General features: G+C 69.3%; 180 protein-coding genes, 1 tRNA gene, 1 other RNA gene and 2 pseudogenes. 129 read left to right on the forward strand and 55 right to left on the reverse strand.

Annotated elements, in window-relative coordinates; translation table 11 throughout:
- The first annotated feature begins 65 nt into the window (after positions 1-65).
- Positions 66-1064 (forward strand): biotin synthase BioB, encoded by a 999-nt coding sequence (gene bioB, locus ACT3S3_RS02235; RefSeq protein ID WP_301443965.1) that lies wholly within the window; start codon positions 66-68, stop codon positions 1062-1064.
- On the forward strand, positions 1057-1332 hold the full coding sequence (bsaP, locus tag ACT3S3_RS02240; protein WP_301443964.1) for a biotin synthase auxiliary protein BsaP: 276 nt from the start codon (positions 1057-1059) through the stop codon (positions 1330-1332). Before bioB ends, bsaP begins: the two co-directional genes overlap by 8 nt.
- A 26-nt stretch (positions 1333-1358) precedes the next feature.
- Here bsaP and ACT3S3_RS02245 read toward each other — a convergent pair whose 3' ends face one another.
- The gene (locus ACT3S3_RS02245; RefSeq protein WP_441579746.1) at positions 1359-2546 is read right to left on the reverse strand and encodes an arsenate reductase/protein-tyrosine-phosphatase family protein; all 1188 of its coding nucleotides are present in this window, start codon (positions 2544-2546) and stop codon (positions 1359-1361) included.
- Between the two features lie 94 nt (positions 2547-2640).
- Between ACT3S3_RS02245 and ACT3S3_RS02250 the strand changes: the two genes are divergently transcribed.
- From ACT3S3_RS02250 to ACT3S3_RS02280, 7 genes are all read left to right on the forward strand, one after another.
- A complete protein-coding gene (locus tag ACT3S3_RS02250; RefSeq protein WP_441579747.1) occupies positions 2641-3906 on the forward strand; it encodes a Nif3-like dinuclear metal center hexameric protein in 1266 nt (421 codons plus the stop codon).
- Positions 3899-4735, forward strand: a complete 837-nt coding sequence (locus ACT3S3_RS02255) for a C4-type zinc ribbon domain-containing protein (protein ID WP_441579748.1) — start codon at positions 3899-3901, stop codon at positions 4733-4735. The genes ACT3S3_RS02250 and ACT3S3_RS02255 overlap by 8 nt, the downstream gene beginning before the upstream one ends.
- Positions 4732-5403, forward strand: coding sequence for a histidine phosphatase family protein (locus ACT3S3_RS02260; RefSeq protein ID WP_301443385.1), 672 nt, complete (start codon positions 4732-4734; stop codon positions 5401-5403). Before ACT3S3_RS02255 ends, ACT3S3_RS02260 begins: the two co-directional genes overlap by 4 nt.
- A 57-nt stretch (positions 5404-5460) precedes the next feature.
- An RNA gene (rnpB, locus tag ACT3S3_RS02265) (RNase P RNA component class A) lies at positions 5461-5916 on the forward strand.
- A 163-nt stretch (positions 5917-6079) separates the two neighbouring features.
- Positions 6080-6427 (forward strand): YidH family protein, encoded by a 348-nt coding sequence (locus ACT3S3_RS02270; RefSeq protein ID WP_301443392.1) that lies wholly within the window; start codon positions 6080-6082, stop codon positions 6425-6427.
- Positions 6424-6771, forward strand: coding sequence for a DUF202 domain-containing protein (locus ACT3S3_RS02275; protein ID WP_301443386.1), 348 nt, complete (start codon positions 6424-6426; stop codon positions 6769-6771). Before ACT3S3_RS02270 ends, ACT3S3_RS02275 begins: the two co-directional genes overlap by 4 nt.
- Positions 6772-6792: 21 nt before the next feature.
- Positions 6793-6966: an SPOR domain-containing protein gene (locus tag ACT3S3_RS02280; RefSeq protein ID WP_441579750.1), complete on the forward strand. Its 174-nt coding sequence runs from the start codon at positions 6793-6795 to the stop codon at positions 6964-6966.
- A gap of 22 nt (positions 6967-6988) precedes the next feature.
- Here ACT3S3_RS02280 and ACT3S3_RS02285 read toward each other — a convergent pair whose 3' ends face one another.
- From ACT3S3_RS02285 to panB, 3 genes are read right to left on the reverse strand one after another with little or no spacing between them, the layout of a single operon-like run.
- Complete coding sequence (locus tag ACT3S3_RS02285) at positions 6989-7594, reverse strand: methylated-DNA--[protein]-cysteine S-methyltransferase (RefSeq protein WP_301443388.1); 606 nt, start codon at positions 7592-7594, stop codon at positions 6989-6991.
- Complete coding sequence (locus ACT3S3_RS02290) at positions 7591-8100, reverse strand: RNA polymerase sigma factor (protein WP_301443389.1); 510 nt, start codon at positions 8098-8100, stop codon at positions 7591-7593. The genes ACT3S3_RS02285 and ACT3S3_RS02290 overlap by 4 nt, the downstream gene beginning before the upstream one ends.
- Before the next feature lie 48 nt (positions 8101-8148).
- Positions 8149-8985 (reverse strand): 3-methyl-2-oxobutanoate hydroxymethyltransferase, encoded by an 837-nt coding sequence (panB, locus tag ACT3S3_RS02295; RefSeq protein WP_301443390.1) that lies wholly within the window; start codon positions 8983-8985, stop codon positions 8149-8151.
- 111 nt (positions 8986-9096) lie between these two features.
- On the opposite strand from panB, the gene glnA (ACT3S3_RS02300) reads away from it, so the two are divergent.
- From glnA (ACT3S3_RS02300) to ACT3S3_RS02345, 10 genes and pseudogenes are all read left to right on the forward strand, one after another.
- Positions 9097-10443 carry a type I glutamate--ammonia ligase gene (glnA, locus tag ACT3S3_RS02300; protein WP_301443391.1) on the forward strand — a complete coding sequence of 449 codons (1347 nt, stop codon included), beginning with the start codon at positions 9097-9099 and terminating at the stop codon, positions 10441-10443.
- 269 nt (positions 10444-10712) lie between these two features.
- A complete protein-coding gene (locus tag ACT3S3_RS02305) occupies positions 10713-13877 on the forward strand; it encodes a bifunctional [glutamine synthetase] adenylyltransferase/[glutamine synthetase]-adenylyl-L-tyrosine phosphorylase (RefSeq protein WP_441579302.1) in 3165 nt (1054 codons plus the stop codon).
- A 16-nt stretch (positions 13878-13893) separates the two neighbouring features.
- Complete coding sequence (locus ACT3S3_RS02310) at positions 13894-14958, forward strand: FecCD family ABC transporter permease (RefSeq protein ID WP_301443034.1); 1065 nt, start codon at positions 13894-13896, stop codon at positions 14956-14958.
- Positions 14955-15770 carry a heme ABC transporter ATP-binding protein gene (locus tag ACT3S3_RS02315; protein WP_441579301.1) on the forward strand — a complete coding sequence of 272 codons (816 nt, stop codon included), beginning with the start codon at positions 14955-14957 and terminating at the stop codon, positions 15768-15770. Before ACT3S3_RS02310 ends, ACT3S3_RS02315 begins: the two co-directional genes overlap by 4 nt.
- A 91-nt stretch (positions 15771-15861) precedes the next feature.
- A complete protein-coding gene (locus ACT3S3_RS02320) occupies positions 15862-16524 on the forward strand; it encodes a heme oxygenase (biliverdin-producing) (protein ID WP_441579300.1) in 663 nt (220 codons plus the stop codon).
- Positions 16525-16581: 57 nt separating this feature from the next.
- Positions 16582-17286 (forward strand): hypothetical protein, encoded by a 705-nt coding sequence (locus tag ACT3S3_RS02325; RefSeq protein ID WP_301443031.1) that lies wholly within the window; start codon positions 16582-16584, stop codon positions 17284-17286.
- Positions 17283-17666 (forward strand): annotated as a pseudogene (locus ACT3S3_RS02330) (NUDIX hydrolase); the annotation flags it as partial. The gene ACT3S3_RS02325 and the pseudogene ACT3S3_RS02330, both read left to right, overlap by 4 nt.
- Positions 17667-17708: 42 nt before the next feature.
- Positions 17709-18497, forward strand: a complete 789-nt coding sequence (locus tag ACT3S3_RS02335) for a fructosamine kinase family protein (protein WP_301443037.1) — start codon at positions 17709-17711, stop codon at positions 18495-18497.
- Between the two features lie 75 nt (positions 18498-18572).
- Positions 18573-19034 carry a PH domain-containing protein gene (locus tag ACT3S3_RS02340; RefSeq protein WP_301443036.1) on the forward strand — a complete coding sequence of 154 codons (462 nt, stop codon included), beginning with the start codon at positions 18573-18575 and terminating at the stop codon, positions 19032-19034.
- Positions 19031-20587 carry a PH domain-containing protein gene (locus tag ACT3S3_RS02345; RefSeq protein ID WP_301443030.1) on the forward strand — a complete coding sequence of 519 codons (1557 nt, stop codon included), beginning with the start codon at positions 19031-19033 and terminating at the stop codon, positions 20585-20587. Before ACT3S3_RS02340 ends, ACT3S3_RS02345 begins: the two co-directional genes overlap by 4 nt.
- On the opposite strand, the gene ACT3S3_RS02350 is transcribed toward ACT3S3_RS02345, so the two are convergent.
- Positions 20514-21854, reverse strand: a complete 1341-nt coding sequence (locus ACT3S3_RS02350; RefSeq protein WP_301443029.1) for a hypothetical protein — start codon at positions 21852-21854, stop codon at positions 20514-20516. The genes ACT3S3_RS02345 and ACT3S3_RS02350 overlap by 74 nt on opposite strands.
- A 96-nt stretch (positions 21855-21950) precedes the next feature.
- Here ACT3S3_RS02350 and ACT3S3_RS02355 point away from each other — a divergent pair, with 96 nt between their 5' ends.
- Positions 21951-22694: a sulfite exporter TauE/SafE family protein gene (locus tag ACT3S3_RS02355; protein ID WP_301444324.1), complete on the forward strand. Its 744-nt coding sequence runs from the start codon at positions 21951-21953 to the stop codon at positions 22692-22694.
- A 48-nt stretch (positions 22695-22742) separates the two neighbouring features.
- Positions 22743-24107, forward strand: a complete 1365-nt coding sequence (locus ACT3S3_RS02360) for an MFS transporter (protein ID WP_444614819.1) — start codon at positions 22743-22745, stop codon at positions 24105-24107.
- On the opposite strand, the gene moeB is transcribed toward ACT3S3_RS02360, so the two are convergent.
- The 4 genes from moeB to thiO are packed head-to-tail and all read right to left on the reverse strand — an operon-like array spanning position 24101 to position 27504.
- Positions 24101-25273: a molybdopterin-synthase adenylyltransferase MoeB gene (gene moeB / locus ACT3S3_RS02365; RefSeq protein WP_301444214.1), complete on the reverse strand. Its 1173-nt coding sequence runs from the start codon at positions 25271-25273 to the stop codon at positions 24101-24103. The genes ACT3S3_RS02360 and moeB overlap by 7 nt on opposite strands.
- An 8-nt stretch (positions 25274-25281) precedes the next feature.
- Entirely contained in the window at positions 25282-26076 is a 795-nt protein-coding gene (locus tag ACT3S3_RS02370) for a thiazole synthase (protein WP_441579296.1), read from the reverse strand.
- Between the two features lie 7 nt (positions 26077-26083).
- Complete coding sequence (gene thiS, locus ACT3S3_RS02375) at positions 26084-26302, reverse strand: sulfur carrier protein ThiS (RefSeq protein WP_301444213.1); 219 nt, start codon at positions 26300-26302, stop codon at positions 26084-26086.
- Positions 26299-27504, reverse strand: coding sequence for a glycine oxidase ThiO (gene thiO / locus ACT3S3_RS02380; RefSeq protein ID WP_441579295.1), 1206 nt, complete (start codon positions 27502-27504; stop codon positions 26299-26301). Before thiO ends, thiS begins: the two co-directional genes overlap by 4 nt.
- Before the next feature lie 125 nt (positions 27505-27629).
- Between thiO and thiE the strand changes: the two genes are divergently transcribed.
- The gene (gene thiE, locus ACT3S3_RS02385) at positions 27630-28325 is read left to right on the forward strand and encodes a thiamine phosphate synthase (RefSeq protein ID WP_301443241.1); all 696 of its coding nucleotides are present in this window, start codon (positions 27630-27632) and stop codon (positions 28323-28325) included.
- A gap of 16 nt (positions 28326-28341) precedes the next feature.
- On the opposite strand, the gene ACT3S3_RS02390 is transcribed toward thiE, so the two are convergent.
- Complete coding sequence (locus ACT3S3_RS02390) at positions 28342-29013, reverse strand: NAD(P)H-binding protein (RefSeq protein ID WP_301443240.1); 672 nt, start codon at positions 29011-29013, stop codon at positions 28342-28344.
- Positions 29014-29199: 186 nt separating this feature from the next.
- Between ACT3S3_RS02390 and ACT3S3_RS02395 the strand changes: the two genes are divergently transcribed.
- Both ACT3S3_RS02395 and ACT3S3_RS02400 read left to right on the forward strand, forming a co-directional pair.
- On the forward strand, positions 29200-30360 hold the full coding sequence (locus tag ACT3S3_RS02395; protein WP_441579294.1) for an acyl-CoA dehydrogenase family protein: 1161 nt from the start codon (positions 29200-29202) through the stop codon (positions 30358-30360).
- Between the two features lie 13 nt (positions 30361-30373).
- Complete coding sequence (locus tag ACT3S3_RS02400) at positions 30374-31564, forward strand: acyl-CoA dehydrogenase family protein (RefSeq protein WP_301443238.1); 1191 nt, start codon at positions 30374-30376, stop codon at positions 31562-31564.
- A gap of 195 nt (positions 31565-31759) precedes the next feature.
- Here ACT3S3_RS02400 and glnA (ACT3S3_RS02405) read toward each other — a convergent pair whose 3' ends face one another.
- Positions 31760-33196: a type I glutamate--ammonia ligase gene (glnA, locus tag ACT3S3_RS02405; protein ID WP_301443237.1), complete on the reverse strand. Its 1437-nt coding sequence runs from the start codon at positions 33194-33196 to the stop codon at positions 31760-31762.
- 371 nt (positions 33197-33567) lie between these two features.
- Here glnA (ACT3S3_RS02405) and ACT3S3_RS02410 point away from each other — a divergent pair, with 371 nt between their 5' ends.
- Positions 33568-34056 (forward strand): RDD family protein, encoded by a 489-nt coding sequence (locus ACT3S3_RS02410; protein ID WP_301443243.1) that lies wholly within the window; start codon positions 33568-33570, stop codon positions 34054-34056.
- Positions 34057-34224: 168 nt separating this feature from the next.
- Here ACT3S3_RS02410 and ACT3S3_RS02415 read toward each other — a convergent pair whose 3' ends face one another.
- The 4 genes from ACT3S3_RS02415 to sucB form a co-directional block, all read right to left on the reverse strand.
- The gene (locus ACT3S3_RS02415) at positions 34225-35001 is read right to left on the reverse strand and encodes a DUF4191 domain-containing protein (RefSeq protein ID WP_441583026.1); all 777 of its coding nucleotides are present in this window, start codon (positions 34999-35001) and stop codon (positions 34225-34227) included.
- Between the two features lie 66 nt (positions 35002-35067).
- Positions 35068-36114 carry a lipoyl synthase gene (gene lipA / locus ACT3S3_RS02420; RefSeq protein ID WP_301442526.1) on the reverse strand — a complete coding sequence of 349 codons (1047 nt, stop codon included), beginning with the start codon at positions 36112-36114 and terminating at the stop codon, positions 35068-35070.
- A gap of 74 nt (positions 36115-36188) precedes the next feature.
- The gene (gene lipB, locus ACT3S3_RS02425; protein WP_301442525.1) at positions 36189-36926 is read right to left on the reverse strand and encodes a lipoyl(octanoyl) transferase LipB; all 738 of its coding nucleotides are present in this window, start codon (positions 36924-36926) and stop codon (positions 36189-36191) included.
- 54 nt (positions 36927-36980) lie between these two features.
- On the reverse strand, positions 36981-38693 hold the full coding sequence (sucB, locus tag ACT3S3_RS02430) for a 2-oxoglutarate dehydrogenase, E2 component, dihydrolipoamide succinyltransferase (RefSeq protein ID WP_301442524.1): 1713 nt from the start codon (positions 38691-38693) through the stop codon (positions 36981-36983).
- Between the two features lie 254 nt (positions 38694-38947).
- Between sucB and ACT3S3_RS02435 the strand changes: the two genes are divergently transcribed.
- Positions 38948-39340, forward strand: coding sequence for an oxidoreductase (locus ACT3S3_RS02435; RefSeq protein ID WP_301442523.1), 393 nt, complete (start codon positions 38948-38950; stop codon positions 39338-39340).
- A gap of 1 nt (position 39341) precedes the next feature.
- On the opposite strand, the gene ACT3S3_RS02440 is transcribed toward ACT3S3_RS02435, so the two are convergent.
- Positions 39342-40976, reverse strand: coding sequence for a leucyl aminopeptidase (locus tag ACT3S3_RS02440; protein ID WP_301442522.1), 1635 nt, complete (start codon positions 40974-40976; stop codon positions 39342-39344).
- A 103-nt stretch (positions 40977-41079) separates the two neighbouring features.
- Here ACT3S3_RS02440 and ACT3S3_RS02445 point away from each other — a divergent pair, with 103 nt between their 5' ends.
- Entirely contained in the window at positions 41080-42216 is a 1137-nt protein-coding gene (locus ACT3S3_RS02445) for a branched-chain amino acid aminotransferase (RefSeq protein WP_301442521.1), read from the forward strand.
- Positions 42217-42306: 90 nt separating this feature from the next.
- On the opposite strand, the gene ACT3S3_RS02450 is transcribed toward ACT3S3_RS02445, so the two are convergent.
- Together ACT3S3_RS02450 and ACT3S3_RS02455 are read right to left on the reverse strand one after the other, a co-directional pair.
- A complete protein-coding gene (locus ACT3S3_RS02450; RefSeq protein WP_301442520.1) occupies positions 42307-43236 on the reverse strand; it encodes a nicotinate-nucleotide--dimethylbenzimidazole phosphoribosyltransferase in 930 nt (309 codons plus the stop codon).
- Positions 43236-43940 carry a DUF3043 domain-containing protein gene (locus ACT3S3_RS02455; RefSeq protein ID WP_301442519.1) on the reverse strand — a complete coding sequence of 235 codons (705 nt, stop codon included), beginning with the start codon at positions 43938-43940 and terminating at the stop codon, positions 43236-43238. Before ACT3S3_RS02455 ends, ACT3S3_RS02450 begins: the two co-directional genes overlap by 1 nt.
- 161 nt (positions 43941-44101) lie before the next feature.
- On the opposite strand from ACT3S3_RS02455, the gene ACT3S3_RS02460 reads away from it, so the two are divergent.
- Positions 44102-44458 (forward strand): HesB/IscA family protein, encoded by a 357-nt coding sequence (locus ACT3S3_RS02460; protein ID WP_301442518.1) that lies wholly within the window; start codon positions 44102-44104, stop codon positions 44456-44458.
- A gap of 106 nt (positions 44459-44564) precedes the next feature.
- Here ACT3S3_RS02460 and asnB read toward each other — a convergent pair whose 3' ends face one another.
- Positions 44565-46502: an asparagine synthase (glutamine-hydrolyzing) gene (gene asnB / locus ACT3S3_RS02465; RefSeq protein ID WP_301442517.1), complete on the reverse strand. Its 1938-nt coding sequence runs from the start codon at positions 46500-46502 to the stop codon at positions 44565-44567.
- 375 nt (positions 46503-46877) lie between these two features.
- Between asnB and ctaC the strand changes: the two genes are divergently transcribed.
- The gene (ctaC, locus tag ACT3S3_RS02470; protein ID WP_441579574.1) at positions 46878-47990 is read left to right on the forward strand and encodes an aa3-type cytochrome oxidase subunit II; all 1113 of its coding nucleotides are present in this window, start codon (positions 46878-46880) and stop codon (positions 47988-47990) included.
- A 27-nt stretch (positions 47991-48017) separates the two neighbouring features.
- The gene (ctaF, locus tag ACT3S3_RS02475) at positions 48018-48449 is read left to right on the forward strand and encodes an aa3-type cytochrome oxidase subunit IV (RefSeq protein WP_444626179.1); all 432 of its coding nucleotides are present in this window, start codon (positions 48018-48020) and stop codon (positions 48447-48449) included.
- 107 nt (positions 48450-48556) lie between these two features.
- Here the strand turns inward: ctaF and trpD are convergent, their stop codons facing one another.
- Positions 48557-49645: an anthranilate phosphoribosyltransferase gene (trpD, locus tag ACT3S3_RS02480; RefSeq protein WP_301442527.1), complete on the reverse strand. Its 1089-nt coding sequence runs from the start codon at positions 49643-49645 to the stop codon at positions 48557-48559.
- A gap of 520 nt (positions 49646-50165) precedes the next feature.
- On the opposite strand from trpD, the gene ctaE reads away from it, so the two are divergent.
- The 4 genes from ctaE (at position 50166) to qcrB (ending at position 54603) form a co-directional block, all read left to right on the forward strand.
- Positions 50166-50777 (forward strand): aa3-type cytochrome oxidase subunit III, encoded by a 612-nt coding sequence (ctaE, locus tag ACT3S3_RS02485; RefSeq protein WP_441588138.1) that lies wholly within the window; start codon positions 50166-50168, stop codon positions 50775-50777.
- Between the two features lie 72 nt (positions 50778-50849).
- Positions 50850-51758, forward strand: coding sequence for a cytochrome bc1 complex diheme cytochrome c subunit (gene qcrC / locus ACT3S3_RS02490; protein WP_301442100.1), 909 nt, complete (start codon positions 50850-50852; stop codon positions 51756-51758).
- Positions 51755-52960 carry a cytochrome bc1 complex Rieske iron-sulfur subunit gene (qcrA, locus tag ACT3S3_RS02495; RefSeq protein WP_301442099.1) on the forward strand — a complete coding sequence of 402 codons (1206 nt, stop codon included), beginning with the start codon at positions 51755-51757 and terminating at the stop codon, positions 52958-52960. The genes qcrC and qcrA overlap by 4 nt, the downstream gene beginning before the upstream one ends.
- Entirely contained in the window at positions 52957-54603 is a 1647-nt protein-coding gene (qcrB, locus tag ACT3S3_RS02500; protein WP_301442098.1) for a cytochrome bc1 complex cytochrome b subunit, read from the forward strand. Before qcrA ends, qcrB begins: the two co-directional genes overlap by 4 nt.
- A 123-nt stretch (positions 54604-54726) precedes the next feature.
- Here qcrB and ACT3S3_RS02505 read toward each other — a convergent pair whose 3' ends face one another.
- The gene (locus tag ACT3S3_RS02505; protein ID WP_301442097.1) at positions 54727-55290 is read right to left on the reverse strand and encodes a 3'-5' exonuclease; all 564 of its coding nucleotides are present in this window, start codon (positions 55288-55290) and stop codon (positions 54727-54729) included.
- A 434-nt stretch (positions 55291-55724) separates the two neighbouring features.
- On the opposite strand from ACT3S3_RS02505, the gene ACT3S3_RS02510 reads away from it, so the two are divergent.
- From ACT3S3_RS02510 to ACT3S3_RS02530, 5 genes are all read left to right on the forward strand, one after another.
- On the forward strand, positions 55725-56336 hold the full coding sequence (locus tag ACT3S3_RS02510) for an NlpC/P60 family protein (protein ID WP_301442096.1): 612 nt from the start codon (positions 55725-55727) through the stop codon (positions 56334-56336).
- A gap of 159 nt (positions 56337-56495) precedes the next feature.
- Complete coding sequence (locus ACT3S3_RS02515) at positions 56496-57671, forward strand: NlpC/P60 family protein (RefSeq protein ID WP_301442095.1); 1176 nt, start codon at positions 56496-56498, stop codon at positions 57669-57671.
- Between the two features lie 20 nt (positions 57672-57691).
- Positions 57692-58876, forward strand: coding sequence for a glycosyltransferase family 4 protein (locus tag ACT3S3_RS02520; RefSeq protein WP_301442094.1), 1185 nt, complete (start codon positions 57692-57694; stop codon positions 58874-58876).
- A gap of 56 nt (positions 58877-58932) precedes the next feature.
- Positions 58933-59913 (forward strand): ROK family protein, encoded by a 981-nt coding sequence (locus ACT3S3_RS02525; RefSeq protein WP_301442093.1) that lies wholly within the window; start codon positions 58933-58935, stop codon positions 59911-59913.
- A gap of 4 nt (positions 59914-59917) precedes the next feature.
- Entirely contained in the window at positions 59918-60697 is a 780-nt protein-coding gene (locus ACT3S3_RS02530) for a lysophospholipid acyltransferase family protein (RefSeq protein WP_301442092.1), read from the forward strand.
- Here the strand turns inward: ACT3S3_RS02530 and ACT3S3_RS02535 are convergent.
- Positions 60588-62006 (reverse strand): glycosyltransferase 87 family protein, encoded by a 1419-nt coding sequence (locus ACT3S3_RS02535; RefSeq protein WP_301442091.1) that lies wholly within the window; start codon positions 62004-62006, stop codon positions 60588-60590. The genes ACT3S3_RS02530 and ACT3S3_RS02535 overlap by 110 nt on opposite strands.
- 68 nt (positions 62007-62074) lie before the next feature.
- Between ACT3S3_RS02535 and ACT3S3_RS02540 the strand changes: the two genes are divergently transcribed.
- From ACT3S3_RS02540 to ACT3S3_RS02550, 3 genes are read left to right on the forward strand one after another with little or no spacing between them, the layout of a single operon-like run.
- The gene (locus ACT3S3_RS02540; protein ID WP_441579213.1) at positions 62075-63235 is read left to right on the forward strand and encodes an acyltransferase family protein; all 1161 of its coding nucleotides are present in this window, start codon (positions 62075-62077) and stop codon (positions 63233-63235) included.
- Between the two features lie 11 nt (positions 63236-63246).
- Positions 63247-63744 (forward strand): polyadenylate-specific 3'-exoribonuclease AS, encoded by a 498-nt coding sequence (locus tag ACT3S3_RS02545; RefSeq protein WP_301442089.1) that lies wholly within the window; start codon positions 63247-63249, stop codon positions 63742-63744.
- Positions 63745-63787: 43 nt separating this feature from the next.
- Positions 63788-65176: a class II 3-deoxy-7-phosphoheptulonate synthase gene (locus ACT3S3_RS02550; RefSeq protein ID WP_301442088.1), complete on the forward strand. Its 1389-nt coding sequence runs from the start codon at positions 63788-63790 to the stop codon at positions 65174-65176.
- A 17-nt stretch (positions 65177-65193) separates the two neighbouring features.
- Here ACT3S3_RS02550 and pknB read toward each other — a convergent pair whose 3' ends face one another.
- A complete protein-coding gene (pknB, locus tag ACT3S3_RS02555; protein WP_301442087.1) occupies positions 65194-67401 on the reverse strand; it encodes a Stk1 family PASTA domain-containing Ser/Thr kinase in 2208 nt (735 codons plus the stop codon).
- A gap of 148 nt (positions 67402-67549) precedes the next feature.
- Here pknB and ACT3S3_RS02560 point away from each other — a divergent pair, with 148 nt between their 5' ends.
- On the forward strand, positions 67550-67942 hold the full coding sequence (locus tag ACT3S3_RS02560; protein ID WP_441579217.1) for an Rv2175c family DNA-binding protein: 393 nt from the start codon (positions 67550-67552) through the stop codon (positions 67940-67942).
- On the opposite strand, the gene ACT3S3_RS02565 is transcribed toward ACT3S3_RS02560, so the two are convergent.
- Positions 67856-69472: an alpha-(1->6)-mannopyranosyltransferase A gene (locus tag ACT3S3_RS02565; protein ID WP_301442086.1), complete on the reverse strand. Its 1617-nt coding sequence runs from the start codon at positions 69470-69472 to the stop codon at positions 67856-67858. The genes ACT3S3_RS02560 and ACT3S3_RS02565 overlap by 87 nt on opposite strands.
- Positions 69473-69474: 2 nt before the next feature.
- Positions 69475-70599: a polyprenyl synthetase family protein gene (locus tag ACT3S3_RS02570; protein ID WP_301442085.1), complete on the reverse strand. Its 1125-nt coding sequence runs from the start codon at positions 70597-70599 to the stop codon at positions 69475-69477.
- A gap of 127 nt (positions 70600-70726) precedes the next feature.
- Between ACT3S3_RS02570 and ACT3S3_RS02575 the strand changes: the two genes are divergently transcribed.
- A complete protein-coding gene (locus ACT3S3_RS02575; protein WP_301442084.1) occupies positions 70727-71728 on the forward strand; it encodes a methylenetetrahydrofolate reductase in 1002 nt (333 codons plus the stop codon).
- Between the two features lie 19 nt (positions 71729-71747).
- Here ACT3S3_RS02575 and ACT3S3_RS02580 read toward each other — a convergent pair whose 3' ends face one another.
- A complete protein-coding gene (locus ACT3S3_RS02580; RefSeq protein ID WP_301442083.1) occupies positions 71748-72347 on the reverse strand; it encodes a GNAT family N-acetyltransferase in 600 nt (199 codons plus the stop codon).
- 156 nt (positions 72348-72503) lie between these two features.
- Between ACT3S3_RS02580 and ACT3S3_RS02585 the strand changes: the two genes are divergently transcribed.
- The 23 genes from ACT3S3_RS02585 to ACT3S3_RS02695 all read left to right on the forward strand — a co-directional run bounded on the left by ACT3S3_RS02585 (position 72504) and on the right by ACT3S3_RS02695 (position 100003).
- Entirely contained in the window at positions 72504-72941 is a 438-nt protein-coding gene (locus ACT3S3_RS02585) for an SAV_6107 family HEPN domain-containing protein (RefSeq protein ID WP_301442082.1), read from the forward strand.
- A gap of 130 nt (positions 72942-73071) precedes the next feature.
- On the forward strand, positions 73072-73464 hold the full coding sequence (locus ACT3S3_RS02590; protein ID WP_301442081.1) for a DUF3040 domain-containing protein: 393 nt from the start codon (positions 73072-73074) through the stop codon (positions 73462-73464).
- Between the two features lie 515 nt (positions 73465-73979).
- A complete protein-coding gene (gene mraZ, locus ACT3S3_RS02595) occupies positions 73980-74411 on the forward strand; it encodes a division/cell wall cluster transcriptional repressor MraZ (RefSeq protein ID WP_301441989.1) in 432 nt (143 codons plus the stop codon).
- Positions 74412-74622: 211 nt separating this feature from the next.
- Positions 74623-75699: a 16S rRNA (cytosine(1402)-N(4))-methyltransferase RsmH gene (gene rsmH / locus ACT3S3_RS02600; RefSeq protein WP_301441988.1), complete on the forward strand. Its 1077-nt coding sequence runs from the start codon at positions 74623-74625 to the stop codon at positions 75697-75699.
- Positions 75696-76430 carry a hypothetical protein gene (locus ACT3S3_RS02605; protein WP_301441987.1) on the forward strand — a complete coding sequence of 245 codons (735 nt, stop codon included), beginning with the start codon at positions 75696-75698 and terminating at the stop codon, positions 76428-76430. Before rsmH ends, ACT3S3_RS02605 begins: the two co-directional genes overlap by 4 nt.
- A 236-nt stretch (positions 76431-76666) precedes the next feature.
- The gene (locus ACT3S3_RS02610) at positions 76667-78562 is read left to right on the forward strand and encodes a peptidoglycan D,D-transpeptidase FtsI family protein (RefSeq protein ID WP_301441986.1); all 1896 of its coding nucleotides are present in this window, start codon (positions 76667-76669) and stop codon (positions 78560-78562) included.
- Complete coding sequence (locus ACT3S3_RS02615) at positions 78559-80193, forward strand: UDP-N-acetylmuramoyl-L-alanyl-D-glutamate--2,6-diaminopimelate ligase (protein WP_441588135.1); 1635 nt, start codon at positions 78559-78561, stop codon at positions 80191-80193. Before ACT3S3_RS02610 ends, ACT3S3_RS02615 begins: the two co-directional genes overlap by 4 nt.
- Positions 80190-81695 (forward strand): UDP-N-acetylmuramoyl-tripeptide--D-alanyl-D-alanine ligase, encoded by a 1506-nt coding sequence (locus tag ACT3S3_RS02620; RefSeq protein WP_301441984.1) that lies wholly within the window; start codon positions 80190-80192, stop codon positions 81693-81695. Before ACT3S3_RS02615 ends, ACT3S3_RS02620 begins: the two co-directional genes overlap by 4 nt.
- Before the next feature lie 8 nt (positions 81696-81703).
- Positions 81704-82804, forward strand: coding sequence for a phospho-N-acetylmuramoyl-pentapeptide-transferase (mraY, locus tag ACT3S3_RS02625; protein ID WP_301441983.1), 1101 nt, complete (start codon positions 81704-81706; stop codon positions 82802-82804).
- Between the two features lie 30 nt (positions 82805-82834).
- Positions 82835-84295, forward strand: a complete 1461-nt coding sequence (gene murD / locus ACT3S3_RS02630; RefSeq protein ID WP_301441982.1) for a UDP-N-acetylmuramoyl-L-alanine--D-glutamate ligase — start codon at positions 82835-82837, stop codon at positions 84293-84295.
- Positions 84292-85785 (forward strand): peptidoglycan glycosyltransferase FtsW, encoded by a 1494-nt coding sequence (locus ACT3S3_RS02635; protein ID WP_301441981.1) that lies wholly within the window; start codon positions 84292-84294, stop codon positions 85783-85785. The genes murD and ACT3S3_RS02635 overlap by 4 nt, the downstream gene beginning before the upstream one ends.
- Before the next feature lie 3 nt (positions 85786-85788).
- Positions 85789-86907 (forward strand): undecaprenyldiphospho-muramoylpentapeptide beta-N-acetylglucosaminyltransferase, encoded by a 1119-nt coding sequence (murG, locus tag ACT3S3_RS02640; RefSeq protein WP_301441980.1) that lies wholly within the window; start codon positions 85789-85791, stop codon positions 86905-86907.
- A 38-nt stretch (positions 86908-86945) separates the two neighbouring features.
- Positions 86946-88400: a UDP-N-acetylmuramate--L-alanine ligase gene (murC, locus tag ACT3S3_RS02645; RefSeq protein ID WP_301441990.1), complete on the forward strand. Its 1455-nt coding sequence runs from the start codon at positions 86946-86948 to the stop codon at positions 88398-88400.
- Between the two features lie 6 nt (positions 88401-88406).
- Complete coding sequence (locus tag ACT3S3_RS02650) at positions 88407-89120, forward strand: cell division protein FtsQ/DivIB (protein WP_301441979.1); 714 nt, start codon at positions 88407-88409, stop codon at positions 89118-89120.
- Between the two features lie 148 nt (positions 89121-89268).
- Positions 89269-90555, forward strand: coding sequence for a cell division protein FtsZ (gene ftsZ / locus ACT3S3_RS02655; protein WP_301441978.1), 1287 nt, complete (start codon positions 89269-89271; stop codon positions 90553-90555).
- Positions 90536-91288, forward strand: a complete 753-nt coding sequence (gene pgeF / locus ACT3S3_RS02660; RefSeq protein WP_301441977.1) for a peptidoglycan editing factor PgeF — start codon at positions 90536-90538, stop codon at positions 91286-91288. The genes ftsZ and pgeF overlap by 20 nt, the downstream gene beginning before the upstream one ends.
- A 70-nt stretch (positions 91289-91358) precedes the next feature.
- A complete protein-coding gene (locus ACT3S3_RS02665) occupies positions 91359-91943 on the forward strand; it encodes a cell division protein SepF (protein WP_301441976.1) in 585 nt (194 codons plus the stop codon).
- A gap of 6 nt (positions 91944-91949) precedes the next feature.
- Positions 91950-92246 carry a YggT family protein gene (locus ACT3S3_RS02670; protein ID WP_301441975.1) on the forward strand — a complete coding sequence of 99 codons (297 nt, stop codon included), beginning with the start codon at positions 91950-91952 and terminating at the stop codon, positions 92244-92246.
- Positions 92247-92423: 177 nt separating this feature from the next.
- Positions 92424-93467 carry a DivIVA domain-containing protein gene (locus tag ACT3S3_RS02675; RefSeq protein ID WP_441579161.1) on the forward strand — a complete coding sequence of 348 codons (1044 nt, stop codon included), beginning with the start codon at positions 92424-92426 and terminating at the stop codon, positions 93465-93467.
- Between the two features lie 49 nt (positions 93468-93516).
- On the forward strand, positions 93517-93675 hold the full coding sequence (locus tag ACT3S3_RS02680) for a hypothetical protein (RefSeq protein ID WP_301441973.1): 159 nt from the start codon (positions 93517-93519) through the stop codon (positions 93673-93675).
- Positions 93676-93968: 293 nt separating this feature from the next.
- Positions 93969-97175 carry an isoleucine--tRNA ligase gene (gene ileS / locus ACT3S3_RS02685; protein WP_444614821.1) on the forward strand — a complete coding sequence of 1069 codons (3207 nt, stop codon included), beginning with the start codon at positions 93969-93971 and terminating at the stop codon, positions 97173-97175.
- Positions 97176-97316: 141 nt separating this feature from the next.
- Positions 97317-98633 carry an HNH endonuclease signature motif containing protein gene (locus tag ACT3S3_RS02690; RefSeq protein ID WP_301441971.1) on the forward strand — a complete coding sequence of 439 codons (1317 nt, stop codon included), beginning with the start codon at positions 97317-97319 and terminating at the stop codon, positions 98631-98633.
- A gap of 35 nt (positions 98634-98668) precedes the next feature.
- Positions 98669-100003: a DNA polymerase IV gene (locus ACT3S3_RS02695; protein ID WP_301441970.1), complete on the forward strand. Its 1335-nt coding sequence runs from the start codon at positions 98669-98671 to the stop codon at positions 100001-100003.
- On the opposite strand, the gene ACT3S3_RS02700 is transcribed toward ACT3S3_RS02695, so the two are convergent.
- Complete coding sequence (locus tag ACT3S3_RS02700; protein WP_441582049.1) at positions 100004-100909, reverse strand: asparaginase; 906 nt, start codon at positions 100907-100909, stop codon at positions 100004-100006. It abuts the gene before it with no gap.
- Positions 100910-100989: 80 nt separating this feature from the next.
- Here ACT3S3_RS02700 and ACT3S3_RS02705 point away from each other — a divergent pair, with 80 nt between their 5' ends.
- Positions 100990-101586, forward strand: coding sequence for a hypothetical protein (locus ACT3S3_RS02705; protein WP_441579163.1), 597 nt, complete (start codon positions 100990-100992; stop codon positions 101584-101586).
- On the opposite strand, the gene ACT3S3_RS02710 is transcribed toward ACT3S3_RS02705, so the two are convergent.
- A complete protein-coding gene (locus tag ACT3S3_RS02710) occupies positions 101583-102512 on the reverse strand; it encodes a hypothetical protein (RefSeq protein ID WP_441579164.1) in 930 nt (309 codons plus the stop codon). The two genes, ACT3S3_RS02705 and ACT3S3_RS02710, sit on opposite strands and share 4 nt — an antisense overlap.
- Before the next feature lie 80 nt (positions 102513-102592).
- Here ACT3S3_RS02710 and lspA point away from each other — a divergent pair, with 80 nt between their 5' ends.
- Genes lspA through rarD form a run of 4 tightly spaced genes read left to right on the forward strand, consistent with a single transcriptional unit; the run spans position 102593 to position 105601 of the window.
- Positions 102593-103114, forward strand: coding sequence for a signal peptidase II (lspA, locus tag ACT3S3_RS02715; RefSeq protein ID WP_301443403.1), 522 nt, complete (start codon positions 102593-102595; stop codon positions 103112-103114).
- Positions 103115-103137: 23 nt separating this feature from the next.
- Positions 103138-104049 carry an RluA family pseudouridine synthase gene (locus ACT3S3_RS02720; protein WP_301443410.1) on the forward strand — a complete coding sequence of 304 codons (912 nt, stop codon included), beginning with the start codon at positions 103138-103140 and terminating at the stop codon, positions 104047-104049.
- Positions 104049-104729 carry a hypothetical protein gene (locus tag ACT3S3_RS02725; protein ID WP_301443404.1) on the forward strand — a complete coding sequence of 227 codons (681 nt, stop codon included), beginning with the start codon at positions 104049-104051 and terminating at the stop codon, positions 104727-104729. The genes ACT3S3_RS02720 and ACT3S3_RS02725 overlap by 1 nt, the downstream gene beginning before the upstream one ends.
- The gene (gene rarD / locus ACT3S3_RS02730) at positions 104726-105601 is read left to right on the forward strand and encodes an EamA family transporter RarD (RefSeq protein WP_301443405.1); all 876 of its coding nucleotides are present in this window, start codon (positions 104726-104728) and stop codon (positions 105599-105601) included. The genes ACT3S3_RS02725 and rarD overlap by 4 nt, the downstream gene beginning before the upstream one ends.
- On the opposite strand, the gene ACT3S3_RS02735 is transcribed toward rarD, so the two are convergent.
- Together ACT3S3_RS02735 and ACT3S3_RS02740 are read right to left on the reverse strand one after the other, a co-directional pair.
- Positions 105598-106905 carry a D-arabinono-1,4-lactone oxidase gene (locus tag ACT3S3_RS02735; protein ID WP_441588134.1) on the reverse strand — a complete coding sequence of 436 codons (1308 nt, stop codon included), beginning with the start codon at positions 106903-106905 and terminating at the stop codon, positions 105598-105600. The genes rarD and ACT3S3_RS02735 overlap by 4 nt on opposite strands.
- Positions 106902-108074, reverse strand: a complete 1173-nt coding sequence (locus ACT3S3_RS02740; RefSeq protein WP_301443407.1) for an amino acid deaminase/aldolase — start codon at positions 108072-108074, stop codon at positions 106902-106904. Before ACT3S3_RS02740 ends, ACT3S3_RS02735 begins: the two co-directional genes overlap by 4 nt.
- 62 nt (positions 108075-108136) lie before the next feature.
- Between ACT3S3_RS02740 and nadA the strand changes: the two genes are divergently transcribed.
- The 7 genes from nadA to ACT3S3_RS02775 all read left to right on the forward strand — a co-directional run bounded on the left by nadA (position 108137) and on the right by ACT3S3_RS02775 (position 116062).
- A complete protein-coding gene (gene nadA, locus ACT3S3_RS02745; protein ID WP_441579927.1) occupies positions 108137-109219 on the forward strand; it encodes a quinolinate synthase NadA in 1083 nt (360 codons plus the stop codon).
- Complete coding sequence (gene nadC / locus ACT3S3_RS02750; protein WP_301444063.1) at positions 109216-110130, forward strand: carboxylating nicotinate-nucleotide diphosphorylase; 915 nt, start codon at positions 109216-109218, stop codon at positions 110128-110130. Before nadA ends, nadC begins: the two co-directional genes overlap by 4 nt.
- A gap of 171 nt (positions 110131-110301) precedes the next feature.
- On the forward strand, positions 110302-111078 hold the full coding sequence (locus tag ACT3S3_RS02755; protein WP_301444062.1) for a hypothetical protein: 777 nt from the start codon (positions 110302-110304) through the stop codon (positions 111076-111078).
- A gap of 166 nt (positions 111079-111244) precedes the next feature.
- Positions 111245-114808: a DNA polymerase III subunit alpha gene (gene dnaE, locus ACT3S3_RS02760; RefSeq protein WP_441582051.1), complete on the forward strand. Its 3564-nt coding sequence runs from the start codon at positions 111245-111247 to the stop codon at positions 114806-114808.
- On the forward strand, positions 114805-115452 hold the full coding sequence (locus ACT3S3_RS02765) for an IMPACT family protein (protein ID WP_301443708.1): 648 nt from the start codon (positions 114805-114807) through the stop codon (positions 115450-115452). The genes dnaE and ACT3S3_RS02765 overlap by 4 nt, the downstream gene beginning before the upstream one ends.
- 19 nt (positions 115453-115471) lie before the next feature.
- Positions 115472-115702 (forward strand): hypothetical protein, encoded by a 231-nt coding sequence (locus tag ACT3S3_RS02770; protein WP_301443707.1) that lies wholly within the window; start codon positions 115472-115474, stop codon positions 115700-115702.
- 3 nt (positions 115703-115705) lie between these two features.
- Positions 115706-116062, forward strand: a complete 357-nt coding sequence (locus ACT3S3_RS02775; protein ID WP_301443706.1) for an RNA-binding S4 domain-containing protein — start codon at positions 115706-115708, stop codon at positions 116060-116062.
- Here ACT3S3_RS02775 and ACT3S3_RS02780 read toward each other — a convergent pair.
- The 4 genes from ACT3S3_RS02780 to ACT3S3_RS02795 are packed head-to-tail and all read right to left on the reverse strand — an operon-like array spanning position 116044 to position 118970.
- On the reverse strand, positions 116044-117045 hold the full coding sequence (locus ACT3S3_RS02780; RefSeq protein WP_301443705.1) for a GTP pyrophosphokinase: 1002 nt from the start codon (positions 117043-117045) through the stop codon (positions 116044-116046). The genes ACT3S3_RS02775 and ACT3S3_RS02780 overlap by 19 nt on opposite strands.
- On the reverse strand, positions 117042-117563 hold the full coding sequence (locus ACT3S3_RS02785; protein WP_441579810.1) for a hypothetical protein: 522 nt from the start codon (positions 117561-117563) through the stop codon (positions 117042-117044). The genes ACT3S3_RS02780 and ACT3S3_RS02785 overlap by 4 nt, the downstream gene beginning before the upstream one ends.
- A gap of 16 nt (positions 117564-117579) precedes the next feature.
- On the reverse strand, positions 117580-118422 hold the full coding sequence (locus ACT3S3_RS02790) for a BRCT domain-containing protein (protein ID WP_441579809.1): 843 nt from the start codon (positions 118420-118422) through the stop codon (positions 117580-117582).
- Between the two features lie 11 nt (positions 118423-118433).
- Positions 118434-118970, reverse strand: a complete 537-nt coding sequence (locus ACT3S3_RS02795) for a TetR/AcrR family transcriptional regulator (protein WP_301441715.1) — start codon at positions 118968-118970, stop codon at positions 118434-118436.
- A 114-nt stretch (positions 118971-119084) separates the two neighbouring features.
- Here ACT3S3_RS02795 and ACT3S3_RS02800 point away from each other — a divergent pair, with 114 nt between their 5' ends.
- Together ACT3S3_RS02800 and ACT3S3_RS02805 are read left to right on the forward strand one after the other, a co-directional pair.
- Positions 119085-119801: an Rv0361 family membrane protein gene (locus ACT3S3_RS02800; RefSeq protein ID WP_301441714.1), complete on the forward strand. Its 717-nt coding sequence runs from the start codon at positions 119085-119087 to the stop codon at positions 119799-119801.
- A complete protein-coding gene (locus ACT3S3_RS02805) occupies positions 119798-120319 on the forward strand; it encodes a hypothetical protein (protein WP_444626183.1) in 522 nt (173 codons plus the stop codon). The genes ACT3S3_RS02800 and ACT3S3_RS02805 overlap by 4 nt, the downstream gene beginning before the upstream one ends.
- A gap of 16 nt (positions 120320-120335) precedes the next feature.
- On the opposite strand, the gene ACT3S3_RS02810 is transcribed toward ACT3S3_RS02805, so the two are convergent.
- Positions 120336-122042, reverse strand: coding sequence for a hypothetical protein (locus ACT3S3_RS02810; RefSeq protein WP_301441712.1), 1707 nt, complete (start codon positions 122040-122042; stop codon positions 120336-120338).
- 92 nt (positions 122043-122134) lie between these two features.
- Between ACT3S3_RS02810 and hisD the strand changes: the two genes are divergently transcribed.
- The 17 genes from hisD (at position 122135) to ACT3S3_RS02895 (ending at position 138738) form a co-directional block, all read left to right on the forward strand.
- Positions 122135-123454 carry a histidinol dehydrogenase gene (hisD, locus tag ACT3S3_RS02815; RefSeq protein ID WP_301441711.1) on the forward strand — a complete coding sequence of 440 codons (1320 nt, stop codon included), beginning with the start codon at positions 122135-122137 and terminating at the stop codon, positions 123452-123454.
- Positions 123455-124591, forward strand: a complete 1137-nt coding sequence (locus tag ACT3S3_RS02820) for a histidinol-phosphate transaminase (protein ID WP_301441710.1) — start codon at positions 123455-123457, stop codon at positions 124589-124591.
- A complete protein-coding gene (gene hisB / locus ACT3S3_RS02825; protein ID WP_441579362.1) occupies positions 124588-125184 on the forward strand; it encodes an imidazoleglycerol-phosphate dehydratase HisB in 597 nt (198 codons plus the stop codon). Before ACT3S3_RS02820 ends, hisB begins: the two co-directional genes overlap by 4 nt.
- A gap of 29 nt (positions 125185-125213) precedes the next feature.
- Positions 125214-126467, forward strand: a complete 1254-nt coding sequence (locus ACT3S3_RS02830) for an MFS transporter (RefSeq protein ID WP_441579366.1) — start codon at positions 125214-125216, stop codon at positions 126465-126467.
- Positions 126468-126495: 28 nt separating this feature from the next.
- Positions 126496-127155: an imidazole glycerol phosphate synthase subunit HisH gene (gene hisH / locus ACT3S3_RS02835; protein WP_301441707.1), complete on the forward strand. Its 660-nt coding sequence runs from the start codon at positions 126496-126498 to the stop codon at positions 127153-127155.
- A gap of 52 nt (positions 127156-127207) precedes the next feature.
- The gene (gene priA / locus ACT3S3_RS02840) at positions 127208-127966 is read left to right on the forward strand and encodes a bifunctional 1-(5-phosphoribosyl)-5-((5-phosphoribosylamino)methylideneamino)imidazole-4-carboxamide isomerase/phosphoribosylanthranilate isomerase PriA (protein WP_301441706.1); all 759 of its coding nucleotides are present in this window, start codon (positions 127208-127210) and stop codon (positions 127964-127966) included.
- Positions 127959-128993 carry an inositol monophosphatase family protein gene (locus ACT3S3_RS02845; protein ID WP_441579363.1) on the forward strand — a complete coding sequence of 345 codons (1035 nt, stop codon included), beginning with the start codon at positions 127959-127961 and terminating at the stop codon, positions 128991-128993. The genes priA and ACT3S3_RS02845 overlap by 8 nt, the downstream gene beginning before the upstream one ends.
- Before the next feature lie 7 nt (positions 128994-129000).
- Positions 129001-129777 carry an imidazole glycerol phosphate synthase subunit HisF gene (hisF, locus tag ACT3S3_RS02850; RefSeq protein ID WP_301441704.1) on the forward strand — a complete coding sequence of 259 codons (777 nt, stop codon included), beginning with the start codon at positions 129001-129003 and terminating at the stop codon, positions 129775-129777.
- 5 nt (positions 129778-129782) lie between these two features.
- Positions 129783-130169 carry a phosphoribosyl-AMP cyclohydrolase gene (gene hisI / locus ACT3S3_RS02855; RefSeq protein ID WP_301441717.1) on the forward strand — a complete coding sequence of 129 codons (387 nt, stop codon included), beginning with the start codon at positions 129783-129785 and terminating at the stop codon, positions 130167-130169.
- Entirely contained in the window at positions 130162-131703 is a 1542-nt protein-coding gene (locus ACT3S3_RS02860) for an anthranilate synthase component I (protein ID WP_301441703.1), read from the forward strand. Before hisI ends, ACT3S3_RS02860 begins: the two co-directional genes overlap by 8 nt.
- A complete protein-coding gene (locus tag ACT3S3_RS02865) occupies positions 131700-132377 on the forward strand; it encodes a TIGR02234 family membrane protein (RefSeq protein WP_301441702.1) in 678 nt (225 codons plus the stop codon). The genes ACT3S3_RS02860 and ACT3S3_RS02865 overlap by 4 nt, the downstream gene beginning before the upstream one ends.
- 107 nt (positions 132378-132484) lie before the next feature.
- The gene (gene trpC / locus ACT3S3_RS02870) at positions 132485-133297 is read left to right on the forward strand and encodes an indole-3-glycerol phosphate synthase TrpC (RefSeq protein WP_301441701.1); all 813 of its coding nucleotides are present in this window, start codon (positions 132485-132487) and stop codon (positions 133295-133297) included.
- Positions 133298-133327: 30 nt separating this feature from the next.
- Positions 133328-134665, forward strand: a complete 1338-nt coding sequence (gene trpB / locus ACT3S3_RS02875; protein ID WP_301441700.1) for a tryptophan synthase subunit beta — start codon at positions 133328-133330, stop codon at positions 134663-134665.
- On the forward strand, positions 134665-135438 hold the full coding sequence (trpA, locus tag ACT3S3_RS02880; RefSeq protein ID WP_301441699.1) for a tryptophan synthase subunit alpha: 774 nt from the start codon (positions 134665-134667) through the stop codon (positions 135436-135438). The genes trpB and trpA overlap by 1 nt, the downstream gene beginning before the upstream one ends.
- The gene (gene lgt, locus ACT3S3_RS02885) at positions 135435-136412 is read left to right on the forward strand and encodes a prolipoprotein diacylglyceryl transferase (RefSeq protein WP_301441698.1); all 978 of its coding nucleotides are present in this window, start codon (positions 135435-135437) and stop codon (positions 136410-136412) included. The genes trpA and lgt overlap by 4 nt, the downstream gene beginning before the upstream one ends.
- A complete protein-coding gene (gene pyk / locus ACT3S3_RS02890; protein ID WP_301441697.1) occupies positions 136409-137824 on the forward strand; it encodes a pyruvate kinase in 1416 nt (471 codons plus the stop codon). Before lgt ends, pyk begins: the two co-directional genes overlap by 4 nt.
- A 17-nt stretch (positions 137825-137841) precedes the next feature.
- Entirely contained in the window at positions 137842-138738 is an 897-nt protein-coding gene (locus ACT3S3_RS02895) for a patatin-like phospholipase family protein (protein ID WP_301441696.1), read from the forward strand.
- Positions 138739-138774: 36 nt separating this feature from the next.
- Here ACT3S3_RS02895 and ACT3S3_RS02900 read toward each other — a convergent pair whose 3' ends face one another.
- The 4 genes from ACT3S3_RS02900 to ACT3S3_RS02915 all read right to left on the reverse strand — a co-directional run bounded on the left by ACT3S3_RS02900 (position 138775) and on the right by ACT3S3_RS02915 (position 144004).
- Positions 138775-140007, reverse strand: a complete 1233-nt coding sequence (locus ACT3S3_RS02900) for an amidohydrolase (RefSeq protein WP_301441695.1) — start codon at positions 140005-140007, stop codon at positions 138775-138777.
- A 33-nt stretch (positions 140008-140040) separates the two neighbouring features.
- Positions 140041-140823 (reverse strand): hypothetical protein, encoded by a 783-nt coding sequence (locus tag ACT3S3_RS02905; protein WP_301441694.1) that lies wholly within the window; start codon positions 140821-140823, stop codon positions 140041-140043.
- A 112-nt stretch (positions 140824-140935) separates the two neighbouring features.
- On the reverse strand, positions 140936-142249 hold the full coding sequence (locus ACT3S3_RS02910; protein WP_444626191.1) for an ISL3 family transposase: 1314 nt from the start codon (positions 142247-142249) through the stop codon (positions 140936-140938).
- A gap of 387 nt (positions 142250-142636) precedes the next feature.
- Positions 142637-144004, reverse strand: coding sequence for a DUF4921 family protein (locus ACT3S3_RS02915; RefSeq protein ID WP_301441693.1), 1368 nt, complete (start codon positions 144002-144004; stop codon positions 142637-142639).
- Positions 144005-144068: 64 nt separating this feature from the next.
- On the opposite strand from ACT3S3_RS02915, the gene ACT3S3_RS02920 reads away from it, so the two are divergent.
- The gene (locus ACT3S3_RS02920) at positions 144069-144446 is read left to right on the forward strand and encodes a hypothetical protein (RefSeq protein WP_301441692.1); all 378 of its coding nucleotides are present in this window, start codon (positions 144069-144071) and stop codon (positions 144444-144446) included.
- 26 nt (positions 144447-144472) lie between these two features.
- Here ACT3S3_RS02920 and ehuA read toward each other — a convergent pair whose 3' ends face one another.
- Genes ehuA through ACT3S3_RS02935 form a run of 3 tightly spaced genes read right to left on the reverse strand, consistent with a single transcriptional unit; the run spans position 144473 to position 147182 of the window.
- Positions 144473-145246, reverse strand: a complete 774-nt coding sequence (ehuA, locus tag ACT3S3_RS02925; protein ID WP_301441691.1) for an ectoine/hydroxyectoine ABC transporter ATP-binding protein EhuA — start codon at positions 145244-145246, stop codon at positions 144473-144475.
- Positions 145243-146223, reverse strand: coding sequence for an amino acid ABC transporter permease (locus tag ACT3S3_RS02930; protein WP_301441690.1), 981 nt, complete (start codon positions 146221-146223; stop codon positions 145243-145245). The genes ehuA and ACT3S3_RS02930 overlap by 4 nt, the downstream gene beginning before the upstream one ends.
- Entirely contained in the window at positions 146223-147182 is a 960-nt protein-coding gene (locus ACT3S3_RS02935; protein WP_301441689.1) for an ABC transporter substrate-binding protein, read from the reverse strand. The genes ACT3S3_RS02930 and ACT3S3_RS02935 overlap by 1 nt, the downstream gene beginning before the upstream one ends.
- A gap of 44 nt (positions 147183-147226) precedes the next feature.
- Between ACT3S3_RS02935 and ACT3S3_RS02940 the strand changes: the two genes are divergently transcribed.
- Entirely contained in the window at positions 147227-148495 is a 1269-nt protein-coding gene (locus tag ACT3S3_RS02940; RefSeq protein WP_301441688.1) for a glutaminase, read from the forward strand.
- On the opposite strand, the gene ACT3S3_RS02945 is transcribed toward ACT3S3_RS02940, so the two are convergent.
- The 4 genes from ACT3S3_RS02945 to ACT3S3_RS02960 form a co-directional block, all read right to left on the reverse strand.
- Positions 148492-148632 (reverse strand): hypothetical protein, encoded by a 141-nt coding sequence (locus ACT3S3_RS02945; protein WP_301441687.1) that lies wholly within the window; start codon positions 148630-148632, stop codon positions 148492-148494. The genes ACT3S3_RS02940 and ACT3S3_RS02945 overlap by 4 nt on opposite strands.
- Before the next feature lie 125 nt (positions 148633-148757).
- A complete protein-coding gene (locus tag ACT3S3_RS02950) occupies positions 148758-149039 on the reverse strand; it encodes a hypothetical protein (RefSeq protein ID WP_444626185.1) in 282 nt (93 codons plus the stop codon).
- 2 nt (positions 149040-149041) lie between these two features.
- Positions 149042-149126 (reverse strand) — tRNA-Leu (locus tag ACT3S3_RS02955).
- A 70-nt stretch (positions 149127-149196) separates the two neighbouring features.
- Positions 149197-149847, reverse strand: a complete 651-nt coding sequence (locus ACT3S3_RS02960; RefSeq protein ID WP_301441685.1) for a TetR/AcrR family transcriptional regulator — start codon at positions 149845-149847, stop codon at positions 149197-149199.
- A gap of 103 nt (positions 149848-149950) precedes the next feature.
- Between ACT3S3_RS02960 and polA the strand changes: the two genes are divergently transcribed.
- Positions 149951-152659 (forward strand): DNA polymerase I, encoded by a 2709-nt coding sequence (gene polA / locus ACT3S3_RS02965; protein WP_444626187.1) that lies wholly within the window; start codon positions 149951-149953, stop codon positions 152657-152659.
- Between the two features lie 7 nt (positions 152660-152666).
- Here polA and ACT3S3_RS02970 read toward each other — a convergent pair whose 3' ends face one another.
- Positions 152667-153683 (reverse strand): DUF368 domain-containing protein, encoded by a 1017-nt coding sequence (locus ACT3S3_RS02970; protein ID WP_301441683.1) that lies wholly within the window; start codon positions 153681-153683, stop codon positions 152667-152669.
- Positions 153684-153791: 108 nt separating this feature from the next.
- Between ACT3S3_RS02970 and ACT3S3_RS02975 the strand changes: the two genes are divergently transcribed.
- The 3 genes from ACT3S3_RS02975 (at position 153792) to ACT3S3_RS02985 (ending at position 158687) form a co-directional block, all read left to right on the forward strand.
- Positions 153792-154901 (forward strand): isocitrate/isopropylmalate family dehydrogenase, encoded by a 1110-nt coding sequence (locus tag ACT3S3_RS02975; protein ID WP_444615002.1) that lies wholly within the window; start codon positions 153792-153794, stop codon positions 154899-154901.
- Positions 154902-155019: 118 nt separating this feature from the next.
- Positions 155020-156489 (forward strand): 30S ribosomal protein S1, encoded by a 1470-nt coding sequence (gene rpsA / locus ACT3S3_RS02980; protein ID WP_444615001.1) that lies wholly within the window; start codon positions 155020-155022, stop codon positions 156487-156489.
- Between the two features lie 173 nt (positions 156490-156662).
- Positions 156663-158687 carry a glucose PTS transporter subunit IIA gene (locus ACT3S3_RS02985; protein WP_441588336.1) on the forward strand — a complete coding sequence of 675 codons (2025 nt, stop codon included), beginning with the start codon at positions 156663-156665 and terminating at the stop codon, positions 158685-158687.
- On the opposite strand, the gene ACT3S3_RS02990 is transcribed toward ACT3S3_RS02985, so the two are convergent.
- From ACT3S3_RS02990 to ACT3S3_RS03005, 4 genes are all read right to left on the reverse strand, one after another.
- A complete protein-coding gene (locus ACT3S3_RS02990; protein ID WP_441579913.1) occupies positions 158647-160689 on the reverse strand; it encodes a heavy metal translocating P-type ATPase in 2043 nt (680 codons plus the stop codon). The genes ACT3S3_RS02985 and ACT3S3_RS02990 overlap by 41 nt on opposite strands.
- Positions 160690-160748: 59 nt before the next feature.
- Positions 160749-161327, reverse strand: a complete 579-nt coding sequence (locus ACT3S3_RS02995) for a YdhK family protein (protein WP_301442953.1) — start codon at positions 161325-161327, stop codon at positions 160749-160751.
- Positions 161328-161624: 297 nt separating this feature from the next.
- Complete coding sequence (locus tag ACT3S3_RS03000) at positions 161625-162551, reverse strand: MaoC family dehydratase (protein ID WP_301442954.1); 927 nt, start codon at positions 162549-162551, stop codon at positions 161625-161627.
- A gap of 13 nt (positions 162552-162564) precedes the next feature.
- On the reverse strand, positions 162565-163902 hold the full coding sequence (locus tag ACT3S3_RS03005) for a 3-oxoacyl-ACP reductase (protein ID WP_301442955.1): 1338 nt from the start codon (positions 163900-163902) through the stop codon (positions 162565-162567).
- Positions 163903-164083: 181 nt separating this feature from the next.
- Between ACT3S3_RS03005 and ACT3S3_RS03010 the strand changes: the two genes are divergently transcribed.
- Positions 164084-165451 carry an acetyl-CoA C-acetyltransferase gene (locus tag ACT3S3_RS03010; protein ID WP_441579894.1) on the forward strand — a complete coding sequence of 456 codons (1368 nt, stop codon included), beginning with the start codon at positions 164084-164086 and terminating at the stop codon, positions 165449-165451.
- Positions 165452-165558: 107 nt separating this feature from the next.
- Here ACT3S3_RS03010 and ACT3S3_RS03015 read toward each other — a convergent pair whose 3' ends face one another.
- Positions 165559-166839 carry a DUF4185 domain-containing protein gene (locus ACT3S3_RS03015; RefSeq protein WP_444614999.1) on the reverse strand — a complete coding sequence of 427 codons (1281 nt, stop codon included), beginning with the start codon at positions 166837-166839 and terminating at the stop codon, positions 165559-165561.
- A 66-nt stretch (positions 166840-166905) separates the two neighbouring features.
- On the opposite strand from ACT3S3_RS03015, the gene ACT3S3_RS03020 reads away from it, so the two are divergent.
- From ACT3S3_RS03020 to ACT3S3_RS03035, 4 genes are read left to right on the forward strand one after another with little or no spacing between them, the layout of a single operon-like run.
- The gene (locus ACT3S3_RS03020; RefSeq protein ID WP_301442958.1) at positions 166906-167373 is read left to right on the forward strand and encodes a hypothetical protein; all 468 of its coding nucleotides are present in this window, start codon (positions 166906-166908) and stop codon (positions 167371-167373) included.
- A 54-nt stretch (positions 167374-167427) separates the two neighbouring features.
- Positions 167428-168009 carry a dephospho-CoA kinase gene (coaE, locus tag ACT3S3_RS03025; protein WP_301442959.1) on the forward strand — a complete coding sequence of 194 codons (582 nt, stop codon included), beginning with the start codon at positions 167428-167430 and terminating at the stop codon, positions 168007-168009.
- 4 nt (positions 168010-168013) lie between these two features.
- A complete protein-coding gene (gene uvrB / locus ACT3S3_RS03030; protein WP_441579225.1) occupies positions 168014-170146 on the forward strand; it encodes an excinuclease ABC subunit UvrB in 2133 nt (710 codons plus the stop codon).
- 49 nt (positions 170147-170195) lie between these two features.
- Complete coding sequence (locus ACT3S3_RS03035) at positions 170196-170642, forward strand: universal stress protein (RefSeq protein ID WP_301444262.1); 447 nt, start codon at positions 170196-170198, stop codon at positions 170640-170642.
- A gap of 37 nt (positions 170643-170679) precedes the next feature.
- Here ACT3S3_RS03035 and ACT3S3_RS03040 read toward each other — a convergent pair whose 3' ends face one another.
- Positions 170680-172983, reverse strand: a complete 2304-nt coding sequence (locus ACT3S3_RS03040; protein ID WP_441579224.1) for a HelD family protein — start codon at positions 172981-172983, stop codon at positions 170680-170682.
- A gap of 178 nt (positions 172984-173161) precedes the next feature.
- Between ACT3S3_RS03040 and ACT3S3_RS03045 the strand changes: the two genes are divergently transcribed.
- Together ACT3S3_RS03045 and ACT3S3_RS03050 are read left to right on the forward strand one after the other, a co-directional pair.
- The gene (locus ACT3S3_RS03045; protein WP_301441938.1) at positions 173162-174619 is read left to right on the forward strand and encodes an NCS1 family transporter; all 1458 of its coding nucleotides are present in this window, start codon (positions 173162-173164) and stop codon (positions 174617-174619) included.
- Positions 174616-175338 (forward strand): aspartate/glutamate racemase family protein, encoded by a 723-nt coding sequence (locus ACT3S3_RS03050; RefSeq protein WP_441579222.1) that lies wholly within the window; start codon positions 174616-174618, stop codon positions 175336-175338. The genes ACT3S3_RS03045 and ACT3S3_RS03050 overlap by 4 nt, the downstream gene beginning before the upstream one ends.
- 4 nt (positions 175339-175342) lie before the next feature.
- Here the strand turns inward: ACT3S3_RS03050 and ACT3S3_RS03055 are convergent, their stop codons facing one another.
- Positions 175343-175984: an MBL fold metallo-hydrolase gene (locus ACT3S3_RS03055; RefSeq protein ID WP_441579221.1), complete on the reverse strand. Its 642-nt coding sequence runs from the start codon at positions 175982-175984 to the stop codon at positions 175343-175345.
- Positions 175985-176109: 125 nt separating this feature from the next.
- Between ACT3S3_RS03055 and uvrA the strand changes: the two genes are divergently transcribed.
- Positions 176110-178956 (forward strand): excinuclease ABC subunit UvrA, encoded by a 2847-nt coding sequence (uvrA, locus tag ACT3S3_RS03060; RefSeq protein ID WP_301441935.1) that lies wholly within the window; start codon positions 176110-176112, stop codon positions 178954-178956.
- A 22-nt stretch (positions 178957-178978) separates the two neighbouring features.
- On the opposite strand, the gene ACT3S3_RS03065 is transcribed toward uvrA, so the two are convergent.
- Positions 178979-180541 carry a hypothetical protein gene (locus ACT3S3_RS03065; RefSeq protein WP_441588248.1) on the reverse strand — a complete coding sequence of 521 codons (1563 nt, stop codon included), beginning with the start codon at positions 180539-180541 and terminating at the stop codon, positions 178979-178981.
- 681 nt (positions 180542-181222) lie between these two features.
- On the opposite strand from ACT3S3_RS03065, the gene infC reads away from it, so the two are divergent.
- The 17 genes and pseudogenes from infC to tyrS all read left to right on the forward strand — a co-directional run bounded on the left by infC (position 181223) and on the right by tyrS (position 198654).
- A complete protein-coding gene (infC, locus tag ACT3S3_RS03070) occupies positions 181223-181744 on the forward strand; it encodes a translation initiation factor IF-3 (protein ID WP_301441943.1) in 522 nt (173 codons plus the stop codon).
- Between the two features lie 50 nt (positions 181745-181794).
- Positions 181795-181989 carry a 50S ribosomal protein L35 gene (gene rpmI, locus ACT3S3_RS03075; RefSeq protein WP_075815429.1) on the forward strand — a complete coding sequence of 65 codons (195 nt, stop codon included), beginning with the start codon at positions 181795-181797 and terminating at the stop codon, positions 181987-181989.
- Between the two features lie 103 nt (positions 181990-182092).
- Positions 182093-182476 (forward strand): 50S ribosomal protein L20, encoded by a 384-nt coding sequence (gene rplT / locus ACT3S3_RS03080; protein ID WP_301441933.1) that lies wholly within the window; start codon positions 182093-182095, stop codon positions 182474-182476.
- A gap of 146 nt (positions 182477-182622) precedes the next feature.
- The gene (locus ACT3S3_RS03085) at positions 182623-183567 is read left to right on the forward strand and encodes a TrmH family RNA methyltransferase (RefSeq protein WP_441579219.1); all 945 of its coding nucleotides are present in this window, start codon (positions 182623-182625) and stop codon (positions 183565-183567) included.
- Positions 183568-183698: 131 nt separating this feature from the next.
- Positions 183699-184721, forward strand: coding sequence for a phenylalanine--tRNA ligase subunit alpha (gene pheS / locus ACT3S3_RS03090; RefSeq protein ID WP_301441941.1), 1023 nt, complete (start codon positions 183699-183701; stop codon positions 184719-184721).
- 57 nt (positions 184722-184778) lie between these two features.
- Complete coding sequence (gene pheT, locus ACT3S3_RS03095; RefSeq protein ID WP_301441932.1) at positions 184779-187364, forward strand: phenylalanine--tRNA ligase subunit beta; 2586 nt, start codon at positions 184779-184781, stop codon at positions 187362-187364.
- An 86-nt stretch (positions 187365-187450) separates the two neighbouring features.
- Positions 187451-188479, forward strand: coding sequence for an N-acetyl-gamma-glutamyl-phosphate reductase (argC, locus tag ACT3S3_RS03100; RefSeq protein ID WP_444626189.1), 1029 nt, complete (start codon positions 187451-187453; stop codon positions 188477-188479).
- A 13-nt stretch (positions 188480-188492) separates the two neighbouring features.
- The gene (gene argJ, locus ACT3S3_RS03105; protein ID WP_301441930.1) at positions 188493-189761 is read left to right on the forward strand and encodes a bifunctional glutamate N-acetyltransferase/amino-acid acetyltransferase ArgJ; all 1269 of its coding nucleotides are present in this window, start codon (positions 188493-188495) and stop codon (positions 189759-189761) included.
- A gap of 17 nt (positions 189762-189778) precedes the next feature.
- Positions 189779-190714: an acetylglutamate kinase gene (argB, locus tag ACT3S3_RS03110; protein ID WP_301441929.1), complete on the forward strand. Its 936-nt coding sequence runs from the start codon at positions 189779-189781 to the stop codon at positions 190712-190714.
- Positions 190707-191897 carry an acetylornithine transaminase gene (locus ACT3S3_RS03115; protein ID WP_301441928.1) on the forward strand — a complete coding sequence of 397 codons (1191 nt, stop codon included), beginning with the start codon at positions 190707-190709 and terminating at the stop codon, positions 191895-191897. Before argB ends, ACT3S3_RS03115 begins: the two co-directional genes overlap by 8 nt.
- Positions 191894-192793: an ornithine carbamoyltransferase gene (gene argF, locus ACT3S3_RS03120; RefSeq protein WP_301441927.1), complete on the forward strand. Its 900-nt coding sequence runs from the start codon at positions 191894-191896 to the stop codon at positions 192791-192793. Before ACT3S3_RS03115 ends, argF begins: the two co-directional genes overlap by 4 nt.
- Positions 192778-193266 (forward strand): annotated as a pseudogene (locus ACT3S3_RS03125) (arginine repressor); the annotation flags it as partial. The gene argF and the pseudogene ACT3S3_RS03125, both read left to right, overlap by 16 nt.
- A gap of 115 nt (positions 193267-193381) precedes the next feature.
- Positions 193382-194581: an argininosuccinate synthase gene (locus ACT3S3_RS03130; protein WP_301441925.1), complete on the forward strand. Its 1200-nt coding sequence runs from the start codon at positions 193382-193384 to the stop codon at positions 194579-194581.
- A gap of 33 nt (positions 194582-194614) precedes the next feature.
- Positions 194615-196045, forward strand: coding sequence for an argininosuccinate lyase (gene argH / locus ACT3S3_RS03135; protein WP_301441940.1), 1431 nt, complete (start codon positions 194615-194617; stop codon positions 196043-196045).
- A 258-nt stretch (positions 196046-196303) separates the two neighbouring features.
- Positions 196304-197176, forward strand: a complete 873-nt coding sequence (gene erm / locus ACT3S3_RS03140; RefSeq protein WP_301441924.1) for a 23S ribosomal RNA methyltransferase Erm — start codon at positions 196304-196306, stop codon at positions 197174-197176.
- A gap of 4 nt (positions 197177-197180) precedes the next feature.
- Complete coding sequence (locus tag ACT3S3_RS03145; protein WP_301441923.1) at positions 197181-197354, forward strand: Trm112 family protein; 174 nt, start codon at positions 197181-197183, stop codon at positions 197352-197354.
- A gap of 34 nt (positions 197355-197388) precedes the next feature.
- Complete coding sequence (tyrS, locus tag ACT3S3_RS03150; RefSeq protein WP_301441922.1) at positions 197389-198654, forward strand: tyrosine--tRNA ligase; 1266 nt, start codon at positions 197389-197391, stop codon at positions 198652-198654.
- Positions 198655-198897: the final 243 nt, after the last annotated feature.

A 198897-nucleotide genomic window follows, 5' to 3' on the forward strand; every position in this document is an offset into this window, starting at 1 on the left:
GTGGCGGGGAACCCGAGAATACTTTTTCGGTAGAACTTGTACGGTGTTCAAGTTAGGGTGTGTCCATGGACAACATCCTCACGACTGCACGTACCCGCGTCCTCGACGATGGCCGCGGGCTCGACTACGACGACCTCATCCGAATCCTCCAGCTCCCCGACGAGAGCATCCCCGACCTGCTCGCCCTGGCCCACGAGGTCCGGGTGAAGTGGTGCGGCGAAGAAGTGGAGATGGAGGGCATCGTCAGCCTGAAGACCGGCGGCTGCCCCGAGGACTGCCACTTCTGCTCCCAGTCCGGCCTCTTCGACTCCCCGGTGCGTTCCACCCGGCTCGACATCGCCGAACTCATCGAGCAGGCACGGCAGACCGCCAAGACCGGCGCCACCGAATTCTGCATCGTCGCCGCCGTGCGTGGCCCCGACGAGAACCTCATGAGCCAGCTGGAGGTCGCCGTCGAGGAGATCTACGCCAACGTCGACGGCATCGACGTCTCGGTGTCGGTGGGCATGCTGACGCAGAAGGACGTCGACCGGCTCAAGGCGGTCGGGGTGCACCGCTACAACCACAACCTGGAGACCGCCCGCAGCTACTTCCCGAAGGTGGTGACCACGCACACCTGGGAGGAACGGCGGGCGACGATGGACCTGATCAAGGACGCCGGCATCGAGGTGTGCTGCGGCGGCATCGTCGGCATGGGCGAGTCGATGGAGCAGCGCGCCGAGTTCGCCGTGCAGCTCGCCGAGCTCGACCCCGACGAGGTGCCGCTGAACTTCCTCGACCCGCGCCCCGGCACACCCTTCGCGGACATGCCGGTGATGGACGGTAAGGACGCACTGCGCGCCGTGGGCATGTTCCGCCTGGCGATGCCGGCGACCACCCTGCGTTTCGCCGGCGGACGCGAACTCACCCTCGGCGACCTGGGCGTGGAACAGGGCCTCACCGGCGGTATCAACGGCGTAATCGTCGGCAACTACCTCACCACCCTCGGCCGCCCGGCCGAGGAGGACATGGACATGGTGGGCCGCATGAACCTGCCGATCAAGGTGCTGAGCCGCAGTGTCTAGTGCAGAATCCGGTACGGAATCAGGTGCAGGCTCGCGGACCCGTTCGCGGCGTCGACGCGGCACCGGCCCCTTCGACCCCTACACCGGCGCGGACCTGGGGGAGGGGGAGTCGCTGGAGTACTCACCCTCGCAGAAGGCCGGTCTGGACGTCCCCCGGTACTGCGTGACCTGCGGGCGGCGCACCGTCGCCCAGGTCACCCCGCACGGGTGGACGGCCACCTGCTCGCGCCACGGCACGACCGACTCCGTGGACTTCGAGCTACGCTGAACTGCGCTCGACTGCGCTGATCCCCCTCAGCCGCGGGCGTCGACCTGGGCACGCGCCCAGTCGACGACGCCGGGGATGGCCTCGGCGAGCTGGCGGGAGACCTCGGCGAAACCGTCACGGTCGCCGTAGTAGGGGTCCTCGACCTCCTTGTCACCGGCCGGTCCGAAGCTGCGGAACAGGGCGATACGGTCCTCGTCGACTCCCCGCTTGACCAGTGCCTTGCGGTGGGCGGCGGTCATGACCAGGAACAGGTCGGCGTCGCGGTGCTCGGGACCGAACTGGGCGGCGCGGTGACCGGAACCGTTGTAGCCGTCCTGCTTCAGCCGGGCGACGGCCCGCGGGTCGGCGGCCTCGCCGACGTGCCAGCCGTCGGTGCCGCAGGAGTTCAGCCGCACGTCGTCGTCCAGCCCGGCCTCCTCGAGTGCGCTGCGCACCATGATCTCACCCATCGGGGAGCGGCAGATGTTGCCGGTGCACACCACGCAGATGTGCGGCCGGTCGTCGGACCACTCGTCGACGAGGCGGCGCAGCTCGGAGGCGTCGGCCACCGAGTAGTCGGCCTTGCGGTGCTCGTCGCGGACACCGTAGCCCCAGTCGACCAGCACGCTGCGCACACCGTAGGCGCGCGCACCCTCCACGTCGTGGATGCGGTCGCCGATCATCAGCAGACCGCGGCGGTGGGCCGGGCCCCCCTCGGCGACGGGCGTGATCGGCCCGCCGGGGGCGCCGAGCTGCTCCAGGGCGTAGGCGACCACCGCGTCCTTGGCCCGCCGGCTGCCGTCGTCGGAGGCGGTGGCGATGACGTCGAAGTAGTCGTAGAGGTCGAAGTGCTTGAGCAGCCGCGTCGCCGAGCTCAACGACTTCGAGGTGGCCGTCGCCAGCGTGTAGCCCTGCGACTTCCACAGACGCAGCAGTTCGGCCACCCCGTCGAAGGGACGGGCCTCCAGCCAGCCGCCACCGTCGTAGTGCTCGCGGTAGCTGGCCACCGTCGCGTCGAGCTGCTCGCCCTCGAGTCCGAGGCCGCGCAGGCTGTCGACCATCGGGGGACCCGCGATCAGCTGCAGCAGATCCTCGCCGGGGGCGGGGACGTCGTTGTCCTCCAGGGCGCGCAGGAAGCTCGAGCGGATACCCGGATAGGAGTCGACGAGGGTCCCGTCGACGTCGACAAGTAGGGTCCTGTTCCTGGTGCCTGATGGCTCATGTGCGTCCGTCACGCAACCCAGGGTGCCAGAATCCCGGCGGCCCGGCCACGGCAGGGTCGCCAAAGTGCCGTGAGGGACAGGCAACTCGGGCGGTATCGTGGGCGGGGTGAACGGGACACAGAGTGAACAGAACCCAGCAGACACGACCGGCCCTGCCGACACCACGACAGCGACGGTGGCCTCGGTGGTGTCGGTGATCGAGGACGCCTACCCGCCGCAGCTCGCCGAGTCGTGGGACGCCTGCGGCCTGGTCTGCGGCGACCCGGCGGCCCCGGTGCACTCGGTCATGGTGGCCCTGGACTGCACCGACGAGGTGGTCGAGCAGGCTGTCACCGGTGGCGCCGACCTGCTGCTGGTGCACCACCCGCTGCTGATGCGCGGGGCGACCGGGGTGCCGGCCGATCACCCGAAGGGCAGGATCGTGCACCGGCTCATCCGCGCCGGGGTGGCCCTGTACTCCGCGCACACCAGCGCCGACTCGGCACGCCCCGGGGTCAACGACCGCCTCGCCGAGATCCTGGGCGTCAGCGCGGGAGCACCGTTGGCACCGTCGTCGGCCTCGGCGACGGCGGCGGTGCGCGCCGCCCGCGGCGAGACCATCGCTCCGGTGCTCGACAGCTGGGGCTTCACGGTGCCCGTGCAGCACGCGGAGGTCGTGAAGGAGGCGGTGTTCGCCTCAGGTGGTGGCACCGTAAGCGGTTACACGTGCTGCTCCCACGAGTTCGCGGTGACCGGGCAGTTCCTCCCCGGGGCGTCCGCCGACCCGCACACCGGCACACCCGGGCACCTGGAGCACGTCGAGGAGCTGCGCGTGGAGTTCGTCGCCGCCCGGTCGCGCCGCGCGGCGGTGCTGGGGGCCCTGCTGGCCGCGCACCCCTACGAGGAGCCGGCCTACGACGTCACCGAGCTCGCCGGGGTGCCCGCCGACCCGGCGACCGCCTTCGGCATCGGACGCGTCGGCGAGCTCGACACGGCGATGACGCTGCGCGAGTTCACCGAGCGGGTGGCGCAGCGTCTGCCCGCCACCGCCTGGGGCGTGCGCGCCGCCGGCGACCCGGACGCCGTGATCCGTCGTGTCGCCGTGTCCTCCGGGGCGGGCGACAGTTTCCTGGGTACGGTGGCGGGACTGGACGTCGACTGCTTCGTCACCTCCGACCTGCGCCACCACCCGGTGGACGAGCACCTGCGCGCCGGTGGCTGCACGGTCATCGACACCGCCCACTGGGCCAGCGAGTTCCCCTGGTGCGAGCAGGCCGCCGAGATCATCGCCGCCGCCGACCCGCGGGTCGACACGGCCGTGGTCGACGTCCGCACCGACCCGTGGACCCTCCACGCCCCGTCACCTTGTTCCGGAGGACAGCACCGTGCCTGACGCACCCGACGCACCGACCAGTTTCCGCCCCTCGTCCCCCTCGTCGCGACGCCCCGCCCACGTGGTCCTGTGGGACCTGGTCAACGTCGACGGCCGACGCAGCGCGCTCGCCGGCGAGGCCGGTGCGTCCGGTGCCTCCGGCGCAGAGGCGACGTCCGAGGAGATCGCCCGCCTGGAGAAGGACGTCGTCGCCGCGCGTCAGGCGAAGGCCGCCGCCGGGCGCGAGACACAGGACGCGACGCTGCGGTTGCAGCGCATGCAGCAGGACGCCGCGAAGTTGCGCGCCCGTCGCCGCGACGACGTCAACGCCCTGGGCGCGGCCGTCGACACCGAGGCGCGCCGGGACCTCAAGCACGACCTCGCCGTCGCCGAACGCCGCCTCGCTGAGGTGGAGGAGGCCATCGCCGCCGAAGGCACGTCCTCGCCGGGAGTGGACGCCGCGGGTGGCAACGACACAGAAGCTGCGCTCGACGCCGCCCTCGCCGCCCTGGAGGCAGCCCGCGAGGCCCACGCCTCCCGGCACCGCGAGATAACCGGGCAGCTGGAGTCGCTTCAGGAGCACTCCGACTCCCTGCGCGCCGAACTGGAGTCCGGCTCGCCGCAGCTGCTGCGCCGCTACGAACGAGGCGAGCGCGAGAACGGCGTCGGCGCGGCCGCCCTGGCCGGGTCGTCCTGCCGTGGCTGCTTCATGACCCTGGACCGGGCGTCGCTGGCGGAGATCCTCGCCGCGCCGAAGGACGACCCGGCGTCCTGCCCCGAGTGCGGGGTGATGCTCCTGCCGCAGGCCAGCGCCTACGAGGCAGAGGGCGACAGGGGCGCCACCTCGTGAGTGGCGCGCCGGGGTGGATGGGTGAGCGCGGCGCGCCGGTGCGGGTGCTGCTGCTGCGCCACGGGCAGACGGAAATGTCGGCGGCCGGGGTGTTCTCCGGACGCAGCGACCCGGACCTCACCGACCTCGGCGTCGAGCAGGCGCGGCGGGCGGCGTCCTTCCTGGCAGCACGTCAGGACGCCGGCCAGGGGATCGACCGGATCATCTCCTCACCGCTGGCCAGGACCAGGCAGACCGCCGCCGCGGCGGCGGACAGGCTGGGCCTGGAGGTGGAGGTCGACGACAACCTCATCGAGACCGACTTCGGCGAGTGGGAGGGCCTGACCTTCGACGAGGTGCACCGGCGCTGGCCGGACGAGCACGCCGCGTGGGTCGGCGACACCACCGTGCCCACCGTCGGCGGGGAGAGCATGGCCGCCGTGGAGCGGCGGTGCGGCGACCTGGTCCAGGGGCTGGCGGGAGCGCCGGAGCAGGGCCTGACGGGTGCCCGCACCGTCCTGCTGGTCAGCCACGTGTCGCCGATCAAGGCGATCCTGCGCCGGGCACTGCAGGTGCCGGCCACGATGTACTCCACCCTGCACCTGGACCTGGCGGGGCTGTCGAACGTGGAGTTCTACCCCGACCATTCGGTGGTCCGCGGGGTCAACGACACCCACCACCTGCTTTAACCGGCACTGACCGGCACTGAATGGGGAGGCGCCGGCAGGTGCTAGAGTTATCCGGGTCGAGAGGGCCGGGTGATCGCGGCGCCGGGGACCGCGTCCGCACGTGTGCGGGCGTGGGCCCGGTGTCGAGGAAAGTCCGGACTCCTCAGAGCACGGTGGTTGTTAACGGCAACCCGGGGTGACCCGCGGGCTAGTGCCACAGAAAACAGACCGCCTCGACCGTCCCCGGCCAGTTCCGGGGTCGGGCCGGGGTAAGGGTGAAACGGTGCGGTAAGAGCGCACCAGTGCGCCGGGTGACCGGCGTAGCTAGGTAAACCCCACCGGGAGCAAGGTCAAGTGGCCGCGACCGTTTTTTACGGTGCGGCCGTGCCCCGTCGACTGCTCGTCGGTGAAGGGGCAGGTAGACCGCTTGAGGCAGCCGGTGACGGCTGACCCAGATGGATGATCGCCGCCGCACATGCCCGGGCCCGCGTGCCCGGGGCGGGACAGAATCCGGCTCACAGGCCCTCTCGACGCAAAACTTCTTCTCGTGTTCACCGGCGCCCGGCCGCGATCGTTAGAATGATTCACCGTGAATGACGGCACCGCAGGACAGCGCGACGACACGGCACCGGACGCAGCGCAGGCCTCAGAGCAGGCCTCAGAGCAGGCCTCAGCGCAGGAGCGTAGGCGTCCGGCGTTGGCGCGCGTGCTGTTCCCGGGCGGTGAGGAGCCGGACCCGCGGTTCACCCTGGCCAATGAACGGACGTTCCTGGCGTGGATGCGTACCGCGCTGGCGTTCATCGCCGGTGGTGTGGCGCTGGAGGCGTTGCCCGTCGACGACCTGCCCGCTCACCTGCGTTCGGCCGGTGCGCTGGTGGCCATCGCCATCGGCATCCTGTTGGCGGGTGGGGCGGCGGTGCGATGGCTGCGCGTGGAGCGGGCGATGCGTGAGGACCGGCCGTTGCCGGCACCGGCGATCGTGCCGGCCCTGTCGGTGGGCGCGGTGCTCGCCGCGGTGGTGGTCACGGTCATGGTGTTCTCGTGAGCCTGCCGACGGACCCGGGGTTGCAGCCGGAGCGCACGAGCATGTCCTGGGGCAGGACCTCGTTGGCCTACCTGGTGGCCGCGGCGGTGATGCTGCGCTGGGCGCCGCACTACGGTGCGGTGGTCGTGGCGGTCTCCGGCGGGTTGATGCTGGTGGCGGGGGTGATCTACGCGACGCAGCGGCGTCGCTACGACCGCTACCGGCGCGCGGTGGCAGGTGCGCAGGACGCGGCGCCGGGGGTCTCGTCCGGCGCGGTGGTGGCACTGACGGCCGGCACGGTGGTGCTGGGGCTGGCGGGCATGGTGTTCGTGCTGGCCGACGCGCGTGGTGCGTTCGGTGGTTAGACGCGGTTAGACTCGAACGGTATGAGCGACAACGAGTGGTACTTCGACACCTCCAGTGGTGAGGTGACCCAGGGCAAGACCTCGGGCTGGGACAACCGCATGGGCCCGTACACCTCGAAGCAGGAGGCAGAGCAGGCCCTGGAGACGGCGCGGGCGCGCACGAAGGCGGCCGACGACTGGGACGAGGACGACTAGCGTCCGTCTGGCGTCCCGATGCTCACACAGCGTGCTCCAGCGTGAGCAGCGTGGTCTTGGCCTCCAGGCCGCCGAGGTAGCCGCCGAGACCCCCGTCGGAGCGAAGCACCCGGTGGCAGGGCACCACGACCGGCAGCGGGTTGGTCGCGCAGGCGGTACCCACGGCGCGGACCGCCTTCGGGTTGCCGACCAGTTCGGCGACCTCCTTGTAGGTCTGCGTGTGCCCGTAGCCGATGTGCGGCAGGTGGCGCTGCACCTGCTGCCGGAATCCCGAGGACATGGCGTAGTCCAGGGGCACGTCGAAGGCGTGCCTGCCGCCGGTGAAGTACTCGTCCAGCTCGGTGGCTACGGTGTCCAGGCGCCGCGGCGCTTCCAACACCCGCGGGCTGACCTTCGTCGCCAGGGACTCCAGCACCGTGTCGAAGCCCTCGCGTTCGAAGGCGACGCGCACCAGGCCCGTGGCGGTCGCGGCCACCAGCAACGTGCCCACCGGGGAGTCGACCGTGCGGTAGGCGACGTCCACCAGGTCGTGTTCGGCGGCCTTCGCCGCAAGGCTCGCGCGCAGCCCGTCCAACCCGTCCAACGTGGCAGGGTCGACGGGGAAGAGGTCGGAGAGTTCGTCGGTCATCGCGACCGTCCTTTCGTGTGCGCCTCGGCGCGGTAGGTCCTGCGCAGACTCCTGATGCCGTCGGACGCGGCGCGTCGCACCGCCTCCGGGGTCCCGCCGATGATCCCGGCGGTCTCGGTGTGCGGCAGTCCGCCGAGGTAGTGGTAGGCGATCGCGAGGCGCTGGCGCTCCGGGAGCGCCGTCACCGCGGCCCACACCCCGTGTCCGTCCTGGCCGGCGGAGTCCTCGGGATTGCCCAGTGCGGAAGCCTGTTCGGGCAGGTCGTCGCTGGGGACGGCGTGCCGGGCACGGGCCCGGGTGACGTCCACGGCCTTGCGGTGGGCGACGCGCACCAGCCACGCCTCCACGTTCGTGTCGTCGGCCAGCTCGGGCCAGGAGCGTAGTGCGGCCAGGAAGGACTCGGACCACGCGTCGTCGGCGTCCGGGCCGGGGCCGAGTACGGCGCGGCAGACCCGCAGCACGGTGGCTCCGTGCCGTCTCACGGCCTCATCGAATGGTTGCTGCATCGTCACACAGGGTAGACGCGCCGGCGACCGGGAACGTGAGGTCCGTTTCTAGAAGCAGTGCTCCTCGGCCGGGAAGGTGCCCTCGGCGACCTCGCGCTTGTAGGACGCCGCGGCGTTCGTGAGGTCCTCACCGACCTGCGCCCACTGCTTGGCGAACTTCGGCCGGTGGCCGTCGGCGGGGTGTGCGGCGATGTCGTGCCACACCAGCACCTGGGCGTCCGTCCCCGGGCCGGCGCCGATGCCGACGGTGGGGATGTCGACGGCCTCGGTCGCCCGCGCGGCGACGTCCGCCGGCACCATCTCCAGCACCACGAAGTCCGCGCCGGCCTCGGCCACGGCGCGCACGTCGTCGAGCAGCTGGTCCGCGGCGTCCCCACGGCCCTGGACCTTGAATCCCGACAGGGCGTTGACCGACTGCGGGGTGAAGCCGATGTGCGCGCACACCGGGATACCCGCGGCGACCAGCGCGCGGATCCGCGGGGCGATGCGCACCCCGCCTTCGATCTTGACCATCGCCGCGCCGGAACGCCGCATCATCTCCGCGGCCGAGCGCACCGCCTGCTCGTCGGAGGCCTCGTAGGTGCCGAACGGGAGGTCGGCGACGACCAGGGCGTTGCCCGCACCGCGCACCACGGCGGCGGCGATGTAGATCATCTCGTCGAGACTGATCTGCTGGGTCTGGGAGTAGCCGAACACCACGTTGGCGGCGGAGTCGCCGACCAGCAGGCACTCGATCCCGCCGGCGGACAACGCCCGCGCACTGGAGTAGTCGTAGGCCGTGAGCATGGCCCATTTCTCGCCCGAGTCCTTGCGCTTGCGCAGGTCGCCGATGCGGACCTGACGGGTGGGTGCGAGGTATCCGGTGGTCTCGTTCTTGTCAGCCATGTCACGATATTGTGCCACGTCAGGCAGGCAGGTGTTAACGATGTGTAACAACCCGTGCAACCGGCCGGAAAAAAGGGGCTGACCGCCGGGGCGGGCGTTACGATGGGGGCCATGAGTCGCCAACAGGAATACGTCCTCCGCACGCTCGAGGAACGGGACATCCGCTTCGTCCGTCTGTGGTTCACGGACATTCAGGGGTACCTGAAGTCCGTCGCCGTCGCTCCCGCGGAGCTCGAGGGCGCATTCGCCGAGGGCATCGGGTTCGACGGGTCCTCGATCGAGGGGTTCTCGCGTGTGGTCGAGTCCGACACGATCGCCAAGCCGGACCCGTCGACGTTCCAGATCCTGCCCCTGGACACTGCCGGCGGCGACAACCAGGTGCTCACCGCGCGCATGTTCTGCGACATCGCCATGCCGGACGGTGAGCCGAGCTGGGCGGACCCGCGTCAGGTGCTGCGCCGCCAGCTCAACCGCGCCGCGGACGAGGGCTTCTCCTGCTACGTGCACCCGGAGATAGAGTTCTTCCTGCTCAAGAACCAGGACGGTCCGGACGGGCGTCCGCGGCCCGCCGACACCGGCGGCTACTTCGACCAGGCCGTCACCGACGCCGCTCCGCTGTTCCGGCAGGACGCGATCTCCGCGTTGGAGTCGATGGGCATCTCCGTGGAGTTCTCCCACCACGAGGCCGGCCCCGGCCAACAGGAGATCGACCTGCGTTTCGCCGACGCCCTGTCGATGGCCGACAACGTGATGAGCTTCCGCTACATGGTCAAGCAGGTCGCCTCACGTAACGACGTGCGCGCCACGTTCATGCCGAAGCCCTTCCACGAGTACCCCGGTTCGGCGATGCACACGCACATGTCCCTGTTCGAGGGCGAGAACAACGCCTTCCACGACCCGGACGACCAGTTCTACCTCTCGGGCACGGCGAAGTCCTTCATCGCCGGCATCCTGGAGCACGCCCCGGAGATCTCCGCGGTGACCAACCAGTGGGTCAACTCCTACAAGCGTCTGACCAGTGGCGCGGAGGCCCCGACCGCGGCGACGTGGGGTGCGTCCAACCGGTCGGCGATGATCCGCGTGCCGATGTACACGGTGCACAAGCCGTCCTCGCGTCGCGTGGAGATCCGCACGCCGGACTCCGGCGCGAACCCGTACCTGACCTACGCCGTGCTGCTGGCCGCCGGGCTGAAGGGCATCCGGGAAGGCTACGAGCTGCACCCGCCGGTCGAGGAGGACGTGGCGGGCATGACCCGTCGCGAGCGCATGGCGATGGGCTACAAGGACCTGCCCACCGACCTGGACCTGGCCCTGCGCGAGATGGAGAAGTCCGAGCTCGTGGCGGACGCCCTGGGCGAGCACGTCTTCGAGTACTTCCTGCGCAACAAGTGGGAGGAGTGGAAGTCCTACCAGTCCCAGGTGACTCCGTGGGAGCTGGCGCACAACCTGGAGTTCTAGGGTCCGGCGGTCTGGAACCGCCGCTTAGTCGCGGTCGCCGGGTTGCTCCGTCGGTCCCTGAAACCCCGCGCCGTCGTTGGTCTACGGGAGGTAGACCAACGACGGCGCGGGGTTTCAGTCCGTCCGGGGTAGTGGCGGGATCGGCACAGTGCCCACCTACCGGGACGGGCATCTATTACGATGGGGCGGAGTCCAGCGCTCGCGTACACGCCACAGCCCGGCCGTGACGGATCCCCGTCGAAGGCCGCATCCCAGGAGTTGAACACCCGGTGAATCAACCGCGTACCACCCGTCGTCGAGTTCCTTCCCCGGTGTCCCTGGGGCTGACCAGGCAGTCGGCTGCGGAGGACCTGACCAGGCTGGGGTGGGACGACGAGGACCACCGTGCGGTGTTGAGCGTCCTGTCGTCCACGGGGGATCCGGACCGGGCGTTGAACGCGGTGGTCCGGCTCGTCGAGACCCTCGACGAACAGGCGGATGCCCAGCACCCCTCGGCGGAACTGCTGTCGAAGATCGACACCGACCCGGACTTCCGTGTCCGGCTGCTTGCCCTGCTCGGCGGGTCGACGCTGCTCGGCGACCATGTGGTGGCCAACCCGGACATCTGGCCGGAGCTCGCCGGTGACCTGCCGGAGCGCGAGGAGATCATGGCCGCGCTCACCGATTCGGTGGGGGCCGAGCCGGTGGAGGGCCACGAGGGTGACTCCCTGCTGTTCCGCGCCACGGTGACCGGGGTGGACGCTGACCGTGCGATGCGCACGGCCTACCGCACCGTCCTCGCCCGGATCGCCGCGATCGACCTGGCGGACACCTTCAGTGGCACCGCGACCGGCCGCGAGTTCGGCCCCGAGCGCAAGAACACGGCGAAGAACGCGGCGAAGAAGAAGGCCTCGTCGGACGGCCTGTCGTTCGAGGTCCTCACCGAGCGCCTGGCGGACGCCGCGGACGCCGCACTGACCGCGGCATTGGCCGTCGCCACGGCCACGGTGTACCCCGAGGGGCCGGTGCCGGCGAAGTTGTCGGTGGTGGCGATGGGCAAGTGCGGTGCCCGGGAGCTGAACTACATCTCGGACGTGGACGTCATCTTCGTCGCCGAGCCGGCGGACGCGCAGACCACGCGCCTGGCCGGCGAGTTCATCAACATCGGTTGCCGGGTCTTCTTCGAGGTCGATGCGGCGCTGCGCCCCGAGGGCCGGCACGGTGCGTTGGTGCGCACCCTGGAGTCGCACGTGACGTACTACCGCCGGTGGGCGTCCACGTGGGAGTTCCAGGCGTTGCTGAAGGCCCGTCCGATGACCGGTGACCTGGACCTGGGCCGCGACTACGTGGAACAGTTGGCGCCGATGGTGTGGAGTGCCGCCGAGCGCGAGGACTTTGTGGCCGACGTGCAGGCGATGCGTCGTCGGGTGATCGACAACGTGCCGGACAACCTGCTTCCCCTGGAGCTCAAGCTCGGCCCCGGCGGGCTGCGGGACGTGGAGTTCGCCATCCAGCTGCTGCAGATGGTGCACGGGCGGGTGGACGAGTCGCTGCGCGTGCGCTCCACCGTCAAGGCACTCGGCGCGCTGGTGGACGGCGGGTACGTGGGCCGGGAGGACGGGCAGATCCTCATCAACTGCTACGAGTACATGCGTCTGCTGGAGCACCGGCTGCAGCTGCAACACCTGCGCCGCACGCACGCCCTGCCGGAACTCGACGACGAGGCCGGACGTCTGCGCCTGGCGCGCACGGCAGGGGTGCGCGGCGAGGGCCAGGAGAGTGCGGACGCGGCGTTGTCGGCGAAGGTGCGCAAGGTCAGCGGGCAGATCCGCCAGCTGCACAACAAGCTGTTCTACCGTCCGCTGCTGTCCTCGGTGGTGGCGATGCCGGTGGACGCGCTGCGTCTGACCCCGGAGGCCGCGCAGCGCCAGCTCGGCGCGCTGGGCTACCTGCACCCGTCGCGGGCGATGGACCACCTGTCGGCCCTGGCGTCGGGCACCACGCGCAAGGACCGGATCCAGGCGATGATCCTGCCGTCGTTGATGGAGTGGCTGTCGGACACCGTCGACCCGGACGCCGGCCTGCTGGCCTACCGTAAGCTCTCCGAGGCAGCGTTCGACCGGTCGTGGTTCCTGCGGCTGCTGCGTGACGAGAACGTGGTGGGCAAACGCCTGATGCGCATCCTCGGCACCTCCCCGTACATCGCGAACCTGTTCATCGCCTCCCCGGAGGCGGTGCGCATGCTCTCCGACGGGGCCAACGGCCCCAAACTGCTCGAGCAGGACGCCTCGATCATCAGCCACTCGCTCGTCGCCGCCGCCGGACGCCACCGCGACCCGGACGCGGCGATCGCCGTCGCCCGCTCGCTGCGTCGGGCGGAACTCGCCCGCATCGCCTCGGCGGACCTGCTCGGGCTGATCGACACCCCGGAGGTGTGCCGGTCGCTGTCGTTGATCTGGGACGCGGTGCTGGAGGCGGCGTTGCGCGCGGAGATCCGCGCGTGGGAGGACGAGAACCACGCCAACGCCCCGGCGCTGATCAGCGTGATCGGGATGGGACGTCTCGGCGGCGCGGAGCTGAGTTACGGCTCGGACGCCGACGTGATGTTCGTCTGCGAACCGGTCGAGGGGGAGAACGACCTCGATGCGGACGGCGACGGCGAGGCAGGCACCGATCAGGACGCGGTGACCTGGGCGAGCGGCATCGCCAAGCGGCTGCGCACCCGGCTGTCGCGTCCCTCCCAGGACCCGCCTCTGGAGGTCGACCTGAACCTGCGTCCGGAGGGACGCAGCGGGCCGACGGTGCGCACGCTGGAGTCCTACCGCGCCTACTACGAGCGCTGGGGTGAGACCTGGGAGTTCCAGGCGTTGCTGCGGGCCACGTGGATCGCCGGGGACAAGGACCTCGGCATCCGTTTCCTGCGTACCATCGACACCTTCCGCTACCCGGAGGGCGGAGCCGACCGCACCACGGTGCAGCAGGTGCGCCGGATGAAGGCCCGTGTGGACGGGGAGCGGCTGCCGCGCGGTGCGGACCGCTACACCCACACCAAGCTGGGCCGCGGCGGGCTGACGGACATCGAGTGGACCGTCCAGCTGCTCACCATGCAGAACTGCCACAAGATCGACAACCTGCACAACACCTCCACGTTGCAGGTCATCGAGGAGATCCGCATCGCCGGACTGCTCTCGGAGGCCGACGTCGACATCCTGCGCGACGCCTGGATCGTGGCGACCCGGGCACGGAACGCGATCATCCTCGCCGACGCCAAACGTCGTGACCAGTTGCCGGCCCCGGGCCCGCAGCTCGTCAACATCGCCGCGGCGGCGAACTGGGACCCGGAGGACTCCCAGGGCTTCCTCGACGACTACCTCAAGACCACGCGTCGGGCGCGCCGGGTGGTGGACCGGGTGTTCTGGGGCGAAGAGGTCACCGACGCCGAGTTCGGGGACTAGGGGAGACCGAGACAAGATGACAGACACTCTCGCCCGCCGCCGGGCGACGAGGTGGACCACGTTCAGTGTGCTCGTGGCCGCCCTCCTCGTCGTCGTGGTGGCAAACCTGGTGCTCGGGCAGTTCACGTTGACTCCCGGGCAGGTCTGGTCGGCGCTGGTGCACGGCCCCGGCGGGGCGTCCGGTGCGTCCGGCTCGTCGGTGGAGGACTCCCGGGCGGCCAGCGTGCTGTGGCAGATCCGTCTGCCGCGCATCGTGCTGTGCCTGTTCGTCGGCGCGGCGCTGGCGGTGGCGGGCACGTTGCTGCAGGGCCTGTTCGGCAACCCGCTGGCAGAACCCAGCGTGATCGGCGTGACCTCGGGCGCCGGGGTCGGCGCGGCCGCGGCGATCGTGCTGGACATCGCGGTGCTGGGGACGGCGACGGTGCCGCTGCTCGCCTTCGTCGCCGGTGTGCTCACCACCGTCGCGATCTACCGCCTGGCCTCGATCGACGGTGAGGTCAAGGTCCTGACCCTGATCCTCACCGGCATCGCGGTCAACGCCGTCGCCGGCGCGGCGATCTCCTTCCTGATCTTCCTGGCGCCGACGTCCTCGCGCGAGCAGGTGATCTTCTGGCAGATGGGCTCGCTCAACGGGGCCCAGTGGAACCAGGTCGCCTACGTGGCGCTGCCGGTGACGCTGTGCATCGTCGCCGCCGTACTCATCGCCGGACGCCTCGACGTGCTCAGCCTCGGCGAGCGCGCCGCCGGTCACGCCGGCGTGAACGTGCCGCTGATGCGGGTGGCGGTCATCGGGTTGTCGACGGCGCTGGCGGCGCTGGCGGTCAGCTTCGCCGGCATCATCGGCTTCGTCGGGCTCATCGTGCCGCACATCCTGCGGCAGGTGACCGGCCCGGCGAACCGGTGGCTGGTGCCGTTGTCGGCGTTGGGTGGCGCGGTGCTGCTGTTGCTGGCGGACCTGGCGTCGCGCACACTGATCGCCTTCGCCGACCTGCCCATCGGCATCTTCACTGCCCTGGTCGGCGGGCCGACGTTCTTCATCCTGCTGCGCAGGATGCTCAAGCGGGGAGGTGTGGTCGGATGAGTGGCGAGGTGCTCCTGTCCGCGCAGGACGTGGTGGTGTCGCTGGGTGGCCGCGACGCCACCGAGATCCTCCACGGGGTGGACCTGGAGGTGCACGCCGGCGAGGTCCTGGGACTGATCGGTCCGAACGGCGCCGGCAAGTCGACGCTGCTGGGGGTGCTGTCCGGTGACACCACACCGGTGTCCGGTGAGGTCCTGCTGGCCGGACGTCCCTACGCCGACTACCGCGGCCGGGAGGCCGCCCGGGTGCGTTCGGTGATGCTGCAGGACTCCCGGGTGTCCTTCGCCCACCTGGTGCGCGACGTGGTGGAGATGGGGCGCTCGGCCTGGTCAGGTGCGGCTGAGCCGGCGGAGGAGACCGCGCTGGTGGACGCGTGCCTGCAGGAGGTCGGCATGTTCGGCATGCAGGACCGGGACGTGACCACCCTGTCCGGTGGGGAGCGTGCCCGGGTGGCCTTCGCCCGCGTGATGGCGCAGCAGGCCCGGTGCATGATGCTGGACGAACCGACGGCGGCGATGGACATCGGCCACCAGGAGCGCACGATGCGTTCGGTGCGCCGGGTCGCCGCTGAAGGCGCTGCTGCAGGCGATCCCGGGGGAGTGGGTGTGATCGTGGTGCTGCACGACCTGAATCTCGCCGCCCGCTACTGCGACCGGCTGGCGTTGCTCAGCGACGGGCGGGTGGACGCCGTCGGCGCGCCGGGCGAGGTGTGCACCTCCGAGCGCTTGTCGCGGGTGTACGACTGGCCGGTCAGCGTGGACCGCGCGGGTGCGGAGCTGTGGATTAGGCCGACGGTTCCAACTTTCGGATGATCCGCGGTAAGGGTCTCCATTGTTAGCATTGCCTGTACACGTTGTTCATCGAATGCGAACGACCGAGGACAGGGACTGAACGGACACCATCATGACGACCAGCACCACCACGCTCTCCGAGCTGCTTCGCGAGGAGACCCGGCAGGCCCACGAGAACGCGGAGCACTCCGTGTTCATGGAGCGCCTGCTGGACGGGAGTCTGGGTGTCGGGGCGTTCGTGTCGTTCCAGGAGCAGGCGTACCTGTTCTACTCGGCCCTGGAGGACGCGGTGGAGGCCTGCTCGGGTGACTCCCGGCTCGGCGCCGTCGCGGACCGTCTGCTCGACCGCCGTGCGGTCCTGCAGGAGGACCTCCGTGCACTCGGAGGCACCGTGGACGCCGTCGCCCTGGAGGAGACGGCTGGGTATGTCGCCGAACTGCAGCGCATCGGCCGGGAGCGTGACGTCCCGGCACTCGTCGCCCACCACTACACCCGTTACCTGGGTGACCTGGCGGGCGGCCAGGTGATCGGCCGGCTCATGCAGCGCCACTACGGCGTGGATGGGTCGGCCCTCTCCTTCTACAGCTTCCCGCACATCGACAAGCCGAAGCGCTACCGCGACGCCTACCGCGAGGCGTTGGACGGCATGGAGCTGACCGACGCCGAGCGTGGTCACCTCCTCACTGCGGCGGGGGAGGCCTTCGCCTACAACTCGGGTGTCTTCGAGGGGCTGCGCAGGACGTTGTCCCCGCACTGGCCCGAGCACCTGGTTTAGGGTAGGCTCACGAAATATCGTTGTGATTGACCCGTCGGCCCCAGGAAGGTGAAGGACATGCAGCAGACTTCAAGTGCACGAATCGACGACCACGCGCTCGTCGGCTCGTCGGCCGCCGTCCACGCCTCCGAGGTGGCCGACCTGCTGGACGCCGCCGGTGACTCCGCGCTGGACTGCGTGGGACGTTCCTCGGTCTTCAGCCGCATGTCGGACGGCACCCTGCCGTTCGCCGGGCGCGCCGCCTACCTCGAGCAGCACTGGGAGGGTCTGCGGATCCTGCGTGCCGCACTGGGCGCCCCGGGTCTCGCCGTCGACCCGCTCGCCCTGGCTCCGATGCGTACCGCGCTGGCCGCTGTCACGGACAGTTTCGCCGTCGCCCTCGACCGCGCGCACGCCACGGCCCGCTGGCGCGACCGGCACGTGACCATGCCGTCGATGCTGCAGTTCCGCCGCCACATCGGTGAGCTGCAGGACGCCGGCGACACCCTCGGCCTGGTGGCGCACACCTACCTGCGGCTCACCCTGGCACGGGCGTGCCCCGGCCCGGCGGTCGACGAGTCCGCCGACCCCACCTCCCTGCAGGGCGTCTTCGACTCCCTGGTCGTCGACGAGGAATCGCTGGAGCTGCTGTCCGAGGAGCTCAGCGCGGCCCTGCTGCTGCTGATGCAGCACGGCTCCGACGTCTGCCGTGGCTACCACGAGCGGGACGCGGACAGCAGCTGCGCTGTCACGGTGTCCACGATCCGCCGCGCCCTGCAGTGAGCTCAGGCGGGACCACGAACGGGGACATCCGGGTCAGCGCCGTCGCCTTCGTCCGCCGCGCACCCGGTGCACCCGGTGGTCAAGAGGTCCTGACCGTCCGTAAGCAGGGCACCGACCTCCACCAGTACCCGGGCGGCAAACCCGAGCCGGGGGAGGACGCCGTCAGCGCCGCGGTCCGCGAGGTCGCCGAGGAGACCGGCATCGCCGTCGCGGCGTCCTGCCTGACACCGGTGGGCACCTTCACCGCCGAGGCGGCGAACGAGCGGGGACACTCGGTCACCGCGGACCTCTTCCTGCATGAGGGCGCACCGGGCGAGGTGGTCGACCCGGTCGTCGCCGCCGAGATCGCCGACGCCCGCTGGCTCCCGCTCGGCACCACCACGAACACACCGGACGACCCGGCCCACCGCCTCGCCCCGTTGATGTTCACCACCTTCCCGCAGCTCGCCGACACGCTGACCTTTACCAAACACAACCCGGGCCGCCCCGGTGAGTGGGAGCACGCCTGCCTGGACTGGCTCGGCGACGCCGCCGACCGCGGGGGAGTACCCGTGGCCGGGGTCGTGGGCACCGGTGGCGCGTCCGGCGAGGACCTGCTGCTGCAGCGGGTCGGGCAGGTCGCGCCGACGCCGGCGCACGCCGAGGAGTTCGGCCGCCGCCTGGCCGTGACCCACGCCTGCGGTGCGCCGTCCTTCGGCTCGGGGCCGGCCGGCTGGGACGGCCCCGGCTACCAGGGGCCCAACGACAACCTGCTCGAGCTGCCCCTGACCCCGCACGACCGGTGGGGCGCCTTCTACGCCGAGGTGGTGCTCGGGCCGCTGGAGCGTCGTGTGCCCGGCGGGATCCCCGGCACCGCGCGGCTGCTCGACCGGCTCACCGCCGGCGACTTCGACGATGATCGCCCGCCGGCCCGGCTGCACGGCGACCTGTGGTCGGGCAACGTGCTGTGGGGACGCGACGGGGCGGTGCTCATCGACCCGTCCGCCCACGGCGGCCACCCGCTGACCGACCTGGGGTTCCTCACCATGTTCGGCGCCCCGCACCTGGAGCGCGTCCTCGGCGCCTACGCGGAGGCCGCCGAGCTGGACGCCGGCTGGCGTGACCTCCTTGAGCTGCACCGCCTGCAGGCGCTCTACCTGCACGCCGCGGTCTTCGGCGGCGGCTACGTGTCGGAGGCCGCTGCAGGCGTACACCGTGCGCTGACCCTGTGACCTTGTGGGAGAATGAGGGCCATGACCACAGCCACTTCCTCCGGTGACATCACGCCGTTCTCCCCGCCCGACTCGATGAACCGGGTGGCCCCACGCTACGTGCCGGCCCGCTACGTCTGCGACCTCCCGTGGACGGTCATCCCGCTGGTCGCGGTCGTCGTCGGCGCGGTGCTCGCCTCCGACGGACTCGCCCTGACCCTGTGGATCATCGCCGCGGTCCTGGTGGCCGTCCTCTGCTGGCAGGTGTGGTTCATCCCCACCCAGGCCAGGCGGCGGCGCTGGTTGGAGACCGAGGACGAACTGCTGATCACCAAGGGACGGCTGTGGCGGACCTTCACCGTGGTGCCCTACGGGCGGATCCAGTACGTGGACGTCACCGCCGGGCCGGTCGACCGGCTCTTCGACCTGAAGAAGGTGAAGCTCAACACCGCCTCGTCCACCAGCGACTCCACCGTCGTCGGACTCACCGGTGCCGACGCCGACGCGCTGCGCGACCGGCTGTCCGTCGCCGCGCGCGAGAGGATGAGCGGACTGTGAGCACCCAGGCTGCGGTGGAAGAACCGGCGGGAGATCCGGAGGGAGACCGCTGGCGGCGCGTCCACCCGCTGAGTCCGCTGCTGCGCATGTGGGCCGTGCTGGTGGGTATCGCCGCCGTGCTGCTGGCACAGCAGGCCGAGACCCTGGGACGGTTGCGTGACCTGCTGGCGGACACCTCACTGCCCACCGCCCTGGTCGTCCTGGTGGCGGTGGTCGCGCTGCCGGTGGTGTTCTTCGTCGGCTGGGTGGTGTCCCTGCCGTGGTGGCGCGCCACCGGCTACCGCATCACCGACGAGGAGATCGCGGTCCGTCGCGGCGTGTTGTCCCGCCAGCTGCGCACGGCACGTTTCGACCGGGTCCAGGCCGTGGACGTGGTCGAGCCGCTGGCCCCGCGACTGTTCCGTCTGGCCGGGGTGCGGGTGGAGACCGCCGGCGGGTCGGACAGTTCGGTCAACGTGGAGTACCTGCCGCGGGCCGACGCCGAGACGTTGCGCGCCGACCTGCTGCACCTGGTCAACGGGACGCCGGAGGGCGCCGACGAGTTCCCGGAGCGCCACGACGGCCCCGCAACTGCGACTGCGACTGCGTCTGCGGGGTCGGGCGAGGACACCGCCCGGACCGTGGTGCCCACGATCCCGATCACCCGCTCGGTCGTGGCCGCGGCCCTGTCCGGGTCCTCGCTGCTGGTGGTGGTCGGTGTGGTCGTCTCGGTGGCGACCCCGGCCGGCGCGGCGGTCCTGCTGCCCGCGCTGGCGGGTGCGGTGCCGTGGTTCTGGGGTGTGCTCAACGCCAGCTGGCGGTTCACCGCGAAGCTCGACGGCGACATCCTCGGCATCACCTTCGGGTTGTCGGAACGTCGCCGTCAGTCGATCCCGCTGGGCCGGGTGCATGCCGTGGAGGTGTCGCAACCCCTGGTGTGGCGGCTGTTGGGCTGGTGGAAGGTACGGGTCGACGTCGCCGGCTACGGCAACGGTGAGGGCTCGAAGGGGTCCACCACCACGGTGCTGCCGGTGGGCGAACTGCCCGTGGCGCTGCACGTGCTCGAACTCCTCAGCCCGCTGTCGACTCCGGAGATCACCGCTGTCGCGCACCCGCAGGGCCGTCCCGACGGGCTCGACGGGGCGCAGGACGCGGCGTCCGGCGCCGGGGTGCGCACCTACCTCAGCCCGCCGTCTGCGAGGTGGGTCTCGCCGGTGGACCGCACCCGCCAGAGCGTCACGCTGGTCACAGACCCGTCCAGCACCCCGTCCAGCGACACGTCCCTGCACCGGGAGGGGCAGTTGCGTGCGGTGGTGTCGCACCGCGGACGGTTGCGCCGGGTGGTGTCGGTGATCTCCCCGGCGCACATCCAGGAGCTCACGCTGCGCAGCGGTCCGGTGCAGAAGGTCCTGGGCCTGGCCGGTGTGCGATTCGACCTGGTGCCCGGTCCGGTGATGATGGCCGGACGTGACCTCACCGACGTCGACGCGACCGACCTGGTCAGCCGGCTGCGCGCGCGGAGTCTGCCGGCGCCGGAGCGTCCTCGCTCCACCCGGGGTGCCCCGCAGGCCTGAGCGCCCACCAGGCGCAGGTCGCCGTGAGTACGAGGACGACCACGTTGCGCAAGGCCAGCACCACGGTGGCGGCGAAGTCCGGCGGGTTGGCGATCAACCAGTCGTAGAACACCGGGTACACCAGGGTGGTCAGCAGCGCGGCGACGAGGATCTCCACGGCGACAATGGTGCCGATGGTGCTGGTGGTGCTGCCGCCACCGGCCCGCCGGCTGACCAGCAGGGCCACCGCGGCGATCGGTGCGATCCACGCCAGGTACTGCGGGGAGAACACCTTGTTCGTCACGATGATGAGCATGATCAGCATCATCGCGAAGGTCACCGCCCGCCCGGGCGTCCAGTCGTCGCGCAGCAGGCGGCGCAGCGCCCACCCGAGCGCCAGCAGGATGCTCGCCGCGGTCAGCAGGGTCAGCACCGTCAGCGCCACCCCCACACCGGGTCCGGCGATCTCGTAGCTCTTCGAGCTGGCGTAGCTGACCGTCCAGGGGTTGGCGGACGACGACATCAGGTCGTGCAGGCCCGCGGCGAGCATGAACGGAGTGGCACCGATCGACTCGACCTGCAGGCCCCGGTCGCCCTGGTAGGTCAGCGGGGAAAGCAGCCGGTCCGTCCCGCCGAGGGCGACGACCAGCAGACACAGCACCACCAGCGAGGCGAGGAACCAGGCCACGCGCACCCAGGTGCCCGCCCGCCGGAACCCGCCGACCAGGGCGGCGCCGAGAACCCCGGGCCACAGCTTCATCATCGTGGCCACCGCGAGCAGCACCGTGGCCAGACGCGAGTAGCGGGCGCCGGCGAAGAGCATGGCGGCGAAACCCGCGACGAGGATGCCGGGGAAGATGTCCAGCCTGGTCAGGAAGATCGGTCCGGACCCGGCGGCGAACAGGATCCAGAACCAGGCGGGCCACACCGTGCCCCGCGGTGTGCCCGCCCGCCACAGGTACACCGTGAATAACGCCGAGACCAGCAGCGACAGGACGACGAAGCCGACGACGAAGGCGTCCTGCGAGGGGGTGAGCCACTCGACGATCCGGGCCGGCCACGTGCCGACCTCGGGGTACTCGTCCATCGCGGTGGGGTCGAGACCGGCGAGGCCGGAGTGGTAGTAGCGCACGTCGCCGGTGGACGTCCCGGCCACCGCGATCCACACCACGGCGATGAGGTGGGCGAGCACCCAGCCGACGGCGGCGGTGGCCGGGCGGGACAGTCGGCGGTGCCGGGCGGCGGCCGACTCAGGAGGCGTGGGTGTCTCGGGGCGGGGTGAACTCACAGCAGGGATCTTATCGTAGGCCGCGTACGGTCCCCGGCGCCGACGGGGTGGGGCCGGTGCCGGGCGGGGGCCCCGCAAGGGTATAAATTATCCTGAATGGAACTTATCCTTCTTGTCTTCGTGGCGGTCCTCGTGGGGGCGTGCATGCAGCGGGTCTCCGGCATGGGGGTCGGACTGGTCGGTGGGCCGGTGCTCAGCATCACCCTCGGTCCGGTCGAGGGGATCATGGTGATCAACGTGATCGCCGCGGTCAACGCCGCGATGTCCACGGTCACCGTGCGCCGCGACATCGACTGGGGGAAGTTCGCCCTGATCGGCTCGGTGATGGTCGTCGGGGCCGTGCCGGGGGCCTGGCTCATCCACGTGATCTCCCCGGCGGTCCTGCAGATCGTCGTCGGTGCACTGCTGCTGGTCGCCCTGGGGATCACCACCTTCGGCAAGCGCTACATCCCGCCGATGTCCGGGAGACTGCCCGCCGCGATCTCCGGGATCGTCGGCGGGTTCAGCAACACCCTCGCCGGTGTCGCCGGCCCGGTGATCACGGTCTACGCCCAGGCGTCGCGCTGGGACCAGCGCACCTTCTCCGCCACGCTGCAGCCCCTGTTCATCGTCTCCGGGGTGGTCAGCTTCGCCATCAAGGTAGCCACCGGCGCCGGCGACATCTCCGGCACGCCGTGGGGGATCTGGCCGGCGGCGTTGGTGGCGATGGTCATCGGCATCGCCGCGGGCATGGTCTTCGCCCGGCGGATCGAGAGGGAGAAGGCCCGCGTGCTGGCCGTCACGATCGCCTCGCTGGGCGCGGCCACCGTGCTCGTCCGCGGTGTGATGGCCCTGGCCTGACGGGGGCACGGCCCCCCTCAGGGCCACGGTGGTCTAAGGTGGGCACACGTGCGCGATTCAACTGCAGAAGCAACTGTCCCGTCCGGACGGCTGAGCCGACGGGCGTTGGTTGTCTGGTTCGCCGCGGTCATCGCCTACATCCTCGCGATCACCGGGCGCACCTCCCTGGGTGTCGCCGGTGTCGAGGCCATGGACCAGTTCCACATCGACGCCTCCCGGCTGGCCGTGTTCACCTCCGTGCAGCTCGGGGTCTACGCCTGCGCCCAGATCCCGATGGGCATGCTCATCGACCGCTTCGGTGCCCGCCGCATGCTTGTCGTCGGCGCGCTGATGATGGGTCTCGGTCAGGTGCTGCTCGGGCTGACCACGTCCTATCCGGTGGCGATCGTCGCCCGGGTGATCATCGGGTCGGCGGACGCCACTGCGTTCCTGTCGGTGATGAGGATCCTGCCCGCCTGGATCCCGCCGCGTGAGGCCCCGGTGTTCACCCAGCTCACCGGTGGGCTCGGCTACATCGGCCAGTTCATGTCCGCCGTGCCGTTCTCGATGCTGCTGCACGCCTACGGCTGGTCCCCGGCGTTCCTGTCGCTGGGGGCGGGAAGTGTGCTGGTGGCGCTGCTGGCGTGGGTGGCGGTGGCGGACTCCCCGTTCCCGGACCGCACGCTCACGGACGCAGGGAAGGACCGGGGGACGGACCGGGGGCGGGACGAGCGGCGCGGGATCCGGGCCACGTTGGCCTTCGTGGTCCGCCAGCCCGCCTGCTGGCTCGGCTTCTTCATCCACTTCACGCTGATGAGCCAGGTCGTCTTCACCCTGCTGTGGGGAGTGCCCCTGATGACGTTGGGCATGGGCCTGAGCGGGTCGCAGGCCTCGGGGATCCTGGTGCTCAACATGGTCGTCAGCGTTGTCCTGGGCCCGGTGATGGGCGTGATCTCGGGGCGGGCCAGGCGCCGACGCCCCGAGGTCACCCTGGTCGCCACGCTGATCGTGGCGACGACCTGGGCGGTGTTCTTCATGTCCCCGGACCCGCGTGGTCTGGTGGCCGTCGCGGTGGTCAACGTCATCGTGCCGGGGCTGGCCCCGGTGGCGAACTACGGTTTCGACACCGTGCGTGAGGAGGTCGACCGCAGGTTCACCGCCACGGCGACGGGCCTGTCGAACATGGGCGGCTTCCTCGCGGCGATGGTCGCGGCCCAGGCCGCCGGGCTGGTGCTGGACGCGGTCTCCGACGGCGGGGACTACACCTGGGGCGACTTCCGCCTCGCCTGGTGCGCCCTCGGGGTGGTCTGGGTGTTCGGCATCGTGGGCCTGCTGGTCAGCAGGGTGAAGATGCAACGCTGGCGTGACCGGACTGCCGCAGCCACTGCCACTGCCACAGCCACAGCCGATAGCGCGGACGAGGCTGCTCAGTAGGTCGGCAGCCCCGGGTGCAGGACACGCACCCACTCCAGGACGCCGCCGTCCAGGTGCGTCACGGACTCCTCACGTCCGGCGAAGGAGGACGCCACGGCGTCCACCGCCAGTGCCGAGCGCGCCCCGGAACGGCAGTGGAAGATCACGTCCCGCCCGCCGACGCCGTCCGGCAGGGCGTCGGCACCGGCCTGCTGCAGGGCGGCCAGGGGGACGGCCCGCGCCCCGGGGATCGACACGATGTCGCGCTCCCAGTCCTCGCGCACGTCCACCAGCACCGCGCCGGACCGCAGCCGGGCGTCCAGCTCGTCGACCGACACCGTCGCAGCCACAGCGGGTCCGGGCCCGGGTGAGCACGCCTGCGTCATGTCCTGCACCGAGGTGACCAGGGGTGCCTCGGGGTCGGGGAGGACACGCAGCTCACGGAAGCTCATCGCCAGCGCATCGTGCAGCAGCACCCGTCCGTACAGTGGCTCACCGCACCCGGTGACTAGCTTCACCACCTCGGACGCCATCAACGACCCCAGCGTGCCGGGCAGTGCCCCGACAACCCCACCGGCGGCGCAACTGGGCACCGATCCGGGCGGGGGAGGGTCCGGGTGCAGGTCACGGTAGGTGATCCCGTCGTGCGAGGGGCCCGACCAGAACACCGACACCCGGCCCTCGAAGCGCAGCACCGAGCCCCACACGCACGGGGTGGAGGTCAGGGTGCAGGCGTCGGAGACCAGGTAGCGGGTGGCGAAGTTGTCGGCACCGTCGACGACGAGGTCGTAGCCGCCGACCAGCTCCACGGCTTGTGCGGCCCCCAGGCGCATTCCGTGTCGTTCCACGGTGACCAGCGGGTTGATCCCGGCCACGGCGTCGGCGGCGGAGTCGACCTTGGGTTCACCGACAGCATCGATGCGGTGCACGACCTGGCGTTGCAGGTTGCTGACCTCCACCACGTCGTCGTCCACGATGCCCAGGGTGCCCACCCCGGCGGCGGCGAGGTACTGCAGCACCGGCGAGCCCAGCCCGCCGGCGCCGACGACGAGCACCCGGGCCGCCTTGAGCCGACGCTGCCCGGTCACCCCGATCTCCGGCAGGCTCAGGTGCCGGGCGTAGCGCGCGGACTCCTGCGCGGTGAGCTGCGGACCCGGTTCGACGAGGGGATTCGGGAGAGGTTTCACAGGGGGATTCACTGCACTCCCGCCGGGTCGATCAGCCCGTCCTGCGGGGAGGACGCCACCGCGCCGCGCGCCCACGGGCGCCGTGGGATGCGTCCGGCGCCGCGGGCGAGGCGCCCGGCCTCCACGGCGTGGCGCATGGCCAGGGCCATCGCCGCCGGGTCCTGCGCGCGGGTCACCGCGCTGGCCAGCAGCACCCCGTCGCAGCCGAGCTCCATGGCCAGCGTCGCGTCGGAGGCGGTGCCCACCCCGGCGTCGAGGATCACCGGTACGGTGGCGTTTTCGCAGATCATGGCGATGTTGTGCGGGTTGAGCACCCCCAGGCCCGTGCCGATCGGCGAGCCCAGCGGCATCACCGCGACCGCCCCGGCGGACTCCAGGGTGCGGGCCACCACCGGGTCGTCGGAGGTGTAGGCGTAGACCTCGAAACCGTCGGCGGTGAGTTGTTCGGTGGCGTCGACGAGTTCCACGACGTCGGGCAGCAGGGTGCGGTCGTCGGCGAGGATCTCCAGCTTCACCCGGTTCGTGCCGAGCGCCTCTCGTCCCAGGCGGGCGGTGAGCAGGGCGTCGCGGGTGGTGTAGCAGCCGGCGGTGTTCGGCAGCACGTCGATGCCCAGGCGGGACAGCAGCCCGAACAGGGAGGTGCCGGTGGTGGGGTCGAAGCGGCGCAGGGCGACGGTGGTCATCGTCGTGCCGGACGCGGTGAGCGCGTCCTCCAGCACCTCCAGGGAGGTCGCCCCGCCGGTGCCGGTGATCAGGCGGGAGCCCAGGGTGCTCGAGCCGATGGTTAGTGCGTCGGTGTTCACGGTGCGCCTAGCCTCCCTGCATCGCGGTGATGATCTCGACCTGCGCGCCGTCGGGCGTCACGGTGCTGGCCCAGCGGCTGCGCGGCACGATGCCGGAGTCCAGGGCCACGGCCACGCCGAGCTGGTCGGAGTCCGGGTCCTGTCCGGTGACGTCGGAGACGACGTCGCTGACCGTGGTCTGCGGGTCCACGCTGCGCGGCGTGCCGTTGACGGTGATCTGGTTCATGGTTGGTCCAGGGTCCTTTCCAGGGAGGTGGTGGCGAGCAGGGAGGTGTCGGCAGGATCCGCAGAGCCGGCAGAGTCGCTGACGAGCGCGCCGACGAGCCGGGCGCTCACCGGCGCCAGCAGCACCCCGTGACGCGAGTGGCCGGTGCACACCAGCACCCCGTCCACCGCACCGTCGTCTCCGGGCACCGGGCCCAGGTAGGGGATGTCGTCGGGGGTGCCGGGCCGGGCGCGGGCGAGCATCTCGGTGAGCTCCAGGTCGGCGGCACCGGGCACCAGGATCTGCGCGTCGCGCAGCAGCTGGTGGGCGCCCTCGAGGGAGACGCCGTCGAAGCCGTCCTCGCGTTCGGTCGCCCCGATCACCATGCCCCCGTCCTGCCGGGGCACGAGGTAGACCGGCCGGCCGTCCACGAGGCCGCGCACGGTGCGTTCCAGCAGTGCAGGACGCCCCGGGCGCAGGCGGGCGCGCAGGATGTCGCCGTGCACCGGGCGCAGCGCGACGCGTGCCGCCTCCGGCAGCCCGCCGATGTCGGACAGGGCGAGACCGGGGCTCAGCACGGTGGTGTCGGCGTGCAGGCGGGTGCCGTCGTCGAGCAGCACCCCCGTCACGGCCCCGCTACCGTCCTCACGCAGGACGGTCCGGACGCGGCCACGGTGCAGCGTTCCCGCCGGGCCCGGGACGCCGGGCGCGCCGCTCGCGCCGTTCGGCGCCGTGAGCGCCTCCAGGAGGGCGTCCACCAGCATGCGCGGGTCGACCTGGTGGTCGTCGGCGAGCAGGAACGCCCCGGCGATCCCCGGAGACAGCGCAGGCTCCAGCCGCCGGGCCTGCCGCACGGTGAGCTGCTCCACCGACATGCCCCCGGCACGCTGCACCTCGGCAAGGTCGGACAACGCCGCCACGTCACCGCGCGTGGCACCCACCCCCAGCGTGGCAGTGGCGCGGTAACCCACCGGGTGGCCCACGGCGTCCTCCAGCCCGGCGATGAACTCCGGGTAGGCGGCGGCGGAGGCGAGCATCAGCGGGCGGATCCGGTCGTGGCCGTGCACGACCTCGCTGACCGCGGCGAGCATGCCGGCGGCGGCACGGCTGGCGCCGGACCCCGGGGCGGGGTCGACGACGGTGACGGTGTGTCCGGCCTGCCGTAGCGACCAGGCCGTACTCAGCCCGATCACCCCGGCGCCGACGACAAGAATGTCGGGCATCTGCGTTCTGTTCCTCCGGCGGCATGATCCGCATCAGGTGTGAACGGTCGACCGGTGTGCCCCGGTCCTCTCAGCCCCGGCGTCGGGGGCTCCCGTCGTTCGCTTAACGACTACCATCACACCACATGGACCCGCAGCAGCGCACGAACGACCCCGCCACGACAGGCTCCCGACGTCGCAGCCGACTGCAGGACGCCTCGCTCTACCTGTGCACCACGGCGCGCCGGGAGCAGGGCGACCTGGAGGACTTCCTGCACGCCGCCTTCGACGGGGGCGTGGACATCGTGCAGATCCGTGACCGTTCGGTCAGTACCAGCGAGGAGATTGCCGCGCTGCAGGTGCTGTCCGGCGTCGCCGCCGAGCACGACGGACTCGTCGCCGTCAACGACCGGGCGGACGTCGCGGTCCTGGTGGGGGCGGACGTACTGCACGTCGGGCAGGACGACCTGAGCGTCGCGCAGGCGCGGCGGATCGTGGGGCCCGACGTGCTGGTGGGCCTGTCGACCCACTCGGCCGAGCAGGCGAGGGCGGCGATGCGGGACGACGCACTGGACTACTTCTGCACCGGCCCGGTGTGGGAGACCCCGACGAAGCCGGGGCGGACCGCCACCGGCCTGGAACTGGTGACCCGTACCGCGGAGATGCTCGACGCGGCCGGGAGCACGAAACCCTGGTTCACCATCGGCGGGGTCAACGAGGCGACCCTGCCGGCGGTCGTCGCGGCCGGGGGACGCCGCGCGGTGGTCGTGCGTGGGGTGACCACCGCCGACGACCCGCGGGCCGCGGCGGCGGGGCTCAAGGGGATCCTGCGGGGCCCCTGAGCGGAGGTGCGGCGAGTTAGAGCTCGCTGACGGGGCGCTCGCCGTCGACGAACTCGACGGTGCGCTGACCGGACACGGTGTCGCGTCCGGCGAACTCCACCACGGCGTCGGCGACGAGTTCACGCGCGGTGTGCGAGTCGGCGCGGTCCAGGTCGGCGGTGACCGGGGCGAAGCCGCCGGCCGGCTCCTCGGTGAGCGCGGCCGGGCCGAGGATCACGTAGTCCAGGCCCTCGGTGGCGACGAGGCGGTCGTCGACGGTCTTCTTCGAGTCCGCGTAGGCGAAGAAGTCGTCGCTCTCCGGCACGGTGTGGTTGCGCGCACCGGCGTAGGAGACGTTGATGTAGCGGGGCGTGGTACCGGCGTCGCCGGAGTCACGCAGCCGCTCGAGGGAGTCGATGACGGCCAGGGCGGCGTCGCGGTCGACCGCGTAGGTCACGTCCTGACCTGCCCGGCCACCGTTGCCGGCGGTCCACACCACCACGTCGAAGCCTGCGAGTACGTCGTCCCACTGTGCCGGGGTGAGGGCGGTGACGTCCTTGACCAGGGCGGAGGCGCCGAGCGACTCGATCTCCGCGGTCTGGTCGGGGTTGCGGATGAGGGACGTGACCTCGAAGCCGTCCTTGACGAGTTTCGGTGCTGCCAGCAGTCCGACCTTGCCGTGCCCGCCGATGATGAGAATGTTCGTCATGTTGTGCCTCCTGTTGGTGTGGTGTGACGGTGCCGTCTCTGGTCGCCGTCCCTCCCCACAACAGGTGGACCGTGCGGTCTATTCCGGATGCGCCGTCTGCTTCGTCTCCGCGTGTGGTCGCGGGCGTAGTCTGGGTCACGTTCCATGAAGATCAGTGATGCAGCACATATGTGAGGAGCAGTGCCCGTGAATCTCGAGCTCTCGGAGGAGGACGTCGCCTTCCGCGACAGACTCCGCGGTATTTTCGCTGACGTGCCCGCGGAGATCCGCGACCGCATGCGCGCCGGCCACGTCACCCGCGACGACATCGTCGCCGCGCAGCGCGTCCTGAACCACCACGGTGTCGCCGTCCCGCACTGGCCGGTCGAGTACGGCGGGCAGGACTGGACCCCCGTCCAGTCCCACATCTACACCAACGAACTGCAGCGGGCCGGCATCCCTGAACCGCTGGCCTTCAACACCGGCATGGTCGGCCCCGTGATCGCCGCGTTCGGCAGCGAGGAGATCAAGGACCGGTTCCTGGCGAAGACCGCCAACCTGGACATCTGGTGGGCGCAGGGCTTCTCCGAACCCGGCGCAGGCTCCGACCTGGCGGGCCTGTCGACAACCGCCGTGCGCGACGGCGACCACTACGTGGTCAACGGGCAGAAGACCTGGACCACGCTGGGCCAGTACGGCGAGTGGATGTTCCTGCTGGCCCGTACCGACCCCTCGGCGCCGAAGAAGCAGCAGGGGATCTCCTTTCTGCTCGTCGACCTGGACACCCCGGGCATCGAGCGCCGCCCCATCCGCCTGATCGACGGGTCCGTGGAGGTCAACGAGTTCTTCTTCACCGACGTGCGCATCCCGGTGGAGAACCTCGTCGGAGAGGAGAACAAGGGCTGGACCTACGCCAAGTTCCTGCTCGGCAACGAGCGCAACGGCATCACCCAGGTCGGCACGAGCCAACGCCAGTACGCCGACGTCGTGGAGGCGGCGGCGCAGCGCACCCTCGGCGGGCGCTGCGTGATCGACGACCCCCTGTTCCGCGACCGCCTCTACGACGTGAAGCTGCGGCTCAAGGCGGTCGAGGCCACGCAGCTGCGGGTGACCGCCACGAGCACGGACGGTAAGCCCAGCCCGCTGTCCTCGATGCTGAAGATCGAGGGCAGCCGCCTGCTCCAGGAGATCAACGAGCTGGCCGTCGAGGCGCTCGGCAGCGACGCCGTCGAGATCACCGGTGACGAGCACGGGGACGAGCACGGCGATGCCGTCGTGCGCTACCTCAACAACCGCAAGGTCTCCATCTACGGGGGCACCAACGAGGTCCAGGCGAACGTCATCGCCAAGGCCATCCTCGGACTCTAGGAGCGACACGACCATGGATCTTTCCCTGACAGACGAGCAGCGCATGCTCGCCGACTCCGTCCGCAGCGTCTTCTCCGGCGCCGAGGACGACCCCACCAGTGGTGCCGACGCCCCGGACGGGGCGCTCACCTTCCGCCGGGACCTCTGGCGGCAGGCCGCGGAACTCGGGATGACGGGCCTCGTCATCGACGAGAGGTACGACGGCGCGGGGGCGGGCGTGGGCGAGGCCTACGCCGCCGCCGGCGTGCTCGGCGACCTCGCCGTCCCCGAACCGGTCACCGACCTGGCGCACGTCCCGGCGTGGCTGCTGCAGGACCTCGGCTCAGAGGACCAGAAGTCGACATGGTTGCCGGGCATCGCCACCGGTGAGCGGCTCGTGGCGCTCGCCCACGCCGAAGCGGGCACGGGCTGGTCCGACCCGCGTGGCGCCACCGTCGTCGACGGTCGGCTCAGCGGCACCAAGCGGGCGGTCGCCGCCCCCGGCGACGTGGACGCCTTCCTCGTCACCGCGGTGCAGGACGGTGCCCTCGGCGTCTACCTCGTCACCGCCGACGACGGCGTGACGGTGAGCGTCCACCGTGACGCGCAGTGGGCCCCGGTCGGGAGTGTGGAGTTCCGCGACGCCCCGGCCGAGCGGCTCGACGGCGACGGCTCGGAGCAGGCACCGGAACAGGCGCCGGAACAGGCTCTGCGCCGTGCCGTCGCACTGGCGCGTGTCGTCGAGGGCGGTCGGGCGGCGGGGCTGATGGGCGCGGCGATGACGCGGACCGTGGAGTACCTGAAGGTCCGCAAGCAGTTCGGCGTGACCCTCAACAACTTCCAGGTGCTGACACACAGGGCCGCCCAGCTGTACTCGGACGTGGAGCTGGCCCGTTCCACCGCCCTGTGGGCTGCGGCCATGGCGGAGACGGCAGAGGCGGCAGACAACGGCGAAATTGGTCTTGAGGAGCTCGAGGCCGCGGCGTTGGACAGCTACGTCTTCCTCGCCCGGCAGGCCCGGGTGGTGGCCGAGGAGTCGATCCAGCTGCACGGTGGCATCGGCGTGACCTACGAGACCGCGGTCAGCCACTACGCGGCGGCGTTGACCGGCTTCCGGCAGCTCTACGGCGGCGTACTCGAGGCCAGGGGAGAGGGTGTGGCGTCCAAGGGGCTGGTGGATACGCCGAGTGCGCTGCTGAACAACCAACTGTTCACCTACGGCTAGGACGGGGCACCACACGGAGCACCCCGCGCCGCGTGCCGGATTCGGTCTTCGCGTGCCGGCGGAGGGACGGATCCGGCACGTGACGCGGGGGCGTCGTCCGGGCGACCGGCAGGGCGTCCGGCAGACATACGGGAGAACCCCCGCCACAAGAACGTGTGGCGGGGGTTCGGCTCCGTGCCGTCGAGGTGTACCGGACTAGCAGTCGTAGTACAGCTCGAACTCGTGCGGGGTCGGGCGCAGACGGGCCGGGGAGATCTCATTCTCGTACTTGTACGCGATGTAGGTCTCCAGCAGGTCGTCGGTGAAGACGCCACCCTCGGTGAGGAACTCGTTGTCGTCCTCCAGGGCCTTCAGCGCGGCCTCGAGGGAGGTCGGCGCGGTCGGGATGGTGGCGGCCTCCTCCGGGGGAAGCTCGTAGAGGTCCTTGTCGACCGGGGCGTGCGGCTCGATGCGGTTCTTGATGCCGTCGAGGCCGGCGAGCATCATCGCTGCCATACCCAGGTAGGGGTTGCCCGAGGGGTCCGGCGCGCGGAACTCGAGGCGCTTGGCCTTCGGGTTGGAGCCGGTGATCGGGATACGTACCGCGGCGGAGCGGTTACGCTGCGAGTAGACCAGGTTGATGGGGGCCTCGAAGCCCGGCACCAGACGGTGGTAGGAGTTCAGCGTGGGGTTGGTGAACGCCAGGACCGCACCGGCGTGGTGCAGGATGCCGCCGATGTAGTAGCGGGCCAGGTCGGACAGGCCGGCGTAGCCTGCCTCGTCGTGGAACAGCGGCTTGCCGTCCTTCCACAGCGACTGGTGGGCGTGCATGCCCGAACCGTTGTCACCGGCCAGCGGCTTCGGCATGAACGTCGCCGACTTGCCGTGGGCGGCGGCGGTGTTCTTGATGATGTACTTGAACGACTGCAGGTCGTCGGCGGCGTGCAGCAGGGTGTTGAACTTGTAGTTGATCTCCTGCTGTCCACCGGTGCCCACCTCGTGGTGGAAGCGCTCGAGGTCGTAACCGGAGGCCGCGAGGTTCTTCACCATCTCGTCGCGCACGTCCACGGTCTGGTCGTACGGCGGGACCGGGAAGTAACCGCCCTTGACGCGGGTCTTGTAGCCGGTGTTCGGGGTGCCGTCGGTGTTGGTGTCCTTACCGCGGTTCCACCAGCCCTCGTTGGAGTCGACCTCGTAGAACGCGGAGTTCTGGTCGGCGGAGTAGCGCACCTTGTCGAAGAGGTAGAACTCGGCCTCCAGGCCGAAGTTGCAGGTGTCGGCGATGCCGGTGGACGCGAGGTACTCCTCGGCCTTGCGGGCGACGTTGCGCGGGTCCCGGGAGAAGGGCTCACGGGTGAACGGGTCGTGGACGAAGAACTTCACGTTCAGGGTCTTGGTCTTGCGGAACGGGTCGACCTTCGCCGTCGCCAGGTCGGGCAGCAGGTTCATGTCCGACTCGTCGATGGTGGTGAAGCCGCGGACCGAGGAGCCGTCGAAGGCCAGGCCGGTCTCGATGGCGTCCTCGTCGAAGGCGGCCGCGGGAATGGTGAAGTGCTGCTCCACGCCGGGGACGTCAGTGAATCGGACGTCGACGAACTCGATGTCGTTGTCCGCGATGTACTTCGTGACCTCTTCGGCCGTCTTAAATGCCACTTCTGGACTCCTTGCAGTCATGTTCGACCCAACTCGTTGTCTCGTTGTCTCACGATGGGATTTCACCCTGCCGGGTGCGTCGGGAGCGATTCTATTGTGGGGTTGTTGCCCTAATGTCAATCCAATGTTACCGGCGTGTAACTGGTCGTCACTGCCGGTGGGACGAAAGGGGTTGCGCTCCGGGGCCGAAATGGTCGTCCCCGGCCGGGGCGTGACCTCAAGGATACGGGCAGTGGCATTCGGGTGTGCACAGTCGGGGTGTACCACCGCAGAATTGGGGGGCCGTCACAGGGCCGGTACGCTTGAGCATCATGGCGAAACGGCAGAACAGCAGTGGTACCGGTGATGAGCGTCGTCAGCGTCGCAAAGGCATGCGGGAGGACCGTGCCCGGCAACCGAGTTGGCTGGAGGGGCCCCAGGTCCCCGGCAAGTACGAGGACCCCCACGACCTGAGCTCCTACCCGGGCAAACTGCTCGGACTGCCTGCGTCCGGGCCGGGCTCGGTCTCCCCGATCTTCCCGCGCACGCTGGCTCTTCTGGTGGACTGGCTGATCTGCTACGGCATCGCCTTCTTCATCACCCAGATGACCGACGCGCTGGGCGGGGTGTCCACCGTGGTGCTGATGGTCTGGGTCGTGTGGCGGGTCGTCACGGTGTGGCTGTTCGGGCAGTCACCGGGCCACGCACTGCTCGGCATCGGCGTCGCCCGCGTGGACGACCCGGACGCCCGTGTCGGCTTCGTGCGCGCGGTGGTGCGCACCGTGCTGACCATCTTCCTGTTCCCGCCGCTGATCCAGGACACCGACAGTCGCGGCATGCACGACCGGGCGACGGGTACCGCGGTGATCCGCACCCGCTGACCGTCGCGGACCTCGCACACGAAACCCCGCGCGGATGGTGGTCCTGACCCCTCAGACCGACATCCGCGCGGGGTTTCGTGCACTGCGGCGCGACGTACGAGGAACCCCCGGGAACCGTCCACGTGTCGGACGGTCCCCGGGGGTTCTTCAGGCCCTCTGGGAGAGGGGTCAGCCCTTCTTGTTGCGCTGGGCGGCGCGACGGGCACGGCGGTTCACGCCGGCCGGGTTCGCGGCGTTGCGCGGCATCGGACCCTTCGGGAGCATCGACTCACGCGAGTGCAGGCGGGCGATCGACTCCACCTTGCTGTTGAGGCCGTCGACCTCGTTCTTCTTGATGTTGCGCGGCAGACGGACCAGGTGGTTCTGCAGCTTGCGGATCTGGACCTCGTCCTCACCCTCGCCGACGTACACGTCGTAGATCGGGGTGTTGCCGAGGATGCGGGCCAGACGCTTGCGCTCCTGGGCCATCATCGGCTTCAGACGGTGCCGGCTTCCCTCGCCGACGAGCACCACACCGGGCACGCCGACCACGCGGTGGATGGCGTCCATGTGGGTGTTCGAGGCCACGGCGGTCTCGGTGATCCACTTGACGCCGACACCGTCACGCAGGTTCTGCAGCGCCCAACCGGCGGCACCTGCCTCGCCCTCGATCTGGTCGTACACACCGGCCTGCAGACGGCGGGAGAAGACCCAGAAGCCCACCATCACACCGATGGCGATACCCACGATGAGGTTCAGCCACCACCAGCCGAAGAAGTAGCTGAGCCCCAGCATGACCAGCACCGGGACAAGGAACCCCAGCAGCATGTAGGGGATGAGCTTCTTGTCCTTCTTGCGCTGCATCTGGAAGGCCTGCCACATCTGGCCTCGCGTCTGCTTGCGACGTGACTTCTTGGCGGCCTTCTCGAGCCGCTTGTTTTCTTTCTCCCGGGGATCCTTCGCCATACCGCCTACCTTAGAACATCGGAGCCCCAGGACCGACAACGGCCATCCGCCGGGGCGGGGAACAACTTACCGGGCGGACGAGACCGGGGTCTCGACCGACGGGCCGTACTTGTCCAGCAGGGTGCTGGCCTCCTGGCTGGTGGTGGACCCCAGGGTCTCGCCGAGGTGGGCGAGGTTGTCCGGAAGCGACTCGCCGCGGGCGGCCTTGGCCTCGGCGTAGAGACGCCCGGAACGGTAGGACGAACGGACCAACGGGCCGGACATGACCGCACCGAAGCCGAGCTCCTTGGCGAACTCGGAGTGCTCCATGAACTCCTCCGGCTTCACCCACCGCTCGATCGGGTGGTGCATCGAGGTCGGGCGCAGGTACTGGGTGATGGTGATGATGTCGCAGCCGGCGTCCTTCAGGTCGGTCAGGGAGGACTGCACCTCCTCGGCCGTCTCACCCATGCCCAGGATCAGGTTCGACTTCGTCACCAGGCCGAAGTCACGGGCGGCACGGATGACCTCCAGGGACCGGTCGTAGCGGAAGGCCGGACGGATGCGCTTGAAGATGCGCGGCACGGTCTCCAGGTTGTGGGCGAAGACCTCGGGGCGTGCCTCGAAGACCTCGGCCAGCAGGTCGGGCTTCGCGGAGAAGTCCGGGGTGAGGTTCTCCACGCCGGTGTGCGGGTTGACCTCGTGGACCTTGCGCACGATCTCGGCGTACAGCCACGCGCCCTCGTCGTCGAGGTCGTCGCGGGTCACGCCGGTGATGGTGGCGTAGCGCAGGTCCATCTCGCGGATGTTCTCCGCCACGCGGCGCGGCTCGTCACGGTCCAGCGGGGTGGGCTTGCCGGACTTGATCTGGCAGAAGTCACATCGACGAGAACAGGTGTCGCCACCGATGAGGAAGGACGCCTCGCGTTCCTCCCAGCACTCGTGGATGTTGGGGCAGCCGGCCTCCTGGCACACCGTGTGCAGCCCGGCACCGGCGACCCGGGACTTCATGTCACGGTATTCCGGGCCCATCTTGGCCTGCGTGCGGATCCACCGCGGCTTCTGCTCGATGGGGGTCTGGGAGTTCTTCGCCTCGATGCGGAGAAGTCGTCGTCCGTCTGATGTAACAGTCACGGCCCCCACCCTACGCTGCATCGTTCAGTGACGCTAACTGACTCCCATCGTCGAAAGCAGACCAAAAAGCCTGTTCAGGACGGTACGGCGCCGTGTGCGAGCTCCTCCGGGACGTCCACCTCCGACATCTCGAGCGCCCCGTCCAGTGCGTCGAGCAGGTGTCCGGTGAAGATCCCGGTGACGTCGGCGACGGTCACGTCGCGGCCCAGTTCCTCCGACAGGGTGGTCACCCCGGTGTCCGCCAGGCCGCAGGGCACGATGTGGTCGTAGTACTCCAGGGTGTTGTCGCAGTTCAGTGCCACACCGTGCATCGTGACCCCGCGGGTGACGCGGATGCCGACGGCGGCGACCTTCCGGGCGGGGACGAGCTCGCCGCGGCGCAGCCCGGCGGGCAGCCACACGCCGGAGCGTCCGGGGACGCGTCCGGCGTTCTCCAGCCCGACCTCACGGCACGTCGCGAGGACGGCCTCCTCGATCCGACGGACGTAGTCGACCACGTCGATCGGGTCGGCGAGCTTCACGATCGGGTAGGCGACGAGCTGCCCCGGCCCGTGCCAGGTGATCCGGCCACCGCGGTCCACGTCGACGACGGGCAGGCCGTTGGTGGGCAGGTCCTCGGGCTGGGTGCGTTTGCCGGCGGTGTAGGTCGGCGGGTGCTGGAGCAGGAGCACGGTGTCGTCGATCTCGCCGTCGGCACGGCGGCGGGCGAGTTCGGCCTGACGGTCCCAGGTGGACAGGTAGTCCACCGTCCCGAGGTCGTCGACGGTGACCGGAGAGTCCGACAGCCGGATGGATCCGTGTTGATATCCCATGACTAACGACTCTACCCCGCCGCCGCACAAGTGCGGGGACGGGGTAGGACGGGGTCAGGAGCGGACTCCGATCTCCAGGTCGGAGCTGAAGTCGATGTTCTCCAGGCGGTCGCGGACGGTGGTCAGGAACCGTCCGGCGTCAGCACCGTCGACGACCTGGTGGTCGTAGGTCATCGGCAGGTAGACCATGCTGCGGATGGCGATGCTGTCCGAGCCGTCCTCGGTGATGACGACCGGGCGCTTGCGGATCGCGCCGGTGCCGATCATCGCGGCCTGCGGCGGGACCAGGATCGGGGTGTCGGTCAGCGCGCCCTCGGAGCCGATGTTGGTGATGGTGAAGGTGCCACCGGTGACGTCGTTCGGCTTGAGCTTCTTGTTGCGGGCCCGGTCGGCGATGTCGGCGATGGCCTGGGCCAGCTCCGGCAGGGACATGTCCTGCGCGTCGTGGATGACCGGGGACAGCAGGCCGTCCTTGGTGTCCACGGCGATGCCGAGGTTCACCTTGCCGTGGTAGGTCATCTCCTGGGTGTCGGCGTTGTAGGACGCGTTCACGTTCGGGTGGGCGACCAGCGCCTCCACGATGGCCTTGGCGAAGAACGGCAGGAACGTGAGGTTCAGGCCGTGCTTGTCCTGGAAGGCGGCCTTGGACGCCTTGCGCAGCTCGGCGACGTGGGTCATGTCGACCTCGTGGACCTGCGTGAGCTGGGCCGCACCGTGCAGGGACTCCAGCGTGGTCTTCGCGGTGATCGCACGGATGCGGTTGACCTTCTGGGTGGTGCCGCGCAGCGACGCCTTCTCCGGGTCGACGCCCTTGGCGGGAGCCTTCTCGGCCTTCTTGGTGGAGCCACCCTCGGCGACGGCGAGGACGTCCTGCTTACGGATGCGTCCACCGACACCGGTGCCCTCCACGGAGGAGAGGTCCACGCCGTGCTTCTCGGCGAGCTTGCGCACCAGCGGGGTCACGTAGGGCAGGTTGCCGTCGGAGGGCTCGCCGGCGTCGGACGCGGGAGCCTTCTCCTCCTTGGGCTCCTCCTTCTTCGGGGCCTCCTTCTTGGGCTCCGGTGCCGACTCCTTGGCGGGCTCGGCCTTCTTCTCCGGCTCCTTCTCGGGCTCCGGGGCCGGCTCCTTGGCGGGCTCCTCGGCCGGTGCGGCGGAGGCGTCGCCCACGCGGGCGATCACACCGCCGACGTCGATGGTGTCGTCCTCCTCGGCGAGGATCTCCAGCAGCGTACCCGCGACCGGGGACGGAACCTCGGTGTCGACCTTGTCGGTGGAGACCTCCAGGAGGGGCTCGTCGACCTCGACCTCGTCGCCGACCTTCTTCAGCCACTGGGTGATGGTGCCCTCGGTGACGGACTCGCCGAGCTCCGGCATCGTCACGTCGGTGCCCGCGCCACCGCCGTTGGACGCTGCGGGCTTGGACTCCGCGGCCGGCTCTGCAGCCGGCTCCTCGGCCGGTTCGTCGGCAGGCTCCTCGGCCGGCTCCTCGTCAGCGGAGTCAGCGGAGTCGGCGGAACCTGCGGTCTCGCCCTCCTCACCGATCTCGGCGATGACGGCACCGACGTCAACGGTGTCGTCCTCGTCGGCGATGATCTTCAGCAGAACACCGGAGGCGGGGGAGGGGATCTCCGTGTCGACCTTGTCCGTGGAGACCTCGAGCAGGGGTTCGTCGACCTCCACGGTGTCGCCGACCTTCTTCAGCCACTGGGTGACAGTGCCTTCTGTGACGGATTCGCCCAGCTCGGGCATTTCGACGGAGTGCGCCATGGTGTTGAAGCTCCTAGTTAACGACGGGGTACAGGTGTGGAGTACGTGGATCGGTCCGCGGTACCCAGAGAAGTACGCAGAGAAAAACAGAGAAGTGGTCTCTGACCGAATACTATATATGGTACCGCTGCTGGAGTCGTTCTGCTGGCACGGGGTTCCCACAACCGGGGGCCTGACCCGTCCCAGGCCGGCTCTGAGTCGACCTGAGCCGGGGCCGTGGTCGGGATGTACGGAGTTCACCTAGTATCGGTGACGTGTTCAACATCTTTGGCCGATCACGTCGTTCCGGACCCCGCCCGCCCCGGGCCCCGGGTGGTAAGGCACGGCAACACGACCTCGACTACCTGCGCCACTGGGCTGCGCAGCGCCAGGGGGTGGAGGGGTTCGTGGAGCCTGAGACGCTGGTCAACGAGATGTCCGTGGTGCTCGTGGACGCCACCGGGGAGTGGACGCGCCGGCGTATCGGCGGTCCCCGCGGCGTGGACGAGGTGGCCGACGTCACCGGTGTCCGGTTGTTCGACGCGGAGAAGACCGGCTACCCGCAGCGCATGCGCGACCGGATCGAACGCGACCGGATCATCCGCAAGCGTCTCGAGCAGCAGGAGCGCCGGGCGCGCTTCGAGGAGCGCCGCGCGGACGGGGAGTGAGTCAGGCGGGGTCGTCGGCCGTCGTCGCGGAGAGCTCCTCCAGGAGCGCGATGATCGTGCGGACCGGCACACCGGTCCCGCGCCGCGGCGTGTACCCGTGGGCGCCGGCGGTGTTGTACGACGGCCCGGCCACGTCGATGTGCACCCACGGCAGACCGTCCGGCACGAACGCCGCCAGGTAGTGGCCGGCGGCGGCCATGCCGCCCCAGGGCTTCTTGCCGGTGTTGCGCAGGTCCGCCACGTCGGAGCGGATGTCGCGGGCGATCTCCGCGGGCAGGGGCATCGGCCAGGCGTCCTCGCCGGTGGCCCGTGAGACGGCGGACACCCGGTCGCGGAACACCGGTGAGCCCATGACCGCCGGCACGCGGTCGCCGAGGGAGCGGACCTGGGCACCGGTGAGCGTGGAGGTCTCCACGAGGAAGTCGGGGTCGTCCTCGGCGGCGCGGGCCATGGCGTCACCGAGGATCAGGCGCCCCTCGGCGTCGGTGTTGAGGATCTCGGTCGTCGTCCCGCCGTAGTGGCGCAGGACGTCACCGGGGCGGGTGGCGGTGCCGTCGGGCATGTTCTCCGCCAGCGGCACGGTCGCGGTGACCTGCACCGGGAGCTCCAGCTCCGCCGCGGCGACCACGGCGGCGACCACCGCCGCCGAACCGCCCATGTCGGAGATCATGTTGTCCATGCGCGGCGCGGGCTTCAACGAGATCCCGCCGGTGTCGAAGGTCACACCCTTGCCGACGAGCGCGACGTGCGGCGCGGCGGGGGAGGAACCGGACACCGTGGCGTCCGGCCGGTACGACACCCGCACCAGGCGCGGCGGGTGGGTGGACCCGCGGCCCACGCCGATGATCGCCCCGAACCCCTGCTCCGCCAGGTCCTGTTCGTCGAGCACCTCGACCTCGAGCCCGGACTGTGTGGCCAGCCCGGAGATGACCTCGGCGTAGCTCTGCGGGTACAGGACGTTCGCCGGCGCGTTGACGAGGTCGCGGGCGCAGCTCACCGCCTCGATCACGACGCAGGCGTGGGAGAAGTCCTCCCGCGCGGCGTCCGCCGCCGTCGGCCCGGACGGGGCGGCGACGATGAGCCGCGCGATGCCCCCGGCGTCCAGCACGGCGTCCTGCGCAGCGTCCTGAATGCTCCTGAAGCCCGTGTAGGTGTACGCCCCGAGGCCGTGGCCCTCGGTGGCGGGCCCGGTGCCGAGGGTGCCCAGCAGGCTCAGGGCGCTGATGCCGGCGGAGCCGGGGGTCCCCGTGGAGGCCCCTGTGGGGGCGCTCGTGGCGGCCATGCGGCCGAGCGCGCGGGACGCCTCCCCGGCCGCCGTGCGTAGCCCCTCGTCGGTCAGGGCGTCGGCGTCACCGAGGCCGACGGCCAGCAGCCGACGCGCCGCGATACCCGGGACGGTGGGCAGGGGGGACGTCTCGCCGGCGCGTCCGGACGCCCCGGCTGCCACCAGCGACTTCCAGATCGCCACCTGGGTCTCCCGGTCGAAGGCGGAGGAGCCGACGGACATCTCGACACCGTTGTCCCCGGAGAAGGACGGGACGACCAGCACGTCCACGTCCGCACCGGCGACCGTCGTGGTGTCGGTGAGCAGTTCGAGTGGCGGCATGGTGCCCCGGGGCAGGCGTGCGGATGTCATCCTTCACCTCAGTGTTGGTCGGAGTGGTCGTGGGCGGTCCCCTGCGGGCATGTGTCCCGGGCTTGTGTTTCGGGAAGGAACCGACGGGTCTAAGATACAGGCCATGTCTGATTCCGCGCCCGACAACTCATCGTCCCCCGTCTTCTCCCGCACACTGACGGAGAACCCCACCGCGTCCGGCACGATCGCCGACGTACTCACCAACCCGGGGTTCGGCACGTACTTCACCGACCACATGGTCGTCGTGGACTGGACCGAGGACGCCGGTTGGCACGATGCGCGGGTCGTGCCCTACGCCCCGGTGCCGATGGACCCGGCGACGTCGGTGTTCCACTACGGGCAGGCGATCTTCGAGGGCCTCAAGGCGTACCGCCAGCCGGACGGCTCGATCGCCACCTTCCGCCCCGAGAAGAACGCCGACCGGATCCGTTCCTCCGCCCGGCGCATCGCCATGCCGGAGGTCCCGGAGGACCTGTTCCTGGAGTCGCTGGCGCAGCTGACCGACGTCGACCGCGAGTGGGTCCCCGCCGCCGGCGGTGAGGCGGCGCTGTACCTGCGCCCCTTCCTGATCTCCACCGAGGTCGGCCTGGGCGTGCACCCTTCGTCGAGCTACAGCTACTACGTGATCGCCTCGCCGGCGGGCGCCTACTTCAAGGGCGGGGTCACCCCGGTCAGCGTGTGGCTGTCCACCGAGTACGTGCGCGCCGCCCCGGGAGGGACCGGCGCCGCGAAGTTCGCCGGCAACTACGCCGCCTCCCTGGCCGCGCAGGCGTACGCCGAGGAGAAGGGCTGCGACCAGGTCGTGTGGCTGGACGCCGCCACGCACACCACCGTGGAGGAGATGGGCGGCATGAACCTCGCCTTCATCTTCGGCGGTACCGACGGCGGCCCGGCAGAGCTGGTCACCCCGGAGCTCTCCGGTTCACTGCTGCCCGGTGTCACCCGCGACTCCCTGCTCCAGCTCGCCGCGGACGAGGGACTGAAGGTCACCGAGCGTCGCTTCACCGTGGAGGAGTGGCGGCGCACCGCGGCGTCCGGCGAGATGGCGGAGGCCTTCGCCTGCGGCACCGCCGCGGTGATCACCCCGGTCGGCACCGTGAAGGACCGTGACGGCGAGTTCCAGATCAACGGCGGCGAGCCGGGCGAGATCACCATGCGCCTGCGCGAGCGGCTGACCGGCATCCAGCGCGGCACTGTGGACGACACCCACGGGTGGAACCACACCCTCGTCCAGGCGTAGGACGCACGGAACAACCCCGTGAGGTCGGTGGCGCCGACCTCACGGGGTTGCTGTCTGCCTGGGGCTGGTCCTGGGCGCTAGTGCAGGGCGCTAGTTCACGGCGCAGGCCGCGGACAACAGGGGGAGCACGAGCAGGCCGGACGCCGCGGCCGGGGCGCCGAGCGCCCGGTCGATGACGGGCGTCAGGTCCAGGCGACGCAGTGCCGGCGCCGACGCCGGCTCGGTGGACGCGTCCGGAACGAGCCACCAGCGGGCAGTGCCCGGGGACACCGCGTCGGCGAGAAGTGCCGCCGCGAGACCCGTCACGCCGTCGAGGACGACCGGGGTGCGTCGCACGGCGGACTGCGACAGCAGGCCCGTGAGGAAGGCGATGTCGGGGGAGCCGATCTCGTCGAGGATCTCACGTACGGCCGTCTCGTCGACGGGACGTCGACGCCGCGACCGGGTACGGAACATCAGGTCGCGCACCGCTACGGTCTTGTGCTTCCACTGCTCGTCGGTGATCGGGGTGGGGCCGCCTCCGCGTCCCACCACCTTCACCGGCTCGACGTTGCACAGCGTGCCGATGAGCGCCGCTGCGGTCGTGGTCGCCCCGGCACCCACGGTGCCGGTGAGCAGCAGGGGGCGTCCGGAGTCGGCACGGGCGTCCGCCGTCTCGGCGCCGGCGTCCAGCCACCGGGAGTGCGGGGAATCCCCGTCGGCGGTGGAGTCGGTGGAGTCGAACTGCGTCACTGTGACGTCGACACCCGCCTGCTCGGCGAAGGCGGACAGCGGCGAGTCCCCGGACTCGATCCGGGCGGCCTCTGTCACGGCATGGCCCCAGGGCAGGGTCGACACCGGGCTCGCCGTCCCGTCAGCGGGACCAGCCGCGGCAGGGTCGGCCACGGCAGGGTCGGCGATGGCGTGGTCGGCGGCCGCGACGAGCAGTTCCGGGCGGACGTCCCGTTCCCGGAGTGCCTCGGCGCAGCCGGTCGACCCCGCCCACCCGGCGAGGTGCTGGAGTACCGGCTGGTCGGTCATCAGACCGCGTCGCCGATATTCACCTGGGGGGCGGGTGTGCGCATCTTGCGGATCATGGTGGCACGGGTGAAGGCGTAGAAGCCGATCGACCACTTGCCGAAGGAGTTGTCGGCGAAGCGTTCATTGACCAGCTTGTTGACCTTGCGGCCCAGGAAGAGGCCCTCGACGATGAGCACGATGATGATCACCATCATGAACAGGCTGAGGTACTGCGCGAGTACGGGCAGACGGGTGCCGAGGATCATCACGACGACCACGATCAGCGCCAGGGGGAGGAAGTAGTTCATCAGGTAACGGTGGGAGTCCACGTAGTTACGGACGAACAGCTTCTCCTTGCCCTGGTCGCGGGCCAGCAGGTAGTTCGGGTCACCTGCCATCATGCGCTCGTTGGCCTTGCGGCGGGACTCGGCGGCCTCGTCGCGCTGCTTGCGCTTGGCCTCCTTGTACTCGTCCTTGGACATCGAGCTCTTGTAGTCCTTCTTGCGCTGACGGGCCTCCTTGGGCGTCATCGGGGCGTCGTAGTGGACGCGCCGTACGCCGGTGGAGCGCTCGACCTCGTTGCGCTTCGGGGTCGGGCGTCCCTTCTTGGGGGTGTAGCCCTTCGGGGTCTGGGCGGCGTCGTCCGCTGCGCCGTCGATGCCGTCCAGGGTGGCGTCACCGGCCGCCACCTCGCTGTCGTCGTCTTTCTTCCACGGAAGTTTCACACCTCACAGGCTAGAGCACGGGAGGTTCACCCGACCAACGAGGGTGATGATCCGGGCGGGGCTGGTGGGCCGGTGTGCGGCCGGGTGCGGGAATAGATCACTGGATTTCATGGTTGATGGATAGTAGTTTGGGCATATCCGCATTACCGAGGAGGAAATTCATGACCGCTCCCGAGAAGACCGCCGAGAAGTCCACCGGTGTCGAGCTGACCAGCGCCGCCGCAGGTAAGGCCGCCGGCCTGCTGGCCCAGGAGGGTCGCGACGACCTTGCCCTGCGTATCGCGGTGCAGCCTGGTGGCTGCGCCGGGCTGCGTTACCAGCTCTTCTTCGACGACCGCACCCTGGACGGAGACCTCGTCGACGAGGTCGAGGGCGTCCGGCTGATCGTGGACAAGATGTCGGCGCCGTACCTGACCGGTGCGAAGATCGACTTCTCCGACACGATCGAGTCCCAGGGGTTCACCATCGACAACCCGAACGCCGGCGGGTCCTGCGCCTGCGGCGACTCGTTCAGCTAGACCTCACGGTCTGGCCCCGGACGGCCGAACTCCCCGCCCCAGTGACCTGGGTGCGGGGAGTTTCGTCTTTCCCGGGGGAGACTGCGGCGGGGACCGCCGCGGGGGACTAGAGCTGGACCGGGTAGTCCTGCTCGTCGATGTCCGGGTGGATGCGGTCCTCGACGAAGATGCCGTGCCAGATCATGAACGCGATGACCGTCCACAGGCGCCGGGAGTGGTCGGGGCCCGAACCGGTGGTCATCGACACGCGGTGCTCGTCCAGCATCGCCAGGACCTGCGCCTTGTCGAAGATGTGGTCGGTGTTGGACTCCTCGATGTTGCGCTTGGCCCAGTCGTAGAGCTCGTCGCCGGCGAGCCAGTGGCGCAGCGGGACCGGGAAGCCGAGCTTCTTCCGGTTGATCACGTGCTCGGGGACGATGAGCTCCAGGGCGCGGCGCAGGGCGTACTTCGTGGTCCCGTTGCCGACCTTGAGCTCGTGGGGGATCGTCTGCGCCACGTCGAAGACCACACGGTCCAGGAAGGGCACGCGCAGCTCCAGCGAGTTGGCCATGGTGATCTTGTCCGCCTTGACCAGGATGTCGCCGCGCAGCCAGGTGAACATGTCGAGGTGCTGCATCCGGGCGACCGGGTCCATGTCCTTCGACTTGGCGTAGATCGGGGCGGTGACCTCGCGGTGGTCCCATTCCGGGCGGGCGATGCGCAGCACCCGTTCGAGCTGCTCGTAGTTGAAGGAGCGGGCGTTGCCGTAGTAACGCTCCTCCATCGGCGTGGTGCCGCGCTGCAGCAGCGACTTGCCGCGCATCCCGTCCGGCAGGGCGTCGCCGAGGGTGCGCAGGACCTTCTTGATCGGGGAGGGGACCTTCTCGAACGGAGCGAGGGAGAGCGGCTCCTTGTAGATGGTGTAGCCACCGAAGAGTTCGTCGGCGCCCTCACCGGACAGCACGACCTTGACGTGCTTGCGTGCCTCCGCGGCCACGAAGTACAGGGGCACCAGGGCGGGGTCGGCCACCGGGTCGTCGAGGTACCAGATGATCTTCGGGACGGCGGCGGCGAACTCCTCGGGGGAGACGACCTTGACGATGTGCTCCACGCCGATCGCCGCGGCGGACTCGGCGGCCACGTCGACCTCGGAGTAGCCCTCGCGCTCGAACCCGGTGGTGAAGGTCAACAGGTCGGGGTTGTGCTGCTTGGCCAGTGAGGCGATGGCGGTGGAGTCGATGCCGCCGGAGAGGAAGGACCCCACGGTGACGTCGGCACGCATGTGCTTGGCCACGGAGTCCTGCAGGGCGTCGGCGATCTTCGTGTACAGCGCCTGCTCCGAACCCGCGGGAACCGGGGTGACGGGGAACGTCGGCTCGAAGTAGCGCACTGCCTTGACCTCGCCTCCCGGGGTGAGGGTGGCGTGGCAGCCGGACTCCAGGCGGCGGATCCCGGCGTGCAGCGTCTCCGGCTCCGGAACGTACTGCAGGTCGGTGTAGTGCGTGATCGCACGGTCATCAAGGTCGAGGCCTAGACCGATGGACTCGGCCATCGCCAGGATCGACTTCTTCTCGCTGCTGAAGGCGGTTCCTGCCGGGGTGGTGGCGTAGAACATCGGCTTGATGCCGAAGGGGTCGCGTGCGAGGAACATCGTGCGGTCCACGGCGTCCCACACGGCGAAGGCGAACATTCCGCGCAGGTGGTTGACCACGTCGGCCCCCCAGTGGTGGAAGCCGACGACGATGGTCTCCGAGTCGCCGGAGGTCTCGAACTCGTAGCCCTCGGCCTGCAGCTCCTCGCGGAGCTCGAGGTAGTTGTAGATCTCACCGTTGAAGGTCATCGAGTAGCGGGCGGGCTGGTCGGCCGGCCCCCACTGCAGAGGCTGGTGGGAGTGCTCGAGGTCGATGATCGACAGGCGGTTGAAGCCGAAGACCACGTCGTCGTCGTTCCAGGTGCCGTCCTCGTCCGGGCCGCGGTGCCGCATGCAGGGGAGGGCGTGGGCGGTGGTGTCCACGTAGTCGGGGGCGTCACCCTGTGCCGTCAGAAATCCAAGAAGTCCACACATGAGGTCTGGGGGTCATCTCCGTAAGTGTCGTCGGTGGCCGACGTCGCGGTGCCGGACGGATCCCTGCGCCGATTCATCGGTGGGGGATGCGGTCGGCGGACGTCAGCCTCGTGCGCGTGCGTAAGCCCTTTAGGATACTACCCGGCGCTGGCCTGGCACAGACGGGACATGCGGGACACCCGGGTGGGCTTCCAGCTGACCCCCAGCAACCCCGAATAGGGCCGACAGAAAATCACAATGGTGTGCATGATGCAGGGGCAGCCCCCTCCATGCACTATTGTCGGATCATGACACGGGACCCGAGTCCGTCCTCTGCAGGCGACGGACACCGGCGTTCCGATGAACACGACGTGTGATTGAGGAAGGCATACTCGCGTGGTACAGCGAAAAGTTCACGGAAGAGGTCGCAAGCTCGGCCTCGCCGGCGTGCTGGGACTCGGATCCCTTGCCCTGGTCGGCTGCGATGTCGCACCCCCCGACAACGGTTTCTTCCATGCCCTGCGCATGGGTTGGCCCGACGGAATCACCCCGGAGGCCCAGTCCATGGGTAACTTCTGGGTGTGGACCTGGGTCGTAGCCTGGATCATCGGAATCATCATGTGGGCTCTCATGTTCCTCGTGATCTTCCGGGACAGCGACAAGCGCGCTGCCAAGAAGGGCAAGCCGGAGTTCCCGAGGCAGACGGCCTACAACGTTCCGCTGGAGTTGACGTTGACCGTCATCCCGGTGCTGATCGTCATGGGCCTGTTCTTCTTCACCGTGCAGACCCAGGACAAGGTCACCGCACTGGACAAGGACCCGCAGGTGACCGTTGACGTGACGGCCTACCAGTGGAACTGGAAGTTCGGTTACGGCGAGGTGAGCGGAGACCTGACCGAGGACGGGCAGGAGTACGTGGGCCAGGACCAGGACCGTGCGGACGCGGCCGAGGCTAACGCCGCCGTGCCGCAGGACGACCGTGACGAGCACGGCCAGTCCGTGGGCCCGATCCACGGTAAGTCCGCCGAGGACTTCACCTACCTGCACTACAACCAGATCGAGACCCTGGGTACCTCCGAGGAGGTCCCGGTGCTCGTCCTGCCGACGAACACCCCGATCGAGTTCAACCTCGCGTCCTCCGACGTGATCCACTCCTTCTGGGTTCCGGAGTTCCTGTTCAAGCGCGACGTGTTCCCGCACCCCGAGGCGAACCAGTCCGAGCGACGGTTCCAGATCGAGAGCATCGACAGCGAAGGCGCCTTCGTGGGCCGTTGCGCCGAGATGTGCGGTACCTACCACGCGATGATGAACTTCGAGGTGCGTGCTGTGAGCCCGGAGAACTTCGCGGCCTACATCGCCTACCGCGAGGCCAACCCCGAGGCCACCAATGCTGAGGCGCTGGCGGAGATCGGCGAGGACCCCTACGCCACCTCGACCCAGCCTTTCCTCCCCGGCCGTGAGGCTACCCGGGGTGTCGAGGGCGACAACTACATCGACCGTTCCGCCTAGTCGGCGACGAGACACTAGGAGACAACAATGCGGCAGACAGCCAAGTTGATGTACGGACTCTCACTGTTCCTGACGGTGATGGCGGTCGTGTACTTCTACGCGACGTCGCAGCTGAACGACGACGCAAACGTCCAGGGTATCGAGTGGGCGGGTGGAACCGGGCTTGTCCTGGCGACCCTGCTGACCCTGTTCCTGGGTGTGTACTTCCACCTGAGCAACTCCAAGGCCGACATCGAGCCGAAGGACTGGGAGGAGGCCGAGATCGAGGACGGCGCCGGCGTGCTGGGCTTCTTCTCCCCGCACTCGGGCTGGCCCTTCCTGATGTCCCTGGCCATCGTGATGATGGCCTACGGCATCGCCTTCTTCCTCATCTGGCTGATCCTGCTCGGCGCGGTCATGCTGGTCTGGTCCACCACGATGCTGAACCTCCAGTACGGCCTCCCGCCGGAGAAGGAGTAACGACACCTGCGCCCCGTTGACGACGGGGTACACGTGACAAGGAGCACCCGCATCTTCCTCGCGGGTGCTCCTTTCGGCATGTCCGGGGGATGGCCCCCGGATCAGGCTCAGAGGTTGATGATGTCGTTCATCTTCTTCTCCGCGGCGCCGGACTCCAACGCCTCACGGGCGACGGCGAGCTGCTCGGCGAGGGCCGACTTCAGGTCGCCGTCCCAGCCGTGCACGGCGGTCAGGGCGGCGGCTGCGTTGATCAGGACAGCATCCTTGACTGCGCCGGTGATCTCCCCGGCCATCAGTCGGCGTGCGATGTCGGCGTTGTACTCCGGGTCGCCGCCCTTGAGCGCGTCGTCGTCGTAGACGTCGAGGCCGAAGGTGCGCGGGTTGATCGTGAATTCGCCGGTGCGGCCGTCCTCGTCGACGGTGACGACCTCGGTGGGGGCGCACACGCTGATCTCGTCCATCCCGTCGAGCCCCCGCACGATCAGGGCGCGTACACCCTGGTGGGCGAAGGCGCCGCCCATGATCGGCATCATGTCGCGGAACGCGCAGCCGATGAGGCCGAACTTCGGGCCGGCGGGGTTGGTCATGGGGCCGAGGAGGTTGAACAGCGTCGGTACGGCGAGTTCGGAACGCACCGGGCCGGCGAAGCGCATCGCCGGGTGGTAGGTCTTGGCGAACATGAACGCGAAACCTGTCTTGAGGGCGTCCTCGTGGATGGTGTCGGGGGAGCGGTCGATGTCCAGGCCCAGCACCTCCAGGACGTCCGCCCCGCCGCACTTTGAGGACGCCGCACGGTTGCCGTGCTTGACGACCGGCACGCCGGTCGCGGCGACGACGAAGGACGCCATCGTCGAGATGTTGACGGTGTGGTGGCCGTCGCCGCCCGTGCCGACGATGTCGACGGCGTCGGGGATGTCACTGAAGTCGACCGGTGTGGCGAAGGAGCGCATGGCGGAGGCCGCGGCGGAGAGCTCGGCGGCGGTGATGCCCTTGACGCGCAGGCCGAAGGCGAAGGCGGCGAGCTGGGCGTCCGTCGCGCCTCCCTCCATCACCTGGCTGACGGCCCAGGTGATCTGCGACTCGCTGAGCTCCTCGTGGCGTCCGATGCGGTCCAGGACCCCGGGCCAGGTGAAGTAGCTCCCGGGGAGACGGTCGGAGCCCAGGGGCGTGACGTGGTCGGGAGATTTCGGGGTCAGGTCGTCCGGCATCGGTGCCGTCCTCTCGGTGGGTCTGGTCGTTGGCTGTGTCCGCCTGGGGACGTTGCCATCCTATTACGTGCAGCGGCGCCGGGGCCGTTCAGGACGGCGCAGGACGCGGCACGTGGTCCGGCGTGGTTCAGGGGCGGGGGAGAGGGGCCGCTGATTGGGTCGTCGCAGCGTGTCTTGGGTAGACTTCCCGGAATGGATCGGCCTCTACGGCCCAGGTGATCTGCCGGTCTCTGACGGGTCAGGTTCCTGGCAGTTCCCAACCCCCCGGTACGGGGGTGTCGGAGAGGGGCGCGACGGAGGGCGGGGATGCGTCGGGGGACGGCGCGACAGACGGTCAACCTGCGGTGATGCGGGTGCGTCGTAAATGATCGGCAAGAGTTCCCGGCTAACCCCGTTTGTGGTGAGTTGCCAGGAAACGTGAAGCCACTACCAGCGGTTTTGCAGAAACCCCTGAACTCGCCGGGGTTGCGAATCGACTAGGGGGCCGGGGTCGGTCATACTTGTACGCGTGACGAGCGCAGTTGGAAACCAAAGCATGGCAGCACCGCAGCGTGCCGTGACGCTGAACCGACCGAACATGGTCAGCGTCGGCACGATTGTGTTCCTGTCCCAGGAATTGATGTTCTTCGCGGGCCTGTTCGCGATGTACTTCGTCTCGAAGGCGAACTCGAACGGAAACTGGCCCTCCGAGCCTACCGAGCTCAACGTCCCGTTCGCTCTGGCGATCACCGTGATTCTGGTGTCGTCGTCGTTCACCGCCCAGTGGGGGGTGTTCGCCGCGGAGCGCGGGGACGTGTTCGGTCTGCGGAAGTGGTACGCACTCACGGTTGTCCTGGGGTTGATCTTCCTCTCCGGGCAGGCGTACGAGTACATCCACCTCGTGCAGCACGGCACCACGATCTCAAGCAGCGTCTACGGGTCGGTGTTCTACATCACCACCGGCTTCCACGGCGCACACGTCCTCGCCGGCGTGCTTGCCTTCGTGGTCGTGCTGCTCCGCACGGTGAAGTCGAAGTTCACTCCAGCCCAGGCCACCGCCGCCGTCGTCGTGTCGTACTACTGGCACTTCGTCGACGTCGTGTGGATCGGACTGTGGATCACCATTTACTTCATCCAGTAGGCCGGACGGGCCGATGTGTGACGCTCGGCCGTTAAGCCCATCGCCTTCCAAATGACGAGTTAAGGGAACAAGATGGATACGAACAATCCAACTCCCGAGGGGGAGACCCCGGTGGCGGCCTCCGCCCCGGCATCCACAACACGCAAGAAGCGTCGTACCCGGCGTAAACTGCGCCGGACCATGGCTGGAGCGCTGGCGCTCGTGCTCGGTCTGACCGGCGCAGGTCTGGTCGCCCAGGCCTTCACCCCGGACCCCCAGTCCGCGACCGCGCAGCAGGACGCGCAGTCGATGATCACCCAGGGCCAGGAGATCTACGAGGTCGCCTGCATCACCTGCCATGGCGCCAACCTCCAGGGCGTCCAGGACCGCGGTCCGTCCCTGGTCGGCGTCGGCGAAGGTGCCGTGTACTTCCAGGTGCACTCCGGCCGCATGCCGATGAAGCGCAACGAGGCCCAGGCCGACCGTAAGGACGCGCGCTTCAACGAGGCGCAGACGCTGGCTCTCGCGGCCTACGTCAACGCCAACGGCGGCGGCCCCGGAATCGTCAAGGACGAGGACGGGACCATCGCCATGGAGTCCCTGCGCGGATCCCACAACAACGACGGCGAGATCGACCCCTCGGACGTCTCGCGTGGTTCCGACCTCTTCCGCCTGAACTGCGCTTCCTGCCACAACTTCACCGGTCGTGGCGGAGCCCTGTCCGGCGGTAAGTACGCCCCGGACCTCGACGCGGCCAACGAGCAGGAGATCTACCAGGCCATGCTCACCGGCCCGCAGAACATGCCGAAGTTCTCCGACCGTCAGCTGACCGCTGACGAGAAGAAGGACATCATCGCGTACATCAAGTCCTCCAAGGAGACCCCCAACCCCGGCGGCCTCGGCCTCGGCGGGATCGGCCCGGTCACTGAGGGCATGTTGATGTGGATCGTCGGGATCGTCGTGCTGATCGGCACGGCCATGTGGATTGGAACCCGGTCATGAGTGAGATCAAGAGCACCTACTCTGAAGAAGAGATCAAGGGCATGAGCGACGAGGAGCTCGCCCGCCTCGGTACCGAGCTCGACGACGTCACCGTTGCCTTCCGCAAGGAGCGCTTCCCGGTGGAGAACGACCCGGCCGAGAAGCGCGCCGCCCGCGGCGTCGGCTTCTGGTGGGCACTCTCCGTCGTCTTCGGCCTCGCATTCATCGCGGTCTACCTGTTCTGGCCGTGGGAGTACAAGCACCTCGAGCAGGACGGGCTGTGGGTCTACAGCCTCTACACCCCGCTGCTCGGTGTGACCTCCGGTCTGTCGATCATCACGCTGGGTATCGGCGCGGTGCAGTTCTCCAAGAAGTTCGTCCCCGAGGAGATCGCGGTCCAGAAGCGTCACGACGGCCCCTCCGACGAGGTGGACCGCCGGACGATGACCGCGCTGCTCAACGACGCGTGGAAGACCTCCACCCTCGGACGCCGCAAGGTCCTCATGGGCCTGGGTGGCGCCGGAGTGGCGCTCGCCGGTGTGGCGATCGCCCTGCCGCTGGGCGGTATCGTGAGGAACCCGTGGAAGCCCCGTGCGATGGGCATCGACGGCGACGGCACGCTGTGGACCACCGGCTGGACCCTCGTCAACGAGGGGGAGAAGGTGTACCTCGGCCGCGACACCGGTGCTATCGCCGAGGAGCACGACGGTCACTGGAGCACCGAGGGCGTCAACCGCCTGATCCGTGTCCGCCCGGAGGATCTCGACGCCGGCGGTATGGAGACGGTCTTCCCGATGACCGAGGAGATGGTCAACGACCACGACGACTTCGACGCAACCCGCGACGTGTACGAGGAGCAGATGCACTCGATCCACGGTTCGCGCAACGCCGTGATGCTCATCCGCCTCCGTCACGCCGACGCCGTCCGGGCTGTCCAGCGTGAGGGCCAGGAGGACTTCCACTACGGCGACTACTACGCCTACTCGAAGATCTGCACCCACATCGGTTGCCCGACGTCGCTCTACGAGCAGCAGACCAACCGTATTCTCTGCCCGTGCCACCAGTCGCAGTTCGATGCGCTGCACTGGGGTAAGCCGGTGTTCGGTCCGGCCGCACGCGCCCTGCCCGAGCTGTCCATCAACGTCGATGAGGACGGGTTCCTGTACGCGGACAAGAACTTCGTCGAGCCCGTCGGCCCTGCCTTCTGGGAGCGTCAGTCATGAGCACACCCACAAAGCCCTCCCGTCTCGCAGAGGCGGCCAACAACTTCGACGAGCGTTACACTGCTGCCGGCGGTCTCCGGAAGCAGATGAACAAGGTCTTCCCGAGCCACTGGTCCTTCATGCTCGGTGAGATCGCGCTCTACTCCTTCATCATCCTGCTGCTGTCGGGTGTCTACCTGACGCTGTTCTTCGATCCCTCGCTGTCGAAGGTCATCTACGACGGCGCCTACGCACCGCTCAACGGTGTGGAGATGTCGCGTGCCTACGAGACGGCCCTGAACATCTCGTTCGAGGTCCGTGGCGGTCTGTTCATCCGCCAGGTGCACCACTGGGCGGCACTGCTGTTCGCCGTGTCGATCATGGTCCACATGATGCGCATCTTCTTCACCGGTGCGTTCCGCAAGCCCCGTGAGGCGAACTGGATCATCGGCTGCGTCCTGCTGCTGCTGTCCATCGCCGAGGGCTTCATGGGCTACTCGCTGCCGGACGACCTGCTCTCCGGCGTGGGTCTGCGCATCATGTCCGCGATCATCATCGGTCTGCCGATCATCGGTACCTGGCTGCACTGGATCATGTTCGCCGGCGACTTCCCGGGCGACATCATCATCCCGCGCCTGTACATCGCCCACGTCCTGCTGATCCCCGCGATCCTGCTGGCACTGATCGCCGCCCACCTGGCGCTGGTCTGGTACCAGAAGCACACCCAGTTCCCCGGACCGGGCCGTACCGAGCGCAACGTCGTCGGTGCCCGCGTGATCCCCGTGTTCGCCGTGCACTCCTCGGCCTTCGGTCTGATCACCTTCGGCTTCGTGGCACTGCTCGCCGGTGTCTTCCAGATCAACGCGATCTGGAACCTCGGCCCGTACAACCCGTCGCAGGTCTCCGCCGGTTCCCAGCCCGACATCTACATGCTGTGGACGGACGGTGCCGCGCGAATCATGCCGGCGTGGGAGCTCTACCTCGGCAGCTACACGGTTCCCGCCGTTGTCTGGGTCGCGATCCTGCTGGGCATCCTGGTCATGCTGCTGTTCGCCTACCCGTTCATCGAGCAGCACTTCACGAAGGACAAGGCGCACCACAACCTGCTGCAGCGTCCCCGCGACGTGCCGGTGCGTACCTCCCTCGGTGTGATGGCCCTGGTCGCCTACGCGATCCTGACCATCTCGGGTGGTAACGACCACGTGGCAGTGTTCTTCCACATCTCGCTGAACGCCATGACGTGGATCGGTCGTATCGGGTTCATCATCCTGCCCCCGATCGCCTACTTCGTCACCTACCGGATCTGCCTGGGTCTCCAGCGCTCCGACCGTGAGGTGCTCGAGCACGGCATCGAGACCGGTACGATCAAGCAGCTGCCCTCCGGTGGCTTCATCGAGGTCCACCAGCCCCTCGGCCCGGTCGACGAGCACGGTCACCCGATCCCGCTCGACTACGCCGGTGCCGCGGTGCCGCGCCGCCTCAACCAGCTCGGCTTCGCCGGCCAGCCCGGCCGTGGCTCTCTGTTCTCCCCGGACCCGGAGGACATCGTGTCCCAGGTCGAGGAGATCGAGGAGGCCAACGAGCACGAGCACAAGGAGATGCTGATGCGTCTCCAGGAGGAGAACCGTCGCAAGCTCAGCGACGAGGGTCACGAGAACCCCTGAACCCTCTCCACCCCGTGAGAACCCCGCCCCGCCCACCGTGTCACCACGGTCGGCGGGGCGGGGTTCTTCGTGTCGCTCCTTACCCTCCTTACCCTCCTTAGCCCTTACCCGTGGTCCTTGCCGTCAGTCCCCGCCTGCAGCCACCGCATACAGCCTGGACAGCAGGTCGACGGTGGCGAGCACATCGTCCACGGCACGGTGGGAGGGACGGTGCTCCAGCTCCAGGACGTCCGCCAGCGTCGCCAGCTTGTACCGGCCGACCATGGAGCGGGGGAGGAGCTCACGCGCCGAGGCCGCGGTACACACGGAACGACGCGCATCCAGGACGCTCTCGCGCTCCTGGCGCCGGAACTCCGCGTCGACGAAGGCGATGTCGAAGGAGACGTTGTGCCCGACGACCAACCGGCCCCCGACCACGGAGGCAATGTCGTCGGCGATCTGGGCGAAGGTGGGGGTGTCGCTCAACGTCTCGTCGTCGATACCGGTCAGTTCGCTGATGTCGCGGTCCAGAGGGCGCCCGGGGCTCACCAGCGAGTGGTAGAGGCCCGCAGGTCGACCGTCCACCACGGAGAGCGCGGCGAACTCGATTATCTGGTCGCAGGACGGGTCCAGCCCGGTCGTCTCGCAGTCGATGACCACGCAGTCGGAGAGTGCGGCGGCGAGTTCGTGCTCGAGGGGGGTGTTCACAGGCACAGAGTCTACGGCGCGGCACGGACATGGACTGACACGGACGGATAGAGACGCACATGGAAGGTCACGACGGTGGTACGGGTGTGGTCGATGTGGCGATGGCGCCCCGCCGTGCGGCAAGTGTGACGAGGATCACAGTAGAGTTTCTTGCGGCGGTGGCGTGAGGCGGCGTCCGCAGCTTCCGGTCGGCGTGACGGCAACGTCCCTGCTGGTCATGGCGTTCAGGTTCGGCTACTCGCCTGGTTGGGGGAATCGGGTCAAGCTTTGGTCGCGATTGGATAACGGTTAAATAGCGAACTGCTCACGGCTTGGTCACGGCCCGGCAGTTGGACACGGTCGCGCAGTTTTCGTAATCTTCTCGTGACCTTAAGGGGCGACGCCGTGACGTATCCGGGACGTCCCCGACAGCAATCAGAAAGGCAACATCCCTCATGGGCAAGCACCGTATGAAGAAGGACCACTCCCGCCGCAACGCCGTAGCCGTCGCTGCCGTGGGCATGGGCGCCGTCCTCGCCCTGCCTGCCACCGCTCAGGCCGTTACCGTCGAGGTTCCGAACTCCGACATCAGCGTCGACGTTCCGAACGAGGCCGTTGACTTCGCCAAGCAGCACGTGGACGTGGATCCCTTCATCGCCGCGGCCGAGCAGGCCGCACCCGCCGCCGGCTCCTCCGAGGCCCCGGCATCCTCCTCCTCCGACAGTGTCGGCCAGCAGATCGCCGACGCCGCCATGTCGAAGCAGGGCGCACCCTACTCCTGGGGCGCCGCCGGCCCGGACGCCTTCGACTGCTCCGGACTGACCAGCTGGGCCTACAGCCAGGCCGGCAAGTCCATCCCGCGCACCTCGGGCGAGCAGGCGGGCGCCGGCACCCCGGTCTCCATCGACTCCCTGCAGCCGGGAGACGTCGTCTCCTACTACTCCGGCGCCTCGCACGTCGCCATCTACATCGGCGACGGCAAGATCGTCCACGCCCTCAACGAGGGCTCCCCGGTCCAGGTCAACGACCTGAACTACATGCCGATCAACAACGCCGTCCGCTTCTAGGACGCGTTCGACGTGTTCGGCCGCAGCTCCAGCGTGGTGGGTACCCGCCGGGGTACCCCCACCTGGGGCGCCGTGCGTGTGGGACTACGTCCCTCCCGTACTGGTATGGCACTATATCGACGTTGACTTTCGTGACAAGGTGAAGAGGTTCAAGTTACTGTGAGCAGGATCCGCCCCTCGGGGGCCAAGCGTTCCACCGGTAGTGCGTCGGCCAGGGCCATCATCGGCATCGGTGCCGCTGTCGTGCTCACCGTCACCTCCACCTCCATCGTCGCCGCGGACCCGGACGCAGCCACCTCAGGCTCTGACGGTTCCGACGCCGCTGACGCGATCGACGTCTCACCCCTCCCGGACGACGCGGACGGTCTCCTCGACCGACTCGCCGAGGTCTCCCGCCAGGCCCAGGAGGCCAGCGACGCGGTGCAGGAGAACACCGGTGCCCTCGACGAGACCCACGCCCAGCTCGACCGGGCCGTGCGTGCCTCCGAGCACTACTCCGAGCAGGCCACCCAGGCCCGCGAGGAGGTCGAGGCGAACCGTGGTCCCGTCACCGAGCTGTCGCAGTCGCTCTACCGTGGCGCGGTCATCGACCCGGTCTCCGCGGTCACCGGTTCTGCGAACCCGCAGGACGCCATCGACCGTCGCGCCTTCGCCACCGCGCTGAACAACGACCGCACCTCCACTCTCTCCGCTTTCCAGGAGGGGCTGTCGGAGGCGGCGGACCTGGAGTCGAAGGCGAACCGGTCGAAGGCCTCCGCCGACTTCCAGCTGAGCCAGCTGGAGTCGCGGCAGACGGCCCTGGACGAGCGCATCAGTGAGCTCGACGGTCTCAAGGACCAGATCTCCACCGCGGTGGACGGCCTCAGCCCGGAGCAGAAGCAGCGCTGGGTGGACCGCAACGGCCCGATCGACGTCGATGTCGACGAGTTCCTCGGCAGGGTCGGCAGCGCGGCCGGCAGTGCCGCCGGCGACGCCGCCGCCGCGGTCAGCGCGATCGCGGACGGCGCCGTGGGCGCCGCGATGTCCAAGCTGGGTTCCCCCTACTCCTGGGGTGCCGCAGGCCCGGACGCCTTCGACTGCTCCGGCCTGATGTACTGGGCCTACCAGCAGATCGGCACCACCGTGCCGCGCACCTCCGCCGCGCAGGTGTCCGGCGGGACCTCGGTCTCGCGGGACGCCCTGCAGCCCGGCGACATCGTCGGCTTCTACCCGGGTGTCACCCACGTGGGCATGTACATCGGCGACGGCAAGATCGTCCACGCGTCCGACTACGGCATCCCGGTGCAGGTCGTCAGCGTCGACAGCATGCCCTTCGCCGGCGCCGCCCGGTACTGAGAGCGCGCACGCCCTCGCCCGTGGCTTCCCGCGTCCTGCTGGTCACCAACGACTTCCCGCCCGCCGTCGGCGGCATCCAGAGCTACCTGCGCGACTACTGCGCGGAGCTGGAACGCCGCGACCCGGGGCGTCTGACGGTCCTGGCGTCCACGCAGGACGCCGCGGCCGCCGCGTCCCACGACGCAGGTCTGCCCTACGACGTGGTCCGCTGGCCGCGCAAGGTCATGCTGCCCACCCCGGCGACCGCCGCCCGGATGGCCGAGGTCATCCGTGAGCGCGGCATCGACACCGTGTGGTTCGGTTCCTCCACGCCCCTGGGTCTGATGGGAGGGGCGGCACGCACCGCGGGCGCGACCCGCGTGGTGGCGTCCACCCACGGCCACGAGGTCGGCTGGTCGATGGTGCCGGGCGGACGTTCCGTCCTGCGCGCCATCGGCCGCCGGACGGACTGCCTGACCTACGTCTCGCGCTACGCGCGCAGCCGGTTCGCCTCGGCCTTCGGGCCGGACGTGGCCTGGGAACCGATGCCCGGCGGCGTCGACGCCGACGTCTTCCGCCCGGACCCCGCGGGCCGGGAGACGGTGCGTACCCGGCTGGGGCTGCAGGATCGCCGCGTGATCGTGTGCGTCTCGCGGATCGTCCCGCGCAAGGGGCAGGACACCCTCGTCGAGGCGATGCCGGAGGTTCTGGCCGCCGTGCCGGACGCACACCTGCTCATCGTCGGCCCCGGCGACGACGCCGGACGCCTGGCCGCACGTGCGACCACGCTGGGCGTGGCGGGCCGGGTGACGGTCACCGGCCCGGTGGACTACGGCGAACTCGTCGCCCACTACTGTGCCGGCGACGTCTTCGCCATGCCCGTGCGCACCCAGGGCGGTGGTTTCAGCGTGGAGGGGCTCGGCATCGTCTTCCTGGAGTCGCAGGCCTGCGGTGTGCCCACCATCGCCGGCGACGGCGGCGGCGCCCCGGAGACCGTGCAGGACGGGGTGACCGGCGACGTCGTCGACGGTGAGGACACCGCCGCGGTCGCCGCCTGCGTCGCCGCCCTGCTCGCCGACCCGGAACGGGCGCGACGCTACTCCGAGCAGGGGAGACGCTACGTCCGGGACGCCTGGAACTGGGACGTGCTTGGCCAGCAGCTCGTCAACGTCCTGGACGGCGGGGCGGCCCGCCCGCCGCGCCACAGTTGGAACTGGCGGATGTGACCGATACCCTGAACGGGTTGCGCCGGGACGCCGGTGCGAGACGTACAGGAGGACAAGTGACGCAACTGACCATCGGCATCGACATCGGGGGGACGAACCTGCGCGCCGCGGTGGTCGACCCGGACGGACGGGTGCTGGACGTGGAGCAGTTGCCCACCCCGTCGACGGTCGAGTCGCTCGAGACGGCGATCGCCCACGCGGTGGGCATCCTGCGTTCCCGGCACTCCGTGGGGGCGGTGGGCCTCGCCGTGGCGGGTTTCATCACCGCGGACCAGGAGCGCGTGCGCTTCGCCCCGCACCTTCCGTGGCGCGACCGTGACGTGCGTGACCGGCTGACCCGGCGCCTGGGCCTGCCCGTCGTGCTCGAGCACGACGCGAACGCCGCGGCCTGGGGCGAGCAGATCCTCGGCCCCGGACGCGACGCCGCCACCTGGGTTCTCTTCGCCGTCGGCACCGGCATCGGCGGCGCCCTGGTGACCGAGGGGCAGCTCTACCGCGGCTCCTACGGCGCAGCGCCGGAGTTCGGCCACCTCACCGTGGTTCCCGGCGGTCGGGCGTGCCCGTGCGGCAAGCGCGGCTGCCTGGAGCGTTACTGCTCGGGCAGCGCCCTGGAGACCACGGCGCTGGAGTTCATCGCCACCGGACGCCACCCCGACAGCATGCTCGCCGGGATCTTCCACTCGCGCCCGGAGGAGATCACGGGACGAAGCGTGGTGCGCCTGGCACGTGACGGCGACCCGCTGGCGATGGAGGTCATCGACGACTTCGCCCTCTGGCTGGGACGTGGCCTCTCGGCGGTCCAGGAGGTGCTGGACCCCGAGCTCATCGTGCTCGGCGGCGGGGTGTCGGCGGACGCCGACCTGTACCTTCCCGGGGCCCGCGCCGAGATGGAGGCCTCGGTGGTCGGCTCGGGTTTCCGGCCGATGGCCCGCGTCGAAGCGGCGTCCCTGGGTTCCGAGGCGGGTATGATCGGCGTGGCGCTCCTTGCCGGGCATGCTCACCTGAGTTCGTCCACGACCTGCTTGCGAAAGGGATAGATCAGTGCAGAACCGCACCTACTGGTGGTTGAAGAAGGTGGTCATCGGACCGTGGCTGTGGGTCCTGAACCGGCCGTACTCCAGTGGTCTGGACAAGATCCCCGCCGAGGGCCCGGCCATCCTGGCCTCCAACCACCTCGCGGTGATGGACTCGCTGTACTTCCCGCTGCTGGCGGAGCGTCAGCTGACCTTCCTGGCGAAGAAGGAGTACTTCACCACCCCGGGCTTCGCCGGGGCCATCCAGAAGTGGTTCTTCACCTCGGTCGGGCAGGTGCCCATCGACCGGCAGGACAAGGACTCGCAGGACGCCGCCCTGGAGACCGCCCTGCGCGTTCTGGACAAGGGCGACCCACTGGGCATGTACCCGGAGGGAACCCGCTCACCGGACGGCAGGATGTACCGCGGCAAGACGGGCATGGCCCGTATCGCCCTGGCTTCCGGGGCGAAGATCTACCCCGTGGCGATGATCGACACCCAGAAGGCGAACGTGGCCGGCTCCTGGCTGCTGCGTCCGCACCGGGTGGGCGTCGTCGTCGGTGACCCGATCGACCCGGCCGACTTCGCCGACGCCGGGGAGGGTGTCTCCCCCGCCCGTGCCCTGACGGACTACACGATGGAGCGGATCGCCGAACTCTCCGGTCAGGAGTACGTGGAGGGTGCGTACGCCGCCGACGTCAAGGAGTCGCTGACCGCCGGTCGGGGTTATCCGGAGGGGTCTGAACCGGGTTCGGGCCGGGTGCTGGGGAGCAAGCCCCGCCCGCGATTCCTTCGTTTCCGTCTCTGAGTTCGGTTCCGGACTCCGGTGACTCCGGGGCCCCTGGGGACTCTGCAGCTCCTGGATGGACGGGCCGGAAGACCCGGGGCCACACCCCGGCCACTCCGAGCCACAGCAGTGCGGCGAGCACGTACTCCGAACCCAGCAGTTTCATCACCAGGGACCAGTCCTGCTCGGCCCCGTGGGCCGACGGCAGGTAGACGTGCACCGGGAACGCGGTGGACACCAGCACGAGCACCACACCGAGCACGGCGAGGGGGATCACGCCGGGGCCGGTACGGTGGGCCGCCACCCGTGTCCACAGCGACACCCCGACGACCAGCATCAGCGGCAGCACCCAGACCCAGTGGTGTGCCCAGGACACCGGGGACACCAGCAGGGCCAGCAGGGCGTTGGTGCACACTGCGGCGGTGTAGGCGCCCACGCTGAACAGCCGGACCATCACCACGGCGATCAGGACCACGGTCACCGCGGCGAAGACGTACCACAGGCCGGTCTGCAGGGGGTCGTCGGTGAACCGGGCGATCATGCCGCGCACCGACTGGTTGGCGGAGTAGGCGAGCCCGCCGATGCGGGAGGGGTCGCTGATGGTCTCCGTCCAGTACTGGCGTGAGTCGGCCGGCAGCACCAGCCAGGCCAGGGCGCTGGCCCCGAGGCCGGACACCACGCTGGTGACCGCCGGGCCCCACTGCCGGCGCAGCAGCAGGTACAGGCCGAAGACGGCGGGCGTGAGTTTCAGGGCGGCCGCCAGACCGATCATCATGCCTCGCGGCCAGGGCGTGCGGGGGAGCAGCAGGTCGGCGGCGACCATCAGCATGAGGATCACGTTGATCTGGCCGAACTCCAGGGTGTGGGTCACGGGCCACAGCCACACGGCGAGGGGCAGCACTAACAGGGCGGCGAGTGTGAGCTGGCGGCGGGTGACCGTGAACCCGGTGCGTCCGGCGACTTCTCCGGCCAGGGCGTTCAGCACGATCACGGTGGTCGCCAGGAGGGCGAGCACGCTCAGCACCGTGAAGACGGTGAAGCCCAGGTTGCTGGAGACCAACGCCAGCGGCGCGAAGACCAGGGCGGACAGGGGAGGGTAGGTGAAGGGCAGGGTGATGCCCTGCGCCTGGAAGCTCTGGTTGTACAGGCTCGCCCCGTCCAGGACGGCCTGCCCGCCACCGCGGTAGATGTCGTAGTCGAAGTGGTAGGTGACGGTGTCGTCGCTGATGACGAACCTGAGGACGCCGGCCACGGTGACCGCGAGGAGGACTCCGAGGTAACAGAGCACAACGCTGCGGCGACGGAGATCGGGTTTGCTGGGGTTTTCCACGGGATACGACTCTATATCAGGGCACACTCAATTGATTCTTCCGTCGGCATGGGGCAACGTGGAGTTCTGTGTCTGACCGATCCGGGACCCCTGAAACCACCACCGCAGCCACCGCCGATGCAGCCGCCGCAGCCGACACCGCGCCGCGCCCTGCCGGTGGTCGTCTGTTGTGGGCGGACTGCGCGAAGGGCCTGTCGATCATCGGCGTCTGCTACATGCACGTGGTCACCGGTGTACCCGGTGCGACCGACACGGCGTGGAACTGGTTCAACGGGTTCATGGACCCGATCCGGATGCCGTTGTTCTTCGTCATCTCCGGACTGTTCGCCCACCGCGTGATCGAACGCACCCTCGGCGACCTGTGGTACCGGCGACTGTGGTTCCTGCTCGTGCCCTACCTGGTGTTCACACCCGTGCAGGCGGCGATCCGTCTGGACATGGCCGACGACCTGAGCTGGACCTCGTTGGGCCGGGCGATCCTGCTGGGTGACCCGGGGATCTGGTTCCTCTACGTGTTGATGATCTTCAACATCCTGGCCTGCCTGCTGCGCCACCTGCCGCCGGTCTGGTCGGTGGCGGTGTCCTTCATCCCCGCGCTCGTCGTCGCGGCGGCCGGGTTGTCGTCGATCCCGGAGATCACCCACATCACCCAGTACGCGCCGGCGTTCTTCGTGGGCCTGCACTTCCGCCAGCTGTTCCTGCGGCTCGCCGCGCACGCCGGCAACCTCGCCGTCATCGCCACGGTGTTCGTGGTCTTCCTGGGGTGGGAGTGGATCTTCTCCGCGGTCGCCGACCACGTGCGTCCCGGCGGGTGGAGCACCGGGGAAGCCTCGCTGATGGGGCTGCTCGCCATGGTCCGGATCTTCACGGCCGTACCGGCGGGCATCCTGGTGGCGACGTGGCTCTCACGGACGCCGGTGGTCGCCGGCGTGTTGTCGGCCATCGGACGCAACACCCTGCCGATCTACGTCTCCCACCACGCCGCGCTACACCTGGTGATGGCCGTGGTCGTGCCTTCGCTGCTCGCCAACGACCCGGAGACGTGGGGCTTCCTGGCCGGCACCAACGCGATGGTCTACACCGGTCTGCTCACCTGCGCGGTCGCCGGTTTCGTGTTCTACCTCGTCGGCCGCACCCCGGTGCTCAAGTGGGTGCTGCACCCGCCGGCCCTGCCGCGCAGGACGTCCCGACGTACCCGCGAGGCGGCCCGGGAGAACGTCGCGGTCTAGACTGACTCCCCGTGCGATACTTCTACGACACCGAGTTCATCGAGGACGGCACCACGATCGACCTGGTGTCGATCGGGGTGGTGGCCGAGGACGGCCGGGAGTTCTACGCGATCTCCACCGAGTTCCGCGAGCGTAAGGCCGGTGACTGGGTACGCCGCAACGTCCTGCCGCTGCTGCCGCCGCGCAGCGACCCGGCCTGGATGTCGAGGGCGGAGATCCGTGCCCGGCTGTTCGCCTTCCTGGTCCCGGGGCACCGTGAGGGGGACTGGCTGCCGGCGTCGAAGCGTCCGGAGCTGTGGGCGTGGGTGGGCGCCTACGACCATGTGGCGCTGGCCCAGCTGTGGGGGGACATGACCGCGTTGCCGCAGGAACTGCCCCGGTTCACCCACGAGCTCAAGCAGCTCTGGGAGTCTGCGGGACGTCCCGAGCTGCCCGCCGCTCCCGCCCGCGCGCACGACGCGCTGGAGGACGCCCGCGCCAATGTGGTGAAGTTCCGCCTGTCAAGATAGGGCGGTTCACCATTCGGACAGCGGGTCTCGTATGATGACGCTCATGGGTTGGACAATAGACGCACCTCTCGAAGAGCTTCCTGATCTGCCGCCGCTGCCCGGCGCCCTGGAACGGGTCTTTCAGGACACCATCGCACGCGACGCTAAGCAGCAGCCGTCGTGGGACCAGGGGCACGCCGACCGCGTGCGCAAGATCCTGGAGTCCGTGCCGCCGATCGTGGTGGCACCGGAGATCCGCCGGCTGAAGGCCCAGCTCGCCGACGTGGCACTGGGCAAGGCGTTCCTGCTGCAGGGTGGTGACTGCGCCGAGACCTTCGAGTCCAACACCGAGCCGCACATCCGCGGCAACGTCAAGACGCTGCTGCAGATGGCAGTCGTGCTGACCTACGGCGCGTCCACGCCCGTGGTGAAGATGGCCCGTATCGCCGGGCAGTACTCCAAGCCGCGGTCGGCCGACCGCGACTCCAACGGCCTGCTCAACTACCGCGGCGACCTGGTCAACGGGATCGGTGCCACCGAGGAGGACCGTCGCCACGACCCGTCTCGCATGGTGCGCGCCTACGCCAACTCCGGTGCGGCGATGAACCTCATCCGCGCACTGACCAGCTCGGGAACCGCCGACCTGGCGAAGCTCCACCTGTGGAACCGTGAGTTCGTGGCGAACTCGCGCGCCGGTGCCCGCTACGAGGCCCTGGCCGGCGAGATCGAGCGCGGCCTGGAGTTCATGAGTGCCTGTGGTGTGCAGGACTCCACCCTGCAGACCGCGGACATCTACTGCTCCCACGAGGCCCTCGTGCGCGACTACGAGCGCGCCATGCTGCGCCTGGCCCACGGTGACGACGGGGAGGACGTGCTCTACAACCTCTCCGCCCACCAGATCTGGATCGGTGAGAGGACCCGTGGCCTGGAGGACTTCCACATCGCCTTCGCCGCGATGGTCGGTAACCCGGTCGGCGTGAAGATCGGGCCGACGACCACCCCGGAGGAGGCCGTCGCCTACGTCCACAAGCTCGACCCGAACAACGAGCCGGGCTCGCTGACGCTGATCACCCGCATGGGCTACGACAAGATCCGCGACGCCCTGCCCCCGATCGTGGAGGCCGTGGAGGCCACCGGGCACAAGGTCATCTGGCAGTGCGACCCGATGCACGGCAACACCTACACCTCCTCGAACGGCTACAAGACCCGCGACTTCGACCGCATCATCGACGAGGTCCAGGGCTTCTTCGAGGTGCACCGGGCCGCAGGTTCGCACCCCGGCGGTGTGCACATCGAGTTCACCGGTGAGGACGTCACCGAGGTCGTCGGCGGCGCCCAGGACATCACCGACCTGGATCTGCCGTCGCGCTACTCCACCGTGGTGGACCCCCGCCTGAACACCCAGCAGGCCCTGGAGCTGTCCTTCCTCGTAGCGGAGATGCTGCGTAAGTAGCCGCCCCGCGCGGTGCGCTACAGCGTGCGCACCGTCACCGTGTCGCCGACGGCGGCACGCGAGGTCGGTCCCGGCGACTGGGTGATGACCCGCCCGTCGGACCGTCCGTCGACCTCCATCGAGAGGCCCTCGTCCTCGAGGGCCTCTCGAGCGCTTTCCACGGAACGTCCGATGATGAAGGGGACGCGCACCATCGTCGACTCGTTCAGGGTCACCGTGGTGGACGACGAGGGATCCACCCGGGTGCCCGCGGAGGGCTCCTGGGCGGCGATGTCACCGCGGGAGACCGAGGTGTCGGCCACGCCGTCACCGGTGGTGGGGGACAGTCCCAGGTCGCGCAGCTCGGCGGCGGCCTCCTCGGCGTCCATCCCCTCGAGGTCGGGCACGGTGATCGCGTTGGAGAGCACCAGCGTCACCGAGGAGGCGCCGGGGACCTCGGTTCCGGCGTCGACGTCGGTGCCGATGGCGTCGTCACCGTCGACGTCGGCGTCGAACCGGCGGGTGACCTCGCCGACCTCCAGGCCGGCGGACTCGATGGCTCGGCGGGCCTGGCTCTCGGACATGCCGTTCACGTCAGGCACGGTGACCGGGCGGGGGCCCTTGCTGACCTGCACGGTGACCACCGTGCCGGTGTTGACCTCCTGGCCGGCCTGCGGAGAGACCTCGGCGACCATGCCTTCGGCCACGTCGTCGGAGTACACGGACTCCTCCACGTTCCAGCTCAACGTCCGGTCGGAGAGTTTCGACTGGTAGGCGCTGAGACTGTCGGTCGCCCCGGGTGTGGGGACGGTGGGACGCCCCCGGGAGACGAGCACGGCGACGTCGTCGCCGCGCACGGCGCGTTCCCCCGCGTCGGGGTCGGTTCCGGTGACGGTCTGCTGCGGCTCCTCGTCGGAGTAGACGTCGTTGACCACGGCGGTGAACCCGGCCGCCTCCACGGCCGAACGCGCACCGGTGACGTCCTGCCCCAGGACCTGGGGGATCTCGCCGTAGCGTCCGGACGTCACCCACCAGCCGGCGATGGCCACGGCGACGACCACGACGACGAGCAGGACGCCCCACACCAGGGTGGCGGCCCCGCCGCGGTTGGTCAGCGGTCGCTGGTTGCGCGGCACCGGGGCATTCTGTCCGCCCTCCTGCGGGGCGTGCTCCTCCGGGTGAGCGGCAGGGGGTTCGTCCGGCGGCTCGGGTGCGTAGGGCGCGACGAGGTTTGTCTCGGCGGTGTGGGCGGACGGGAAGTCCTGACGGGTCTCGGTGGTGCCGAAGACGCCGGTGGCCATCGCGTCGTCGTCCCAGCTCAGCCGGTCGGAGACGTGCGAGCCCTCGAGTGCGCGGTGGACGGCGCTGGCGGTCGGTGCGGGGACGAGGAAGTCCGGGAGGTTGAGTTCGCGGCGGGTGGAGCGCACCGCCTCCAGGAACCCGTTGCCGTCGGCGAAGCGGGCGGCGGGTTCGCGCCCGGTGGCGCGCAGCACCAGTTCGTCGAGTTCCGGCGGTACGCCGGCGATGTAGGACGAGGGGGCGGGGACCTCGTTGTCGAGGCGCATCAGCGCGGTCTCCTCCGGGGTCGACCCGCGGAACGGGGTGCGTCCGGTGAGGAGCTCGAACAGCAGGACGCCGGCGGAGTATACGTCGCCCTGCGGGCCCACGTGGCCACCGCGGACCTGCTCCGGGGAGAGGTAGGCGGCGGTGCCGATCACCGGTCCGCCGGTGGAGACGTCGCGGCGCGAGGCGCGCACCAGCCCGAAGTCGGCGAGTTTCACCTGGTGGTCGTCGCGGATGAGCACGTTGTCGGGTTTGACGTCGCGGTGCACCATCCCCTCGTCGTGTGCCAGGGCGAGGGCCTCGAGGACGGGACCCATCACCGCGAGTGCGGCGTGCGGCGGCATGGGGCCGCGCTCGCGCAGCAGTTCACGCAGGGTTCCGCCGCTGATCAGCTCCATGACCAGGAAGACGTGGTCGCCGTCGGGACGTCGGTCCACCCCCTGGTCGAAGACGTTGACCAGACACGGGTGGTTGAGGCGCGCCACGGCGCGGGCCTCGCGTTCGAACCGGGCGCGGAAGGCGGGCTCGCGGGCGTACCCGGGATCCAGCACCTTGGCGGCGAGGTCGCGGTCCAGTCGGGTGTCCACGCAGTGGTAGACCACCGACATTCCTCCGCGGGCGATCGTCTCGCCGATGCGGTACCGGTTGTCCAGCAGGTCACCTGGCTGTAGCTGGGGCTCCATGATGCTCGGCCCGCCTCCTTTCTTCTACGGCTACCGGGGAAGTATACGGGGAGGGCGGGCAAAGCCCGGAAAGTGCGTGGGACGGGATAGGCTGGGGACCGTGAGTGAGAAAAACGACGGCGTCGGTTCCGACGCCACCTCCGAGAACATCCCGTCCGACAACTCCACCGGCCGTCGCCTCGCCGAGGCGGTCTCGGGCCTGCCCGCAGGTACGCAGGTCCTCAACGTGCCCGAGGTCGCCGAGGTGCTCGACGTCCTGGTGACCCGCGTGATGGACGACCTGAACAGTCACCGCCTGGTCGCCGTGCACGTCGACGGCGTGCGCCAGGTCCCGGCCCGCTTCTTCACCGACGGCGGCGAGCTCAACCGCTTCGTCCCGGGGCTCGTCGCCCTGCTGGCCGACGGTGGCTACAGCGACGCGGAGATCCTGGAGTTCCTGTTCACCGAGGACGAGTCACTGCCGGGTCGTCCCGTCGACGCCCTGCACGGGCACCTCGCCCGGGAGGTCATGCGCCGCGCCCAGGCCATGGCCATCGCCTGACGTCTGCGACCTGTCCCCGCTGCTCCGGAGGCAGGAGGTCGTTGCCCACCACATCAGCAGGCCGACGACCACGAGCCACCACAGCGAGTAGAGGCGGTTGTTGCCGCCGCCGTCGAAGGTCATCGACATCACCATCGACAGCCACGCGACCACGATCACCGCGCGACGGTCTCGGACCCAGACGCCGAACAGTGCCAGCGGTGCCATGTAGTACCAGGGCAGGACGACGGCGTTGAGGACGCAGGTGACCGCGTAGGCCGCGGTCGCCCCGACCATGGCGTCCCTGGCGCCACGGCGCCACACGGCCCAGCAGACCACGAGTCCGAGAAGCATGAGGACCATGGTCACCGGACGCAGGACCGCGACGATCTCGTTGAAGTAGATCTCCTCGCTGAACAGGCTCAGCGGACGCACCAGCAACCCTGCCAACAGGGACGCCAGGGACAGCGGGTTGATCACCTTGGTGTTGCCGCTGATCTCGGCGACCCAGCCCCAGGTCTGCCCGCTGGCCCAGGTGATCGCCGCGACGGAGACCAGCATGACCGCCACCGAGCCCAGTCCGCCGAGCAGCATGCAGACCAGACGGGCAGGGGTGATGCGGGGCAGGTCACGGAGTACCTCGCGGAAGCTACGACGGGGACCGTTCGCCCCGGGGGCCTCGCCGGCACGACGTGCAACGAAGACCCACACCAGGAACGGCAGGGCGAACAGGGCGGTGGCCTTCAGCGCCACGCCTGCGCCGACCAGGGCGGAGCCGTAGACCAGCCCACGGACCGGTGCGGCCCTGAATCCCAGGTACAGGCCGGTGCACACCAGGGCCATCATCGTGACCTCGTTGTGCATTCCGCCGATGAAGTGGATGACCGCCAGCGGGTTGGCGACACCGATCCACACGGCGAGTTCCGGGGAGCTGCCGATACTGCGGGCGAGGCCGGCCACCGCCCACACCAGGACGGCGAAGCTGGCCAGCGAGAGGATCTTGTAGGCGATGATCCCGGCGGTGATGTTGTCCCCGGTGATCCGGGTGATCCCGTCGCCGATCCACAGGTGCAGGGGGCCGTAGGGCGTGGTGGTGTTACGCCAGTCGCCGCTGACCTCGAAGAACATGCGTCCGGGGTTGGCGGAGGCGCCCACCTCGTAGGCGTTGAGGCCGTCGCGGGCCAGGGTGCCCTGCATCAGGTAGGAGTAGATGTCGCGGCTCATCAGCGGGCCGGCGAAGAACAGCGGGGCGACCCACGCGACGATGGTGGAGGCGCCGAGCCTCTCGCCGAGCCGGACGATCCGTCCGCCCACGACGATCCACGAGGTGATCATCAGCAGGATCGCCACCCACATGAACACCACCACGATGCCGTAGAGGTGGCCGAACCCCAGGTTGGACCAGCCCAGTTCCTGCAGGAGGCCACCGCGGTTACGGGTGGCGCCCACGGAGTGCGAGCACAGTGCCAGCAGCACCGAGCCGACCACCCCGAGGATGACGGCCGTGCGACGGGGCATGTCCCGTAGCCGGGCCCCGGTCCGTGTCAGCACGTTCAGCTCCTCCGCTCCGTGAGTTGTTCGGCGACACCGACGAGGTCGTCGGTGACGGCGTCGCCGAGCCCGCCGGCGCGCAGCGTGGCCACGGCCCGGTCGGTGAGGGAACGGATCAGCGCGGTCGACTCGGTCGCCGCCCCGGAGTCGACGATGATCCCGCGCAGGACGTCGACCTCGTCCTCCGTGGTCACCGTCCCCATGCCGGCGCGCAGCCGGGCGGCCGCGGACGGGTCCGCGGCGTCGGCGGCGCGCAGAGCGGAGGCCACCAGGTAGGTCCGCTTGCCCGAGCGCAGGTCGTCGCCGGAGGCCTTGCCGGTGACCGAGGGGTCACCGAAGACGCCGAGATGGTCGTCCTCCAACTGGAAGGCGATGCCGATGTCGCGGCCCACCGAGCGCAGCATCCGGACGGTCTCCGCCGGCGCGTCCGCCAGAACGGCGCCGAGGTGCAGGGGACGCTCCACGGTGTAGGCGGCGGTCTTGTAGGTGTTGACCTTCCACGGCGCCTCCGGGTCCTCGGAGCCGCTGGCCTCCACCGAGATGTCGAGCATCTGCCCGGCGATGACCTCGGTGCGCATGGCACGCCACGGTTCACGCGCCCGGCGCAGCGCGGCGGCGGAGACCCCGGAGTCGGCCAGCATGTCGTCGGCCCAGGCGAACGCCAGGTCGCCGACGAGGATCGCCTGGCTGACCCCGTAGGCGCCGGCGTCGCCGAGCCATCCGTCGTGCCGGTGCCGGGCCTCGAAGGAACGGTGCACGGTGGGGCGTCCGCGGCGGGTGTCGGAGCGGTCGATGATGTCGTCGTGCACCAGGGCGCAGGCCTGGATGAACTCCAGGGAGCTGGCCGCGGCGACGAGTGAGGTGGCGTCCGTCCCCTCGTCGAGCGACCCGCCGCCACCCTCCAGGGCACAACGCACCCCGGCCCAGGTGAAGAGGGGACGCAGTCGCTTACCGCCGACGATGAACGCCGAGAGCTCGTTGATGCCCTGCTCGATGACGGGGTCGATGCCGTCGAACTCCGCGTGCCTGGCGGCCAGGAAGTCCGTGAGGGTGGCGTCGACGACCGGCGGGACGTCGGACAGCGGGCTGTCCACGTGCCAGGTCGGCGTCGGGGCGGCGTCGGCCATCGGGGGGTGCCTCCGTAACGTGAAGAAGTAGGGGACGGGGTGATTCATCCCCATAGTAGGGACCGGTGCGCGGAAAGCGGACCTCGACCTGCCCGAGACGCCGGGTGGTCTTCTAGGATGGGGCGCTATGGTCAACGAAATTCACCGCGAAACTCACCGCCCCGCCCCGGCGAGCCTGCAGGTCGCCGTCGCAGACACCCTCAAGTGGGGTACGCCCGGACGTGTGCCCTTCTCGGTGGAGTTCATGCCCCCGCGCAACGACGACGCGGAGCAACGCCTCTGGTCCGCCGCGGAGGCCTTCCACGACCTCGGCGCCAGCTTCGTGTCCGTCACCTACGGTGCCGGCGGTTCGAGCCGGGAACGAACCGAGCGCGTCGCATCCCGCCTGTCGGTCAAGCCGTTGACGACGCTGCTGCACCTCACCCTCGTGGACCACCGTGAGGAGGAGCTCCGCGACATCCTCCGCGAGTTCGCCTCCCTGGGCCTGACGAACCTGCTGGCGTTGCGCGGCGACCCGCCGGGTGACCCCACGGGTGACTGGTCGCCGGTCGACGGTGGGCTGAACTTCGCCCACGAACTGATCGAGCTCGTGCGGTCGATGCCGGAGTGCTCCGACTTCGACATCGGCATCGCGTCCTTCCCGGAGGGGCACTACCGTGCCGGGAGCCTGGAGAACGACACCCGCTACACGCTGCAGAAGCTGCAGGCGGGTGCGAGCTACTCGATCACCCAGATGTTCTTCGACGTCGACCACTACCTGCGTCTGCGGGACCGGCTGGCGGCGGCGGACCCGGTGCACGGGGCCAAGCCGATCATCCCGGGTCTGATGCCGATCACGTCGTTGCGCTCCGTGCGCCGGCAGATGGAGCTGGCGGGGGCGTCGCTGCCGGCCTTGCTGGAGGATGAGCTGACCAGGGCGGCCGCCGGTGACGAGGTGAAGAATGCCGCGGCCATCCGTGAGGCCGGCATCGACGTGACCTCGAGGATGGCGGAGCGGCTCATCGCCGAGGGCGCGCCCGACCTCCACTTCATGACGATGAACAACGTGCGCGCCACCCAGGAGGTGCTGCACAACCTGGGCATGGCACCGGCCTGGGGCCCGGAGCTCGGGCAGGACATGGTCCGCTGACGGGGTGCCGTCGGGGGCGTCAGCGCCTGGGGAGGGTGAGGATGCCGAAGGGGCGGGGGTCTGAGCCGAAACGGAAGTCACGCAGCAGGTCCCCGAAACCTGCCGCCCGGTAGAGCGACCAGGCCGCGTTGGACTCGTCGGGAACCTCCGGGGTGGAGAGCAACGCGACGGGGCTGTGGAGATGGGGGAGCAGGGCGTCCAACATCGCCCGGCCGGTGCCGTGCCCCTGGTAGTCGGGGTGGACGTGGACCTCGGAGATCTCGTCGTAGTCGCTGAGCAGGTCGTCCGCCTCATCGGGCGTGCTGCCGGCAGTCCGTAGCCCACGGTGGACCTCCCGGTACCACCAGCTGTGCAGGTCGCCGGGGAATCCGTACGCCACGCCCACCGCGCGGTGCCGCGAGCTGCCGGGGTCCGGGGTGGAGTGTGCCGGATGGGTCAGCGCGACGACGCAGCGGAACCCGGGTTTCCGGGCGTTGGCGATCCAGAGCTGACGGCGCTGGCTGAAGGTCTCCGGAGGGTAGTCCATGGCCCGCAGGTGGATGTCGACGAGCTGGTCGATCCTCCGCACGTAGTCCTGGGCGGACAGGGGGCACACACTGATACGGAGGTCGTCGTTCACCCCACCATTGTGGCAAACCAGGGGAGGAGGGACGGCGGATTCCCCGAAACTAGAACATCTGTTCGAGTATAGTTCCGGTCGCCAGTTTCGTGTCCGGGGTGCCCCGTAGTTTCAGGTGCATCATCGCAACGTGGAACGGGACGTAAGGAGGCGGTCATGGTTCAGGGAGCAGGCGACAATGTCGCGAGGATGGCGCGGTCGCGCCGGGGTGGGGCGGTCCTGCCCGAGACGTTCGTCATCGAGGCGGAACGTCTGCTGGAGCTCAGCAGGACCGACCTGGTCCGGGAGGAGCGGCTCACGTGGGCCTACCGGGCTGCACTCCGTGCGGCGGGGGCGGTCATCCAGTTCGCCCGGAAGAAGCGCCGCCGGCTGCCCCCGGGCAGTGCCTGGGAGAAGGTCCGTGCCTTGGCGGGTGACGAGGAGATGGAGCGGTGGTGCGACCGTTTCGCCCCGCACGCCCGGCTGGTCGCGCAGGTGGAGATGGGCCTGGTCCCGGACCTCGGGGAGCACACCGTGGCCGAGGTCTACCACGATGCCTGCGAGTTCCTCGACGCCGTCCGGGGCATGGTCGGATACCTCCCCGAGGTAGCGTGACAGGTCTGTGTTCACCCTGGGGTAGGCTGGTGGACATCGAGGCGGAACTTTTCTCACTCCTTGTGCGTTAACACGGTAGAGACAGAACAACCGTCAACATCTACACCCGACACCTCAGGGGAGGACGATCGTGGCACTTTCGGAACAGGAACGGCGCATGCTGCAGGAGATCGAGCAGGCGCTGATTGCCGACGACCCCAACCTCGCCCGGCAGGCAGCCGGGGACACCTCCGTCGGCGGTGGCTTCAATATCGGGATCCGCTCTGTGGGGGTTTTCCTCCTCGGCGTCTGTCTGCTGATCGCCGGTATCGCTCTCTCGCAGAACAGCCTGTGGTTCGTGGGCCTCAGTGTTGTCGGGTTCCTCGTGATGTTCGGCGGCGGGCTGCTGGCCTTCCGCGGGCCGTCCGGGTCGGGTAACGGCAAGGTGAAGGCCAACCCCTCCTCCGGCAAGCAGGGCTCCGGGTCCTCCGGCGGCGGGGTCGCCGACCGTATGGAGGACAGCTTCCGTAAGCGCTTCGAGTAGGCAGCCGCAGTAGGCCGCCGGTCAGGGGAGACCAGCAACCTGCCGCACACACCGCCAGCGGGCGGGTCCGATCATTGATCGGACCCGCCCGCTGTTGTCGTGTGTCACCACGCTTTCCCCACTTTGCTCCACCCGGCCCGGTGGGTGTCGACCCCGATGCGCCTCGGCAGGGCTCTGGCGTGCCTAAAGTCCCTCGTTCTGCCCTGTCTGCGCTCCGGCGACACGGGCCTGCGGGCGCTCCCAGTGAGTTCTACGAAAACTTCCCCCACCTTCCCCCACCATGCACCTGTTCTTATATCTGCAGTTCACGCGCCTGCAGTGTCGAGGCTATCTTCAGGTCTCCGGCATGAGATGCAACTTCTGTGGTCTTGTGTGACTGATGGGCTAGTCAGTGTGGTTGGAAGTGGGGTACTGTGGGGCGCACTGGGGCACAATGGTCCCCGGGACAACTTCACAGAGATCGCATACGGCAACAACATTTCAGATGCCCGGGATGGCCGGGGGAGGGAGCCGACATGTTCTTCGGCACCTTCACCCCGAAGCTTGACGACAAGGGTCGGCTGACCCTTCCCGCCAAGTTTCGTGAGCAGCTGTCGGACGGCCTCGTCGTCGTCAACGGTCAGGATCACAGCCTGGCCGTGCACACGAAGGCGGAGTTTCAGGTGCGCGCGTCGAAAGCCGCCGCAGCCTCCCGGTCGAATCCGCAGGCGAGGGCCTACGTCAGGAACCTGGCGGCCAGCGCCGACGAGCAGGAGCTCGACAAGCAGGGCAGGATCACCCTCTCTGCGGGGCACCGGGACTACGCGGGACTCAACAAGGACTGCGTGGTCATCGGCTCCGTCGACTTCATCGAGATCTGGGATGCCGAAGCGTGGGACGCCTACCTGGCGGAACACGAGTCGGACTTCGCCGACGGTGACGACGACTCCCTCGCCGGGATCATCTGAGCTACCGCCCGCCCTCCGCCGTATGCCCCGCGACGCCGGTGGGACTGTGTGCCGGCCCTCATCTGCGCGGACGACCTTGACTTTGATGTACTTCCCCGACATCAAACCTGGCCCGTGCAGGTGAGGCCCCGTGTACAGTCCCGGCGGCGTTGCGATGACCACGTGAAGACAACAGGACCGGACGAGCGCCCCTGAAGAAAGGACCACCCCGATGACCGTCGCCGACGACGAGAAGCAGCCACGCGTCTCTGGCGAGCACGGGCACGTCCCGGTCATGCGCGACCGCATGGTCGACCTGGTCGGCAAGGGCGTCGGCACGGGCACGGACTCCGGGCAGGCGCCCGAGACCCCCGTCATCGTCGACGGAACCCTGGGCGCGGGTGGCCACACCGAAGTCTTCCTCGAACGATTCCCGCAGGCCGTCGTCGTCGGACTCGACCGCGACCCGGCCGCCATCGCCCAGGCGGAGCAGCGCCTCGCCCGGTTCGGCGAGCGGTTCGTCGCCTACCGCACCCGGTTCGACGGGCTCGGTGACGCGATCGACACCCTGGTGGAGCAGGGGAGGATCCCCGCCACCGCCCGTGAGGTCGGGGTCTCGGGCTACCTCTTCGACCTGGGTGTGTCGTCGATGCAGCTCGACCAGGCCGGCCGCGGGTTCGCCTACTCGCAGGACGCGCCGCTGGACATGCGCATGGACCCGGACCTGCCCGTCACCGCCGCGGACATCCTCAACACCTACGCCCACGGCGACCTGGCCCGGATCCTCAAGACCTACGGGGACGAGCGCTTCGCCGGCAAGATCGCCTCGGCGGTGCTGCGCGAGCGTGAGGTCGAGCCGTTCACCACCTCGGCCCGCCTGGTCGAGCTTCTCTACCGAACGATCCCGGCGGCGTCGCGACGTACCGGTGGGCACCCGGCGAAGCGCACCTTCCAGGCGTTGCGGATCGAGGTCAACGCCGAGCTCGACTCCCTCGCGGCGGTCATCCCCGAGGCGACGGCGCGACTGCACGTCGGGGGCGTGGCGGTCTTCATGAGCTACCAGTCCCTGGAGGACCGCATCGTCAAGAAGGCGCTCGCCGACCTGACGGTGGATCACACGCCGCCGGGCCTGCCGGTGGCGCTCCCGGAGTTCGCCCCCGACTTCGAACTGGTCACACGTGGTTCAGAGAAGGCCTCCGAGGTCGAGATCGAGCAGAACCCGAGGGCCGCGCCGGTCCGTGTCAGGGCCGTCACCCGCATCCAGAACTCCCAGAACACCCACCGAGACGCACAGCGAGGAACCAGATGAGCACCGCCACCGCAGCCCGTCAGCGCACCCGCGAGCACTCCGGTTCGACCGGACGCGACGACCACGGCACTTCGGGCGCCCACGGCGCCGTCCGCACCGGTCGGTCGGGTTCGGGCCCGAGCAGCCTCGACCGCCGGCAGACGCACAGCAGTCCGGTGCGCCGCCGCGGCTCGCGCCAGCAGGTCTCCGTCCGCGGTCGGCGCGTGTCGGTGCCCACGGCGAAGGAACGTTCCGTCGTCCGGACGTGGGTCGTCCTGCTGTTGATCTTCGTCGCCGGTGTGGCGTTCGCCATGTACCTGTCCGGCAAGACCACCGAGCAGTCCTTCCAGCTGTCCGAGGCCCAGGAGCAGAGCACGTCGCTGTCCAATGAGCTCGAGTCGCTCCACCGCGACGTCGAGGACGCCTCCTCGACCCAGCGCATCGCCGCCGAGGCATCCCGCCTGGGTATGGTCGCCCCGGCGCAGGCCGGCGTGCTGAACGTCGACGGTGACGAGGTCAACGAGCTGCGCGCGGCGGACTCCGGCTCCACGCTGCCGATCACCGACATCAACGGTGAGGTCACCGCCCAGCGTCCCACCAGTGACCCCGACGCCACCGACCAGGTCCCGGGGCTCGCCCCGCAGGCGCTGGAGGACAGGAACGACGGCAACACCGGCAACAACGGTAATGACGACGGGGCTCCCGCCGATCAGAACAACGGTGCGGCCTCGACCGGAGAGCTTCCCTACTGAGACACTTCAAAGACACGCCCGGAGTCCAATGCCCCGGGTGTGGTGTCCGTGGCACGACAATGGACGGCATGCATTCGCTGCGGGTCGTCAGGGGCCCGGTCGAGACGATCTTGTGTTGAGCTTCGCGGAAGGGAGAGGTCACATTGGCCCAGGACAGGGACCGGAGTAGGCACGCCGGGCGCGACAACCGAGGTCAGCGACCCCCGCAACGCCAGTCCCGTCCGGCCCAGGGGGGTGTGCCCGGCAACTCCTGGCGGACCCTCGACATCGGTGTCGGCAGCTTCGGACGCCGCGGCGCCGTGGTGCTCATCATCGTCGTCATCCTGGTGCTCGCCCTGCTGCTGCGGCTCGTGTGGGTCCAGTTGATCAAGGGGCCGGAACTCTCGGCGATGGCCAGTGAGCAGCGCACCGCGGTGATCACCGAACCCGCCCACCGTGGAGACATCGTGGACCGCAACGGACAGCGGCTGGCCTACACCATGGAGGCACGCTCACTGTCGGTGAACCCGCACCTGCTGGAGTCCTTCATGCAGGACCGCCACGACCTCGACCCGGAGGGGGTGTCGGAGCCCGAGGAACGCATCAAGGAGATCGCCGACGGTCTGCCCGGTCTGCTGGAGGAGTCGGACGCCCAGTCCGGGGAGTCGGAGTCTGACGAGGCCTCCACCGCCTCGGAGGTGAAGTCCGACGAGATCCTCGACAAGCTCAACTCCGACTCCACCTACGAGGTGCTGGTGCGCGACGTCGACCCGGACGTCGCGGAGAAGGTCAGCGCGGAGTACCCGGAGATCACCGTGGAGCGCCAGGACATCCGTCAGTACCCGAACGGTGCGGTGGGCCAGAACGTCGTCGGCAAGATTAGCCGCGACAACGAGGGCCAGTTCGGCCTGGAGCTCGCCCAGGACTCCCGCCTGCAGGGCACGAACGGCTCGCGCACCGTGGACGTCGGCGCCAACGGTCTGGCGATCCCGGGGTCCACCCGTGACCGTCACCCGGCCGTCGACGGGGACGCCTACGAGCTCACCCTCGACCTGGAGGCGCAGACCTACATCCAGCAGCTCGTGCAGCAGGCCAAGGACAAGTCCGGGGCGGACTCCGCCTCGGCGGTGGTGCTCGACTCGGCCAGTGGCGAGGTCGTCTCGATGGCCACGTCCGACACCATCAACCCGCAGGGCAACATCGACGAGCAGCTGGAGGACGGCAAGGTCTTCGGTAACCGTGTGGTGCAGGACGCCTACGAGCCCGGTTCGGTGGCCAAGGTGATCACCGCCGCGGCGGCGATCGAGGACGGCAAGACCACCCCGGACGAGGTCCTGCAGGTACCGGGCAGTATCGACATGTCCGGTGTCACGGTGAAGGACGCCTGGGACCACGGCGTGGTGCCGTACACGACCACGGGTATCTTCGGTAAGTCCTCCAACGTCGGCACGCTGATGCTGGCCGACCGGGTGGGCGAGGAGAGTTTCTGGGACTACGTGCAGAAGTTCGGCATCGGCCAGGCCACCGACCTGGGCCTGCCGAGTGAGACCAGCGGGTACGTCCCCGACCTCTCCCAGTGGTCGGGCGGCACGTTCGCCAACCTGCCGATCGGCCAGGGCATGTCGATGAGCCTGCTCCAGATGGCCAGCATCTACCAGACCATGGCGAACGACGGTGTGCGGGTGACTCCCAGCATCATCAAGTCCGCCACGGACGCCTCCGGCAACGAGATCCCGCAGGACGAGCCGGAGTCGGTGGAGGTTGTCTCCCCGGAGACGGCACGCAGCGTGGTGGACATGTTCCGCGCGGTCAACCAGTCCGACCCCAGCGGCGTCCAGCAGGGCACCGCTCCCACCGCGGGCATCGAGGGCTACCAGACCAGCGGAAAGACCGGTACCGCCCAGCAGATCGACCCGGAGACGAGGGCCTACTCGAACTCGGACTACTGGATCACCTACGCCGGCATCGCGCCGGCGGACGACCCCCGCTTCGTCGTGGCGATCATGCTCGACGACCCTGAGCGGGGCACCGACGGCAGTGGCGGACAGTCCGCCGCCCCGTTGTTCCGGGACATCACGTCCTGGTTGCTCGACCATTACAATGTGCCGCTCTCCCCGGAGGCCGCACCTCGACTGACGTTGGAGGCGCAGTGAGCGTGAAACCACCCACCCTGTCCGCACTCGCGGAACTGACAGGAGGGCGCCTGGTGGCGCTCGGCGAGAGCGGTGACCCTGGTGACTCCAGTGCTGCCGCCGGTACCGTCGTCGCGGGCGCGGCGATCGACGCGCGCTCGGTGCCGTCCGGCGGCATGTTCATGGCCGTGCCCGGCACCCGGGCGCACGGTGCGTCCTACGCGGACCAGTCCGCAGGCGCGAGCGTGCTCACCGACGAGGCCGGCCTGGAGGTGCTGCGCGCCGACGGCGTGACCACCGACGTGCTGGTGGTCGACGACTGCCGTGCGTGGCTCGGCCCGGTGTCGGCGGAGATCAACGGCCACCCCTCCCGGTCGATGACCGTGATCGGGGTGACCGGAACCAGCGGCAAGACCACGACCTCGTACATGGTCGAGCGCATGCTGCTCGACGACCACAGCGTGGGCCTCATCGGCACCACCGGTACCCGGATCAACGGCACCGCGGTGCCCACCTCGCTGACCACCCCGGAGGCACCGACGCTGCAGGCGTTGTTCGCCCGGATGCGCGACGAGGGCGTGACGCACGTCGTCATGGAGGTGTCCTCGCACGCGCTGGTGATGGGACGGGTGCGCGGTGTCGACTTCGACGTCGCCGCCTTCACCAACCTCAGCCGCGACCACCTGGACTTCCACCCCACGATGCAGGACTACTTCGAGGCGAAGTCCCTGCTGTTCACCACCCCGCAGGATCCCGGCGCCGGGCTGCCGGCGGCGGTGGTCTGCGTGGACGACGAGTGGGGCCGCAGCCTCGCCGGCACGCTCTCGGCGAGCGGCACCTCGCCGGTCACGGTGTCGACCACCGGCGCCCACGGGCAGGACGCCGCGACCTGGTCGGTGTCCTCGGTGGAGGTCGGTACCGACGGTCTGCAGCACGTCACCGCCGTTCACGCTGGTCAGGACGTGACCTTCCCCGTCTCCCTGCCCGGCACCTTCAACGTCGCCAATGCGACGGTGGCGCTGGCCTGCGTGGCGGCCGCCGGCGGCACAGGGGAGACGGAGGAGACCGTCGCCGCGAAGCTCGGCGACGTCCGCGTCCCGGGCCGCATGCAGTCGGTGACGGTGGAGGCAGACGGTTCGCGTTACCCCGATGACTTCCTCGTCCTGGTGGACTACGCCCACAAGCCGGGTGCCGTCGCCGCGGCCCTGTCCACCCTCGCCGACCAGATCGAGCGGGCCGGCCACGGTGGGCGGGTCGGCGTGGTGCTCGGCGCCGGTGGCAACCGTGACCACGAGAAGCGTCCGCTGATGGGCTCCGAGGCGGCGAAGGTCGCCGACCTGGTCGTCGTCACGGACGACAATCCACGCGACGAGGACCCGGCGACGATCCGTTCCGAGGTCCTCGCCGGGGCCCGCGGGGAGCTCGCGGCCCGTGGCGGAAACACGGGTGTGGACCTCCGTGAGATCGGTGACAGGGCCGACGCGATCAGGGCCTCGGTCGCCTGGGCCCGTCGGGGCGATATCGTCATTGTTGCCGGGAAGGGCCACGAGACCGGGCAGATCGTCGGGGACACCGTCCTCGAGTTCGATGACGTGGCAGTAGTTGCACAAGCACTCAGGGATAGACAGGACGGACAGGAACCGACACGATGATAGAGATGACAAGCGGCACCATCGCCGAGGTCACCGGAGGGCAGCTCGTCGACGGCGCCACCGCGGAGACCGTCGTGACGGGGCCTGTCGAGTTCGACTCCCGTCGGATCACCCCGGGCAGCGTCTTCATGGCGCTGCCGGGCCAGCGCGTCGACGGCCACGACTTCGTCCCCGGTGCCCTGCGCGACGGTGCGGCACTGGTCATGGTCGGACGCCCCGTCGGCGCCCCGTCGTTGCTCTGCACCGACGAGAGCGCCGGTGAGGGGGCGGACTCCGCCCAGCGCAACGCCGCCTACCTGGACAGCGACCCGGACGGGGTCGGGGAGCGCGTGCTCACCGCCGTCGGGCGTCTGGCCCGCTACAACACCGACACCCTCGTCGCCGAGGAAGGCCTCACCGTGGTCGGCGTGACCGGTTCGGCCGGCAAGACCTCCACGAAGGACCTGCTCGGCGCCGTGCTCACCCGTGGCGGTGAGACCGTGGCGCCCCCGGGGAGCTTCAACAACGAGATCGGGCACCCCTACACCGCCCTCAAGGCGGGACGAGACACCCGTTTCCTCGTGGCCGAGATGTCCGCACGCGGCCAGGGGCACATCGCCCACCTGGCGCGTATCGCCCCGCCGCGGGTCGGTGTCGTGCTCAACGTCGGCACCGCCCACCTCGGCGAGTTCGGCTCGCGTGAGGCGATCGCCCGCGCCAAGGGTGAGCTCGTCGAGTCGCTGCCCTCGGCGGCGGACGGCGGCCTGGCCGTGCTCAACGCCGACGACGACTTCGTCTCGGCGATGCGCTCGCGCACCGACGCCCGCATCGTCCGGTTCTCCATGCACGGCAACGAGGCGGACTACAGCGCCTCCGACATCACCCTCGACGAGGTGGCACGTGCTTCGTTCACGATGCACCACCCGCACGGCGAGCCCGTGCAGGTCACCCTGGGCGTCTTCGGCGCCCACCAGGTGTCCAACGCGCTGGCCGCCGCCGCGGTCGGGATGGAGAGCGGCCTGGACGCCGCCACCGTCGCCGGCGCGCTGAACAGCCACGTCGCCGCCAGCGAGAACCGGATGGACGTGCGCACCCGCGCCGACGGCGTCACGGTGATCAACGACACCTACAACGCCAACCCGGACTCCATGCGCGCCGGCGTCGACGCCCTGGCCTACACCGCCACGGGACGTCCCGACGCGCAGAGCTGGGCCGTCCTCGGACAGATGGGTGAACTCGGCGACGGGGCCCGCGAGGAGCACGCCCTGCTCGGAGAGGTGCTGGCACAGCGCCGCATCGGCAATGCCGTCGTCGTCGGCAACGGTGTCAACCAGAACGCGTTGGCCGAGTCCGCGGAGGCCCACGGGGTCTCCGTGCGCCAGGTCGAGAACGCCGACGCCGCGGTGAACTTCCTGGACCTCAACGTCGGTGCCAACGACGTGGTCCTGGTCAAGGCGTCCTACGCCGACGGCCTGTGGAGTGTCGCCGAAGGCCTTTTCGTCGGTGAAGAAGAGAGCAGGTAACCGCAGCCATGACACAGATCATCGTCGCCGCACTCGCGGCGTTCTTCGTCTCGATCTTCCTGACCCCGGTCCTGATCCGGCGGTTCTCCGCCGAGGGCATCGGCCAGGAGATCCGCGAGGAGGGGCTGAAGTCCCACCTGCGTAAGCGCGGTACGCCCACCATGGGCGGTATCGCCATCCTCGCCGGCATCACCGTCGGCTACCTCGCCGCCGTGCTCGTGGGTCTGCTGACCAACGGCACCGGCCCCGGTGTCTCCGGCTGGCTGGTGCTGGGACTGACCCTGGCACTCGGCGGGCTCGGCTTCGCCGACGACTACATCAAGGTCATCAAGGGCCGGAACCTCGGGCTGAACGCCAAGGCCAAGCTCGCCGGCCAGCTGGTCACCGCCCTGATCTTCGGTTTCCTGGTACTGCAGTTCCCCAACGCCGACGGTCTCAAGCCGGCGTCGACGAAGCTGTCGTTCACCCGCGACATCAACACCCTCGACCTCGCCGTGGGCGGTGCTGTCGTGGGCACGATCCTGTTCCTGATCTTCATCTACCTCGTCATCTCGGCGTGGTCGAACGCGGTGAACCTCACCGACGGGCTGGACGGACTGGCCTCGGGCGTGACCGCGATGGTGCTGTCGGCCTACGTGGTCATCACCTTCTGGCAGTTCCGCAACTCCTGCTCCGGCGCCGCCGAGGCCGGCTGCTACGCGGTGCGTGACCCGCTGGACCTGTCGATGCTCGCGGCCGCCGGCCTCGGTGGCTGCGTGGGCTTCCTGTGGTGGAACGCCGCACCGGCGAAGATCTTCATGGGTGACACCGGTTCGCTGGCCCTCGGTGGCCTGGTCGCCGGGCTGTCGATCGCCTCGCGTACCGAACTCCTGATGATCATCGTCGGCCTGCTGTTCGTGATGGAGGCCGCCAGCGTGGTCATCCAGGTGGTGTCCTTCAAGTCCACGGGTCGCCGTGTGTTCCGCATGGCACCCTTCCACCACCACTTCGAGGCCGGGGGGTGGGCGGAGACCACGGTCACCGTGCGCTTCTGGCTGCTGTCGGCGTTGTTCGCCGTCGTCGGTGTGGCGGTGTTCTACTCGGAGTGGTTGAGCAACTCGCCACTGTAAGATGCATTCAGGACAGGAGAGCGATCACACATGGTGAACCAGACCGTCGAGGCGATACGTAACGGGGACGTCCTCGTGGCCGGTGCCGGCGTGGCCGGTGCCGGTGTCGCCCGCATGCTCGGGTGCCTCGGGCGCCTCGGTGCGCCCGACCGTGCGGTCACGATCGCCGACGACAACGTCGCCGCCGGCGGCCGACTCGCCGAGGAGACCGGTGCCCGCGCCGTCACCGTCGTCGACGCTGTCCAACTGCTTTCCGACGGGGCGTTCGCCCTCGTCATCACCTCGCCGGGGTGGCGTCCGGACGGACCCGTCGCCGTGGCGGCGGGAGAGGCCGGCGTGCCCGTCATCGGCGACGTCGAGGCGGCCTGGCTGGCCGACCGTGCCGGACTGTTCGGCGCGCCGAGGACCTGGCTGGCGGTCACCGGGACGAACGGAAAGACCACGACCACGGCCATGCTGGACGCGATCCTGCGCGCCGACGGACGCAGCTCGCTCGCCGTCGGCAACATCGGCACGCCCCCCGGTGAGGCGCTGCTCGCCGAACCGCGGGTGGACGTGCTGGCCGCGGAGGTCTCCAGCTTCCAGCTCCACTGGGCGCCGGACTTCGCACCGGACGCCGGGTGCGTGCTCAACCTCGCTGAGGACCACCTCGACTGGCACGGCTCCTTCGACAACTACGCCGCGGACAAGATGCGTGCCTTGACCGGTGACGTCGCCGTGGTCGCCGCCGACGACGCCCGCGTGGTCGCCGGTGCTTCGGGCGGCTCCGGTGTCACGGGGGAGCGCCGCGCGTTCACCACCGGGGACCCCGCCGAAGTCGCCGACCCCGCCTCGACGGTCACCGGCGTGCGCGACGGCCGGCTCGTCGAACTCGACACCTCCACGGGTACGCTCACCGACCTGGCGGACACCGAGGGCATCTCGCCTCCCGGGCCCGCCGGGGTGGCCGACGCCGCCGCGGCCGCGGCCCTGTCCCGCAGCATCGGGGTGTCCACCTCCGCGGTGGCCGCGGCGCTGGCGGACTTCCGGGTGCAGGCCCACCGTGGCCAGGTCGTCGCCGAGACCGAGGGCGCGCGCTGGATCGACAACTCCAAGGCCACGAACCCGCACGCCGCCACCGCCGCACTGCGCGGGCTGACGGACGTCGTCTGGGTCGCCGGTGGTCAGCTCAAGGGTGCCGCCGTCGACGAGATGGTCGCCGAGGTGGCCCCGGGCCTGCGCGGCGTGGTGCTGCTCGGCGTGGACCGCGCGGTCCTCGCCGACGCCCTGGCGCTCGCCGCCCCGGACGTGCCGGTGCGGGTGGTCGACGAGACCGACCCGGTCGCGGCGATGAGCGAGGCGGTCGACGCCGCACGCGACCTCGCGGCGTCCTGCCACTCTGCGGTGTCCGTCGTCCTGGCGCCGGCGGCGGCGTCGCTGGACATGTACGACGGGATGTCCCACCGCGGTGACCTCTTCGCCGCGGCGGCACGGAAGGACGGCGAGCCATGAGCGTGAAGGACCAGCCCACCCGCACGGAGTCGCCGTGGCAGGGCATCCGGGAGCGCGGTCGCCGCGTCCTGGCGACCCCGCAGTTCAACTACAAGGTCATCATGAGCGTGACCGCCATCCTCGTGCTCATCGGGCTCACGATGGTGCTCTCCTCCTCGATGGTCACCTCCATCGACAGCGACACCGGCGTCTTCGGCGAGTTCATGAAGCAGGCCGTGGTCGTCGCCGCGGGTCTGGTCGGCATGTGGTTCTTCCTGCGGATCACCCCGTCCACGGTGCGCAACCTGTCGGTGGTCTTCCTCGGGATCTCCGTGGTGCTGCTGATCCTGGTGCTGATCCCCGGCATCGGTGTCGGCGGTACCGAGGTCGGCTCGAACTCGTGGATCCGTTTCGCCGGTGTGGGCATCCAGCCCTCCGAGGTGGCGAAGTTCTCCCTGGCGGTCTGGGGCGCGGCCGTGGTCGCCGCCCGCTCGCGGGTGAGCAACTCCGCCCGCTTCGTGCTGAACCCCTTCTTCGTGGTGGCGGCGGTGATCCTGGGCCTGGTGCTGCTGCAGGACGACCTGGGCATGATGCTCTCGTTGGCAGCCGTGGTCGCCGCGATGCTGTTCTTCGCCGGCGTGAGCACCGTGGCACTGCTGTCCGTGCTGGCGGTGGCGGCGGTGCTCGGCGTGATCTTCAGCCTCCAGCACGCCTTCCGCAGCGCCCGGTTCAGTTCCTGGACCGAGACCTTCACCCTGAGCTTCAACGACGCCACCTCCCGTGGCGCGACGTTCCAGTCCAGGCAGGGCATCCTGTCGCTCTCCGACGGAGGGTTGCTCGGCCAGGGGCTGGGCCAGTCGCGGGCCAAGTGGCTCTACCTTCCCGAGGCGGCGAACGACTTCGTCTTCGCCATCCTCGGTGAGGAGCTCGGCCTGCTCGGCGCAGGCCTGGTCGTCATCCTCTTCGGTGTGCTGGCCTGGTTCGGCATCCGTACCGCCACGGCCCAGACCGACCCCTTCCTGCGGCTGCTGGCCGCGGCGCTGACGATGGGTATCACCGTCCAGGCGTTCTACAACATGGGGTACGTGGTCGGTCTGTTCCCGATGACCGGTGTGCAGCTGCCGTTGATCTCCGCCGGCGGTTCCTCGGCGGTGGTGACCCTGGCCTCACTGGGCCTGCTGGCCAACATCGCCCGGCACGAACCGGCGACGGTGTCGTCGATGCAGCACGAGGGCAGGCCGCTGATCGACCGGATCCTGTTCCTCCCGGAGCCCGAACCGTACCGTCCGGGCCAGGAGCGTCGGGAGCGTGTCCGGGAGCAGCCGAAGCGGTACGGTGAACCGGTGACGCGTCGGCGTCGACCGCCGCCCGGTGAACCGTCCGGAGCAGCCGGCGAGCCGCGCTACCGTGGCGAGCGGGAACCCCTCCCGGAGCCCCGGAGTTCCCGGAGCACCCGAAGTTCCAGAAGCACCAACCACACAAGTCAGCAGTACAACCGCAGGAGGCGTTGAGCCGTGTCCCCCTCTTCCCGTCCGTTGTCCGTCGTCCTCGCGGGCGGCGGGACGGCCGGGCACATCGAACCCGCACTCGCCGTGGGCGACGCCGTCCGGCGCGCCCGTCCGGACGCCCGGGTCACCGCCCTGGGCACCACCCGCGGGCTGGAGACGACCCTGGTCCCGGACCGCGGTTTCGACCTGGAGCTCATACCGGCGGTGCCGGTGCCGAGGAAGGTGAACAAGGACCTGTTCACCCTGCCGTTCCGGCTCGTCGGGGCGTTGCGGCAGACCCGTCGCACGCTGCGCGAGGTGGGTGCGGACGTCGTCGTCGGTTTCGGCGGCTACGTGTCCGCCCCGGCGTACCTGGCGGCGAAGTCGCTGCGTCTGCCCGTGGTGGTGCACGAGGCCAATGCGCGTGCCGGCATGTCCAACAAGCTCGGCGTGCGTCTCGGCGCCCGTGCGTTGGCGGCCTCCGGGGACTCCGGTCTCGGCGGCAAGTCGGGGGAGGCCGAGGTCGTCGGCATCCCGGTGCGTGAGTCCCTGCTGTCGCTGGACCGCGCGGCGTTGCGCGCGCAGGCCCGCGAGTTCTTCGGGCTGGACCCCGAGCGTCCCGTCCTGCTCGTCACCGGAGGCAGCCAGGGGGCGGCGTCGATCAACTCCGCCGTCGCCGCGGCGTCCGGCACCTTCGCCGACGCCGGGATCGACGTCCTGCACGCCTACGGCCGGAAGAACGACGCGCCGGACGTGGCTGCGCACGGTGGCGCGTCGTACGTCGCCGTGCCCTACATCGACCGCATGGACCTCGCCCTCGCGGCGGCGGACATGGTGCTGTGCCGCTCGGGCGCGATGACCGTGGCGGAGATCTCCGCCTGCGGTCTGCCCGCGGTGTACGTGCCGCTGCCGCACGGCAACGGTGAGCAGGAGCTCAACGCCCGCCCCGTCGTCGCCGCCGGTGGCGGGGTGATCGTGCCGGACGCCGAGCTGGACGCCGGACGCGTGGCGCGCGAGGTCGTCCCGCTGCTGCGTGACCGCACCCGGTTGCAGGCCGCCGGCGATGCCGCCGCGGCCGCCGGGCACCGCGACGCGGCGGACCGCATCGCCCAGATCGTGATCAGTGAGGCAGGGGAGAAGAAGTGAGCGACAAGTACAACCTCGGTGACCTCCACCGCGTGCACATGGTCGGCATCGGTGGTGCCGGCATGTCCGGCATCGCCAGGATCCTGCTGGACCGTGGCGTGCAGGTCAGCGGGTCGGACATGAAGGAGTCCCGGGTCGTCCTGGCCCTGCGTGCCGCCGGCGCCGAGGTGGCCGTGGGCCACCGGGCGGAGAACCTCACGCTGGCCGGCGACGGCGTCCTGCCGGACGCGGTCGTCACGTCCTTCGCGGCGATCCCGCAGGACAACCCGGAACTCGTCGCCGCCCGCGAGGCCGGCGTGCCGCTGCTGCGTCGTTCCGACGTGCTGGCCCTGCTCATGGAGGACCGCCGGGCGGTGCTCATGGCCGGCACGCACGGCAAGACCTCGACCACCTCGATGGCCGTCGTGGCCCTGCAGCACGCGGGCATGGACCCGTCGTTCGCCATCGGCGGTCAGCTCAACCGGGCGGGCACCAACGCCCACCACGGGACCGGGGACGTCTTCGTCGCCGAGGCCGACGAGTCCGACGGCTCCTTCCTGTCCTACTCGCCCGAGGTCGCCGTGGTGACCAACGTGGAGCCCGACCACCTCGACTTCTTCGGGACCGAAGAGGCCTACCGGGACGTGTTCGGCAAGTTCGCCGGACGCGTCGTCGCCGGCGGTGCCCTGGTCGTCTGCCTCGACGACGAGGGCAGCGCCCACCTCGGCGAGCAGGTCGTCGCCGGACGCGTCGAGGTGGCCGAGGGGGTGCGCGTGCTGGGTTACGGCACGTCCGACGCCGTGGCCGCGCACCCCTCGGTCCCCGTCGGCGCGGAGATCCTGTCGACCTCGACGCTGCCCGACGGCGGCACGCAGGCGCAGGTCCGGCTCGGTGGTGATTCCGCTGATGTCGCTGAAGTCTCCGTGACCGTGCGTACGCCGGGGCTGCACATGCTGTTCAACGGCGTGGCCTCCCTGCTCGCCGGTGTGCTCGTCGGCGCCTCGGCCGAGGGGATGGCCGCCGGTGTCGCCTCCTTCGACGGGGTGCGTCGCCGGTTCGAGTACCACGGCGCCGTCGGCGGGGTGGAGGTGTACGACGACTACGCCCACCACCCGACCGAGGTGCGCGCGGTGGTCACCGCGGCACGGGAGAAGGTCGTGGCACGCCAGGAGCAGACCGGTGGTGCCGGTCGTGTCGTGGCGGTCTTCCAGCCGCACCTGTACTCCCGGACGCTGGCCTTCGCCGACGAGTTCGCCGAGGCGTTGTCCCTGGCGGACGTGGCGGTGGTCCTCGACATCTTCGGCGCCCGTGAGGAGCCGGTGGAGGGTCTCGACAGCAGGATCATCACCGACCGGATCGACGGGTCCGCCGAGGTGCACTACGAACCGCACTTCGCCGACGCCCCGGCCCTGGTCGCCGGCCTGGCGACCGACGGGGACGTGGTGCTGACCGTGGGGGCGGGCACCGTCACGATGCTCGCCGACGAGATCCTCCGCGCCCTGGGCGAGGCCTGATCGCCGATGGCAGGCAACAACCGTCGCAACCGCCGCAACCGCAGCAACCGGCGTGACCCGCGGCGTCGCCGCCGTCTGGCCGTCGTCCTGGGCGGGCTCGTCCTGGTCGTCGTCCTGGCGGTGGTGCTCGTCCTCAGTCCGTTGTTGCAGGTGCGCTCCATCGAGGTCGAGGGCACGCAGCGGCTGGCGCCGGAGGACGTGATCTCCGCGGCCGCGTCGGTGGAGGGGCAGAACCTGCTCTTCGCCGACACGGACGAGGCGGCGCGCTCGGTGTCGGCCCTGCCGTGGGTGGAGAAGGTGACCGTGTCGCGCGACTGGCCGTCCTCGGTGCGGGTGCAGGTGACCGAGTTCGAGGCCGTCGGTGTCGTCGAAGGTGACGGTGACGGTCCGCTGGTGATCAACGAGCGCGGCCGGGTCTTCCTGCGCGGCGAGAGCCCGGAGGGGGCCGTGCCGGTACGGGCGTCCGCCGACGACTCCGACGCGCTCACCGCCGCCGGCGAGGCGCTCGCCGCCCTGCCGGCGGAGCTGCGCGACCAGGTCGAGGAACTGGAGGCGTCCTCCGCCGAGGAACTCACCCTGCGCTTCCCGGAGGGCCGTGAGGTCTATTGGGGGTCGGCGGACCGTGCCGAGGAGAAGGCCGAGGCCACCCGGGTGGTCCTCACCCGCGAGGGCGACCGGTGGAACGTCTCCAACCCGGCGATGCCCTCCGTCCGGGAGTGAGAACCCTCAACCCCACATTGAGGGATACGACACGCACGAAAAATGTGCGCGGAAATCACCGCCGTGTCACACACAATTGGTCGCAGAGTTAGCAGCGACAGCACACGGGCAGACACTGGCCGAAACATCGGGAAAGAGAGCGCACACCATGACCCTCTACGACAACCACCTCGCCAAGATCACCGTCGTCGGTGTCGGTGGCGGTGGTGTCAACGCCGTGAACAGGATGATCGACGCGAACCTGCAGGGTGTGGAGTTCGTCGCGATCAACACCGACGCGCAGGCACTCCTGCTCACCGACGCGGACACCAAGCTCGACATCGGCCAGGCCGAGACCCGCGGGCTCGGCGCCGGCGCCAACCCCGAGGTCGGACGCAAGTCCGCCGAGGACCACAAGGAGCAGATCGAGGAGGTCATCGAGGGCTCCGACATGGTCTTCGTGACCTGTGGTGAGGGTGGCGGCACCGGTACCGGCGCCGCCCCGGTCGTCGCCAACATCGCCAAGAAGAAGGGCGCGCTGACCGTCGGTGTGGTCACCCGCCCGTTCACCTTCGAGGGGCAGCGTCGTTCCAAGCAGGCTCTCGAGGGCATCGAGGCCCTGCGCGACGTCTGCGACACGCTCATCGTGATCCCGAACGACAGCCTGCTCAAGATGGGCGACGCGGACCTCCAGCTCATGGACGCCTTCCGCAAGGCCGACGAGGTCCTGCACTCCGGTGTCGAGGGCATCACCCGCCTGATCACCACGCCCGGCGTGATCAACGTCGACTTCGCCGACGTGCGCTCCGTGATGACGGACGCCGGTTCCGCCCTGATGGGCATCGGCAGCTCCCGTGGGGACGACCGTGCCCGCAAGGCCACCGAGCTGGCGATCAACTCGCCGCTGCTGGAGACCACGATGCAGGGCGCCAAGGGTGTGCTGCTGTCCTTCGCCGGTGGTTCCGACCTGGGGCTGTTCGAGGTCAACGAGGCGGCCACGATCGTCCAGGACCTCGCCGACGAGGACGCCAACATCATCTTCGGCACGATCATCGACGACCAGCTCGGCGACGAGGTCCGCGTGACCGTCATCGCCACCGGTTTCGACGACTCGCCGAACGTGGTCGCCCAGCCGCGCCGCGGTCAGCACCGCGCGCCGGAGACCTCCAACAACCAGCAGGCACAGTCGGCACAGCAGTCCCAGCCGGCACAGCGTGCCCAGCAGCCCGCCGCCGAGCAGTCCCAGCCGGGGATCTTCAACGGTGAGGAGGCGCCCGCCGCCCAGCGTCAGCAGGAGGAGTCGACGAGCTTCACCCGCCGTACCCGTTCGGGTGTGCCCGGTTCCTCCGAGCCGGCGAACTCCTCGGGCCTGTTCACCTCGAACGGCGACCGTCGCGACAACCGTGACAGCCGCGATGACGGAGACGACGATCTCGATGTCCCGACCTTCCTCTGAGCCGGTGGAACGTAGCGTCCGCAAGGTCGTCACCGACCGACACGGCGGTGCGTCCACGGGAGACTTCGACTCCTTCAACCTCGCCGGCCATGTCGGCGACGACGAGGCGTCCGTCGCGGCGAACCGTGCCCGGCTCGCCGGGCTGATCGGTGTGCCCGAGTCCCGCATGGTGTACATGGAGCAGATCCACTCGCCGAACGTCACCGTGGTCACCGCGGAGATGCTCGACGAACTGGACGGCGCGCCGGTGGAGTTCACCGACGCCCTGGTGACCGCCGAGCCCGGTGTGGCCCTGGTCGTGCTGACCGCGGACTGCGTGCCGGTGCTGCTGTCCGACGAGGAGGCTGGGGTGGTCGCCGCCGTGCACGCCGGACGCATGGGCGCGCGCAACGGCGTGGTGCCCGCGACGCTGCGGCGCATGGTGGAGCTCGGCGCTGTGCCGGCGCGCATCCACGCCCTGCTCGGTGCCGCGGCCGCCGGTGTGGACTACGAGGTGCCCGAGGAGATGGCCGCCGACGTCGAGGGGCGTCTGCCGGGGTCACGCACGACGACATCACGCGGAACCCCGGGTCTGGACATCCGCGCGGGGATCACCCGTCAACTGCTCGGTGAGGGTGTCCGCTCGGTCGACGCCGACCCGCGCAGCACCGTCTCCGAGGAGAACTTCTTCTCCTACCGGAGGGAGGGGCGCACGGGCCGCCAAGCCTCCGTGATCTGGATTCCCGACGCCTGACCGGACTTCCCGGTAATTTCGACAGTAGACGATCCCCGCACGACACATCCCAGAGAAAGCGAGACAGACCATGGCAGACGGAATCACCGGGAAGGTCAAGGATTTCTTCGGCTTCGGTGACGTTGACAGCTTCGATGACCCCTACTACCGCGACGAGTTCGAGGAGGACCGCGGCGGCTACCGTTCCTCCGGTCGCTACCAGGACCGCGAGGACGACCGTGACCGGGACCGCGACTACGAGCGTCCCGACCGCACGGAGCGTGCCGAGCGCGCCGAGCGTCCTGCGCGGTCCGAGCGCTCCGACTACGACTACCGCGCCCCGCGCACGCCGCGGCGCGCGGAGACCCCGGTGGCCCCTGTGGCCCCGGTGTCGCCGGCGCAGTCGCGTGAGCCGCAGGTCGTGCGTCTCGCACTGAGCTCCTTCCAGCAGGCCGGGGAACTGGCCACGGAGTTCAAGGCGGGGGACATCGTGGTCCTCAACCTCTCTGCGATGGAGAAGTCGGAGGCGAGCCGCGTCCTGGACTTCTCCGTTGGTCTCGCGAAGGGGCTCGACGGTACGCTGAAGAAGCTCGGCGGTATCCGCAACTTCGCGCTGATCCCCGCTTCCGTGACCCTAGACCAGAGCCAGCTCGACCAGCTGGTGGAGGACCAGTAGAACACCGTGGCTGCCACTCTCTATTTCATCGCCCTGCTCCTCCGGCTGTACTGGTTCATCCTCCTGGCGAGGGTGATCATCGAGATGATCCGGTCCTTCTCACGGCAGTGGAGGCCGTCGCGGCGTTTCGCGCTGATCGCCGAGCCGATCTTCGTGTTGACCGACTTCCTGGTCAAGCCGTTGCGTCGCATCATCCCGCCGCTGCGTCTGGGCGGGGTCGCCCTGGACGTGTCGGTTCTGGTGCTGTTCTTCGGCATCTCGATCCTCACCTCCGTGCTGCTGGGTATCGCCAACAGTGTGTGACGCGGGGTGGGGCGTTCTTGCAGGTGGGAAAACGCCTGCTGTATAACTGACCTGAAAGACTACACATGAGGTTGAACCTGAAGCCTCATGACCGTGGTCGCTGATAAGATCGTGACCGACTCACCGTCCGGCCCCACTAGGCTTGGCGGAACACATCGACTGTGAAGGGAACTACCGATGCCGTTGACTCCCGCTGACGTTCATAACGTGGCATTCAGCAAGCCGCCGATCGGCAAGCGTGGCTACAACGAGGACGAGGTTGACCAGTTCCTCGATCTCGTCGAAGACACGCTGGCCGAGCTGCAGGACGAGAACGACGACCTGCGCGGCCAGGCCGGCTCCGGTGCCGCGGCACCGGTCGCCGCCGCCGCTACCGGTTCGTCGGACGACTCGGCGCTGAGCGCCGAGCTGGACGAGGCCCGTGCCCGGGTGTCCGAGCTCGAGGCCGAGCTCGCCAAGGCGCAGGACGCCACGGCCGCCGCCGAGAAGCGCGCGAACGCCGCCGAGGACAAGGCCGCCGCCGCCGACAAGCGCGCCGAGTCGGCGCAGGCCCAGGCTGCCCAGTCCGCCAGTTCCGCACAGTCCAACCAGGCTCCGGCCGCCGCCCAGGCCCAGGCCCCGGCGGACACCGCCACGGCCGCCGGTACCGCCAACGCGGACACCCACATGCAGGCCGCCCGCGTGCTGAGCATGGCCCAGGAGATGGCGGACCGTCTCACCGGCGACGCCAAGACCGAGTCGCAGGGCATGCTGGACGACGCCCGCAACGAGGCCAACCGCACCCTCGAGGACGCCAACACGAAGGCGAGCTCGCAGCTCTCCGACGCGCAGAAGCGTTCCGAGAAGCAGCTGGCCGACGCCGACCAGCAGGCCCGCAAGTCGGTGGCCGAGGCGCAGCAGAAGGCTGACACCCTCGTCGCCGACGCGACGCAGAAGTCCGAGACCCTGATCTCGGACGCCACGGCACAGTCCGAGGCGCAGGTCCGCGCGGCGCAGGAGAAGGCCGACGCGCTGCAGAAGGACGCGGAGCGCAAGCACACCGAGATCATGACCACGGTGAAGAAGCAGCAGTCCGCGCTGGAGAGCCGCATCGAGGAGCTTCGTACCTACGAGCGGGAGTACCGTACCCGCCTGAAGACCTTCCTCGAGTCGCAGCTGGAGGAGCTCAACAGCCGCAGCACCGCGGCCCCGAACTCCAACATCGACTTCGGCGAGAAGTAAGGCCCTTCCCGGGTCTGACGACGACGGACGAGGACGGACGGCAACCGAGATGCTCGCACTGTCCCTGCTGATGTCCCTCCTGGGGTTCCTGGCTCTGCTGGTGGCCCTGTACGTGGGATCCACGTTCTGGGCGTGGGTCTGCATCGGGGTCGCCGTCGTCGGCCTGGCCGTCTTCGTGGTGGACCTGATTCTCCGCCGCAGACAGTGACACGTATACTTCATTGATGACCGGCCCCGCACCGCCGTGCGGGGCCTTTCATTCGCACTGATCCGGCCATCACCGGGGAGCGATCCGGAAGAAAGGCGTTCAACCACCCCGGTTGCGCCGAGTAGAGCCGGACGTGGTCGCGGCACGTCACAGCCGTAGGAACAAGTGGGATTCCCCGGTCCGGCGGTGTCGTCGGGGAGCCCAAGCGGGGTGGTACCGCGTGGTCCGGTCGTTGTGCCGGGCTCTCGTCCCCGCGGACCGTGAGAAGCACACCAACTTACGAGGAGTCCGCGATGAGCACCCCCGCAGGCGGAGCGTACCCGCACACCGACATGTCGGACGGCACCAGTTCCTTCCCCACGATGGAGGAGAACGTCCTGGACTACTGGGGTCGGGACGACACCTTCCAGGCGTCCCTCGACAACCGTGAGGGCGCCCCCGAGTACATCTTCTACGACGGCCCCCCGTTCGCCAACGGTCTGCCGCACTACGGTCACCTGCTGACCGGCTACGTCAAGGACATCGTCCCGCGCTACAAGACGATGCGCGGCTACCGCGTGCCGCGGGTGTTCGGCTGGGACACCCACGGCCTTCCGGCGGAGCTGGAGGCGGAGAAGCAGCTCGGCATCACCGACAAGGGCGACATCCAGAAGATGGGCCTGGCGAAGTTCAACGAGTACTGCGCGACGTCGGTGCTGCGCTACGCCGACGAGTGGAAGGACTACGTCACCCGGCAGGCCCGGTGGGTGGACTTCGACAACGGCTACAAGACCATGGACATCACCTACATGGAGTCGGTGATCTGGGCGTTCAAGGACCTCTACGACAAGGGCCTGATCTACCAGGGCTTCCGGGTGCTGCCGTACTCGTGGGCCGAGCACACCCCGCTGTCGAACCAGGAGACCCGCCTGGACGACTCCTACAAGATGCGTCAGGACCCCACGCTCACGGTGACCTTCCCGGTCACCGGTGCGCAGCCGGGCACCGCCGCGGTGGAGACGCTGGCCGCCAACCCGGCGCTCGCCGAGGCGTCCGCCCTGGCCTGGACGACGACCCCGTGGACGCTGCCGTCGAACCTCGCGCTGGCGGTCAACCCGTCGGTGTCCTACGTGCTGGTCACCGCCGCGCAGGACGGCGCGGACGCGATCGCCGGACGCAGCGTCCTGCTTGCGAAGGACCTGGCGGGTGCCTACGCCGCGGAGCTCGGCGAGGACTCCGAGGTCGTCGCGGAGTTCACCGGCGCGCAGCTGGTGGGGCTGACCTACGAGCCGGTCTTCGGCTACTTCGCCGACCGTGCGGAGCTGGGGGAGAAGCGTGCCTTCCGGATCCTGGCGGCGGACTACGTCACCACCGAGGACGGTACCGGTGTGGTCCACCAGGCGCCGGCCTTCGGTGAGGACGACATGCTGACCTGCAACGCCGAGGGCATCGACACGGTGGTCCCGGTGGACATGGACGGCAAGTTCACCTCGCTGGTGCCGGACTACGAGGGCCAGCTGGTCTTCGACGCCAACAAGGACATCATCAAGGACCTCAAGGCCGCCGGCCGGGTGGTGCGCCACCAGACCATCGAGCACTCCTACCCGCACTCCTGGCGCTCCGGTGAGCCGCTGATTTACATGGCGCTGCCGAGCTGGTTCGTGTCCGTGTCGTCCTTCCGTGACCGGATGGTGGAGCTCAACCACGAGCAGATCGAGTGGATCCCGGAGCACATCCGCGACGGGCAGTTCGGCAAGTGGCTGGAGGGCGCGCGGGACTGGAACATCTCGCGCTCGCGCTACTGGGGCTCACCGATCCCGGTGTGGGTGTCCGACGACGACGCCTACCCGCGCACCGACGTCTACGGCTCCCTGGACGAGCTGGAGGCGGACTTCGGGGTGCGTCCCGAGTCGCTGCACCGCCCGTACATCGACGAGCTGACCCGCCCGAACCCCGACGACCCGACGGGCCGCTCCACGATGCGCCGCGTGCCGGACGTGCTGGACGTGTGGTTCGACTCCGGGTCGATGCCGTTCGCGCAGGTGCACTACCCGTTCGAGAACAAGGAGTGGTTCGACTCCCACTCGCCGGCGGACTTCATCGTGGAGTACATCGGCCAGACCCGTGGCTGGTTCTACCTGCTGCACGTGCTCTCGACGGCGCTGTTCGACCGTCCGGCGTTCACGAAGGTCGTCTCGCACGGCATCGTGCTCGGCGACGACGGACTGAAGATGTCCAAGTCGAAGGGCAACTACCCGGACGTCAACGAGGTGTTCGACCGTGACGGTTCGGACGCGATGCGCTGGTTCCTGATGAGCTCGCCGATCCTGCGCGGCGGCAACCTGATCGTCACCGAGCAGGGTATCCGTGAGGGTGTTCGTCAGGCGATGCTGCCGATGTGGAACGCCTACTCGTTCCTGCGGCTGTACGCGCACAACCCGGCGCAGTACGACACCTCCTCGTCGAACGTCCTGGACCGCTACATCCTGGCCAAGCTGCACGACACGGTCGAGGCGGTCACCGGTTCGCTGGACGCCACCGACATCGCTGCGGCGACCGACGAGATCCGTCAGTTCTGCGATGCGCTGACCAACTGGTACGTGCGTCGTTCGCGTGACCGGTTCTGGGCCGGCGACTCCGGCGAGGACGGCCACCCGGAGGCCTTCAACACGCTCTACACCGTGTTGGAGACGCTGTGCCGGATCGCCGCCCCGCTGCTGCCGATGACCACGGAGGTCATCTGGCGGGGTCTGACCGGTGAGCGGTCGGTGCACCTGACCGACTGGCCGTCGGCGGACGAACTGCCGGCGGACGCGGACCTGGTGGCCTCGATGGACGCCGTGCGCGGGGTCTGCTCGGCGGCGTCGTCGTTGCGCAAGTCGCACAAGCTGCGCAACCGCCTGCCCCTGCCGGGGCTGACCGTGGCCCTGCCGGAGTCCGCTGCGTTGGCGGACTTCTCGTCGATCATCCGCGACGAGGTCAACGTCAAGGAGATCTCCTTGACCGACGATGTGTCTTCCGTGGGTCGTTTCGAGGTCGTCGTCAACGCACGTGTGGCCGGCCCGCGCCTGGGCAAGAACGTCCAGACCGTGATCAAGGCCGTGAAGACCGGCAACTACACGGTCGCCGAGGACGGCACGGTCACCGCCGACGGCATCGAGCTGGTCGACGGTGAGTTCAGCCGCAAGCTGGTGGCGGTCGACCCGGACAACACCACGGAGATCCCGGGCGGCGACGGCCTGGTCGTCCTGGACACCGCCGTCACCCCCGAGCTGGAGGCCGAGGGCTGGGCCGCTGACCGCGTCCGTGGTGTGCAGGACGCACGCAAGGCGTCCGGCTTCGACGTCTCCGACCGGATCACGCTGACGCTGTCGGTGCCGGCGGACAAGCGGGAGTGGGCCGACCGGCACGCCGACGCGATCGCCGGCGAGGTGCTCGCGACCTCCGTGACCGTGGTCGTCGACGAGACGCTGAGTCACGACGTGGGCGACGGGGTCACCGCCGAGGTGGCGAAGGTGTAGTCCCGCCGCGTCGTCGACCTGCCCCGGACGGTTCGCCGTCCGGGGTTTTCGACGTCTCCGCCCCGAGACCTTGACACTCGAACACACCATCGATAATGTGTTTGCTCTCGAGAGCGGTTCCATGAATCTGAGGGGAAAGACATGGTGCAGGACGGTACGGGACTGAGCGTCATCGAACGTGATTACGAGGAGCTGTGCTTCGACTGCGACGTCGAGTACGTGGAGGAGAACCTCGACGAACCCTGCTGGGCGGTCAGCGCGCAGGAGGTGATGTTCAACGCCAAGCGCGACATCAACGTCCTGGAGCTCGACATCGCCCGTGAGGCGGCACCGTCGCCGGGTATGGAGGTCTCCCGCCACGTCCGGAAGCTGTCAGTGGGGTTGGGGGTGTCGAAGGGTAAGGCCCTTGCATACTGCGACATCGGGACGATGCTGACCAGGATGCACGGGGTCGGCCTGCTGCTGAAGAACGGCGCGTTCTCCTTCGACCACCTGCGCGCGCTCGCGGATTCCGTCGCCGCCGTGGACGACGGGCACCTCGAGGAGGTCGAGCGTTCCGTGATGGGTGTGCTCACCCCGACGGTTCCGCGGCAGGCGGTACCCGGGGTGGTCACCCTGCGCCGTCTCGTCCAGGAGGTCGTCGCGGAGATCCAGCCCTCGGCGCGACCACTCGACCCGGAGGGCCACGGTGAGGTTCCGCCGCCGCAGTGCCAGCTCGACTTCTCGGTCGACACCCGTGCGGACGCGGCGACGGTCTTCCACGTCACCGTGCCCACCGACGAGGGCATCGGCGCCATCCGCATCATCGACGCCGTCGCCGCGGCCCGCGACTGCACCCGCGCCCAGGCCTTCATCGACCTGGTGCACGGTCGGGCGGGGGACGTGTCGGTGACGTTGAACTGCTACCGCAACCTGGACAGCGGCACGATGCACCTGGAGAGCACGTGGTTGCACGAGGTCGCCACGGACCGCTGGATGGAGCGGGTCACCGAGCTGTGCGTCGCCGGGCACAGCGAGGTCTCCGGCTACACGCCCTCGGCCCACCAGCGCGCCACGGACGCCGGGCGGGACGGCACGTGCCGGTTCCCCGGGTGCGACCGGCCCGCCGCGGAGTCGCAGATCGACCACGTGAGCCGCTGGACCGGTGACGAGGAGGACGGGGGAAAGACCGCGTCCTGGGCGATGCACTCGCTGTGTCCGGGGTGCCACAGCCTCAAGACCCGCGGACTCTACGACGTGACCCTGAACCCGGACGGCTCGGACTGGTGGACCAGCGTGGAGGACGGCCACGTGTACGTGACCACCCCGACCGGCCCGTTGGCCGAGGCGGTCCTGGACTTCGACACTCGTCTGCACCGCAAGGTCCGAACCCTGGCGGCGCACAACGAGGCCAGGCTTCGTCGGATCGGCGAGGTCGTCGAGGCTGCCCGCGTCGCGGCTCAGGAGGTGCCTTTTTGACGGTGCTGGCGGTCCCCGGAACTAGACTCGGGGACATGAACTCCACGCAGCGATGGGTGGTCCACCTCGACATGGACGCGTTCTTCGCCTCCGTGGAGCAGTTGACCCGTCCGACGCTCGCCGGACGCCCCGTCCTCGTCGGCGGTGCCTCCGGCCGGGGCGTCGTGGCCGGTGCGTCCTATGAGTCGCGGGTGTACGGGGCCCGGTCGGCCATGCCGATGCAGCAGGCCGTGCGCCTGTGCCGCGGCAAGGCCGTGGTCGTGTCCCCGCGCTTCAGCGTGTACTCCACCGTCTCCGCCCAGGTCTTCGAGCTCCTCGGGCGCGAGGAGGACACCGTCGAGCAGCTCAGCGTGGACGAGGGGTTCGTGGAGCCGGAGTCGCTGGTCGGGCTGGACGCCGCGGAGGTCGAACGGTGGGCCCGCGTTCTGCAGGAGCGTGTCGACGCCGAGATCGGCCTGCCCTGCTCGATCGGTGTGGCCACCACGAAGCTGGACGCGAAGATGGCCTCCGACCTCGCCAAGCCGCACGGGGTGACGGTGGTGGGTGCCGATCGTCGCGGGGAGGTCTTCGGCCCCCGTCCGGTCGGGGAGTTGTGGGGTATCGGCCCGGTGGCCCAGGGCAAGCTGGCCGACGTCGGCGTCACCACCATCGGCGCATTCACCGCGATGGACGACGTGGACGTCAAGGGCCTGCTCGGCTCGGTGGGTCTGCAGGTCCTCGGCTACGCCCGTGGTGCGGACACCCGCCCGGTGGCACCGCGGGCGCGGTCGAAGCAGGTGTCCGCGGAGCGCACCCTGGAGGTCGACGCGGTGACCACGGTGGAGGTCGACCCGGTGCTGGTGCTGGCGGCCACCGCGGCGCGTCGTCGACTGCTCGGGGACGGTCGGGCGGCCCGTACGGTGACGGTGAAGACCCGGACCGCAGACTTCAAGGCCCACACGCGCTCGACCACGCTGGTCACCCCGACCGACGACCTCGACGAGATCCTCGCCGCGGCCCGCTCGGTGGTCCCGCGGCCCGAGGTGTCCGGCGCGGTGCGGCTGGTGGGGGTGAGCCTGTCCGGGCTGACGGAGGAACGCCAGGCCGTGCTTTTCCCGGAGCCCGGCATGGTCGCCGTGGAACCGGAGACCGAGACAGAGACCGAGCCGGCGCCCGAACCCGAGCCGGAACCTGAGGCCACCGTCACCTCCTGGCGTCCCTCTGCGGACGTGCACCACCCCGAGTTCGGCCACGGTTGGGTGCAGGGCACGGGCGCGGGGGTGGTGAGCGTGCGTTTCGAGACCCGCTCCACCGGGCCGGGCAGGGCGCGCACCTTCGCCGTCGACGACCCGGAGCTCAGTGCGGCGGACCCGCTGGACAGTCTCCGTTAGTCAGCCGGCACGGCGGACGGCCAGTTCGCACAGCAGTTCCATGCGCGCCTGCGCGGCGGTGAGTTCTCCGCCGGAGCGCACCCCGGCACGGGCGAGGGAGCGTCCTCCGCCGGCGCCGCCGTAGACCAGCTGCACCCCGCCGGACGCCACACGGCTGGCGACGACGACGGGGACGCCGGCCTCGACGGCCCGGTGGGCACCGTCGGCGAGCACCCCGATGTTGCCGGACCCGAAGGCCTGCACGACCACGCCGTGCGCCCCGGCGGACACCGCGGCGTCGATCGCGGCGGGGTCGGCGCCCTGGCAGGCGGACACGATGTCCACGCGCAGCCCGGCCAGCGGGGCCGGGGGAGCGGACGGGTCGGCCGGACGGGTGGGGCGGGTGATGCCGGCCGGGGTGTCGAAGGCGGCGTCGGCGGTGGTGTGCACTTTGCGCACACCGTAGGCGGGCGAGGTCCGCCCGCCGAGCACCACGGCGGGATGCAGGACGCGGCGCGCCGCCTCGATCGCGTCGCGCAGGTTGCCCGGGCCGTCCGGCGCCGGGTCGTCGGCGGGACGTTGCGCGCCGGTGAGCACCACCGGCCCGCCGATGAGCCGGTCGACGGCCATGGCGGTCTCCTCCATCGAGTCGGTGCCGTGGGTGACCACGACCGGCCCGCTGCGGCGCGCCCCGTGGATGTGGGTGAGCAGGACGTCGAGGTCGGCGAGGCCCATCGTGGAGGAGTCGAGGTGCAGGACGTCACGGGCGTCTCGCACGGCGGCAGCGACGGCGGCGGAGTCCGTTGCGTCGGCCAGGAGGTCGGCGATGGTCCTGGTGGGGACGAGGTCACCGCGGTCGTCGCGCGCGCAGGCGATGGTGCCGCCGGTGGCTAGCACGGTGGGGGCGAGGGTGGTCTGGTCGGTCACGGATTACAAGGCTACCGTCCCATCGGCGGTAGACTCGCTTCATTCGCCGTACATCCACGACTCGAAGGAGCGTCGTCACAGTGAGCATCACGTCCACTCTGAACCCCCTGAAGCGACCCCGCGCACTCGCCGCCGTCATCGCCCTCACCGCCGGCCTGTCGGTCACCGCCTGTTCCTCGGACGACTCCGACGACGGCTCGTCGGACACCACCGCGGCCCAGACCACCGAAACCACCCCGCTGCCCGACGCGCAGGAGCTCGGCGACATCCTCGCCCGCGCCGTGGACCCGGGTGTCCCGGCGGAGGAGAAGGCCGACACCGTGGAGAACGGTGAGGAGGCCGTGGACCTCTTCGACGTGATGATGCAGTCACAGCAGGAGTCCGGCGCAACCTTCGAGGTCGTTGACCCGATCCTCCCCGGCAACACCCCGCAGGAGGTCATGGCGACCATGAACCTCATCCAGCCGGACGCCGAGCCGGTGCGGATGGACGGCGTGAAGTTCGTCAACGACAACGGCCAGTGGAAGCTGTCCCAGGAATGGGCCTGCACGCTGGTCAGCAACGTCGCCCCCGACCAGGTCCCCGACAGCTGCGCCCCCTTCCTCGAGGAGGCCCCCGACCCCGCCGCCGAGCAGGACGCCCCGGCGGAGGATCCCGCCGCCGAGCCCGCCGCCTAGGCCGGCTCCCAGCTGGACCTCGTCCGCGAGGTCTGCACCACGGTGACCGGCGAGTCCGTCTCACCGTAGGTCACGCTCGTCGACGTCTCGATCACGCCGGAGACCGGCACGGGACGTCGCAGATCCACCGTGATGTTGCCGGTGGACTCACTGTCGGAGCCCACCACCTTCAGGTCGGAGCCCGACATCTGCTGCACCGAGGGTGTGCGCTCCACGTCGACGTCGAGCTCGATGCGTGAGCCCTCCCGCGACACCAGGGTGTAGGTCACCCCCTGGCGCATGGAGATCCCCAGGTTCGGGTCGTCGACCTGGCCGGTGACCGTCCAGCGGGCACCGGTGCCCAGGTCGTCGGCGGGGAATACCACCGGCACGTCCGTCATCTGGGTGAAGGAGCGCTCCACGTTCGACCGCGCCGCGTCCGAGGCGCCCTCGGGCGCGGTGAAGCCGCGCGTGGTGACGCGTCCGTCCTGGTTGTAGTTCTGGTTCATCGTGAACCCCTCGGCGGTGGAGAGGTCCTCGTTGCCGTCGGTGTTGTCGCCCGACGGGCTCCCGGCGACGACCTCGGCCTCCAGCTCGTCACCGTCGGTGGCGGTGGACACGGTGACCGGGACCTCCATGGTGACGTCCTCGTACGGCAGGTCGTCCTCGCTGGTCTCGTCGGAGTCACCACCCTCGATGCTCTGCCCCCACCCCTGGGTCGCCTTGTAGACGGTCTCGGTCTCCGTGTCGTCGCTGAACCACACCAGGGGCTCGCGCGGGGCGTCACCGGTGTCGTCGACGGTGACGGAGACCCCGGACACCGGGGCGTCCACCGGCTCCTCGGGCGACGCGGCGTCGTCGGAGGAGCATGCGGTGAGGACCGATCCCGCCAGCAGGGTGGTCGTCACGGTGGTCAACAGGGTCGGCAGGAGTCGTTGGGTGCGCACGTGGGTCAGCGTACCAACTGGCGGCCGGGCAACAGAGGGTCGCGGGCGGGGACATGCCGCGACGCGATAGGATCATGGCCGTGACTGTTTTCAACGTCCGACCCTGGGCGCTCCTCCCACTGGCCGGCATCGTGGCCGTCGACCAGCTCAGCAAGTGGCTCGTCGTGGAGAACCTCGAACCCGCCACGGCGTACCCGGTGGTCGGCGACGTCGCCCGGCTGTACCTGATCCGCAACTCCGGGGCCGCGTTCTCCATGGGGGAGAACGCCACCGTGGTGTTCTCCGTGATCCAGATGGTCGCCGTGGCCATCTGCGTGGTGCTGGCCTTCCGGGTGCGCAACCCGTGGTCCGTGGCTGCGGTGGCGTTGATCGGCGGCGGGGCGGCCGGCAACCTCATCGACCGGATCTTCCGCGCCCCCGGCGGGCTGCACGGCCACGTGGTGGACTTCGTGTCCGTCGGCAACTTCGCCATCTTCAACGTGGCGGACGCGGCGATCAGCGTGGGCGTGGTGGTGTACCTGGTGTACGCGCTGGTCGTGGAGCCACGGCAGGCGCGCAGGGAGAACTCAGAGAACGCAGAGAACGAGGGGAGCGCAGCGTGAACGCCCCGAGGGAGTCGCGGCTGATGCCGGTGCCGGACGGCCTGGCGGGGATGCGGGTGGACGCCGGGCTGTCGAAGTTGCTCGGGTTGTCGCGCACCGTCGTCGCCGAACTCGCCGAGGCCGGCGACGTGGTGCAGGACGGCAGGACCGCGGGCAAGTCCGACCGGCTGGTCGCCGGCGCGTGGCTGGACGTCACCCTGCCGGAGCCCGAACGCGACCTCGCCGACGAGCCCGCCGAACTCGTCGAGGGCATGGAGATCCTCTACTCCGACGACGACGTGATCGCCGTGAACAAGCCCGTCGGTGTCGCCGCGCACCCCACCATCGGCTGGGACGGGCCCACGGTGACCTCGGGTCTGGCGGCGGAGGGGTTCCGTATCTCCACCTCGGGTCCGCCGGAGCGTAAGGGCATCGTGCACCGGCTCGACGTCGGGACGTCCGGCGTGATGCTGGTCGCCGCCAGCGAGCGCGCCTACACGGTGCTCAAGCGGGCGTTCCGCGACCGGACGGTGGAGAAGACCTACCACGCGCTGGTGCAGGGCCACCCGGACCCGACGGTGGGCACCATCGACGCGCCGATCGCCCGGCACCCCGGTGCGGGGTGGAAGTTCGCGGTGCGTGAGGACGGTCGCCATGCCGTGACGCACTACCGCACGCTAGAGGCGTTCCGGCAGGCCACGATGCTGGAGGTGCACCTGGAGACCGGGCGTACCCACCAGATCCGCGTGCACTTCTCGGCGCTGCACCACCCGTGTTGCGGGGACCCGATGTACGGGTCGGACCCGGCACTCAGCGAGTTCCTCGGACTGCAACGTCAGTGGCTGCACGCGGTGCACCTGGGGTTCACACACCCGAACGGGCGGTGGATGGACATCGAGTCGCCCTACCCGGAGGACCTGGACGTGGCGTTGGAGCGACTGCGGGAGGTGAACTGATGCGTACCTCGCGGCAGATCGCGCCGGACCGCAAGGTGCGGCGCCGGCGTGAGTGGGAGGACACGCGTCGTCCCGCGTGGGTGATGTGGTTGTCGGTGCTGTGCCTGGTGGCGCTGGCCGGCACGGTGATCGCCCTGGCAGGTTCGGACCGTATGTCCCAGCCCCAGGCCATCAACGGCGACATGCTGGGCCCCGACAACAGCGAGACCCTGGACGAGTACGTCGCGCGGGCGGGGACGACGCTGCAGGACACGCCTGACACAGGTGACACAGGTGACGAGGCCCGCTGGGCGCTGGTGACCCCGGTCGAGCCGGCCGGGACGCAGGAACTCACCGAGATCTTCTCCGGCATGTCCGGCGTGCGGGTGTCGACCCTGCTGTACGCGAACTCGCGGTGGGAGATCGCCGAGCCGGCGGACGGCCACCGTCGCGAGGACGTCTTCGCCGGTGCCCGTGACCAGGTCGCGGCGAACGCGGGGGTGGGGGAGGACGACCCGGCGCTCGACGTCCTCGGCGTGCTCGTGCACGCCGCGCCGGACGACCTGGCGGCCCTGGACGACCGTGAGGACGTCCTGGCGGTGGAGGCGTTGCCGCCCGACGCGTCCTACGGGCGTTTCGGGCTGCGCCCGGTGACGGCCGAGGAACGCGAACAGGCACAGGAACAGGCGGCGGCCCGGTGATCTGGGGTGTCCTGGCCTACCTGATGTGGGGGTTCTTCCCCGCGTTCTTCCCGCTGCTGCGCCCGGCGGTGCCGATGGAGATCCTGGCGCACCGCTTCGTGTGGACGCTGGCCTTCGTCGTGGTGGTCATGGCGTGCACCACCGGTTTCCGGTGGGTGCGTCGGATCCCCGCGGGTCTGTGGCTGCGCATCACCGCGGCCGCCGTGCTCATCGCAGGCAACTGGGGGCTGTACATCTACGCGGTCAACAACGACCACGTCGCCGACGCCGCCCTGGGGTACTTCATCAACCCGCTGGTCAGCGTGCTGCTCGGCGTGGTGGTGCTGCGTGAGCGGCTGCGGACGCTGCAGTGGGTGTCCGTGGGCATCGCCGCGGTGGCGGTGGTGATCCTCACCGTGGCCTTGGGTTCGCCGCCGGTGGTGTCGCTGGGGCTGGCGTTGTCCTTCGCCGGCTACGGGCTGCTGAAGAAGCGGGTGCCGTTGACCCCGCTGCAGTCGTTGACGGCGGAGACCGCGGTGCTGGCACCGGTGGGGGTGCTCTACCTGGTGTGGCTGCAGTCCCAGGGGGAGAACACCATGGTGCAGGGAGGGCACGGTGTGGGCCATGCGCTGCTGCTGGTCACCGCCGGGGCGATCACGGCGCTGCCGTTGCTGTGTTTCGCCCGTGCGGCCCACGAACTGTCGTTGACCAGTCTGGGGATGCTGCAGTACCTGACCCCGGTGATGCAGATGCTGTGGGCGGTGCTGGTCGTCGGCGAGTACATCGAACCGGCCCGGTGGGTCGGGTTCGCGGTGATCTGGGTGGCGCTGCTGGTGTTCGTCACCGACACGCTGATCAACGCCCGGCGCACCCGGCTGCGGAAACTCGTCTAGATCCCGAAGACCCGGTCGACCATCGGGTTGCGGAACATGCCGGACGGGTCGACCTGCGCGCGCAGCTCGGCGACGTCCGCCAGGTCGGGGTGCACGGCGGCGAGGCCGTCGTGGTCGAGGGTGTGCAGCTTGCCCCAGTGCGGGCGTCCGCCGGCGGCGACGAGGACCGGCTCGACCACGGCGAAGAGTTCGCGGTAGTCGTCGCGGTGGTAACGGTGCACCGCGACGTAGCAGGACTCCCGCCCGTTCGCGGTGGACAGCGGTACGTCGTCGGCGGCGGTGCAGCGCACCTCCAGGGGGAATCCGACGGGCAGCCGGGAGGCGTCCACGGCACGGTGGACCTCGGCGAGGACCTCCGCGGCATCGGTCAGGGGTACGGCGTACTCCATCTCGTTGAAGCGCACCCGGCGCGGGGAGACGAAGACGTCGTGGGCGGTGTCGGAGTACTCGCGCTGTGCGAGGCTCGCCGCCGCCAGACGGTTCATCGCCCCGGTGGTGCGCGGCACGTGGTGCATCAGTGAGCACATCGCCGCGAAGGCGGCGTTGCTGACGAGTTCGTCGTCGACGAACGCCCGCCAGCGCGGCACGGGACCGGGCAGGTCGGCGGACGCGGCGTCCTGCAGGCTGTGGCGGGTGTTGGTCTTGACGTGCGCGCGCCCGGTGCCGGGGAACCAGTAGTACTCCATGTGGTCGACGGCGGCGGCGCGGGCGGGGAAGTCGCCGACGAGCTCCTCCAGTGGTTCGGCGCGTTCCACGGCGGACAGCACGAAGGAGTCGACGACCGCCATGGTGATGCGGGTGGTCACCCCCAGGGCGCCGAGGGAGACGCGGCCGAGGTCGTGGAGGGGGTCGCCGGGGCCGACGTCGTGCACGGAGCCGTCGGCGGTGACGGTGCGCAGTCCGCGGACCATCCCGGCGAAACCGGTCAAGCCGATGCCGGTGCCGTGGGTGCCGGTGCTCACCGCGCCGGCCAGGGACTGCGGGTCCACGTCGCCCTGGTTGGCCAGCGCCAGGCCGTGCGGGCGCAGCAACGCCGGGACGTCGCGCAGGCGGGTGCCGGCCAGGAAGGTGACCTCCATGGCGTCGCGGTCCACCGACACGAGCCCGGAGAGGTGGTCGAGGTTGACGAGGATCCCGTCGGTCACCGCCACGGGTGTGAAGGAGTGGCCCGCACCCACGGCCTTGACCCGCAGGCCCCCGCGGGCCGCCCGACGGACCAGGTCGACGACCCCGTCCTCGGTGGTGGGCTGCTCGAATGCGGCCGGGGTGGCGTGCTGCGCGCCCGACCAGTTGCGCCATCTCATGTGAAGCTCCGTCCCTCGCCCCGGTAGGTGGGCCATTCGTCGATGATGTCGCCGTCGCTGACCACCAGTACGGACTCGGCGAACTCGGCCTGTTCGCCGGCCTTGGCGTGCCGGAACCACACGTGGTCGCCGAGGTCCATCGCCGCGGCGACGTCGCCGCGCAGGGGTGTCTGCACCTCCCCGGCGCCCTCCGTGGCACTCATGCGCAGGCCGCGGGGGTAGTCGACGACCGGGACGCGGTCGGCGCCGGGAGGGCCGGACGCGATGCGCCCGCCGCCGGCGACGGTGACGATGTCGGGGGCGGGCCGGCGCGCCACCGGCAGGACGAACCACTGCGCCGAGACCGGACGGAACGCGGAGTAGTGGTCGAACAGGCCCGGGCCCACGACCCCGGAGCCGGCACCGATCTCGGTGACCACCTCCTCGGCGGTGGTGGACTCGATGGAGCCGGTGCCGCCGCCGTTGACGAACTCCAGCTCGCCGTCCACCGCCTGCACGGCCTCCACGATCGCGGCCCGGCGTCCCGCCAGTTCCCGGGCGGAGACCCGCTTGACCGCGGTGACCAGCGGGGAGGTGTCGGTGGTGCCGGCGATCTGCCCCTCGTAGGCCATCAGGCCGACCAGGCGGAAACCGTCGCGGTCGCTGACGGCCTCGGCCAGGGCGCGGGCCTGCTCCACGGTGTGCACCGGCGAGCGGCGTGCACCCAGGTGCACCGGACCGAAGGACAGGGACGCGTCGACGTCGATGCACACCCGCAGCACGCCGCGTTCGGTCGGCGGGACGACGGCGTCGATGAAGTCGAGGTGCTCCACCGAGTCGACCATCACCGTGACCGACCGCAGGTAGGTCTCCCCGCACATCAGCCGGTGCAGCAGCTGCCGGTCGGCGCTGGGGTAGGCGACGAGCACGTCGTCGCACACCCCCTCGTCCACCAGCCACATGGCCTCGCCAAGGGAGTAGGACAGCAGTCCCTGCACACCGTCGAGGGCGAGGAGGCGCTCGATGAGCCCGCGGACACGCACCGACTTCGTGGCCAGCCGGATCGGGGTGCCCGCGGCACGCCGGACCATGTCCGCGGCGTTGGCCAGCGCACTGTCCAGGTCGAGGACGGAGAAGGGGGCGTCGAGGTGCGCGACGGCCTCGCGCACCGCAGGTCGTGGTGTACTCACGGGGTTGAGGATACGTCGCGAAACCCCCCGGCGTGTGCCGGTTTCGGATATCATCACCGGACATGACTGTGACGAGTGTTGAACAATTCGGGAGTCCGCTGTTGGAGCGGGTCTTCCGGGCGCCGGGGCACACCGGTCCTGAAGGCAACATCGGGCGGTGGGAGGGACTCGCCGGGGACGCCGCGTGGGTCGCCGAGATCACCCGCCTCAAGCAGGAGCGCAACGCGGTGATCCTGGCCCACAACTACGAACTCCCCGAGATCCAGGACATCGCCGACTACACCGGAGACTCCCTGGCGCTGTCGCGTATCGCCGCGCAGACCGACGCCGAGGTGATCGTCTTCTGCGGCGTGCACTTCATGGCCGAGACCGCCAAGATCCTCTCCCCGGACAAGACCGTGCTGATCCCCGACGCCGAGGCCGGCTGCTCCCTGGCGGACTCGCTGAGCGTCGAGGAACTCGCCGAGTGGAGGTCCGAGCACCCCGACGCCCTGGTCGTGAGCTACATCAACACCACCGCCGCAGTGAAGGGCCTCACCGACGTGTGCTGCACCAGCTCCAACGCCGTGGACGTGGTCGCCGGGTTGCCGGAGGACCGCGAGATCCTCTTCGGCCCGGACCAGTTCCTCGGCGCGCACGTGCGCCGGCAGACCGGGCGCGACAACATCCACGTCTGGGCCGGGGAGTGCCACGTCCACGCGGGCATCTCCGGGCCCGAACTCGCCCGCCGCGCCGAGGAGAACCCGGACGCCGACCTGTTCATCCACCCCGAGTGCGGCTGCGCCAACTCGGCGATCTACCTCGCCGGCGAAGGCGTGATCGACCCGGGGAGGGTGCACATGCTCTCCACCGGGGAGATGCTCACCAGCGCGCAGGACGCCGCGGCCGCCGGACGCGGCAAGGTCCTCGTCGCCACCGAGGTCGGCATGCTCCACCAGCTCAAGGGCGTGGCCCCCGACGTGGACTTCGCCCCCGTCAACGAACGTGCCTCCTGCCCCTACATGAAGATGATCACCCCCGCGGCCCTGCTGCGCTGCCTCGCCCTGGGCACCGACGAGGTCGACGTGGACGAGGACGTGGCCGCGCAGGCCCGCCTCGCCGTGGAGCGGATGATCTCCGTCGGCACCCCGGGAGGAGGCGAATGAGCGACGCGAGAGCACTGCTACCGACGACCGACCTCGGCACCCTCGACGGCGACCCCTCCCTGTTCTCCTCCCTGGCGTGGGCGGCACTGCAGGAGGACATCGCCGCCGGTGACGCCACCACCCTGGCCACCGTCCCGCAGGACCTGCAGGGCAGCGCACGCCTCATCGCCCGTGTCCCCGGCGTGATCTCCGGCACCGACGCCGTGCGCGCCGTGCTGGACGCCGGGGCGTCCAACCCCGTGCTCGGCGGACGCGTGGAACTGCAGGACGCCCTGGCCAACGGTGCCCGCGTGGCTCCCGGTGACGTGGTCGGCGTGCTGGAGGGACCGGTCCGGGCGATCCTGCAGCTGGAGCGCTCCGTGCTCAACGTGCTCTCCCACGCCTCCGGGGTGGCCACCCACACCGCCGCCTGGGTGGACGCCGTGGCCGCCGCCCGCGACGGGGTGGCCGTACGTGACTCGCGCAAGACCCTGCCGGGGCTGCGTCTGCTGCAGAAACGCGCCGTGGTCCACGGTGGTGGCACACCGCACCGCTATAACCTCTCCGACCAGGCCATGGTCAAGGACAACCACGTGGTCGCCGGAGGGGGAGTGGTCGCCGCCTACCGGGCGGTACGTGCCGAGGACACCGCCCTGTGGTGCGAGGTGGAGGTCGACGACCTGGAGCAGCTGCGTGAGGTGCTGGGCCTGGACCTGCCGCCGCAGCAGGTCCTGCTCGACAACTTCGACGTGCCGACCACCGTGTCCGCGGTGCGGCTGCGCGACGAGATCGCGCCGGGTGTGCTGCTGGAGTCCTCCGGCGGGCTGACCCTGGACAGGGCCGGCGACTACGCGGCCGCCGGTGTGGACTCGCTCGCCGTGGGGGCGCTGACCCACTCGGTGACGGCCCTGGACATCGGGCTGGACCTGTAGGGGTTCTCTCCGGGAGTCTCGGTGCTGTGGGGTGGTTCGAGTGCTTCGGAGTCCGGGGCCGTGAACTGCGCAGACGGTCACTGACCGTCGTTTCGTCGGATCTGTGGGGTGCAGGCGCGCCGGGAACTAGTATTGGGGTGTGTACGACATGGAGATGGAGGTGACTGCCTGATGCGCATCCGTGGAACCGGGGCGGCGACCCTGGCCACGACGGTGCTGTTGCTCGCCGCCTGCGCCTCGTCCAGGGAGGACGGGGGACAGGACGGCTCGGAGCCGTCAGGCACCGTCACGGCGACAGCCACCGTCACGGCGACAGCCACCGTCACGGAGACCGTCGCCGAGCCTGCCACGCCCAGTGTGACTCCCACCGGGACCCCTGCCGAGGTGCCCGGCGAAGAGGTCGAGGCCTACTTCTCCACCGCCGGCCAGGAGGTCGGCGTCGCCGGCCTGGAGTCCGAGGAGGAGCCGATCATCGTGCGGGACGTCCCTTCGTCCACCGGCGCGCAGGTCGAGGAGGTCGACCGGCTCGGGGCCGTGGAACTCGCCGGCCGGGAGTGGAACAACACCCAGGACCCCGACGAGGGCTTCTGGGCGCAGGTGCGGGTGGACGGTGCCGCCGGCTGGATGCCGAGCGCACACCTCTACCATTTCGCCGCGACCACGGACGTCACCGACGACTACCGGGACGTGACCGGGGACAGTGAACAGGCCGTGGTGGAGACGGTCGGTCGGCAGGCGGCGAGCATGGCGGACCACGTCCTGCTGACCACGCCGGACTACGCCGGTGAACCGTTCTACCGGGTGGACGTCACCGGGATGAAGGACGATGCCCAGGCCGGGGAGCGACTGTTCGTGACCGTCGGGGAGAACGACGGGAGCTACGCGGCCGAGAAGGTGGAGCGCACCCTGCTGTGTCACCGTGGCGTGAGCGGCGGGCTGTGCCTGTAGGAGTCGGCCGGAATCTGTTCCCGGAGTTCTTCCTGACGGGGAGCTGCACACCGGAGCAAGGTACAGCACCGTATGGCACGTGTAGCACGGTATGGCGCCGCGGGGACGTCCGGTGCACCCCGATCTCCCGGTCGCCCGACTTGCCACCGCCGGTAGACTGACCCGCATGAAGAAGTCCTCCTTCGTCCACCTGCACAATCACACCGAGTACTCCATGCTCGACGGGATGGCGAAGGTGGACCTGCTCGCCGAAGAGGTGTCGCGGCAGGGCATGCCCGCGGTGGGCATGACCGACCACGGCAACATGTTCGGCTCCGACGCCTTCTACCGGGCGATGACCGGTGCCGGCATCAAACCCATCATCGGCATCGAGTGCTACATGGCGCCGGAGTCCCGCCTGATCAAGGACCGGGTGCGCTGGGGCGAGCCCGACCAGAAGCGCAACGACGTCGCCGGCGGCGGCTACTACCTGCACCAGACCATGATGGCGGAGAACGCCACCGGGCTGCGCAACCTCTTCCGACTGTCCTCCCTGGCCAGCTACGAGGGGCAGGTCTCGAAGTACCCGCGGATGGACGCCGAGATCGTCGCCGAGCACGCCGACGGGATCATCGCCACCACCGGCTGCCCGTCCGGCGACGTGCAGACCCGCCTGCGTCTGGGCCAGTTCGACAAGGCCCTGGAGGCCGCGGCGATGTGGCAGGACATCTACGGCCGAGACAACTACTTCCTCGAGCTGATGGACCACGGCCTGGAGATCGAGAAGCGCGTCCGCGACGAGCTCCTGGAGATCGGCCGCAAGCTGGACCTTCCGCCGCTGGTCACCAACGACTGCCACTACGTCCTGCAGAAGCAGGCCAAGCCGCACGAGGTCATGCTGTGCGTGCAGACCGGTGCCACGATGGACGAGCCGACCCTGGACGAGGGCGGGCGTCGCTTCGCCTTCTCCGGCGACGGCTACTACATCAAGCCCGCCGAGGAACTGCGCAACTACTGGGACCCGATCGTGCCCGACGGCTGCGACAACACCCTCTGGATCGCCGAGCGCGTCCAGGACTACGGCGAGCTGTGGGAGGAGCACACCCACGACCGCATGCCGAACTACGACGTCCCCGAGGGCCACACGCCCACCACCTGGCTGCGCCACGAGGTCCAGCTCGGCCTGGTCGAGCGTTTCAACGGCGGTGAGGTCCCCAAGGAGTACCTCGACCGGGCCGACTACGAGATCGACGTCATCGACATGAAGGGCTACCCGTCCTACTTCCTCGTCGTCGCCGACCTGATCAAGCACGCCCGCTCCATCGGCATCCGCGTGGGGCCGGGCCGTGGTTCCGCCGCCGGCGCCCTGGTGGCCTACGCGCTGACGATCACCAACATCGACCCCATCGACCACGGGCTGATGTTCGAGCGCTTCCTCAACCCGGAGCGTCCGTCCGCACCCGATATCGACATCGACTTCGACGACCGCCGTCGTGGCGAGATGATCCGCTACGCCGCGGACAACTGGGGCCAGGACAAGGTCGCCCAGGTGATCACCTTCGGCACGGTGAAGACCAAGCAGGCGCTGAAGGACGCCGCGCGCGCCCACCACGGCCAGCCCGGTTTCCAGATCGCCGACCGCATCACCAAGACCCTGCCCCCGGCGCAGGCGGCCAAGGACATCCCCCTGTCCGGCATCATGGACCCCAACCACGACCGCTACCAGGAGGCCGCGGAGATCCGCACCCTCATCGAGACCGACCCGGTGGTCAAGGAGATCTACGACGACGCCCTCGGTCTGGAGGGCGTGGTGCGCCAGGCCGGCGTGCACGCCTGCGCGGTGATCATGGCGTCCGTCCCGCTGCTCGACCACATCCCGATGTGGAAGCGTCAGCAGGACGGCGCGATCATCACCGGCTGGCCCTACCCGGCCTGTGAGGCCATCGGCCTACTGAAGATGGACTTCCTGGGGCTGCGCAACCTCACCGTCATCGGCGACTGCATCGAGAACATCAAGAAGAACCGGGACGAGGACCTCGACCTCGAGGGCCTGACCACCGACGACCCGCAGTCCTATGAACTGCTGGCCCGCGGCGACACCCTCGGCATCTTCCAGCTCGACTCCGGCGGCATGCAGGAGCTGCTGAAGCGTATGCGCCCGACCGGCTTCAACGACATCGTCGCCGCCCTGGCGCTCTACCGTCCGGGGCCGATGGGTGTCGGCGCGCACTGGGACTACGCCGACCGCAAGAACGGGCGCAAGCCCATCGAGCCGATCCACCCGGAGCTCGCCGAGGCGCTCCAGGACATCCTCGAGGAGACCTACGGTCTGATCGTGTACCAGGAGCAGATCATGAGGATCTCCCAGAAGGTCGCGAACTACACCGCCGGTCAGGCCGACGGGTTCCGTAAGGCCATGGGCAAGAAGAAGCCCGAGGTGCTGGCCAAGGAGTTCGAGAACTTCGAGGCCGGGATGAAGTCGAACGGCTTCTCCGACGCCGCGATCAAGACCCTGTGGGACACGATCCTGCCCTTCGCCGGCTACGCGTTCAACAAGTCGCACGCCGCCGGCTACGGCCTGGTCAGCTTCTGGACCGCCTACCTCAAGGAGCACTACACCGCCGAGTACATGGCGGCCCTGCTGACCTCGGTGGCGGACAAGAAGGACAAGTCGGCGATCTACCTCGCGGACTGCCGCCACCTGGGCATCAACGTGCTCTCGCCGGACGTCAACGAGTCCGACTACACCTTCAAGCCCGTCGGCCAGGACATCCGCTTCGGGCTGGGCGCGGTGCGCAACGTCGGTGAGGACGTCGTCGACTCGATCGTGGCGACGCGCAAGGAGAAGACCCCCTTCCAGGACTTCTCCGACTACCTCGACAAGATCGACGCCACCGCCTGCAACAAGCGTGTCACCGAGTCGTTGATCAAGGCCGGTGCCTTCGATTCGCTCGGCCACCCGCGCAAGGGCCTGATGCTGGTCTTCGAGGACGCCGTCGACTCGGTGACCTCCACGAAGAAGGCCGCCGCGCGCGGCCAGTACGACCTGTTCTCCGGGCTCGACGCGGTGGAGGACGACGCCTTCAAGGTCGACGTCCCCGACCAGCACTGGGAGCGCAAGCACGAGCTCACCCTGGAACGCGAGATGCTCGGGCTCTACGTCTCGGGCCACCCGCTGGACGGGTTCGAGGCGTCCCTGGACTCCCAGATCGACACGCCCCTGACCACGGTGATCTCCGGCGAACTGCCGGACAAGCGGGCCATCAAGGTCGGCGGCATCATCTCCAGCGTGGACCGCCGCGTGGACAAGAAGGGCAACCCCTGGGCCATCGTGACGATCGAGGACCAGCACGGTGCGCAGATCGAGCTGCTGTGCTTCTCCCGGACCTACGCGATGGTCGCCCCGATGATCGCCGAGGACAACATCATCCTCGCCCAGGCCGAGGTCAGCATCCGCGACGACCGCACCAGCCTGTTCTGCAACGACCTCAAGCCCGCAGAGCTCTCCGTCGGCGCCGGGGCCGGCGTCCCCCTGCGTCTGCGCATGCGCATCGACCAGTGCACCCCGGACAACATGGACCGCCTCAAGGGCGTGCTGCACAACAACAAGGGCGACTCGGACGTCTACCTCACCCTCTTCGACGGCACGGAGGAGCTGCAGTACATGCTGCCCGCGGACCTGCGGGTGGCGCGCACGTCCTCGCTGATGGGGGACCTGAAGGCGTCGACCTGGGCCGGCGTGCTCGGGTGAGTGCCGCCCCCACCCCGGCCTACCTGCGCCCCGGAACCGACCGGCCCGTCGCGGAGACGGAGGTCAAGCGCTCCCGCTTCATCGCCTGTGCCGCCCGCGTCACCGACGAGGCCGACGCCCGGGACTTCCTCGCCGAGGTCCGTGCGGCCTACACCGACGCCCGTCACCACTGCAGCGCCTACGTCCTGCACGTCGACGGCGCCAACCCGGTGGAACGTTCCAGCGACGACGGCGAACCCGCCGGCACCGCCGGCCAGCCGATGCTCGAGGTGCTGCGTGGTTCGGGCCTGCAGGACGTCGCCGTGGTGGTCGTGCGCTACTTCGGCGGGGTCAAGCTCGGCACCGGCGGACTGGTGCGCGCCTACCAGGACGCCACGCGCGCGGTGCTGGAGCGGGTCAGCGTGCTACGCCGGGAACCGCGCGACGTGTGGACGCTGGACGTCGACCACGCCGAGGCAGGACGCGTCGAGGCGGAGCTGCGGGCGCGGGGGCTGGACGTCGCGGCGTCCTACTCCGCGACGGTCACGCTCACGCTCACCGTCGCGGCCGGGGAGGACCCGGGCGGGATTGTCAGCGAAATTTCAGGTGGGACGCTGGAAGTTGTACGCGACGGGTCTCGCTGGGACGACGTCCAAGCCCGGTGAACGGGGGTAGACTCCAGGTATGACCATGGACAACAACTCCGACAATCCCGTTGCCCGTCGTAAGGCCGACGTCCGAAAGCGGTCGCGGTCGATCCAGGTGTCCGGGGGCATCGCGGTCGCCGGAGGGGTGCTGGCCGTGCTGACCACGGCGACCACCTTCTTCCTCGTCATCGCCATCGTCGCCCTGGTCGTGCTGGGCTGGAACGCGGTGAAGGTCCGCGAGGTGCTCAACCACAAGGACGAGTGGTGAGCGGTGGCCCGGATCGACGCGTGGGTGTGGTCCGTGAGGCTGTACAAGACCCGCTCCGCCGCCGCTGACGCCTGCCGTGCCGGGCACGTGAAGGTCAACGACGCGGCGGTGAAACCCGCGCAGACCGTCGCGGTGGGCGACACCGTGCGCGCCCGGGTGAACCACCGCGAGTACGTCGTGGAGGTCGCCGAGCTCGTGAGCAAACGCGTCGGCGCCCCACACGCCCGGCAGTGCTACGTGGACCACTCACCACCACCGCCGTCGAAGGAGGTGCTGGCGTCCATCCCGCGGCGTGACCGGGGTACCGGACGGCCCACCAAACGTGAGCGCCGCCAGATCGATCAGCTGCGCGGGCGCTGACCCATACGCTGCCACCGGTTGCCCAGCCGGCCCGGACGCGAGGACGCGTGGTCGCCGATGTGCACGGTGCGGCGGATGTGGTCACGGCCGTAGGTGTACAGCAGCAGGTCGTCGATCAGGCGTACCTGACCGGGCGGGTAGTCGTAGCCCATCGTCTCCTGGAGCCCGGCCAGTGCCTCCGGGGAACACAGGACGCTGAGTTCGCCGATGGTGGTGACACCGTTGGCCGCGAGCATGTCCACGGCGAAGCGGTAGTACTCGGCCTTCGACATCGGGTAGCCGCCGCCGACCAGCATGGTGAGCACACCGGGCAGCATCGTGGCGGTGAGTTCGGTGTCCGCGGTGTCCCCGGACTCGTCGGGGGCCTCCTCGACGCTGGTGGCGCGCGCGACGTTGTCGAACTGCTGGTCGGCCAGTTCGATCAGCCCCGCCGCCAGCGTGAACGCGCGGTGCACCTCCGGGCTGAGTTCGTGGCCGGGGTTCTTGTAGCGCACGTCGTGCTCGAACTCCGCCCACGCGTGCTGCAGCACGGTGCGCACCTGGATCTCGATCAACCTGCCGTCCAGGTCGGTGCCGTCGGTGAGGGTGGGCAGCCGCCGCCCGCTGACCCGGGCGATCACGTGGGAGGAGGCGTAGCCGAACTCGCCGCGCACCGCGGTCTGCGCCGCCTTGTCGGTGACCGAGACGACGTCGAACAGGCTTCGCATCACCTCCACCAGCAGGACGATGTCGGAGGTCGTGTACACGGTGACACGCACCCCGAGCACGTCGTACGCGGACTCGAAGTCCTGGTAGTCGGGGTGGGCGGGGTCGTGGATCTTCGCCAGGTAGCTCCCACGGTCCTTGATGCGCACCGACACCTGGTCGAAGGCCAGGCCCGCGTCCGAGAGCTCGTCGGAGAGGACCTTCTGGATGTCCGGCACCACCGTGGGGTGCCCGGCGAGCCAGGAGTCGAAGTCGTGCAGGACGGCGGAATCTTTCATGGCACCGACTCTAGCGCCTTGCAGTGTCCGGCCGAGACGTCGATCGGGCCGGTGCACGGTACCGAGGGTGTCGGTCCCGAGGAGACGAACAGGCGTTGGTCGGCGGTGACGTGGAAGGAGACCGCAGTGGAGAGGTGGTGGTCGTCCCCGCACAGGATGCGGTGCGTCGGGATCGCGAGCAGGGGGTGGGCGATCAGCCCGGCGGCGGGGAAGGGGGCGCCGATGACCGCGATCTCGCGCACGCCCCCTCCGTCGTCGCGGTGGCGCAGGGCGGTGCCGTGCACGGCGGTGAGGTCGCCCAGGACGCCGAGCATGTCCGTGGCGGCCTGCTGCCACAGCAGGGCCGCGCTGCTGCGGTGCACGCTCAGGTCGGCCACGGTGAGTGGGGTGGGCCCGTCGTGCACCACGGCGACCAGGCCGCCGCCCAGGGGGACGCTCAGCGGGGCGGTGGGGTCGAAGGGGTCGAAAGGGTCGTGCCCGGTGGTGGTGACGGTGTGGAGGTGGAGTTTCCGGCTCATACCGGTAGAGGGACTCCTAGAACGGCGCGGAGGTTCCCTTCACCTCGTCGAGATCCGGGCGCCGCGGCTTGCCCAGCGCGGAGAGGAACTCGTCGAAGCTCCACAGGGAGATCTCCTGGCCCTTGTCCTTGAGCTCGCGGGCGCGCTTCTCCTTGCTGGTCACCGAGCCCCACTCGCCGATGACCAGCAGTGTGGTCTTCTTGGTGACGTTCTTTCCGACCGTCCCGCCGGCCGCGGCGATCATGTCCCACACCTCACCCTTCTCGTAGGGGGCGAAGTCGCCGGTGACGGTCACGTTCTGGCCGAAGACGGGGCCGTTGGCGTCCGCTGAGGCATTCGCCTCCGGGACGGTGTCCGGGGTGGCGACGCGCTTCCACGTCTGCTGCGGGGCGGAAGAACTTGTCGAGCTCGTCGAGGCCGGCTTCCCGGCGGAGGTCTCGGCCGGTTTCTCGGCCGGCTTCTCCACCGGCTCGGCGGGCGTCTCGGGCACGGTCTCCAGGGGCTGGCCCGACTGCAGGTTCGTCAGCAGCTGGTGCACCGTGGCGAACTCCTCCTGCTGCCCGGGGGCGAAGACCACCACGTCGGACGCCCCGCGCGTCGCGGGGAAACCGCGCACCGGCCGCAGCGCGGCGTTCGCCGGCGCGGTCGCCAGCGAGAACTGGATCCAGCCGGGGGAACTCGCCGTCGGAGCGTGGTGGTACCAGCCGCGCAGGTCCGCCGGAGCCACGGTCAACTCGGCGAGTTCGGGCGGCAGCAGGGTCTGGCCCATCGGTGTCCTGCGGACGCGGACCCCGTCGCCGTCGACCGTGACGTCCGCCCCGTGTGCGGTGACCGTGTGCGCTGCTGCCGTGGTGCTCATGGCGTCCGATCCTAGTTGGCGACGCCGTCGAGGACGAGGTCGACCCCGGAGAGTACCTGCGACACCGGACGGGGCGAACCGCCTGCGGCCTCGGCGGTCTGCAGGTCCGTCGCCGCACCCAGCAGGTAGCGCGACAGCACCCAGCCGGTCAGCTCACAGTCCTGTGCCGGGGAACCCTGCAGTGCGGCGGCGAGGGTGTCGGCGGGGTCGTGGGCGGTGGTGCCCGCCGCCAGGGCGGCGGCGACGACCTCGGCGCCGTCGCGTACCGCCAGCAACCCTTCGAGCACACCCGCCGCGGCGGCGTAGGTGCGCGGACGCCAGCCGGACGTCGCAGCGTCCTCCCCGGCGTCCTGCGGCTGTTCGGTGCCCAGCAGGATCCGCTCCGCGATCCCGCCGAGCAACTCCTGCTTGCTGGGGTAGTGCCAGTACAGGGCACCGGGGGCGACCTCGAGGGTCTTGGCCAGTCGCCTCATCGTGAGGTCCCCGAGGCCGTACTCGGAGAGGATGTCGAAGGCGGCGGCGTGGATTCGGTCGCGGTTGAGCTGCACCCCACCCAGTGTAACGATCCGGTGTGATGATCCGGGGGAGTGCGGCTAACGTTCCGGTGACGGGCGACGTTGTAGGGTCGTAGCTGTAGTACGAGTGCGAGAAGGGAACCTTTCATGTCACCACGGGTGTCTGGCCGCCGGCCGGGAATCACCAGGGCGGTCCTCACCGGCGCCGTCGCCGTAACACTGGCGACGACGCTGGGCCTGTCCGCCTGCGGCTCGGACGACGATGCCGACGAGGCGTCAACCAGCGCGTCCGGCACGGCCAGCAGTTCGTCGAGCGCCACGAGCTCCAGCAGCGCCGCGGCCTCCTCCGAGAACCCTGAGGGGTCCGAGAGCGCCGAGGACGCCGGGGCCGAGGGCTCCGAGGACGCAGGTGCCGGGAACCAGGACGGCACCGAGCCCGCCCCGGAGGACAACCAGGACGGCGTGAACGCCCAGGGCGGCGGCAACAACGCCGCCGGTGCCCCCGCAGGTCAGGACGACGCCGCGCAGATCACCGCCGTGGCCCGGGGCCTCGGCGAGGACAAGCCCTGGGGCGAGTACCAGCGCATGGTCGTCGACACCTCGTGTGCGGCGGACCTGGAGCAGGTCGGTGGACGTGACGCCATCCTGCAGGACCTGGAGCGGCAGTCGGAGAACACCCTGGCCAGCAAGGTGATGTCCGACCAGGGCACGAGCCTGCCCGTCGTCCACGGGGTCAACGACATCCAGGTCAACGGTGACCGCGCCACCGCCAACGTCGACGCGGAGATGGCGGGCCAGCGCCAGACCTCACCCGCGGTCTACGTCCGCGAAGACGGGCAGTGGAAGACCTGCAGCACCGCATGACGTCATCCCGTCGAACACTGATCGGACAGTCGGCGAAGACCCTCACGGTCTTCCTGGCTGTCTTCAGCATTTCCGGACTTCTGTGGGGATGGTGGCGTCCCGCGGTCACCGCGGTGATCACCGACACCGGCGCGGCCGAGGTCGACCCGGCGACGTCCGGTGCCCCGTTCCTCTCCTTCGCCGTCTTCGCCGCGGCGACCGGCCTGCTCGGCGCACTGCTGGCCGGCTGGTCGTTCTGGCGCTCGCCCCGGCTGCGCGGCCCGGTGATGATGATCGCCGTGATCGTGCTCGCCTTCCTCGGCGCCGGGGTGTTCCTGCTCTTCGGCAACTGGCTGGCAGAGACCCTGCACGGCACGGAGATCATCGCCGGACTCGCCGACAGCCTCAGCCCGGGTCAGGACTTCACCATCGTGTCCCGGGTCACCGGGGCGGCCGGGTTCCTCGCCGCACCGGCGGCAGCGGCGGTCGTCTACTGGACGTGCTCGCTGTTCGCCCCGGACACCGCCTTCGAGCGGTAGGGCAGGTCAGCTGACGTCAGCTCTCGCGCAGCTGCCGTAGCTGGCGGTAGGCCTGCCAGACGGACCCCTCGTCGCCGGCATCCTGCAGGTCATATTGCGGGTCATCGTCCGGGTCAGCCTCCCCGAACCCGTCGTCCTCGACGCCGGTCTCCTCCGGCACCATCAGGAGCTCTCCGTGGGCGCGGTCCAGGGCCACGTCGCAGGAGGAGTTCTGGCCGAGTTCCAGGTGCAGCGACGCCGCGGCGACCCAGTTCATCGCCGCACTGCTGTGGTCCCGGGCGTCGGTGAAGGACCGGGCGGCACGCGTGGCGTACTCCAGGGCGAGGTCCTCGCGGCCGGCGTCCTCCCAGATCGCCGACATGTCCTCGTTCCAGTCACCCAGGTGCCAGGAGAACATCGGGTCGTCGGCGAGCCCGTCGGAGCCCTCCAGTATCCGGCGGGAGCGTTCCATCATCTCCACGGCGCGTGAGGTGTCACCGACGTTGAGGTGCTCGCGGGCGGCGGTACGCAGCGCCTGCGCCGCGGCCAACGGGCGGTCGAGTTCGCGGTAGAGCGTGCAGCTGCGCTCCAGCAGGTTCGCGGTCACCACGTGCTGCCCCGAGGTCGAGGCGGCAACGCACGCCATGGTGAGACAGGCCAGGGTGCGTTCGGTGTCGGGGGAGAACATCGACCAGTCGGCCGTCGCCACGGCCAGGGCGAGTCCCTCCTCCAGGTTGCCCACGCCGATCGCGGCGCGGGCGCGCACGGCACGCAGGTTCAGCACGGCGGGGGAGACCGGTGCCCCGGCGGCAGCCTCGTCGACGCGCACGGCCAGGTCGTGGGCGGCGGCGTAGTCGCCGTCGGCGTTGAGCAGCTGGCAGGCCTGCTCCGCCCGGTGCATGCCCTCCAGGGGCGCGCCGAGCTCCAGGGCGATCTCGGCGCACTGGCGCCAGTGCTCCAGGACCGTGTCGTTGTCGTCCTCGGTGAGGGCGAAGTAGCCGAGCAGGTCGTGGGCCTCGTAGCGGGTGGTGGGCGAGTCGGACGCCAGCATCGTGGTGGCCACGGCGACGGCGGCCTCCACCTCGCCTTCGGCGTGCAGCTGCTGGGCGCGGGTGAGCTCGCGGTCGCCGGCCGAGGCGCCGTTGACGGTGAAACGGTCGGCGAGTTCGCGGAACACCGGGCGCAGTGGCGCGGTCTCCGGCGTCGCCAGCGACGTCGCGCAGGTCAGCCCACCCATCGCGGCCAACGACAGGCACGTGGCCTGGTGGCGCGGCAGGGTGGCCCCGGTGATCGAGGCGTCCTCCCCGAGGGTGGGTCCGTCGGCGTCGGGACGAAAGGCGAGGATCGAGGCGTGCAGGTCGTCGAGCAGGCGGGCGGCCGGCGGCAGGTCGGCCAGGTCCACCCCGTCGGACTCCACGACCATCGCCACCAGGCACAACGCGGAGTCGGCGAGGACGGAGGAGGCGTCGTCACCGGTCTCGCGGGCCAGGCGCCGCCACTGCATGACCGCCTCGGCGGACTCCTCGTGCAGCTCCAGGCGGTCGGCGACGGCGGCGCGCAGGACGTGGAACTCGGTGCGCAGGTGCGCCGGGGCGTCCTGCGGCAGGTCTGTCGCAGGATCGGCGAGCCAGTGGCGGGTGCCGAACTGGCTCGTGAGACGCCAGCTGGTGGCGTGGTCGCCGGCGGACGTGGCGGCGACGGACGCCTGCAGCAGGTCGACGAGCGGTAGCGGGTGTGAGGACACCGGCGGTGACCCTCCGTCCTTTCCTCGGTGCGGTAACGGGCTAGAATCACAACACGTTACCCGTTCACCGACCCTGGAGACGATCCCACGCCATGCTCTCGCGCCTGGACCTGAGGGGCCAGACCCCCTCCACCGCCGAACTCCGTCGAATCCTGCCGCGCGGCGGCACCGACATCGACCATGTTCTCCCCGCGGTGACACCGGTGGTCGAGGCAGTCCGCGACCGCGGAGCCGAGGCCGCCCTGGAGTACGGGGAGACCTTCGACCACGTCCGACCGCCGTCGGTGCGCGTGCCGGAGGACGTCATCGCCGCCGCCCTGCGCGACCTCGACCCGAAGGTCACCGACGCCCTGCGAGAGGCCGTCCGGCGCGTGCGCGCCTTCCACGGCGCCCAGAAGCCGCAGGACGCCTCGGTCGAGGTCGCCCCCGGCGGCGTGGTCTCCGAACGCTGGATCCCGGTCAACCGCGTCGGGCTCTACGTGCCCGGCGGCAACGCCGTGTACCCGTCCTCGGTGATCATGAACGTCGTGCCAGCCCAGGAGGCCGGCGTCGGCAGCCTCGTGGTGTCCTCACCGCCGCAGGCCGACTTCGGCGGCTGGCCGCACCCCACCGTGCTCGCCGCCTGTGCGCTGCTCGGTGTGGACGAGGTGTGGGCCGTCGGCGGTGGCCAGGCAGTCGCCCTGATGGCCTACGGTGATGCAACCGATCCGGATCTCGAGCCGGTCGACATGATCACCGGGCCCGGCAACATCTTCGTCACCGCCGCCAAGCGGCTGTGCCGCTCGGTGGTCGGCATCGACTCCGAGGCCGGACCCACCGAGATCGCCGTTCTTGCCGACTCCACCGCCGACCCCGTCGCCGTGGCCTACGACCTCATCAGCCAGGCCGAGCACGACGTGATGGCAGCCTCCGTGCTGATCACCGACTCCGTGGAACTGGCCGACGCCGTGGACCGCGAGATCGAGGCCCGCTACCAGGTCACCCTCAACGCCGACCGGGTCGCCGAGGCGCTGACCGGCGAGCAGTCCGGCATCATCCTCACCGACAGCCTCGACGAGTCCGTCCGTGTGGCCGACGCCTACGCGGCCGAGCACCTGGAGGTCCAGACCTCCGACTCCGCGGCCGTGGCCGCCCGGATCACCAACGCCGGGGCCGTGTTCGTGGGCCACTACGCGCCGGTGCCGCTCGGCGACTACGCCGCCGGGTCCAACCACGTGCTGCCCACCTCCGGCACCGCCCGGCACTCCTCGGGCCTGTCGACCCACACCTTCCTCAAGCACGTCGACGTGATCAGCTACGACCGTGGCGCGCTCAAGGAGGTCGCCGACACGGTGACCGCCCTGGCCGACGCCGAGCAGCTGCCCGCCCACGGTGAGGCCGTGCGTGCGAGGTTCGAGAGCGAGGAACGTTAGATGACTGACAACGCCGCCCCGATCACCCTGTCCGACCTGCCGCTGCGGCCTGAACTGCAGGGCAAGTCCGCCTACGGTGCCCCGCAGCTCAGCGTGACCAACCAGCTCAACACCAACGAGAACCCGTACCCGCCCAGCGAGGGCCTCGTCGAGGACCTCGTCGCCGAGGTCCGCCGCCTGGCGTCCACCCTCAACCGCTACCCGGAACGCGACAGCGTGGAGCTGCGCCGGGAGCTGGCGTCCTACGTGACCCGGCAGACCGGCGTCACGGTCGGGGTGGACAACGTGTGGGCCGCCAACGGGTCCAACGAGATCCTCCAGCAACTGCTGCAGGCCTTCGGCGGACCCGGGCGCAGCGTGCTCGGGTTCACCCCGAGCTACTCGATGCACCCGATCCTCGCCGCCGGCACGCAGACCGAGTTCCTCGAGCTGCCGCGCAGCGCGGTGGACTTCGGCATCGACGTCGACGCCGCGGTGCGCACCATCGAGGAGAACCGTCCCGACATCGTCTTCGTCACCACGCCGAACAACCCCACCGGCGGGGTCACCAGCGTGGCCGACCTGCGCCGCATCCTGGACGCCGCGCCCGGCATCGTCATCGTCGACGAGGCCTACGCGGAGTTCTCCGCCGAACCCAGCGCCACCGCGCTGATCGCCGAGTACCCGTCCAGCCTGGTGGTGTCGCGCACCATGTCGAAGGCCTTCGACTTCGCCGGCGGACGCCTGGGCTACTTCGTCGCCGACCCCGCCTTCATCGAGGCGGTGATGCTGGTGCGCCTGCCGTACCACCTCTCCACGCTGTCGCAGGCGGCGGCGACCGTCGCCCTGCGCCACAGCGACGAGACCCTGGCCACCGTCGACGCCCTGCGTGGCGAACGCGACCGGGTCGTCGCCGCACTCGTGGAACTGGGTTACGGTGTGGTGCCCAGCGAGTCCAACTTCATCTTCTTCACGCTGCCCGGTACCGGCTCCGGCACCAGTTCCTCGGCCCACGACGTCTGGCAGCGCTTCCTCGACCGCGACGTGCTGATCCGCGACGTCGGGGTCCCCGGCCACCTGAGGATGACGGTCGGGCTCCCGCAGGAGAACGACGCCTTCCTCGCCGCCGCCGCAACGATCATCGGAGATTTCACGTGAGAACCAGCCGCATCGAACGCACCACGAAGGAGTCCTCGATCACCGTCGAGATCAACCTCGACGGGACCGGGACGACCGACATCGCCACCGGCCTGCCCTTCTTCGACCACATGCTCACCGCCTTCGGCTCCCACGGGTGCTTCGACCTGACCGTGCACGCCGACGGCGACACCGAGGTCGACGCCCACCACACCGTCGAGGACACCGCCATCGTGCTCGGCCAGGCGATCAACGAGGCCCTCGGCGACAAGAAGGGCATCCGCCGCTTCGCCGACTCCCACATCCCCATGGACGAGACCCTCGCGCACGCGGTGGTGGACGTCTCCGGGCGCCCCTACTTCGTGGGCACCGGTGAACCGGAGACCATGCTGACCACCGTGATCGGCGGGCACTACGCCACCGTGATCAACGAGCACTTCTTCGAGACGCTGGCCTTCAACGCCCGCATCGCCCTGCACGTGCGCTGCCTCTACGGCCGCGACCCGCACCACATCACCGAGGCGGAGTACAAGGCGGTCGCCCGGGCGCTGCGCGCGGCGGTCGAGCCGGACCCGCGGGTGACGGGGGTGCCGTCCACCAAGGGCACGCTGTGAGCGTTCTGAAGGTCAGGGGCGTGCCCCTGATGCTGCTGAGCGTGTTCTGCGCCTTCCTCGGCTGGTCGATGCTGCTGCCGGTCATCCCGGTGGCCATGCTCGACGCCGGATACGGCGACTCGCTGGCGGGCCTGTCCACCGGCATCTTCATGGCGGCGACGGTGATCACCCAGGTCTTCGTGCCGCGCCTGCTGCGCCGGTGGGGCTACGTCCCGGTGATGTTCTGCGGTGCGGTGCTGCTGGGCGTTCCGTCGGCGCTCTACCTCATCGACGCCGGGTCCTGGCTGGTGCTCGCGGTCTCCGCGGTGCGCGGCGTGGGCTTCGGCGCGGTCACCGTGGCGCAGTCGGCGCTGCTCGCCGAACTCGTGCCGGCGCAGCAGCTCGGCCGGGCGAACGCCTTCTTCGGCGCCTCGATCGGCGTCGGCGAGATCATCGGATTCACCGTCGGCCTGCCGCTCTACACCGCCGCCGGCGACGTGGTCTTCCTCGTCGCCGTGGCGTGCGGGGTGGTCGGCGGTGCCGGTGCACTCGGCATCCCGTCGCTGCGCGCGGCGAGCGTGCGGAAGGACGCTGCGGCGTCCGATGCGTCCTCGGCGTCTGATGCGTCTGATGCGCCGGCCACCGTGCGCGCCCCGCTGTGGAAGCTCGTGCTGGTGCCGATCGTGGGACTGTGCACCGGGGCGATGGGCTTCGGCGCCTTCTCCACCTTCACCGCCCCCGCCGTGGGCGGGATCGACGCCTCGGCGGCCGCCACCCTGGCCGGCGTCACGCTGGCCGTGATCGGCGCCGGCCAGATCCTGGGCCGCACCATCTCCGGCTGGTGGGCCGACCGCATGGGCGAGCCGGGACGACTGGTCGTGGCCGCCTCACTGTTCTGCGTCGGCGGCATGCTGGCGATGTCCACGCTGATCCACACCGCCCCGGTCGGGGCGGCGCTCATCGCCGGCGCCCTGGGTGCCGCGGCGGTGTTCGGCCTCGGCTTCGGTGCGATCCAGTCCGAGACCCTGCTGATGATGTTCTCTCGCATGCCCAAGGAGCGGGTGTCCGAGGCCTCGGCGATGTGGAACATCGGCTTCGACTCTGGCACGGGTGCCGGGTCCACGGTGCTGGGTGTCACGGCGACCTCCACCGGCTACGGCGGGGCCTTCCTCGTCGGCGCCGGACTGGTCGGTGTCGGCACCGCCACGCTGGCCGGCGACCGTGTGTTGGGACGCTCCCGCGTCACCGAGCACCAGAACGTCCGCACACGCCTGCGTAGCTTGCGTACCCGGGGCGGATCCTGAGACCCGCGGCCTTGTAGGATCTCTGCACATGGTGGAAAAAGCAGCTCCCACGGTCGCGCTCCTGGACTACGGTTCCGGCAACCTGCGCTCGGCGCAGCGGGCGCTGGAGCACGCCGGCGCGCAGGTCACGGTCACCGCGGACCCGGACACCGTCCTCGCCGCCGACGGTCTGCTCGTGCCGGGCGTCGGCAACTACTCGGCGTGCATGACCGGGCTGCGCGCCGTGCACGGTCCCCGGATGATCGGGGAGCGGCTCGCCGGGGGACGTCCCGTCCTGGGCATCTGCGTGGGCATGCAGGTCCTGTTCGACCGCGGGGTCGAGGGCGGCGGGCTGGACGGCAGCGGGGCCGAGGGCTGCGGCGAGTGGCCGGGCACGGTGAGCCGTCTGGAGGCGTCCGTCCTGCCGCACATGGGCTGGAACACCGTCGACGCCCCCGCCGACTCTCGGATGTTCGCCGGCGCCGCCGCCGACGAACGCTACTACTTCGTGCACTCCTACGGTGCGCGCTCCTGGGAACTGGAGACCGACGGGCACACCGTGGCACCGTCGGTGACCTGGTCCACCCACGAGGACTGCAGGTTCGTCGCCGCCGTCGAGAACGGCCCGCTGTGGGCCACCCAGTTCCACCCGGAGAAGTCCGGGGAGGCCGGAGCCCGGTTGCTGCGCAACTGGCTCGCCACCCTGTGACGTCCAGTCAGACCACCACCAGCACCCTGAACCACGCGATAGGATACTTCTCATGACCCTCACCCTGCTCCCCGCCGTCGACGTCGCCGATGGACAGGCCGTACGCCTCGTCCAGGGGGCCGCCGGCTCCGAGACCAGCTACGGTGCACCGCTGGACGCGGCCCTGGCCTGGCAGAACGCCGGTGCCGAGTGGGTCCACCTCGTGGACCTGGACGCCGCCTTCGGCAAGGGGAGCAACTTCGACCTGCTCAACGAGGTCATCGGACGGCTCGACGTGAAGGTGGAGCTCTCCGGCGGTATCCGCGACGACGCCTCCCTGGAGCGTGCCCTGTCGACCGGCTGCCGCCGGGTCAACATCGGCACCGCCGCCCTGGAGAACCCGGAGTGGTGCGAGAAGATCATCGCCGAGCACGGTGACCGGGTCGCCATCGGCCTGGACACCCGCCAGGTCGACGGCGAGTGGCGGCTGCGCGGGCGCGGCTGGGTCTCCGACGGCGGCGACCTGTGGGAGGTCCTGGAACGCCTGGACTCCCAGGGCTGCTCGCGGTTCGTGGTCACCGACGTCTCGCGTGACGGGATGCTCAACGGCCCGAACATCGACCTGCTGCGCGACGTGGCCGCCGCCACCTCCGCCCCGGTCGTCGCCTCCGGCGGAATCTCCAGCCTCGACGACATCCGCGCCCTGGCCGGCGTGGCGGACGAGGGCGTGGACTCCGCCATCGTGGGCAAGGCCCTGTACGCCAACAAGTTCACCCTCGAGGAGGCCCTCGCGGTCACCAGGGAAGAGGCCCAGGCGGTGCCCGGTGAGTGACGGCAGCGACGAGACGGTCCAGACCGACGAGATCGACACCCGCGCGCTGCTGGCCATCGCCGAGGCCGCGGTCGACGAGGCGGAGGCGACGTTCTCCGCCGCCGTCGGCGCCGAGCCCTCGGTGATGAAGAGCCCGGGCGACTTCGCCACCGAGGCCGACCTCAGCGTGGAACGCCAGCTGCGTCACCTGCTGACCAGCTACACGGGTCTGCCCGTGCACGGCGAGGAGTACGGGGTCGTGCTCCCCGGCGAACCGGTGGAGGTCAACCCGAACGACGGCATGGCCGACGACCTCGACGGGCCGCGCCGCGACAGGAGCGACAGGAAAGACAGCCCCGCGTCCCCGGAACGCGGCGAGTCGCTCAGCCGCGCCGACGCGGACAAGAACCCCGGCCTCGACGAGCTGCCCGAGACCTGCTGGGTCGTCGACCCGATCGACGGCACCGCCAACTACGCGGTGGGCAACCCGTTCTGCTGCATCCTCGTCGCCCTCGTGCACAAGGGTGAGGCCGTGGTCGCGGTCACCGAGATGCCGCTGCTCGGCCAGCGCATCACCGCGCGCAAGGGCCACGGGCTCTACGTCGACGGGCACCCCGCGCGTCCGATGCTGCCGTCGAACCCGGGCATCACGCAGATCAGCTTCGGCTCGATCCTGTCGCAGCGCCGCGGCAACCTGCCGATCTCGTACCGTCAGGACATGCTCAACGCCATCGGCCGGACGTATCCGCGCATGCGCGTCACCGGCTCGTGCGGCATCGACCTGGCGTTCACCGCCGCCGGCATCTTCGGCGGCACGGTGACGTTCAGCCCCAACCTGTGGGACAACGCCGCCGGCCTGCTGCTCGTCCGCGAGGCGGGTGGGGTGGTCACCGACTTCAACGGTGACCCGTGGCGCCCCGGTGTTTCCGGCCTGGTGGCCGGCGAGCCGGAGGTGCACTCCATCCTGCTCGACCACATCCGTTCGGTGCCGATCGGCACCGCCGCACGCAACGCCCAGGAGATCATGGACCGGGGAGGAATAAGGTGAGCATCCGATGAGTGTCGCTGTACGGGTCATCCCGTGTCTGGACGTCGACGACGGCCGCGTGGTCAAGGGGGTCAACTTCCTGAACCTGCGCGACGCCGGCGACCCCGTGGAACTCGCCGCACGCTACGACGCCGAGGGCGCAGACGAACTGACCTTCCTCGACGTGTCCGCCTCGAAGGACGGCCGTGGCACCATGCTCGACGTGGTCCGCCGCACCGCCGACCAGGTGTTCATCCCGCTCACCGTCGGTGGCGGGGTGCGCTCGGAGGAGGACGTCAACCAGCTGCTGCGCGCCGGCGCGGACAAGGTGTCGGTGAACACCTCGGCGATCAGTCGTCCCGAACTGCTCAGTGAGCTCTCCGCCCGTTTCGGCGCCCAGTGCATCGTGCTGTCCGTCGACGCGCGCCGCGTGCCCGCCGACGGGGACCCCCAGCCCAGCGGATTCGAGGTCACCACCCACGGCGGCTCGCGTTCCGCCGGCATCGACGCGGTGGAGTGGGCCGTGCGCGGCCAGGAGCTCGGTGTCGGGGAGATCCTGCTGAACTCCATGGACGCCGACGGCACCCGCGACGGCTTCGACCTCGACCTGCTCGCCCGGGTGCGCGCCGCGGTGACCATCCCGGTCATCGCCTCCGGCGGGGCAGGACGCGTCGAGGACTTCCCGCCCGCCGTGCAGGCGGGTGCCGACGCCGTGCTCGCCGCGTCCGTATTCCACTTCGGCGACATCGCCATCGGCGAGGTCAAGGACGCCATGGCGGAGCAGGGGATCGAGGTGCGCCGGTGAGCGCGCTGACCAGCAACGAGGACGTCCGGGCCGTCGGGCTCGACGCAGACGTGGCCGCACGGCTCAAGCGCGACGCGTCCGGACTGGTCGCCGCGGTCGTGCAGGAGCACGGAACCGGCGACGTCCTGATGCTCGCCTGGATGGACGACCACGCGCTGGCGCACACCCTCGCCACCCGCAAGGCGACCTACTGGTCGCGCTCCCGCGGGGAGTACTGGGTGAAGGGGGAGACCTCCGGACACACCCAGTACGTCCACGACGTGCGCCTCGACTGCGACGGCGACACCGTCCTGCTGACCGTCGACCAGACCGGCGGCGCCTGCCACACCGGGGACCACACCTGCTTCGACGCCGACCGGCTGCTCCAAACTGAAAGACCTGCAGATGACTGAGTACGACACCGCCGACCCCTACACGATCACCGACCGGGCGACCTTCCGCCGCCTGGCCGCGCGCAACCGGGTCGTCCCGGTCGCGCGCAAGGTCCTCGCCGACGGCGAGAGCGCGATGAGCGCCTACACCAAGCTCGCCGGCGGACGTCCCGGCACCTTCCTGCTGGAGTCCGCGGCACCGGGGCAGTCCTGGTCACGCCACTCCTTCATCGGCACCGGCGCGCGCTGCGCGCTGACCGCCAAGGACGGCGACGTGCACTGGATCGGCACCCCGCCGGCAGGTGTGCCGGAGGGCTCCGACCCGCTGGCGGTGATCCGGGAGAGTCTGGAGCTGCTGCACACCGACCCGGTGCCCGGACTGCCCACCCTGACCTCCGGCCTGGTGGGTTACATGGGTCACGACGTGATCCGCTACATCGAGGACATCCCCGACACCTGCACCGACGACCTGCAGGTTCCCGACATGGTGCAGCTGCTCGCCGACACCCTGGCGGTCATGGACCACCACGAGGGCACCATCTGGCTCATCGCCAACGCGGTGAACTGGGACGGTTCCGATGACCGCGTCGACGCGGCCTACGACGACGCCGTCGCGCGCGTCGACGAGATGGCGCGGCGCCTGGCGTCCGGCGAACACCTGCCCTCGGCGACGTTCAGCACACCGGCACCGCAGCCGCGCCGGCAGCGCGCCCTCGACGACCACAAGGCCCGCATCGAGACGTGCAAGGAGCACATCCGCGCCGGCGACGCCTTCCAGATCGTCCTGTCGCAGCGCTTCGAACTCGACACCGACGTGCCGGGCGTGGACGTCTACCGCATGCTGCGGGTATCCAACCCCAGCCCCTACATGTTCCTGCTCAACGTGCCGGACGACTCCTTCACCGAGACCGCCTTCCAGATCATCGGCTCCTCGCCGGAGTCGCTGGTGCAGGTCTCCGACGGCCGGGTGACCACCTTCCCGATCGCCGGGTCCCGGCCGCGCGGCGCCAGCTACGAGCAGGACGAGCTGCTGGAGAAAGAACTCGTCAACGACGAGAAGGAGAACTCCGAGCACCTGATGCTCGTGGACCTCGGCCGCAACGACGTGGGCCGGGTGTGCACCCCGGGCACCGTGGAGGTCCACGACTTCCGCCACGTGGAGCGCTACAGCGCGATCATGCACCTGGTCTCCGGGGTCAGCGGACGGCTCGCCGAGGGCAAGACCGCCCTCGACGCCTTCGTCGCGACCTTCCCGGCCGGCACGCTGTCCGGCGCACCGAAGCCCTCTGCCCTGGGCATCATCGACCAACTGGAGGACACACGACGAGGTGTCTACGGTGGGACCGTGGGATACTTCGACTTCTCCGGCAACGCCGACCAGGCCATCGCCATCCGCACCGGCCTCTACAAGGACGGCACCGTCTACGTGCAGGCCGGCGGCGGCATCGTCGCCGACTCCGACCCCGACGCCGAGGACGAGGAGACCCGGAACAAGGCCCTGGCGGTGCTGCGCGCCGTCGCCGCCGCCGAGACCATGCAGGACGTGGCACGGTGAAGCGCCTCGGAGGACGCGGCCTGGCCCTGCTGCTGACCGTGCTCGGTGCCGCCGGGCTGTGGGGTGCCGGCCAGATGACCTGGCTGACCGTCACGGTCGAGGACGACAAGAGCGGCGAGTCCGTCAAGAACATCATCGGCTCGGTGTGGGACGCCGCCGGCACCCCGCTGGCCCTGGCGATGCTCGCCGCAGTGATCCTGTCCATGGCGCTGCAGCCCCTGGCCCGACGGATCCTCGGCGGCATCTCCGCACTGCTGGCCGCCGCCGCCGGCTTCGCCGCGGTGAACCTGCTCTCCGGCGACCCGGACCTGGAACGCGCGCAGGCGCTGCTGGTCAGTGGCGCGGGTACGCAGCGCGAGTCCGACCCCGTGCAGATCTCCGAATGGGCCGTGGTGCTCGACGGCCAGGTGCACACCTGGCCCGTGGTGCTCTTCCTGGTCTCGGCGGCACTCGGCGTGGTCGGCGGTGTGCTGCTGGCGATGAAGCCGGGTGCCGCGCGGTCCGGCCACAGCAAGTACGAGACCCCCGAGGCCCGCCGCGAGGGCGTGGAGAAGGACCTGGAGGACAACCCCGACTCCGGACGTGTCCTGTGGGACGCCCTCGACGCCGGCGTGGACCCCACCGACCGTGACACGCAGGACCGTGACTCAGGCGACGACGCCCGCCCGGTGTGAGTTTCGCGTCACCCCGATGTCGTCCCCGCCGGGGTGTGGCGTTAGCATTGGTCCATTCAGCTGCACCAGACACCTGACCGCAGACACCTGACCTCCCGGGAGGAACGATGGCAACCGTACTCGACGACATTATCGCCGGCGTGCTCGAGGACACCGCGCGGCGCGAGTCCGCGGTCCCGTTCGCCGAGATCAAGGCCATGTCCCTGGACATGCCCCCGGCGTTGGACGCCCGCGCCGCCCTGGCCGGCCCCGAGGTGAGCGTGATCGCCGAGGTCAAGCGTGCGAGCCCGTCCAAGGGGCACCTCGCCGACATCCCCGAGCCCGAGATCCTCGCCAAGGCCTACGCGTCCAACGGGGCCAGCGTGATCAGCTGCCTCACCGAGGAGCGGCGCTTCCGCGGTTCGCTGGCCGACTTCGACAAGGTCCGTGCGTCCGTCGACGTGCCGCTGCTGCGCAAGGACTTCACCGTCAACCCGTACCAGATCCACGAGGCCCGGGCCCACGGTGCGGACGTCGTCCTGCTCATCGTCGCAGCCCTGGACCAGGACCGGCTGACCGCCCTGCTGGACCGCACCGAGTCCCTCGGGATGACCGCGCTGGTGGAGGTCCACTCGGAGGAGGAGGCCGACCGGGCCGTCGCCGCCGGGGCGTCCGTCATCGGTGTCAACGCCCGCAACCTCAAGACCCTCGAGGTCGACCCGGGCGTGTTTTCCCGGATCGTGCCGCGGCTGCCGGACAGCGTGGTCAAGGTCGCGGAGTCCGGGGTTCGCAACACCTCCGACCTGCAGTCCTACGCCAACGCCGGGGCGAACGCGATCCTGGTGGGCGAGGGGCTCGTCACCGCGGCGAACCCGGGGCAGGCCTGCCGCGCGCTGGTCGCCGCCGGGCAGCACCCCGCGTTCCGCCCGGAGCCGAAGTGACGTCCGCGGCGTAATGTACAGTTCCTGGGTGTGAGTACACCATCCGGGAACGACAGAAGTGACTTCAAGAACACGCTCGGCCTGCCGACGGCGGGGGAGGTCCTCGCCGTGCCGACCGCGCACGACGCGGACGACAACGGTCACTGGGGCAACTACGGGGGGCGCTACATCCCCGAGGCCCTGATGGCCGTCATCGAGGAGATCCAGGACTCCTGGGCGAAGGCCCGGGCGGACCAGGACTTCCTCGACGAGCTCGACGAGCTGCACCGCAACTACACCGGCCGGCCGTCGCCGCTCTACTTCGGCGCACGGTTCTCCGAGGCCGTCGGTGCCGACGTGTGGTTCAAGCGTGAGGACCTCAACCACACCGGCTCGCACAAGATCAACAACGTGCTCGGCCAGGTCCTGCTGGCCAAGCGCATGGGCAAGGCCAACGTCATCGCCGAGACCGGCGCCGGCCAACACGGTGTCGCTACGGCGACGGCGTGCGCCCTGCTGGGTCTGGAGTGCCGGATCTACATGGGTGAGGTCGACGCGCGCCGCCAGGCCCTCAACATCGCCCGCATGCGTCTGCTCGGCGCGGAGGTCATCGAGGTGACCGTGGGTTCGGCGACGTTGAAGGACGCCATCAACGAGGCCATGCGTTACTGGGTCGCGAACGCCGACGACACCTACTACTGCTTCGGCACCGCGGCCGGCCCGCACCCCTTCCCGGAGATGGTCCGGGACCTGCAGCGCATCATCGGTGTCGAGGCGCGCGCGCAGATCCTCGCCGCGTCCGGTCGTCTGCCGGACGCGGTCATGGCCTGCGTCGGCGGCGGCTCGAACGCCATCGGGCTGTTCCACCCCTTCATCGACGACGAGGGTGTGGCCCTCATCGGCGGCGAGGCCGGTGGCGACGGGGTGGAGACCGGACGCCACGCCGCGCCGATCACCGTGGGCTCCGAGGGCGTCTTCCAGGGGTCCTTCGCCGCGCTGATGCAGAACGAGGACGGCCAGATCACCGAGTCGCACTCGATCTCCGCCGGTCTGGACTACCCGGGCGTGGGCCCGGAGCACTCCTTCCTGGCCAAGCAGGGCCGGGCGGAGTACCTTCCGGTCACCGACACCGAGGCGATGGAGGCCTTCCGGCTGCTGACCCGCACCGAGGGCATCATCCCCGCCATCGAGTCCGCCCACGCCGTCGCGCTGGCGGTGAAGGTCGGCGCCGAGTACACCGCGGGGGAGAGGACGACGTCCGACGGGGCACGGCCGGTGTTCATCGTCAACGTCTCCGGACGTGGCGACAAGGACGTCGACACCGCCGCAACGTGGTTCGGCATGCACCCGGAGCAGGGCGAGGCACACACGGACGAGGAGAACAACTGATGAGCACACTGTCCGAGGTCTTCACCTCCGCCCGGGCCGACGGCCACGCCGCCTTCGTCGGCTACCTGCCGGCCGGCTACCCCACGCTGGACGACTCCGTGGAGCTGGCGACCGCGCTGGCCCGCCACGCCGACCTCATCGAGGTGGGCGTGCCCTTCACCGACCCGATGATGGACGGCCCGACGATCCAGGAGGCCGCGACGACCGCCCTGGAGGCCGGTTTCCGCGTCCGCGACACCTTCACCGTGGTCCGTGCGATCACCGCCGCCGGCGGTAGCGCGGTCATCATGAGCTACTGGAACCCGATCCTGCAGTACGGCCCGGAGAAGTTCGCCGAGGAGCTGGCCGAGGCCGGTGGCCTCGGGTCGATCATCCCGGACCTGCTGCCGGAGGAGTCCGCCCGCTGGAACGACGCCTGCCGGGCCAACGGTCTGGACAACGTCTACCTGGTCGCGCCGTCCACCACCGCCGAACGCCTGGACCTCACGGTCAACGCCGGCGGCGGGTTCATCTACGCCCAGTCGCACATGGGCGTCACCGGTGCGCAGGAGGACGTCTCCTCGGACGCCCGCGACCTCGTCGCGCGTACCCGCGCGGCCACGGACCTGCCGGTCGCCGTCGGGCTGGGCGTGAAGAACGGCGACCACGCCGCCGCTATCGCCGACTACGCCGACGGCGTCATCGTCGGTTCCGCGCTGATCTCCGCGGCGTCCTCCGGTGTGGACGCACTGGAAACCCTGGCCAAGGACCTGTACGAGGGGGTCCGTCGGTGAGTACGCAGATCCTCGCCACGATTCCCTCGCCGCCGCAGGGCGTGTGGCACCTGGGTCCGGTCGCCCTGCGCGCCTACGCGCTGTGCATCCTCACCGGCATCGTCGTGGCGGTGTTCTGGACCGTGCGGCGCTACGTGGCGCGCGGCGGCTACCCGGAGACCGTGATCGACTGCGCGATCGCCGCCGTGCCCGCCGGCATCATCGGTGGCCGGATCTACCACGTGATCACCGACCACCACCTGTACTTCGGGGAGGGGCGCGACTGGGTCGACGCCTTCAAGATCACCAACGGTGGCCTGGGGATCTGGGGTGCCGTGGTCCTCGGCGGCCTGGCCGTGTGGGCGGTGCTGGCGTACAAGAAGGTGCCGCTGGCCCCCTTCGCCGACGCCGTGGCCCCACCGATCCTGCTCGCCCAGGCCATCGGACGCCTCGGCAACTGGTTCAACCAGGAGCTCTACGGCGGGGAGTCGGACGCCCCCTGGGCACTCGAGATCTACCGGCGGGTCGACGCCGACGGCAACATCGACCAGATGGACGGGGTCTCCGACGGCACCGTGCTGGCGACCGTGCAGCCCACGTTCCTCTACGAGATGGTGTGGAGCCTGCTGGTGGTCGTCCTGCTCGTGTGGGCCGACCGCCGGTTCCGCCTGGGTGGCGGACGGGTCTTCATGCTCTACGTGGCCGGGTACACCTTCGGGCGTTTCTTCATCGAGTTGCTCCGCACCGACGCGGCGACGACGGTCTTCGGCGACGTGCGCATCAACAGCGTGGTCTCCGCAGTGGTCTTCCTCGCCGCCCTGACATTGTTCATCCTCACCCGCTCACGCACCCGCGAAGAGCCGGAGTACGTGGCAGGACCGCCGCCTGAGGACCAGGAGGGGGACGGTGAAGGGGATACCGAACCCGATGCAGAAGCTCCTGAGGCATCCGGTGGTAGCGGTGGCGGGGGCACAGGGTTATCCTCGGACAGGTGAGTAGACGCACCAAGATCGTATGCACCCTGGGCCCGGCAGTGGCCTCCGCCGACAAGATCCGTGAGCTCGTTGGGGCGGGGATGAACGTCGCCCGCCTGAACTTCTCCCACGGTGAGCACGCGGACCACCAGCAGAACTATGAGTGGGTCCGGCAGGCCGCCGAGGAGAGCGGTAGCTCCGTCGGCGTTCTCGCTGACCTGCAGGGACCCAAGATCCGCCTCGGCCGGTTCGCTGAGGAGAAGACCTACTGGGAGACCGGTGAGGAGGTGCGGATCACCGTCGACGACGTGTCCGGCACCCACGACCGGGTCTCCACCACCTACAAGCAGCTCGCCCGGGACGCACGCCCCGGCGACCGCCTGCTCGTCGACGACGGCAAGGTCGGCCTCGTCTGCAAGGCCATCGACGGTAACGACGTGGTCTGCGAGGTCGTCGAGGGCGGTCCCGTCTCCAACAACAAGGGCGTGTCCCTGCCCGGCATGAACATCTCCGTGCCGGCCCTGTCGGAGAAGGACATCGCCGACCTGCGTTTCGCCCTGACCATGGGTGCGGACGTCATCGCGCTGTCGTTCGTGCGTTCCCCGGCGGACGTCGAGCTGGTCCACGAGATCATGGACGAGGTCGGCCGTCGCGTGCCGGTCATCGCCAAGCTGGAGAAGCCCGAGGCGGTCGACGCGCTCGAGCCGATCATCCTCGCCTTCGACGCCATCATGGTCGCCCGTGGTGACCTGGGTGTCGAGGTTCCGCTGGAGGAGGTGCCGCTGGTGCAGAAGCGGGCGGTGCAGATCGCCCGGGAGAACGCCAAGCCCGTGATCGTCGCCACCCAGATGCTGGACTCGATGATCGAGAACTCCCGCCCGACCCGCGCCGAGGCGTCCGACGTCGCCAACGCCGTGCTCGACGGTGCCGACGCGGTCATGCTCTCCGGTGAGACCTCCGTGGGCAAGTACCCGGTGGACACGGTCAAGACCATGTCGCGCATCGTCACCGCCGCCGAGATCGACGGCGAGGTGCCGCCGCTGTCCCACGTGCCGCGCACCAAGCGTGGCGTGATCAGCTTCGCGGCGAAGGACATCGGCGAGCGGCTCAACGCCCGCGCGCTCGTGGCCTTCACCGCCTCCGGCGACACCGCCCGTCGCGTGGCCCGGCTGCGTTCCGACCTGCCGCTGCTGGTGTTCACCCCGTACCAGGAGGTGCGCAACCAGCTGGCCCTGACCTGGGGTGCGGAGTCGTACCTGACCAACGAGGTCTCCACCACCGACGAGATCATGAAGGAGGTGGACTCCATCCTGCTGGGCAAGGCGGGTTACACCCGGGAGGACGCCGTGGTCATCGTGGCCGGTTCGCCCCCCGGAACCGAGGGTAACACCAACATGATCCACGTCCACCTGCTCGGCGAGGACACCGCGTAGAAGGAGGCCCCACCAGGATGATCGACGCACGCGACACGGCACTGCTGCTGGAGGGTGGAGGCATGCGTGCCTCCTACAGCGCCGGTGCGGTGGATGTCCTCATGGACCACGACGTGCGCTTCGGCTGGGTCGGAGGGGTCTCGGCCGGAGCGACGCACCTGGTCAGCTACCTCAGCGGGGAGCAGGACCGCCTGCGCCGCAGCTTCGTGGACTTCGCCACCGAACCACAGTTCGGTGGCTGGACCTGGCTGCTGCGTGGCAAGGGCTTCTTCAACGCCGAGTTCATCTACGGTCAGGCCCACACCCTTGATCTTCCGCGGCCCTACGACGCCCGCCTCGCGTTGGAGGGGGACACCGAGTTCCGGATCTGCGCCACCCGCGCCGACAACGGTGACCCGGTCTACTGGGGACGCGAGGACATCGGCTCCGGCCAGGAACTGATGGACCGCGTCCGGGCGTCCTCCACGATCCCGTTCGCGATGCCGGTGCCACGCATCGACGGGGTGCCCTACGTCGACGGTGCCCTGGGACCGTCCGGCGGGATCCCCCTGGACGCGGCCCTGGCCGACGGCTACGACCGCTTCTTCGCGGTGCTCACCCACCCGCGTGGCTACGTGAAGCCACCGATGGGACGCTCGAAGGTGTGGCGCACGCTGCTGGCACGCTACCCGGCGGTCGCCGAGGCACTGCTCACCCGGCACATCCGCTACAACGCCACGATGCAGCGGCTCTACGCCCTGGAGCGTGCCGGCCGGGCGTTCCTGTACTTCCCGGAGGACGCCTCCCCGGTGAGCTCCACGGAGCGCAAGGTCGACGTCCTGCGTGACTCCCTGGCGCGCGGCACCGAGCAGGCGCTGCGTGACTGGGACGGCATGAACGAGTTCCTCGGCCGCGAGGCCGTCGGCTCCGCCTGAGCCAGCCTTAGCCAGCCTTACCCGTCCGGTGGCGTGTCAGCCGCGCCAGAGGTAGGCCAGCACCGCCGCCGTCGCCGCCTGTGTGGCGATGTCCACGGTGCCCGGCGCCGGCAGGAACTGCGGCGAGTGGTTGCCCGGGACGTCCTGCGCGACCCGGTCCGCGGCGACCGCAGCGTCCCACACGTCCTGGTCGGTGCAACCGGTGAGCAGGAACTCGTAGGGCACGCCGAAGTGGCGGGGGATCTCGGAGAAGTCCTCCGACGCCGTCCAGCGGGCGGCGTCCTGCGAACGCTCGCCGAAGACCTCGTCGAGCACGGGGCGTACCCGCTCGTGCACGCCGGCGTCGTTGTCGGTCAGCTCGCCGCGCGCGGAGTAGACGACGTCCGCCGGCTTCGGCGTGCCCGAGGCCGCGCACTCGGCCTGGATGACCCGCTCGATCGCGGCGTAGGTGCGGTCACGCACGCCGGTGTCGTAGAAGCGGCAGTTCAGCACCAGCGTGGCCGTGTCGGGGATGGTGTTGTTCGTGTGGCCGGCGGTGAGTGTGCCGACGGACACCACGGCGAAGTCGTCCGCGGCGACCTCGCGGCCCACGATGCCCTGCAGGCGCACCACGATCATCGCGGCGAGGAACGTCGGGTCGATGGAGTTGTGCGGTGCGGACGCGTGCGAGGACACCCCGTGCAACGTCACCGTGATGGTGTCGCAGGCGGCCATCACCGGGCCGGCCGAGGAGAACACCGTGCCCACCGGGCCGGGCATCACGTGCTGGCCGAGGCAGACGTCCGGGGCGGGGATGCGCTCGGCCAGTCCGTCCTCGATCATCGACGTGGCACCGCGGGTGACCTCCTCGGCAGGCTGGAACAGGGCGATGAAGGTGCCCGACCAGGCGTCCTGCCGGGCGTCCATGATCTCGCACAGGCCCATCAGGGCGGTGGTGTGCACGTCGTGTCCGCAGGCGTGCATCACGCCGGGGTTCTTCGAGGCGTAGGACGCCCCGGTGTCCTCGGTGACCGGCAGGGCGTCGAAGTCGGCGCGGTAGAGCACCGTCGGGCCGTCCCCGTTACGCCACACGGCGGTGATGCCGTGGCCGCCGATACCGGTGGTCACCTCTGCGCCGAGGGCGCTGAGGCGCTCGAGGACGTGTGCGGCGGTCTGCTCCTCGTGCTCGCTGAGCTCCGGGTTCTCGTGCATCCACGTGTAGAAACCGTCGGACCAGGAGAGGTCCACGCCGTGGTTGCCGATGAACTCCGCGATATCAGGTGTGCTCATGGCCCCGAGTGTAGTGACGCCGGTACACCGGTCTCAGAGGTGGTCCCGGATCCGGTCCTCCGCGGTGACGGTGTCGAGCTGGATCGGGGGAAGTGCCACCTCGTGGGAGGTCTCCCCGTCGACGAGCACCCGGGGGCTGAACACGTAGCGGTCGAAGTCCTCGGCGCAGTCGAGGGAGAAGGACACGGTGGTGCCGTTCTCGCCGTCGGAGCCCTCGGAGTCGACGCGCACGTCGGTGATTCCGAGCCCGGGTGCCTCGGTGACGACGTCGCTGATCTCCACGCTTTCCTCCACGCTGAACTCCACGTCCCCGCACCCGGCCAGCTCGGCAGGGTAGTCGCGGGTCGGGGTGAGGGTCGGGGCGTCCGGGGCCTGTTCGGCCCGGCTCAGCGTATAGTCGCCGACGCTGCGGTCCTGCAGGGTGCCGTCCTGGTCGGTCACCAGGCGGACCTGGGACAGCTCGGTGCGGTCCCGGTCGCCGTTGAGCTGGGCGGTCACCGACCCTGCGGCCGTGCCGTCCTCCTCGGTGTCACGCTCGACCTCGATCGAGTCGCCGTCGTAGACCGAGACGCCGCCGTCGGGCACGTCATTGACCAACTGGAATTCGCTGAGGTGTGACCAGACCGGGTCCGAGGCAGGGGCCACGACCGGGAGGTTCACCTTCGGGTGTTCACCGGGGTCGACGACGACGTCCCCGGAGACCGGGGTGAAGGTGGCATCCGTCTCGCCCGTCTCTCCCGGCGCCTCGGCGCTGCAGGCGCCTGCGAGCACGGCGACGGCCGTGACAGGCACGAGACAACGCAGGTGGCGTCGCACGGGGGACGTCCTGACCGGCATTCGGCGGCCAGCCGCACCGGCGGAGGAGTGAGGTGATCCAGGACGTGAGGGGGAGAGGTGTCTCATGTTCCCTTTATGGGCTCTTCGCGATTCACAGTGCGTTGATCCGGTCGCGGAGCTGCCCGGAGTGGATCAACGACCGCAAGATGTAGTGGTCGAGGTTTCTGAATCCCAGGGCGATGCCGCGCAGATGCTCCAGCCGTCCGTTGATGGCCTCGACGGGGCCGTTCGACGCTCCCACATCGAAGTACGCCAGGATGTCGTGCCGTCGGCGCCACAGGGTCCTGCCGAGCTGTGCCAGCTCCTCCAGCCCCGCGGGTAGACCCTGACGCAGAGCGTCGATCACCCTGGACATCAACTTCTTGCCCCGTGACTTGTCCGGGTGGCCGTACGCGGCGATGACGTCCTGGTAGAACGCCCAGGTGACCTGCAAAGCGACGTAATCGTCGTCAGTGGCCCACAGCAGATTCAGCCGTTGTTTCTGCCGCTCGGTCAGATAGTTCGTCCTGGTCATCAGGCTACGACGGTGCTTGTACAGCGGGTCATCCTTGCGTCCACGCCGCCCGGTCGTTTCTCGTTGCAGGCGTTGCCGACACCCGGTGAGCTTCTCGGCGGCCAGGTGCACCACATGAAATGGGTCCATCACCTTCGTCGCCGCGGGCAGGGCGTGGTCCACGGCGGTGGCGTAGCCGGCGAAGCCGTCCATCGTCACCACCTGAACCGACTCGCGGAACGCTTCGCTGCGTTGCTGCAACCAGCTTCGTAGAACCTCGGCGCTGCGCCCGGGCCGCATGTCGATCAACCGCGCTGGCCCGCGCCCATCGACCAGTGGGGTCAGATCCACCAGCACCGTGACCATCGAGGAGGGATCGCCGGGACGGCGGGTGTGTTTCCACACGTGCTCGTCGACCCCTAGTATCCGCACGTCAGCGAGGTGATCGCCGGAGTCGTAGACAAGGTTGCGGCATGCCTGAACCGCGATCTTGTTGACCAGCGGCCACCCGACACCTAGGGCTTTCGCTGTCGCCGAGACACTCATGCGATCGATGGCCAGGCGTTGCAGAATCCAGCGAGTCACCCGCCGGGTCAGTTTCGCCCCGTCGTCAGCACACGCCAGCGAGGCCTGGAAGATCTTCCGACCGCAGGCATCGTTGGCGCAGGTGAACCGCGGGACACGGACGTGAAGCCTCGTCGGGAAGCCGACTACAGGCAGGTCCACCAGCTGCCGGGTGACGTGATCTCGCAGCACACCCGGATGTTTACAGCCAGGGCACTGATCGTCGACGGCCACCGGGGCGGCGTCGATGGCGGTGAACAGGCCGGCATCGGCGGCATCGGTGATGGTCAATCCGATTTCAGCGGTGCGGCAGATGGTGTCAGCGACGAGGTTGCCAGTAGTGTGCACTTCTAGGGTCCTGGTTCGGTTCAGATGATGGCTTCGCAACTCTCATCTTGTACCGGCCAGGGCCTCTTCATGTTGTGACACACCGTAGCTGCCCCACCGTCAGCTACGCACTCCGTATCGCGAAGAGCCCCTTTATGTGGGTTGTCGTCGGTTGGAGAGGTGTGAGGCTCCACATGGGCGCAGCCCTGACCGCGGACCGTAGGCGGGGTCACCGGTGTTGTCAACGGTTCCGGCTGGGGACAAGCCCCCGGCCCGGTAGACGTTGCAGAGGCGTCTATCAGTGTCCCGTGTCCGGCCATACCGCCGGGGGTAGGGGTACGTGGAAAGCCTGCGCTCAGGCGCAGGTCATACTTCCGGAGATGGTCAGGGCTGCGCCGGGACCTGCGGCTAGCCCTGCACCGCCGGGTTGTAGCGCAGCGAGTTGCGCTGGAACTCGATCTCCCCACCCAGCCGGATCCCCGGGGCCAGACGCCCCTCGTCGCGGGCGACGGTCAGCTTCTCGAGCACCTGTGCCTTCAGGTCGGCGGGGCTCAGGGTGTTGATGAAGATCTTCGTCCCGCCCTCGAACCCGGCCATCGTCGAATCACGCCACTTGATCATGATCCGCCACGGCATCGGCACGTCCACGTCCAACGGCCGGTGCAGCCACTCCTCGTTCGAGGGCATGTGAGGCCCGGCCGCCACATGGCAGGCGTGGACGAGGTCGGCCACCGCGTCGCGCTCCTCGACACTGATGAGCCACGGCTCGGTGGTCCCCGAGCGGGAGAACACCTCCAGGGTCGGCCAGCGGTGCCCGAAACCGGCGAAGGCGACGGCATGGTCGTTCTCGGCGACGATGAGGTTGTGGTGCCCGGCGTAGTCCACCGCCCACTGGTTGTACATGTTCGGGTTCGCCCGCACCTGGGCGATCTCCGTCTCGTTCTGCAGCCCGTGCTCGTCGATGGCCACCAGCTGCTTGTGCAGGTGCTCGATCGAGGCACCGGCGGGCTCCAGCCAGTTCTGGAACGCCGCGACGTAGCGCACGTACGGGTTGGCGCGGTACAGCCGGTCCATCGCGTCCACGGTGAAGGCGATGTAGAGCCGGTGGTCCGACCAGCTCATCTCACCGGAGCTGAGGAGCTGGTCGCTGCGGGTGGCCCCGGGGACGTAGTGGTCGCGGGCGAGGATGATGTCGTGTCCGCCGCCGAACAACGGCCCGCCGAGCTCGTTGACGCTCTGCACCGCCCGCTCCTCGGTGAACAGGGCGTCGATCTCGGACGCGGGACGTCCCGCCGCGGCCAGGCGGATGCGCAGCAGCTGCTCGACGTGGGCGCGTCCCTCCGGCTCGGCGAGGTACTCCGCCATGTGCCGGGCGGCCGTGGCGTCCATCCGGTGGCCGTAGTTCACCAGCCAGTAGTCGTAGGTGAGGATCTCGTAGAGGTTCGCCACCCGCCGAAACAGCGGGTCCGTCGCCTCCAGCTGCGAGACCGTGAGGCCGCGCAGGATCCGGGGGTCACCGTTGTCGTCGATGACCATGCGGGCCTTCTCCGGGGTGGTGCGCAGCAGGTTGGCGATGCCGAAGTCCGTCTGCGTGTCCCGGTTGGCGTCGTTGACCTCGACGATCTCCTCGGGACGTTCCCGGACGGGACGGTGGCCGCGGCTGGGCACGGTCCAGACCTCGGTCCCGGAGAACGGGTTGACCTGTTTGATGGTGCCGTCGGGCAACGTGGTCAACGGAGGTACCGGTGCGGGGGAGATGGGGGAGTGGCCGATCACAGTTACCCAACAGTAGTCGGTCAGACCCTGGCAGTGGGAGCGAGTCAGTGCTTTACTGGTGCCCATGCCTCAGATCGTGTTCAAGATCCTTTCCACCGCCGATCAGCGCGACAGCATCGTCGACGACATCCGGCACCTGGTCGACCTCAACTCCGAGTCGCTGACCGCCGACCTGCAGGTGGCCACCGGCACCGGGGGAGACGCCAGCCTCGAGGAGGTGTGGCAGGACTACGGTTTCGCCGACGCCGCCGACACCACCCCCGAACCGGCGACGGTGACCCTGGACGTCACCCGCTGTGAGGGCAGCATCAGCGCGCTGACCGCCCGCCTGTCCGAGGTGCTGGTCAGCCGCGACAAGCAGCCCGCCGAACAGCTCTTCCAGCAGGTGCTGGACGACCCGGGCACCCCCCGTGTGCCCTGGCACGTCGACATCCGTCCCTGAAACAGGTCGGGGACGCGCGGAGGGGGTCAGTCCAGGATGCTGGACAGGAAGGAGCGGGTGCGCTCCTCCTGGGGGTCGGTGATGACCTGGCGCGCCACACCGTGCTCCACGATGCGTCCGCCGTCCATGAACGCCACGTGGTCGGCGACCTCGCGCGCGAAGCCCATCTCGTGGGTGACGACGAGCATCGTCATGCCGTCGTCGGCGAGACGGCGCATCACGTTGAGCACCTCACCGACGAGCTCGGGGTCCAGGGCGGACGTCGGCTCGTCGAAGAGCATCAGCTTCGGCTTCATCGCCAGTGCGCGGGCGATGGCGACCCGCTGCTGCTGACCGCCGGAGAGCTGCACCGGCCACGCCTCGGCCTTGTCGGACAGCCCGACCATCTCGAGCAGCTCCCGGGCGGTGGCCTCGGCCTCCGCCTTCGGCACGCCCTTCACCTTCACCGGTGCCTCGATGATGTTGGCGAGCACCGTGCGGTGGGTGAACAGGTTGAACTGCTGGAAGACCATGCCGATGTCGGCGCGCTGACGCGACGCCTCGCGCTCGGAGATCTGGTGCAGCCGACCGTTGCGCTCCTGGTAGCCGATGAGGTCGCCGTTGACCTCGATGCGTCCGGCGTCGATGCTCTCCAGGTGGTTCACGCAGCGCAGCAGCGTGGACTTGCCGGAGCCGGACGGCCCGATCAGGCAGGTCACGCCGCCGGTGGGGACCTCCAGGTCGATGCCCTTGAGGACGTCGAGGCGACCGTAGCGCTTCCAGACGTCCTTCACGGCGATCATCGGGGTGTCGGTGCTCATCGGCCGTTCTCCTTGTTGTCTCGGCTGTTCCTGTTGTTTCGTTCGCTGCCCGGGTCCTCGACCGTGATGTTCAGCGGGGGCAGGCCCTCCGCGTCGGTCAGCGCGGCGAGCTGGCGGCTCGTCAGCGCACGGGAGGAACCCCGGGAGTAGTAGCGCTCCAGGTAGTGTTGTCCGACCATGAGGATCGAGGTGATCACCAGGTACCACGTGGCGGCGACGAGCAGCATCGGCACCGGTTCGAACATGGCGTAGGCGATGTCCATCGACCGGCCGTAGAGCTCACCGGCGTAGGGCAGTGCGATGACCAGCGAGGTGGTCTTCAGCAGGCTGATCAGCTCATTGCCCGTCGGCGGGATGATGATGCGCATCGCCTGCGGCAGCACGGTGCGACGCATGTTCTGCCACCAGGTCATACCCAGCGCCTTGGACGCCTCGGACTGGCCCTCGGGCACCGCCTGGATGCCGGCACGCACGATCTCGGCCATGTAGGCGGACTCGTTGAGGCCCAGGCCGATGACCGCCAGCCAGAACATGTTGCTCAGCAGCGAACTGAGTTCGATCTCGGCGAAGCCCACGCTGACCGTCTGGTAGATCGAGGACAGCAGACCCCAGAACACCAGCTGGACGTACACCGGGGTGCCGCGGAAGATCCACAGGTACAGCCAGGCGATGCCGCTGGTCACCGGGTTCGGTGACATGCGCAGCACGGCGAGCACGGCACCGAGGACCACGCCGACGATCATCGCCAGCACGGTCAGCGCCATGGTGTGCACCGCGGCCTCGGCGATCCGGGTGTCGAAGAGGTAGGACGCGTAGGTGTCCCACCCGTAGGCGTCGTTGTGCGCCGCGCTCCACAGGAACACGGCGAGCAGGACGAGCAGGACGACGGACGCGACGATGCGTCCCGGGTGGCGCAGCGGGACGACGTCGTTGTCGGTCGGTCGGGTCCGTTCCTGGGCCCTGGAGTGGTCGCTCATCAGGAGGCTCCTTCTTCGGCGGTGGCGGCGGCGGGCAGGTCGACGTCCTGCGTGTTGACGGTGACGGCGTCGATCGCGCCGTCGGTGAGGCCCCAGGGGCCGAGGATGTCGTCGTACTGGCCCGAGGTGATCAGGTACTCGAGGGCGGCGGCGAAGGCGGGCACCAGGTCCGACTCCTTGGCGAAGGCCCAGCCGAACGGGGTGGTGTCGAAGGCGTCGCCGGCGGGGACGAGCTTGCCCTCCGACAGGCGGATCGCGTAGTCGGTCACCGCGGAGTCCGAACTCAGTGCATCCGCCTTCTCCAGGGCCGTGGCGTTCGCGGCGGCGTTGGCGGACTCGTACACCAGCTTGTTGATCGCCGGACGGCCGTCGGCGACACACTCGTCGGACTTGACCTGCACGTCGTCGGTGTCGGAGTAGGTGCCCTTCTGCACGGCCACGGTGAGCCCGCAGGCGTCCGCCGGGTCCACGGTCTTGCCCGGGGTGGTGGCCCAGGTGATGCCCGAGGTGTAGAAGTCCACGAAGTCGTACGAGTTCCGGCGGTCCTCGGTGTCGGAGAACCCGGAGGTGCCCACGCCCACCGTCCCGGCGGAGATCGACGGCAGGATCAGGTTGAAGTCCTGCTGCTGGAAGCCGACGTCGAGCCCGAGGACGGCGCCGGCGGCACGGACGAGGTCGATCTCGAAACCGATGATCTCGCCGGACGGGTCCTTGAACTGGTTCGGTGGGAATGTCGGGTTGGTCGAGGCCGAGATGCGTCCGGAGTCGCGGTACTCCTGAGGGAGCAGCTCCTGGAGTTCGGGGACGGGTTCGGGCAGGGTGTCTACCCAGCCCTCCGGGTTTCCGGACTCCTCGTTGGTGACGCAGGCCACCAGAGACGTCGAGAGCATCAGGGCCCCCAGGACCGAGCCGACACTGCGGGCGATAAAGCCCGGTCGCGGAACGGGAAGGGGTGTCATGGGTGGAAGTATATCGGCGACGGATTCTGTTAGTCTCGGGGGCCATGAACTCCCTCGTCGAAGACTATCTCAACGACATCATGGACCGGGTGCGCGACGAGGACGGTGGCGCGGTCGCCGACTACATCCCCGAACTCGCCAAGGCAGACCCCACGCCGCTGGCGATCGCGATGTGCACGAACCAGGGGTGGATCTACAGCGTCGGCGACGACGAACGCGAGTTCACCATCCAGTCGATCTCCAAGCCCTTCGCCTACGCCGCCGCACTCCAGGACTGCGGGGTGGAGAAGGTGCTGGAGACGGTGGGGATGGAGCCCTCCGGTGAGGCCTTCAACGAGCTCTCCTTGGACGGGAAGACGCACCGTCCGGTCAACCCGATGATCAACGCCGGGGCCATCGCCGTCAACCAGCTGATCAACGGTGAGGACTCCTCGGTCGAGGACCGGGTCGACGTGATCGTCGAGTACTTCTCCCGGCTCGCCGGGCGGCAGCTCACCGTGGACGAGGACGTGACGGCCTCGGAGACGGGCTCCGCCGACCGCAACCTGGCGTTGGCCCACATGCTGCGCAGCTACGACGTGATCAGTGACCGTGCGGAGGACGCCGTGGCGAGCTACACCCGGCAGTGCTCGATCCGGGTCACGGTGAAGGACCTCGCGGTGATGGGGGCCACCCTGGCCCTCGGAGGCGTGCAGCCGCTCACCGGCGAGAGGATCCTGGAGCCGCTGGTGTGCCGGCAGGTGCAGGCCGTCATGGCGTCCGCCGGGATGTACGACGGGGCGGGCAAGTGGATGGCGGGCGTGGGCATCCCGGCGAAGTCCGGGGTGGCCGGGGGACTGATGGGGACACTGCCCGGACAGCTCGGCATCGCGACGTTCTCGCCGCAGCTGGACGAATCCGGCAACAGCGTGCGCGGGGCGAAGATCTTCCGGGCCCTCTCGGAGGACATGGGCCTGCACCTGATGTCGGCGGTGACGCGCAAGGGCAGTTCGGTGCGCGGCGTGCGTACCCGCGGGCGCAGCACGATCTTCCGGCTGCAGGGTGGTCTGGACTTCTCCGGTGCCGAGGAGTTCCTCATGGAGACCGAGCACCAGGACATCTCCACCCCGCGGGTCATCATCGACGCCCGTCGGGTGACCGAGAGCAACCCGGTGGGTCGCCGCATGGTGAAGGAGGGGCTGCGCCGCATCCGCGAGACGGGGAAGAAGGTCGCGGTCGTCGACCCGAACAACGTCCTCGGTAAGAGGCGGTTCGAGGACGGGACGACGGTGGCCACCACCGCGGCCGAGATCGTCGACCCCGACGAGGATTAGGGGAGCAGCGAGGAGGCTGCTGCCCCGAGGTCGCCGATCAGCCCGAAGGGCGACGACAGGAGCGACCCGACGATGAAGATGGCATTGGACGCGTAGGCGCCGGACGTCTCGATTGCTTCGGCGATGGGAAGGTCCACGGCTGTTTCCTCCTGGGTGGGGTGTGGCGCCGGGACCGTCCCGACAGTTTCACTGGCCAACCTACCGTATGGTGGGCCGCGGTACCATCCGGGGTATGACGGACCGGTTCACCGCGGATCCACGCCTAGGCCACCCGCTGCCCGCCGGAAACCACGACGCCGCGCACCCCATGCGCGCCAAGGCGCTGGCCGGGCACCCCAGGTTCCTGCGGGCCTTCGACACCGTCGCCGCGGCGACGACGCTGAAGATCGAGGGTCGACGGGCGGTGGTCAACCACTTCCCGTACGACCGCGACCACACCGAGCCCGACCGTCACGTGCTCGTGCGGGCCGCTGCGGGCCGCTGCGGGCCCCTGCAGGCCGGGCAGCAGAAAACCCCGCCGGTCGATCTCGACCGGCGGGGTCATGATGGTGCCCTGGGTGGGACTCGAACCCACACGCCCGAAGACACTGCATTTTGAGTGCAGCGCGTCTGCCAATTCCGCCACCAGGGCCAACAAACGGAGATGATACGGGAGGGTCGTCGCACCCGACAACACCGGGGTGGCGGCGGGTGCGACCGGCTCACCGTCCTGCGGGTTCACCGTCCAGTACACACTGGATCAGGTCGCCGTAGTAGGTGACGAAGGCCTCGACGTCGGCGTCGTGGAAGTACTCCTGGGTGACGAGCCGGCGCATCAACGCCAGGCCGATCACCATCGACATCGCCGCCTCTGCCCGCATCTCCGGGTCGGCGCCGGAGTCCGAGCCGGTCTCGGCGGCCACCCGTTCCAGGACGGGGGCGACGACCTGCTGGCGGAAGACCCGTCCGAGGGTGTCGACGATGTGCCGGTTGCCGCCGGCGTCGGCGAGTTTGCGCACCAGCGAGTTCGGGCTGTCGTCGGCGGAGGTCACCGCCAGCCGTGCCAGGTGGGTGCCCATCTGCGTGAAGGGGACGTTCTCCAGACGCGCGGCGGCCTCGGTGAAGTCCAGCTGCGCCTCGTAGAGGTTCTCCTTCGTTCCGTAGTACTTGATGATCAGCGGGGCACTGACACCGACCTCGGTGGCGATGTCCTTGAGTGACACCTCGCTGTAGGGGCGCTTGTTGAAGGCGTTCTTCGCGCACTCCAGGATGTACACCCGGGTCTCCTCGGCACGACGCCGGGCCGACGACTGCTGTTCGGTCGCCGGTTCAGTCGCCGGTTCTTCCGGGACGCTCTCTGTCTGGTCACTCATGGCGACTAGAATAGCCCGGGCACGACACCGACTGCGGCAGCAACCACGAGAAGTGTGTCCGGCGGCGTGAAAAGAACACGTCACGGACATGCAGGAAGGTCACATGACAGACAACCCCGGGGACGAGCGCCCCACCCTCCTGTTGCTCGACGGACACTCCCTGGCCTTCCGGGCGTTCTACGCCCTGCCGGCACAGAACTTCTCCACGACCGGGGGCCAGTACACCAACGCCGTCTACGGCTTCCTCGGCATGTTCCTGGGGCTGATGGAGGCAGAACGGCCGACACACGTCGCCGCGGCCTTCGACCTCTCCGGTCCGACGTTCCGGGAGAAGGACCTCCCGGAGTACAAGGCGCAGCGTCCGCCGGCACCCGAGGAGTTCCACGGGCAGGTCGAGCTGATCCAGGAGGCGTTGCAGTCCCTCGGCGTCCGGACGCTGACGAAGGAGGCCTACGAGGCCGACGACATCATCGCCACCCTGTCCTGCCGGGGCACCGAGGCGGGCATGCGCACGGTGATCTGCACCGGCGACCGCGACAGCCTGCAGCTCGTCAACGACGACGTCACCGTCCTCTACACCCTGCGCGGCGTCTCCGAACTCGACCGGTTCACCCCTGCGCGCGTGGAGGAGAAGTACGGGGTTACCCCCACCCAGTACCCCGACCTGGCCTCGCTGCGTGGCGACACCTCAGACAACATGCCCGGGGTGCCGGGGGTGGGCCCCAAGACCGCCCAGAAGTGGATCACGAAGTACGGCAGCCTGGACGCGGTGATCGACCACATCGACGACTTCGGCGGCAAGGTCGGCGACGCCCTGCGCGACAACATCGACAACGTCGTGCTGGCCCGCAAGGTCACCGAGATGGTCCGCGACCTCGACCTCGGGGACTTCAACGGCGACGGTGGGAAGCTCTCAGCGCTGCGTCCCGGACACGTGGACGCCTCCGAGGCGATCGACCTGTTCGACACCCTGCAGTTCGGCAACAACCTGCGCAACCGCACCTTCCGCACCATGGGCATCGAGTTCGAGGACGGTGCGGCGTCCGAACTCGCCGTCGACACCGTCGACGACGGCAAGCTCGCCAAGTGGCTCACCGAGCGCGCCGGCTGGAAGGACGGCCGCAACCCCGGCGACGCGTCCACCAACCGTCCGCTCGTCGTCGAGGTGACCGGAACCGGGACGCCGTTCGGCGGCAACGCCGCGCGCGTCGTCCTGCTCGACCCGGAAGCCGGCGAGGACGGCGTCCTGCACGCCGTGGACATCGACCTGACAGACCAGGACCCGAAGGACGAGGCGGCACTCACCGCCTGGCTCGCGGACGTCTCCGCCGCCAAGTGGCTGCACGACTCCAAACGGGCCTGGCACATGCTCCACGGCTCCGGTCTGGAACTCGACGGCGTGGAGCACGACACCGCGCTCGCCGCCTACCTCCTGCGTCCGGACGTGCGCTCCACCGGGCTGGCGGACGTCCTGCAGCGCCACGTCGGACACGAGCTCGCCGAGGACGCCGCCGGCGGCGTGCGCGCACAGGCCGTGCTCGACCTGGTGACCTCGCTGACCCCGGAGCTCGCCGGGATCGGCGCGATGGAGCTCTACCTCGACCTCGAGGTGCCGCTGGCCACCGTCCTGGCGCGCATGGAGAGCCACGGCATTTCCGTGGACCGTGACTCGCTGCAGGAACTCTCCGACAACTACGGTGACCGCATCACCGAGGAGGTCACCGCCGCCCGCGAGATCGCCGGCGACGAGTCGCTCAACCTCTCCAGCCCCAAGCAGCTGCAGAAGGTGCTCTTCGAGGACTTCGGCCTGCCCACCACCAAGAAGACCAAGACCGGGTACTCCACCGCCGCCGGCGAGCTGGAGAAGCTCACCGCCCAGACCGGGCACCCCTTCCTGTCGCACCTGATGGCCCACCGCGAGTACCAGAAGATGAAGACCACCATCGACGGACTCATCGAGGCCACCGCCGACGACGGACGCATCCACACCACCTTCAACCAGCGCGGTGCCGCCACGGGCCGGCTGTCCTCGGCTGAACCGAACCTGCAGAACATCCCGGTGCGTACCGAGGCAGGACGCCACATCCGCGGCGCCTTCCGCGTCGGCGCGGGCTACACCACGCTGCTGACCGCCGACTACTCGCAGATCGAGATGCGTGTCATGGCGCACCTCTCCGAGGACCCCGGCCTGATCGAGGCCTACCGCAACGGTGAGGACCTGCACAACTACGTGGGCTCCAAGGTCTTCGACGTGCCCGTCGACGAGGTCACCCCGGAACTGCGTCGCCGGGTGAAGGCGATGAGCTACGGGCTGGTCTACGGGCTCAGCGCCTTCGGCCTGTCCCAGCAGCTCAACATCGCCGCCGGTGAGGCGAAGAAGATCATGGACACCTACTTCGAGCGCTTCGGCGGAGTGAAGGACTACCTCGACACCGTGGTCGAACGGGCCAAGGAGGTCGGCTACACCGAGACGCTCTACGGGCGACGTCGCTACCTGCCGGAGCTCAACTCCAGCAACCGGGTGGCGCGCGACAACGCCGAACGCGCCGCGCTGAACGCGCCGATCCAGGGCACCGCCGCCGACATCATCAAGCGGGCGATGCTGCGCGTCGACCGGGAGATGACACGGCGCGGCATGCGGTCACGTGTGCTGCTGCAGGTGCACGACGAGCTCGTCGTCGAGGTCGTCGACGGCGAGCTCGAGGAGATGACTGCGCTGCTGCAGGAGCAGATGGACGGGGCGGCCGAACTGCGCGTCCCGCTGGACGTCTCCACCGGGACCGGGGAGAACTGGGAGGCCGCCGGGCACTGAGTCCGGTCTAGGAGGTACGTGATGCGTTCGCCCGCATGCGGCGACGCTTCGTGACCTGCTCGGCGATGACCATCGCAGCGACGACTGCGGCGCCGAGGACGAACAGCAGGACGGCGGTGCCGACCTGGTCGCCGGGGGCCTGCAGGCTGGAGTCGTCGTCCTGCCAGGGCCACAGGGCGCGCAGTGAACCGAGCAGCATGCCTGTCATGGTGAACAGGCTCAGTGTGCGGTGCTTGGTCAGCAGGTGCTCCATGACACGGACGAAGAGCACCAGGCCGGTCAGGGCGCCGAGACCGAAGACCAGGATGTAGGTGATGTCCAGTTCGCTCACCGCGGTCAGCGTGGCGGAGTAGATGCCGATGGCGTAGAGGAAGAAGGAGCCGGAGACGCCGGGCAGGATCAGGGCGCACACGGCGATCGCGGCGGCGATGAACACCAGGAACAGGTTCGGGTCGTTGTTCGTCGACGAGGAGAACCCGGTGGCGATGAAGGTGAACAGTGCGCCGACGATGAACAGCGGCACGGCCACGGGGAGCCGACGTTTCAGGTCGGCGGTGTCGATCAGCAGGATCGGCACGACCACGGACACGGCGACCATGCCCAGGAAGAGGCTCTTGGCGGGGATCGGGTGGTCCTCGACGAACGTGCCGAGGATGCCGGCCAGTGCGAAGACCATGGCGACCATGCCGATGGCCATCGGGATGAGCATTGTCCAGTCCACGGACTTGATCTTCCGGATCCCCGCCGGGCGGTCCGTGGCGAAGGCCTTCAGGCCGTCGAGCAGTCGGTTGGCGTTGTACAGCACGCGCTCGTACACGCCGGTGACCAGGGCCACGGTGCCGCCGGAGATGCCCGGGACGAGCTCGGCGGAGCCGATGAGGCCGCCGCGGAGCGCGTTGAGGACGACGGCCCCCGGTGTGAAGGGGGTGTTCTCGAAGGCGGGGCGCCGCGAGGTCGCGTGCTCGGCAGGGTGCTCGGCGGCGTTCTCGGCGGAGTGCCCGGTGCCGGGTGAGGTTTCGTTCATGGGCGTCATCGTATCCGGATGATGTGTGGGGTGGTGAAAAGTCCGAAGCGGCCCGCGTGTCAGCCCACCGTCGACCCAGGGGCGGGGCAGGACCTAGGATGGGTGACCGTGATCACTCCAGGCGACTCCACCGGCACGCACCACGAACTCAGGCTGGGCTACTGGCCAGGGGAGGGCATCGGCCCGGAGATCGTGGCCCCCACCGTCACCGCCACGACCACCGCGCTGCGTCACCACGGCGGCGTCTCCGTGCGCTGGGTGCCCCTGCTGCTCGGCCGGGAGGCCTTCGGGCAGGCCGGCAGGATCCTTCCGGAACAGACCTGGGAGACGGTCGCCGGACTGGACGGCTGGGTGCTCGGCCCGCACGACAACGCGTCCTACCCGCCGGAGGCGCGCGAGCAGCAGAACCCCTCCGCCGCCCTGCGGGTGCGCGCCCAGCTGTGGGCGAACGTGCGACCGGTGCGCGGGCTGCCCGGGGCGGTGGCGCCCGACCTGGACGTGGTCGTCGTCCGGGAGAACACCGAGGGGCTCTACGCCGACCGCAACATGTACGCCGGCTCCGGTGACGTGATGGTCACCGAGGACGTCGCCCTGGCCATCGGAACCTTCACGCGCCAGGGCGTGCGCCGGATCGTCCGGCACGCAGGACGCGTCGCTGCCGCGCGCGGCGGCGTCCTCACGGTCGCGCACAAGGCGAACGTCCTGGCCAGGACGTCCGGGATGTACCTGGAGGAGGCCGAGGCGATGGCGGACGAGACCGGGGTGCGGTTGCTCCCGGTGCACATCGACGCCTTGTGCGCCGACCTGGTGGTCAACCCCGGGCGTCACCGCACGATCGTGGCGGAGAACATGTTCGGCGACATCCTCTCCGACCTCACCGCGGCCCTCGGTGGCACGCTCGGCGCCGCCGGCAGCGTGAACGCCGGGGACACGGCGGTGATGGCACAGGCCGCGCACGGTTCCGCGCCGGACATCGCGGGGCAGGGCGTGGCGAACCCGGCCGGGCTGATGAACTCGGCGGCGCTGATGCTGCGGCACCTCGGGTACGGGGAGGCCGGCGACGCGCTCGGCGGGGCTGTGCGGCACGCGCTCATGCACGCGCCCACCCCGGATGTGGCGGGAGAGGCCGGAGTGGCTGGAGATGGCTCAGGTGCGGCAGGGGCGGGCACCGAGGAGTTCGCGGAGATGGTATTTGCACAGCTCGGAGGGGTCGTGTAGCCTGCATTCTGTTAACCGTCTGTCCGCAGGCGCGCGACGGTGCCGGGAAGCTGAACGCTGGCGGAACGGTGCCCCCTGTCCATCACTAAGAACAATCCGTCTCGGAGCAACTTCACATATGCCCACCAACAACGTTCCTCAGGTAGCCGTCAACGACATCGGCTCCGCTGAGGATTTCCTCGCCGCCGTCGACGCCACCATCAAGTACTTCAACGACGGTGACATCGTCGAGGGTACCGTCGTCAAGGTCGACCACGACGAGGTCCTGCTTGACATCGGATACAAGACCGAGGGTGTCATCCCCTCCCGCGAGCTGTCCATCAAGCACGATGTCGATCCCGGCGAGGTCGTCGAGGTCGGCGACGAGGTCGACGCCCTGGTCCTCACCAAGGAGGACAAGGAAGGCCGCCTGATCCTGTCCAAGAAGCGCGCACAGTACGAGCGCGCCTGGGGCACCATCGAGGAGCTCAAGGAGAAGGACGAGCCGGTCACCGGTACCGTCATCGAGGTCGTCAAGGGCGGCCTCATCCTGGACATCGGCCTGCGTGGCTTCCTGCCCGCCTCCCTCGTCGAGATGCGTCGCGTCCGCGACCTCCAGCCGTACATCGGCCAGGAGATCGAGGCCAAGATCATCGAGCTGGACAAGCAGCGCAACAACGTCGTGCTGTCGCGTCGCGCATGGCTCGAGCAGACCCAGTCCGAGGTCCGCTCCGAGTTCCTGCACCAGCTGCAGAAGGGCCAGGTCCGCAAGGGCGTCGTGTCCTCCATCGTCAACTTCGGCGCCTTCGTCGATCTCGGCGGTGTCGACGGCCTGGTTCACGTCTCCGAGCTGTCCTGGAAGCACATCGACCACCCGTCCGAGGTCGTCACCGTCGGTGACGAGGTCACCGTCGAGGTGCTCGACGTCGACCTGGACCGCGAGCGCGTGTCCCTGTCGCTGAAGGCCACCCAGGAGGATCCGTGGCGCGTCTTCGCCCGGACCCACGCGATCGGTCAGATCGTCCCGGGCAAGGTCACCAAGCTGGTTCCGTTCGGCGCCTTCGTCCGCGTCGAGGAGGGCATCGAGGGCCTGGTCCACATCTCCGAGCTGGCCGAGCGCCACGTGGATGTCCCGGACCAGATCGTCACCGTCGGCCAGGAGCTCATGGTCAAGGTCATCGACATCGACCTCGAGCGTCGTCGTATCTCCCTGTCGCTGAAGCAGGCCGACGAGGACTTCGCCGAGGAGTTCGACCCGTCCAAGTACGGTATGGCCGACTCCTACGACGAGCAGGGCAACTACATCTTCCCGGAGGGCTTCGACTCGGAGACCAACGAGTGGATGGAAGGCTACGACGAGCAGCGTGAGGCATGGGAGGCCCGGTACGCCGAGTCCGAGCGTCGCCACAAGACCCACGCCGCCCAGATCGAGCGCCACCGCGCCCAGGCCGCCGAGGCTGACGAGGCTGCCGACAACGGCTCCTACTCCAGCAACTCGGACAAGCCGGCCGCCGCCGCCACGGAGGAGACCACCTCCGACGCCGGTTCCCTGGCGTCCGACGAGCAGCTCGCCGCTCTGCGCGAGAAGCTCGCCGGCTCCGGTGAGTAGTACCGTCTCCCAGTAGACGAGTCGGACCCGGCCCACCCCGTATTCGGGGTGGGCCGGGTCTTTTGTGCGTTCAGGGCCTTATGTTTTGACCGGGGATGTTCTACGATGGGTGAGGTGCCGCCCTAACCTTGGGCGGCAGGAACATCCCTCCAGCTCACCAAGGCGGACACCCGATGGCCTCAGCAGCGACAGACACGTCCCGGCACATTCTCGCGGAGGTGGGCGGAGCGGACAACGTCTCGTCGCTCACCTACTGCGCCACCCGACTTCGGTTCGACCTCGTCGACCGGTCGAAGGTCGACATCGACAAACTCGACAGCGACCCCGCCGTGCTCGGCGTGGTGGAGCAGGGGAGTACCGGCCTGCAGGTCGTGATGGGCGGCGGCGTCGCCGACTACTACAACGCCATCGTCCGGGAACCCGGCATGGGTGACGCGGACGCCGAGAGCCGAGCCGCGTCGAAGAAGGAGTACGGGGGAGTCCGCGGCAGGTACGACTGGGTCAACTACTGCTTCGAGTTCCTCTCCGACACCTTCCGCCCCGTGCTGTGGGCGCTGCTCGGTGCCTCCCTGATCATCACCATGCTGGTCCTCGCCGACACCTTCGGGATGCAGGACTTCCGGGCTCCGATGGAGGAGCAACCCAACGGCTACGTGCTGCTGCATGCGATGTGGCGCTCCGTCTTCTACTTCCTGCCGATCATGATCGGTGCGACGGCCGCCCGTAAGCTCGGCGCCAACGAGTGGGTCGGCGCGGCCATCCCGGCGGCCCTGCTCACCCCAGAGTTCCTCTCCCTCGGCGAGGCGGGGGACACCGTCCAGGTCTTCGGCCTGCCGCTGGTGCTCAACGACTACTCCTCGCAGGTCTTCCCGCCGCTGATCGCGGCCATCGGGTTGTTCTGGGTGGAGAAGGGGCTCAAACGCATCATCCCGCAGTCCGTGCAGATGGTGTTCGTACCCTTCTTCTCGCTGCTGATCATGATCCCGGCGACGGCGTTCCTGCTCGGCCCGTTCGGCATCGGCATCGGCAACGGGATCTCCGAGTTCCTGCTGTGGCTCAACGGCGTCTCCCCGTTCATCCTGGCCGTGATCATCCCCCTGCTGTACCCCTTCCTCGTGCCGTTGGGCCTGCACTGGCCGCTGAACGCGATCATGATCCAGAACATCGCCACCCTCGGCTACGACTTCATCCAGGGGCCGATGGGTGCCTGGAACTTCGCCTGCTTCGGCGTCGTCGCCGGTGTGTTCGTGATCTCGGTCCGCGAACGGAACAAGGGTATGCGTCAGGTGTCCTTCGGTGGACTGATGGCCGGACTGTTCGGTGGTATCTCCGAGCCCTCGCTGTACGGCGTGCTGCTGCGGTTCCGCAAGACCTACATGCGTCTGCTGCCGGGATGTCTGGTCGGTGGCGTGATCATGGGCTTCTTCGACGTGAAGGCCAGCGCGTTCGTCTTCACCTCGCTGCTGACTTTCCCGGCGATGGACCCCTGGGCCGGCTACCTGTTCGGCATCGCCGCCGCCTTCGTCACCTCGATGTTGCTTGTGCTGTTCTTCGACTACCGCGGTAAGGACGAGAAGGCCGAGGTGCGTGCGGCGCTTGCTGCAGAGCAGGACGCGGAACGGGACGCTGAACTCGACCAGGAACAGGACGCCGGGCAGGACGCAGCGTCCGGAGTGGTGGCACCCGCCGCGAAACCGGCGCTGGTCCCGGGGACGGTCACCGTGTTGACCACGCCGGTGGAGGGGCGGGTGATCCCGCTGAGCGAGGTGGACGACCCTGCCTTCTCCTCCGGGGCACTCGGGCAGGGTGTGGCCGTGGAACCCTCGGGCGACACGGTCGTGGCCCCGGCCGACGGGAAGGTTCTCACCGTGCAGAAGACCGGCCACGCCGTGGGACTGCGGCTGGACAGCGGTATCGAGCTGCTGATCCACATCGGCATCGACACGGTGAAGATGGGTGGTGAGGGCTTCGAGGTGCTCGTCGAGAAGAGGCAGCGCGTCGAGGCCGGTACCCCGTTGATCCGGTTCGACACCGAGAAGATCCGTGAGGCCGGCTACTCCACCGTCACCCCGGTGGTGGTGGTCAACAGCCGTGCATTCGGTTCGGTGGAGGGGATGCCCGCACCGCTCGCGGCCTTCGGCGACGACATCGTCACCGTCACTGCTGCGGTGTCCAGCGACGCAGCAGCTGCGCGTTGAGGGCGACGACGACGGTGGAGGCGGACATCAGGATCGCGCCCACGCTCATCGGCAGCACGAAACCGACCGGCGCCAGCACGCCGGCGGCCAGGGGCACCGACACCAGGTTGTAGCCGGCGGCCCACCACAGGTTCTGCCGCATCTTCCGGTAGGCGGCCTGCGAGAGTGAGATCACGGAGACCACCGAACGCGGGTCCGAGCTGGCGAGGATCACCCCGGCCGACCCGATGGCGACGTCGGTGCCCGCACCGATGGCGATGCCCACGTCGGACGCGGCGAGCGCCGGCGCGTCGTTGACGCCGTCGCCGACCATCGCGACCTTGTGGCCGTCCGCCTGAAGTTCGGCGACCTTCGCCGCCTTGTCCTCGGGACGCACACCGGCGAAGACCTGGTCGATGCCGAGTTCCGTGGCGACGGAGGTCGCCACCGCCTCGGCGTCGCCGGTGATCATCACGACCCGGACCCCACGTTCGTGCAGGTCGTCGACGGCGGTGCGTGACTCCGGGCGGACGCCGTCCGCCAGCCGCAGTGCACCGACGACACCACCGTCCACCAGGACGTGGAGGATGATCGCGCCCTCGTCCCGCCACGCGGCGGTGCCGGGCAGTGCCGGGGCGTCGCGCTGCTCGAGCAGGTGGGGACCACCGACCTCGACAACGTGGTCGTCGACGACCGCGCGCACGCCGACCGCCGGGGAGGAAGAGAAGTCCGACGCCCGGGGGACGTCCAGTCCACGGTCCGCTGCGGCGGTGACGATCGCGTGGGCGAGGGGGTGCTCACTGTCGGTCTCCGCCGCGGCGGCGAGGGACAGGGCCCGGTTCCCGTCGAGGTCATTCTCGTCGGGGACGAGTACCTCGGTGACCGTCGGTTCCCCGAGAGTGAGCGTGCCGGTCTTGTCGAACAGCACGGTGTCCACCGAGCGCATCGACTCCAGCGCGAGGCGGTCCTTGATCAGGATGCCGGAACGGGCGGCACGCTCGGTGGCGATGGACACCACGAGCGGGATCGCCAGGCCCAACGCGTGCGGGCAGGCGATGACGAGCACGGTGATGGTGCGCACCACGGCGTCCTCGGGGCGTCCGGCCACCGACCACACGACGGCGGTGACGACGGCGGCCCCCAGGGCGAACCAGAACAACCAGCCGGCGGCGGTGTCCGCCAGGCGCTGGGCCCGCGACGAGGAGTTCTGCGCCTCGGAGACCAACGTGCGGATGCCCGCCAGTGTGGTGTCCTCGCCGACGGCGGTGACCCGCACCCGCAGGCCCGAGTCCGTGGCGACGGTGCCGGCGACCACGGTGTCCCCGACGTCGCGGCGCACCGTCGCGGACTCTCCGGTGACCATGGACTCGTCCATCGACGCCGAACCGTCCACCACCGTGCCGTCGGCCGGGACGGCGGCACCGGGCCGGACGATGACCACGTCGTGCAGGCCCAGCTCGTCGGGGGAGACGGTCGTGACCGAACCGTCCTGCCCGACGCGCTCGGCCTCGTCCGGCAGCAGAGCCGCCAGCGAGTCCAACGCGGAGGACGTCTGCGCGAGCGAGCGCATCTCGATCCAGTGGCCGAGCAGCATGATCACGACCAGCAGCGCGAGCTCCCACCAGAAGTCCAGCTCATGGCTGAGCACGTTCAGGCTCGCGCCCCACGAGGAGACGAAGGCGACGGTGATGGCCAGGGCGATGAGCAGCATCATCCCCGGCTTGCGTGACCTGATCTCGTCGACGGCACCGCTGAGGAAGGGGCGCCCGCCCCAGAGGTACATCACCGTGCCCAACACCGGGGACACCCAGCCGACGACGGCGTTGTCGGGCAGGTCGTAGCCGATCAGGTCGGCGAACATGGTGTTGCAAGCCACCACCGGGACCGCCAGGACCAGCATGATCCAGAACAGTCGGCGGAACTTCGCCACGTGGCCGGCGTGGCTGGCGTGGCCGGAATGCCCACCGTGGTCGGCGTGGCCGCCCGTGTGTTCCATGTGTTCCGAGTGATTCATGTGGTCCATATGGTCGATATGTTCCATGTCATTCATGGTGCTGCTCTCCTCGTGGTGCGACGGACAGGTCAGTTCGCCGCGCGCATCTCACTCTCGGTGACCCACTTGTGGTTGGTCATCGTCATGCCGTCGGACTCGTAGTCGACCATGTACACCGTCTCGTCGGTGGAGCTGTCGATCGTGGCCGTGGCGCCCTTCATGCCCGCCATGTGGTCGGCCTCGAGCGTGACCGTCGCGCCGTCCTCCAGACGCTCCGACCCGGCGTCGGCGAGCTCCTCCTGGACGACCCACCTGTGGTCCCTGACCGGCTCACCGCCGTTGGTGGGCGTGTAGGACACCGAGTAGGTGTAGGTGTCGAAGGCGCCGGCGACGGTTGCCGTGGCACCCTCCATGCCCGCCATGTGGTCGGCGGTCAGGACGACCTCGCTGCCCACCGGGAACTCCGGGTCGGACGCCTCGGTGATGCCCTCGGGGGCGGGGCCTCCGTCGGCCGGGTGGTCCATGTCCATGCTCATGTCCGAGCCCATGTCCATGCCGTCGTGGTCACCGTGGCCGGTGGCGGAGCTGGATGTGCTGGTAGTGCTGGTGCTGTCGGTGGAGCTCTGCTGGCTGTCGTCGGCGGAGGGGGAGCAGGCGGTCAGTGACATTGCGGTTCCAATCAGTGTCGCGGCGGTCAGTGCGGTCAGTCGTTTCGACATCGTCGTCTCACTTCCAGTCGGTGGATTACCTATACCCCCTAGGAGTATACCCGGGAGAACAGTGTGTGCCCCCGAGTGTGGGGTGCCGATGCCGGCTGACCTGTGACGGGGCGCGTTGGTACGCCCGTGATGCCGAGAGTACGTCCCCCGGCGTCGTCCGGACAGCACGAAACCCCGCACACCCAGGGTGTGCGGGGTTTCAGGCGGGGCAGACGGCTACGGCGTCACAGCGTCCTCAGGGCATCCTCAGAGCGAGGAGACCTCGGCGATCGCGTGCAGGGTCTCCAACTTGGAGGCCTTGCGCAGCTGCAGCTTCCAGCCGTCCTCGGTCTGCTCGGTGAAGAACGCGACCTTGGTCGGCAGGACCACGGGCTTGGCGAACTCCACCGCGTAGCGTCCTGCGGACGGGAGGTGGCCCTCGAGGCCCGACAGGATCTTCGCCGCGGACCACATGCCGTGGGCGATCGTCGCCGGGAAGCCGAAGGCCTTGGCGCCGAGCGTGGACACGTGGATCGGGTTCTTGTCACCCGAGGCGTCCGCGTACTGCTTGATGTCCGCCGGACCGACCGGCCACGTGGCCATCGGCGTCGGGTCGGACGGGACCTCGGGACGCTCGAACAGCGACCCGGTGTCCTCGTCACGCGCGGCGACCGCGGCGTCCGCCGAGGACGACAGCTTCGCGCCCTTGGCCAGGAAGCCGGAAGTCTGACGCCAGACAGGTGCGGAACCGTCCTCGCCCTCGACGAAGACCTCGGTGACCATGTCGATCAGCAGGCCCTTGCGGTGCCTGCGCAGGTTCTCCGCGTGGGTGCGGATGTGCAGCACGTCGTCGACGGTCAGCGGGCGGGTCTGCTCGATGACGTTGGTCAGGTGCACGCCACCCACGGCGTTGAAGGGGAAGTCGTCGGTCGACATCACCTTCATCACCAACGCGAAGGAGATCACGTAGGGGTAGGTGTACGGCAGCTCGTTGCCGAGGCGCAGACCCACCGCCGCGTTGTAGTCGGCGAGGTGGGCGATGTCGATCGTCACGCCCTTGACCTCGAAACCGGTCGACGGGTCCTTCGTGGCTGACCGCTTGGCGCCGACGACGGGAACCATGTTCTTCGCGGCACCCTTGTACTCGGCCATCAGGTCGGGGATGGCGGGGAGTTCCTTGTAGGTGACAGTCACGCTGGGGTCCTTTCTAGGCGCCGAGCAGGTTCTGGCCGCAGACGCGCACGGTGTTGCCCGTGACCGCGTTCGAGGCGTTGCCGGCGAAGTAGGCGATGGTCTCCGCGACGTCCACGGTGTGGCCACCCTGGGCGAGGGAGTTGAGGCGGCGTCCGACCTCGCGGGTGCCGAAGGGCATCGCGTCGGTCATGGCGGTCTCGATGAAGCCCGGGGCCACGGCGTTGACCGTGATGCCCTTGTCGGCGAGCTCCTCGGAGAAGGAGTCGACCAGGCCGACGACGCCGGCCTTGGTGGTCGCGTAGTTCGTCTGACCACGGTTGCCGGAGATGCCGGCCATCGAGGACACGCCGACCACACGGCCGCCGTCGGCGAAGCCACCGTTGGCCAGCAGGCCCTCGGTGATGCGCACGGGGGCGACGAGGTTGATGTTCTGCACCATGTTCCAGCGGCCCTCGTCCATGTTGGCGAGTAGCTTGTCGCGGGTCACGCCGGCGTTGTGGACGATGATGTCGACCTTGCCGCCGTGGCGCTCCTCGGCGTGGGTCTTGATCCGCTCGGCGGCGTCCGCGGCGGTGACGTCCAGGGGCAGGGAGGAGCCCTTGACCTCGTTGGCGGTCTCCGCCAGACCCTCGCCGGCGGCGGGGATGTCGACGCAGATGACCTTGGCACCGTCACGGCCGAGCACCTTGGCGATGTCGGCGCCGATGCCGCGGGCGGCACCGGTGACGACGGCGATCTTGCCGGCCAGCGGGGCGTCCCAGGACTCCGGGGCGGTCGAGGCGTCCGCGGTGACACGGATGACCTGGCCGTCGACGAAGGCCGACTTGCCGGACAGCAGGAAGCGCAGGGTGGACTCCAGACCGCTCAGGTCGGAGGAAGCCTCCGGTGCGGTGTAGACCAGCTGGGCGGTGGCGCCGCGGCGCAGCTCCTTGGCGACCGAGCGGGTGAAGCCCTCGAGGGAACGCTGCACGATGTGCTCGTCACGGTCCTTCACCAGCTCGGGGGTGGTGCCGATGACCACGAGGCGGGCGCAGGGCAGCAGCTTGCGCATCTGCGGGTTGAAGAAGTCGAAGAGCTGGTGGAGCTCCTCCGGCTTGGTGATTCCGGTGGCGTCGAAGACCAGGGCGGCGCGCTTGGCGTCCGTCCCGGCGTCGACGAACTGGTAGTCGTCGGCGAGCAGCGGCTTGATCCCCGCGGCGAGTCGTCCTTCGCCGCCGATGACGACGGGGCCGTCCAGGGCGGGCTCGCCCTTCTTGTAGCGGCGCAGCGGTTCACCCTGGGGGACGCCGAGCTTTCCAGCGAGCCCGGAATTGACGACCTGGTCGAGCAGGCCCTTATTGGAGGAAGACAACGTTCGTAACTCCTTGGTAGTGGATCCGTTATTCGAAAGCGTACCTACGGTCGCCCGAACAATGTATGTTCACATTTGTACCCTAGTATGTGACCCCGAACCATGTCCCGGAAATCCGTGACGCGGGTTACACGAAGATCTGGGGTCGACCCGGATCCCCCGGTAGACTTCCCGGGGACGTCTGGCACACACCACGACACGACGACACGACAACAACCGATGGAGAGACATCCAGATGACTACTTCGCCTCGTAAGGTCGCCATCCTCGGCGGCAACCGCACCCCGTTCGCGCGCTCCAACAAGGAGTTCTCCAATGCGTCGAACCAGGACATGCTGACCGCGGCCATCAACGGTCTCGTCGCACGCTACGGGCTGCAGGACGAGCAGCTGGGCATGGTTGTCGCCGGTGCCGTCCTCAAGCACGCACGCGACTTCAACCTGACCCGTGAGGTCGTCCTGGGGTCCGCCCTGGACGCCCAGACCCCCGCCTTCGACCTCCAGCAGGCCTGCGGCACGGGTCTGGCCGCCGCCGTCCAGGTCGCCGACGCCATCGCGTTGGGACGCATCGACGCCGGCATCGCCGGCGGTTCCGACACCACCTCCGATGCGCCGCTGGCCGTCAACGACGAGCTGCGCAAGACCCTGATCAAGGTCAACGCGGCAAAGACCACCGGTGAGCGCGTCAAGCTGCTCGGCTCGGTGCGTCCCTCCCAGTTCGCCCCGGACCAGCCGCAGAACGGCGAGCCGCGCACCGGCCTGTCCATGGGTGACCACGCGGCGATCACCGCCCGCGAGCTCAACGTCTCCCGCGAGGACCAGGACCAGCTGGCCGTCGAGTCGCACCAGAAGCTCGCCGCCGCCTACGACGCCGGCTTCTTCGACGACCTGGTGACCCCCTTCCTCGGCGTGCAGCGCGACACCAACCTCCGTGCCGACTCCTCCGTGGAGAAGCTCGCCAAGCTCAAGCCGGTCTTCGGCAAGAAGGACGCCGCCGCGCACGGCACCCAGGCGACCATGACCGCGGCGAACTCCACCCCGCTGACCGACGGCGCCTCCGCCGTCCTGCTGGCCTCCGAGGAGTGGGCCGAGGCCCACAACCTCCCGGTCAAGGCGTACCTGGTGGACTCCGAGACCGCCTCGGTGGACTTCCTGCACGGCCACGACGGACTCACCCCGGACGGACTGCTGATGTCCCCGACCTACGCCGTCCCGCGTCTGCTGGAGCGCAACGGCCTGACCCTCCAGGACTTCGACTACTACGAGATCCACGAGGCCTTCGCCTCCCAGACCCTGGCGACCCTGCAGGCATGGGAGTCCGAGGACTACTGCCGCGACCGTCTCGGCCTGGACGCCCCCCTGGGCTCCATCGACCGGTCCAAGCTCAACGTGAAGGGCTCCTCGCTGGCCGCGGGCCACCCGTTCGCCGCCACCGGTGGACGTATCATCGCCACCGCGGCGAAGACCCTCGAGGAGAACGGCGGCGGACGCACCCTGGTGTCCGTCTGCGCCGCCGGCGGACAGGGCATCACCGCGATCATCGAGCGGTAGATCCTTCCGGACCCTCACTTCGGCAGAGGGTATCCAGAGAGCAACCCCGAAAGGTCGGTGCGACCGACCTTTCGGGGTTGCTCTCTGCGTGGGGGCTCTCAGGCCTGTCAGCCCAGCACGCGGTCCAGGTCGGTGCGCATCATGGCGGTGTTGTAGCCCGACCAGGTGGTCATCACGAAGTACAGCGTGGACGGGTCCGCGGGGTCCTGCCTCGGCAGCATGAAGGAGCCGTAGGCGTCCGGCAACTGCAGGCGCGACACCACGGTCTTCTTCGACGACCACGGCCCGGTGGGGGACGGCGCCTCGCGCAGGACGATGCCCTCGGTGGACTCGTACATCGCCAGCCACTTTTCGCGGTGCTCGTCGTACTGTACGGAGAGCTCGGAGACCCGCCCGTTCAGCACGGTGGCAGCGGCGTCGGGCTTGGTGGACCAGCCGTCGCCGTCCCAGTACTCGGCTTGCGACCAGTTCGGGAAGTTGTCCTCGGTGATGCGGGCGAGTTTCGCCGAACCGTCCCGGCCGCTGGGGGTGCCGTAGGCGTAGACGTAGTTGGTGTTGTTCTCGCTGTGCTTCGTCAGGGCGGTCATCTGGAAGCCGTCGACGACCGGCCGGTCGTCGGTGATGTCGGTGATCCTGGGGTCCGATGCGGCCTTGGTCGAGGCCCGGGTGGAGTTCTCGACAGACTTGAAGGTCTTGCCGTCGTCCTCGGAGACCACAGTCTGCGCGTAGTTCGTGGTCCACTGCCCGGCGTTGCCCCAGGAACGCACCGACATGAAGTCCACGTACTGATTACCGCCGACCTCGATCCCGGACGTCGGGATCTTCGTGTGCTCGGTACCCGGCTCCTTCAACGAGGAGGGGAGGAACTCCCCGGAGCGCTCACCGTTGGCGGTGCCGTCGAGGTAGAAGCCGTCGGACGGGTCGGTGTCCGTGGAGGAGAACAGTGCGTTGGAGTGCCAACCGCTCAGACCCGACTCGCAGCCGAAACTGTCGCCGAAGGCGGCGAGGGTGCGGTCGCCCCCGGCGTCCCACATGAACCCGAGGTCCGTCGACGCCAGGCCCAGCGCGTGCGTCTGGTCCGGGCTGTTCGGCCCGGTGACCATGTACATGCCCTCCGTCGGGCCGGAGAGGTTCGGCAGGTCCCAGGGGGTGCCGTCCGCCCAGGAGGTCAGCGACCCGGACGTGGACGAGCTCCCTGAACTCCCTGAGCTGCTGGTGGATCCGTGGCCCGAGCTGAGCAGGGCTGACGCCCGGTCGATGAGGTTGGGGGAGTAGGTGTCGCACGGCGCCGCGGCGGCTGTCGCGCCACCGAGGACCGCCGCGGTCGCCGCCGTCACGACGGCCGTGAGCGACAGCGACGAGACGCGCTGGAGGGAAGAAGAGAACATGGGGCTCCTGTGAAGAAACGTCACTACTGTGAAATGAGTGTCGGTTGATGACTATAGTTCACACTCATGACCCGTACATCGCTCCGGAAGAATCGACGCCGGCCCGTCCGTCTCGCCGCCACCGGTCTGGCTACGCTCCTCCTCGCAGCCGGCGCGCCTCTGGCAACCGCAGCCCCAGAGGGCACCGCCAAAACCACAGATGACAAAGAGGACACGGACGACGCCGACACGTCCCCCGAGCTCCCGGACCCCCAGGGGGTGGACGGTTCGGTCGGCAGCCTGCTCAACCGCGACCTGGGCACCGGTGACCAGCCCTTCTGCGCCGACCTCGGCGCGAAGCTCGAGGAAATCGCCGACCAGTGGGCCGCCGCGAATGCCGAGGGGGCGCTCAAGGCCGCAGGTGAGTTGCGCTACCTGTTCGCCAACACCAACGCCGCGAACTACCAGTGCCTCACGGCCGCCGGTGCGGCACTGACCTCCTCCGGCAGTGGGTCGCTCACCGGGTCGCTGACCCTGCCGTTGCCGGGGTCCTGACCTTCGCCCACGTGTTCGCTGCCACCACCGGCCGACAGCGCTATCCTTGACCCCATGCGCATTATCGGCCTGACAGGTGGCATCGGATCCGGCAAGACGACGGTGGCCGAACGGCTCCGGCAGAAGGGCGCGTTCGTCGTGGACGCGGACAAGGTCGCCCGCGAGATCGTGGAGCCCGGCCAGCCGGCACTCGCCGAGCTGGCGGACGCCTTCGAGGGGGTTATCACCGGGGACGGCGGCCTCGACCGCGCCGAGCTCGCCCGCCAGGCGTTCGCCTCCACCGCAGCCACCGACAAGCTCAACGCCATCACCCATCCGCGGATCCGGGAACGTACCACGGAGCTCTTCGACACCGCCGCCGCCGAGGGACGCGAGGTCGTCGTCTACGACATGCCCCTGCTCATCGAGAACGGGGAGACGGAGACCGTGGACACCGTCCTCGTCGTCGACGCCCCGGACGAGGTCCGCATCACCCGCCTCGTCGCCCGGGGGCTGGACGAAGACGACGCGCGTCGTCGCCTCGCCGCCCAGGTCGACCGCGACACCCGGCTGGCCGTCGCCGACGTCGTCCTCGACAACGGCGGCGACGTGGAGTCGCTGATCGCTCAGGTCGACGCGTTCTGGGAGAAGGTGTAACCCCATGGCCTTCGCCGCAGAACACCCCGTCCTCTCCGAGTCGGAGTTCCGTCCCGTCGGTGACGTCGAGCGCACCGACGCACGCTTCGAGGTCATCAGCGACTACAAGCCGGCCGGTGACCAGCCGGCGGCGATCAAGGAACTCGACGAGCGGCTCAACCGGGGCGAGCGGGACGTCGTCCTGATGGGTGCCACCGGTACCGGCAAGTCCGCCACCGCCGCCTGGCTCATCGAGCAGCAGCAGCGTCCGACGCTGGTCATGGCGCCGAACAAGACGCTGGCCGCGCAGCTCGCCAACGAGCTGCGCAGCCTGCTGCCGAACAACGCCGTCGAGTACTTCGTCAGCTACTACGACTACTACCAGCCCGAGGCCTACATCGCGCAGTCGGACACCTACATCGAGAAGGACTCCTCGGTCAACGACGACGTGGAACGCCTGCGGCACTCCGCGACGTCCAACCTGCTGTCGCGCCGCGACGTGGTCGTGGTCTCCTCGGTCTCCTGCATCTACGGCCTCGGCACCCCGCAGTCCTACCTGGACCGCTCGGTGATGCTGAAGGCGGGCGAGGAGGTTGAACGTGACCGGTTCCTGCGTCTTCTCGTGGACATCCAGTACGACCGCAACGACGTCTCCTTCACCCGCGGGGCGTTCCGCGTGAAGGGCGACGTGGTCGACATCATCCCCGCCTACGAGGAGCTCGCGGTGCGCGTCGAGTTCTTCGGCGACGAGATCGACAGCCTGTTCTACATCCACCCGCTCACCGGCGACGTGATCCGCGAGGTCGAGGAGATCCGCATCTTCCCGGCGACCCACTACGTGGCCGGACCCGAGCGCATGGAGAAGGCGATGGAGGACATCCACGCCGAACTGGAGGAGCGCGTCGCCGACCTTGAGGGACGCGGCAAGCTGCTCGAGGCCCAGCGGCTGCGCATGCGCACCGAGTACGACCTGGAGATGATCCAGCAGGTCGGCTACTGCTCCGGCATCGAGAACTACTCCCGGCACGTCGACCAGCGCGAGGCCGGCTCCGCCCCGGCCACGCTGATCGACTACTTCCCGGACGACTACCTCACCATCATCGACGAGTCCCACGTGACAGTCCCGCAGATCGGCGGCATGTTCGAGGGCGACATGTCGCGTAAGCGCAACCTCGTGGACTTCGGTTTCCGCCTGCCGAGCGCCCTCGACAACCGGCCGCTGACCTGGGAGGAGTTCGACGACCGTAAGGGCCAGTGCATCTACATGTCGGCTACCCCGGGCAACTACGAGATCGCCGCGGCCGGCGGTGAGTTCGTCGAGCAGGTCATCCGTCCCACCGGTCTGGTGGACCCCAAGGTCGAGGTGCGCCCGACCGAGGGGCAGATCGACGACCTCATCGAGCAGATCCGCCAGCGCGTGGAGAAGCAGGAGCGCGTGCTGGTCACGACCCTGACCAAGCGCATGGCCGAGGACCTCACGGACTACCTGCTGGAGCACGGGGTGCGGGTGCGCTACATGCACTCGGACATCGACACGCTCAAGCGGGTGGAACTGCTGCGCCAGCTGCGCCTGGGCGAGTACGACGTACTCGTCGGCATCAACCTGCTGCGTGAGGGCCTGGACCTGCCCGAGGTGTCGCTCGTGGCGATCCTCGACGCGGACAAGGAGGGCTTCCTGCGCTCGGAGCGTTCCCTGGTGCAGACCATCGGCCGTGCGGCACGAAACGTCTCCGGCGAGGTGATCATGTACGCCGACAAGATCACCGACTCGATGCAGTACGCCATGGACGAGACCGAACGGCGCCGGGCCAAGCAGATCGCCTACAACAAGGAGCACGGCATCGACCCGCAGCCGCTGCGCAAGGCGATCGCGGACATCCTCGACCAGGTCTACGAGAACCGTGGTGACGAGGCAGGCGCGGGCAGTGGGGCGACCGGCTTCGGTGCCGACGTCAGCGTCGCCGGCGGTGACGCCGCGGTCGGCGCGGGGGACACCGCGAACATGGCGCGTCCGGAACTCGAGAAGCTGATCGCCGACCTCTCGTCGCAGATGCAGGACGCCGCCCGGGAGCTGAAGTTCGAGCTCGCCGGACGGCTGCGCGATGAGATCGCGGACCTGAAGAAGGAACTGCGCGGCATGATCGAAGCCGGCATCTGACTGGGGTAGGCTTCATGTGGAAACCATCACCGATCACAAAGGGCTGGCAGTGAGCGATAGCACCAACTACGAGACCATCGTCGTCGGGACCGACGGATCGTCGTCCTCGGTCCTGGCCGTCAAACGTGCGGCGGCGCTGGCTGCGGCCTTCGACGCACGCCTGGTCATCGGATGCGCCTTCTACAAGAACGCCGAGTCCGCGGTGAAGGCGATCCGCATGGACTCGAAGACCGTCGTCGGCGGCGACCCCGCCCACGACAACCTCGCCGCCGCCGTGGAGGCGGCCAAGGAGGTCGGCGCGACGAAGATCTCCACCGCCATCAAGGAGGGCGCCCCGGTGGACGCCCTGATGGGCATCGTCACCGACGAGTCCGCCGACCTGCTTATCGTCGGCAACCGGGGGATCAACTCGCTGACCGGACGGCTGCTCGGCTCCGTGCCCGCCGACGTGGCGCGTCAGTCCGACTGCGACGTGATGATCGTGCACACCGTGTAGGTCCCCACCCTGGGGAGGGGGGACCTGGGTGGGGGTCCTACCAGGGCAGGGGCTGGTCGTGGACCAGCGTGAGTCCCTGGGTGGAGCGGGTGACCGCGACGTAGACGTCGTTGAGCCCCTGGGGCGAGGCGTCCACGATCTCCCCGGGCTCCACCAGCACGACCTCGTCGAACTCCAGGCCCTTGGCACCGTTGACGTCGGAGACCACCACCTCATCCGCGGCGTAGGCCTCCTGCAGGCCGGCGATGCGCTGCGGCGCCGCGATGACGCCCACCAGGCCGTCGCCGGCGGCCTCGACAGCACGTGCCACGGCCGTCGCCACGTCGGCGAGCGGGAGTTCGCGGATCCCGGTGCCGGTCTCACGCAGGCAGTCAGGGGTGGCCTGACCGGGGGAGATCTCCGACTGGATCGCGGTGGCGATCTCCGCGATGTCCGCCGGCGTGCGGTAGTTCACGGTCAGCTCGTGCAGCCTCCACCGGTCCTTGACGAACGGGGAGAGGGCGTCCGACCAGTCCTCCACGCCCGCCGGGCTGCCCGTCTGCGCCGGGTCGCCGACCAGGGTCATCCACCGGTTCGGCGAGCGCCTGAAGATCATCCGCCACGTCATGGCCGACAGCTCCTGCGCCTCGTCGACGATGACGTGGCCGAAGGCCCAGGTGCGGTCGGCGGCGGCACGCTCGGCCGTGGACATCGAGGAACGCACGCGCTGACGCTCGGCCAGCTGCTCGGCGTCGATGACGTCGTAGGCCATGAGGATCTCGGCGTCCGTACCGTCGTCGAGGTCCTGGTAGGCCGAACCGCTGAGGATGTCGAGCGCCTCCTGCGCCTCGTCGACCTGTGACTTCCACCGGCGTCGCTCCTCGGCCTCGGCCTCCTCGGCACCGGCGATCCCGAGGATCTCCGCCAACTCGTCGAGCAGCGGGGCGTCCGCCTCCGTCCAGTCCTCCGGGGCGTCCTCGCGCACCAGGGCGTCCCGGGTGACGTCGTCGTAGTCGGACGCGGCGGAGTCCACGGCCTCCCGCGACCCGTAGAGACCGGTGAGGACCTCCTCGGCGGTGAGTACCGGCCACAACTCGTCGACGGCCTCGGCGACCGCGGGCTCGGCGGCGAGGTCCTCACGCAACTGGTCGCGGTCGGCGGCGGTGAGCAGGTTCTCCCCGCCCAACGGGTCCGCGCCGATGGAGTCGGCCATCGCGTCGCGCAGCAGGTCGAGAACCACGTCGCTGAACCGGGCGCGGGCGAGGTTGTGCGGACGGTGCGTCCGGCGTGCCCGGGTACGCGCCTGCCGGGCGATCCGCGGGGTCAGCGCGACCGTCACCCCGTCGATGAGGAAGTCCACCGGCTCCTCCGGCACCGTCTGGTGGTCCCGTACCGCCGCGGCGAGGATCTCGAGCATCGCCGGTGACCCCTTGACCTCCTGGGTCGTCAGCGACTCCGCGCTCAGCGGCCGGGCGTCGATCCCGGGCAGCAGGCTGCCCGGCGTGGCCAGCACCACGCCCGTCTCACCGAGGCTGGGCAGCACCTGCGAGATGTAGTCCAGGAATCGACGGTTCGGGCCGATGATCAGCACACCGGTGTTCGCCAGCTGCTCGCGCCACGTGTACAGCAGGTACGCCGTACGGTGAAGGGCGACCGCAGTCTTGCCCGTCCCCGGACCGCCCTGCACCACCGTCACGCCGCGGTGCTCCTCGCGGATGATGCGGTCCTGCTCGGCGACGATGGTGTCCACGATGTCGTGCATGTGACGGTCACGCGCGCGGTTGACCGCGTGGAGCAGCGCGCCCTCCTGGGCGACCGATCCGTCGCGCTCGCCGCCGGAGCGTCCTGCCTGCCTGTCGCCGCCTGAGAGCCGCTCGTCGGCGACGTCGGTCACCGTGCGACCCCGGGTGCGGATGTGCCGGCGCACGTGCACACCCTCGGGGTGCAACGTGGTCGCCAGGTAGAACGGCCGGGCCAGCGGGGCGCGCCAGTCCATCAGCAGGGTGCGCATCTCGTCGTCGGAGGTGTGCAGGCCGATGCGACCGATGTAACGACGGTCGAGCGGAGCTTCGCCGTCGACGTCGGTGACGGGGTTCTCCGGCTCATCGTCCTCCACGTCGATACGACCGAAGAACAGGCCGATCTCCGCGGCGGAGTACTCGTCCAGACGCCCGGCGACCTCGTAGGTCTCGTGGTCGCGTTCCAGCAGCGTCTGCGGCTGGTCGATGTCGGCACGGCGGCGTTGCGCCCGGCGCATACGGTCGGTGAGACGCTCGCGCGACTCGTCGACGACCGTCAGCAACTCGTCGAGGTGTTCCTGCTCGGCGGAGATGTCCGGGTGGTCGGAAGCGGTGGTGCTCATGGTCTCCTGAATCTCTTGAACGGGCCCCGTCGGCGTCGCGACAGGAACGACCATCCTACGCCGCGGACGGCCGCCATCGGCAGGCCCCATCTGTTCAGCAGGGACACGAGGGTGAAACATCAATATGCTGTCCTGGTATCAGAGAGATTCATGACATTTCACCGAGAAGGACACCACCGTGACCACAGAGAGAACACCTGAAAGCCCACCTGCGACCATCCCGGACCACGGGCGGCACGACGGGCAGCATGAAGGGAAGCATGAAGGAAAGGGCGCCGGCGAGGAGTCGCTGGCGCCGCAGCAGACCCGCATCATGGGCAAGACGTCGTATCTCTTCGCCTGGATGGGTGGCTGCGTGTCGATCGGCACCTTCACCATGGGGTCCTCGCTGGTGGGCACCCTGAACCTGGTCCAGGCCATCGTGGCCATGGTCATCGGGTGCGTGGTCATCACCGTGGGTCTGACGATCAACGGCGCCGCCGGGCACCGGTGGGGGATCCCCTTCATGGTCCAGGTCCGCAGTTCCTTCGGATTCGTCGGCACCCGGATCCCCGGTCTGGTCCGCGCCCTGCCCGCGCTGGTCTGGTACGGATTCCAGAGCTGGGTCGGGGCGATGGCGATCAACTCGATCGCCGACACCCTCTTCGGGTTCAGCAACATCGTGCTGTTCTTCATCCTGTTCCAGGCCCTGCAGATCGCCCTGTCGGTCGCCGGGTTCCAGGGCATCAAGTGGCTGGAGAACATCGGCGCGGTGTTCATCCTCTGCGCGCTGATCTACATGTTCTTCAGCGTGATCGACCGCTACGGCACCGAACTCGGCGAGAGCCTGGATGCCCAAGGATCCTGGGGACTGCCGTTCTGGGGAGCCACGATGCTCTTCCTCGGCATCTACGCCACCATGATGCTCAACGTCAGCGACTACTCGCGCGAACACTCCACCTCCAGCGGCCCTGCGACGATGTTCTCGCTGTACACCGCGGCGATCCTGCCGGTGACCCTGTTCATGGGGCTCATCGGGCTGATGGTCTCGGAGGCCACCGGGGTGGTCGACCCGATCGACGTGTTCTCCAACGCGGTCGACAACACCCCGCTGCTCGTCATCACGCTCCTGTTCATCGCCTTCGCACAGGTCACTACCAACGTCCTGAACAACGTGGTTCCGCCCACGTACGTGCTGATGGACATGTTCGGCATGAAGTTCCGCACGGCCGCGGTCCTGGTGGGTGTGCTCGCTCCGGCGACCTTCCCCTGGCTGCTGGTCCGCGACGAGAACGCCGACGGCCTGCAGACCTTCGTGCAGATCTACTCGGCCTTCCTCGGCCCGATCTTCGCGGTCATGGTCGTGGACTACTACCTGGTCCGTCGACGCCGGCTCGAGATCGACGAGCTCTACGACCCGCGTGGGCCCTTCCGCGGGGTGAACTGGGCCGCGGTCGTCGCCGTGGTCGTCGGCGTGCTCATCACCCTGCCGTTCTCGGACGTGGGGTGGTACGTGAGCCTCGTGCCGGCCGCGCTGGTTTACTGGGTGCTCATGAGAACACTGCCGTCCTCCCGTCGTTTCCTGGCGGGCACCGACGCCGCGGCGGTCGTCGCACCCGAGATTCAGGACCCCACCACTCAGAAGGAGCGAGCATGAGAATCCTCGTCGTCAACGTCAACACCACCGCAACGATGACCGCCTCTATCGGCGCCCAGGCGGAGGCCGCGGCGTCCTCCGGCACCGAGATCGTGGCGCTGACCCCGCGCTTCGGGGCGGAGTCCGTCGAGGGCAACATGGAGAGCCACCTGGCCGCCGTCGGCGTGATGGACGCGGTCTCCCGGTACGACGGGCCGTTCGACGCGGTCATCCAGGCCGGTTTCGGTGAGCACGGCAGGGAGGCGCTCCAGGAGATGCTGGACGTCCCGGTGGTCGACATCACCGAGGCGGCCGGCCACGTGGCGAGCCTGGTGGGACGCACCTACAGCGTGGTGACCACGCTTGACCGCACCGTCCCGCTCATCGAGGACCGGCTGACCCTGGCGGGGCTCGACCGCAGCTGCGCCTCCGTGCGGGCCTCGGGACTGTCCGTCCTGCAGCTGGAGGAGTCGGCGCAGGCCGCGGTGGAGGCCATCGCCGAGGAGGCCAGGATCGCTGTCGAGCAGGACCGCGCCGAGGTGATCGTCCTGGGCTGCGGGGGAATGGCGGGACTGGACGACGCCGTGCGCGCCGCGACAGGGACTCCCGTGGTGGACGGCGTCGCGGCCGCCGTCCAGCTGGCGGAGTCCCTGGTGAACCTCGGGCTCACCACCTCCAAGGTCCGGACGTACGCCGCGCCGCGGCCGAAGCGCATGACCGGGTGGCCCCTGCAGGACTAGCGGGTCACCAGCCGCGCTCGCGCCATTCGTCGAGGTGGGGACGCTCGGCGCCGATGGTCGTCGCGTCCCCGTGGCCGGGGTGGACCACCGTGTCGTCCGGAAGCGAGAAGCAGCGACGCGTCACGTCCCCGAGCAGGGAGGTGAAGTCCTCCGGTGTCTCCGTCCTGCCGACGCCGCTGGGGAAGAGGCTGTCGCCGGAGAAGAGCTGCGTCGGGCCGTCCTGGCCTGCAACCTGGCCTGGAAGGATCACGCCGAGGCCGCCCGGGGTGTGCCCGCGCAGCAGGACGAGCCGCATGCCGAGCCCGTCGAGGGCGGGGGAGGTCGTGAAGGCCTCCGGTGCGTCGTCGTCGGGGTCAGTACCCCAGGTCACGTCGACGGCGGCGGGCAACGCCGGAGCGTCCTGCACCGAGGCGTGGTGCCGCGCCCCGGTGGCGGCGAGGACCTCCTCGAGCGCCTGGACGTGGTCGAAGTGCTGGTGCGTGGTGAGCACGTCGGTGATGCGGACGCCGGCTTCCTCGGCGAGGGCGAGCAGGTGGGGTGCGTCGGCGGCGGCGTCGATCAGCAGGGCGTCGCCCTCGACGCTGACCAGGTAGCAGTTGTTGCCCATGGGGCCTACTGTCGTCGTGGTGATCTGTGCTGAAGTCATGGCACCACCATAACCCGTATCCCGTTCGATTATCCGTTCGACTGTGTCCGGGCCGTCACGTACCATGGCGGGGACGAGCACAACGTGCAACCACAACTTGCGACATTCCATGAAGGAGACCCGGGGTGGCTGAGATCCTCACCGTGCGCGGAGCGCGCGAACACAATCTGCAGGGCGTGGACATCGACCTGCCGCGTGAGCGGATGATCGTCTTCACCGGGCTCTCCGGCTCGGGTAAGTCGTCCCTGGCCTTCGACACGATCTTCGCCGAGGGGCAGCGGCGCTACGTCGAGTCGTTGTCGTCCTACGCCCGGCAGTTCCTGGGGCAGATGGACAAGCCGGACGTCGACCTCATCGAGGGGCTGTCGCCGGCGGTGTCGATCGACCAGAAGTCGACGAACCGCAACCCCCGGTCGACCGTCGGTACGATCACGGAGATCCACGACTACCTGCGACTGCTGTTCGCCCGTACCGGCGTGGCGCACTGCCCGGAGTGCGGTGAGCGCATCGAGGCGCAGACGCCGCAGCAGATCGTCGACCAGATCCTGGAGATGGAGCAGGGGCTCAAGTTCCAGGTCCTCGCTCCGGTGGTGCGGACCCGGAAGGGCGAGTTCGTGGACCTCTTCGAGGACCTCGCCTCGGACGGCTACTCGCGTGTGCTGGTGGACGGGGAGACCTACCGCCTGTCCGACCCGCCCACCCTGGAGAAGCAGGTCAAGCACGACATCGACGTGATCGTGGACCGTCTGCAGGTCAAGGAGTCGCAGAAGCAGCGGCTCACCGACTCGGTGGAGACCGCGCTGCGCCTGGCGGACGGCCGGGTGGTCATCGACTTCGTGGGTCTCGACGACTCCGACGACAACCGTTACCGGCGGTTCTCCGAGCACATGGCCTGCCCGAACGGCCACCCCCTGGCGATCGACGAGCTCGAGCCGCGCAGCTTCTCCTTCAACAGCCCCTACGGCGCCTGCCCGGTGTGTGACGGTCTCGGCACCCGCCTGGAGGTCGACGAGTCGCTGATCATCCCGGACCCGGACGCCCCGCTGATCACGGCGATCGCCCCGTGGGCGTCGAGCCCGAACCACAAGTACTTCGACAAACTGCTCGCGGCGTTGGCGGAGAACATCGGCATCAGTGCGCAGACCCGGTGGTCGGAACTGACGAAGAAGGAGCGCAAGGCGGTCCTCCACGGTCACCCCGAGGAGATCACGGTGCGCTACCGCAACCGTTACGGCCGCTCGCGCCAGTACTCCGCGCCTTTCGAGGGCGTGATGCCCTACCTGCACCGCAAGATCGACCAGGCCGAGAGTGAGCACCAGAAGGACCGCTTCCTGGGGTACATGCGCGAGGTCCCGTGCGTGGCCTGTGAAGGCACCCGCCTGCGCCCGGAGATCCGGATGGTCACCATCGGCTCCGAGGTCGGCGAGATGTCCATCGCCGACGTCTCGGAACTGAGCATCGAGGCCGCCAGTGACTTCCTCGACCGGCTGAGCCTGTCCAAGCGCGACGAGATGATCGCCGGGCGCGTGCTCAAGGAGATCCAGGCGCGGTTGACGTTCCTGCTCGACGTGGGCCTGAACTACCTGAACCTGTCGCGTGCCGCGGCCACCCTCTCCGGCGGCGAGGCGCAGCGTATCCGCCTGGCCACGCAGATCGGGTCCGGGCTGGCCGGTGTGCTCTACGTGCTCGACGAGCCGTCGATCGGGCTGCACCAGCGTGACAACAAGAGGCTGATCAGCACCCTCAAGCACCTCCGGGACATCGGCAACACGCTGATCGTCGTGGAGCACGACGAGGAGACGATCCGCACGGCCGACTGGCTCGTGGACATCGGCCCGCGTGCCGGCGAGTACGGCGGACGGATCGTCTACGAGGGCGAGCCGGACGGCATCATCGACGCCGAGGAGTCGCTTACCGGGCAGTACCTGTCCGGGCGCAAGGTGCTCGCCGTGCCGGACAAGCGTCGCCCGGTCGACACGTCCCGCAAGATCACCGTGCACGGGGCGACGGAGAACAACCTCAAGGATGTCACCGTCGACTTCCCCCTGGGGATCCTGACCTGCGTCACCGGGGTGTCCGGCTCCGGAAAGTCGAGTTTGGTCAACGGTATCCTCGCGCAGGTGCTGGCCAATGAGCTCAACGGTGCCCGCCAGGTGCCCGGCCACCACCGCAAGGTCACCGGCCTCGACCAGCTCGACAAGCTCGTACGTGTGGACCAGAGCCCGATCGGGCGGACGCCCCGGTCGAACCCCGCGACCTACACGGGTGTCTTCGACAAGATCCGCAACCTCTTCGCCGAGACCACCGAGGCGAAGGTCCGCGGCTACAAGGCGGGCAGGTTCAGCTTCAACGTCAAGGGCGGGCGCTGTGAGGCCTGCCGCGGTGACGGCACGCTGAAGATCGAGATGAACTTCCTGCCGGACGTCTACGTGCCCTGCGAGGTGTGCGAGGGTGCCCGGTACAACCGGGAGACCCTGGAGGTCCACTACAAGGGCAAGACCATCTCCGAGGTCCTCGACATGCCCATCAGCGAGGCCGCCGAGTTCTTCGCCCCGATCACCTCCATCGCCCGGTACCTCGTGACCCTGGTCGACGTGGGCCTGGGTTACCTGCGGCTCGGGCAGGCGGCGACCACGCTGTCCGGTGGTGAGGCCCAGCGAGTGAAGCTGGCCAGTGAACTGCAGAAGCGCTCCAACGGCCGGACCGTCTACATCCTCGACGAGCCGACGACCGGACTGCACTTCGAGGACATCCGCAAGCTCATGCTCGTCATCCAGGGACTCGTGGACAAGGGCAACACCGTGCTGGTCATCGAGCACAACCTCGACGTGATCAAGGCGGCGGACTGGCTGATCGACATGGGCCCGGAGGGCGGTTCCGGTGGTGGCACCGTGGTCGCCGAGGGCACTCCCGAGCAGGTGGCCGCCGTGGAGGCGTCCCACACCGGCCACTTCCTCAAGGAGATGGTCTGACCGGTCAGGCCTGTCAGACCGTTCAGACCCCGGCGGGGGTGTCCGCCGTGTCGGTGCGGTGGCGTTCCCGCAGTACCGCGGTCACCAGCAGGATCGCACCGCAGATGATGAAGGCTGCGACCTGGATCAGCCCGGCCAGGGCGGACAGGTCGTAGAAGACCAGTTTTGCCGTGGCGAGCAAGGCCAGGGCCAGGCCGACCGCACCGTTGTCCCGGGCGAGCATCATCACGCCCAGGCTCATCCAGGTCACCGACATCACGAGGTGCCCGGCCATGAACGCCAGGTCCCCGGTGCTGAAGGTCATGAAGATCAGCGGGATCGCCGAGCTCACGACGATGAGCAGGACGGCGGCGAGACCGACGATGATCTCCTTCGTCGCTCCCAGCACCCCGGCCGACCGCAGTATCAGCGCCCCGGGCACCGCCAGCAGGACAAGCACCGGCCATGTCAGGATCGGCGAGGCAGGTGTGTCGAACCACGCGGGTGCCACCCGGGGCAGGCAGTAGGCGAGGGTCAGGATGAAGACGGTCCACACCAGGGTGACCGGCAGCCTGTCGGCCAGGACGATCAACGTCGTGGCGATCGCCAGCAGGACGATCATCCACACCATCGCCTCCACCGAGTAGATGTCCATCTGGCGGGTGGCGACCACGATGACGAGGCCGGCGACGCCGCAGCACAGTGCACACCGCAATCCGCCGGCCACGGTCGGTGGATTCTGGTCACCGTCGACCGGTCGCAGTGCGGCCCCGGTGACTGCAGCGCCGACGACCGCGAAGGCGGTGGTGGCACCGGCGATCACCAGGCAGGCCACGACGCCACCGGTCAAGCCGAGGTCGCTGTCGTCGTCGCCGGAGGACGACACGAGGAGCATCACGGGCAACAGCGAGACAGGGATCCACCGGGAGAACACCGACAGTGCCGTCGGCTGCAGCGGCGGCGACAGGGACAGCCACGCCATCACCAGCACCCCGACGAGACCGCTGACGGCCAGCGCCGTGTGCTGGCCGCCGACGTCGAGGACGAGGAGTCCCAGGACGTAGACCGCGGCCGATGTCCCGGACGCGGCGGGCCACGGGCGGTGCCATGTGGTCGTGGCGCCGAGCAGTCCCAGGACGATCAGCGCGAGAGCGTCGAACCGCGTCGTCGCCGTGACGTCGAGCAGGTAGATGATCGCCGGGGTGAGGAACACCGTGCCTGCCGCCACGAGGATCACGGCGAGCGGTTGGCGTCCCCACGCCCAGGCGGTGAACAGGCCTGCCACCGCGAGCGCGGCGACCAGGACGATCCCGGCGGTGGGTGCCAGCCACTCAAGGCCGAACACCAGAACCCAGAGATCGGTGAACAGGCCCAGTACTCCTACACTCAGCAGCGCTGGCGCGGACGGCCCCCGTGGGCTACGACGGTGCACGATGAAGGCCAGGGCGATCAGCGCCAGGCAGATCACCGCTGCACCGGTCACCGCGGTGGCGGGTCCGAGCCAGCCGCGGCTGAACGCCTGGACGGCAAGGAACACCAGTCCGATCACGGTGATGACCGCGCCGAGGATCGAGACCCCGACGGTGATCTTGTCCTTGTCCGCCATGTACGACGCCACGGGGCCGGGGGCGGAGGCAGAGGCGTTCGGGAAAGGACGGTGCGGGACGGCCGCAGTCGGGTACGGATGCCGTGCGGGGTGCTGGATCGGTGGTTGCTGTACTGGTTGCTGCCCGGCAGGTGGCCCGGCAGGCCAGGCCTCGGGGCGTGGCTGCTGTTGCGGCGGGGGAGAGGTGCCCGCAGGCGCCCCCGGATGCTCGGCGTACGTACGGTGCTCTGGGGTCTCTGGGTTGTCTAGGCTTTCGAGTCTGCCGAGGACTTCGGAGGCGATGCGGACGGTGTCCCGGTGTGCGATCTCAGACCTCCGCAGCGACTCGCGTAGGTCTTCCCCCAACCTCCCCAGGTCAGCTCGTGAACCATCCGGTGTGGAAGTTCCATTCATACGCTTTAAGCTAGCAGTGTTCGCCGCGGGGCAGGAGGACTTGTTTCCCGTCCGGGGTACTGCTATGGTCGTGTGCACTACCGCCTGTCAATGATGGCAGGCTGCAAGTGGAGTCTCTCCCACCTGAGACCGCCTTCGTGCAGGGCTCGGGTCAACGAACGGTCGTCGTGTCCACCACAACGTGTGTGGATCGACGGCCGTCCGAGGTGCGGTGCCTGTGCGCCGCCCGGGGGGATTGCGCTCGCAGTACGCGGTACACGTTTCTACCACTGCTACTGAGGAGTTCTCATCAGCGCACAAGCTCGCATAAACGACCGGATTCGAGTTCCCGAGGTCCGACTCGTCGGTCCGGGGGGCGAACAGGTCGGTATCGTCCGAATCGACGATGCACGCAAGCTGGCCTATGACGCCGACCTCGACCTCGTCGAGGTGGCACCGAACGCAAAGCCGCCCGTGTGCAAGATCATGGACTTCGGCAAGTTCAAGTACGAACAGGACCAGAAGGCTCGCGAGGCTCGCAAGAACCAGCAGCAGACCGTGGTCAAGGAGCAGAAGTTCCGCCCCAAGATCAGCGACAACGACTACGAGACGAAGAAGTCCAACGTGGTTCGTTTCCTGGAGAAGGGGTCGAAGGTCAAGGTCACGATCATGTTCCGCGGCCGTGAGCAGTCCCGCCCCGAGCTGGGCTTCCGACTGCTCGAGCGACTCGCCGAGGACGTGCGTGAGTACGGCGTTGTTGAGACCCGGGCCAAGCAGGACGGTCGCAATATGACGATGGTGCTGTCCCCCGTCCGCAAGGGCAAGAAGTAGCACCTCCGACGTCGGTCGGCACCCATTCACGAAGAAGTTAAGGATCCACGATGAAGCAGAAGACCCACAAGGGCACCGCCAAGCGCATCAAGGTCACCGGTTCCGGCAAGCTGCGCCGCGAGCAGGCCAACCGCCGTCACCTCCTGGAGGGCAAGCCCTCCAAGCGCACCCGTCGCCTCAAGGGCACCGAGGACGTCGCTCCCGCCGACGTCAAGCGCGTCAAGCGCCTGCTGGGCAAGGCTTAAGCCTTCCTGCCCGTCTCGACTCGAATCCCGTAATTCCCGGGAACCGAGGGAACAACCTCCGGTGCCCGAACATCAAGAAGCCAGAAGATAAGGACGTCCCACCATGGCACGTGTCAAGCGCTCAGTGAACGCGAAGAAGAAGCGTCGCGAGATCCTCAACGAGGCCTCCGGCTACCGCGGCCAGCGCTCCCGCCTGTACCGCAAGGCCAAGGAGCAGGTCCTCCACTCGAAGACCTACGCCTTCCGCGACCGTCGCGCACGCAAGGGTGAGTTCCGCAAGCTGTGGATCCAGCGCATCAACGCCGCCGCCCGTGCGAACGACATCACCTACAACCGTCTGATCCAGGGCCTGCGTCTCGCCGGCATCGAGGTCGACCGTAAGAACCTCGCCGAGATCGCCGTCTCCGACGCCGCTGCGTTCACCGCCCTGGTCGACGCCGCCAAGGCCGCCCTCCCCGAGGACGTCAACGCCCCCGCGTCCAACTAAGGACCTGCGGCGGTAACGCCGAACGTTTCACCGCGCCCGCCGGTATCGTGCATTTCACGACGCCGGTCGGCGCGGTTTCGTGTATCCACGGCAGGTTGGGGGAGCGGGGCGTTTCATGTCCGGGGTCGGCGCTAGAATCTGGAGCCATGACTTCACTGCCCTCCGCGCCTTCGCCCGCACGCCCCCTCGCCTCCGACTGGCGGACCTGGATGGGCGATGAACCGTTCACCGAACGCACCCCGCGCATCGTCAACGCCGCGAAGCTGCACCGCGCCCAGGCGCGCCGCAAGGCAGGACGCTTTGTCGCCGAAGGCGCCAACGCGGTGACCTCCGCCCTCGCCCACGGTGACGTGGTCGAGGTGTACCTCACCGAGCAGGGCCTGGAGGCCGTCGGCGGCGAGCTCGACCGGCTCACCGCCGAGCGTGAGGTCATTCGGGAATCGGACGCCGACGGCGACGGCCCCGTCGGCGAGGCCCGTGGCGTGCGCGTCCACCTGATCACCGACCGCGCGGCCAGGGCCCTGTCGGAGTCGGTCACCCCCACCGGCATCTTCGCGTTGTGCACCACCTGCGTCACCGACCTCGACGGGCTGGCCGAGCGTGCGCTGCACGGCAGCATGCTCGCCGTGCCCGTGGAGACGGCGGAACCGGGTAACGCCGGTGCGCTCGTCCGCGTCGCCGACGCCACCGGCGCCGCAGGCGTCGTCTTCGCCGGCTCCAGCGTCGACCCGCAGGGCGGCAAGGCCGTCCGCGCCTCGGCGGGTTCGGTCTTCCACCTCCCGGTGGTCCGGCACACCGGCGTCGCCGAGGTCATCGACCAGCTCCACGAGTGGGGCTACACCGTCCTGGCGACCTCCGGTGAAGGGGACGTCTCCCTCGACGACGCCGCCACCGCGCAGGACGGACCGGCGTTGCTCGCCGGCAAGGTCGCCTGGCTGTTCGGCAACGAGGCCCACGGTCTCGGCGACTGGCAGGACCTGGCCGACGTGAGGGTCTCCATCCCCATGGCGGGCATGGCGGAGAGCTTCAACCTTGTCACCGCCGCGGCGATCTGTCTGTACGAGACGGCCCGCGTCGCCCGCCGGGGCTGAGGTCCGCGGTGTTCACGTCCCCGACACCCCGCAGTGGTGGGGGTCATTGGTATTATCTTGAGTCGACTCCAAAAGGGATCGACCGGGACAAGATTGAGTGCGAGGTGCGCTAGGTGGCTGACGACATCGACATGAGTGAAGCCGGGTTGGACGCTGCGGCTGAGGCCGCGGAGAAGGCGTTCTCCGCGGCGGGGAACCTCGACGAGCTGGCCACGTTGCGGCGTGACCACCTCGGCGACGACGCCCCCGTGCCCGCGGCCCGGCGCAACCTCGGCTCGCTGCCGAAGGACCAGCGCAAGGACGCCGGCCGGCTGGTCAACCAGGCGCGCGGACGTATCGAGAAGGCCTTCGCCGCGGCGAAGACCGTGCTCGAGGAGCGGCGCAACGCAGAGGTTCTCGCCGCCGAGCGTATCGACGTCACCGAGCCGACCACCCGTGGCCAGCGTGGCGCGCAGCACCCGATCACCATCCTCTCCGAGCAGATCGCCGACATCTTCGTGGGCATGGGCTGGGAGATCGCCGAGGGGCCGGAGGTCGAGGCGGAGTACTTCAACTTCGACGCCCTGAACTTCCTGCCGGACCACCCGGCCCGCACGCTGCAGGACACCTTCCACGTCGGGCCCGAGGGCTCCGGCCAGGTGCTGCGTACCCACACCTCCCCGGTGCAGGTCCGCACGCTGCTGGAACGCGACGTCCCAGTCTACATCGCCTGCCCCGGCCGGGTGTTCCGCACCGACGAGCTCGACGCCACCCACACCCCGGTCTTCCACCAGGTGGAGGGGCTGGCCGTGGACAAGGGCCTGACGATGGCGCACCTCAAGGGCACCCTCGACCACCTGGCACGCACCCTCTTCGGTGAGGACGCCACCACCCGCATCCGCCCGAACTACTTCCCCTTCACCGAACCCTCCGCAGAGGTCGACGTGTGGTTCCCCAACAAGAAGGGCGGCCCGGGCTGGATCGAGTGGGGCGGCTGCGGCATGGTCAACCCCAACGTCCTGACCGCCATGGGCGTGGACCCGGAGGTCTACTCCGGTTTCGCCTTCGGTATGGGCATCGAGCGCACCCTCCAGTTCCGCAACGGCCTTCCGGACATGCGTGACATGGTGGAGGGCGACGTCCGCTTCACCGAGCCCTTCGGCATCCGTGGCTGATTCCGCAGCAGAACCCCGCACCAACCCGTACCACCTAGAGGAACCGAGCACCCGTCAATGCTGATCTCACAGTCCTGGCTCACCCGCCTTCTCCAGACCTCCACCGCGCCGTTCTCCGTGCCCTCCGAGGAGCTGGACGCCGGCTTCGTGCGCGTCGGCTTCGAGACCGAGGGCTACGAGCGCATCGCCGAGACCACCGGGCCGCTCGTCTTCGGCCGGGTCGCCTCCATCGAGGAGCTCGAGGGGTTCAAGAAGCCGATCCGCTACGTGGACGTCGACGTGGCCGACGCCAACGGCACCGGCGAGCTGCAGCACATCATCTGCGGTGCGCGGAACTTCCGCGAGGGTGACATCGTCATCGTCTCCCTGCCCGGTGCGGTGCTGCCCGGCGGGTTCGAGATCAGCGCCCGCGAGACCTACGGCCGCACGTCCGAGGGCATGATGTGCTCCGCCGCCGAGCTGGGCCTGGCCAAGGTCCAGACCGCCGGCATCATCGCCATCCGTGGCGACGAGGCGCAGGACGCCCGGATCGCCGTGGGCGCGGACGCCCGCGAGTTCCTCGGCCTCGACGACACCGTCTTCGACGTCAACATCACCCCGGACCGCGGCTACGCGCTGTCCGCCCGCGGCCTCGCCCGTGAACTCGCCAGCTCCTTCTCCCTGACCTTCCGCGACCCGGCGAAGGACCCGGCGGCCGCCGCGCTGCCGACCGACCTGCTCGCCGGTCTGCCGCAGGGCACCGGGCGAGGCGATCTGCCGGAGGTGACCGTCGACGAGGCCACGAAGTGTGCCCGTTTCGGCATCCGAAAGGTCGTCGGCGTCGACCCGGCCGCCGAGTCCCCCTACTGGCTGCAGCGTGAACTGCTGCTGTGCGGTCAGCGTCCGGTCAACGCCGCGACGGACGTGACGAACTACGTCATGTTCCTGCTCGGGCAGCCGATGCACGCCTTCGACGCCGACCGCATCACCGGTGACCTGCACGTCCGCCTCGCCCCCGAGGGCAGGACGATCACCACGCTGGACGGTGTGGAGCGCACCCTGTCCGGTGAGGACGTCGTGATCTCCGACGCCACCGGCATCCAGTCGATGGCCGGGGTCATGGGAGGTTCGACCTCCGAGATCTCCGCCTCGACCACCAGCGTGTACTTCGAGGCCGCCTTCTTCGACCAGATCACCGTGGCCCGTACCTCGCGTCGCCACCGCCTGTCCTCGGAGTCCTCGCGTCGTTTCGAGCGTGGCACCGACCCGGCGGTCATCGAGGCCGCCCTCGACTTCGCCGTCGCCCTGCTGACCCGCATCGCCGGTGGCGAGGTCGTCGCCGGTGTCAGCCTGGTCGGTGAGGTTCCCGCCATGCCGGTGATCGACATGCACACCTCGCGTCCGGGCAAGACCGCCGGGATGATCTACCCGACCGGCACCACCGTCTCCCGGCTCACCGAGGTCGGCTGCACGGTCCGTGAGACCGGGGAGCGCGACGCGAACGGGGCCAAGGCCATCGAGGTCACCCCGCCCACGTGGCGTCCCGACCTCACCATGCCCGCCGAGCTCGTCGAGGAGGTGCTGCGGCTCGAGGGGCTCGACAAGATCCCCTCGATCGTGCCCACCGCCCCGGCCGGACGTGGCCTCTCGCCGCGCCAGCGGATGCGCCGTTCGGTCGGTCACGCCCTGGCGTGGAACGGCTACGTGGAGATCCTGCCCAGCCCGTTCATCGCCAACGACGTCTTCGACGTCTGGGGTCTGGACGCCGACGACCCGCGCCGCTCGGCCGTCCGCGTGCTGAACCCGCTGGAGAGCGACGTGGCGACCATCGGCACGAGCCTGCTGCCGTCGATGATCGACTCACTGCGCCGCAACATCACCCGCGGTCAGCACGACGTGGCCCTCTACGGTGTCGAGCAGGTGACCCTGCCCACCGAGGTCTCGGGCACCTCGCCGATGCCCTCGGTGGCGCAGCGCCCCTCCGAGGACGAGGCGGCGACACTGCTGGCGTCACTGCCGTACCAGCCGCTCAACGTCGCGGTCATCGCCGCGGGCGACCGCGTCCTGCAGGGAACCTGGGGTGCCGCCGAGCCTTTCGAGGCGTCCGACGTGCTGGAGGCGGCGACGGTCATCGCCCGCGCCGCCGGCGTCGAGGTCACCCTGCGCAACGCGGAGTACCTGCCGTGGCACCCCGGACGCTGCGCCGAGATCGTCGTGGGTGGCGCAGGCGAAGCGGCGTGGGAGACCGTGGTCGGCCACGCTGGTGAGCTGCACCCGCAGGTCTGCGAGCGGGCCGGTCTGCCGAAGCGGACCGTGGCGCTGGAGATGAACCTCGACGCGTTGCCGCTGGCGGAGTCCTTCCCGCGCCCGGTGCTCTCACCCTTCCCCGCGGTGAACCAGGACGTCGCCGTCGTCGTCGACGAGACGACCCCGGTCGCCGACGTGGAGGCCGCGCTGGTCTCCGGTGCCGGAGAACTGCTGGAGCACATCCGGTTGTTCGACGTCTACCACTCCGACGCCCTGGGCGAGGGCAAGCGGTCGCTGACCTTCACCCTGCGCTTCCGCGCCGCCGACCGCACGTTGACCGAGGACGAGGCGTCCGAGGCACGCGGCGCGGCCGTGGACGCCGCGGCGACCGCCGTCGGCGCGACGCTGCGCGGCTAGACCGCGCGGGGCAGGGGGGCGTCCTGCATAAAAACCGGATTCGTGCATAACTTGCGCTCGTGGTCGTGCGGGTGCATACTTGCACGATGATATCCATCGCAGTCGCAGGCGCCAGCGGGTACGCCGGTGGCGAGGCCCTCCGCCTCCTCCTCAACCACCCCGGCCACGGCCGGGACTTCCGGATCGGCGCACTCACCGGTGCGTCCAATGCCGGCCAGCGCTTCGGGGACCTCGTCCCCGGCCTGCCGCAGCTCGCCGACCGCACCGTCGAGGAGACCACCAATGAGGTCCTGGCCGGCCACGACGTCGCCATACTCGCCCTGCCGCACGGGGTGTCGTCCTCCCTCGACCTCGGCGACACCGTGGTGCTGGACTGCGGCGCCGACCGGCGGTTGACCGACAAGGCCGACTGGGACGCCTACTACGGCGGCGACTACCCCGGCAGCTGGCCCTACGGCATCCCCGAACTGCCCGGCAACCGCGACACCATCGCCGCGGCGTCCGGCGTCGCCGTGCCCGGCTGCTTCCCGACCGGGGCCACCCTGGCCCTGCTGCCCGCCATGGTCGCCGGCCTGATGAGCCCCGAGGTGTCCGTCGTCTCCGTCACCGGCGTCACCGGCGCCGGCAAGAAGCCCGCCGTCGCCCTGCTGGGCGGGGAGACGATGGGCAACGTGCGGGCCTACAAGGTCGGCACGCACCGGCACACCCCGGAGATCGCGCAGAACATCCGTCGCGTCCTGCCTGGTGGTGGTGCCGCTGGGTCCGGTGGCGCGAAGGTCACCTTCACCCCGGTCCTGGCACCGCTGGGGCGTGGCATCCTGACCACCGTCACCGCCGCCGCGAACGGCAGCGCCGCCGAGTTGCGCGCCGCCTACGAGGACTACTGCGCCGACGAACCCTTCCTCCACCTGCTTCCCGAGGGCGAACAGCCCGAGGTCAAGAGTGTGGTCGGAACCAACATGGCGCACATCCAGGTCACCGTGACCGACGGTGTGGTGGTCGCCACCAGTGCGATCGACAACCTGACCAAGGGCACCGCCGGCGCCGCCGTGCAGTGCCTCAACCTGATCCAGGGCTGGTACGAGACCGCCGGCCTGCCGATGGCCGGACTGTAGGAGAACAACGGACATGAGCGATACCTTCGACCCGAACGACTCCGCGACCTTCCCGGACCACATCACCGAGCCCCGGGACACCGAGCCGGAGAACGCCGTGGAGCAGACCACCGAGGCCCTCGGCGTCACCGCCGCCGCCGGCTTCCGCGCGGCCTCGACCACCGCGGGCATCAAGCCGTCCGGCAACCCGGACATGGCACTCGTCGTCAACGACGGCCCCGAGTACACCGCCGCGGCGGTCTTCACCCGCAACCGGGTCGTCGCCTCGCCGGTGAAGCTCACCCGCGCGAACAACGACGGCACCTTCCACGCGGTGATCCTCAACGCCGGCAACGCCAACGCGTGCAACGGCGCCCAGGGCGACGTGGACGCCGCGGCCACCGCCGACGCCGTCGCGGAGCACCTCGGCGTGGCGTCCTCCGAGATCGCCGTGTGCTCCACCGGCCTGATCGGCGACACCCTGCCGATGGACAAGATCCTGGCCGGCGTGGAGACCCTGACCGGCCAGGTGGGGGACGACCGGGCGCAGTCCCCGGAGGCGGGCACCGCCGCCGCCGAGGCGATCATGACCACCGACCTGGTCAGCAAGCAGGCCGTGTACCACGGCGACGGCTGGTCCCTCGGCGGTATGGGCAAGGGTGTGGGCATGATGGCCCCCTCGCTGGCCACGATGCTGATCGTGCTGACCACCGACGCCCACGTCGAGGACCCGGCACCCGCGCTCAAGGCGTCCAGCGAGGTCACCTTCGACTGCGTCGACATCGACGGTTCCACCTCCACCAACGACACGGTGATCCTCATGGCCAACGGCGCTTCCGGCGTGACCCCCGACGACGTGGAGTTCCGCGCCGCCGTGCACGCCGTGTGCCTCGACCTGGCGCGCCAGCTCCAGGCCGACGCCGAGGGCGTGACCAAGCGGGTGGCGATCACCGTCACCGGCACCGACTCCGACGCCGAGGCGAAGACCGCCGCCCGCGTCCTCGGGCGCGACAGCCTCTTCAAGTGCGCCATGTTCGGCTCCGACCCGAACTGGGGACGCACCCTCGCCGCCGTGGGCATGGCGCCGGTGGCCATGGACCCCGACGGTATCTCGGTCAGCTTCAACGGCCACCCCGTCTGCGTGGACTCCACCGGCGCCCCCGGGGCCCGGGACGTGGACCTCTCCGGCGAGGACATCGACGTCCTCGTCGACCTCGGCACCGGGGGAGAAGGCAAGGCCACGGTCTGGACCACGGACCTCTCCCACGACTACGTCCACATCAACTCCGCCTACAGCTCCTAGACGACGAGGGAAACACCATGACCGAACCTGACCCCGAGAAGGTCGTCTACCGCGGCGCCACCGACCTCGACCCGGCGACCCGGGCGAACGTGCTCGCCGAGGCACTGCCCTGGCTGCTGCACTACCGCGACAAGATCGTGGTGGTGAAGTACGGCGGCAACGCCATGATCGACGAGGAACTCAAACAGGCCTTCGCCGCCGACATGGCCTTCCTGCGCTCGGTCGGCGCCCACCCGATCGTGGTCCACGGCGGCGGCCCCCAGATCACCGAGATGCTGGAGAAGGTCGACCTGCCCGGCGAGTTCGTCGGCGGGTTCCGGGTGACGACCCCGGAGACCATGGAGTACGTGCGCATGGTGCTCTTCGGCAAGGTCGGACGCGAACTGGTGAACCTCATCAACCAGCACGGCCCCTTCGCCGTGGGCACCTCGGGGGAGGACGCCGGCCTGTTCACCGCCGTCAAGCGCACCGCCACGGTGGACGGGGTCGAGGTCGACCTGGGCCGGGTCGGCGACATCTCCCACGTCAACGCCGAGGTGCTGATGGACCTCATCGACGCCGGACGCATCCCCGTCGTCGCCCCCTTCGCCCCCGACGAGGACGGGCTGGTCCACAACATCAACGCCGACACCGCGGCCGGCGCGCTGGCCGCCGCCGTCGGCGCGGAGCGCCTCGTGGTGCTCACCAACGTGGAGGGCCTGTACACCGACTGGCCGGACAAGAGTTCCCTGGTGTCCAGGATCGCCCCGGACCAGCTCGAGAAGATCCTGCCGGACCTGGACTCCGGCATGATCCCGAAGATGGAGGCCTGCCTGTCCGCCGTGCGCACCGGGGTCTCCGCGGCACACGTGATCGACGGACGTGAGCGCCACTCCGTGATCCTCGAGCTCATGACCGAGGGCGGCATCGGCACGATGATCGCCCGTGACGACTGGGAGTCGCCCCATGCCTGAGAACGACACGAAGAACTGGAAGTCCGGCTGGAAGTCAGCCTGGGAGTCCGCGGTGATGCCCACCTACGGCACCCCGGAGATCGAACTGGTCTCCGGCTCCGGCGCGCGGGTCACCGACGCCGACGGCCGGGAGTACATCGACCTGCTCGCCGGCATCGCGGTCAACGCCCTGGGCCACGCCCACCCGGCGATCGTGCAGGCCGTGAGCGACCAGATCGCCACGCTGGGGCATACCTCGAACATCCACGCACACCCGCAGGCCATCGCGCTGGCCACCGCCCTTCAGGGCCTCATCGCCCCGGACGCCCAGGTGTTCTTCTCCAACTCCGGCGCCGAGGCCAACGAGGCGGCGTTCAAGATCGCCCGGCTCACCGGACGTGGCCGCGTGCTGGCCGCCGAACACGGGTTCCACGGCCGTACCATGGGTGCACTCGCGCTCACCGGCCAGCCGGACAAGCGGGCACCCTTCGAACCGCTGCCCGGCGGCGTGGAGTTCTACCCCTACGGGGACATCGACGCGCTGCGTTCCCTCGTCGAGCAGGACGGCCTGGTGTCTGACACCGCGGCGATCTTCCTGGAGTCGATCCAGGGGGAGACCGGCGTGGTGCCTGCACCCGAGGGTTTCCTGCGTGACGTCCGCGCCCTGTGCGACGAGTACGGGATCCTCATGGTCGTGGACGAGGTCCAGGCCGGGATGGGACGCACCGGACAGTGGTTCGGCTACCAGGTCGAGGACGTCCTGCCGGACGTCGTCACCCTGGCCAAGGGGCTCGGCGGCGGCCTGCCCATCGGCGCCTGCGTCGCCGCGACCCCCGCCGCCCAGCTGCTGGCCAAGGGCCAGCACGGTTCGACCTTCGGCGGCAACCCCGTGGCCTGCGCCGCCGGCAACGCCGTGGTCGACACGATCCGTTCCGAGAACCTTCTCGAGCACGTCGTCGAGATGGAGAAGCTGGTCCGCGCCGAACTGGAGCCGCTGGACACCGTCTCGCACATCCGCGGACGCGGCCTGATGCTCGGCGTGGTGCTCACCGAGGCCCACCCCGGGCTCGTCGGTCAGGCACTGGCCGCCGGACTGCTGGTCAACCAGCCGGCGCCGGACGTCCTGCGTCTCGTCCCCCCGTTGACCGTCACGGAGACCGACCTCCGTGAATCCCTCACCACCATCAAGGAGCTGCTGTCATGACCCGTCACTTCCTCGCCGACGACGCGGTGACCGTCGCCGAACAGGCCGAGATCCTCGACCTGGGTATGGAGATGGTCCAGGACCCCTACCGCACGAGCCTGCGTAACAAGTCCGTGGCCGTGCTGTTCGACAAGACCTCGACCCGCACCCGTTTCTCCTTCGACGTGGGCATCAACCAGCTCGGCGGACACCCCGTCGTGGTGGACTCCGGCAAGTCCCAGATGGGCAAGAAGGAGTCCTACCAGGACACCGGCGCGGTGCTCTCCCGCTTCGTGGACGCCGTGGTGTGGCGTACCGGCGCGCACCAGAACCTGCACGACATGGCGGAGACCGCCACCGTGCCGATCATCAACGCGCTGTGCGACGACTTCCATCCCTGCCAGATCCTCGCCGACCTGCTGACCATCCGTCAGCACAAGGGGGAGCTCAAGGGGCTCAAGGCCGTCTACCTCGGCGACGGGGCCAACAACATGGCCAACTCCTACATGCTCGGTTTCGCCACCGCCGGGGTGGACATCACCATCGCCGCTCCGCAGGGCTTCCAGCCCGAACAGCGTTTCGTCGACCGCGCGCAGGCCCGTGCCGACGAGACCGGTGCCACGCTGACGGTGACCGACCGACCGGACGTGACCGGTGCGGACGTGGTCATCACGGACACCTGGGTGTCCATGGGCATGGACGCCGACCGCGACACCGAGGCGCTGGCGCCCTTCCAGGTCACCGCCGAGATGATGGCGACCGCCGACAAGGACGCGGTGTTCATGCACTGCCTGCCCGCCTACCGCGGCTACGAGGTGGCCGCCGAGGTGATCGACGGTCCGCAGTCGATCGTCTTCGATGAGGCGGAGAACCGGCTCCACGCACAGAAGGCGCTGCTGGAATGGCTGCTGCGCTGAACAACCCGAACGGACCGAACAACACGGGGCCGCTGACCCGCTCGGCCCGGCAGGGACTGATCTCGCGCCTGGTCGAGGGCCGTCGTGTGACGAGCCAACGCCAGCTGCTGGACCTGCTCGCCGACGAAGGGGTCGACATCACCCAGGCCACGCTGTCCCGCGACCTGGTGGACCTCGGGGCGCGCAAGGTGCGCTCCGAGGGGCAGTCGGTCTACAGCCTCGGCTCGCCGGACGGGGAGATCCCCGCCGACGGCCCGGCACGCCTGCGCCGCATCCTCGTGGAACTCCTGGTGGGCACCGACCACTCCGGCAACACCGCGGTGCTGCGCACCCCGCCGGGCGCGGCGCAGTACCTCGCCAGCGTGATCGACCGCTCGGAGCTGCCGGAGGTGGTGGCCACCATCGCCGGTGACGACACCGTCTTCGTGCTGGCGAGGGACCCCGTCGACGGGCGTGCCCTGGCAGAGCACCTCCACGAGATCTCGGTGTCGCCGGCCCCGGCGGTTCTGTCCCCACCGGCCGTGGACGACCACGCACCAGATAGACTTGACCCAACGCAACCCTCATCCGAAAGGACCGACGAACAACATGACTGACCGCGTCGTACTCGCTTACTCCGGTGGCCTCGACACCACCGTCGCCATCCCCTACCTCAAGCAGATGACCGGCGGCGACGTCGTCGCCGTCTCCATCGACCTCGGCCAGGGCGGCGAGGACATGGAGTCCGTCCGCCAGCGCGCCATCGGCGCCGGTGCGGTCGAGTCCATCGTCGTCGACGCCCGTGACGAGTTCGCCGAGGAGTACTGCCTCCCGACCATCAAGGCGAACGCGATGTACATGAAGCAGTACCCGATGGTCTCGGCGATCTCCCGCCCGCTGATCGTCAAGCACCTCGTCGAGGCGGCGCAGCAGCACGGCGGCACCCACGTGGCCCACGGTTGCACCGGCAAGGGCAACGACCAGGTCCGCTTCGAGGTCGGTTTCATGGACACCGACCCGTCCCTGAAGATCATCGCCCCGGCCCGCGACTTCGCCTGGACCCGCGACAAGGCGATCGCCTTCGCCGAGGAGAACAACGTCCCGATCGAGCAGTCGGCGTCCTCGCCGTTCTCCATCGACCAGAACGTGTGGGGCCGTGCCGTGGAGACCGGGTTCCTGGAGGACCTGTGGAACCCGCCGACGAAGGACCTCTACGCCTACACCGAGGAGCCGTCCCTGGGACAGGCCCCCGACGAGGTCATCATCTCCTTCAAGTCCGGCAAGCCCGTGGCGATCGACGGCCGTGAGGTCACCGTGCTGCAGGCGATCGAGGAGCTCAACCGTCGTGCCGGTGCGCAGGGCGTGGGCCGTCTCGACATGGTCGAGGACCGCCTGATCGGCATCAAGTCCCGCGAGGTCTACGAGGCCCCGGGTGCCCTGACCCTGATCCGTGCCCACGAGGCGCTGGAGGACGTGACCATCGAGCGCGAGCTGGCCCGCTACAAGCGCGGCATCGACGCCGAGTGGTCCAACCAGGTCTACGACGGACTCTGGTTCTCCCCGCTGAAGCGTTCCCTGGACGCCTTCGTCGAGTCCACCCAGGAGCACGTGACCGGCGACATCCGCCTGGTCCTGCACAACGGTTCGATCGTGGTCAACGGGCGTCGCTCCGACTCCTCGCTCTACGACTTCAACCTGGCGACCTACGACACCGGCGACACCTTCGACCAGACCATGTCGAAGGGCTTCGTGGAGCTGCACGGCCTGTCCTCCAAGATCGCCAACAAGCGCGACCGCGGCGGGAAGTAAGGACATATGACCGACAAGCCGACCGAGAAGCCGATCGAGAAGCACGGCACCAACGAGGGCGCACTGTGGGGCGGCCGGTTCGCCGGCGGACCCACCGAGGCGATGGCCGCGTTGAGCAAGTCGACGCACTTCGACTGGGTGCTGGCCCCCTACGACGTGCTGGCCTCCACGGCGCACGCCAAGGTGCTGCACCGGGCCGGGCTGCTCTCCGACGAGGACCTGGCCACGATGCTCGACGGGCTCACCCGCCTGGGTGAGGACGTCGCGTCCGGCGCCTTCGGTCCGGACGCCGGCGACGAGGACGTCCACGGCGCGATGGAGCGCGGGCTGATCGACCGGGTCGGCCCGGAGGTCGGCGGTCGGTTGCGTGCGGGTCGTTCCCGTAACGACCAGGTCGCCACGTTGTTCCGCATGTGGGTGCGCGACGCGGTGCGTGAGACCACCGACGGGGTGCTCGACGTGGTCGACGCCCTGGTCGCGCAGTCCCAGGAGAACCCGGACGTGGTGATGCCGGGCAAGACGCACTTCCAGGCGGCACAGCCGGTGCTGCTGGGACACCAGCTGCTGGCGCACGCGCAGCCGTTGCTGCGCGATGTCGCCCGGTTCCGTGACCTGGACAGGCGTCTGGCCGTGTCCCCGTACGGCTCCGGCGCGCTGGCGGGTTCCTCGCTGGCGCTGGACCCGGAGGCGATTGCCGCGGACCTCGGTTTCGACTCCGCCGGCGACAACTCGATCGACGCGACGAGTTCGCGCGACTTCGCCTCGGAGACCTCCTTCGTGCTGGCGCAGGTCGCCGTGGACCTGTCGCGTCTGGCCGAGGAGATCATCGCCTGGTCGACCCCCGAATTCGGCTACGTGACCCTCGCGGACGAGTGGTCGACCGGTTCGTCGATCATGCCGCAGAAGAAGAACCCGGACGTCGCCGAGCTGATGCGTGGCAAGACCGGCCGGCTCATCGGCAACCACACCGGCCTGCTGGCCACGCTCAAGGCACTGCCGTTGGCCTACAACCGTGACCTGCAGGAGGACAAGGAGCCCATCGTCGACTCGGTGGCGCAGCTGCGGCTGCTGCTGCCGGCGATGGCCGGGCTGGTCGGCACGCTGACCTTCCACCCGCAGCGTCTGCGCGAGCTCGCTCCCGCCGGGTTCACCCTGGCCACCGACCTCGCCGAGTGGATGGTCCGCCAGGGTGTTCCCTTCCGCGACGCCCACGAGGCGTCCGGTCAGTGCGTGCGCATCGCCGAGAGCAGGGGAGTGGACCTGGTCGACCTCACCGACGACGAGCTGTCCGGCGTGCACCCGGGGCTCACCCCGGAGGTCCGCGAGGTCCTCACCGTCGACGGTGCGGTGGCATCGCGCTCGACCCGCGGCGGCACCGCCGGCGTGCGGGTCGCAGAGCAGCTCGGACGCGTCGAGGACGCGGTCGCCGACGCGCGGGTGTGGACGGGGACACCGCTGCGCTGATAGCGTCCGGTGTCATGAACACCATGTACGCCGTCAACTACACCGCCGCACGGCTCCGGTCCGCCGGAGTCGTCGGTGGGTGCACACGGTAACGCGCGTCGTCGCGCGTCACCCGGGGGAAGTAGACAACGCCAACAGGCGCACCCGCCGCTCAGCCAGTCCAGCCGGGCGGCGCTTTCGGCGTGCCCGGAACACGTCCCGGACGCAGGTCCACACCAGGACCCGTCGGGACAGCTTTTCCGCGGAGTGTGCATTTCCTTGCCTACCTACAGGCCCAACAACGGTCGTCACGAGAACGGCCAGAACTACCTCGTCAACGACGCGACGATCAGGAAGGTCGTCGGACTCGTCCACCGAGATGACGGCGATGACAGAGTTGACAGAGATGACAGAGGCGACACCGTCGAGATCGGTCCCGGTCACGGTGCGCTGACGTTCCCGCTCCAGGACCGGGTCCTGCGCGGCGGAGGCGGCGGGTCGCTGACCGTCGTCGAGATCGACCCGGACAACGTCCGGTGGCTGGAGCAGAGACTGGACCCGGCCGTCCACATCGTCGAGCAGGACTTCCTCGAGTTCCTCCTGCCCGACTCGCCGTACCGCATCGTGGGCAACCTGCCGTTCCACCTGACCACGGCGATGCTGCGACGGGTCCTGCATGCTCCGGGGTGGACCGATGCGGTGGTGATCACCCAGTGGGAGGTCGCACGGCGACGCGCCGGTGTCGGTGGCGCGACGATGATGACGGCGCAGTGGTGGCCGTGGATCACCTTCGACCTCCACGGACGGGTGCCCGCCGGGCACTTCCGTCCGCGTCCGACGGTGGACGGGGGAGTGCTGGTGATGAGTCGACGGCGCGAGCCTCTCCTCGACGTCCGGGACCGTGCACGCTACCGTGCCTTCGTTCATGGGGTCTTCACCGGGAAGGGCCACGGGATCAGGCAGATCCTGGTCCACGCGTCGCGGCGACGCGGGCCCGGCGGCATCCGCGGCCGTGGCGTGCGGGACGTGCAGGACGCACTGCGTGAAGCGGGTGTGCCGGACGCTGCACTGCCCAAGGAGCTGGACGCCACGCAGTGGGTCAGCCTGTTCACCACCCTGTGCGGACGGGGGCCGCGAATGCGGATAGACTGAGCGCATGATCGATTCCCGACTTCTCGAGATCCTCGTGTGCCCCCAGGACAAGCAGTCCCTGGAGGTCCACGGTGACTATCTGGTCAACCCACGGCTGAGCGTGGCCTATCCGGTGCAGGACGGCATCCCCGTCCTGCTCGCCGACGAAGCCGTCAGCTGGCCGCTGACCGGTATCTAACTCCATCACGGGAAGTACAGAAGGAACCACAGGAATGACCGACAACACCAACATCCTCGACGAACTGCAGTGGCGGGGCCTCGTCGCACAGTCCACCGACCTCGACGCCCTCCACGAGGAGCTCGACACCCCGACCACCGCCTACGTCGGCTTCGACCCGACGGGCCCGTCGCTGCACGCCGGGCACCTGGTGCCGCTGCTGATGCTGGCGCGTCTGCAGCGTGCCGGGCACACGCCGATCGTCATGGCCGGCGGTGCCACCGGCATGATCGGAGACCCGCGCGACGTCGGGGAGCGCACCATGCTCTCGGTCGACGAGGTCGCAGCGAACGTCGAGCGGATCAAGAAGCAGCTCGCACGGTTCGTCTCCTTCGAGGGGGACAACGCCGCGATCCCGGCGAACAACATCGAGTGGACCGAGAAGATGACGGCCATCGACTTCCTGCGTGACCTGGGGAAGAACTTCGGCCTGAACACGATGCTCGCCAGGGACACGGTGAAGCGTCGCCTTGAGTCGGACGGGATGAGCTACACCGAGTTCTCCTACATGCTGCTGCAGGCCAACGACTTCGTGGAGCTGCGTCGCGCGCACGACTGCCGGCTGCAGATCGGTGGATCCGATCAGTGGGGCAACATCGTCTCGGGTGTCGACCTGAACCGTCGGCTGGACGGGGAGACCGTCCACGGCCTCACCGTCCCACTGGTCACGGACTCGGAGGGACGCAAGTTCGGTAAGTCCACCGGTGGCGGCAAGCTCTGGCTCGACCCGGAGATGACCAGCCCGTACAGCTGGTACCAGTACTTCCTGAACGCGGCGGACGCCGACGTGATCCGTTACCTGCGTTGGTTCACCTTCCTCGACCAGGTCGAGCTGGACCGGTTGGCGCAGGAGGTGGCTGAGCGACCGTTCAAGCGGGAGGCCCAGCGGGTGCTCGCCCGTGAGATGACGTCCCTGGTCCACGGTGACGAGGCGGTGGCGAAGGTCGAGAAGGCTGCGGAGGCACTCTTCGGTAAGGCAGAACTCGCCGAGCTCGACGAGCAGACCCTGGGAGGTGCACTGTCGGAGACCGAGGTCGCCGAGGTCGCACCGGGGACCGGGGTCGTGGGCCTGTTGGTCGCCACCGGACTGGAGAAGTCGAAGGGTGCTGCTCGCCGGACGATCGGTGAAGGTGGTGCCTACGTGAACAACGTGCGCGTCTCCGACCCGGAGTGGGCACCGGGTTCGGAGGACCTCCTGGCCGGTGACTGGCTCGTGCTGAGGAAGGGCAAGAAGCGCTTCGCCGGCGTGCACGTCGGCTAGAACATCCCTTCCACGGAAGGAGAAATGGCCCCGCAACCCGCTGACCAGCGAAGTTGTGGGGCCATCGGCATGTGTGTAGATTAATGCGAGTCAGCGAGACACCGGGACACAGTCCGGGTGGTGCTGGCACGAGGTGCACACTTCATCGGCTGTTAACCGCCGGGTTGCGTACTCGCAACGTGATGGTGTACCTTGAATCTCAGCCGCAACGGCGTCCCCTTGATTCTTCTTGGTGGGTTAGTT

The sequence above is a fragment of the Corynebacterium sp. AOP40-4SA-5 genome (genome assembly GCF_052377355.1).
Taxonomy (GTDB): Bacteria; Actinomycetota; Actinomycetes; order Mycobacteriales; family Mycobacteriaceae; genus Corynebacterium.

Coding starts and splice junctions, on each gene's coding strand:
- bioB (WP_301443965.1), top strand. CDS start 66: ATGGACAACATCCTCACGACTGCACGTACCCGCGTCCTCGACGATGGC.
- ACT3S3_RS02280 (WP_441579750.1), top strand. CDS start 6,793: ATGAGCGACAACGAGTGGTACTTCGACACCTCCAGTGGTGAGGTGACC.
- ACT3S3_RS02285 (WP_301443388.1), bottom strand. CDS start 7,594: ATGACCGACGAACTCTCCGACCTCTTCCCCGTCGACCCTGCCACGTTG.
- ACT3S3_RS02290 (WP_301443389.1), bottom strand. CDS start 8,100: ATGCAGCAACCATTCGATGAGGCCGTGAGACGGCACGGAGCCACCGTG.
- panB (WP_301443390.1), bottom strand. CDS start 8,985: ATGGCTGACAAGAACGAGACCACCGGATACCTCGCACCCACCCGTCAG.
- glnA (WP_301443391.1), top strand. CDS start 9,097: ATGAGTCGCCAACAGGAATACGTCCTCCGCACGCTCGAGGAACGGGAC.
- ACT3S3_RS02310 (WP_301443034.1), top strand. CDS start 13,894: ATGACAGACACTCTCGCCCGCCGCCGGGCGACGAGGTGGACCACGTTC.
- ACT3S3_RS02315 (WP_441579301.1), top strand. CDS start 14,955: ATGAGTGGCGAGGTGCTCCTGTCCGCGCAGGACGTGGTGGTGTCGCTG.
- ACT3S3_RS02320 (WP_441579300.1), top strand. CDS start 15,862: ATGACGACCAGCACCACCACGCTCTCCGAGCTGCTTCGCGAGGAGACC.
- ACT3S3_RS02325 (WP_301443031.1), top strand. CDS start 16,582: ATGCAGCAGACTTCAAGTGCACGAATCGACGACCACGCGCTCGTCGGC.
- ACT3S3_RS02335 (WP_301443037.1), top strand. CDS start 17,709: ATGTTCACCACCTTCCCGCAGCTCGCCGACACGCTGACCTTTACCAAA.
- ACT3S3_RS02340 (WP_301443036.1), top strand. CDS start 18,573: ATGAACCGGGTGGCCCCACGCTACGTGCCGGCCCGCTACGTCTGCGAC.
- ACT3S3_RS02355 (WP_301444324.1), top strand. CDS start 21,951: ATGGAACTTATCCTTCTTGTCTTCGTGGCGGTCCTCGTGGGGGCGTGC.
- thiS (WP_301444213.1), bottom strand. CDS start 26,302: ATGAACCAGATCACCGTCAACGGCACGCCGCGCAGCGTGGACCCGCAG.
- thiO (WP_441579295.1), bottom strand. CDS start 27,504: ATGCCCGACATTCTTGTCGTCGGCGCCGGGGTGATCGGGCTGAGTACG.
- thiE (WP_301443241.1), top strand. CDS start 27,630: ATGGACCCGCAGCAGCGCACGAACGACCCCGCCACGACAGGCTCCCGA.
- ACT3S3_RS02390 (WP_301443240.1), bottom strand. CDS start 29,013: ATGACGAACATTCTCATCATCGGCGGGCACGGCAAGGTCGGACTGCTG.
- ACT3S3_RS02400 (WP_301443238.1), top strand. CDS start 30,374: ATGGATCTTTCCCTGACAGACGAGCAGCGCATGCTCGCCGACTCCGTC.
- ACT3S3_RS02410 (WP_301443243.1), top strand. CDS start 33,568: ATGCGGGAGGACCGTGCCCGGCAACCGAGTTGGCTGGAGGGGCCCCAG.
- ACT3S3_RS02415 (WP_441583026.1), bottom strand. CDS start 35,001: ATGGCGAAGGATCCCCGGGAGAAAGAAAACAAGCGGCTCGAGAAGGCC.
- lipB (WP_301442525.1), bottom strand. CDS start 36,926: ATGGGATATCAACACGGATCCATCCGGCTGTCGGACTCTCCGGTCACC.
- sucB (WP_301442524.1), bottom strand. CDS start 38,693: ATGGCGCACTCCGTCGAAATGCCCGAGCTGGGCGAATCCGTCACAGAA.
- ACT3S3_RS02440 (WP_301442522.1), bottom strand. CDS start 40,976: ATGACATCCGCACGCCTGCCCCGGGGCACCATGCCGCCACTCGAACTG.
- ACT3S3_RS02445 (WP_301442521.1), top strand. CDS start 41,080: ATGTCTGATTCCGCGCCCGACAACTCATCGTCCCCCGTCTTCTCCCGC.
- ACT3S3_RS02450 (WP_301442520.1), bottom strand. CDS start 43,236: ATGACCGACCAGCCGGTACTCCAGCACCTCGCCGGGTGGGCGGGGTCG.
- ACT3S3_RS02460 (WP_301442518.1), top strand. CDS start 44,102: ATGACCGCTCCCGAGAAGACCGCCGAGAAGTCCACCGGTGTCGAGCTG.
- asnB (WP_301442517.1), bottom strand. CDS start 46,502: ATGTGTGGACTTCTTGGATTTCTGACGGCACAGGGTGACGCCCCCGAC.
- ctaF (WP_444626179.1), top strand. CDS start 48,018: ATGCGGCAGACAGCCAAGTTGATGTACGGACTCTCACTGTTCCTGACG.
- qcrC (WP_301442100.1), top strand. CDS start 50,850: ATGGATACGAACAATCCAACTCCCGAGGGGGAGACCCCGGTGGCGGCC.
- qcrA (WP_301442099.1), top strand. CDS start 51,755: ATGAGTGAGATCAAGAGCACCTACTCTGAAGAAGAGATCAAGGGCATG.
- qcrB (WP_301442098.1), top strand. CDS start 52,957: ATGAGCACACCCACAAAGCCCTCCCGTCTCGCAGAGGCGGCCAACAAC.
- ACT3S3_RS02510 (WP_301442096.1), top strand. CDS start 55,725: ATGGGCAAGCACCGTATGAAGAAGGACCACTCCCGCCGCAACGCCGTA.
- ACT3S3_RS02550 (WP_301442088.1), top strand. CDS start 63,788: ATGGGTTGGACAATAGACGCACCTCTCGAAGAGCTTCCTGATCTGCCG.
- pknB (WP_301442087.1), bottom strand. CDS start 67,401: ATGGAGCCCCAGCTACAGCCAGGTGACCTGCTGGACAACCGGTACCGC.
- ACT3S3_RS02570 (WP_301442085.1), bottom strand. CDS start 70,599: ATGGCCGACGCCGCCCCGACGCCGACCTGGCACGTGGACAGCCCGCTG.
- ACT3S3_RS02575 (WP_301442084.1), top strand. CDS start 70,727: ATGGTCAACGAAATTCACCGCGAAACTCACCGCCCCGCCCCGGCGAGC.
- ACT3S3_RS02585 (WP_301442082.1), top strand. CDS start 72,504: ATGGTTCAGGGAGCAGGCGACAATGTCGCGAGGATGGCGCGGTCGCGC.
- mraZ (WP_301441989.1), top strand. CDS start 73,980: ATGTTCTTCGGCACCTTCACCCCGAAGCTTGACGACAAGGGTCGGCTG.
- rsmH (WP_301441988.1), top strand. CDS start 74,623: ATGACCGTCGCCGACGACGAGAAGCAGCCACGCGTCTCTGGCGAGCAC.
- ACT3S3_RS02605 (WP_301441987.1), top strand. CDS start 75,696: ATGAGCACCGCCACCGCAGCCCGTCAGCGCACCCGCGAGCACTCCGGT.
- ACT3S3_RS02620 (WP_301441984.1), top strand. CDS start 80,190: ATGATAGAGATGACAAGCGGCACCATCGCCGAGGTCACCGGAGGGCAG.
- mraY (WP_301441983.1), top strand. CDS start 81,704: ATGACACAGATCATCGTCGCCGCACTCGCGGCGTTCTTCGTCTCGATC.
- murD (WP_301441982.1), top strand. CDS start 82,835: ATGGTGAACCAGACCGTCGAGGCGATACGTAACGGGGACGTCCTCGTG.
- ACT3S3_RS02635 (WP_301441981.1), top strand. CDS start 84,292: ATGAGCGTGAAGGACCAGCCCACCCGCACGGAGTCGCCGTGGCAGGGC.
- murC (WP_301441990.1), top strand. CDS start 86,946: ATGGTCGGCATCGGTGGTGCCGGCATGTCCGGCATCGCCAGGATCCTG.
- ACT3S3_RS02650 (WP_301441979.1), top strand. CDS start 88,407: ATGGCAGGCAACAACCGTCGCAACCGCCGCAACCGCAGCAACCGGCGT.
- ftsZ (WP_301441978.1), top strand. CDS start 89,269: ATGACCCTCTACGACAACCACCTCGCCAAGATCACCGTCGTCGGTGTC.
- pgeF (WP_301441977.1), top strand. CDS start 90,536: ATGTCCCGACCTTCCTCTGAGCCGGTGGAACGTAGCGTCCGCAAGGTC.
- ACT3S3_RS02665 (WP_301441976.1), top strand. CDS start 91,359: ATGGCAGACGGAATCACCGGGAAGGTCAAGGATTTCTTCGGCTTCGGT.
- ACT3S3_RS02675 (WP_441579161.1), top strand. CDS start 92,424: ATGCCGTTGACTCCCGCTGACGTTCATAACGTGGCATTCAGCAAGCCG.
- ACT3S3_RS02680 (WP_301441973.1), top strand. CDS start 93,517: ATGCTCGCACTGTCCCTGCTGATGTCCCTCCTGGGGTTCCTGGCTCTG.
- ileS (WP_444614821.1), top strand. CDS start 93,969: ATGAGCACCCCCGCAGGCGGAGCGTACCCGCACACCGACATGTCGGAC.
- ACT3S3_RS02690 (WP_301441971.1), top strand. CDS start 97,317: ATGGTGCAGGACGGTACGGGACTGAGCGTCATCGAACGTGATTACGAG.
- ACT3S3_RS02695 (WP_301441970.1), top strand. CDS start 98,669: ATGAACTCCACGCAGCGATGGGTGGTCCACCTCGACATGGACGCGTTC.
- ACT3S3_RS02720 (WP_301443410.1), top strand. CDS start 103,138: ATGCCGGTGCCGGACGGCCTGGCGGGGATGCGGGTGGACGCCGGGCTG.
- ACT3S3_RS02725 (WP_301443404.1), top strand. CDS start 104,049: ATGCGTACCTCGCGGCAGATCGCGCCGGACCGCAAGGTGCGGCGCCGG.
- ACT3S3_RS02735 (WP_441588134.1), bottom strand. CDS start 106,905: ATGAGATGGCGCAACTGGTCGGGCGCGCAGCACGCCACCCCGGCCGCA.
- nadA (WP_441579927.1), top strand. CDS start 108,137: ATGACTGTGACGAGTGTTGAACAATTCGGGAGTCCGCTGTTGGAGCGG.
- nadC (WP_301444063.1), top strand. CDS start 109,216: ATGAGCGACGCGAGAGCACTGCTACCGACGACCGACCTCGGCACCCTC.
- ACT3S3_RS02755 (WP_301444062.1), top strand. CDS start 110,302: ATGCGCATCCGTGGAACCGGGGCGGCGACCCTGGCCACGACGGTGCTG.
- dnaE (WP_441582051.1), top strand. CDS start 111,245: ATGAAGAAGTCCTCCTTCGTCCACCTGCACAATCACACCGAGTACTCC.
- ACT3S3_RS02770 (WP_301443707.1), top strand. CDS start 115,472: ATGACCATGGACAACAACTCCGACAATCCCGTTGCCCGTCGTAAGGCC.
- ACT3S3_RS02780 (WP_301443705.1), bottom strand. CDS start 117,045: ATGAAAGATTCCGCCGTCCTGCACGACTTCGACTCCTGGCTCGCCGGG.
- ACT3S3_RS02785 (WP_441579810.1), bottom strand. CDS start 117,563: ATGAGCCGGAAACTCCACCTCCACACCGTCACCACCACCGGGCACGAC.
- ACT3S3_RS02790 (WP_441579809.1), bottom strand. CDS start 118,422: ATGAGCACCACGGCAGCAGCGCACACGGTCACCGCACACGGGGCGGAC.
- ACT3S3_RS02800 (WP_301441714.1), top strand. CDS start 119,085: ATGTCACCACGGGTGTCTGGCCGCCGGCCGGGAATCACCAGGGCGGTC.
- ACT3S3_RS02805 (WP_444626183.1), top strand. CDS start 119,798: ATGACGTCATCCCGTCGAACACTGATCGGACAGTCGGCGAAGACCCTC.
- hisD (WP_301441711.1), top strand. CDS start 122,135: ATGCTCTCGCGCCTGGACCTGAGGGGCCAGACCCCCTCCACCGCCGAA.
- ACT3S3_RS02820 (WP_301441710.1), top strand. CDS start 123,455: ATGACTGACAACGCCGCCCCGATCACCCTGTCCGACCTGCCGCTGCGG.
- ACT3S3_RS02830 (WP_441579366.1), top strand. CDS start 125,214: ATGCTGCTGAGCGTGTTCTGCGCCTTCCTCGGCTGGTCGATGCTGCTG.
- hisH (WP_301441707.1), top strand. CDS start 126,496: ATGGTGGAAAAAGCAGCTCCCACGGTCGCGCTCCTGGACTACGGTTCC.
- priA (WP_301441706.1), top strand. CDS start 127,208: ATGACCCTCACCCTGCTCCCCGCCGTCGACGTCGCCGATGGACAGGCC.
- hisF (WP_301441704.1), top strand. CDS start 129,001: ATGAGTGTCGCTGTACGGGTCATCCCGTGTCTGGACGTCGACGACGGC.
- ACT3S3_RS02860 (WP_301441703.1), top strand. CDS start 130,162: ATGACTGAGTACGACACCGCCGACCCCTACACGATCACCGACCGGGCG.
- trpC (WP_301441701.1), top strand. CDS start 132,485: ATGGCAACCGTACTCGACGACATTATCGCCGGCGTGCTCGAGGACACC.
- trpA (WP_301441699.1), top strand. CDS start 134,665: ATGAGCACACTGTCCGAGGTCTTCACCTCCGCCCGGGCCGACGGCCAC.
- ACT3S3_RS02895 (WP_301441696.1), top strand. CDS start 137,842: ATGATCGACGCACGCGACACGGCACTGCTGCTGGAGGGTGGAGGCATG.
- ACT3S3_RS02900 (WP_301441695.1), bottom strand. CDS start 140,007: ATGAGCACACCTGATATCGCGGAGTTCATCGGCAACCACGGCGTGGAC.
- ACT3S3_RS02920 (WP_301441692.1), top strand. CDS start 144,069: ATGCCTCAGATCGTGTTCAAGATCCTTTCCACCGCCGATCAGCGCGAC.
- ehuA (WP_301441691.1), bottom strand. CDS start 145,246: ATGAGCACCGACACCCCGATGATCGCCGTGAAGGACGTCTGGAAGCGC.
- ACT3S3_RS02930 (WP_301441690.1), bottom strand. CDS start 146,223: ATGAGCGACCACTCCAGGGCCCAGGAACGGACCCGACCGACCGACAAC.
- ACT3S3_RS02935 (WP_301441689.1), bottom strand. CDS start 147,182: ATGACACCCCTTCCCGTTCCGCGACCGGGCTTTATCGCCCGCAGTGTC.
- ACT3S3_RS02940 (WP_301441688.1), top strand. CDS start 147,227: ATGAACTCCCTCGTCGAAGACTATCTCAACGACATCATGGACCGGGTG.
- ACT3S3_RS02950 (WP_444626185.1), bottom strand. CDS start 149,039: ATGACCCCGCCGGTCGAGATCGACCGGCGGGGTTTTCTGCTGCCCGGC.
- ACT3S3_RS02960 (WP_301441685.1), bottom strand. CDS start 149,847: ATGAGTGACCAGACAGAGAGCGTCCCGGAAGAACCGGCGACTGAACCG.
- polA (WP_444626187.1), top strand. CDS start 149,951: ATGACAGACAACCCCGGGGACGAGCGCCCCACCCTCCTGTTGCTCGAC.
- ACT3S3_RS02970 (WP_301441683.1), bottom strand. CDS start 153,683: ATGAACGAAACCTCACCCGGCACCGGGCACTCCGCCGAGAACGCCGCC.
- rpsA (WP_444615001.1), top strand. CDS start 155,020: ATGCCCACCAACAACGTTCCTCAGGTAGCCGTCAACGACATCGGCTCC.
- ACT3S3_RS02985 (WP_441588336.1), top strand. CDS start 156,663: ATGGCCTCAGCAGCGACAGACACGTCCCGGCACATTCTCGCGGAGGTG.
- ACT3S3_RS02990 (WP_441579913.1), bottom strand. CDS start 160,689: ATGGACCACATGAATCACTCGGAACACATGGAACACACGGGCGGCCAC.
- ACT3S3_RS02995 (WP_301442953.1), bottom strand. CDS start 161,327: ATGTCACTGACCGCCTGCTCCCCCTCCGCCGACGACAGCCAGCAGAGC.
- ACT3S3_RS03015 (WP_444614999.1), bottom strand. CDS start 166,839: ATGTTCTCTTCTTCCCTCCAGCGCGTCTCGTCGCTGTCGCTCACGGCC.
- ACT3S3_RS03020 (WP_301442958.1), top strand. CDS start 166,906: ATGACCCGTACATCGCTCCGGAAGAATCGACGCCGGCCCGTCCGTCTC.
- coaE (WP_301442959.1), top strand. CDS start 167,428: ATGCGCATTATCGGCCTGACAGGTGGCATCGGATCCGGCAAGACGACG.
- uvrB (WP_441579225.1), top strand. CDS start 168,014: ATGGCCTTCGCCGCAGAACACCCCGTCCTCTCCGAGTCGGAGTTCCGT.
- ACT3S3_RS03040 (WP_441579224.1), bottom strand. CDS start 172,983: ATGAGCACCACCGCTTCCGACCACCCGGACATCTCCGCCGAGCAGGAA.
- ACT3S3_RS03050 (WP_441579222.1), top strand. CDS start 174,616: ATGAGAATCCTCGTCGTCAACGTCAACACCACCGCAACGATGACCGCC.
- ACT3S3_RS03055 (WP_441579221.1), bottom strand. CDS start 175,984: ATGACTTCAGCACAGATCACCACGACGACAGTAGGCCCCATGGGCAAC.
- ACT3S3_RS03065 (WP_441588248.1), bottom strand. CDS start 180,541: ATGGCGGACAAGGACAAGATCACCGTCGGGGTCTCGATCCTCGGCGCG.
- rpmI (WP_075815429.1), top strand. CDS start 181,795: ATGAAGCAGAAGACCCACAAGGGCACCGCCAAGCGCATCAAGGTCACC.
- rplT (WP_301441933.1), top strand. CDS start 182,093: ATGGCACGTGTCAAGCGCTCAGTGAACGCGAAGAAGAAGCGTCGCGAG.
- ACT3S3_RS03085 (WP_441579219.1), top strand. CDS start 182,623: ATGACTTCACTGCCCTCCGCGCCTTCGCCCGCACGCCCCCTCGCCTCC.
- pheS (WP_301441941.1), top strand. CDS start 183,699: ATGAGTGAAGCCGGGTTGGACGCTGCGGCTGAGGCCGCGGAGAAGGCG.
- pheT (WP_301441932.1), top strand. CDS start 184,779: ATGCTGATCTCACAGTCCTGGCTCACCCGCCTTCTCCAGACCTCCACC.
- argC (WP_444626189.1), top strand. CDS start 187,451: ATGATATCCATCGCAGTCGCAGGCGCCAGCGGGTACGCCGGTGGCGAG.
- argJ (WP_301441930.1), top strand. CDS start 188,493: ATGAGCGATACCTTCGACCCGAACGACTCCGCGACCTTCCCGGACCAC.
- argB (WP_301441929.1), top strand. CDS start 189,779: ATGACCGAACCTGACCCCGAGAAGGTCGTCTACCGCGGCGCCACCGAC.
- ACT3S3_RS03115 (WP_301441928.1), top strand. CDS start 190,707: ATGCCTGAGAACGACACGAAGAACTGGAAGTCCGGCTGGAAGTCAGCC.
- argF (WP_301441927.1), top strand. CDS start 191,894: ATGACCCGTCACTTCCTCGCCGACGACGCGGTGACCGTCGCCGAACAG.
- ACT3S3_RS03130 (WP_301441925.1), top strand. CDS start 193,382: ATGACTGACCGCGTCGTACTCGCTTACTCCGGTGGCCTCGACACCACC.
- ACT3S3_RS03145 (WP_301441923.1), top strand. CDS start 197,181: ATGATCGATTCCCGACTTCTCGAGATCCTCGTGTGCCCCCAGGACAAG.
- tyrS (WP_301441922.1), top strand. CDS start 197,389: ATGACCGACAACACCAACATCCTCGACGAACTGCAGTGGCGGGGCCTC.